The following is a 224974-nucleotide window of genomic DNA, read 5'->3' as shown; positions in this document are numbered from 1 at the left end:
GCTTTTCTAACATGGTCCATCCATACATCTTGGCAGCTCTTCACAGCTGCTTGCTGAATATTCATAAGTCTTCCTCATTCCCTTCCGTAGAATTTAAGGACGAAATCCTAAATACAGGATTGTTTTCTGCCCCAAATTCAACCAAATTGAGATCGAATCCGTCGCGTCTAAGAACTTCTCTACTAATAGCTAGCCCCATGCCCCGGCCCCCTGCCTTCTTAGTCTCTCCAAATTCAAAAATGCTATTTTGAAATCTGGCTTCAATACCAGGGCCGTTGTTTGATATGAGAAAGCCTTCCCCATCTGAGTCTAGGTATATATTTTTTTCACCTGATGCCCTAGTATTTAGCCAGTGTATTGCATTGTCGATGATGTTGATGAATGCGCCTATGATTACTGAGGATTTGCATTCGATAATGTGGTCTCTGAAAGCGAACGTTGGCTTAATATTAATAGATGTGTTGCTTATAGGTTCGGCGAAAACGTTTAAGATTACACCGAGGATTTCGTCACCGGAGAGCTTTACTGTGCTGCGGTACATCCTGCGCCCGAGAGGATCTAAAACTTTCAAATACCCATCTAAGTGATCAATGTGATCCCTGAGATTTTTGTATATCACTGCGAGAGGGGGGTTGCGGTCAGCCCAAACCTTTAGTTCAGACATTGCTGAACGAATGCCTCGTACCGCATTATGAAATTCATGCTGAAGAATACCAACCGACATTCCCAGCTGAGCGAAGTCGGAGAAAAACTCGATCTGATCCTCTAAGACCTGATTCCTCGCTTCTAGTGCTGCGAATCTGTCATCTAGTGTTTCTCGATCCTTGATGCTATCTGTGAGATCGAGCATCTGTCTTTTAAATGATTCGAGCAGGTCTAAGTCACGGGACTTTAGCGTATCAAGTCCGGTTCCTATTTCACGTTGAAGTGCATCAAGTTGGGTTGGCGCGTCCGCTGAGCGCTTCGTGAAGTCTGCGACAAGGAGTTCAGCATTAGTACGTAAGTCAGAGAATATTTCTTTCAAAACATTATTAACTGCGGCTTGCATCTTAGTTGCAGCCTCGGTGGCTTCACGACGTAATATCACGATGTCGCGTATAGCAGAGTCCTTTTCGCGTTCAATGTCTTGTAGTGCAGTTTTTCTACGCTCGGCTGAATCAATTTTTCCTGAGGTTGCGCTCGAAAATAATTTATCTACTTCGAGCTGTAGAGGGGTGAAGATAGATTCCTGAAGCAATCGAAATGTCGCATCATACGCAGACCAATCCCGGTCCATCTTTTTTGTCAAGGCCAGGCCGCGAGGAAGTGAAAGTTGGGCCTGGCCAATCAAAAATCTGATTTTATGTTTGGTTTCAAGCTCAAGTAATCTAATCTTAGACGCAAACTCCCCTAGGTCTAGCTCTCCGGTCAGCATTTCTAGTCTGTCTTTGGTATGCACTTGAATGCTAGAGCCTTCACGCTCAAAGAAACCATCGTTGTATTTTTCAAAGAAATTATCTAAATCGGTTCGAAGGGTTTCTCGCCTAGAGTCGGCTTTTTCTTTCTGTTTTTTGAGTAAGGCTGACTGTAAAGAAAAATGTTTTTTTCCAGCCCAGAAGTCGTCACCTTGAATCGCATTCGGTTTGAAAAATTCAATAGCGAGTTGTTTGAAAAGCCCCATAATTACCGAGCGGAAATCACGATATGCTTGGTTCTCCCTAAATCCCTCTCGACCAGCTTTTTCAGTAAGTGTTCCATTCTCGGAGTGGGTTATTGCCACATATCCAAAGCCTCGGCGATAGGCGAAAAACCAGTCTTTATTTGAAAGGTTCCTTCTGCGCTCCATATCAATCCAGTCGACATCGGAGTTACCATAGGGGAGTATCCTAATTCCGTCGCGGTAAATATATAGTCCGCCGACCTTGTCACACTTGCCGATCATGGATTCCCAGTCGGAAGGATTAAGTCTGGTCTCAGTCGCCCGGCCTTGGACATAACCATATCGAAAGTTAAATGGTCCGCATTTTGTTTTTCGTCCTTTTCCCTCGATCCAGTTACTAACGAATTTTCTCTGCTCACCATAGACCGAAACAATACCTACGAACTGACCGAATTCATCAAATGTTCCTTCAAAGTATTGGTCGGTTCGACTGAAGTCATCATTCGCGAAGAACTCTCTGCTTCCGATGCGCTGAATTGTCCCCTCCGCGGTATGGTCGCGGAACTCCGTCCTTATCACGGGAATATCATTAGCCATAGAGTTAGAAAACCCTAATAAATTCCGCTCTAGCTTTGAGGACTCCTTGTCGGTTCCGCCGTCTATATCATCATTTAACTCCGGTGCGACGGGCATCATTATGAAGTGAGTACCATGACCTTCCTCCGCTAGAGAAAGCGGCATATCACTATCTTTGCTGAGTGTCTTGTCCAGTAGGTCCGGCGCAACTACCTTGATTTTTTCGAGAGAGGCGAGCAAATTAATATAGGCAGAGTGTTCAATCTGATCCTGAAGGCTCTTTAGGTTGCACGCAACCTTGTCAATCAATGCCCCTATATCGTCACGTCCTGGCAGGCGCCCGCCATCAAAAGTTTCGATGGGGACATCGATATCATTTAAATCTAAACCTGGCTGTTCAAAAATCCCCCAATGAACCAATGCGACAACTAAATCATGCAGCCCATCTGCCCTAACTGCCCTACTCATCAGGATCGTTATCGGTGCGATGACAGCTATAGCTAATCTTCCTATGCCTTTTTCACCCATAATAGAGCGCTTAGGAAGATTTTTGGGGCCCCGCCAACTAGACTCTGTAGCTGCGCGATTTGCTCCCACCCTTGACTCAGTACCTAATGTCAACCATCTGGTTTCAACATCGTTGCGTGTCATGCCATACCCATCATCACGAATGATGAGCACTCCATTGCGCCGGAAATAGTCAACTTCGACCCGCTCGGCGTATGCGTCATGCGCGTTCTTGAATAACTCGTGTATCGCCGTAGGTATGCCTGCAATCTGTTGGCGACCGAGCATGTCGACGGCTCTTGCTCTAACCTTCAGCTTTGTCATTGTAGCTCCCAGAGAGATGAGGAGATCCAAAATGATAAGGGTGCCCCTTAATGACAACTGGGCTTGCAATTCGTTGAAATATTGACTCCACTCTCCATGTTAATCCCTTCATTTTCGGAGTTCCTTTTGGGGCTTAGATACTTAAATGTCTAACAAGATCGCTGTAGTTATCAGGTCTACTACCTAAGCTTAGATTTAATAAGATAAATTCGACTCAGGAGAAGCTTAGGAAGTAATTTCGGGTTCATTGTGGGGGCTGTAAATAGCAGACATCAAACTTGCTGCGATATTGCTCATCATTTTCGGAGGGACTGCGTTACCTATCTGAGTCGCGATTTGCGCCGAATTCCCTATGAAAATGTAGTCGTCCGGAAAGGATTGCAGCCTAGCAGCTTCCCTCAATGTGATTGCTCTATTTTCCTCTGGGTGGGCGAATCTACCGCGAGTGATGTCAGTACAGCCAGTAGTTAGAGTAGGGGCTACATCTCCCCATCTCATCCGGCCGTAAGTATCTGAAAAAGACCCCTTGCGGGCATTTTTGTGACAATCCAGTTGTAACGCTAGTGGGAGTGATTCTCTCCCGCCTCCGTCAGTTGGGATATGTTGCAAGCGCTGGATATTCAAAGATGAATGGCGTCTAGCGAAGTGCAGAGGGTCCAGACCCACCTGAGTTCGGCCTAAAGGAGGTGATTCAAGGCCGCGAATGGCATCGCTTACAGTGCTCCTAACTACGGGCTTGATATCGCTAGCTATTTTTAAAGAGACGCCTTTGGTGGCTATCAAGATCATTCGTGTGCGTCGTTGCGGAACACCCAAATTTGCAGCGTCTACTCGCATTGGGGTTGCAACGTCGTAGCCACATTCCTCACGTAACCACGAAGTAAACTCTTCGAATATTCCACTCGCCGCTAAGCCCGGCACATTTTCAAGAAATACAATAGTAGGGCTAAACAGAGAAATAAATTTTTTAGATTCCGCGACTAGATTGTTTCGGGAATCACTATTACATTTATGACGATTTTGACTGCTGAATGGCTGGCATGGGGCGCAAACTACGAGCAAGTCAAGTCGGTCAGCTATGAGATCGGAAAAAAGCTCTGGTTCGACATCGCGGATGTCACGCTCAATCAAACGGGTTTCACTATGATTGGCTTTGTAGGTGCAACAGGCGCTTGGATCAAAATCAACAGCGCCAACCACGTCAAAACCTGCGTGTTTCAGCCCCAGGGAAACGGCACCAGACCCGCAGAATAGGTCTAGAGCAATTGGCTTTCGTGGGAGCGGGGACATATGAGAACACCTAACGGACGGACATATTTTCAAGCCGGCAGGCCGTTAAGGCCATGCTGAGAATGACCTGAAATTTTAGGCGGTACCCTCTATCGAGTCTAGTAGTTTCCGAGGTCGTTCTACCTTGTTTGGCCGGCTAAACGATCGTTTTGCGAGATAAGCTTGGCAGTGAAAAAAGAGGCAGTTCAGGGGTTTGGCTGGGCAAATTTCACCTTCCGGAACAACTGGCCCGTCGCAATGGGCGAATCGCTCATGGAAGGCGTATGGACTTCAGCCCGGTTGCCGACGGATTTGCAATCCGTGACATGCAAATCTTCAGAATTTCCCGATTCCCTGTCGTCCATTTCCGAATCATACTTCCGCCTGCCTCAAGCCATTGCGGTGCTTCCACTAGCGCTCTAGTCTCCCCCAGGCGTTGCCAATTCAACGACCGGTTTTGACAGACCGATTAGCAAGTACCCTTTCGGCATGCTTTATGGCGGCTGTATGTGGGGCACATTCGTGTGCGCCGGGTTTTCTTGCTCTCGGTCTGTCAACCCGTGTATGGCTGCCACCTTTCTGTTTGACCGCAGGTCTGTGGCGGCTCCACCAGCAAGGAAATTCGCCATGTTAAAAATCGTCCCTGACCCACCGCCTCACTCAAACCAATTCCTCGAAGACATCCTCGTCCAAATCTCCGAATACCTGGTCTGCGCCGTGACCGTGGCACAGTAGACTGTCCTGCTTCATGCCAGCTCTCCAGGCTAGGTGCTGACCTTGGCGACCATGCATGAAATCGACCATGCCCGCACTTTGGTTGAAGTGGCTTGAGTAAGGTTCAGTTGCGGCATTGATATGGCGGCAGTAATGGCGGGCTTGGTTGTGATTGAGCTTTGGTGGCTGGTCTGGATGAGTCAGCTATTTGGGGTTGATCGCGGGGCAAGCCCGCTCCCACAGGCTGTGTGCACTCCACAGGTTGGGCTGTTCCCACAGATTTTGGAATCGGCCTTGTAGTTGCAATTGGGGCTAGGGAGGTTGGGATGGATGAGGGGGCGCGGTTGGAGCACAAGACGGTAGGCGTCGGCACGTTCGCTGAAGGCGAGGGCGGCGCAGGCGCCGAGCGGTTGTTTCGGGTCGAACCAGGCCACGGTGCGGCGTTTGTGCTGGAGCAGGTTTCGATCATGATAGGCGTGCGCACCACCTGACGTTGCAAGCCGGCCTTGAGCAGGACGGTACGTCGGCGTGGGCAGGGCATTATCTGGTGGGGATGGCCAAGGTGCTGGTTGAGAATGTGGCCCATGCCATGGTCGTTGAGTCGGGGGCCGGGCAGGGTGCAGGTTGATCTCGCGAGTAGCACGCTGCGCAGTCCTGCGGTCAGTACGAGAGGCTCCATCAGGCACGGAAAATCGTTGGGGATCTTCGTGCCTGATGGAGCACTTAGCTAAAGGCTCAATTACAGGTGGAAATCGCCCGCAGCCTCCGGCTGGTAAAGCACTTTCCTGATCCCGATCCGGCGGGTCCGGTCAGAAACTCGCCAGTCGATGGCGTCCCCCTCTTGATAGCCCAGGATGGCGGCGCCGATGTCGGAGCACACGGAGTACTTTCCGGCGCTGCTGTCGGCGTCTTCAGGGTAGACCAGGGCCACTTCGATCTCTTCGTCGTCCAGTTGCAGCAAGGCCCTGGAGTTCATTGTGACGACATTGCGCGCCACCTGCTGCGGCGTGACGACAATGGCGCGCTCAAGCTCATGTTCGAGTTCAACAACGGCCGGGCCTTGCTCAAGCGCGATCAGGCTCTCGAGCCTGGCCTTGTCGATTTCGGTGATGTAGATCTCCGTGGAGTCGGCAACGGCACCTTCGCGCAGGTACTGCAGATAGCGCCCAGCCGTCATGGAAAATGACTTCAATGTCGGCGTTTCGCTTTCAAGCAGAAAACCGCTGCGCACAAAGGCTTTCAGCGAGCGGGTGTTGTCGGGGTGGATCTTGGCGATGAGCTTTTCGGCACGCATGTCGAGGAAGGCCAGTTTCATGCCTTCGCGGATTGTGCGCGCGCCAAGGTTTCGGCCCCATTTGTCGCTGTCTCCAATAACCAGGACGATTTCGCAATTAGGGCCGGTCTTGATGAGACGGACAAAGCCCACCGGGGCGTCATGCCGGTCGTAGGCCATGAAGAATCGGCCGCCCCGGTTGAATAGATGGGTCAGGATCGGCAATTGAGTCCGATCGATAACTTGCTCGATGGAGCGGGAGACATGACGCGAATCGCTCAAGTAGCAGGTAACGCGCTCATCTTCCAACCAATCCATGAGCGTCAGTGCGTGTGCCCGAGTAATTTCCGGGCACAGCGAAATGAAAGGCTTGTTCATCTTCACCACAGTTATTTGGAAAGAATGAAAGCCCTTCATGGCTATGGCCATGACGGTTCTTTCGGCAACCGGCCATTTTATGGCAAAACGCTAGTGAATGGCGAACAGCCTGCGCACTCTGGCAGGCTTTTGCCGTTCTTTTCGATGACCTTGCCGATGAACATCCGCCCCTCAAAATCTTCAGAATTTCCTGATTCCATGTAGTCCATTTCCCAATCATACTCCCGCCGCCGTTAAGCCATTGCAGTGGTTCCTTGAGCGCTCTAGTCTCCGCCAGTCGTTGCCAATTCAACGACCGGTTTTGACAGACCGAATTCAAAGTGAATCCGCATGTGCTCGCGTTATGGCGGCTGTACGTGGGGCACCTTCGTGTGCGCCGGGTTTTCCTTTGCTTTGCCGGTCTGTCAACCCACGTATGGCTGCCACCTTTTGTTTGACAGCAAATGTGTGGCGGCTCCGTAAAGCAAAGGAGTTCGCAATGTTAAAAATCGTCCCCGACCCACCTCACCACCCCAACCAATCCCTCGAAGACCTCCTGGTCCAGACCTCCGAATACCTGGTCCGCGCCCAGACCATCGCCCGACAATCCGTCCTGCTCCACCCCAAAGCTCCCGACCAGGTACTCACCTTGGCGACCCTGCATGAAATCGAACACGCCCGTGCTCTTGTCGAAGTGGCCTTGAGCAAGGTGCAGTCACGCCACTGAGTGGCCAATCAGCAGACGCCCGCGTTGCTGACGAAATCCCTTGGCAACGCGGGCTAGCGATTTCAGCAGGAGGATCTGTCAATGGATGAGGACTTGAAAGCAGCCAGCACCTATAAGACCGCTGGCATCGCGGCCTTCGGTGAAGGCGAAAGTGGGCTCTGCACACAAAGGCTGTTCCGCGTCGAGCCCGGCCACAGTGCGGCGTTCGCTCTGGAGCAGTCGTCGCTGCTGATGGGCTGCGTAAACCGGCTGACCCTGCAAGCCGGCATCGAGCACGATCCCAAGCTGACCTGGGCGGCGCATTACCTTAGCGGCATGGCCAAAGCCCTGGTGGAGGATGTGGCTCACGCCATGCTGGACCGGCCGCAATGACGCAGCTGTTGGACCAGCGCTCGCCGAAGAGGCCGAGGCGATGACTGCAGGCGGGCAGCGCGGGCTAGTCCTGCGCCTCGTCTTCAAGCAAACGCAGCACTAGCGGCTCGATATCCAAAGTGCCTTTATCAGTAGCGTCCAGCAACTCCAGGTTCAACACCCAGTGTTTTTTCCCACGGCTCACTAGCTGAATCACCCCGAGGTCCTCAAGGATCGCAGCCAGGCGGCTCGACTCCGGCACCCGCTGTTGCCGGTTGATTGCCTGGTAGTAAGCGGTGCCGATGCCTTCTTCGCTGGTGCCGGCCGGCACACCGTCGGCGCTATTGGCCAGGGGGAATGGCCCGCGACCGAACTGCTGCCACAGGTAGTTAAGGGTGTCGTTGATTACCGGCAGCGGGTAGCGGGTGATGCTCTTGCCCAGGGTTTCGAAGCCCTGGTCGGTCAGGCGATAGAGAAAAGCCTTGCGCTTTGTCGGCGTCCAGCCTTCAGTCCAGCCGACCGTTGGCATAATTACTTCGCTCTGGCTGGTAGCCTTTGGCTGCGAATTCGTTACCGTACCGCCGCCCAGGTCGTAGCCGATCATGAACAACGCCGCTTCCAGGCGTCGCAACGGGCTGCTGCCTGTACCGTCGTCCTGGTTGAAGCCGCTGTGCTTTGCATTGTCATGGGCGAGCACCGCCGCGAGTATCTGGCTGGCGCGGATGTTCCACTGCGCGTGCAGCGTTCCGCCCTGCAGCGGCGGGAACTGCAAGTTGCCCTGGGACGGATCGCGCTGTTTGCAGATGCCCTTGTTCGGCCTGGCCGACGCCCAGGGGAAGGCCAGCTCGGGCGGAACTTGGGTAAGTTCAGGCTCGACCTGTTTGCAAAATTTCACCACCGCCCAGCCCAGCGCGGCAGCAACGCGGCTGTCGTAAATCACCAACTGCTTGCAGATCAGCGAGTAGACCTTGGTCATGCCGGCGTTGAAGCGCAGCTCGGGGTCCAGTAGCAGTTGATGATTCAGAGCACCGCTGTCGATTGCGTCGCGAGTGTGGATCAACAGCTGGGCCAAGCCCTCAGCATTGTTGGTCAGCCAACTGACGTTACCGTTTTGTACGCCACCCCAGATCATCACATCAATGGCTGCGCGGCTGGCGGCGAGGTCTTCAGGCGCGGGCGCCAGGGCGCGTTGCAGTTGCTGCTCAAGCGCCGTCAGTGCGCGGGTGTTACTGGTGATGTCGCTGCCCTTGTCGATGTCCAGGTGCGCAATCGCCGGGTGCGGCCAGTGGTAGGTTTCATAGGCGTTGAACAGGCTGCTGCAGTGCCAAGGCTCGCCACTCATGCGGTTCTGGTAGCCGTGGGCGAGGGTGGCGTTGTCCAGGTTGGCGCTCATCCATGCAATGAAGGCGTCGAGCAGGGGCTGGGCCATGGCGGTTTCCTTGTAGGGCGGCTTGGGCGTGCGAGGGGCGGGATTTTGGGCTAATCGGTTGATAGTGGCAATGTAGTATTATCGGCAGAGATTCGTACAAGGAAGCCGACGATTGAAGTTCACTAGCAATATTGTGCCGCTGATAAAAGAACAGCTGCAAAACGACAAGGTTGATCTGAAGATTTTCTCGCCGTACCTGACCGGTTCGGTCGCGCTGGAAATTGCCCAGCTGGGTAAAAGCGCCAAGGTTTATACGTTGCTCAATGTGCAGGTGCTTGCCTCGGGCGCCTCCAGTTACAGCGCCATCAAAGCCCTTCTGAAGAAAAAGATCCCGGTTTACTACCTGCCCAATCTTCACGCGAAGATGGTCGTTGCCAAGGACCGCTTTGTGACCTTGGGCAGCCAGAATTTTACCGAGCGGGGTGCGAGTGCGAATTTTGAGACCAACGTTCGCGTTCGTGGGGTCAGTAAGGGCGTTGAAGCATTAGTGGCGAAGATGGAGCGCAAGGCCACTTTGTTGACGTCGGGCTTTTTGGAGTCGGTTAACAATGCTGCGAAGGCGCTGGCTGGCAAATACGATGCGTTGCGCAAGCAGGCCGAAGAACTGGATCGCGACTTGATTGCTGCCGAGAAATCGCGCGCAAGTGTGCAACGCGGCGAGCGGGCAATCGATGCCGAGGTTCGCTCGGAGTTGGCCAAGCGGCCGCAGTCCAACCCCAGAAAGTGCACCATCGTTTCGCGCTACGATGAAAAAAACGCCAAGCTTCAACATTCGTTGAAAGGCGAAGAACTGTTGACCTGGTCCGTCGGCAAGGCCCCCCACGAGCTCAAGCCTCAGCACCGCTATTTGTGTATATCCGGTGCCGGCAAGCTCGGCTGGGTCAGGGTGAACAGAACGGTGTACTCGTTCATTGAAAACCAGATCGATATGGAAAAGGGCGAAATCAGAGGCCAGGTGCAGTGGGAGGTTGGCGTTGATGCAACCGAGCAGGCGTGCAAGGCGAGGAGGGGCGGGTACAACTTGCGTGTGGCGGTTGCTGACCACCAGGGTAATGAGCTGTGCCATGTGTTCATGCGCTACAACACCGAAGACCTTGATATCGATCCTGCCGTCTTGCTCAGGAGCACAGACACGCCCAAAGCGCCGATTGCCGAGCGACGCAAGGCAGCCGAATGGATCAACGCCAATACGCAGAGCTTCAAGGAAGATATCAAGCGAATTATCACGACACCGTTCAAGTTCCAGGAAAAACTGACCGGCGATCGAGCGGACAAGTTCTTCGGCGGTGATGGAACTTCGCACCTGCTCTGCCTGGTCGAACTGAGCTCAAACGTAGCGTTACAGGTGATTGACCCGGTGGAAACAATGGCTGGGTAACAGGTCTACAAGCGCTCTCAGGGTTTCTTCCTACAAGGTATTGTTTTCATTCTTATTTTGAGTTTTTAGGACGACATAACCGGCAAAAATACACTTCTGAAACGTTGATTTTTAGCTGCTAAAACTAGGCCGCTCAAGCGCCTGCAACCTTCGGGTTTGCAGGCGCTTTCACGTTTCAGGAGACCCCATGAACGACTCAAGGATGAGCGGGCTTGGCGCGAGCCCGTCGCAGTACTTTGGGGGAAGCAGTGCTGTACAGTCAGTAGCGCTTAGTCTAGTCGAGGGAAGTGAATCGTGATCAGTCAGGCCCAGATGTGGGTATTTATTCGTCGATTCTACCCGTGTTTGATCGGTACATACCTATTGGCACTTTTCGCTACGGCAATGGCTGCATTAAGCGTAATCAATACCTATTTTTTGAAGCACGCCTACGAGTCAGAGCTTGCGATGGGCATGCTGGCGGTCGGTACGCTGGCGATCACGTTAGGGACCTTCATCCTGATTCGTGGTCGCACTTGGGCGGTATGGATGATTGTTGTGCTGCTGTTTGTTTGCTTCCTTGCCACGCTCTCAACCTACGGTCGGTCATCTCATATGCTTCTGTTTGTGGCCTCATTGGCTGCATCCTTGCTCGGCTTGCTAATCATCAACAGCCGACGTTACCGCCAAATGTGCAGACGTGTGGTGGTCATACGCAGGATGCGGAATCGATGGCTAGCAAGCGGTGGTAAAGCATGATTGGCAAGGTAAGCAGTACAGGCTTGATCGCGGGGCAAGCCCGCTCCCACTCTGGCCGACAGAGGTTAGAGGGAGAGGGGATGGCCGTTCCTGGAGTTGTTGCCCAGCGTCATTGCCCAGCCATGAGGTCAGTCCTTTGAAAGCGCCAAGCTTGCACGCCAAGAAAGCCCATTGCGCCAAGACACGTCAATCCAATTATTCGGCCAGCCTGCGTCTCGCAGGCATCGATGTCACACCGGATGATGCTGAACGCAAGCTACCTGCCCGTGAAGCGATCCTCGAAGCCTATCGACAACAAGCCAAGGGCTAATTCTGGATCAGTATGGGGTAGGTCAGGATCCATACCGCTATACCGGTATGACGATTCAAGACGGCACTCTGCTGCGCGCTTAAGATTTGAATCGAGTGTCTGGCATGACTATTGGCACGACTTAAACCGTGTGCATAGCAGACGTTTGTCGTATCACTCGTGTACACCGGTTCAGGATATCGGCAACTAGCAATCTGATGGGGCACGATCATTCAAGCATAAAAAGATGCGTCCTACGCCCCCTTCGTTTACTTCCTCTTTTGAGCGTGTAGGACGACACACACAGCAAAAATACACTTCTGAAACGTTGATTTTTAGCTGCTAAAACTAGGCCGCTCAAGCGCCTGCAATCTTCGGGTTTGCAGGCGCTTTCACGTTTCAGGAGACCCCATGAACGACTCAAGGATGAGCGGGCTTGGCGCGAGCCCGTCGCAGTACTTTGCGCGCCAGCGGATTGAAAGCCTGGTCAACGTGCCGAGGCTGTTTGCAGCGATTGATGCCGATCCTGGGATCGTCGGCGCGGGGGTGGTGTACATCGATGCGGACTACAACGTGGTGACGTTGCGGGAGTTTCGGCCGATTTGTAGTGTGTTGACTAAGCGGGTGGTGTTGCAGGAGGTGAAGCGGTATTTGACGCCTGAGCAGTATGTAGACCAGGCCATGCGCACACCTCGGGAGTCACGGGTGTGGTGGGAGGCGGCAGGTGCGGCGCCAGCGTGTATAGGTCTGATTATCAGTGCCGTGGTGATACTCAAGGGCGGCATGATGACAATGTTTACGGGGCCTTTGGGTTTAATGGTGTCCGCTGCCGGTATTTCCAGTATTGTCGCAACCGGGCTCCAATGTGGGATCGGTCTTCACAGGGTTTATCAGGAAGTGGTCAACCCAGAACTCAATGACCTGCTTGATCAGCAAGGTTGGTATCGTACAGCCGTACCCATACTTGATGTGGTTTCACTACTTGGCGTGGTATCAAACGCGCTGAATACGGTGAGATTTCTGCTGGCGCGCAAAGCAGCAACGGGCGTCAACTGGTATGAGATCACCAGAACCTTGAGTCGACAGCAGCGCAAGGCGTTGACTACCGAGCTGTTGTTAATCAAGCATCCTTCTCTGACGGCTAAACAGCTCAAGCTGGCCCAGCATATGGGTACTATTCAAAAGCGCTACACACCGACAGAGCTCAAACACTCGACTACAGCAATGATCCGAGACTCGATTTCAGGTGCTCTTGGCGTTGCGGGTAGTAGTAACATTCAAACCATAGCATTGAGCCTGTTTGAGGAGCCTGAACAGTGAGACGTGTCGTAAACGTACGAACCTTCATGCGCCGCTATTTTCCTCTGCTGATCACGGCATATTTCCTGACCATTTTTGCGTGCTCTGTAGCATCAGCCAATGTAATCAACGCTAATTTTGTGGCTCATCCACAAGTATCGGGAATCTCGCTTGGCATTATTGCCGTGGGGGTCTTGGTCACCAGTGTGGGGAACTTCATTGTGATTCGGGGGCTGTCGTGGGGCATCTGGATCATCGCTGTTTTATTGGTAGTATGCTTGCTGACGACGCTGGTGACTTTTGGCGGCTCTCCTTACAAATCTGTAGCCCTGATGTCGGGTTCCATTCCTCTGCTCGCGTTGTTCCTGATTAATAGCCGACGCTATCGGCAAATGTGCAAACGTCTGGCTGTTGTCAGGCGCCAGCGAGCGCGTGGCGCGTGGCCGTTACTTTGAGCCGTGTGGTAACTGAGAAGAAGTATATGATCAGCGCCGAGCTATGGAACGCATTCGTGCGTCGGTTTTTTCCAAGGATGTTAGCTGCTATGTTTTCAACGATCGCTTCCTTCACGTTGGCAACGCTCAATGTCTTTGATGTCTACCTTTCAGGCTTTCCACATAAAGTGGAATACGCCTTTATCCTGCTTTCCGTTGGGGCCGTTCTGCTAAGCATCGGGCAATTTTTTGTCATCCGAGGGCGTGTTTGGGGTGTGTGGGCGATGGTTGCACTTTTGTGCGTTTGTCTACTAGCGAGCCTTTCAACCTACTATCGTTCCTCGTATAAGCTGTTAGTGACAATCTCCGTTTGCTTTCCACTATTTTCTTTGCTGCTGCTGAATAGCCGGCGCTACCGTCAGATGTGCAAACGGTTGGTAGCTATACGCCGGATGCGGATTCAAGGAGCAGCTAGTAGGGGGCGTCTGTGAAAAATTATGACGACTGTATTCGCTTCACCAATTCCTGCTCGTACGTTTTTTGGGGGGCTGAAAAATTAATTCATTCGTGAATGTTCGTACCTTTAGGCGACTCTATTTCCCGCGACTGATCTCAGCAATCTTGCTAGCCACCGCTTCCTTCTCGTTTGCCACTTTGAATGTAACGTATGCCTTCTTCCATAATCATCCCTATGAAAATGAATACGCTGTCGGCTCGGTAGTGACTGCCGCATTTTTGCTGTCCTATGGCAGCTACGTCCTTATTCGGGGGCGGGTATGGGGAGTCTGGGTGATCGTCGGGCTTCTATTGGCTTGTCTTCTCGCCGTGATTTCAACTGTTGAGAGAACGCCTCATAAGCTGTTTTCCGTCTTTTCTCTATTGGTTCCGCTGTCGACGCTGCTCGTGATCAACAGCCGAAGATTTCGCCAGATGTGCAAGCGTGTGGTGGTCATACGCAGGATGCGGAACCGATGTGTGGCGGGCGGTGCTAACGAATGAATGACGAGGCAATTTTTGCTGGTCGCATCGCGGGGCAAGCCCGCTCCTACCGTGGCAGGTTGGAGGTGGCGAGGTGACGCTCCTCCCTGCCGTCGTTGAACGGATGAAGCGATATTTTTCCCGTTTCGTCACCGGGTTTTTTCTTACAGGTTTTTCCATAACATTTGCAATGGTGCACGTCCTTGGCGTTTACGTGCATGACATCAAACGATTATTGCTTGTGTTACTGGCAGCTACATTCGTGTTGTGCGTGGGCCATTACATGTTGCTACGCGGCTTTACCAGCACGGTCTGGATCAGCGTCACATTTGTTGTGATTAGCCTGCTGGCAACGCTCTCGACATACGGACCCCCCACCCACCGGATGTTTTTCGCGGTGTCGTTGGCTACCTCCTTGTCTGCCCTGCTCACGATCAACAGCCGCCGTTACCGGATGATGTGCAAACGTCTGGTGGTGATACGTAAGCAGCGTAAAAAGTGGAGAGTCCGCTGAGATGAGCATGGCTTCGCGGTTTTCACAGCGCTACTTCCCCGTCTATGCCGCAGCATTGATGCTGAGCTGTTTTTCCTTCTCACTGGCGATAGCACTCGCGAGCCTGCTTCATTTCAAGACCCATCCCGACCTACCCGAGTACATCATTTCTTCACTCGTGGTCTGCTCTTTGCTGCTGAGCGTGGGCAACATGCTTCAGCTTCGAGGGCGGCGCTCCGGCATGTGGCTTGTCGTCATGGTGCTTGGCGCGTGCATGCTACTAACTCTTTCCACCTATGGCCCCCGCACGCCCATGCCACTTTTTACCCTGGCGCTGTTGGCACCGTTGCTGGCTCTGCTTTTGTTCAACAGCGAACGACACCGCGAGATGCGACGGCGGCTGATGAGGTTGCGGGAGAGGGAGAACCGAGGACGGGACGGGTTCACTTAGCGAGTTCGGCAAGGAGAACGGGCCAGTGCTAGATCCGTCGCAATTGCCGGCTTACATACGTCAATGCTCACTCCTTGCTATGGAGCGGATTTTTCCTGACTTTCATCTCCTTCACCGATGCGATCATCCGCCTGGGAGAGGCGTGTTTCGCAGGTGGCGCTGTTGGCGTATAACAGCCGCCGTTATCGAGAAATGAGCAAAACCCTGTCGGATATCCGGCGCAATCACTTCAAGCCTGTGTCTGGCAAACGATAAAATCGAACCCTCACCCTCAAAGGTTCACGGATGAATCACCAAGAACAAATCAACGCCTGCCTGCGCCGCAATTTTCCGCTGCTGACCTTGAGCTGGTTGCTGTCAGTTGCTTCCCTCATGAGCCTGATGCTGGTGATTAACGGCGCACACTCTCTGAGCGCCATGAGTTCATCCGACATCCTGCGCGGCGTGAAGAACGGCGTGGTTATCCCGACCCTGCTGCACCTCTTGCTGGTGTGGGGGAGCACGCGGTTGATCTGGTGGTTGGTGGCACTGCTGGTGTGCTGCTTGCTGGTCGCTTTGGGGATGTATGCCCAGCGTCCACCTGGGCTGGTTTATTACCTGGCGCTTTTCTGTCCCCTGGCCGGCCTGCTGGTGTTCAACAGCCAGGGCTATCGGCGGCTATATGCAAGGTTTGTCGAGATCAGCAAGGCTCCGCGAGCCAAGCGCTTGCCGGGGCAGCCTGTGGATGTGCTGCGGTATCCGGGGATGGCGGCGTTCTTGGGGCGTTACATGGGCCGCTCCAGCGCCGCGTTTTTCTTGACCATGGCCTCTATTGCGCTGGCAACGGTGCAGCTGGAGTACGCCTACTTTGCCGGGCATCTCGAGAACATGGGGTATGTGCTGATTGTGATTTTGCTCGGGGCGGCGGTGTGTGGCGTAGGCGCTGGTCTGATCGCTAACGGTTTTGCCTGGGGGGTATGGTGTCTCGTTGCGGTTGCGGTGACGAGTCTGCTAATGGCCATCGCCAGTTTGGGAGGCGGTATCCATCTGTTTTTTTCCGCGACATCGATTGCACTGCCTGCGGTGGCGCTGGTTTTGTTGAACAGTCACCACCATCGGCAGTTTTGTAAGCGTTTTGCGGTGCTGCGGCGGTTGCGGTTGCGTAAGGCTGGTAAGTGATCTGGCGGCCTTATCGCGGGGCAAGACCGCTCCCACTGTAATAGCATGTGTGCCAGTTCTGATTCTCCGTCATCACGAAAAGGACGCCACTCCTCATGGACCCTCTTTACCTGATCGCCCTCGGCGCCATGGTCGCCGGCTTTGTCCAGGGCCTGTCGGGCTTTGCCTTCGGCATGGTCGCGATGTCGTTCTGGGCCTGGAGCCTGGAGCCGCAGGTGGCGGCGGTGTTGACGGTGTTCGGAGGGCTGACCGGGCAGTTGATTGCGGCGTTCAGCATGCGCCGGGGCTTTCGCTGGGGATTGTTGTGGCCGTTTGTGCTGGGCGGGCTGGCGGGCATTCCCATGGGGGTGTGGGTGTTGCCTTACCTGGATATGCTCTGGTTCAAGGCGGTGTTCGGCACCTTGCTGGTGCTCTGGTGCCCGTTGATGTTGGCCGCACCGCGCTTGCCGCGGTTGCGCGGCGGGCGTCTGGCAGACGGGGTGGTGGGGATGGCGGGCGGGGCGCTGGGCGGCATCGGTGGTTTTACCGGTACGGTACCGACGCTGTGGTGCACGCTGCGCGGCTTTGATCGCGACGCGCAGCGAGCGGTAATCCAGAACTTCAATCTGTCGATGTTGATGGTGACCATGCTCACGTACCTGGGCACTGGCCTGGTGACCTCGTCGATGCTGCCGATGTTCGCGGTGGTGGCGCCGGCGATGCTGCTGCCGACGCTGATCGGTACGCGGGTGTACATCGGCATCAGCGAGGTGACCTTCCGCCGGTTGGTACTGGGCCTGTTGACCCTGTCCGGGGTGGCGATGCTGGTGGCGGCCGTGCCCGGGTTGCTGGCGCGCCACGTGCTCTGATCGTCAGCGCATCTGGAACAACTCCTGATGAAAGTCTTTCGGCTTCAGCCCATGGGCTACCAGGTCGTCACGCAGGGCCTGGCCAAAGTCGGCAGGCCCGCAGTACCAGAAACTCGCCTGCTGCCAGTCGGCAATTTCCTTGCGCAGGCGTTCGCCACTGAGCCGGCCATTTTGGCCAGACACACACAGGTGCAAACGCACGCCGGCCGCGGCCGCGTCGGCGCGCAAGTTGTCGATGGCGTCGGCAGCATCCGCGCCGCACGGGTGGAACAGGTCGATACTGTGTTGACGGTCCGGCTCCAGCGCCAGTTGCTTGAGCCGGGCCACGAAGGGGGTGATGCCAATGCCGGCCCCAATCCAGACCTGCCGGTGCTTTTGGTCTTCGAAGGTGAAGCAGCCGTAGGGGCCTTCTACCGTCACCGGGTCGCCTTCTTTCAGGCGCGTTGGCAGCCGGCGGGTGTGGTCGCCCAGGCCTTTGGTGATAAAGCGCAGTTGCGCCGCTTGCGGGTCCCAGGCCGAGGCGATGGTGTACGGGTGCGGCCCCTCCGATTCGGATGAGGTCACAAAAGCAAACTGGCCAGCCTGGTGCCCGGGCCAGCCCGCTTGCAGGGCGATGTGGGTTTCCAGCAGGTTCGCCTGCGGGTAGTGGATCAGGGTCTGGATCTGACCCTGGACCTTGCGCTGCTTGCCGATGCGCTTGAACAGTGCCTGGAGCGCCGCCAGCGTGCCGCCGACCAGCAGCAGTGCGGTGACGATGCCGATGGGTTGCAGCCAGTAGTCGAACTTGAGCAGCACCACGGTGTGGAACACCAGCACCAGATAGAGCGCCGCCAGCACCGTGTGGGTCTTGGCAAACCAGTGGTACGGAAAGCGCTTGACCAGGGCCAGGATGATCAGCACGCCGATGGCGTAGAACGCCCATTCCCCCAGGGTTTCAGCCAGGCCGCGCTGGCTGCGCAGCGCCTGCTCGATCGCGCCGAGTTCCGGCGCCGCGCCGCCGCCCTTGGCCGGCTTGACCAGCCAACCCCAGCCAACCGCCCACTTGGTGCCCTTGGCCCAGACCCAGTGCACGCTGGCGAATATCAGGGCGCTGATGCCGAGCCATTTGTGCAGCCGGTACATCTTGTCGAGCCCGCCCAGCAGCGGTTCCGGGCGGCGCGGGCGCACGGCCAGCATCATCGCCACGCTCATGGCGGCGATGGCGATGACGCCGGTGTATTGCACCAGCACTGAACGTAGCGAGAAGTAAGTCAGTGGGGTGGGCACAAAGGTATCTGCCAGTGCCCATAGTAGGGTCAAGCCGATAAACAACGTCCACAACACTATCTTGATGCGCTTCAACTCTACTCTCCACCGTGAATGGTGTAGACATTCTCGGCATTAAACGGGCAGTTGCGGGCATCTGTTGATAGGTTAACTGGTTAAATATTGATATAGATCAATCAGTTAGCGAATAAAGTGAGATTTTCCGCTGGACTTTGCTGTGAACGTTACTCATTACACCTTTAGCGGATCGCTACCGGGTTGATAGTCGACGGGGACAATCAGCTTTGCCCTGGGAGCACGGATGGCCGGGTTTTGCTGAGCTATGGCAACGCTGATAGCATTCGGCCATATTCTACGGAGGGAATGCTGTGGCACGTTGTTTTTACGGGCGGCTAGGGTTGGCCCTGGTACTGGTGTTGGCGGCGTCTACGGCGTTGGCGGGTAATAAGCCTTGCTCCGGGCGCAAGGGTGGGATTGCTGGATGTGATGGCGATCTGTTTTTGTGTAATGACGGGTCGATCAGTGCTTCTAAGAAAAGTTGCTCGGCGACCATGGGCGGCAGGGCGGCTCGGCCCGCGCTACAGCCGTTGCGCGGGGCGAGTGAGGGCTGTGGTTGTGGGACCGGAAGCTTCTGCACGGGGCCGCGGGGTGGGGTGTACTGCCTGACGCCCAGTGGCAAGAAGAGTTATCGGCGGCGGTGAGATCGTGCATTGGCTGCTGGCCTCATCGCGGGTCAAGTCGAGTCGTCGCACCGCCGCTCCCACAGGGGAGCGCTACACCCGGAACATCTGCATCAACCCCTGCTGATGATTGGCCAGGCGGTTCAGCGCCTGGCTGATCTGCGCCGATTCTTGCGCCTGCCCCGACAGCGACTCGGTCACATCGCGAATCCCCGCTACGTTGCGGTTCACTTCTTCGGCCACCGCGCTTTGCTCCTCGGCCGCCGAGGCGATCTGCAGGTTCATGTCGGTGATCACCGTCACCGCTTCGCCAATTCGCTGCAGTGCCGGTAGCGCCTGTTCGGCCTGGGCGACGCTGTCCTGGGCCTGGCGGTGGCTGCTGTGCATGGTGTCGACCACTTCGCGGGTGCCTTGTTGCAGGCCTTCGATCACCACGCGGATTTCGTCCACCGAGTCCTGGGTGCGTTTGGCCAGGTTGCGCACTTCATCGGCCACTACCGCAAAGCCGCGCCCGGCCTCGCCAGCGCGGGCGGCTTCGATGGCGGCGTTGAGGGCCAGCAGGTTGGTCTGCTCGGCGATGGCGCGGATCACTTCCAGCACCGAGCCGATCTGCTCGCTGCGGCTGGCCAGTTGCTGGACTTCTTGCATGCCGGCGGTCATTTCATTGGCCAGGCGTTCGATCGCCTGGGTGGTGTTGCGGATCATGCTCAGGCCTTCGCGGCTGGCAAGGTCGGCGCCGCGCGCAGCTTCGGCGGCTTGCGCGGCGTTGCGGGCGACATCCTGGGCGGTGGCGCTCATTTCCTGGGAGGCGGTGGCCACTTGGTCGACCTCGCGGTATTGCTGCTGCATGCCGGCGCTGGTCTGGCTGGCAATCGCCGCCGATTGGTCGGCGGTGCTGCGCGCGTCCTGCACCGAGGCTTTGACGTCGGCAATCACCGGTTGCAGCTTGTCGAGGAAGCGGTTGAACCAGTGGGTCAATTCGCCGAGTTCGTCCTTGTTGGCGTAGTCCAGGCGCCGGGTCAGGTCGCCTTCGCCGCTGGCGATGTCCTTGAGCATCGCCGCCACACTTAAAATCGGCCGGGTCACGCCACGGGCGGTCAGCCAGATCACCACCAGTCCCAGCACGGCCGCGGCCAGGGCCATCAGCAGGCTGCTGAGGTTGGCACTGCTGTTGTGCGCATCCAGGCGCGCGTTGAGTTCAATCGCCGGCGCTTGCAGCACCTGTTCGGGCACTTCCAGCAGCACGCTCCACGGTTGTGCGCCGGGCACCGGGGCGAACGACTGGCTGACCTGCAGCACGCCGTTATCGCTGAACTCAGCCGCCTTGCCGGCGCGCATCTGCGCGGCCACGGCGCTGGCGTGCTGGCCGAACACTTGCTCGAATTTCTTGCTTAGCTGCGCGGCATCGCGGCTATGCCCGGCGAGCAAACCGGCAGGGCTGACGATGCTGACCTGGCCGTTGCCGTCGAACAGCTCCTTGCGCCCGTCCAGGCTCAGTTGCTGCAGGTTGTCGAGGCTGATGTCCAGGCCCATGACGCCGACGATCTTGCCGTCCTGCTTGAGCGGGAAGGCGATGCTGGTCATCAATGGCGTACGGTCGCCGACGCTGTCGAAGTACGGATCGACTACACAGGCTTCACCGGTTTCCAGCGGGCAGGTGAGCCAGCGGTTGTAGGCCGAGCCGTTGGCCGACAGGCTGGTGTCGGCAAGCATCGACTCGGGCATGGCTTCGGACTCCAGCTCGCCGGGCTTGGGCTGCGACCAGTACAGCGAGAAGCGTCCGTTCTCGTTGCTGCCGACCGCGGCCTGATCGCTGAAGGCGCTGTCCTTGCCGTCCAGGGCGTTGGGCAGGAACACCAGGTACAGGCCGAGCAGGTCGGGGTTCTTGCCCAAGGCCTTGCGGGTCTGTTCGGTCAGGTCGTGGCGCAGGTTGTCGTTGCCCTGGGCCTTCAAGAACATCACCAGTTGCGCGACGCCATCGCCATACAGGTACGCATCGCGAAAGTAGCGCTGGATATTCGCTGCCTGCAACTGGGCCGAGGTGTGCAGGCGCAGGCGTGCGTTGTGGTCGAGCATCTGCGTGTTGGCAGTGTTGACCAGCGCGGCGCTGCGGCTCGACTGCATCAGCGTGGCCGCCATCAGCACCACCACGATGGCTAGCAGGCACAGGCCGGCGAGCAAAGTGATCTTCCATTGAATCAGCAGGCGGCGCAGCAGCATGGGGGCGTCCTTGTTCTGTCGGGTTGTTGAATGCACAAAGCCCGTCAGTATCGACGGGCTGTTTCCTACGGGCAGTTACTCGGCAATGAAGCTGGGTGGTGCGACCCTAAATGCCTTGGTCAGGTACGCCAGGTACAGCACCCCCAGCGTCGCCCACACCCCGCCGAACAGCAGCGAGTGGCTGTCCAGGTCCAGCCAGAGGATGGCGATGATACAAAAGCCGATGGTCGGCACCACCAGGTACTTGAGCTTGTCCAGCCAGGTCTTGTTGCAGCCTTCGCGCAGGTAGCAGTGCACGATCACCGAGAGGTTGACGAAGCTGAAGGCCACCAGCGCGCCGAAGTTGATCACCGAGGTGGCGGTCACCAGGTCGAAGAAGATCGCCGACAGCGAGATCAGCCCGACGATGGCGATGTTGATCACCGGGGTTTTCCATTTACCGTGCAGGCGGCCGAAGTAGCGCCGCGGGATGACGTTGTCGCGGCCCATGACGTACAACAGGCGCGACACGCTGGCTTGCGAAGCCAGGCCCGAGGCCAGGGTGTTGATGAAGGTGCAGCAGATGAAGATCGACTGGAACAGCTTGCCGCCGACATACAGGGCGATTTCCGGCAGGGCCGCTTCGTGGTCCTGGAACCGGTCCATGGTCGGGAAAAACGCCTGGATGTAGTAGGACACGACGATGAACACCAGGCCGCCGATCAAAGCAATCAGGAAGATCGCCCGTGGGATGACTTTCTGCGCGTTCTCGGTTTCTTCCGACAGGGTGGTCACCGCATCGAAACCCAGGAACGAGAAGCAGAGGATGGTGGCGCCGGCGACCAGGGCGTTGAAGTGCGTGCCTTGGTCGGCAAACGGCAGCAGGCTCCACGAAGTGCCGAGGCCTTCGCCGCTGTGCAGGCCGCGTAGGGTGAGGTAGATGAACACGCCGATGATCAGCGCCTGGATGGCGACGAACAGGGTGTTGAAGTTGGCCACCAGGTTGATGCTGCGCATGTTGATCAGGCTCATCACCGTGACGAAGCCCACTACCCAGACCCAGGCCGGCACCTCGGGGAACATCACCGACAGGTAGAGCTTGGCCAGCAGGGCGTTGACCATCGGCAGTAGCAGGTAATCGAGCAGCGACGACCAGCCGACCAGAAAGCCCACGTGTGGGTTGATTGCCCGGCGCGTGTAGGTATAGGCCGAACCAGACTCGGGAAAGCGCCGAACCAGCACGCCATAACTGACCGCGGTGAAGAGGATGCCCAGCAGCGCCAGCACGTAGGCGCTGGGCACATGCCCATTGGTGATGCCGGAGACGATGCCGAAGGTATCGAACACGGTCATCGGGGCGATGTAGGCCAGGCCAATGATGACCACTTGCCAGAGTTTCAGGGTCTTTTTGAAGTGTGCGTCCGCTGCGGAGTCGAGAACCGTTCCTGTGTTCTGCTGGTGTGCTGCACGCGAAGAGACTGGCATGGATGGCGCTTGCCCGTAGGGTTTGAAATTATTTTTATGAAGGTGAGGCAGGGAGGGAAAATAAGAAGAGTGACAGAGGTGTGTCAATTAAATTTTTACAAGAAATTTCTGGTTGGTACGGTGCGGGGTTCGAAAAAGCGATCTGTATGGCTCTATGGCGGGGTTTATGGGTAAGAGTGCGTGTTGAATAAAATAGACGCTGAGCTTTGTGTTTTTCAAAATAATCGATTTATATCGATTACCTTGTCGCCATCGCGGGGCAAGCCCGCTCCTACTGACGCCGCCCATGCTTGACCAGCAATTTCTCAAGCTTCTCCCACAACGCCGCGTCGGTACTGAACGCGACGTTGAAGCGCATCCACCCGGTCGCTTGTGAGTCGACCATGAACAACTGCCCGGGGCCGAGCATGATGCCTTGCTCCAGGGCGTCGTCGACCAGCGCCGCGCTGTCGGCGATGGCCGGGTGGCGGGTCCACAGGTACATGCCTTCATCGCCTTCGATAAAGCGCTCGAAACCCAGCCGCGTGAGCTGTTCGCTGACCTGCTGCTGCGCATCGGCCAGGCGCTGGCGCAGGCGTTTGAGGTGCTTGCGCCAGCGGCCGTCGGTGATGGCCGCGTACACCACCCGTTCCATCACCTGCGAGGTGGTCAGGCCCGAACGCATTTTCAGTTGCAGCAGTTGCTGCATCAGTTCGGGGTTGGCCAGCATGAAACCGACCCGCACATTCGGCGAGATGCTCTTCGAGTAGCTGCCGACGTACACCACCTGCTGTAGATGATCGAGGCTGGTCAGGCACGGCAGCGGCTCGTTGATCATGTCGGCGTAGAGGTTGTTCTCCACCAGGCGAAAGCCGTGGCGCGCGGCCAGTTGCAGCAGGCGGTGCAGTTGCGCCAGCGGCGTGCGCGAGGCGGTCGGGCTGTGCAGGTGCGGCTGGGTGAAGAACACCGTCGGCCGGTGGTGTTCGAGCAGCCGTTCGAGGTGGTCGAGGTCGTAGCCGTTGGGCGTGCGCGGTACGCCCAGAAGGGTCGCGCCCTGAAAGCGCAAAATGCTCATCAGGTTGGGGTAGCCGGGGTCGTCCACCAGCACCACGTCGCCCGGGCGCACCAGGGTGCGCACGGCCAGGTCCAGGGCCTGGCTGGCGCCGTGGGTGAGCATCAGCTGGTTGGGGTTGGCGACGATGCGCAGGTCCTGCTGCAGGTTCTGCGCGGTGAGGGTGCGCAGTTCCAGCAGGCCCATGGGGTCGCCGTAACCGCTCAGTTCCAGCACGCTGCTGGCAACCTGGCGCATGCCCCGGCGCAGGCCGTCTTCGAACATCCAGTCGTTGGGCAGCCAGCCGCAGCCGGGCTTGAACGCAAGCTGGCGGCTTTCGAAGATTTGCTGCAGGTACCACTCGGAGTTGAATTCCGGCTTGCCCGGCGCCGGCTCACTGGCCTGGCTTTCGATCAGCTCCACGGCCGAGCGGTTGACGAAGAACCCGGCATTGCCGCGGCTGACCAGCAAACCCTGGGCGACCAAGCGGTCGTAGGCTTCGACCACGGTGAATGTACTGACCGAATAGGTGGCGGCGAAGGCCCGGATCGAGGGCACCTTGGCACCGGGTTTGAGGGTCTGGTTCTCGATCAACTCCCGCAGCCCGTTGATGATCTGGTTGACCAGCGGGGGCGATGCGTCGGGTCGTAATTCAAGCATGGGGAAGCTGTGCCTTCAGGTGTGCGTAACGCCGGGCGCCTGCAGGAAAACGCGGTGTACTGCATCGGCGGCCTGTACAGTGCAGTGGATTTTTCATCGCGCTGTGCATGGCTCTATGTGTCGGACATTTTTACATTAGGGGTCTGTTATCGCTAGCTAAAGCACGTTGAAGCAGTATGAATAATCACAATGACACACATGCTTTCACCCTTGGGCACCGCCCAACCGCTCCTTGCGCACAGGTGGCACTGACCCGCCATCGCGCCATTGCACCGTTCAATCCGACCAGAGGTAATCCGCTGGCCCTGTGAGCAGCGTCGCCGACCCATGACCTGGGCCGGGCGATTGCGGCTGCCCGCACCTTTACCGATTCGAATGGGTGAGACCGCTGTCGCAGGCGGTGTCACGAGTTTCCTTGCATAAAAAGAACACGAGGTAGCTACTGATGGACGCAACATCCACATCCACTTCCACAGCGAAGGTGGAGCACGAGAGCAAGCTCAGCGCTTCGCTCAAGTCTCGCCACCTGACCATGATGTCGATCGCCGGGGTTATCGGCGGGGCATTGTTCGTCGGCTCCGGCAGTGTGATTCACAGCGCTGGCCCCGCGGCCATCCTGGCCTACCTGGCCGGCGGCATCCTGGTGGTGCTGATCATGCGCATGCTCGGTGAAATGGCGACTTCATCGCCCGACACCGGCTCGTTCTCCACCTACGCCGAGCGCGCCATCGGCCGCTGGGCGGGCTTTACCATCGGCTGGTTGTACTGGTGGTTCTGGGTGATTTTGATGGCCTGGGAAGCCTACGTCGCCGGCAAGATTCTGCACGGCTGGTTCCCGTCGATCAGCGTCAACGTGTTCGTCCTGGCCACCACCCTGGTGCTGATCAGCGTCAACTTCTTCAACGTCAAGCACTACGGCGAGTTCGAGTTCTGGTTCGCCTTGATAAAGGTGGTGGCGATCATCTGTTTCCTGGTGGTCTGCGGGTTGGCGGTAGTCAACCTGTGGCCCACCGGTGAAGTCCACGGCCTGAGCAACCTCACCGCGCAAGGCTTCATGCCCAACGGCATGGAGGCGGTGGTGGTGGCCATGCTCGGGGTGATGTTCGCCTTCCTCGGCGCCGAAATCGTCACCATTGCTGCCGCCGAGTCGAAGAACCCGTCCGAGCAGATCGTCAAAGCGACCAACTCGGTGGTCTGGCGGGTGTGCCTGTTCTACGTCGGCTCGATCTTCCTGATCGTCGCCCTGGTGCCGTGGAACGACCCGCTGATGGGCACCTCGGGCTACGGCTCGTACCGTCGTACCCTGGAGCTGCTGGGTATTCCGGGTGCGGAATTTGTGATGAACTTCGTGGTGCTGACTTCGGTAAGCAGCTGCCTGATCTCGGCGCACTACACCGCCTCGCGCATGCTGTTCTCGCTGTCGACCCGTGGTGATGCGCCGTCGTTCTTCAAGATCACCCGTGCCGGCACCGGCGTGCCGGTGTTCTCGATCATCGGTTCGTGCTCGGTGGCGGTGTTCGTGGCCCTGATCAACTTCAGCGAAACCCTGCGCCCGAAAGACGTGCTCGACGTGCTGATGAACACCACCGGCATGATCGCCTTGCTGGTGTACCTGGTGATCGCCTTCTCGCAACTGAAGATGCGCCGCAAGCTCGAAGCCGAGGGCAAGCCGATCCGTCTGAAAATGTGGCTGTTCCCGTGGCTGACCTACCTGGTGATCGTGTTCATCATCGGCTGCCTGGTAACCATGGCCTTTGTCCCGGACTACCAGGTGCTGGTGTTCTCCACCGGTGCGGCGGCGATTGTCGTGGCCCTGATGGGCGCGGTGTTGCACGTGCGGGCGGCGAAAAAAGCGCTGTCCTGAAGCACCCGATCGCGGGTCAAGTCGGGTCGCCGCACCGCCGCTCCCACAGGTTATACAAACCTCCTGTGGGAGCGGCGATGCGGCGACCCGACTTGACCCGCGATGAGGCCCTCAAGTTACCCGCAAAATCTCCCCCACCAACCAGCCCAGCGCCCGGTCCTGCCCGCGCTGGGCCAGGTGCACCAGCTCAAGCTCGAACGCCTCCAGCGCAAACGGCAAGTCATGCAGCTGCAACGGCAGCAGCGTGGCGAAGTGACGTGCCAGTTGCGTCGGCAGCACCACGCACAAGTCCGACGCCGCCACCAGGTGCGCCGCCTGCAAGTAGTTGGGCGTGGTGTAGACGATCTGCCGCGCCAGGCCTTGTTCCCCCAGCCATTGATCGACCATGCCGCGGGTCTGCCCGCCATGCACCCAGAGGTGGCGCAGACGCAGGAAGGTGTCCAGATCCAGTGCGCCGTTCACCAGCGGATGATCCTGGCGCAGGGCAATCTGCAAGGTCTCGTTGCGCCAGTGATGACGGGCAAAGCGCGCCGGAATCTCGTCGAAGCGCCCCAGCACCAGGTCCAGCTGGCCACGGTCGAGGGCATCCACCGGCAGGCTTGGCGCCAGCGGGGCGATGTCCAGGCGCAGGTTCGGCGCGCGCTCCTGCAGGCGGCGCAGCAGGCCGGGCATGCACAGCTGTTCGACGAAGTCGGTCATGGCAATGCGAAAGGTCTGCCGGCTCAGGTGCGGGTCGAAGCTTTCACCGACATTCAGCGTTTGCTCGATCTGCTGCAGCGCCGAGCGGATCGGGCCTTCCAGGGCCAGGGCCTTGGGCGTCGGTTGCATGCGCCGGCCGATGCGCACCAGCAGCGGGTCGTCGAGCAGTTCACGCAGGCGCGCCAGGGCGTTGCTCACCGTCGGCTGGCTGAGGGCCAGGCGCTCGGCGGCGCGCGAAACGTTCTGCTCGCGCAGCAGCACGTCGAGGATGCGCAGCAGGTTGAGGTCGAAGGTAGATATATTCATATTGCAAATATCACACATATGAAAATGAAATTTCTCAAATAGTAGGCAGCTGCTTAGGGTGTCGGCAATCCTTCTTTTCGACTTAGGGGTGCCGGTGTGAGCAACGACTTCGATGTGCAGCAGGCCGCAGTGATAGGGGCCGGGACCATGGGCCGGGGGATTGTCATCAGCCTGGCCAGTGCCGGCATTCCGGTGTTGTGGCTCGATGCCAGCGCGCAGATGGTCAGCGCCGGCCTGAAGATGGCTGCCGACACCTGGGCTCATCAGGTGGTCAAGGGCCGCATCAGCGAGGCGCAGGCCGAACAGAACCTGGCGCGCATTCGGCCGGTGGACGACTACGCAGCGCTGGCCGATGTCGACCTGGTGATCGAGGCGGTGTACGAGAACCTTGAGCTCAAGCAGGAAATCTTCCGCACCCTGGACCGCACCCTCAAGCCCGGCGCGACCCTCGCCAGCAACACCTCGGCGCTGGATATCGACGCCATTGCCGCCGTCACCCAGCGCCCGCAGCAGGTACTGGGCCTGCACTTTTTCAGCCCTGCGCACATCATGAAACTGCTGGAAATCGTTCGCGGCCAGCACACCTCGGCGGCCGTGCTTGAACAGGCCAAAGCCCTGGGCCAGCGCCTGGGCAAGATCGCCGTGGTGGCTGGCAACTGCCGCGGCTTTATCGGCAACCGCATGCTTAAAACCTACGCCGACGAGGCGCGCAAGATGCTCCTCGAAGGCGCGCTGCCCCACCAGGTCGATGGCGCCTTGCAGGCGTTCGGTTTTGCCATGGGCCCGTTTCGCATGTACGACGTGGTCGGTGTCGACCTTGAATGGCGCGCGCGCCAATTGGCCGGGCAGGGCATGGACAGCCCGCTGGTGCAGGTCGACAACGCCCTGTGCGAGCTCGGCCGCTTCGGTCAGAAGGCCGGCCGTGGTTACTACCAGTACGCCGAAGGCAGCCGCGAGGCCGAGCACGACCCAGAGGTCGATGCCCTGATCGAGCGTGTTTCTGCCGGCCTGGGCTATCGCCGCCGGCTGATCAGCGCCCCGGAAATCGTCGAGCGCAGCCTGCTGGCGCTGGTCAACGAAGGGGCGAAGATCCTCGAAGAGAACATTGCCGCCAACAGCCACGACATCGATCGGGTCTACCTCAATGGCTACGGCTTTCCGGCCGCGGTTGGCGGGCCGATGCACTGGGCCGACAGTCAGGGCCTGGCCTCGATTCAGGAGCGTCTGGAACGCTTGCAGCGCATGCTGGGTGAACATTGGCGGCCAGCGCCGTTGATTGCCCGTTTGGTTGCCGCCGGCAAAGACTTTGCAGTTGTCCAGGAGGGCCGGGCATGAGCTATCAGGCACCGCTGCGCGATATGCGTTTCGTGCTGCACGAGCTGTTCGATGTCAGCGGCCATTGCCAGCAACTGGGCAACGGCCTGGACCGCGAAACCATCGATGGCGTGCTCGAAGAGGGCGCCCGTTTTGCCGCCGAAGTGGTCGCACCGCTGAACCGCAACAGTGACGAGCAGGGGTGTCGTTTGCACGACGGTCAGGTGACCACGCCCGATGGCTTTCGCCAGGCCTACAAACGCTACGTCGAGCAGGGCTGGGCGAGCATGACCGGGCCGCTGGATTTCGGCGGCCAGGGTTTTCCGCAGATGGTTTCGGCCAGTTTTCACGAGATGCTGATGGCCGCGTCGCTGTCGTTTCGCATCTACTCCGGGCTCACCGAAGGCACGGTGCTGGCGCTGGATCGCCATGGCAGCGCCGCGCTCAAGCAACGCTACCTGGCGCAACTGGTCAGCGGCGAATGGACCGGCACTATGTGCCTTACCGAGCCCCAGGCCGGCACCGACCTGGCCCTGTTGCGTACCCGCGCCATGCCCCAGGCCGACGGCAGCTACCAGCTCAGTGGCAGCAAGATTTTCATCAGCGGCGGCGAGCAGGACCTGAGCGCCAACATCATCCACCTGGTGCTGGCGCGTTTGCCCGATGCACCGCCCGGGGTCAAGGGCATCAGCCTGTTCCTGGTGCCCAAGCGGCTGGTCAACGCCGACGGCACCCTCGGCGCGCGCAACGCGTTGAGTTGCGGCGCGCTGGAACACAAGATGGGCATCAAGGGCGCCTCCACCTGTGTGATGAACTTCGACGGCGCCAGCGGCTGGCTGGTGGGCGAGGCCAACCAGGGCCTGGCCTGCATGTTCACCATGATGAACGACGCACGCTTTCAGGTCGGCCTGCAGGGCCTGGGCATTGCCGAGGCGGCGTTCCAGGGGGGGCTGGTGTATGCCCGCGAGCGCTTGCAGTCGCGGGCCATCAGCGGCGCCAAGGCGCCGAACAAAGCCGCCGACCCGATCATCGTCCACCCCGATGTGCGGCGCATGCTGCTGACCCAGAAGACCCTCAGCGAAGGCTGCCGCATGCTCGCCGCCTACACCGCGCGCCAGCTCGATCTTGAACACCATTGCAGTGCTGCAAAACGTCGCGCCGCCTTGCTGATCCCGATCGTCAAAGCCTTCTTCACCGACTGCGGCCAGGAAGTCGCCAGCCTCGGCGTGCAGCTCTACGGCGGTCATGGTTTTATCCGCGAGTGGGGCATGGAGCAGTTGATGCGCGACAGCCGCATCACCCAGCTGTACGAGGGCACCAACGGCATCCAGGCCCTGGACCTGGTTCGGCGCAAGCTGCTCGGCGATGGCGGCAGTGAGCTCAATGCGCTGATCGATGAGCTGGCAACGCAGGTGGCCCAGGCTAGCCGTCAGGCGCAGATGGCCGAGCGGGTAGGGCAGTGCCTGCAGCAGTGGCGGGCGCTGGGCGAGTCGGTGTTGCAGGCCTGCCGCCACGACCCGGAAGAGATCGGCGCGGTGTCGGTGGATTTTCTCGCCTACTCGGCCTATGTGTTGTTGGCGGCCTTGTGGCTGCAAGCGGCAGAGCGCGCCAGCGCGGCCCTGGCGGCCGGCAGCAGCGAGGCGGCGTTCTACCAGGCCAAGCTGCAGGCGGCGGACTTTTACCTGCGCAGAGTCTTGCCGCGTGCCGGCGCCCACCGTGAAGCCTTGCTGGCCGGTGCTGGTTGCCTGATGAGCCTGCCGGAGGCCGATTTCGCTTTCTGATTTACCTGCGGGCATCACAACAACAACGAGGGACGCCGCATGCACTCATTCAGTTTTGCTACCACCGCGCAGATCCTCTGCGAAGCCGGCGCCGCCTTGCGCCTGGCCAGCCTGTGCCGCGAGCGGGGGGCGCGGGCGGTGTTGATCGTCACCGACCCGGGCATTGCCCGCCTGGGTTTGCTCGAGCCACTGTTGCCCGCTTTTGCCCAGCACGGCCTGGCCGTAGAGGTGTTCGACCAGGTGCAGGCCGACCCGCCGCAAGCCTGTGTGCTGGAGGTGGTGCTGCAGGCGCGGGCGATGCACGCCGACCTGATCGTCGGCTTTGGCGGCGGCAGTTCCATGGACGTCGCCAAGCTGGTGGCGCTGCTGGCGCACCCGCAATGCCAGCAACTGCTCAGCGATATCTATGGCGTCGACCAGGCCCGTGGCCGGCGCTTGCCGTTGATCCAGGTACCGACCACCGCCGGCACCGGTTCGGAAGTCACCCCGATTGCCATCGTCACCACTGGCGAGCACAGCAAGATGGGCGTGGTCTCCAACCTGTTGCTGCCCGACCTTGCGCTGCTCGACGCCGACCTGACCCTCGGCCTGCCGCCAGCCGTTACCGCTGCGACCGGCATCGACGCCATGGTTCACGCCATCGAAGCCTACACCAGCAAGCTCAAGCGCAACCCGTTGTCCAACCTGCTGGCCCGCGAGGCGTTGAAGTTGCTGGCGGGCAATCTTGACCAGGCGGTGCACAACGCCAGCAACCGCGAGGCGCGCCAGGCCATGCTGCTCGGTGCGTGCCTGGCCGGCCAGGCGTTTGCCAACGCGCCGGTGGCGGCGGTGCATGCGCTGGCCTATCCGCTGGGCGGGCATTTTCATATCCCCCACGGGCTGTCCAACGCCCTGGTGCTGCCCCATGTGCTGCGCTTCAACGCTGAAGCGGCGGCGCCCTTGTATGCCGAGCTAGCGCCGCTGCTGCTGGGTGAGCGCCTGCGCGCCGGCGATGTGCACAGCCTCACCGCGCAGATGATCGATGAGCTGGCGGAACTGAGCCCGCGCTGCGGCCTGCCGAGCCGCTTGCGCGATGCCGGTGTGCCTGAGGGCAGTCTCGAACAGCTGGCCCGCGATGCCATGCAACAGCAACGCCTGCTGGTCAACAACCCGCGCGAGGTCAGTGAAGCCGATGCCCTGGCGATTTATCGGGAGGCGTTCTGATGGAGCAGCCCGGGCGCGAGGCCTTTCGTCACTTCCAGCCGATCACCACGCGCTGGCACGACAACGACGTCTATGGCCACGTCAACAACGTCGTTTACTACAGCTTTTTCGACAGCGCGGTGAACAGCTACCTGATCGAGCACGGCGGGCTGGATATCCACCAGGGTGAAGTGATTGCCTTGGTGGTCAATTCCAGCTGCGATTATTTCGCCTCAGTTGCCTTTCCCGAGCGCATCGAGGTCGGCCTGGCGGTGAGCAAGCTGGGCAACAGCTCGGTGCACTACCGCCTGGGCATCTTCAAGGCCGGGCAGCCGCAGGCCTGCGCAGTGGGGCGCTTTGTTCACGTATTTGTCGAGCGCGCCAGCAACCGTCCGCTAACCATCCCTGAACCCCTGCGGGCGGCATTGGGCCGTTTGCGTTGTGACTGACTGGAGTACATCGCCATGCAAGACGCCGTAATTGTCTCAACCGCGCGCACGCCGATAGCCAAGGCCTTTCGCGGCGCCTTCAATGACTTCAAGGCACCGTCGATGAGCGCCGTGGCCATTCGCGCGGCGGTCGAACGCGCCGCCATCGAACCCGGCGAGATCGACGACCTGGTGCTGGGCACCGCCATGCAAAGCGGCACCGCTGCGACCAACCTGGCGCGCCTGTCGGTGCTGGCGGCGGGCTTGCCGCTGTCGGTCAGCGGCCAGACCATCGACCGCCAGTGCGCCTCGGGGCTGATGGCGATTTCGATTGCCGCCAAAGAGATCATGGTCGACGGCATGCAGGTGGTGATCGGCGCCGGCCAGGAGCAGATCAGCCTGGTGCAGAACGCCCATATGCAGGCCGCAGCGGCCGAGCAGGACGCAAGCGTAGTGCGCATGGCCGAGCATGCCTACATGCCCATGCTGCTCACTGCCGAGCTCGTCGCCAAGCGCTACGGCATCAGCCGCGAAGCCCAGGATGCCTATAGCCTGCAATCCCAGCAGCGCACGGCAGCAGCCCAGGCAGCGGGGCTGTTTGCCGATGAGGTCGTGCCGGTCAGCGTGCGCAAGAAAGTCGTCGACAAGCTCAGCGGGGCGATCAGCTACCAGGACGTGCAGCTGACCCAGGATGAAGGCAACCGCCCGCAAACCACCTTGGCGGGCCTGCAAAACCTGACGCCGGTGCGCGAAGGCGGCTGCATCACCGCCGGCAACGCCAGCCAGTTGTCTGACGGTGCCAGTGCCAGCGTGTTGATGAGCGGGACGCTGGCGGCGCGTAGCGGGGTCAGGCCACTGGGCCTGTATCGCGGCATCGCCGTGGCCGGCCTGGCCCCCGAGGAGATGGGCATCGGCCCGGTGCTGGCGATCCCCAAGTTGCTGCGTCAGCACGGTTTGCGCGTCGATGACATCGGCCTGTGGGAAATCAACGAAGCCTTCGCCTGCCAGGTGCTGTATTGCGCACAGACCCTGGGCATCGACCCGGCGCGGCTCAACGTCAATGGTGGCGCCATCGCCATCGGCCACCCCTACGGCATGAGTGGCGCACGCATGGTCGGCCATGCCTTGCTCGAAGGCCGGCGCCGTGGCGTCAAGTACGTGGTGGTGAGCATGTGCGTGGGCGGCGGCATGGGCGCCGCCGGCTTGTTCGAAGTGCTCTGAAACCCTCAGCGCCCGCGATAGGCCCCGGGCGCGCAGGCGAACCAGCGCAGGCAGGCGCGGTGAAAACTCTGCACGTCGCTGTAGCCGAGCTGGTCGGCGATCTGCACCAACTCAAGCTCACTGCCGTGCAGCAGGTCTTCGGCGCGGTAGCGGCGGTATTCGTCCAATAGCTCGGTATAACTCCAGCCCAGTGCTTTCAGGCGCCGGGCCGCGGTGCGTTCGAGCAGGTGCTGGTGGCTGCAGAATGTCGCCCAGCGCTCGCTGTTGGCAAGGCTCACGGCCAGGTGGTCGCTGGCCAGTTCCAGCAGGGTCGGCTGGCTGTTGCGCTGGGTTTGTTGCAGCAGCTCCACCAGCAACTGTTCCAGTGCCTGGTTGCCCGGCGTCAGCGCCTGTTCGAACACCCCTGGGTCAAGGCCGATGCCATGTTCGGCGTGGCCCCAGCTCACCGCCGTGCGCCAGGCGTGCGGATGCACGCGGGTGTCGGCCGGCGCCGGGTGGGCCAGCTCGATGGCGATGATCGGGTCCTGCTCCAGGCCGCTGGCCAGCAGTTTGCGGCGCAGCAGGCTGCACAGGCTGGTGAGCATGTAATCGGTGATCGGTGCTGTGGCCTTGAGGCTGCCGCAGTCCTGCAGGCGCAGGCTGACCTGGCCATTTTTACGCTCGATGCGGGCACGGAAATGGCCGTTGAAAAACGGAAAGTACTCGACAAAGTAGGCGCAGGCGCTGTCCAGCGAGGCGGCGACATCGAACAGGTAGGTCAGGCCGTTGGTGGCGGTGGAAACAAAACGCCGGCCGGCGGCCAGGCCGATAAAGGGGTCGTGGCTTTCGCTCAGGGCCAGGGTCCAGAAGCGCCGCGACAGCAGCAACGGCACGCGCAGGAACGGCGTGCGCAACTCGAACAGGCTACGGCGAAACACTGCCTCGATCAGCGTTTGGCTCACCCCGCGTTGCTGCAGTTCCTCGATGGCTGGCAGCAGGGTCGGGGCGTAGAAGGCATTGGGCGGCACGGGCTTCATGAGCGGCTCACCAGCAATTGTTGATCGACACTGAGGATAGCCGCGATCATCGCCTGCGCCGCGGGTGTCAGGCTGTCGCCGGCGCGGCTGACGATGCCGTACTGCAGCTGCAGGTCAGGGTCGTTGGCATCCACATCGACGAAGCTCAGCAGCTGGATCTCACCGGCCTCGACCCGTTCGTGCAGGGCTTCGGCGGTGGCCAGGCCAATGGCGTCCGAGCGCATCACCACCCGGCGAATGGCATCGAACTGCGCACATTCGACGCTGGTGACAAAGTCTTGGGTACCCTGGGCGCGGGCGAGGATCTTGCGGATCATCGGCGGGATGCGCGTGCCGGCGATCGGGTAGTCGAGCAGGGCCCTGAGGGTGAGCCCGGCGCGCGCGGCCAGCGGGTGCCCGGCCCGGCAGAAAAACCGCCCGCGCCGTGGCCGTAGCGCCTGCACCTGGTAGCGCGGGTCGTCCTTGAAGTAGCGCGAGTCGGCCACCAGGAACTCGATCTGCTGCTCCTTGAGCCAGCTGCCCAGTTGCTCCCAGTCGCCCTGGTGAAAGCGCGCGCGCACCAGCGGGTGGTCGTGAATGAACTGCGCCAGCGCCTCGGGCACCAGCAACTGGGCCGGGTAGGGGCCGCTGCCGAAACTCAGCTCGCCGCCTTCCAGGCCGTTGTATTGCAGCAGCTCGTTGTGCAGGCTCTGGCTGCTGGCCAGCAGGCGCCGGGCGTGTTGCAGCACCAGTTGGCCCTGGCCGGTCAGGCGAAATTCACGGCTGCCACGCTCGACCAGGGCGCAATCCAGATCGCGTTCCAGGGTCTGGATGCTGCGGCTGAAGGCCGGCTGGCTAAGGTTGACGGCATCGGCAGCGCGCACGAACCCGCGATAATCGGCCAGGGCCACGAAGTGGCGAAGTTGTCGAAGGTCCATCATGCGCCCCTTGCATGCTACGGATACTTTTTATGCATTTGATCGATAGTGTAGCCGCTGGCATAACTCAGGGCCTGATCATTTTGCGTGACCTGCCATGCTTGCTTCGCCCTATGTCTGCGCCGCCTTGACCCGCACCCTGGTCGCTCATGCCCAGGGCTGCGGGCTGCCTGTGAACCTGCTGTTGCAACGGGCCGACATGGAGCCTGCGCAGTTGCACGGGCAAAGCCGGATAGGGGCGGCGCAGGTCGAGCAGCTGTTGCGCGAATGCGAGGCCGCTGGCGCCGGTCATGAGTTCGGTTGCGAGCTGGTCCCGGGCATGGCCACCCATTCGCTGCAGGGGTTGAACATCCTGCTCGACTCGGCCGCCACCGTCGGCGACAGCCTTGAGTGTTTTATCCGCTACCTGCCACTGGTGACCAACTGCCTGCTGGTCAGCCTGGAGGCGTCGAGCCTGCACCTGCGCCGCTATCAGCAGCAACCCCATCACTACATGCTCGACGCCGTGGTACTGAGCCTGGTGCGCAACATCGCCCGACGCGCCGGGCGCACGCCGGCGCAGGTGTTCACTCAGGTCAGCGTGCTACCGCAGCAGGCGGCAGGACGCTGGTTGCAGGGCTGGGGCGTGGCGGTGGTCAGTGGCCCATGGTTGAGCCTGCAACTGGCGCCGGGCGCGCTCGAACTGGCGTTGCCCGGTGCCAATGCTTTTCTGCACCAGGGCATGCTGCGCCAGTGGCAAGGCGCGGGCCTGGCCGAGGTACGCGAAGACAGCCTGCACCTGGCTCGCCACTGGCTGGCGGCGGGCGACCAGCCCATCGAGCGAATTGCCGAACGCCTCGGCTACCGCCAGCCGAGCAATTTCATCCGGGCCTTTCGCAAGCAGTTCGGGGTCACGCCCAAGCAGTTTCGCCTGAGCGGATTGCAACCGGCCTAGGGGCATTTTTCGCAACGCCTTGATGATCGTTTTTTGTCGTGCGCCGCTTGCGTGTGGCGGCGGGCACTTGGGCATCTTGATCGGGCTTGATCCCTATTGGAGCTCGATAATGACAACAACAAGCTCAACCCCATCACCTTTGCTGCTGACCTTGTTGGCGGCCTGCGCAGTACCGGCACAGGCCGCCAGTTTCGACATCAATGAAGACTGGAGTTTCACCACCCGCAGCACCTTGAGCCTGGGCAGCAGCTGGTCGACCCAGAGCCCCGACCGCCACCTGATGACCCGCGCCAATGCCCTGCAGGCCCAGGGCGTGAACGCCGATGGCACGGGCGTGAGTGCCGACGACAACCGCCTGAACTTCAAGAAGGGCGACCCGATCTCGCAAACCTTCAAGGGCCTGACCGATTTCAGCCTCGACGGCCAGGGCCAGGGCGCCTTTGTGCGCCTGAAGTACTGGTACGACCATGCCTATGAAACCGGCGACGGCCGCTTCAAGGATTTCGACGACAGCGGCTGGGATGACCTGGCCAGGTTCCAGGGCCTGCAAGTGCTCGACGCCTACCTGTGGAAAGACTTCGAGCTGGCCGGTCATCCGCTGAGTTTCAAGTTTGGCAAGCAGGTGCTGTCGTGGGGTGAGGCGCTGCTGATCCAAAACGGTATCAACGTCATCAACCCGCTGGACATCACCGCCTTCAACCGCCCCGGGGTCGAGATCAAGGAAGGCCAGCTGCCGGTGGAGATGCTCTCGTTCAGCTTCGGCGTATCTGACACTCTCAACCTTGAAGGTTTCTACCAGTACAACTGGCGGCCCAGCGTGCTCGATGGCTGCGGCACCTTCTTTGCCGGCAGCGATGTCATCCAGCCGGGCTGCGGGCCGCTGTACCTGGGCCAGGTGCTCACTGACCAGCAGATGCAGGCCAGCGGCCTGTACGCCAGCGCGCGTGGCAACGAGTCGCCGTCCGACAACGGCCAGTTCGGTTTTGCCCTGCGCCAGATGCTGCCGGCGCTCAATGATGCCGAGGCGGCGCTGTACTTCATCAACTACCACTCGCGCCTGCCGTACCTGACCCTCGATGCGCGCAACACCGCGCTGCCAGGGAATTTTCCCGGGGGCGGGCAGGGGCCTTCGTACGCTGCGGCCTTCCCCGAGAACATCCGCCTGTACGGGCTGAGCATCAACGGCGTCGAGCCCAACAGCGGCATATCGCTGGCGGCCGAGCTCAGTTATCGGCCGAACATGCCGCTGAGTTTCAACGCCCCGGATGTCACCACCGCGGTGGTCTCCGGAGCGGCCGGCAACTCGTGGGTGCAATTGCCCGAGGGCTTCAACATCCGCGCTGGCGATCGCCTGGATGGCTGGGAACGCAAAGGCGTGTGGCAACTGACCAGCTCGGCGACCCAGGCCATCGACAACGTGCTCGGCGCCACCCGCCTGAGCCTGTTCGGTGAAGTCGGCGTGGTGCATATCGACGGCCTCGGTGACGAGCGCCTGGGCCGCAATGCCGCCTTTGGCCGCAGCGCACCGCGCAATGGCAGCGCCTGCAACAGCGTCGCCTCTGGAGTGACCAACCGCTACTGCACCGACAAGGGCTTTGCCACCGACTGGTCCTGGGGCTATCGCCTGCGCGCCAGCCTTGAATACAGCGATGTGTTGCCCGGCGTGAACCTGATTCCGGCGGTCAACTGGCGCCATGACGTCGAGGGTTATTCCTACGACCCGCTCGGGCCGTTCCAGGAAGGCCAGCAGGCCCTGGGCCTGAGTCTTACCGCCAACTACCTCAACGATTACAGCGTGGAGCTGGCTTACAACAGCTTCTTCGGTTCCAACCACTACAGCACCCTTGATGACCGTGATTTTGCCTCGGTCAGCTTCAAGGTCGATTTCTAAGGAGAACAATAAAAATGCGTATCCATCCCCTGTTGTTGGCCCTGACCTGCGTCAGCGCCCTGGCCCAGGCCAAGAGCACAGACCTCGGCCCGTTGGACAAGACCCTCACACCCATGGGCTCGGAGCGCGCCGGCAATGCCGACGGCAGCATCCCGGCCTGGACCGGCGGCCTCGACAAAACCGCCGGCAGCCTCGATGGCAACGGCGGCTACAGTGACCCGTTCGCCAGTGAAAAGCCGCTGTTCACTATCACCGCGCAAAACCTCGGGCAGTACCAGAGTGCGCTCAGCCCCGGCCAGATAGCGATGTTCAAGCGCTACCCGGGCAGCTACCAGATGCCGGTGTACCCGACCCATCGCAGTGCGCGCTTGCCCGCTGCGATACTTGCCGACAGCCGCAGCAACGCCAGCAAGACCACTCTCGCCGATGGCGGCAACGGCCTGCACGACTACACACGCGGTATTCCATTCCTGCTGCCGACCGAAGGCATGGAGGTGATGTGGAACCACATGACCCGCTGGCGTGGTGGCAGCTTTGAGCGCTTCAGCAGTATTGCCCTGGTGCGTGAGAACGGTGCGGTCAGCTATATCCGCGCGCAGTCGCTGGTAAGTTTTGCCCAAGCGGTCACCGGCCTTGAACCCAACGCCAATGTGCTGTTCATGTTCAAGAGCCGGGTGCTGGAGCCGGCGCGCCTGGCCGGCGAGACCGTGCTGGTGCACGAACCGCTCGACCAGGTCGTCGAGCCGCGTGCGGCCTGGCAATACCTGCCGGCGCAACGGCGAGTGCGACGGGCGCCGATGCTGGCTTATGACAACAGCGCGCGCTACAGCAACGGCCTGATCACCGCCGACAATATCGATGGCTTCAATGGCGCGCCGGACCGCTTTGACTGGAAGCTGATCGGCAAGCAGGAGTTGTACATTCCCTACAACAGCTATCGCCTGGGCAGCCGCGCCGTGAAGCTCGATGAACTGGTCAAGCCCAACCACATCAACCCGGCCTATACCCGCTATGAAAAGCATCGGGTCTGGGTGGTCGAAGCCACACTCAAGCCCGGTGCCCGGCATATCTACAGCAAGCGCAGGTTTTATCTGGACGAAGACAGCTGGCAGATCGCCCAGGTGGATCAGTACGACAGCCGCGGCGAGTTGTGGCGCAGCTCGGAGCTGCATGCGATCCAGCACTATGATCACGACTTTACCTACAACGTGCTGGAGACTTCGTACGACCTGATCTCCGGGCGTTATTACGCCGGTGGCTTGAGCAACGAAGAGAAGGCGCCGATGCGCGTAGGGTTTACTGCCAGGACTGACGATTACACCCCTTCGCAATTGCGTCGCTGGGCCAAGTAGCACACGAGCCCTGCGGGCTCGATCGCCGGCAGGCAGGCTTCCACAGGTGCGGTGTACTCAGACCTGTGGTAGCTGGCTTGCCAGCGATGAGGGCCCTCAAGGCGTAACGATATTGAACTGCGGGCTGAAGCTGTCGAGGGTGCCCAGCAGTTCGGCGATTTTCTTGCCGTTGCCTTCGACCTTGATCAGGCCTTTTTGCATCGCCGTCGGGAAGTCCAGTTGCTTGAGGCTGATCTGTTCAAGGGTCGCCTTGTTCATGCTCAAGCTGGCATCGGCCTTGGGGTTCAGGCCCGCGCGGTGGGTCAGCACGCCATTGCGCAAGGTCAGGTTGTAGGCCTGGTCCGGGTCGGTAAAGCTCCAGTTCAGGTTCAGGTCATGGCCCACCGCCTTGTCGACATCGACGCGCACCGCCATGTAGTCGAAGAACATGTCCGCGGTCAGCGCCCGCACCATGTCCACCGACACCGAACTGCCCGCCTGGCTCGGCGGGCCATCGCGCAGTTCCATGGCACCGGTCAGGTACATGTTGCGCCAGGTGGCGTTCTCGCTCTGGTAACCGAGCTGTTCCAGCGCTTGCGCCTGAGTGCTGCGCGCCTGGGCGTTGTCGGGCTCGGCAAACAGCAGCTGGTTGCCCAGTTGCACCGCCCAGCGGTACTCGCCCTTGTCCATCGCCGCATGCACCTTGGCCAGCACCGCCTCGCCGCCGCCCATGGCCTGGACATAGTGCCGGGCGCTCTCGACCGGCGGCAGCGGGTTGAGGTTGGCCGGGTTGCCGTCGTAAAAACCCATGTAGCGCTGGTACACCGCCCGCGCGTTGAAGCTCAGCGAGCCGTAGTAGCCACGGGCGTACCACTTGTTCGCCAGCTCCCCGGGCAGGGTCTGCATGTTCTGCGCGATTTCCATCGGCGTCAGGCCCTGGTTGAGCAAGTGCAAGGTGCGGTCGTTGAGGAAGGCATACATGTCGCGCTGGTCGGCGATCAGCGTACGCACTTGCTCTGCGCCCCAGGTCGGCCAGTTGTGCTGGCCGAACAGCACCTCGGTCTTGTCGCCGTAACGGCTCAGGCTGGCGTCCAGGTACTGCGACCAGGCCTTGGCGTCACGTACCTGGGCGCCGCGCGGGGTGAGAATGTTGTGCAGGGTCTGCACCGCGTTTTCGGCAATGCCCAGGGCCTTGAACTGCGGCAGGTACAGGTTCATTTCCGCTGGCGCTTCGGTGCCCGGGGTCAGCTGGAACTCCAGTTCGATACCGGCCACGGTGCGGGTCTCGTAGGGCTTGCTGATCAGCTCGGTGGGTTCGATCAGGGTGATGCTGCCACCGGTGGTCAAGCCCTTGCCGATCCCGGTGTCGACCTGGCCCTGGGGGCCGCGCGGCAGGTACACGCCGAACTGGTACTGGGCGCGCCGGCTCATGGCGTTGCCGGCATAGACGTTCTCGCTCATCACGTGCTCCATGAAGCCGCTGGGGGCGAACACCTTGACCTTGCCGGCCTTGACGTCGGCCTCGTCGATGACCCCGCGCACGCCGCCAAAATGGTCGGTGTGGCTGTGGCTGTAGATCACCGCCACCACCGGTTTTTGCGGGCGGTTCTGGTAGTACAGCTGCAGCGCGGCGCGGGCGGTTTCGGCGGTGGTCAGCGGGTCGATGATGATCAGCCCGTCGTCGCCTTCGATGATCGTCATGTTGGCCAGGTCCAGGCCGCGCACCTGGTACAAACGTGGCGCGACCTCGAACAAGCCGGCATGGGCGTTGAGCTGGGCCAGGCGCCAGAGGCTGGGGTTGACGCTGTCGGGACTGTCTTGGGCGGCGAGAAATCTGTAGTCCTCAAGGCTCCATACCGGCTTGCCGGCGGCATCGCTGATCTTGCCGGTGAACGGCGCAACCAGGCCACGGGTAGCGGCCTGGTAATCGGCGCGGTCGGCAAACGGCAGTTGGCTCAGCACAGCGGCATTGCTGCTGCGCGTCGGTTCGCTGGCGCTGGCCGGGGCCTGGGCGGCGTGCAGGGGCTGGCTCAGGCACCACGCTGTGATCAGGCAGGCCAGGCGGGTACGTGGGTGCAGGGTTGGGAAGGGCATGGCAACTCCATTTTTTGTCGTTATGGCACACCCTTTCGAGCCTAAGGCTCGGGTGCGGGCCGCCAACAAGCCGCGGACGACAAAAACCATGCAGGGCGCAGCTCAGGGCGCTGAACCACCCTGGCGCTCGGCCACCGCGCGCAAGGTGCGCAAGGACACGCTGGGGGCATCGAGGACGAACTGGTTGGCCAGCCACGAGGGAATGTCGCCGGCCGGATCGGCCTGCAGTTGGTAGGTCACTTCGGTGAGTTGCTCGCCCTTGGGCACGAAGGTCCACAGGCCCTGGAGCTGGCGCACGCGGATCTGCCCCGGCACATGCTTGACCATGCCCGGCACGGCCTTGATGCGCCGTACCAGGCTGCCGTCGTCGCGGCGCTCGCTCTGCACCTGGATGACCATGTCGCGGGTGCTGGCCGGCCAGGGCAGGGCGGTGGTCAGGTAGACCCAGGTGCTGTCGCCCTCGACCTTGAGCAGGCGCATGTCGGCGCAGCCGTACAGCCATTTGCAGGCAACCCGCAGGTTTTCCTGCAGCTCGCTCAAGGTCGACACGCTGGCCTTGATCAACGCCACGCCGCGAAACTGCTGGTAGGGCGAACCCGGCACCTCGCTGAGGTACACCTGGATACCGTCTTCATCCTGCGCCAGGTGCCACTGTTCAGTGGCGCTGGCGCCGCTGCTGAGGGCCAGCAACAGGCACAAGACAAGGCGAAGGCGCATGAACAGGCTCCAGCGGTTGGGCGACTGTTCAGAGCATAGTGCCTGGGATCAGATCTGGACGAGCCGGCCCTTGTGTTCGGCCTGCAAACGGTCACCGCGGCCGAACAGCTTGTGGCGCAAGGTTCCGTCTTCATATGCCGTGCGATAACGGCCACGGCGTTGCAGCTCGGGCACCACCTGCTCGACCACCGCGTGCAGGTCGTCGGGCACTACCGCATAGGTGAGGTTGAAACCGTCGATACCGGTGTGGTCGAGCCAGTCTTCCAGTTGATCGGCAATCTCTGACGCTGAACCGAGCAACACCGGGCCGCGGCCGCCGAGGCTGACGAACTCGGCCGCTTCGCGCACGGTCCAGCGCCGGTTCGGGTCGGCCTTGGTGAACACCGCCAGGGCAGTGCGGCCGGCGTCGTTGTCGATGTATTCGATCAACGCGTCGGGGTCGACCCCTGCGAAGTCGATGCCGGTCCAGCCCGACAGCAGGGTCAGCGCCGCCTCGACGTCCACGTACTGGCGGTATTCCTGCAGCCTGGCCTCGGCCGCCTGGCGACTGTCGGCGACGATCAGCAGCGCCTGGGCATAGATCAGCACGTCCTGTTCAGGCCGGCCGGCGTCGCGGGTGGCCTTGCGGATGCTCTCGACATAGCCGCTCAGCGCCGCCTGGGTCGGCGCGCTGATAAACACGCATTCGGCATGGTCGGCGGCAAAGCGCAGGCCGCGCGGCGAGGCGCCGGCCTGGAACAGCACCGGCGTGCGCTGCGGCGAGGGTTGGCTCAGGTGAATGCCGGGCACCTGGAAGTGCTCGCCCTGGTGGTTGATCGGGTGCACCCGGGCCGGGTCGAGGAACTGGCCGCTGGCACGGTCCTGCACCACGGCATCGTCGTCCCAGCTTTTTTCCCAGAGCTTGTACAGCACCTGCAGGTATTCCTCGGCCAGCTCGTAGCGCTCGTCGTGGCCCAGTTGCCGCGCCAGGCCGAGGTTGCGTGCGGCGCTGTCGAGGTAACCGGTGACGATGTTCCAGCCCACCCCCCGGCGCTCAGGTGATCGAGCGTGGACATTCGCCGGGCGAAGGGGTACGGGTGCTCGTAGGTCAGCGAAAAGGTGATGCCAAAGCCCAGGTGTTCGGTGACCCCGGCCATGGCCGGGACGATCAGCAGCGGGTCGTTGACCGGTACCTGCACGCCGCCGCGCAGGGCGCCGTCGGCGCTGCCCTGGTAGACGTCATAGATACCCAGCACATCGGCAATGAACAGCGCATCGAACAGCCCGCGTTCGAGCAGGCGGGCGAGGTCGGTCCAGTAACCCAGGCGATTGAAATCGACGCTGGTGTTGCGCGGATGGCGCCACAGCCCGGGGGACTGGTGGGTGGCGGCGTTCATGCTGAAAGCGTTGAAGCGGATGGTCTTGGACATGGTCTGTACTCAGGGCAGGACCGACACCGGGTAGACCGCATCGGCCACCTTCAGCGCTTTGGGGATCAGGCCCAGGCCCTGGAAGGTGTCGGCAAGCTTCTGCTGCTCGGCGGTAATTTTTGCGTCAATGGCCACGGCGTTGTAGTTGCGCCGCTCGCTGGCCACCTGCAGCACATCGGCGCCGATACCCAGTTGCGGTGCCAGCAGGGCAGCGACTTCGTCGGGCTTCTGGTTGGCCCAGTTGCTGACCTTGGCCAGTTCGCTGAAGAAGGTCTTCAGCAGCGCGCGGTTGTCGTCGGCAAAGGCCGCCGAGGACAGGTAGAAGGTGCGGTTGTTGGACAGCCCGCTGCCGTCGCGCAGGTTCTTCAGGCCCGGTTGCTGTTCGGCGGCGGCGAGGAACGGGTCCCACAGGGTCACGGCCTGCACGCTACCGGACTGCAGTGCGGCCACGGCGTCGGCGGCATTGTTGACGTAGGCCGGGGTGATGTCCTTGTAGCTCAGGCCGGCATCCTGCAGGGCCACGGCCAGCAGGTACTGGGCGTTCCAGCCGCGACCGGTGGCCACGCGCTGGCCCTTGAGGGCGGCGACGTTGGCGATGTGGTCCTGGTCGCGCACCACCAGGCCGATGCCCTTGGGGTAGGGCTGCTCGGCAGCCAGGTACACCACCGGCTTGCCGGCAGCCTGGGCAAATACCGAGGGTGCATCGGCGGCATGGCCAAGGTCGATGGCGCCGGTGCTCAGCGCTTCAAGCAACTGCGGGCCGGCGGCGAATTCGTACCAGCTGACTTTCACCCCTTGTGGCTCCAGGGCTTTTTCCAGGGCGCCGCTGCCTTTGAGGATGTTGATGCTGTTGAACTTCTGGTAGCCGATGCGCAGGGTCTTGCTCGCTTCGGCATGGGCCAGCGGGGCGGGCAGGATCAGCGCCGCCAGGGCGGCAAACAGGCCGCCGGTGAGCAGGCGACGCAGAGGGGAATGGGGCGTGTGCGACATGGGCGGACTCCTGGGATTCAAGGGCAAGGCATGCCCGAAAATATAAGGAGCCCGCGCAGGCCCTTCAATTTGTTTATTCCAAATTGTTAGATTGTTTTGTTATTTTTATATCCTTTTGTTCCTGTGGGAGCGGGCTTGCCCCGCGATTGCGATATGACTGACAGACCGCTATCGTGGGGCAAGCCCGCTCCTACAGGGTTAAAACTGCCATTGCACGCCCAGCGAGTAGCCAGCCTGATTACCTTCGCTATGGGCAAAGCGGCTGTTGACCTCGGCAAACACCCCCAACTGCTCGGTGAACATCAACTGCGCGCCCACTTGCGCGCGACCAAAGTCCTTGTCGACGCTGCCCATGTCCGCTACCCGCACACGGCCGTCGGCATTGCTGGTGAGGTCGATCTCGTCCAGGCGGCCATCGGCCAGTTCGCGTACCCAGCGCACGCTGGCGTAGGGTTGCAGGGCCATGTTCGCCCCCAGGCCGACGCTGCCATGCAGGCGCCAGCCGAGGCTGGCTTCGAGGGCGTCGTAGTTCTGCTTCTCGTAGCCCAGGGCGGTGCGCAGGCTTTCGTCTTCGTGGAAGTCGTCGATGCGGTAGTGCATGTAGTCCAGGCCCGCGACCGGGCCGGTCTTCAAGGCGCCGAAGCTGAAGTCGTAGCCGCCGTCGAGCCGCGCGCCCCAGAACCACGCCGAGGTGTCGCCGGACAGGCGCTGGTCGAGCAGCACCGGGCCGTTGCTGGCCTGGATGTACACCGAGCGCTTGGTATCAAAGCTTGTATGCCCGGCGCTCAGCTCGCCGGCCAGCCATTGCGGGCCGCCGTCGTTGAGCAGGGCAAACAGCCCGGCCTGCCAGGCGTCGCCTTCGATGCGCCCGCCGTGGTCGAGGGCGTCGCGGCTGCGCTGGAAGCTCAGGCTGGCACCGACAGTCAGGGCTTCATTGAGACGGTAATCGCCAACGCCATAAACGCCCACGCGTTTCGACTCGGGGTTGCCCGGCGCATCGAAACCGCTGTCTGGCGAAACTTCGCCTTCGACACCCACTTCACCATCAAAGCTGCCGACCGCCCGTGTGGCGTCCAGCAGGCTCAGCCAGCGGCGGTCATGCAGGCGGGTCAGGGCCTGGTGCTGGCGTTGCAACTGGTCTTCCATCTGCCGCGCCATGGCGCCGCCGGAGGCGGTGGAGGCGAGCAGGTCGGCGTTGGTCAGTTCCAGCACCAGGCGCGTCAGCAACCGCGAGAAGTCGCTCAGGCGCTGGTCGATGCGCTGCTGGCCGAAGGCGTTGGTCAGCACTTGCTGGTTGTCTTCAGCCGGGTCGTGCCAGGTCGAGCCGCCGGGGATCGCCGGGTTGTCGGTCTGCTCGTAGCCGTCCAGTTCACCCAGCTCCCAATTGGTGGCCTCGATGAACAGCACCGGCACGTTGAGGCTGTTGAAGCTTTCGCCGTCGCTGCAGCAGCCGGTGCCGGCCGGGTATTCGGGGTTCAGGCCGGGGTTGGTGAACAGCGCGATGTTCATCTCCTGGGCGATGCGCAGCAACTGGTCGCGGTAGGCGCCCAGGGCCGGGTTGGCGATGCTGTTGCTGGCGGCGTGGGCGTACATCTTGTCGCCGGTGATCAGGCTGTCGAGGTTGATCATGCCCAACAGGTTGGCGCGCTGGCTGTCGCTCAATGACGCGACATAGGCGCGCGAACCGCGCAGGCCTTCTTCTTCGGCACCAAAACCGACCACTTCCAGGCCGTTCTCCAGGGCCACGCCGCCCAGGTTGCGGGCGATCTCGGTGAGCACGGCGGCGCCCGAGGCGTTGTCGTCCAGGCCTTGCAGGGTAGGGCGGCCGAAGTAGGTGTCGTAGTGGGCGCCGAGCACCACGTAGGTGCTGTTCTGGCCCGCGGCGGAGGCGATGACGTTCTGCGAACTGCGGTTGCCGGCCCAGGTGAAGTCCTGGCGGCGGGTCTGGTAGCCGAAGCCCAGTTGCGTTTGCATCAGGGCGGTAGCACCTTCGAAACTGGCGGTACCGCGGTAACGTCCGGGGTAGTCGTTGATCAGACGGTCCAGGGTCTGCCCGGCATATTGCCCATATTCATAGGCGCTGGCGCCGGAGGACAACATTGCACAACCCAGGCTTACAGCGACTGCTAACGGTTTGAACACGGCACTTTTCCTTATGTGTCGTTACGAAAGGCGCATCATAGGATGCGTCGCCTCGCAGTAAGCAGGATGTGTACCGTTTTGTGACTGATGTAGGAAATTTATCCGGTTTTAGGCGTTTATCACTCCACGCAGCAACAGTTGCGTGAGGGTCTGCGCGCCCGCTTCCAGCTCGCTCTCGTTGATCTTGCCGACGCCCCCGGCCATCAGTTGCGAGCCGAAATTAGCGTAGGCCAGGGTGGTTGCCCACAGGCTGATCAGCAGGTGCTGCGGGTCGAGCGCCGCCAACTGGCCACGGGCAATCCACTGGCGCAGGCAATCGAGGCTGCGCTCGACCTCGCCCTGCAGATGCTCGATATGGCTGCCAGGCAACTGCCGCGCGCCGTGCAGCAATTCAGCCGCCAGCACTTTTGCCGCCCAGGGCTGCTTGCGGATCAGCCGCAGGTTGGCGCGGATCATGCCGCCCAGGGCGGGGCCGGGTTCGCTGTCGGGCTGCAGCAGGGCGAAAGCCTGCAGGTAGGGCACGGCGACCATCTCCAGCACCTGCTGGTAGAGGTTCTGCTTGGAGCTGAAGTAGTAGTTGATATTGGCCTTGGGCAGCCCGGTCGAGCGCGCCACATCGCCAATGGTGGTGGCGGCGAAACCCTTGCAGGCAAAGCTTCTGGCCGCCTCGCGCAGGATCCGTGCACGGTTGCGCCGCCCGGTACTGTTGGGCTTGATCGGTGCCGGGCTGGCCGGCTCGTAGACCTCGAGGTGCGAAGGGTCAGGGGCGCCCGGGTAACTTGACTGGTCCATCTGCGGCCTGCTGATCGCGTACAATTTTCGTAATATACAAAATTATATAGCGATAGGCGCAGGCTTTCCCAGTCAGGCGACCGTGGCGAAAAAAAACGAGGGGGTTTTAGCTGCCCAGGGTCGCCAGCAACGCGGCGATCGCCACCTTGGCCACCTGCGCATCCTGCTCCGACTTGACCCCGGAAACACCCACCGCGCCGATCACCTGGCCGTCCACCCGCAGCGGCACGCCGCCTTCGAGGGTGGCGTTGAGCACCGGCACCGAGAGAAAGGCCGTTCGCCCGCCGTTGATGATGTCTTCGTAGACCTTGCTGTCCTTGCGCCCCAGGGCCGCGGTGCGGGCTTTTTCCTGGGCGATGTAGGCGCTGATCGGCGGGCAGCCGTCCAGGCGTTCGAGGGCCAGCGGGTGGCCGCCGTCATCGACCACGGCGATGCTCACCGGCCACTGGTTGGCCTGGGCTTCGGCGCGGGCGGCGGCAAGCAGTTGCGCGACTTCGTGTTGGGTCAGTACGGCCTTGCTGAGCATGGGGAGGGCTCCACGAGTGAGAGGCGAGCAGGATGCGTCATTATTACCGTAGACGTTGCCGGATGTTTCTTGTCACTGCCTGCGACAACAGGCCGCACCCCGTAATTACTGGGATACAGACGTACGGGGCGCTGCGCGCTGGAACCTGCGTCCACCACCATGACAAAATGCGAAGGTTTCTCGACATGCCCTCTATCCAGGGGCTGGCACCTTCCCGAAAGGATGGTTACATGACTGATTTACTGACCCGGCGCCAGGTTGTTGCCGGGATCAGCCTGCTGGGCCTCGGCGCCCTTGCAGGTTGCGACCCCCGTTCCGGTGGCGCGCTGGACTTCAAGTACGGCAAGGACATGAGCAACAAGATCCTCGGCCGTTCGTTCAAGCTCAAGGATACCCAAGGCAACGTCCGTACCCTCTCGAGTTTCTGGGGTTCGATGCCGATGGTGTTCTTCGGTTTCACCCAGTGCCCGGCGGTGTGCCCGACCACCCTGGCGCGCGCGGTGCAGATCAAGAAGCTGATGGGCCGCGATGCAGGCTTTTTGCAGGTGGTGTTCATCAGCCTCGACCCCGAGCGCGATACCCCCGAGGTGCTCGACGCCTACGTCAAGGCCTTCGACCCCTCGTTCGTGGCGTTGTCCGGCACCCTCGAAGAAACCGCGGCAGCCGCCCGCGAGTTCGGTGTGTTCTACGAGAAGGTGCCAGCCGGCGATACCTATACCATCTCGCACACCTCGACCAGCTACGTCTTCGATTCCCGCGGCCAGCTGCGCCTGGGCCTGTCCCATTCGCTCAATGCAAAAGAGTGCGCAGAAGACCTGCTCACTGTCATGGAGGTGTGTTAATGCTTCGCAACCCTGTCAAACGTACCCTGGCCGCGCTGGCCCTGATCGGCCTGGCCCTGCCGGCCATGGCCGAAACCACCGTCAGCGACGCCTGGGCGCGCGCCACCGTGCCCAACCAGAAGTCCAGCGGTGCTTTCATGACCCTTACCGCCAGCACCGACAGCAAGCTGCTCAGCGTCGCCTCGCCGGTGGCCAGGACCGTGCAGGTGCACCAGATGACCATGGAAAACGACGTGATGAAAATGGGCGAGGTCGACAGCCTGCCGCTGCCGGCCGGCAAGGCGGTGAGCCTTGACCCCAACGGTTATCACGTGATGCTCATGGACCTCAACCAGCAACTCAAGGAAGGCGAGCAAGTGCCGCTGACCCTGGTGGTCGAGGATGCCAAGGGCGTCAAGCAGACCATCGAAGTGAAAGCGCCGGTGCGGGCGTTGAATGCGCAAGTCATGCATGGGCATGATCACCAGCCTATGCAGCACTGATAGAGGGCTGCTGCGCAGCCCATCGCTGGCAAGCCAGTTCCACAGTTCGGTGGGTGCTGGCTTGACCCGCGATCGTTTCAGCGCCGCCGGCGCCTGCCGGTGAGCATCGACAGCGGCAGGTTCTCCTTCAGCCGCCAGCTCTCGAACAGCGCCGCCGCAATGTGCAGGCACACCAGCGCCAGCAAGGCATCGGCCATCAGCTCATGGATATCGCGCAGGCCGTCGTCGCCCCAGAAGTAGTAGATCTCTTCCATCATGAAGCCGCTGACGCCAAGGCCGGCCATCAGCAGCAACATCAGCACCATCACCAGTGCGCCCAACGGCGAATGCCCGAGTTGGTGATAGTCTGCGCCGCTGAACAGGGCCTGCAGGTGCCACTTCAGCCGCGTGGGTGTCGGCCAGAAGTGCGCCCAGCGCGCCGCCGGGCTGCCGACAAAGCCCCAGACACTGCGCAGCAGCACGATCGCCAGGCCGTAATAGCCCAGCCAGCGGTGCCAGCCATCGCCTTCTTCGGTGAGAAAATAGCCGCCGACAAATACCACCACCAGCGACCAGTGGCACACGCGCACCAGTGGGTCCCAGAGGCGCAGGCTATCGTCGCTCACCTCAGTCGATCTCTTCCTTGACCTTCTTGCCGGTGACCGGGTCGAAGTAGATCTCGACTTTTTTACCGTCTTTGTTCTTGCCGTAGATCTCGTAGCAATTGCCCTTGGTGACCTTGAACTCCTTGATCTCGTAGCCCTGCTTTTTCAGTTCTTCCTGAAAGTTGTTCTGGTCCTGCCATTGGTTCTTTTCAGCAGTGCTGCATTCGGTCCTGGCCAGAACGGCGGGGCTGATGACCAGCAGTGAGACAAGCAGAAGATGACGCATGACGAGTCCTCGGGTTGTCGAACAGGGGGTGCCCGATTGAGCTTATGCCAGGCTTGGCGACTTCGCTAGCGCCTCGTCCACCAGCTCGATCCAGTGCCGCACCGGGGTGCGCCCGGCGCCATCGAGGTGGGTCTGGCAGCCGATATTGGCGCTGACGATGACATCCGGCCGGCCGCTTTCCAGGGCATCGAGCTTGTTGTCGCGCAGTTCCCTGGCCAGTTGCGGCTGGGTCAGCGAATAGGTGCCCGCCGAGCCGCAGCACAGGTGGCCGTCGGGCACATTGCTGAGGTTGAAACCCAGGCGCTTGAGCAGGGCCTCGACGCTGCCGCCAAGCTTCTGCGCATGCTGCAGGCTGCACGGGCAATGCACCGCCAGCAGCTGGCCGCTGTGGCAGGCCAGTTTATCCAGCGGCTCGGCCGCGACGACCTCGACCAGGTCCCTGGCCAGTTCGCTGACCCGCCGGGCTTTGCTTGCGTACTGCCCATCGCCGTGCAGCAGCTTGGCGTAGTCCTTGACAAAGGCGCCGCAACCGCTGGCGGTTTGCACGATGGCTTCGGCGCCGGCCTCGATGGCCGGCCACCAGGCGTCGATGTTGTGCCGGGCGCGTTCAAGGCCACGGGCTTGGGCATCGAGGTGATAGTCGACGGCGCCGCAGCAGCCGGCTTGGGGCGTGGCGGTGACGCTGATGCCCAGGCGATCGAGCACCCGCGCCGTGGCGGCATTGGTGTTGGGCGACAGGCCCGGTTGCACGCAGCCTTCAAGCAGCAGTACCCGTCGCTCATGGTGCGCTTGCGGGCGCGCCTGGGCCGTGGCTGCCGAGCGCGGCAGCTTGGCCTTGAGCGCTGCCGGCAGCAGGCTGTCGACGCTGCGCCCCAGTTGCACCAGGCGCTTGAACGCTGTCGGGTGGCTGGCCAGGTTACGCAGGCCGCTGCGCAAGGCCCGCTGCAGCGGCGGGCGGGCCACCGCCTGGTCGACCACGGCGCGGCCGATGTCCAGCAGGTTGTGGTAATCGACCCCGGACGGGCAGGTGGTTTCGCAGTTGCGGCACGACAGGCAGCGGTCCAGGTGCAGTTGGGTCTTGGCGCTGGCCGGCTGGCCTTCGAGCACCTGCTTGATCAGGTAGATGCGCCCGCGCGGGCCGTCCAGTTCGTCGCCGAGCAACTGATAGGTCGGGCAGGTGGCGTTGCAAAAGCCGCAGTGCACGCAACTGCGCAGGATGCGCTCGGCCTCTTCGGCGCGGGTCAGGCGTTTGGCGGCATCGCTCAGAGTGGTTTGCATGGCTCAGATCTCCGCGTACATCCGCCCGGGGTTGAAGATCCCTTGCGGGTCGAGGCGCTGCTTGAGTTGCCGGTGATAGCGCAACAAGGCCGCTGGCAAGGGTTGGAACGGGCTGTCGCTGGCGCTGTAGCAGGTGGCATGGCCGCCCAGTCGGCTTGCAGCCGCGCGAATGGCCTCGGCCGGGGCCTCGGACTTGAGCCAGCGCTGGGCACCGGCCCAGTCCAGCAGTTGCTCGCCGGGCAGCTCCAGCAGCGGGCTGTGGTTGGGCAAGGATATGCGCCATAGCGGGCGCGGGTCGGCGAAAAACCCCAGGCGCTGGTGGTTCAGGTCTTGCCACCAGCAAGCCTCGAAGCGCTCGCCGCCGAGCCGGTCGCGGGCGGCCTTGACCGAACCTTCACCGCCTTCAAGGCGCAGGCGCAACACATTGCCGTCATGGCAGGCGGCGCTGATCGGCAGCGGTTGCTGGCCCCATTGCGCCAGTTTCAGCAGGGCTTGCTGCGGGTCGAGCTGCAGGGCGATGTGCGCGTCGCAGCGCGGCTTGGGCAGCACTTTCAGTGACACCTCGCTGATCAGCCCCAGGCAGCCGAAGCTGCCGGCCATCAGCCGCGACAGGTCGTAGCCGGCGACGTTCTTCATCACCTCGCCGCCAAAGCGCAGGTGCAGGCCCAGGCCGCTGATCACCCGGGTGCCGAGCACGTAGTCACGCACCGAGCCTGCCCAGGGCCGGCGTGGCCCCGACAGCCCGGCAGCGAGCATGCCGCCGAGGGTGGCGCCGTCGTCACTGTGCGGCGGCTCGCAGGGCAGCATCTGCCCGGCGGCCTCAAGCGTCGCTGCCAACTCGCTCAGCGGCGTGCCGGCGCGGGCGGTGATCACCAGCTCCGTCGGGTCGTAGTTGACGATGCCGCGGTGCTCGCGGGTATCGAGCTCGATCCCGGCCACCGGGCGGCCGAGATAAGCCTTGCTGGCGCCGCCTCGAATGCGCAAGGGCGTGCCCTCGGCGCGGGCCTGGTTGACCTGTTCGAGCAGCGCCTGGCTGGCATCGTTGTTGTGCGCCAGCATCAGAAGCGCTCCAGCTCGGGGAAGGGCAGTTGCCCGGCGTGCACATGCATGGCGCCAAACTCGGCGCAGCGCTGCAGGGTCGGGATGTTCTTGCCGGGGTTGAGCAAGCGATGGGGGTCGAAGGCGGCCTTGACTGCGTGAAACAGGGTCAGCTCGTCGCTGCTGAACTGCGCGCACATCTGGTTGATCTTCTCGCGGCCGACGCCATGCTCGCCGGTGATGCTGCCGCCGACACTCACGCACAGTTCGAGAATCTCGCCGCCAAAGGCTTCGGCGCGCTCCAGCTCGCCGGGCTGGTTGGCATCGAAGAGGATCAGCGGGTGCATGTTGCCGTCGCCGGCATGAAAGACGTTGGCCACCCGCAGGTCATATTTGTGCGACAGCGCGGCGATGCGTTGCAGCACATGGGGCAGCTCGCGGCGCGGGATGGTGCCGTCCATGCAGTAATAATCGGCTGATATTCGCCCGACCGCCGGAAAGGCGTTCTTGCGCCCGGCCCAGAACTTCACCCGCTCCACCTCGTCACGGGCCTGGCGTACTTCGCTGGCACCGGCCTGTTCGAACAGGGTACGTACCCGCTCGCAATCGTCGTGCACATCGGCTTCGACGCCATCCAGCTCGCACAGCAGAATCGCCTCGGCGTCGACCGGGTAGCCGGCATGAATGAAGTCTTCAGCGGCGCGGATCGCCAAGTTGTCCATCATCTCCAGGCCACCGGGAATGATCCCGGCAGCGATGATGTCGCCAACCGCGCGCCCGGCTTTTTCCACCGAGTCGAAAGCCGCCAGCAGCACCTTGGCCACCTGCGGCCTGGGCAGCAGCTTGACCGTTACTTCGGTGATAATCCCGAGCATGCCTTCGGAGCCGGTGAACAGCGCCAGCAGGTCAAAGCCCGGGGCGTCGAGGCTGTCGGCACCGAGGGTCAGGCATTCGCCTTCAACGGTAAGGATCTCGACCTTGAGCAGGTTGTGCACGGTCAGGCCATATTTCAGGCAGTGCACGCCGCCGGCATTTTCGGCGACGTTGCCACCGATCGAGCAGGCGATCTGCGACGACGGGTCGGGTGCGTAGTAAAGTTCATAAGGCGCGGCGGCCTGGGAGATCGCCAGGTTGCGCACCCCCGGCTGCACCCGCGCGGTGCGCGCGGCGGGGTCAATGGCGAGGATCTTGTTGAAGCGCGCCATCACCAGCAGCACGCCTTTTTCCAGGGGCAAGGCGCCGCCCGACAGGCCGGTGCCGGCGCCACGGGCGACCACCGGCACCTTGCGGGCAAAACACAGCCTGAGGATGCCTTGCACCTGTTCGAGGGTATGTGGCAGCAGCACCAGCAGCGGCAGTGTGCGGTAGGCCGAGAGGCCATCGCATTCGTAGGGCTTGAGGTCTTCCTCGGCGTGGAGGATATCGAGATCGGGCAGTTGTGCCTGCAAGGCCTGCAGCAGCGCCTGCTTGTCGACGGCGGGCAGGGCACCATCGACGTTTTCGTCGTAAAGGATATTCATTGACAGCCAGTCACCGGAATGTGCCAGAAGTTGCTGGAAATCGTAGACGATAAACAGCACCTGGCACTGGCGACCCAGGCTCTTGGGCGATTGACCTCACGCGTGTCGCGCACCCGCCACCCGCCTTTGCGGGCTAGCGGAAACGCGGCAGCGGGCGTTCGACGCTCAGCGAGGTGAGGGTTTTTCTGACCAGCTGATCATCGGCTTCGACGGCCTTGAGGGTGTCGCGGATCTTGCCGGCCACCGGCACATCGCCCTGGCGGTCGATCCAGTCGGCAATCTCCTTGCACGCCGAAGCGAGCCGGGCCTGGCGCTGGTTGATCAGGTTAAGGGCTGTGGTGATCTCTTTATCGGACATGAGGGAATCCTCCATCTGCGCGAATAAAGTGTAGCAGCGCAGAAAAATCCTGCGCTGGGCCCTCAGCCAGCCAGGCGCTCGCGCACCCGCATCAGCGCATAACCGAGCAGGTTCAGCCCTTGCCACTGGCGTGGATCGGCCGCTTGCGCGGCCTTGGCGTCCAGGCCGATGCCCCAGATGCTGTCCACCGGGCTGGCCTCGACCAGCACCTGGCCGGCGGTAGAGAGTAGAAATGTGCGCAGCCCCGGGTTCTGTTCGAACTTGAGCAGGTTGGCCTGCTCGACGATCGCCGAGCGCTCGGCCACCCAGGCGGCGTCATCGTAGCCGGCGACTTCGCGGCCCAGCTTCTTGGCCTCGGCCGGCGTGCGCGCGGCGAGAATTTTCGCCAACGTTGCCTGGTCGTCGAACAGCCGCGCCTTGCCGGCCATCATGTAGTGCTCGGCGCTGGGGTAGTGGTGGCCGTGCTCTTTGAAGGCGGCCTCGAACCACTGGCTGAAGCAGCTTTTGTCCGGCTTGCCCTCGACCTTTTGCCGGTGGCCCCAGAAGTACAGGTACTGCGGCGCCAGGCCCTGGTCGATAGCGCCGATCAGGCTGTCATTGTCGAGGATGTTGGCCAAAGCCTGGGAGGGTTGCGACATAGCGGGGAGTCTTCCATGAACGAATCGGGCCATGGTACTCCACGCCTGCGCGGTTGTGACAGCTTCGGTGCTGACGTACTATCCTTGCCAGCAAGCGATACCCCGCATACTTATAAATCATTCCTCAGCGCACACGCTTCACTCAGGCCCGACCGGCATGAGTGTCTGGCGCTGGGCGCGTTTTCGTTCCCGGCAACCGCAAACGACTCGGAGCAAGGCTTTACTCATGAATACATCCGTGGATGCGCGAACCGGCAGTTGGCTGAGTGTCATCGCCCTGGCCCTGGCGGCCTTCATTTTCAACACCACTGAATTCGTCCCGGTGGCGCTGCTCAGCGACATCGGCCGCAGCTTCGACATGTCCACCGCCCAGGTCGGCCTGATGCTGACCATCTATGCCTGGGTGGTGGCCCTGGCCTCGCTGCCGATGATGCTGCTGACCCGCAATATCGAGCGGCGCAAGTTGCTGATCATCGTCTTTGCCTTGTTCATCCTCAGCCATTTGCTTTCGGGGGTGGCGCAGAGCTTTGGCATGCTGCTGGTCAGCCGTATCGGCATCGCCCTGGCCCATGCGGTGTTCTGGGCCATTACTGCCTCGCTGGCAGTGCGCGTAGCGCCGCCGGGGCAACAGGCCAAGGCCCTGGGGCTGCTGGCAACCGGTACCACCCTGGCGATGGTCATGGGCATTCCGCTGGGGCGGGTGGTGGGCGAGGCCCTGGGTTGGCGCACGACCTTCCTGGCGATTGCCGGGGTGGCCTTGGCAACCTTGTTGTGCCTGGTCAAATCGCTGCCGCTGCTGCCGAGCCAGAACTCCGGCTCGTTGCGCAGCGTACCGGTGCTGTTCAAGCGCCCGGCGCTGGTCACCGTGTATGTGCTGGTGGCGCTGGTGATTGCCGCGCAGTTCACCGCCTACAGCTACATCGAGCCGTTTGCCCTGAACGTCGCGCAGATCGGCGGCGAACTGACCACCGTGCTGCTGTTGCTGTTTGGCGGCGCCGGGGTGTTCGGCTCGGTGCTGTTCAGCCGCTACAGCGAGCGATTCCCGCAGGGCTTTCTGATCGGCGCGATCGCCATGCTGGCGACCTGTCTGCTGCTGTTGCTGCCGTTGGCCGGCGACTTCAGCCTGCTGGGTACCTTGAGCGTGTTCTGGGGTGTGTCGATCATGTGCTTCAGCCTGGCGTTGCAGTCCAGGGTGCTGATCCTCGCCTCGGACGCCACCGACGTGGCCATGGCCATGTTCTCCGGCATTTATAACATCGGCATTGGTGCCGGGGCGCTGATCGGCAGCCTGGTCAGCGTGCACATGGGCCTGGGCAATATCGGCTATGTTGGCGGATCGCTGGCCCTGGCGGGGTTGTTGTTGTGTGCGGTAACGACCTACCGTTTTGCCCGCGCCTAGGGGCTGCGTTGCAGCCCATCGCCGGCAAGCCAGCTCCCACACGGACTGCGCAAAACCTGTGGGAGCGGGCTTGCCCCGCGATCAATCGCGAATCTTCAGCAGCCCATCGCAGCCCAGGCAACGCACCTTCTTCAGCTTGCGCACTTCGCTGAAGCCGACCCGGCGTGACAGCGCGGTGCCGACCTCATCCTTGTACAAGTGCATCATCGCTGCGTTGCACAGTGGGCAGCGCACCAGCATCGACAACGGGAAGGTCAGGCAGCCAAGGCCCAGAACCACCAGGATAATGGTGGTGCCCAGGCTTTTCGGCATCCAGTCGAACAGGGTCAGCACCATCAGCGGCGCGCCGATATAGATGATGAAGTCATTGATGTAGATATTCAGAAACGCCACGCGGCGGTAGTCGAGCCGGGGCATTTCAGTTCATCGAGTCATAGGGCAGCAGGGCGGTGTCGACCACCATGTCCGCCGGCAGGGTGACAATCGCAGCCACCGGGCAGACGATGGTCACCCAGCAGAATATCGTTGAATAACCTTCGTAGCCGCTGGCGCCAATCGTGGTCAGTAACTGGACGTTGGCCTGGGTGCCTTTGTAGTAGTCGCCGCTGCCATAGTTGTTGGAGCCGCGCGCAAGAAAAGTGCCGCAACTGGCCAGGAACAGGGTCGAGGCCAGGAGCAAAGAGGTGAGGATTCTGATGATGCCATTCCTTAGCAGATAGAGAGGCGAAACCTGCGCGCATTCTCGCACAACAGCGCTAGTATCCGCGCATCCCGCGTGCACTGAAGTACTCTTCGAGCACCTCTGGCCCGGCGCCGACCTGGGCCAGGGCGACGTAGCTGTCCGGGCGCAGCAGGTACACGCCGTCCCGCTGCAAGCCGGCCGCCTCGTGGGCGTCGCACCATTCGAACACTTCCAGCGGCATGCCGCGCTCGCTGCACCAGGCCACCAGGCTGCCGCTGGCCGCACCATAGACCTGAACCTGCCAGCGCATCCGCGCCAGCCCGGCAAAGTTGTCGTGGGCGCCGTCGCTGACCCACGGCAGGCGCTCGCCACCGTGTACCTGGCCGGCGCTGCCGACGCTCAGGGGCATGTCGCGGTAGTTCAGGGTGATTTGCGAAACGGTGCGGAACAAAAACGTCCGCGCAGCTTTGAGCGCCGCCACCCGCGGCAGCAGCACGGGGGCCAGGCGGGTGCGCAGCAGGGCGGCCAGGCGGCCGTCGGCGGTGATGAAGTTGAACACCTGGTCGGTGGTCGCCACCAGCCGCTGGGCAAAAGCACTGCGCTCGATTTCGTAGGTTTCGAGCAGGGCCTCGGTGGCGCTGCCTTGCAACACCGCCGCCAGTTTCCACGCCAGGTTGATGGCATCGCCGATGCCGGTGTTCATGCCCTGGCCACCGGCCGGGCTGTGTACGTGGGCGGCGTCGCCAAGCAGGAAGGCGCGCTGGTGGCCAAACTGCTCGGCCACCCGGTGGTGCACGCGGTAGGTAGAGAACCAGTTGACCTGATGGATCTCGACCTTCAGGTGCTCCATGGCGCGCTGGCTGACATCCTCGAAACGCAGGTCGCGGGGGTGTTCGGCACGCGCGTCGCGCACCGTGCCGATCAACCGCGCGCGGCCGCTGCCGGCCAGTGGGAATACGGCGAGAAAGTCGGCCTCGTCGAGGTCGACGTGCAGCTCGCCATTGAACGCCGGCCCCGCGCCATCGACATCGGCGACATAAAACACCTGCTCGTAAGTGCCGCCGGGAAAGCCGATGCCCAGGACCTTGCGCACCGTCGAGCGGGCGCCGTCGCAACCGGCGATGTAATCGGCTTGGCAGACTTCCTCGACGCCGTCGGCATGGCGCAGGCGGGCGGTGACGCCTTCGGCGTCCTGGCTGAAGCCGAGCAGCTCGGTTTGCCGTTCGACGGCCACCGCAAAGCGCTGCAGGCGCTCGATCAGCAGTTGCTCGTGCTGGTCCTGCGGGTAGATATGCAGGAACGGGTAGGGCGTAAGTTCGGCGCCAATGCTGTTGAACGGCAGCCGCGCGGCGGTTTCGCCCTTGACCCACAGGTTGGCCGCCGGCACCTGGTGGCCCTGGGCGAGGACTGCCTCGGTCAGGTCCAGCTGGCGGTACAGCTCCAGAGTCCGCGCCTGCACCGCCAGGGCCCGGGAGGTGGTGCCGGGGCCGCTGGTCCTGTCGATGATCCGCACCTTGATGCCCAGTTTGCTCAGCCACAGCGCCAGCACCAGCCCGGTGGGGCCGGCGCCGATAATCAGTACGTCACAGCGGTTCATTGCAGGCGCTCCTCAGCGCTGGGCGAACGCCAGGTTCAGGCCCAGGCCGGCAAAAGAGGCAGCAAAACTGCGGCGCAGCCAGTTCTGAACCCGCGGCGATTCAATCACCGCGCGACGGAACAGGTTGGCCAGCAGGCCATACAGCACAAACACCACGAAGGTCATGAGCATGAACACTGCGCTCAGGCTGAGCATCTGCCCGCTCACCGAGCCCGCCTCGGCGCTGATGAACTGCGGCAGGAACGCCAGGAAGAAAATCGTCAGTTTCGGGTTGAGGATGTTCAGCAGGCAGGCCCGCAGGATCAGGCTGCCAGCGCTACCCACCGCGCTGTTGCTGTCGACGGCGAAGGCTGAGCGGTCGCGCCAGGTGGCGTAGGCCAGGTACAGCAGGTAGGCGACGCCGGCGAACTTCAGGCCCTGGAAGGCCAGGGCACTGGTGTGCAGGATCGCCGACAGGCCGAGGATCGAGGCCAGCAGGTGCGGGACGATCCCCGCCGTACAGCCCAGCGCGGTGTAGAGGCTGGCGCGCTTGCCGGCCACCAGGGCGGTGGAGATGGTCAGGATCACGCCGCTGCCGGGAATCAGCACGACGATCAATGAGGTAATGAGAAAATCCAGGCTCGGCATCGCGACAGGCTCCATCTCGTCAAGGTTGGCTGCAAGCATGTCTACAGGCGTCAACCGTTCAGATCAAGTGTAAGAGCCCTGGCAGCTTTTGCTAGTCAGTCGTCGGCGCATGGCCTGGCTACTCGGCCTTGCCACGCACGATGCGCCCGACCTTGATTTCGTCGGCGTAGGCCTTGAGCTTGTCGGAGTCTTTGTACAGGCGGTTCATCAGGTGCAGCACGGCAACCACGTCGACGCCGTCGATGCGCTCGGCCAGCTTGCTGATTTCACCGGCGGTGCGTTCCAGGTTGCCGGCGACGGCCTTGAGGTCGCGCTTGAGTTCGGCGGAAGATTTCTTGATGCCCATGGGGGTTCCGGGTGTGGGGTGAAAAGGGGGCATCGCGGGGCTTGCCCCGCGATAGCTTTATCAGCCGGGAAACAGAAACGGGCTGACACCACTGCGCCCATAACCCTCGCGCTCCACTTCGGCGTCCAGCGCCAGCGAAGCGAGGTCATCGGCCAGCACTTCCTGGTCGCGGTCCTTTTCCGGGTACAGCACTTTCAGGTAGCTGTGGCAGTCGTTGCAGCTCTCGGCCTTGATCGCGGCATCCTGACGCTCCAGCGACCAGTAGTCGAGGGCGCCGGTGGCTTCGCAGTTGCTGCATTTTACCCGAACCATGTGCCAGCGGCTCTCGCATAAACTGCAATGCAGGTAACGCAGGCCGGCCTGGGCGCCGTTCATGATCACGCTGGCCACCGGCGCGCTGGCGCACACCGGGCAGTGCTGGCGCTGTTCGCCCAGCGAGGCCCTGGCCGAAGCCGGCAGGGCATTGGCCAACTGGGTGAAGTACAGCGACAGCGCGCTCCAGAGGAACAGCGCCTGGCCGCTGTCGACCTGCTCGTAGCTACCGGCCAGCAAGGCGCTGGCGCGCTCTTCCAGTTGCGCTGGCGAGTAGCCGCGCAAGGCGTCGAGGGTGCTGCGCACCGCTGGCGTGGCGTCGCCGTACAGTGCCTCGATCAAGGCGCCGAGCAGTTGCTGCCAGTAAGCGTCGCGCGGGTACTCTGCGCTTGCCAGCGGCGCCCGGCCGGCGTCCAGGCGCGCCGCCAACCCGGCCGCCAGCGCTTCAGGCAGTGGCAGGGTGGCAAGCAGTTGCTGCTGAGCCTCGGCGATACCGGCACAAAACCCCAGGTAATCGCCCATGGCGTGGCCGTCGGCCAGCTGGCGCAGGCGCGCCGCGCGTTTTGAGTAACGGTCCTTGAGCGACGGCAGCAGTACCGCGACGATCTCGTTGACGCCACCGCTGGGCGTCTGCACCGGGGTCATCTGGATGCTGCTCATTTGTCGCTCCCGGCTTTGCCTTGCTTGCTGTTCAGCTGGCGGTACCAGCGGTCGTGGTGGGTCTTGGCCCAGCTGCGGCTGACGTAGCCGGTGACCATGCCGCGGATCGAACCCTTGACCCAGAATGCCAGGTAGGCATGGCCGATGATCAGCAGAATCAGGCTGATGCCGGCCAGTGCATGCACCAGCAAGCCGATGCGGATGGTCGGGATACTGAACAGCGGCGCGAAATACGGCCGCCAGATCACCACGCCACTGAGCAGCAGCAGGCTGATCAGGGCCATGATGCCCCAGAACAGGATCTTCTGCCCGGCGTTGTACTTGCCGATGTTCAGCGCCGGCTCATGCTTGCCGGCCAGCACTTGCTTGACGTTCTTGAACCACTGCAGGTCTTCGCGTTCCGGCAGGTTGTAGCGCACGAAGCGCACGAACAGAAACATCAGCAGCAAAAATACCACCACGCCGAAAAACGGGTGGAGGATGCGCGCCAGCTGCGGGGTGCCGAACACCGCGTTGAGGCCGTTGAGCGAGGGGAAGAACCACGACAGCCCCGACAGCGCCACGGCGAAGAAGCAGATCACCATGAACCAGTGGCTGGCGCGCTCGATGAAGCGCGTACGCAGGATCAGTTTGTCCTTGTTCATGCGTGGGTATCCTCTTCGATCTTCTGGTCCTGTTCATCGACTTCGTTGGGGCCGACGCCGATGTAATGGAACAGGGTGCCGGCCAGGGTGGCGAAGAACGCCGCCGCGGCCACCGGTTTCATCCAGCCTTTCCAGCCCTGGATGGCGTTGCTGATGCGCGGGTCGGTGGGCAGCTTGTGGTACAGCTGCGGCTTGTCGGCATGCTGCAGTACGTAGACCACGTGGGTGCCGCCAACGCCTTGCGGGTCGTAGATGCCGGCCCCGGCAAAGCCACGGCCCTGCAGCTCGGTGACCCGTTCGCTGGCCTGGTGCAGCATGTCTTGCTTGCTGCCGAAGTTGATTGCCCCGGTGGGGCAGGTCTTGACGCAGGCCGGCTCCTGGCCGACCGACACGCGGTCGACGCACAGCGTGCACTTGTAGGCCTTGTTGTCCTTCTTGCTGATGCGCGGCACATCGAACGGGCAGCCGGCGATGCAGTAGCCGCAACCGATGCAGTGCTCGGACTGGAAGTCGACGATGCCGTTGGCGTACTGGATGATCGCTCCCGGTTGCGGGCAGGCTTTCAGGCAGCCGGGGTCGGCGCAGTGCATGCAGCCGTCCTTGCGGATCAGCCACTCGAGCTTGCCGCTTTCATCTTCGACTTCATCAAAACGCATCAGCGTCCAGGTTTCGGCCGACAGGTCGGCCGGGTTGTCGTACACGCCAACGTTGTGGCCGACCTCGTCACGCAGGTCGTTCCACTCGTTGCAGGCCACCTGGCAGGCTTTGCAGCCGATGCAGATGCTCACGTCGATCAGCTTGGCCACTTCGGCCTGGTGATCGCGGGTGTGCGGCGCCGGGGTCAGCACGTTGGTGGCTGAGCGGCGGACGATGTCTTGGGATTGCATGGACATGGTATTCGCCCTCAGACCTTTTCAATGTTCACGAGAAACGCCTTGTACTCCGGCGTGTGGGTGTTCGACTCGCCGATGCCCGGGGTCAGGGTGTTGGCCAGGAAGCCCTTGCGCGTGCTGCCTTCGTAACCCCAGTGGCAAGGAATGCCGATGGTGTCGACATCCTGGCCATCGACGGCCAGGCGGCGGATGCGCTTGGTCACCACGGCCTTGGCCTTGATGTAGCCACGCTTGGTGCTGACCTTGACCAGGTCGCCCTGAACGATGCCCTTGTCGGCGGCGAGTTTCTCGCCGATCTCGATGAACTGCTCGGGCTGGACGATGGCGTTCAACCGCGCGTGCTTGGTCCAGTGGCGGAACAGCTCGGTGATCGAGTAGGTGGTCGCCACGTAGGGGAACTCTTCGCGCTTGCCCATGCGCTGGCGGTCGCTTTCGTACAGCCGCGCGGTCGGGCTGTAGGTCACGTTCGGGTGCAGCGGGTTGCTCGCCAGCGGGCTTTCGGTCGGCTCGTAGTGCTCGGGGAACGGCCCGTCGTTCATGGCGCCGACCGAGAACAGCCGGCCCAGGCCTTCGGGCAGCATGATGAACGGGTTGACCTTGCCACCGGGGGCGGCGCTGACGGCGAAGTCGGGCACGTCGACGCCGCTCCAGCGCACACCGTCCCAGCCGATCAGCTTGCGTTTCGGATCCCACGGCTTGCCCTGCGGGTCGGCCGAGGCGCGGTTGTAGAGGATGCGCCGGTTCTGCGGCCAGGCCCAGGCCCAGCCCGGGGTGCAACCCAGGCCGCTGTCGGCGTTGTCGCGGCGGGCCATCTGGTTGCCCTGTTCGGTCCAGGAGCCGGCGAAGATCCAGTTGAAGCACTGGGTCGTGCCGTCGTCGCGCAACTGCGAGAAGTCGCTGAGCAACTGGCCCTTGCGCAAAATCAGCTTGCCTTGCTCGTCGTGCAGGTCGGCCAGGGCGCGGCCGTTGGACTCCTTGGCCACTTCCTCGGGCTTGGGGTCCAGCGGGTCGGCGTAGTCCCAGGCCATGTTGAGGATCGGCGCCGGGTTGGCGCCGCCTTCCTTTTCGTACAGCTCGCGGATCTTCAGGAACAGGTGGCCGAGGATCTTGCCATCGTGCCAGGCCTCGCCCGGAGGCGCCGCGCCGGCCCAGTGCCACTGCAGCCAGCGCCCGGAGTTGACGATCGAGCCGTCTTCCTCGGCAAAGCACGAGGAGGGCAGGCGGAACACTTCGGTCTGGATCGCCGCGGTGTCGACGTCATGCTGCTCGCCGTGGTTCTGCCAGAAGCTCGAGGTCTCGGTGGCCAGCGGGTCGATGATCACCAGGAACTTGAGCTTGGCCAGCGCTGCCTGGGCCTTGTTCTTGTCGGGGAAGGCCGCCACCGGGTTGAAGCCCTGGGCGATGTAGCCGTTGACCTTGCCTTCGTACATGCGGTTGCTGAAGTTGAGCACGTCGTAGCTGTCGTCCCACTTGGGCAGCCAGTCGAAGCCCCAGTCGTTGTCTTTGGTGGCCTTGTCGCCCCAAAGGCTTTTCATCAGGCTGACGAAGAATTTCGGCGTGTGTTTGTAGTAGTTGACCTGATCCTCCAGCAGCGCCACCGGCGTCACCTGCTTGAGGTAGGTGGCCATGTCGGTCTGCTCGTCGGACGGCAGGTTCATGTAGCCAGGCAGGCGCAGCGACAGCAGGCCCAGGTCGGTGTAGCCCTGGATGTTGGAGTGGCCGCGCAGGGCGTTGACGCCACCACCGGCCATGCCGATGTTGCCCAAAAGCAGCTGGATCATGCCCGAGCCGCGGATCATCTGCGCGCCGTTGGTGTGGTGGGTCCAGCCCAGGGCGTAGAGGAAGGTCGCGGTCTTGTCCGGGGCGCTGGTTTCACCAAGGATCGCGCAAATCTTCAGGAAGTCATCTTTCGGCGTGCCGCAGACGTTAGTGACCATCTGCGGGGTGTAGCGGCTGACGTGGGCCTTGAGCAGGTTCCACACGCAACGCGGGTGCTGCAGGGTCAGGTCGCGCTTGGCGTAGCCCTTGCTGTCGAGCTCGTAGGTCCAGGAGCTGCGGTCGTAGCTGCGCTTGTTGGCGTCGTAGCCGCTGAACAGGCCGTCGTCGAAGTGGTAGTCCTCGCGCACGATCAGGCTGGCGTTGGTGTAGTGGCGTACGTATTCGTGCTGGATCTTGTCGTGGCTGATCAGGTAGTTGACCACGCCCATCAGGAAGGTCACGTCGGAGCCTGCGCGGATCGGCGAGTAGATGTCGGCCACCGCGGCGCTGCGGTTGAAGCGCGGGTCGACGACAATGACCTTGGCGCCGTTGCGGATCTTCGCCTCGATCACCCACTTGAAGCCCACCGGGTGCGCCTCGGCGGGGTTGCCGCCCATGATCAGCACAACGTTGGCGTTCTTGATGTCGACCCAGTTGTTGGTCATGGCGCCACGGCCAAAGGTCGGCGCCAGGGCCGAAACCGTCGGCGCGTGGCAGACCCGCGCCTGGCTGTCGGTGCCGAGAATGCCCAGGGCACGGGTGAAGCGCTGGTCGAGCGAGCCGGTTTCGCTGCTGGCCGCCGACGAGCAGAGCATGCCGGTGCTGAGCCAGCGGTTGACCGTGGTGCCCTTGGCGTTCTTCTCGATGAAGTTGGCGTCGCGGTCGTCTTTCATCAGCCGGGCGATGCGTTCGATGGCGTGGTCCCAGCTGATGCGCTGCCATTTGTCCGAGCCCGGTGCGCGGTATTCGGGGTAGAGCAGGCGCTGTTCGCTGTGCACATAGTCGACCAGGCCGGCGCCTTTAGGGCACAGCGAGCCACGGCTGACCGGATGATCAGGGTCGCCTTCGATATGGAAGATGCGCGCCTTGGCGTTCTTGGCGCCGTCGCCGAGGCTGTACATGAGAATCCCGCAACCGACCGAGCAATAGGTGCAGTTGTTACGGGTTTCCTTGGCGCGCAGCAGCTTGTACTGGCGCGACTGGGTCGCCTGGGCCACGCCCGGGGCAAAGCCCAGGCTTGCACAGGTGGCGGTGGCGACGCCGGCGGTACACAGCTTGAAAAACTGTCGTCTGCCAAGTCCCATGGGTATCTCCTCATTCTTATCGGCTGCACAAAGCTGCGGGCATAGGCATGCCCGGCAACAAGGCGTCGCAAGCGCAGTTGGCTGGGGTGTCGAAGCACGGTGTGTCGCAGGTCCCTGTCTGGCGCAGGGTTTTAAGCGGACGTATGCGCGCTAGTGTATTCCCGTACGGAATGTGGGACTAATCGACCTTGTTGATAGGTCTATCGACAGGATCTATCAAGGCCTGGGCCATGATCAACTGTTCGCCAGGCAACAGCAGTTGGACAGATACCCGCAATTCGAACAATTGTTTAAACCTTTGAAACCGCTCAAACCCAAGGATTTCAAGGGATTTTGTGGTTGGCACGGACGCTGCAACAGCTCCCTTTGAGATTGACTATACCAATAGAAACTCGCCTATTTTTTAATCAGGTGGGGAGCAAGACCTTGAATTTCGTGCCTCGGGCAACATCCGTTTTATCCAAATCTTCGACCAAAGTAGTAGGCAAGGACTGGAAGCTGGCCAGCGTCGGCGCCGCCCTGTTGAGCCTGGCGCCGCTGGCCCAGGCCGAAGACGCCACACAGACTGAAAAACGCCTGGAGACGGTTACCGTCCAGGCCGCCAAAGCCACCCCGGTAGAAGCGGCGCAGGCGCAACTGGACGAGATCCCCGGCGGTACCGGGCTGGTCCAGCAGGCCGAGGTGGAGAAGGGCCGTTCGGCCACCCTCGAAGACACCCTGGCCTATCAGCCGGGGGTGTATGCGCAGGCGGCCGGCGGCAACGATGCGATCAAGATTTCCATTCGCGGCTCGGGCGCCAACACATCGCCTGGCTACTTTCGCGAAGGCACCAAGTTTCTCTTCGACGGCCTGGCCCTGACTGGCGCCGGTGGCACGCCCTACGAGCTGCTCGACACCCAGGGCCTGAGCTACACCGAGGTACTGCGCGGTGCCAACGCCTTCGAATACGGCGCCTTGTCGCTGGGCGGGGCGATCAACTTCGTTACCAACTCCGGCCTCACTGCGCCGGGCAACCGCATCAAGGTCGAAGGCGGCAGTTTCGGCTGGCAGAAGCAGACCCTCAGCACCGGTGGCGTGGCTGGCAATGCCGACTACTTCATCAGTGTCGACAACTCCAAGCGCGACGGTTACCAGGACTTCACCTTCACCAAGGCCAAGGGCGTGGTGAGCAACTTCGGCTACCGCTTCAACCCCAAGCTGGAAACCCGCCTGTACATCCGCTACCGCGAGGAATACCACGAAAACTCCGGGGCCCTGACCCTGGCGCAACTGAAGAAGAACTCCTCGCAAACCAACCCCAGCACCCGCGCCACCCGCGGCGACTCGACCAAGGAAGGCTCGACCTGGGTCGGCAGCAAGACCACCTACACCTTCGATGACGATTCGACCCTGGTGGCCGGGCTGGTCTATCACAATTACCCGCAGATCCTTAGCAAGAAGAGCACGGTCAACCCCAACTACTGGGACTGGCGCGACATCAACTACTCGCTCAAGTACACCCGCAGCGACCAGCTGTTTGGCCTGCCGAGCACCACCACGGTCGGCTGGAGCAGCACCCAGCACATCCGCTCCGGGGTGCGCACCTACAGCGGCGACAAGGACCTGGGCCGGTTGCAGAAGCAGGTCGAGTACGACGGCTCGTTCGACCATGTGTTCTCGCTGGGCAACGACCTCGGCCTGACCGACAACCTGTACCTGTCCACGGGCCTCTCGGCCATTGAGGTCAAGCGCAATGTCGATGTCAATTTCAGCGACCGGCCCAACACCAGCGGCATCCCCAGCCACTATCGCTATCAGCAATGGAAACTGGCGCCACGGCTCGGCCTGCGTTACTACCTGACCCCGGACGTGCAGGTGTTCGGCAACGTCAGCCGCTCAATCGACCCGCCCAGCTCCTGGTCCAGTTCCGGCTCGGGGGTGACCACCAACTTCGCCAAGACCCTGGTGCCACAAAGCGCCAACACGGTTGAACTGGGGATTCGCGGGCGTTCGGAGATTTTCGACGGCAGCCTGACCCTGTACAAATCGTGGATCAAGGACGAACTGCTCAACGTCGAAATCCTCCCGGCCACCAACACTTCGGCCGCCGTGGTCTCGACCTCCAACGCCAGCCCGACCATCCACCAGGGCATCGAGGCGGGGCTGACCACCAAGCTCTGGCAGCGCGATAACGGCGATGTGCTGAGCTGGCGCCAGGCCTACACCCTCAACGACTTCCACTACCGCAACGACCCGCTGTTCAGCAAGAACGAGCTGCCGGGCCTGCCCAAGCACATCTACCAGGGCGAGCTGTTCTACCAGTACGCCAACGGCTTTTACGCCGGGATCAACGTGCGCTCGGCATCGAGCACGGCGGTGGACTACGCCAACAGCTTCTACGCGCCGTCTTACACCCTGTGGGGCGCACGCCTGGGCTACGACGCGCCGAACAAGACCTGGCAGGTGTACCTGGACCTGAAGAACCTCACCGACAAGGACTACGTCACCGCCCTGGTGCCCAGCTACGACGCCAAGGGCCAGGACACCGCCTCGCTGTACCCGGGTGACGGCTTCGGCGCCTACACCGGGATTGCCTACAACTTTTGAGCCAGGGGCGGGTGCCGTTCGTGCGGCACCTGCAGGAGAACCGCATGAGAGTAATCGCAAGGCTGGGCGCGCCCGCCGTGCTTGGCGCGCTGCTGGCCCTGGGCGCCTGCAAGCCGGTGGAGCAATCGCCGGGGCAGAGCAGCAGCGGCATCGACGGCACGCTGCACAACGGCACCCTCAGCTATGGCGCGCAGGACTATTACGAGGCCGCCCCGGGCAAGCCCGGTGGCACCCTGCGGGTGTCGACGGCCTCCGACACCACGACGCTGGACGTGCATTCGATTTCCCACGGCAATGTGCAGTGGCTGGGGCGCATTCTGTTCGACTGCCTGCTGTACCAGGACGAGCAGGGCAATATCTCGCCGTGGCTGGCCAAGTCCTGGGAGATCTCCGACGACGGCAAGACCTACACCTTTCACCTGCGCGATGACGTGACCTTCAGCGATGGCGAGAAATTCAACGCCCGTGCCGTACAGGTCAACCTTGAACACATGCGCGACCCGGCGACCAAATCGCCGCTGGCCGCTGCCTACATCGCCCCATATGTCGACGGGCGCATCGTCGATGAGTACACCTTCGAAGCGCACTTGCGCGAGCCGTATTCGCCGTTCCTCGATGTGCTGGCGCAGTCGTGGCTGAGCATGATCTCGCCCCGGCAGATCCTCGAAGCGCCAAAGACCATCGCCGAGCACCCGATTGGCTCCGGGCCCTTCGTGCTGGAAAGCTACACCCGCGACCAGGGCGCCAACTTCGTCAAGCGCAAGGGCTACAACTGGGCGCCCGCAGTCACCCGCCACCAGGGCGAGGCCTACCTCGACCGCCTGGAGCTGAGCATCGTCCCCGAGCCGATGATCCGCTTCAGTACCCTGGAAGCCGGCCAGTCGGACTTCACCGTCGATGCCCCGACCCAGAACGCCCGGGCCATTCGCGACAACCCGGACTTGCAGATGCGCAGCCGGATTCGCAAGGCCAACCCGTTTCGCAGCCTGACCTTCAACGTCGAGCGCTTTCCCTTCGACGACGTGCAGGTGCGCCGCGCCGTGGCCAAGGCCATCGACCGCGACGGCCTGGCCTGGATCACCGGTTTTGGCGAGTACCTGGCCAAGGGTGATTTTCTTGCCGCCAACACCCGCTACTACGACCCGGCATTCAAGGATGTACTGGCCTATGACGTCGCCGAGGCCAACCGCATTCTCGACCAGGCCGGCTGGAGTGAGCGCGACACCGAGGGTTACCGGGTCAAGAACGGCCAGCGCTTGGCCGCGCACCTGCTGACCTACGAAACCGCGGCCTACCCAAGCAGTATCGCCGTGGCCATCCAGGCCGACCTGAAGAAGATCGGCCTCAAGATCGACATCGACCTGCTGCCCCTGGCCCAGGTCACCCAGCGCCGTTACGCCAGTGATTTTCAGCTGATCGGCGGCGGTTACTGGCACACCAACACCCCCGATGGCCTGTACATCCTCTATCACAGCCAGGCAATCAGCACCGCCAAGCTGATCGGCCAGAACGCCGGGCGCTTTCGCGATGCCGAGCTCGACCGGGTACTCAGCGCGGCCCGGCAGACCACCGACCCGGTGGCGCTGAACGACCTCTACCGCATCGCCCAGCAGCGCCTGGCGCAGACCATCCCGGCGGTGCCGGTGTTCGAGAGCCATGTGCTGCTGGCCTACCGCAAGCAGGTCAAGGGGCTGATTTTCGACACTTCGCACAACACCCCGTTTTTCACCAGTGTCTGGCTCGACCCGGAGGGCAAATGACTAGCTTGCAACGATTGGCCTGGCGCCTGCTGGCCGGCATCGGCGTGCTTTGGGGCGCGGCGACCCTGACTTTCCTGGCCATCAACCTCAGTGCCGGCGACCCGGCCCTGGCGATTCTCGGCGGCCCCGACGCGATGCCCAGCGCCGAGCTGATTGCCCAGGTGCGCGCCGAATACGGCCTCGACCAGCCGTTGTGGGTGCAGTACGGCCAGTACCTGGCGCGCCTGGCCCAGGGCGATCTGGGCGAGTCATACCGTTTGCGCATCCCGGTGCTGCAGGTGATCGGCAGCCAGCTGGGCGCCACGGTGCAGCTGTCGCTGGCCGCCGCCTTGCTGTCGATTGTGCTGGCGGTGAGCTGCGCGGTGCTCACCGCCAACCGGCCGCGCTGGGTGCGCTCGCTGGTGTCCGGCACTGAACTGGTGCTGTCGTCGGCGCCGTCGTTCGTGATCGGCATCGTGCTGTTGCTGGTGTTTTCGTTCGGCTGGCACCTGCTGCCGCCGTCCGGTTCCAACAGCTGGCAGGCGCTGATATTGCCGAGCCTGGCCCTGGCCCTGCCGATTGCCGCGGTGCTGACCCAGGTACTGCGCCAGGAGCTGGAAGACATCCTCGAACAACCCTTTATCGCCATGGCCCGCGCCCGCGGCATGTCCGAGACCGGCGTGCGCCTCAAGCATGCCTTGCGCCATGCCCTGGTGCCGCTGGTGACCTTGTCGGGCTTTGTTTTCGCCAGCCTGCTGGGCGGTGCGGTGATCATCGAAATGCTCTTCGCCCGCCAGGGCATCGGCCGCTTGATGCTCGACGCCGCCGTGACCAAGGACATGCCCTTGCTGCTGGGCATCACCCTGTTGGCGGCGGCGATTTATGTGCTCGTCAACTTTCTCGTCGACCTGATCAACCACTGGGTCGACCCGCGCAGCAAAAGCCTATGAACCCGAATCTCAAGGACCAGCCATGAGTGCCCATGAACTGCCAACAGCCCTGGCTGCGAACCCCGCAGGCCAGGACTACGTAAACCTGCAGGCGCGCTTTGCCCCGGTGTTTGCCCGCATTGCCAAATGTGCGGTCGAGCGCGAGCAGCAGCGCACCCTGGCCCATGAGCCGGTGGCCTGGCTGCGCGAAGCCGGCTTTGGCGCCCTGCGCGTGCCCCAGGCATTGAACGGCGCCCAGGTCAGCCTGCCGGTGCTGTTTCGCCTGCTGATCGACCTGGCCGAAGCCGACTCCAACCTGCCGCAAATCTTTCGTGCCCACTTCGGTTTTGTCGAAGGCCGGCTGTCCAGTGGCGATGCCGCTTCGCAACAGCACTGGCTGGCCAAGGTGGCGGCGGGGCAGTTGTGGGGCGCGGCCATGGCCGAACGCACCGACACCACCGGCAATTCGGTGCGCCTGCGCGCCGCCGACCCGCAGGTGCCCGAGGCCGGCTGGCTGCTGCACGGCGAGAAGTACTACTGCACCGGCGCCATCTATGCCGACTGGGTGGCGGCGGTGGCCATGCTCGACGAGGATTTTGTCAGCGTGGTGGTGCCGACCACGGCGTCAGGGGTCAGCCTGGAAGATGACTGGGACGGTTTCGGCCAGCGCCTGAGCGGCAGCGGCACTACCCGTTTTGCCAATGTCGCGGTGCCGCCGCAGCAGGTGCTGCGGCGCTTCAAGCCCGGCGAGCTGCGCGCCGAATCCTACCTGTCGGCCTTCTACCAGCTGTACCACCTGGCGACCCTGGCCGGTATCGCCCGCGCTGCGCAGCGCGATGCCGTGGCCTTCGTCCAGGGCCGCACCCGCGCCTTTGGCGTGCCGGGCCAGTCCAGCCCCAAGGACGACCCGCTGGTGCAGCGGGTGATCGGTCGTCTGTCGAGCCTGGCCTATGCCGCCCAGGCCCTGGTGCTGGATGTCGCCCAGGTGCTGCAGACCGTGCATGAAGCCGAGCTCGACGGTTCGATTGGCGAGGAGCACTACGTCGAGGCCGACATTCGCACCTACCAGGCCCAGCAGATTGTTCTCGAGCATGTGCTCGAAGCCACCACCTTGCTGTTTGAAGTCGGCGGCGCCTCGGCCACCAGCCAGGCCCGGCGCCTCGATCGGCATTGGCGCAATGCCCGCACCCTGGCCTCGCACAACCCGGCGATCTACCGCGAGCGGGCGCTGGGCAATTACTACCTCAACGGCATCAGCCCTGGTGCCGCCTGGCGCCAGTTGCACGCCCAGGACAATGCCGCCCGCGATGAAGCCAGCGCGGTCTGACCCCACTCAAGGAGTTGCCATGAGCCAGCCTGCAAAACACATGAGCATCGGCATGAACATCCTCGGTTTCGGTGCCCATTCCGGTGCCTGGCGCCAGGCCGAGGTGCCGGCCAATGCCTATCTCGATCACCAGTATTACAGCAACATCGCGCGCATCGCTGAACGCGGCAAGCTCGATGCGATCTTCCTCGCCGACGGCCCGGCGCTGATCGGCGATGTTGGCCAGCATCCGGCCGGGCGCCTGGAACCTACCGTGCTGCTCACCGCCGTGGCCCTGGCCACCCGTCATATCGGCGTGATCGCCACCGCCTCGAGCACCTACAACGACCCCTATAACCTGGCCCGGCGCTTCAGCTCGCTGGACCATATCAGCGGCGGCCGCGCGGCCTGGAACGTGGTCACCAATGCCGGTGATGCCGCCGCGCAGAACTTCGGCCTGGCCGGTGCGCCGCGGCATGTCGACCGTTATGCCCGGGCCGATGAGTTCATCGATGTCACCCTCAAATTGTGGGACAGCTGGGAAGATGACGCGGTGATCGGCGATGCCCGCCGTGGGCGTTTTGCCGACCCGGCCAAGGTGCATGCCATCGACTTTGTCGGCGAGCACTTTTCGGTCAAGGGCCCGCTCAACTTGCCGCGCTCGCCCCAGGGCCGGCCGGTGCTGGTGCAGGCCGGGTCTTCCGAAGGCGGCAAGGCCCTTGGCTCGCGCTATGCCGATGCGATCTTCACCACCCAGACCACCCTGGTCGACGGCCAGGCCTTCTATCAGGAAATGAAACAGCGCGCCCGCCAGTGGGGGCGCAACCCCGAGCACCTGAAAATCATGCCGGGGTTGTCGACGGTAATCGGCAGCAGCGAGGCCGAGGCCCAGGCGCGTTTCGACGAGCTCAACGCCTGGTACGGCGAAGAAGGGCTGATCAACCAGGTGGCGGCGCGGGTGGGCCTGACGGTCAGCGAGCTGCAGCTGGACGCGCCGTTGCCCTGGGAGCGGATTGGCCCGGTGGCGGATTTCGAGCGCGGCTCCCACGGTTTCCTTGAAGCCCAGTTGAACCTGGCGCGGCGCGAGAACCTGACCATCCGCGAACTGTCGCGGCGCATCCTGGTTGGCCACCGGCTGATCGTCGGCACCCCGGAACAGGTCGCCGACAGCCTCGAGCACTGGTTCCGTGCAGGCGCTGCCGATGGCTTCAACATCATGCCGGACATGTTCCCTTCCGGTGTCGAGGTGTTCGTCGACCAGGTGGTGCCGCTGCTGCAACAGCGCGGGGTGTTCCGCCATGAGTACCAGGGCAGCACCTTGCGCGAGCACCTCGGCCTGCCGTACCCGGTCAGCCAGTACCGGCGCGCCGCCGAAGCGGTTTGAGCTTTTTACTTTCGATACGGAGCGAGCATGATCAAACGTACTTTGGGCAACAGCGACATCCAGGTCAGCGTGCTGGGGCTGGGCAGCATGACCTGGGGCCACCAGAACAGCGAAAGCGATGCCCACCGCCAGCTCGACGCGGCGCTGGCCGCCGGTATCAACCTGATCGACACCGCCGAGATGTACCCAACGCCGACCCACGGCGAAACCTGGGGCAGCACCGAGCGTTTCATCGGCAGCTGGCTGGCGAACAGCGGGCGGCGCGCCGAGGTGGTGCTGGCCAGCAAGATCATCGGCCCGGCACGCCAGCCGGGGGCCGGCGCGCATATCCGTGAGGGGCTTACACGCCACAACCGGGCCAATATCGTCGCCGCCCTGGACGGCAGCCTCAAGCGCCTGCAAACCGATTACCTGGACCTCTACCAACTGCACTGGCCGGACCGCACCACCAATATTTTCGGCCAACGCGAATACCCCTATGTCGAGGATGACCGCGAAACCGTGAGCATCGCCGAGACCTTGCAGGTGCTGGCCGATCAGGTCGCCGCCGGCAAGATCCGCCATATCGGCGTGTCCAACGAAACCCCGTGGGGCGTGGCCGAGTTTTTGCGCCAGGCGCGCGAGCAGAACCTGCCGCGCATCGTCAGCATCCAGAACCCCTATAGCCTGCTCAACCGCCTGTACGAGGGCGGCCTGTCAGAGTTCAGCCAGCGCGACAACATCGGCTTGCTGGCCTATTCGCCGCTGGCCTTCGGCGCCCTGACCGGCAAGTACCTCAACGGCGCCTTGCCGCAGGGCTCGCGGCTGTCGTCGGTGTACCGCACCTTCAACCGTTACGACAGCCCCGGCGCTCATCAGGCCATCGCTGCCTATGTGGCGCTGGCGCAGGAGCTTTCGATCAGCCCGGCGCAACTGGCCCTGGCCTATGTGCTCAACAAGCCGTTTGTCAGCAGCGCACTGACCGGGCAGACCAGCCTGGCGCAACTGGCCGACAACCTCGGCGCATTGCAGGTGAAGCTGGGCAGCGAAGCCTTGGCGCGCATCGAGCAGATCCACCGGCAGATCCCTAACCCGGCTCCCTAACGTTCAGTTCATGGAGGTGCCCGATGGCGCCGATCAATTCAACGGCGGCGGTGCTGCCGGTCAGCGGTCTGATCCCGGCCCCGGCGCGTTTTGCCAGGCACCGGCCACTGGCGGTGCGCCCGGGGCTGGTGCTGGCGGCGCTGTTCGTCGCCTTTTTGCTGCTGGCGGCGCTGCAGCCAGGCTGGCTGGTCGCCGCCGACCCGCTCGATGCCAGCGCCCGCCAGGCCTTCCAGCCACCAAGCAGCCTGCACTGGTTGGGCACTGACGAGAACGGCCGCGACATCCTTGCGCGGCTGGTCTATGCGGTGCGCCCATCGCTGGTGCTGGGCCTGAGTGCCACCGCCCTGGGACTGCTGCTGGGTACCGTGCTCGGGCTCCTGGCCGGCCTCGGCCCACGGCTGGTCGACGGTGCGGTGATGCGCCTGGTCGATGTGCTGCTGGCCTTTCCCGACCTGTTGCTGGCGCTGGTGATCATCACCTTTTTTGGCCAGGGCGCGCTCAACACCATCATCGCCGTGGGCATTGCCAGCGTGCCGCGCTATGCGCGCCTGGTGCGCGCGCAAACCCTGGTGGTGCGCAATGCCGGCTACGTCGAGGCGGCCACGACCCTGGGCCTGCCACGACGGCAGGTGATCTGGCGGCACGTGCTGCCCAATGCGATCAAACCGATTTTGATTCTCGCCACCATCGGCATCGGCAGCACCATCGTTGCCGGCGCCGCCCTGAGCTTTCTTGGCTTTGGCGCGCCACCGCCGCAGCCGGAATGGGGCGGCATGCTCGCGATCGGCCGCAACTACCTGGCCAACGCCTGGTGGCTGGTGGCCTGGCCGGCCCTGGCCATCACCCTCACCGTGGTTTCGATCACCGCCATCGGCCGCGAACTGCTGCGCCGCAACGAAGGTAAACGCCTATGAACGCTGTTCTTCAACACCCCGCGCCGCTGATCGAGGTCAGCGACTTGCAGGTGCGCTTCGGCCAGGGCGTGCCGGTGCTCAAGGGCATCAGCTTCACCGTGCAGCAGGGCGAATGCCTGGCGCTGGTGGGTGAGTCGGGCTCGGGCAAGAGCGTCACTTCGCGCACCCTGGCCGGGCTCACCGGAGCCCATGCGCAGTTGCAGGCCAGCCGCCTGGCCTTTGCCGGGCAGGACCTGCGCCAGTTCGACGAGCGCGCCTGGCGCCGGGTGCGCGGCGCACAAATCGGCTTTGTCATGCAAGACGCCCTGGGCTCGCTCGACCCCCTGCGCCCGGTCGGCAAGGAGATTGCCGAGCCGCTGCAACTGCACAGCGCACTGAACCGCGAGCAGCGTCAGGCGCGGGTGCTGGAACTGCTGCGCGCGGTCGGCGTGCCGGAGCCTGAGCTGCGCGCCCGCCAGTACCCCTGGCAGCTCTCCGGCGGCTTGCGCCAACGGGCGCTGATCGCCTCGGCGATTGCCTGCAACCCGCGCCTGCTGATTGCCGACGAGCCGACCACGGCGCTGGATGCCACGGTGCAGGCCCAGGTCTTGAGCCTGCTCGAATCCCTGCGCGGCGACAGCACGGCGATGCTGATTGTCAGCCACGACCTGGCGGTGGTCTCGCGCCTGGCCAACCGCGTGGCAGTGATGCACAACGGCGTGATCGTCGAGCAGGGCAGTGTCGAGGCGGTGCTGCAAGACCCGCAGCACCCCTACACCCAGTACCTGCTCAAGGCCGGTGCCGCCGTGCATTTTCGCCGGCCGCAGGCAGCAAAACTTGCGGCCGTGGCGCCGCCGGTGGTGGAAACCAGCGCGCCGCTGTTGCAGGTGCAGCAACTGAGCAAGGCCTTCAAGGGCCCGGACGGCGCCTTGCGCACCGTGGTCGACAAGGTTTCGCTGCAGCTGCACAAGGGCCGCACCTTAGGCATTGTCGGCGAGTCGGGCTCGGGCAAGACCACCCTGACCCGGATGATCCTCGGCCTGGAAACCCCCGACAGCGGCGCGATCCAGATCAAGGGCCGGCCCTGGCTGCAACTCGATGACCAGGAGAAACGCGCGCTTCGCCGCAGCATCCAGGTGGTGTTCCAGGACCCGCTGAGCTCCTTCGACCCGCGCTACACCGTGCAGCGGGTGTTGTACGAGGCGCTGCAAGTAGCCGGGCACCTGCGCGCGCAGTGGCGCCCGCAGGCCGTCGAGTTGCTCACCCTGGTGCGCCTTGACGAAAGCCTGCTGGAGCGGCGCCCGATCGAGCTGTCGGGCGGCCAGCGGCAACGCATCGCCATTGCCCGCGCCCTGGCCGCGCAGCCGCAGATCCTGGTGTGCGACGAGCCGGTGTCGGCGCTGGATGTGTCGGTACAGGCGCAGATCCTCGAACTGCTCGACGACCTAAAACAGCGCCTGGGCCTGGCCTGCCTGTTCATCTCTCACGACCTGGGGGTGATCAACCACGTCAGCGACCAGGTGCTGGTGATGAAAGACGGCGTGGCGGTGGAAAGCGGCGCCGTGCGCGATGTTTTCGACCGTCCGCAACACCCCTATACCCGTGCCTTGCTTGACGCCATTCCACACCTGGAAAGCGGTCGCAAGGTCAGTTTCGAATTTCTCCGCCTGGCGATCTGATCGCCTGATTTGCACAAGGAAAGTCCATGCCTGGTTTATCCGCAGTCCCCCCGATTGAGCGTCGCAACCTCGACGACCTCAAAGGCAATACCGAAAACCTGCTGGCGCTGATTGCCGCCGGCGCCGCGCAACGTGAACGCGAACGCCAGCTGCCCTATGAAGCAGTACGCCAGATTGCCCAGGCCGGGCTCTACACCTGCCGCATACCCGAGCAATATGGCGGCCCGGGTGGCAGTGTCAGCGATGTGATCGGCCTGCTGCTGCGCATCGCCTCGGTGGACTCCAACGTCGCCCAGGCGCTGCGCCCTGGCTTCGGTTTTGTCGAAGGCTTGTTGTCGTCAACCGCCGACGGCGCCGAGGCCGAGCGCCAGCGCTGGTTCGCCCGCTACCTGCAAGGCGCGGTGCTGGGCAATGCCGGTTGGGAAGTGGGCGGCGCCAATGGCGCGATCAGTGCGCGCATCGTGCGTGACGGCGAGCATTACCGCGCCAGCGGCAGCAAGTACTACAGCACCGGCTCCCTGTACGCCGACTGGGTCAGCGCCGTGGCTCTGGATGAAAACGATCAGCCGGTGTCGTTCGTGCTGCCGCGCGAGCGCCAGGGCCTGGAGTTGCTCGACGATTTCGACGCCATGGGCCAGCGCCTGACTGCCAGCGGCACCACGCGCCTGAATGATGTCGTGGTGTACGCCGACGAGATCCGCACGCGCACGGTGGAGGAGGGCAAGCGGACCATCGTCACGCCGTTCCTGCAGTTGTTTCTGGCCACGGTGCAGGCCGGCATCGCCCGCAATGCGCTGGACGACGCCAGCCGCTTTGCCCGCGAGCATGCGCGGCCGATCAAGCACAGCAGCGCCGCGCGTTCGGTGGATGACCCTTACGTGCAGCTCAGCGTCGGCGAGATCGCCGCCCGTGCCTTTACCGCCGAAGCCGTGGTGTTGCGCGCGGCGGCGTCGATCGACCGCGCCTGGGCCAGCGGGCTTGATCCACATCAGGTTGACCAGGCCGCCATCGACGTGGCCCAGGCCCAGTACATTGCCGCCGAGTCCGCGCTCAAGGCTGCCGAGTTGCTGTTCGACGTCGGCGGCGCCTCGACCACCGGCCGCAGCCACAATCTCGACCGCCACTGGCGCAACGCACGCACGGTCGCCAACCACAACCCGCGGCACTGGAAGGCCGCAGCGGTGGGTGCCTGGCAACTGACCGGCACGCCGCCGCCGACGTCGGGCTTGTTCTGAGGTGGGCAGTTTGCAGGCGCCGCTGTTGACCCACAGCACCGGGCAATCACGGCGGGTACCGATGATCATCGGCTGTGCGTTGCTGATGGAGCTGATCGACTCCACCGTGGTCATGACCGCATTGCCACAGATGGCCAGCGAGTTCGGCGCGCCGAGTGTGCGCATGAACCTGGTGGTGTCGCTGTACATGCTTGCCGCGGCCCTGGCAGTGCCGGTCAGCGGCTGGGCGGCGGACCGCTACGGGCCGCGGCGGGTGTTCGTGCTGGCGATAGTGTTGTTCACCCTGTCGTCGCTGGCTTGCGCCCTGGCCGGGTCGTTGCTGCAACTGTGCCTGGCGCGCCTGTGCCAGGGCGCGGCGGGGGCGATGATGGTGCCGGTGGGCTTGATGATCCTGCTGCGCTGGTCGCCGCGCGAGCAGCTGCTGCGCAACATGTCCTACCTGACCATCCCGCCACTGGTGGGGCCGATGCTCGGGCCGCCGCTGGGCGGTCTGCTGGTGACGCTGCTGTCGTGGCAATGGATTTTTCTGGTCAACCTGCCCATCGGCGTGCTCGGGGTGTACCTGGTGCTGCGGCATATTCCCGATTACCCCGGCGACAGTCAGCAACGCCTGGACCTGCGCGGCTTGCTGCTGGCCAGTGTGGCCCTGGCGTCACTGGTGTTCGGCTTCGAGGCGCTCGGCCATGGTTTGCTGGCGCGGCGCTGGGTGCTGCTGTTGCTGCTGATCGGGCTAATAACAGCGCTGCTCTATGTGCGCCATGCCCGGCGTTGCGCCCAGCCGCTGCTGGACTTTTCGCCTTTGCGCGTAGGCAGTTTTGCCGTGAGTTTCTGGGGTGGCAACCTGTTTCGCCTGGGCACGGCGGCGCAGCCGTTCTTGATGGTGTTGTTGTTCCAGCTGTGCTTTGGTTTAAGCCCTTTGCATGCCGGTTTGCTGACCTTCACCGGGGGTGTCGGCGCCTTTGTGGTCAAGCTGCTGGCGGTGCGTATCGTGCGCCGCTTTGGCTTTCGCCGCACCTTGAGTATCAATGCGTTGTTCACCGGTTTGAGCCTGGGCGCCTGCGCCAGTTTCAACCTCGACACGCCGTACTGGCTGGTGGTGTTGATCCTGTTCGCCAGCGGCCTGATCCGCTCCTTGCAGTTCAGCGCCATGGGTGGCCTGACCTATGCCGACGTGCCCGCCGAACTGCACAGCCGCGCCAGCAGCCTGTCGGCGGCGACGGTGCAGTTGACCATGAGCTTGTCGGTGGGGGTGGCTGCTTCACTGCTCAGTGTGTTGATGAGCGTGAAAGGTGAGCAGCAAGTGGCGGTGGCGGATATCGCCCTGGTGATTGGCGTCGGGGCGCTGCTGTGCATGGCTTCGGCGCTGGTGTTTCGCACGCTGGCGGCGGATGCGGGGAGTGAGATCTACCGCTGAGCTTTTCTCGACTGGACTGCGACCGCTGCACGCTCGATCGCGGGTCGAGCCCGCTCCCACAGGATGGGTGCAGGGCCTGCGATAAGGCCATTAGATCGACAAATTCAGCACCCGCTCGCCCTGGGTACTGCCCCCGGGCTGCCGGCGATTCACCGCCAGTTCGCCCATCTTGATCAGCCGGGTGCGGGTGACGTTGCGGCTCAGGCCGAGCAAGTTGGCGGTGTGCACCTGGTTGTAATGACTGAAGCGGTAGGCCGCGCGCAACAGTGCGTCCTCGACCTTCTCGTGCAAGGCGCCGCCAGGTTGTTCGAAGAGTTTCTGGAAAGCCCGCGCCAGCAAGCCTTCCGCCGAATCATCGCTGCCGGGGCTGTCGTCGGCGCGTTCGATGCGCATGTTCGACAGGCGCAGGTCCTCCTGGCGGATCACGCCGTCACGGCAGATCAGTAAGGTGTGATGGATGACGTTTTCCAGCTCGCGGATGTTGCCCGGCCAGCCGTAGCTGCGCAGCTTGGCTTCGGCCTCGCTGCTGAGGCTGACCTGGCCATAGCCCAGGCGCTGGCTGTAGGCCTGGATGAAGTGGCGGGTCAGCGGCAGGATGTCGCCCGGGCGTTCACGCAGTGGCACCAGTTCCAGGCTGACGACGTCGAGGCGGTAGTACAGGTCTTCGCGAAAGTGCCCGGCGTTGATGGCTTTTTCCAGCTGCACGTTGGTAGCGGCCAGTACCCGCACATCGATGGCAATGCTCTTGCGCGAGCCCAGGCGTACCACTTCGCGCTCCTGCAGCACGCGCAACAGCTTGACCTGGATTGGCATCGGCAGGTCGCCGATCTCGTCGAGGAACAAGGTGCCGCCGTTGGCTTCTTCGAACCAGCCGGCCTTGGCACTGAGGGCGCCGGTGAACGCGCCTTTTTCGTGGCCGAACAATTCGGCCTCGACCAGCGACTCGGAAAACGCTCCGCAGTTGACTGCCACGAACGGCTTGTCACGCCGGCCGCTGAGGTTGTGGATGTGCCGGGCGACCAGCTCTTTGCCGGTGCCGGTCTCGCCGATGATCAGCACGCTGGCTTCACTCGGCGCGACCCGCTGCAGGTGCGCCAGCAAGGCCCGTGACTTGGGGTCTTCGAACACCTGCGCGGTGGCGCGGATCGAGGTGGCCAGGGCCGGGGAGGGCGGTAGGGTCAACAATTGCATGGCGGTCACACTATGAGTAGAAGGTCGGAGTCGGCAATTGCCCGCGCAGGGCCCATTCACCGAGTTCGTGCAGCTTGTAGTCGAGCGGGTCGTGCAGGCTCTGGGTGCGCAGGTTGCGCCAGTGCCGGTCGAGGCCCACCGAGGCCTGGGTGGCGCGGGCGCCGGTGACTTCAAACACCTTGCTGCAAATCTCCAGGCCATCGCGGCTGGCGGCGACCTTGGCGGTAGCGATGCTCACCGCCAGGCGCCCGCGTTGTTCGGCGCTCAGCGCCGCGCCTTTGGCCCAGGCCTGATCCAGCTCCTGGGCGGCCTGGTCAACCAGCAGCCGCGCACCCTGCAGGCGCACCCAGAAGTCGCCGAAATGCTTGAGTACATACGGGTCGGCGCTGCTCTGTTCGGCGAGCGATTTGAACCATGGCCGCGACTCGCGCAGGGCATAATCCCGGGCCTCTGCGAAAGCGCCCTCGGCGATGCCGAGGAAGATATTGGCGAAATGCAGCTGGGCAATCAGCGGCCGCAGGCAGGCGAACGGCGTGCTCAAGGGACCGGGGTCGAGCAGCAGATCGCTTTCTTCCACCCGCACCCGTTCGAAGCTGGCGCTGCCGCTGTCGGTCTGGCGCTGGCCCATGTTGTGCCAGTCGTTGTGCAGGGTGATGCCGGTGCGCCCGCTGGGGATCGCCGCAATCAGCAGCTTGCCGCCGGCGCTCTCGTCCACCGCCGAGGCGATGAGCATCTCTGAATCGCTGGCGCCGGAGCAGAAGCTTTTTTTACCGGAGAACTCGCGAAAGCTGCCACGGTCCTTGACCACCGTGCGGGTGTCCAGCGGGTTGAGGGCATTGCCCCAGAACCAGCTCTTGCGCGCGGTCAGTTCGAACCATGGCTGCCACTGCGCGGGCGTGGCGAACAGGCGCACGGTGGCGAGCATCAGGTGATGAAAACCAAACACGTGGGCGAGGGAGCTGTCGACCCGGGCGAATTCACGAACCACGTCGAAGGTTTGCGTCCAGCTGGCGCCCAGCCCGCCGAAGTCGCGGGGGATGCTCAAGGCCAGCAGGCCGCTGCTGCGGATGGCATCGCGTTCGGCCTTGGGCGTGCCGCCCTGGCGGTCACGCTCGACCGCACTGCGGGCGAACTCACTGGCCAGTTCCCGGGCGATGTGCAAAGGGGTCGATGGAGTGCTGTGCAAAGGTGGCGCTCACTTGCTCGATGAGGGTGGCACCGATGCTAAAGGATCTAAAAAACTGAAAATAAATAACTTATAGGTCTTTCGATATGTCGATTTATATATTTCTTTTGGTTCTATATTCGTAAGTATTTATTCTTTTTAATTTTATTCGCTCGAGCGCAATCTGCACCTCAAGCACTGCGCGGCAGTGCACCCCAGGACGAGGAAGCAGCACATGACCATCAAGGCGATCAACGTACGCAATCAGTTCAAAGGCACGGTCAAGGAGATCATCGAAGGCCCGGTGGTATCGGAAATCGACGTACAGACCTCCGCCGGCATCGTCACCTCGGTGATCACCACCCGCTCGGTGCACGAGCTGGAGCTGCGGGTCGGCAGCGAAGTGATTGCCTTCGTCAAATCCACTGAGGTGTCGATCGCCAAGCTATGAAGGGCAGGAACAAAAACAGGCCGAGCCCCGGTGACGGGGCTCGGCCTTTTTGTTTCAGGACTGGCTGGTTTGCGGCAGGATCATCTGCGCCGGGGCATCGGCAGCCTTGCGCCGTGCGACCAGGTAATACAGCACACTCGGTACGATCAGGCCGATGATCCACGACAGGTCGACGCCGCCCAGGTGGGCAACCATCGGGCCGGTGTAGAGCTTGGTGGAAATGAACGGCATCTGCACCAGCACGCCGATGGTGTAGACGATGATGCCGGGCATGTTCCAGCGCCCGTAGCGGCCGTTGGGGTCTGCCAGCGCCGGCACGTCGTAGCGCTCCTTGGTGATGAAGTAGTAGTCCACCAGGTTGACCGCGCTCCAGGGCACGAAGAAGGTCAGCAGGAACAGGATGAACGACTTGAACGCGGCCAGGAACGAATGCTGGCCGAGCAGGGCGATCAACGTCGAAGCGCCAACGATGGCGAGGACGAAGAACAGCCGCTGACGGCGGGTGACTTCGATGTGCCCGCGAAAGCCACTGATGATGGTGGCGATGCACATGAAGCTGCCGTAGGAGTTGAGGGTCGAGATGGTCACCTTGCCGAAGGCGATGCTGAAGTACAGCAGCGCGGCGGTGGCACCGGTACCGCCCAGGCCGACGATGTAGGCCACTTCACGGCCGGAGAACTGGCCGTTGGCAATCGCCGCGGCAAACACCCCGAGGACCATCGACGCCTGGGCGCCGACCACCGAGCCCAGGCCTGCGGCGAGGAAGGTCTTGAACGATGAGGTGTTGCTCGGCAGGTAGCGCGAATAATCCGCGACATAAGGGCCGAACGAGATCTGCCAGGACGCCGACAGCGACACCGCGAGCAGGAACGAGGCCCAGCTGAAGTGACGGTTCTCCAGCAACTGGCCGATGTCGCTGATGACCATGATGCGGCTGAACAGGTAGACGAAGGCGATGATCCCCAGCACGCTGGCCACCCGGCCGATCCAGTGGATCATGCGGTAGCCGAACACCGTGGCAAGGACGATGACCCCGGCGAAAATCAGAATGCCGGCGCTGTCGCTGACGCTCAGCAACTGGCCGATGGCCTGGCCCGAGAGCACCGTGCCGGTGGCGGTGAAGCCCAGGTACATCAGGCACACCAGGGCAATCGGGATGGCCGCGCCGTACACCCCGAACTGCACGCGGCTGGAGATCATCTGCGGCAGGCCGAGTTTCGGCCCTTGGGCGGCGTGCAGGGCCATGACCGCGCCGCCGACCAGTTGCCCGAGCAGCAGGCCGATCAGCGACCAGAACACATCGCCACCGAGCACCACGGCCAGGGCCCCGGTGACGATTGCGGTGATTTGCAGGTTGGCACCCAGCCACAGGGTGAACTGGCTGTAGAGGCGTCCGTGTCGTTCGTTTTCCGGGATGTAGTCGATCGAGCGCCGCTCGATCAGGGGCTTGCTGCGCGAGGCATTGGCCTGGGTCATTGCTCGGGATCTCCGCCTATTGTTGTGTTGTCGCGGTCGGGTCGCCAGCCGAACGCAGGCGGGCGACTGAAACAGATATGAGCATGTATATACAAATACAGTCAAGTGAAGGTGTCGGCTTTGCGGCGTCCATCCGTCGCGATGGATGCTGCGATGATTTCGTGCATAAGGTTATGCTGTTGCGAAATATTACAAAGCCGTTGAGGGAAGCATGCCGTTAAAGGATTTACTGCTGGCGCTGGTGGTGATTGTCGCCTGGGGCGTCAATTTCGTGGTGATCAAGGTCGGCCTCGATGGCTTGCCGCCGATGTTGCTGGGCGCCTTGCGCTTTGCCCTGGTGGCGTTTCCGGCGGTGCTGCTGGTCAAGCGCCCGCAGTTGCCCTGGCGCTGGCTGATTGCCTACGGCGCGACCATCTCCCTGGGCCAGTTCGCCTTTCTCTTCGAGGCCATGGGCAATGGCATGCCGCCGGGGCTGGCGTCGCTGGTGCTGCAATCCCAGGCGTTCTTCACCCTGTTTTTTGCCGCGATCTTCCTCGGCGAGCGGCTGCGCGCGGCCAGCGTACTGGGCCTGCTGGTGGCCGCCGGCGGCCTGGCCCTGATCGGCAGCGAAAACGGCGCCAGCGTGCCGTTTTTTGCCTTGCTGCTGACCCTGTGCGCCGCCGCGATGTGGGCCATGGGCAATATCATCACCCGGCGTTTCGGCAATATCGACCTGGTGGCCCTGGTGATCTGGGGCGGGTTGGTACCGCCGCTGCCGTTTCTGGCGCTGTCGTGGTGGCTGGAAGGCCCCGAGCGGATCGAAAGCTCGCTGCGCGGCATCGGCTGGAGCTCGGTGCTGGCGCTGGCCTACCTGGCGTTTATCGCCACCATGCTCGGCTACAGCCTGTGGAGCTATCTGCTGTCGCGCTACCCGGCCGGCAAGGTGGCGCCGTTTTCGTTGCTGGTGCCGGTGGTGGGCCTGAGCTCTTCGGCCTTGCTGCTGGACGAGCGCCTGACCCCGCTGCAAGGCTGGGGCGCGCTGCTGGTGATGGCCGGGCTGTTGATCAACGTCTTCGGCCCGCGCCTGCGCCAGTTGTTGCTGGCGCGGATGGCCTAGCAGTGGGCGATTACGCCGGCGTAACCCGGTAAACACAACGCCGATCACCGCTCAGCAGGTGTTCGCAGCGCGCCACCTGCGCCTGCTCACCGAGCGCGGCCTGGAACACCTGCAGCTCCGAGCGGCAAAAACCCTGGCAGCGGCGCGCCGCGACGCAGATCGGGCAGTGGTTTTCGATGATCAGCCAGCCGTCGCCGCAGGCCTGCATCTGGGCCATGTAGCCGGCCCGCTCACGCAGTTGCACCAGCACCCGCACTTTGTCTTCCAGCCCCTGGGCCTGGTTGCAGGCCTGCTGGTATTCGGCGCGGCTGCTGGCTTCCATGCGGCTGATGAGCTGGTCGACCCCCTCGGCGCCGAACACCTGTTCGACGCTGTCGATCAGTTGCAGGGTCAGCACACTGTGGGTGTCGGGAAAGCGCCGCTGGGCGGCGTCGGTCAACATCCACTTTTGCGAAGGCCGCCCGGCGCCAGTGCTCGGGACACTGATGCCATTGATTTGCCCGGCGGCCTGCAGCTTCTGCAGGTGCTGGCGCGTGGCCTCGAAGCTGATCTGCAGCAGGCTGGCCAGGTCGGTGGTTTTCAACGCGCCGCGGGTCTTGAGCAAGAACAGGATGCGCTCGGCGCTTGAGGCGCTATCGAGGTTGCTGAGGCTCATCGGGCCATGACCTTGGGTGCAGTGCCAGTCAGGCGCCAGACCAACAGCCAGGTCAGCAGTGGCGCGATGGCAAACACCGCGAACAGCCAGGTCGCGGCCTGTTGCGCGCCAGCGACGCCGCCCGGCTCGACCAGCCCGGCACTGTTGCTGACCACCCCGGCCAGGGCTGCCGCCAGCGCCGTGGCGTAGAGCTGCACGGTGGTGATCGACGCCGAGGTCAGGTTTTCTTCACCGGGTGGCGCGGCGCTGAGCACCTTGGTCAGCAGGTGCGGCCAGCCCAGGCCGATCCCCAGGCCCACGCCGGCCAGCGCCAGGCAATACACGGCCAGGCCGCCAGTGCTGCCCAGCCAGGCCTGCTGGCCGGTCATCAACGCCAGCCCCAGCAGGGCCGCAAGGACGATGCCCGGGCCGACGCGGATCATGCGCTCGGCGGCCTCACCGGTGCGGCTGGCGCTGCACAGCGCGGCCAGGGTCCAGCCCGCCGCCATGGCCGCGGTCATGTAGCCGGCGGCCAGCGGGCTGAGGCCGTGAATGGCCTGGAGGAAGTAGGGGACGAAAATTTCCGTGGTCACTGCCGCAATCAACAGGCACATCACCGCATACAACTTGCCCAGTGGGGTGCCCAGGGAGTAAGCGCCAGAAGGCAGCAAGCGGCGCTCGGGCTGGTGGTCGAGGCGGGCGATGAGCACTGCGAGGGCCAGGCCCGCGCCAATCCCGAGCAGGTTCCACAGCAGTTGCTGGGCCAGGCTGGCGGCAGAAATCGCCAGCACCGAGGCGACCAGGCAAGCAATCAGGCCATAGGGTGGGCGAGTGGCCCGGGTGCTGGCAGCCACCTTGCCGTGCAACTGGTTGATGACGATCAGCGCCAGCAGCGCCGCCACCGGCAGCAGCGACCAGAACGCCCAGCGCCAGTGGCCGCCCTGGGCAAAGATACCGCCTACCGCCGGCCCGCACAGGGTGGCCACGCCCCACATGCCCGAGACCATGGCCATGGCCCGGGGCCACAGGCGCTCATCGAAGATCAAGCGGATCAGCGCATAGCTCAGGGCGAACAGGATACCGCCGCCCAGGCCCTGGACGCTGCGACCGATCAGCAGCACCGGCATGCTCGGCGCGGCGGCGCAGATCACCGAGCCCAGGCTGAACACCGCCAGGGCCAGGAGAAAGGCCGCCCGCGCGCCCAGGCGCTCGATCAATTGCGCCGAGAGGGTCGAGCCGATGATCGAGGTGGCGACAAACAGCGTGGTGCTCCAGGCATAAAAGGCCAGGCCGCCGATATCCGCGATCACCGTGGGCAGGATGGTGGTGACGATATAGACGTTGATTGCATGCAGGGCGACGCCGCCGGCCAGGGCGATCGAGCGCAGGGCGTTGCGCCCGTGGAGCAGTTCGGCCCATGACGCGGGTTGAGGGTGGGCGGTGTTCATCGGCGACTCCTTCGCAAGTAAGGCGGCAATGGAAGGGGAGTCTAGGTGGCTGGCATGTATTACACAACCAATTGCTTGTATAAATGGCCACGCAGCGGCTGGCGGTTTTGTTACCATCGCGCTTTTTCCGCCCGCTCAATTGCGGGCGGCTGACAGGCAAGGCCGAAGGAGAGCAGCATGATCATTACCACCACAGGGACCATCGAAGGCCGGGAAATTTCCGCCTATCTGGATGTGGTCAGCGCCGAGTCGGTTCAGGGTATCAACGTGGTTCGCGATATGTTCGCCAGTTTCCGCGACTTTTTCGGTGGCCGTTCGCAAACCCTGGAAAGTGCGTTGAAAGAAGCGCGCATCCAGGCCACCGACGAAATCCGCGCCCGCGCTCGCAGCCTGCAGGCCGATGCGGTGGTCGGCCTGGACTATGAAATCAGCATGCCCTCGGCCCGTGGCGGCATGGTCGTGGTGTTCGTTACCGGTACCGCGGTGAAGCTCAGGTAAACGCCAGGGGTGCGACAAAACAGCCCGGCCATTGGTCGGGCTTTTTTGTTCTTGCCCGTGCGGTCCACAAATGACCGGCTAGTCTCAGAATCACCAGGGTCAGTACTTTTCTGGGCAATCATCTGCTTGCCGGTACTGGTCCGCCATCGGAGGGAGACTGGGGCATGATTGAATCCTACATTGAGGACCAGGGCGACGAATTTCCCATCAACAGTGTGGTGCGCTGTGGCCAGAGCGGCTATCGCCTGGGCTTTGCCAACATGACGCTGGATGATGCGCAGGTGCGCCTGAACGCGCTACAGCGCAGCAAGAAGGGCAAGTTCACCCCGCGCTTGCCAGCGAAGAAGTAAACGAATCGACCACCACCCCGCCCAACGGCGGGGTTTTTTTTGGTTCTTCACGGAATCTCGGGGGCTATGATTCTTGGGTTGGGTTGCGGGCTTATCCATTCGGTGTGGCGCCGCTGTTGGCCCCTTCCGCCCTTACGGCGGGTCCCTTTTGTTCTTGGCAAAAGGAACCAAAACCGCTCGCTCCAGCATACGGCCCTACGCTGCGCTCCGGGTTCCTTCGCTACGGTGCCTTCCAGGGGCATCGCGGCCTACGACTTGCTTCGCCAAGTCTACGTCTCGCGACTTCGGCCTCGGCCGAAGGGTGCTACGCACCAGCCCCCTCCAGACACCTACGCTCAGCCTCCTGAAGTCGCGAAGTTACGGGCGGCGCCTGCACTGACGCATCTGCGAAAGCAGATGTTGGCGCAGCCATGCTGACGCAGGAGCGGGACAGCCCGCTGATAAAACGAGCACCAACTTGTTTGGTCTTGATCTTGATGTTCATGCACGTACTTCCAGGCACCGCGAAAAGCGACTTCAGGAGGCCGAGCGGAGGTGCCTGTAGGGGCGGTGCGCAGCACCTTCGGCGGCAGCCGAAGACGCGAGATGTAGACTTGCGAAGCAAGTCGTAGGCCGCGATGCCCCGGAAGGTGCCGTAGCGAGGGGACCCGGAGCGCAGCGTAGGGCCGTATGCAGGAGCAAGCGGTTTTGCCTACTTCTTCCCAAGATGTATGGACCGGAGACATCGCTGACACATGTACGGGGACATGGTTGACACATTATCGCTTGCCATCCGGGTTGTTGAAATCGATGGTTCTCAGCTTGCGGTGGCAGAAGTAGACGTCGAAGTGATCAGGTCCCTTCTCGCTCGGGCGCAAAGCCAAAATGTGGCCCACCAGCGCTTTTGCTATCCGGAATGAGCGCTTCCTGAAGCGGAACTGACTATCGTAGGGTTTGACTAGGATATCTTCGGGTCCGTATTCAAAGGTTGGTACCCGGCTTGGAAACGGCCGTGTGCTCATCTGGTAGCGCTCCCTCGGTACTTGGTAGTCCAACTGCTGGTGGGGTCGCTTGTAGTTGTAGACGCCACGCCACAGGTCGAACGCCTCCTGCGCCTCCCGCAAATCACGGAAGGTGCGGTCCCTGAGCACCTCTGTCTTGAGCGTTCGGTGGAAGCGCTCGTCTTTACCGTTGGTCTGTGGGTGCCCTGGCCGGCTGAAGGTCAAGCGTATGCCCAGACGCACTATCCAGATCCCTAGTGGCGTCAGCTCTCCAGGGTTTCGTGGTGCCCCCCAGGGCGCGCCATTGTCTGCGTTGATCTGCAGGGGAAGGCCATACCGCCTGAACAGATCGGTCAGGTGCTCCTGGACCAATTCGGTTCGCTGATGCGCACAGGCTTGAATCGCCAAGTTGAAGCGCGAGTGATCATCGATCAACGTCAACGGGTAGCACGGCCCCTGACCTGTCTGGAAGAAGCCTTTGAAGTCGATCTGCCAGAGATCATTAGGAGCCTCGCGTTCATAGCGTTTCCACGGCGTAGCTGCAGCACTGGCTTCGGAGGTGATCAGCCCGTGGCGATGCAGAACATTGGTGACGGTACTGGCGCAAATGCGCTGACCCAGTAGATGCCTGATCTTGCGGCCACCCCAGGCAGGGTGCTCCTTGCGGATGGCGATCACTTCTTTCTCAAGCCCACGATCCGTCAGCCTAGGGCTGCTGGCAGGTTTTCTGGATCGTTCCAAAAGGCCTGCCGCACCCTCCTGCCGGTAGCGGTTAAGCCACTTGTAACCTGTCTGGGGACTGATACCGAAGCGTCGGCACAACTCCCTGACATTGGCGTCTGGGTGATTGGCCAGATGAACGAACTCTTCTCTCAAGCTCATGGCGTCTCTCGCGTTCCAAGGCATGGTCGAATTCCCGGCAGGTTTGCTTGCCGAAAAGTGTCAACCATGTCCCCGTACACCTGTCCACCATGTGTCCGGTCCATACACCAAGAGAAAAGTAGGCCGCCGTAAAGGCGGAAGGGGCCAGCAGCAGCCCCACACTGAATGGATAAACTCGCAGCCTCAACATCCCAACCCGGGATTCCGTGAAGAACCTTTTTTTTGCATTGTTTGACCTTGCGCAAAGGTTGCGCGGCTGGCGCTCGCCTGATGCCGGGTTGTGTGCCTTACTAATGCCGCCATCAATACAGGAGCCATTCGATGCGTATCAGGGAAGAGACCTACTGGAACTGGGCTGACGCACAACTGCACAGCCGCAGTCATGACGAACAGCTCAGCGACGGCACCAGTATCGACGTTCAGGTGAGGCTGTCGCGCACCGGCGCCACTCAGTTGTTCCTCGGCATTTATACGCGCCAGGGCAAGGCGCTGGTCGAGGAGTACCACGACAATCGCCCCGGCGAGACCATGACCCGCGCCATGGTCTGGGGCGTTGACCGCGCCAGGGCGCTGGCCACCGGTGCCTTGCCACTGGAGAAGGCGCCGCTGCGCCGTCAGGCCTGAGGGTGACGGGCGCGGCTGGCCTGGACGATGCGTTCGGCCGGCACGCGCAGTTGGCGCAACAGGTACTCGGCAAATTCTGCAGAATACTCCTGCAGGTTAATCGCCTGTCGCATACAGCCCAACCAGATAGCGCTGTGGCTTTCATTGATCGGCCATTGGGCATGGAAGGCCGGGATGGCGATCGGGCCATAGCGCTCACTGAACAGCCGCGGGCCGCCGAGCCAGCCACTGAGAAAACACGCCAGCTTGTCGCGCGAAGCTTCCAGGCTTTGCGGGTGCATCTGGCGCACGGTTCGTGCCTCGGGGTTTTCATCCATCAAGCGGTAGAAGTCATCGACCAGGCGGCGCAGGCCGTCGATGCCTCCGGCGGCCTGGTAGGATGCATCGTCGGTTCCGAAAGTGGGGTGGGTCATAAGCGGGTTCTTGGCGCAAAGGGGGCATTCTAGCCCTGTACCGCCATAAATAAAAAAGCCCAATCCGCGTGGATTGGGCTCAAGCGTGGCTGGGGCAGTGCCGCACCCCAGCGACCCTTAGCAGAGACGGTCGATCACCGCGACGCCAGGCTTGTTCTGCAGCGCAGCCCACTCGCTTTGCAGGGTCTGTAGAACCCGACCGACATATTGAGTGTCGGCGGCGGCCTTTTTGCCAACGTAGCCCTGGCCGCGACGGTACATCTTCAGGCGGGCACGCATGTTCGGCTTGCGTTCTTCGAACTCGGCTTCGTCGCTCATGGTTTCCAGGCTGTCCAGGTGAACTTCACCGGTTTTGCAAACCCAGAGGATGTGGCTGTCGAGAGTGTCCTTGCGCGCGGCGAACAGCCGGGCCAGTTCTTCAACAGTCGGTTGATTGTTCAGATTCATCATAAAGCCCCCTTGACCATTCGTTGTTTGTTCGCACTTGGCGCATAACATGTAGCGTTAAATGAAAGCTGCTACAGCAGCGTCACAACTGGGGGCTTCTACACGCTGCCTTTTGGGCAGTACCCATCCGCACACAGCTCATGGATCTGTCGAGCTGCCTGGAACACCCTTGCCAGTACCCCCGATCGGGGAGACGACCTCATCATGCAAGGGGCGACGAACGGCGTCAACAGGTTTTGTAGTGTTTTTTTCAAGGCACTACATCTTGTCGGACAATGCCTCGAATTCGGGGCATTGATGCGCATCAGTCTGCGCAAAAGCGATCTGCGCGATCATGGCCGCACATGTTCTAAAGGGAGTTACCGATGAATTCGCCGGCCAATGTGCCTGTCTCACAAACCGCCAGAGCCCGCGTGCCGATTGGCCTGCTGATCGGTATCGCAGCGCTGGTCGGGGTGCTGTTGCTGCCGATGCCCGCCGACCTGCCAGTGGCCGGCCACCGGGTGCTGGCGATTCTGGCTTTTGCCGTGGTGGTGTGGATCAGCGAAGCGGTGTCGTACGAAGCCAGCGCGATCATGATTACCTCGCTGATGGCCTTTTTGCTCGGCACGGCGCCGACGGTGGCCGACCCTTCGGTGATCTACGGCTCCTCGGCCGCCATCACCCTGGCCCTGACCGGTTTTTCCAACAGTGCCCTGGCCCTGGTGGTCGGCGCCTTGTTCATCGCTGCGGCCATGACCCACACCGGGCTGGACCGGCGTATCGCCCTGGTGACCTTGTCGAGCATCGGCGTCAGCACCCGGCGCATCCTTCTGGGGGCGGTGGCCGTCACCGTGCTGCTCAGCCTGGTGGTGCCCAGCGCCACTGCGCGCAGTGCCTGCGTGGTGCCGATCATGATGGGGGTGATCGCCGCTTTTGGTGTCGACAAACGCTCGAACATCGCTGCCGGGATCATGATCATCGTCGCTCAGGGCACCAGCATCTGGAACATCGGCATCCAGACTGCCGCGGCGCAGAACCTGCTGACCGTCGGCTTCATGGACAAGATGCTCGGTGCGCGGGTGTCGTGGATCGACTGGCTGATCGCTGGCGCGCCGTGGGCAGTGATCATGTCGGTGGTGCTGATCGTCCTGGTGCTGAAAATGCTGCCGCCCGAAAGCGATGCGATTCCGGGTGGCAAGGCGGCAGTAAGCAAGACCCTGGCCGAGCTCGGGCCGATGACCGGCGCGCAGAAACGTCTGTTGGGCGTGTCGCTGTTGCTGTTGCTGGCCTGGGCCACCGAGGGCAAGCTGCATCACTTTGACACCACTTCGACCACCTATGCCGGGCTGTGATCCTTCTTCTTCCCCTTTTTTCTCTTTTTTTTTCTTTCCCTTTCCCTCTTTTTCCCTTCCTCTTCCTTCCTCCTCCCTTTTTTTTCCCTTTCTTTTCTTCTTCTTTTTTCCTCTCCTTTTTCTTCCTTCCCCTTTCTCCCCCCCTCCTTTTCCTTTCCCTTTCTTTCTCCTCCCTTTTTTCCCCTTTTCCCTCCTTTCCTCCTTTTTTCCCCTTTTTTTTTTCCTCTCCCTTTCTTCCTTTTTCTCTTCTTCTTCCCCTTTTCTTTCCCTCTCCCCCTTTCCCTTCCCTCTTCTCTTCTTCCCTCTTTTTTTCTTCTCTTTTTTTCCCTCCCCCTCTTTCCTTTCTCCTTCCTCCTCCTTTCTCCTTTCCCCTTTCCTTTTCTTTTTTTTCCCTCTCCTTTCTTTCCTCTTATCCTCTCCCCTCTCCTCCTCCCTTTTCTTCCTTTTCCCCTTCTCCTTTCCCCTCCCCCCTCTTCTCTCCTTTTTTTCTTCTCTTCCCCCTCTTCTTTCTTCCTTTCTTCTTCTTTTTTTTTCCCTTCTCCCCTTTTTTTCCTTTCTTTTCCTTTTCTCCCCTCCCTCTTTCCTCTTCTTCTTCCCTCCCTCTCTCGTCCCGCTTCCCTCTTCTTCTCTGCCCCCTCTCCGCTCTCTTCCCCTCCTCCTTTCCCTTTTTTTTTTCTCTTCTTCTCTCTTCCTCCTCCTTTCGTTCTCTTCTTGAAGCTGTGGGGCAGGGTGGTGGGGAAGTAGTAGCCGTCACCGGAGTTGAGGATGCTGACCTGGCCATCGACCCGCAATTCGATGGTGCCACGGGTCACCAGGCCGCACTCTTCGCCCTCGGCGTGCACGATCGGCTCGCCGGAGTCGGCGCCCGGCGCGTACAGCTCGCGCAACATGCGCATTTGCCGGCCTTCGACACTGGCCCCGACCAGCAGCATGCGCAGGCCGCTGTTGCCCAGGTCGGGCTGTTCGGTCGAGCGGAACACAAAGCGTTCTTCGCGGATCGGCTCGTCAAAACTGAAGAACTCCGCCAACGACATCGGAATGCCTTCAAGCAGCTTTTTCAGGGAACTGACCGAAGGGCTGACGCGATTCTGCTCGATCTGCGAGATCGTCGAGTTGGTCAGGCCACTGCGCCGAGCCAGCTCCCGTTGGGAGAGTTTGTTGCGTTCACGCACCAGTTTGAGTCGTGTCCCCGTGTCCATAGCCGCCTTATGTGTCAAAAATTTTGGGCGAGGCATTAAAACACATTCGAACCGGCTTTAGCGGCCCACCTGTTAGGCGGGCTTTTTCGGCTGCGGCCACAGCCCGACCAACAACAGCAGCGCCGCGACAATCAGGTACGGCAGGCGCGGATCGACGGCGTAGATCAGGGTCCCGGCCAGCGGCCCGATGACCACTCCCAGGCCCTGCACGGCGCCGATGGAACCGGCCGTGGCGCCTTGCTCGGAGGCGTCCATGGCGTTGGCCGCCAGCGCCGAAAACGCCGGGAACACCCAGCCCATGCCGCAGGCCGAGAAAAAGAAGCACGCCCACAGGCCCACGGCGCTGGTGGCCAGGGCGCTGGCGGCAAAGCCTGCGGCGGCGATGCTGGCGCCGACGCGGATCATCCGCAGCGGTGGCCATTCGAGCTTGCGCACCAGGATCTGCGCCAGAATCAACGCCACGCCGACCATGGTCAGGGCGACGCCAGCGGTTTGCGCAGCATCGGCCGGGGCCATGCCCAGGCGGTCGAGGGCGAAGAAACCGACGGTGATCTGCGCCACCGACACGCTGAGCATCGCCACGAAGGCTACCAGCAGTGGCCGGCGCAGGCGCGGGTCGGCCAGGCGCACCGGCCGTGGCGGCTGTTTGAGGTGCAGTTCCTGACGCTTGAGCTTGAGCAGCAGCACCACAAACGCCAGCATCGGCAGCACCGCCATTACATAGAACGGCAGGCTCAGGCTGAAGCGCGCCAGCACCGCCGCCAGGGCCGGGCCGATGACCAGGCCGAAAGCGTTGGCCGCCCCCAGCGAAGCCATGGCCCGGGCGCGGTGCCGGGGTTCGATATTGTCGGCGATCAGCGCCGCGCCACCGACCGGCAACGCCGCGTAAAAAGCGCCAATCAGGCCGCGGCCCAGCACCAGCCCGGCAAAGGCCAGGGCGGCGCTGGGCAGCAGGTGCAAGGCGGTATCGAAGAACAGGCACAACGCCCAGTAGGCGACGGTGAAGCCCGCGGTGCCGAGCAGCAACACCTTGCGCCGCCCCAGGCGATCACTGGCGCGGCCCCAGGGGCGGGCCAGAAGCATCCAGATCACCCCGGCAACCGTTACCGCCGCGCCGGCTTGCCAGGTGGCCAGGCCGAGGGTGCGGGCAATCGGGCCGATCAACGAGACGAAGGCCATCATCGCCATGGTGCAGGCCATGTTGGCCGCCAGAAGCGGGCGCAGATCGAAGGTGGAGCGCTCGGGGGAGGCGAGCACGGCAGGGTCCGTTGCAGTGGTCATGGGCTATCCAGGGCAGGTGAGCATGCAGGGTATTGTGCCGTAGGAACGCGTTTGGCAGAACAGTTGGCAAGTAAATAATAATTATTTACGGGTCGTGATGGGCTGTCGAACACTGTTGACGACAACCAGGTACCTGGCATTTCTGCCAGTATACCTAGGAGTTTCACCGCACCTACTCTAACGCTGTCAGCCACCCGGCTCGACACTTAGAGGATTAGGTGATGAAAGACTTAGAGTACGCGACAATTGCTTCGGCAACTGAACTTCTCACGCAACCACCCGCGCCGCAGAGCACCCCGCATTTCCACGCTTCGCTGCATATCTGGAATGAAACATACGAAATCCGTGCCCAGACGTTCGAAGTTAACTACGGTTTCGACGGAGTCTTCTTGATCGCCAGGGGGGGGCTTCAACCGGTGCTTATTAACATCCCGTTTGCCTGCATTCCAAACTCGGGACAGTATCAGTTCAATTTACACCCAGGTTCGGATGTTGGTATCTGGCTGGGTGGAACCCGGGTGCCTATCGAGCAGGGTACGCTGACAGTTGATGTAAAACTGACGGACCAGGCGTTGATTGGTTTTTATGCCGGATGTTTTTCAAGCGTGTTGACCGATGGGAAATCAACATTCGAATGTCCTGATTTTCTCTTCACCAGCCGAGAACGCGATGCCGCGCAGGCCCACTCGTCGCGTGCGGGCAGCCGCTCAGGCAATGAGTTCAATGGCACCTGGAGTGTGGGTTACAGCAAAACAGCGCTGGTTGCCAATTCGTTCTCGTTGACGAGCGATGCTGAAGGTGTCTACTTGGTGTTTCAGGCCCGGGTACCTGTTTTGATAAACATTCCCCACCATCGCATTCCGGTCTCGGGATCGTACTCTTTTGATCTGGCAAAAACAGACGACATTCGGGTACTGCAAAATGGCGTTCTGCGTTTGCCGTACGGAACGCTTGATGTCACTGTCAACAAACGCGACGATTCGCAGTATCTACGGATGGAGGGCAGTTTTCGCGCGCGCTACGCGGACCTGATTTCTTCGATTGTCTGTGATCGTTTCGCCATCAGTTCGCGTGAGCGGTAGTCGGCGACGTGATCCACGCCGCCGACTGCTTTATTGCCTGTTTAGAAATCGCCCTTGAGGGTCACCATGAAATTGCGCGGTTCACCATAGAAGTTGCCCCAGGCCAGGGCGCCGACGCTGGAGTAGTAGTGCTTGTCGAACAGGTTGTTGCCGTTGACGGCAATGCTCCAGTTATCGTCCAGTTTGTAACCCACGCGCGCGTTCCAGATCGCATAGCCGGGCTGTTCGGTTTTCGCCGCGCGGTCCTGGTAGTGGTTGTCGCTTTGCGCATTGACCCCGCCGCCCAGGCTCCAGCGTTGCAGCGGGCCGTCCAGTTGGTAGTCGGCCCAGACCCGCAGCAGATGGCGCGGTACGTAGCTGGCGGTGAAGGTGGCGTCCTGGCTGGTGCTGTTGGTCTTGAGGTACTCAAGCTCGGTGTAGGTGTAGCCGGCCAGCACCTGCAGGCGTTCGGCCAGCTCGCCGCTGAGCTCGGCTTCGAAGCCCTGGGCGCGGACCTTGCCCTTGTCGCTGTAGCAGTAACCGTCGGAGGAGCCGGCGCACACCGAGTCGTAATCGGCTTCGGCGCGGTGCGCCTCGATGGTGCGGAACAGGTTGAACGCCGCGTTCAGGCCGCCATCGAGCCATTCGCCCTTGATCCCCAGCTCGTAGTTGGCGCCGGTCTTGGGCTGCAGCGGGCTGCCCTGGGCATCGGTGTAAGTGCCTTGGGGCTGGAAGATGTCGGCGTAGCTGCCGTACACCGACCAGGTCTCGTCCAGATCGTAGATCAGTGCGGCGAACGGTGTGACCTGGCCGTTTTCCTGGCTGCGGTCGTGCTGCCAGTAGTCCCAGGCCTGGGTGTAGGAGTCGCGCTGGCTGCGGTACCAGCTGACCCGGCTGCCGAGCACCAGGGTCAGGGGTTCGGCCAGTTTCAGGCGCAAGGTTGCATAGGTGCCGATCTGCCGGGTGTCGCTTTCCACCGGCAGCGGGCCGCCACGGTAGGAGGCCGTCTGGTACAGGCTGTCTGGCGGCTTGGGAATGTCGCGGTCGGGGGCGAAGGGGTTCATGGTCACGCCCATCAGCTGGGTCATATTGATCAGCGCGTAGCTGTCGCTGCCCTTGGCCCGGCTGGCGTTGGCGCCGACGATCAGCTCGTGCTCCAGGCCCCAGGCGGTGAATTTGCCGTCCAGATAGGCATCCATGCCGTAGTCGTGCTGGTCGTAGTCGAACACGCCGGAGTACAGCTGGCTGTTGGCCGAAGTGCTGCCGACCGGCACGCTGCCCAGGGTCATGGCGTACTGCATGTCCTGGGTGTTGTGGCTGTGCATGGCGGCGACTTTCAGCAGCCACTGGTCGTTGAAGTGGTGGGTAAGGTCGGCGAACAGGTTGACCCGCTGGCTTTCCCAGCTGTTCCAGGTCGCGCCCAGGCAGGTGGAACGCGACAGTTTCAGGTCCGAACCATCGCTGTAGCGTGGCAGGCCCTGCCAGCAGGGGGTGGCATTGAGCTTCTCGTAGGCGGCGCCGATGCCCAGGGTGGTGGTGTCGTTGAAGTCGTAGTCGAGGGCGCCGTAGACCACCTGGTCGTCGCGCTTGCCCATGTCGTAGAAGTACTGGCGGTCCTGGCCGGCGACCACCAGGCGGCCGCGCAGGCTGCCGGATTCGTTCAGCGGGCCGCCGGTATCGAGCTGGGCGCGGTAGTTGTCCCAGGAGCCGGCTGAAAGGCTGACACTGGTGGCGGCCTTTTCCTGCCCGCGTTTGCGAATGAAGTTGACCCCGCCGGCGGAACTGCCCGAGCCCTTGAGCATGCCAGCGGCGCCGCGCAGCACTTCGACGCGGTCGTAGTAGGCCATGTCGCTGGCGAAGCTGTTGGCCTGTACATAGTTGCCACCCAGGTCCAGCGGCACACCGTCGTACTGGTACTGGCCGGCGAGCATGAAACCGCGCGAGTAGAAGTATTTACCGCCCATGGGCGAATCGTGCACGGTGATCCCCGGGGTTTTCTCCATCACCTGTTCGAGGGTGGTGAGGTTCTGCTCATCCATCATCTTGCGGGTGATGACCGTCACCGATTGCGGCGTTTCGCGCAGCGAATGCTCGCCCTTGGCGAAACTGACCTGGCGCGCGGTGAAGCTGTCGGTGGTTTCCATCGGCGCCTGCAAGGTGCTGGCGCCAATGGTGGTTGCACCCAGCTCCAGCGCACCGTTGCTGGCCGGCAGCGGGCGCAGCGAGTAGCTGCCATCGGCCTGGCGGTAAGCCTGCAGGCCGCTGCCGGTGAGGATCCGGCTCAAGCCTTCGAGCACCCCGAAGCGGCCTTGCAGACCCGGGCTGTGCAGGCTGGCAGTCAACTGCGCGTCATACGACAGGTTGACCCCGGCGGCTGCGGCAAAGCTGCCCAGCACCCGGCTCAGGGAACCTGCTTCGATGGCAAAGACCTGGCCGCTGCTGGCGCTGTCGCTCTCTGCCGCCTGGGCAACAGTGACGGGCAGCAGGGGCAGGGCCAGGGCGGCAGCCAGCAGATGGCGGCCAATCAGCTGGGGAAGGGGGGCACGGGGGAAGCGGGGTTGCATGGAAATCCTCTTCGTTCGCAAATGAGATTATTTCCTACAGAGGCGGACGAACGAAAAAAAACAGGCACCCCCCTGGCTGAAAAAATTCAACTCAGGTCGACACTGACCCAGAAGCGGTTGTAACGACGCACCTTGAGCTTGAAGGAGGTGGCCAGGGCCGACAGCGCCGCATCGCTGTCGGTGAGCGAGAACGTCCCGGAAACCCGTAGCCCTTCAAGCTCGCTGGAGTAGGACAACAGCCCAGGGCGGTAGCGGCCGAGTTCGTCGAGCAACTCGCCCAGGCGCCAGTCCTCGACGATCAGGTGCCCACCGGTCCAGGCCGCTTCGCTGCTGGCGACGGCCTGCGCGGCCTGCACCGCATGGCTGTCGAACTGGCAACGCTGACCGGCCTCGAGGCGTCGTGCCGGGGCCTGGCGCGGGTTGATGCGTACCGCATGCTCGAACACTTCGACCCGGCTGGCGGCCTCGCGCTGATCAACGCTGAAGCGCGTGCCCAGGGCTTCGACCAGGCCCTCGGCGGTTTCCACCCGCAACGGGCGCTGGCGGCCGTCTTTGCCGCTAGTAAGAAAAATCCGCCCGTGGCGCAGGCGAATAAGGCGTTGCTGATCGTCGAAGCGGATGTCCACGGCGCTAGCGGTGTCGAGCACCAATTGGCTGCCATCGGCGAGGCGCAGGTGACGGATTTCGCCGGTGGCGCTGTGCTCATCTGCCAGCCACTGCTGCGCCGGCTGGCTGCGGTAGCTGGCCCAGCCACCGAGGCCAAGGCCGCTGGCCAGCAGCAGGCCTTTGAGCACACTGCGCCGGGGCAGGCCCTGGGCTTCACTGCGTTGCAAGGTGTCGAAGGCCAGCGCCCCCGGCACACTGGCCAGGCGCCCCTGCAACTGCTCGACCCGTGCCCAGGCCCAGCGATGCTCTGCGGCGCTGGCCAGCCACACCTGCCAGGCCTGCTGCAGTTCGGCCGGGGCATCGCCGGCGGCCAGTTGCACATGCCAGCGGGCGGCGGCTTTGAGGGCCTGGCGTTGGCGTTCGCGGTCAGTCATGGCTGGGCATCGAAGGCGAGCAGCAGGCAGCGCTCGGTGGTTTTGATCAGGTACTTTTTCACCGTGGTCAGCGACACGCCCAAGGCAGCGGCGATTTCCACGTAGGTCATGCCCAGCCAGTTGGCCATCAGAAACGCCTTGCGCGCCTTGGCGCCACAGCCGGCCAGCAGTTGGTCGATTTCCCGCAGGGTTTCCAGAATCAACACCTGCTCTTCGGTGGAGATCTGCTCGGCTTCCGGCTGCGCGGCCAGGGCTTCGAGGTAGGCGCGTTCCAGTTGCTGACGGCGGAAATGATCGATCATCACCCGCCGCGCCACGGTTGCCAGGTAATTGCGCGGCTCACGCAGCAAGCGCACCAGCTCCAGCGCCTCGGAAGAGGCGAGGATGCGCACGAAGGTGTCCTGCATCAGGTCGGCGGCGCGCTGCGGGCAGCTCAGGCGCCGGCGCAACCAGTGTTGCAGCCACACGTGATGGTGCTGGTAGAGCTGGCCGAGCTCGGCATTGGGCGGTGACGGCGGTGCGCTCATCCTGGCTGCATCCCGAAAAAATGATGCAGATGATAAGCATTCCCAAAAAACTAATAAAGGGTTGTTTTCACACTGCCGCCACCCGTGGTTACCAGAGGGCCAGGGTATAGCCGACGATCAGGCGGTTCTCGTCGATATCGGTGGTCAAGCCGCCGCTGGAGCGGAAGGTGGCATTGCGCAGGCGCACACTGACATTCTTCAGCGGCCCGCTTTGCACCACGTAGGCAATGTCGGTATCGAGCTCCCATTCCTTGCCGCCGCTGACACTGGCGGTCTCGATATGGCTGCCGTTGACGTAGCGGGTCATGAAGCTCAGGCCCGGCAGGCCGAGGGCGGCGAAGTTGTAGTCGTAGCGCGCTTGCCAGGCATCGGTCTCGGCCTTGGTGAAGACGTTGACGGTGACCAGGTTGACCGAATAAGGGTCCAGGCCCGGGTAGGCAAAATCGCCGTCGCCAGAAAGATTCTGGTAACCGAGGCCGAACTTGTGCGCGCCCACGCCCAGGGTCAGCATGCCGTTGAAGAAGCGGTTGTCGATCTTGCCACCATCGACCCGTGAGGTTGCGCGCAGGTCGTGGCTACCCTGTTCGCGGGTGTCGAAGTAGCGCAGGTCGCTGCGCAGGTTGATGCCTTCGGCCAGGGGCAGGTCGTGGACCAGTCCGGCGTAATGCTGGCGGTAGATGTCCTGCATTTGTGCGTAGTAGTAACTGACGGCCAGGCGCGGGTTGATCGCGTAGGTGCCGCCGGCCAGGTCCAGGTGGTTGCTTTCGACCCCGGCATAGCTCATCTCGTCGTTGCTCGAGGAGTCGCGCAGGTTCTGCTTTTCCAGGCGACCGAGGTTCAAGGTCAGGCCGTCGATGTCTTGCGAGGTCAGCAGGCCGCCGCTGTAGGTCGAGGGCAGCAGGCGTACGTCGTTGATCGCCGCCACCGGCAGCATCGGTTGCAGGGTGCCGAGCTTGAGGGTGGTCTTGCTGACGCGCAGCTTGGCGGTCAGGCCCAGCTCGCTGTAATCGTCGACCGGCTCCTGGCTGGCGCCAAAGGGCAGCAGGCCGGTGCCACGGCGGTCGCGGCTGGAGTCGAGCTTGACCCCCAGCTCACCCAGGGCATCGAGGCCGAAGCCTACGGTGCCTTCGGTAAAACCCGACTCCATTTTCAGGATAAAACCCTGGGCCCACTCCCGCGCCTGGCTCTGCGGCGCACCGCTCTGGCGAAAGTCGCGGCTGAAATAGAAGTTGCGCGTCTCAAGGCTGGCCTTGCTGTCCTTGATGAACTCGGCCTGGGCCAGGTAGGGGGTGAATGCGGCGCACAGGCCGGCACTCACCGTCAGCGAACGGGGCAGAAGCATTAGGGCTACCTTTCTTGTTGTTGTGTGTGGCGGGTGCCAGGTGTCTCTGCCTATATTGTTAACATATTATCTTTATTTTTGAATAGACCTCTTTAGGGTGGAAATGGCCAGGAATGAAAAATAATTAAGATATTAATCCTTGGGTAACGGCCCCGGCCACATGCTGCGCAGCACGCCATCACGGCGGATCAGCCCGTGCACCAGCGCTGCGCCCAGGTGCACCAGCACGGTGGCAAACAGCACATAGGCCAGCCAAGCGTGGGCCTGGCGCAGCAGGGCATACAGCTGCAGGTCGTGGGGCAGCAGCGCCGGCAGTTGCAACGGCAGCGGGTAGCCACCGGCAGACTGCATGCCCCAGCCCAGCAGCGGCATCGCCAGCATCAACCCGTACAACAACAGGTGCGAAGCCTTGGCCGCCCAGCGCTGCGGTGCTGGCACGTCGGCGGGCAGCGGCGGGTGCGGCAGGCTCAGGCGCAGGCCGATGCGCACAATCACCAGCAGCAACAGCGCAAGGCCAATGGCCTTGTGCAGGCTGATCAACCAGGTATGGCGCGGCGACAGGTCGCTGACCATGCTCACGCCCACAAACAGCATGGCCAGGATCAGCACGGCCATCAGCCAGTGCACGGCGCGGGCCAGGGGGTGGAAGGCAACAGGTTTCATGGGCGGGCTCCCAGCTGCGCGGCTTCACGGGCGCGACGGTTGAAGGATTCCGAGTAGGCCGCCGAGCGGGCTGCGAGGATCGGGTCTGCGGACGGCCGGATGCCGCTCGGCAGAATCAGCGGGTCGAAGTTCAGGTCGCGACAGGCGCCTTGCTCCGCGGCATCGACCTGGTCGATCACCAGGGTGCCGGCGTTCACCGTGGGCCGTTGCGCGGGCCAGGGCTGGCTGGGGTCATCGACGGCATCGCCGGCTTCGGCCAGGGTCAGTTGCAAGGTCCAGCGCAGCGGGCCCTGGCCCAGGCGCTGGCGCAGGTCGTGTTGCAGGTAGTCGCGATCATCGACCTGGGCCGGCAATGCGGCGAACGGCGTTTGCGGCAGCAGGCTCCAACGCACGAAGCGGGCCTTACCAGCGGCGTCGATCAGGGCAAAGGCATTGATGCTGTTGTAGCTTGAGTTGGCGAAACTGTCCGAAGCTTTGTAGTCCTTGGCCCATTGGCGAAAGGCGGCGCTTTCCGGATGGGCGGCGAAAAACGCCTGCAGGCGCGCTGGGTCCGGTTTGCCGGTGGCCGGGTCCGGGGTCATGGCCAGTACCTGCTGGTAGAAGGCTTCGGGCGTGCCTACCGCCAACACCGGCGGGGTATTCATGCCGGTTCGCCACAGTTGGCCATCGTCGCTGCTCAGTTGCAGCGCCAGGCTACGGGTCGGCACGCTGGCATCGGCGCTGTGGGGGTTGGCGCCGCCGATGGCGAAGCGGCCGATCACCGGCACCCGGGCCTGGCTGAATGCGCGCGCGGTGGACAGCTGGGCCGCCGCGCCGCTGCTCTGGAAGTAGCCGCTGACGCACAGGCCCTTGGCGTGATTCTTACGGTAGCCGGGATAGTGCCCGGCCTGGGCTTCGAAGGTGTCGATAAAGCGCTTGGGGCTCAGGCGTTCGGCGCCGATCCAGCCTGCGGTGTAGGCAAAGCCAGCGGCCAGGGCCGCCAGCCCGAGGCCAATGGCAGCCAGGCGCAGAGCGCGGGGGCGGCCGTGTAACGGAGTGCTCATGGCGGTGATCCGGGTCAGTGAATGAGCCGGTACGACGCCGGTCGCAGAAATTTATTCCAACGCCCGGGAATAATTCTTCACCGCCAGCGTCTGCCTCGTACACTGATCGCCTACAGGCCAAGACTGCGGCAATGAACGAACTAGACGACGAGCAATTGCGCGAAATGCTTCAGCGCCTGCGCCGCTTCGCCCTGTGGCTGACGCGCGAGGCCAGCAGCGCCGATGACCTGGTCCAGGCCACCGTCGAGCGCGCCTTGAGCCGCCGCGGGCAACAGCGGCAAGAGGGCAGCTTGCGCGCCTGGTTGTTCTCGATCCTGTACCGGCAGTTTATCGACGGCAAACGCCGCGAACGCCGCCAGGCGCGCTGGCTGGCCTGGTTCGGCAGTGGCGAGGAGGCGAGCAGCAACACCGAAGACATCGTTGTTGCCCAGTCGGGCCTGGCGGCGTTTGCGCAGTTGCCCACCGAGCAGCGCGCCTTATTGTTGTTGGTCAGCGTCGAAGGCCTGAGTTACAAGGAGGCCGCGCTGGCCCTGGATGTGCCGATTGGCACGGTGATGTCACGCTTGTCGCGCGCCCGTGCGGCCATGCGCGAACTGGCCGAGGGCAACACCCCGCCCGCGGCGCTGCGGAGGTTGAAATGAGCTTGATCCCGTCTGATCACGAATTACACGCCTATGTTGACGAGCGCCTGGACAGCGAGCGGCGCCGGGCGGTGGAGCTGTACCTGGCGGCCAACCCCGAACAGGCGGCGCGGGTCGAGGCCTGGCGCAACGATGCCCGCCAGTTGCGCGCGGCGCTGTCCGGCTTTGCCGGGCAGGCGCCCAACCCGCGCCTGGACCCGGCCAACGTACGCCGTGAGCTGCGCCGTCGGCGCCAGCGGCGCTGGGCCAGTGCTGCGGTGCTGCTGGTTACCCTGGGCATCGGCGGCCTGGGCGGCTGGCAAGGGCGCGAGGCGATTCTGCTGGCCAGTAACCCGCCGATGGCTGATGCCGTGCAGGCCCATCGGTTGTTCGCCGACGCCAAGGCCCTCGACCTCAGCGCCCAGGACCCGGCGCGCCTGCAGGCCTGGCTGGGCCAGCACTTTGCCCATGTCGGCAACCTGCCGGACCTCTCGGCCTACGGCTTCACCCCGGTGGGCGCGCGGCTGCTGAGCAACGAGCAGGGGCCGGCGGCGCTGCTGCTGTTCGAGGACGCCCAGGGTCAGCGGGTCAGCCTGTTCTTGCGCTCGCCGGGTGAGCACTACGTGCGCATGCCCAGTGGTGAGCGCACCGACGGCCAGTTGCAGGCCCGCTACTGGTCGCGAGGTGACTACAACTACGCCCTGGTCAGCGCCGCGTCTGACAGCCGCGGTGAGCAATTGCGTCAGGCCCTCGGTATCACTTTGTAGCTGGAATACCATTAGCGGCGTAAGCTCGAAACCGTTGTTCCTGTTGTCATTTCACTTCATTCGAGGTATCCGCCAATGAAGCGCATGCAAGGTTTGGTAATGGCCGCAGTGGTTCTGCTGGCCGGCCAAAGCGCGCAGGCTTCGGCACCAGAGGTAAAGGATGCGCGTCTGGTTGCCCATGAGCAGGCAGTGCAGGCCTATGCAGCAAGAACCGGCAAGAGCGTCCCCACTATCCAGGACTTTACCTACGGCAAATCTGTGGATGTCGCCCGTCTGATCGAACAGACGCCCATGGCCCGCGGCTGCGAAGCGGCGCCGATGCTGATGACCTTCGAGGACTCCAGTGGCCAGCTGGTTACCCTGCGTTATCGGCTCGAAGGTCAGTGCCCGCATTTTCAGTCAACGCGATAAAGCGCCCCGGCAGCGGCGAGGGATCGTCGCTGCGCCACATCAGGTACAGCCCCAGGCGCGGGCTGGCCTCGCGCAAGCGGCAAAAGCGCAGCCCTGGCTGGGCATTGGCCTGGGCGGCTGCGGCCGGCACCAGGGCGATGCCGAAGCCGCAACCGACCAGGTTGATCAACGTTTGCAGCTGCGCCGCCTGCTGGCTGATGCGCGGGTAAAAACCCGCGCTTTGGCACAGGTCGAGCAGTTGCTGGTGATAGCCTGCGCCCAGGGCTTGTGGGGTGAAGACAAAATCTTCATCGGCAAAATCCGCCAGGCTGACAGCCGCTTCGCCAGCGCGCGGATGCTCACTCGGCAGTGCCAGCAAGATCTCTTCTTCCAGCAACAAACGGCTGCTCAGGCGTTCGCTCATCAGTGGCAACTGGCGGACCACGGCAATATCCAGTTGATCATCGAGCAACTGTTCGACCAACTGCGCCGACGACCCTTGTTGCAGCTCCAGCTGTACCTTGGGCCAGTCGCTGCGAAACTGCTTGAGCGCCTTGAGCAGCAGCGGATAGCCCGCCAGCGCCAGGCTGCCGATACGCAGTTGGCCGGCGATGCCTTCGGCGACCTGGCGTGCCTGGACGATGCCGTGCTCCAGGGTTGCCAGGGTCGCCCGCGCGGTATGCACAAAGCTCGCGCCGGCGGCCGTCAGCGCCACGCCTCGGGAGTGTCGGGTAAACAGGGCAAAGCCCAGGCGCTGCTCAAGCCGGGCGATGGCCTGGCTCAGCGGCGGCTGGGCCATGTGCAGACGCTCGGCGGCGCGGTGAAAGTGCAACTCCTCGGCCACGGCGATGAACTGGCGCAGCAGGCGGGTTTCGATCACGGAGCGTGTCCTTGAATCAGAGCAGTTGGCGATTATGCCTCACTCGCAAGAGTGTCATATTGATGGCATGCGAGGGTTTCTCTAACATCTGTCTATTTTGGCCGGTGCAGAGAGAGGGTTGATGAAAGCTACAGGGAGGTCGCTGAGCGATTTCGTCGATTTGAACTCGGCGGAGGAATCTTTATTGGCAGCGTGCCGCGACGGTGAGGTTGTCCGCATTCTCGAGCATCGTCCTGTCAGTGCTGAAGATGGCCAGTGCGTACGCGCAGAACTACTCAGATTCCTGTTGTTGGGTGGGGATGCTGCTGCACCGGCTCATGAACGCGGTGTTCGTCTTGAGGGCGTGTGCATCGAGGGGCAGCTGGATCTGAGCGGAACTACGCTGGCGTATCCACTGAATTTGGAGGATTGCTTGTTTGAGCACGCCCCGGATTTCACCGACGCCCAGGTTTGCGGGACGCTGGTACTGGCCAACTGTCAAAGCCCGGGCCTGCGGGCAGACCGACTCATCACACGCGGTGCCTTGGATCTGAGCGGGTTTCGCTCCAGTGACAGAATCGATCTTGAAGATGCCCAGATCGGTGGCGGCTTTTGCTTGAGCGGCGCCGACCTGAATGGCAATGGCGCTGATGCCTTGCTGGCCGATCGGGTGGATGTACGGGGCGCACTATCAATGGACGACGGTTTTAAAAGCCGTGGCTGCGTGTCATTTGAAGGGGCGCGTGTCTCTGGGCAGATCAACTGTCGAGGGGGGCGATTCAATGGCAAGGGCGGGGTTGCCCTGGTCCTCGATCAGGTTGCCGTGAATGCGGATGTGTACTTCAGCGAAGGGTTTCGCTCTAAGGGAACGGTCAGATGCGTTTCGATGAAAACCCAAGGTGCCTTGGATTGCTCCAATGCCAAGTTTGACGGCAAGGGCAATGAAGCATTGATCCTGGACTCTGCGCACATCAACGGTAGCCTGTTTCTGACACAGGCTGCTCATGCAAAGGGGACCATCCGGTGTCTCGGGGCCAGGATCGAAGGCCAGTTCCAGCTCACCGGGGCCAGGCTGGACGGTCGCGGTGGGTATGCGCTGGGCGCCGATGGCCTGCAGGTCAAAGGCGATATCACCATCGGTGAGGGATTCACCGCGAACGGCGCAGTCCGTCTGGTTTGCGCGCGTATCGAAGGGCAACTGAGCTGCAGGGGCCACTTGAAGGCTACTCACGGAACTGCATTGTCTGCGGACGGAATAGTCGTCCGCGGAGGAGTGTTTCTGGTCGATGGATGCGTGATGGTGGGACAGGTACGGTTTATTGCCGCGCAAATCATCGGGCAATTCAACTGCAGGGGGGCTGAATTTGATGGCAATGGAGGCGTTGCCCTGACTGCCAGCAATCTTGTATTGACTGGAAATGCATTGCTCACCAGCGGGTTCAAGGCAAAAGGTCTGGTCCGCTTCAATAGCGCACAAATTGAAGGTGACCTGATCGCCAGGGACGCTGTTCTCGAGGGTGACAAGGGGCATTCTCTCATTGCCTCCGGTGCGGTGATTACCGGGACAGTCAACCTGGGGAAAGGGTTTGATGCACGGCGCTCGGTAAACTTCTCACGTTCCAGAATTGCCGGCGACTTCAATTGCGAGGGGGCTTGCCTGAGCGCAGAGCAAGGGCGAGCGCTGATCCTTGATGGCGCACAGATAGAAGGCACTCTGGCACTGCGTAACATTGCCAGGAAGCTTTGCAGTTCCTCTTTCGTGGGGGCCAGAGTAGGGGAGTTGGATGATGACGAGAATAGCTGGGGGGAACACATAGCGCTCAACGGCCTGGTCTATAAAGCCCTTTCTGCACGAGCACCTGTTTGCCCTGTGTTCAGGGCTGATTGGTTGAGTCGTCAAGTTCCGACCCTGCGGCGGGTTGGGGATGTGATGGATGCCGAGAGCAGTTTTCGCCCGCAGCCCTGGCGGCATTTGCAGAAAGTACTGGGGGAAATGGGGCATACCGAGCAAGCGCGGGAAATGGGTATTGCCTACGAACAGAAACTACGAGAAATCGGCCATGTCAGCCAACCTGCGGCACACTGGTATCCTTGGGTCCGCACCCTGTATTCCGGCTTTGGTAGAGGCTTGCATTTCCTTTACGGAAAGCTGACCGGTTTTGGCTACAGGCCCATGCAGCTGTTGATCTGGTTTGTCTGCATTTGGTTGTTCTGCGGGGGTTTCTACTGGTATGCGGCTTTGCAAAAAGGGGTGTTCGCACCCAGCAATCCGATAGTGTTCCAAAGCGACAGTTATCTTGAATGTCGGCCTGATCGCGCAGATGCCTGGCGCAAGCTAAATCCAGGCAGTCCACTCCCAGCCAGTTACCGTGGTGAAGGCAACTGGTACCTGTGCCAAACCCTGCGTGAGGAATACACCGGCTTCAGCCCCCTGGCCTATTCCCTGGATGTACTGATGCCCCTGGTCGACCTGCAGCAGGAGTCGGACTGGGCGCCGCTAGTGCCGACACCCAAGCAAGGCTATTGGGACGAGTTCACATCATTTGGCTGGAAGCATTTCGTGCGCCTGCTGATCTGGTTCGAAATTTTGGTTGGCTGGGGTATCAGCTTGCTGATGGTTGCCATCGTCTCCGGCCTGGCGCGCCGCAGCGAGTAGTGCCCGGGGGCCGCCGATATCCCACGGATATCGGCGGCCCTGTTCGATAGTATTCAACTTTGCAGCGCTGACTGGCTAGGCTGAACGGCCATCAGGAGACTGCTTGTGACCCCATTCAGAACCGTACTCATCACCGGCGGCGCCCGTGGCCTGGGCCTGGCCTATGCCCGCGCCCTGGCACAAACCGGTGCGCAGGTGGTAATCAGCGACCTTGGCACCGACCGCGAAGGTTGTGGCCACGATGCTTCGATTGCCGAGGGCGCCGCCGAACTGTTGCGCAATGAAGGCCACCAGGTGATTGGTCACAGCGCCGACCTTGGCGATGAGCAAGCGTGCCGACAGTTGATCAGCAAGGTGCTCGACACTTTCGGCGGCCTCGATGCGCTGATCCATAACGCCGGCTGGGTCGGTTACCAGAACATCGAAGACTGCAGCAGCGAATTCATCGAGCGCGCCCTGGCCATCAACGTGCACGCGCCGCTGTGGTTGAGCAAGCACGCCTGGCCGGCGCTCAAGGCGTCTGGCAGCGGGCGTATCGTGCTCACGACCTCGGACCGGGCCATGTACCTGCGCCATGCGCAAACCGGCCTGGGTGCCTACGCCGCCGGCAAGATGGCGCAACTGGGGATCATGAACGCCCTGGCCGCCGAGGGCGCCGAGCACGGGATTGCCGTCAACGCGATTTCGCCGGTGGCGCGCACGCGCATGTGGGGTCAGCAGGGCGAGCCCGAAGACCTCAAGCCCGAGTGGGTTGTGCCCGGGGTGTTGTACCTGGCCTCGGCAGACTGCCAGGACAGCGGCTACATCCTGCGTGCCAGCAACGGCCAGTTCTGCGCCACGCGCTTCGAGGAAAACCCGCAGGTGGACTATCCACGCGAGCTGCGCGGGGTGTCGGCCAGCACCGTGCGCGAGGTGCGGCAACGCTGGCAGATGATAAAAGCCATGTAATAGCGCTTGGTTTGCATCAGAGTATTAATTAGAATCAATCTCATTTGAGTCTAATCCATCCAGGTGCGTTGACATGAGCGAAGCGGCGGGCCCCACCGAGCAGACCCTGCAGGGCCTCTACCGAGAGCATCGCAGTTGGCTGGAGCGCTGGCTGTACCAGCGCCTGGGCAACCGCTGGGATGCCGCCGACCTCAGCCAGGATACTTTCCTGCGGGTGCTGGCCAGCCCCCAGGTGCTGAGCGAACTGCGCGAGCCGCGGGCCTACCTGCTGACGGTTGGCAAGCGTTTGCTGGTCAACTTCCACAAGCGCCGCAGCCTGGAGCGTGCCTACCTCGAGGCTCTGGCCAGCCTGCCCGAGGCCCTGATGCCTTCGCCAGAGCAGCGTTGGTTGCTGCTGGAAACCCTGCAGGCCCTGGACGAACTGCTCGACGGTTTGCCGGCGGCGGTGCGTCGGGCGTTTCTCTGGTCGCAACTTGAAGGCCTGAATTACGCACAGATCGCCGAGCGCCTGGCGCTCAGTGAACGTACGGTCAAACGCTACATGGCCCAGGCTTATGAGCATTGCCTGCTGGTTGAACTATGAGCCGCACCTTCAGCCGCGAAGCCCGGCAACTGGCGCGCACCGCCGCGCACTGGCTGGCCTTGCTCGATTCCGGGCAGGCCAGCGCCGAGGATTTGCAGCGTCTGCAGCACTGGCGCGCGGCCAATGCCCAGCACGAGCAGATCTGGCAGCGCGCCGAGGGCTTGCGCCAGCGTTTCCAGGACGTGCCGCCAACCCTGGCCATGGCCAGCCTCGACCGTCCCGAAGCCAACCGTCGAACCCTGCTCAAGCAAGGCCTGGCCTTGGCGCTGGTGTTGCCCGCCGGCTGGCTGCTTGGCCAGCAGGTGCCGCTGCAGGCCCTGCGGGCCGATCTGCGCACCGCTGTGGGCGAGCGCCGTGGCGTGCGCCTGGCCGATGGCAGCTTGTTGCAGTTGAACACGGCAACCGCCGTCAACCTTGACCTTGCTCACCAGCGCCTGACCCTGGTCGAAGGCGAAATCGCCCTGAGCGTCAGCCGCGCCCAGGCGCTGCACGTTGACCTTGGCATGGCCCGGGTGAGCGTCGGCCAGGCCCAGGTGTGCCTGCGGCGCGACGCCGAGCAGTGTCGCATCGCCGTGCTCCAGGGCGCAGTGCAGGTGCAGCCGCGCCAGGGCCCGGCGCTGGCCTTGCAGGTCGGCGATCAGCTGACTATCACCGCCGACGGCAGTGGCGCCATGGACCGTTTCGACCCCCACCAGCCGGACTGGCGCGATGGCGTTCTGAGTGTCAACAACCAGCCGCTGGCGCAGTTTTTGCTTGAGCTGGCGCGTTACCGACCGGGCTGGCTGCACTGGCAGCCGGCGCTGGAAACGCTGCGCGTCACCGGCACGTTCCGCCTGGATGACACCGATCGGGTGCTGGCCCTGCTGGCGGCCAGCCTGCCGGTAGCGGTACAGGCGCGCAGCCGCTACTGGGTGACCCTGGTGGCCAGGCCTGAAGCGGTGTAAGGCTTAGCCTTGAAGCTGCCCGGACGATGCTAGCAACTGAGCGACGAATGGCAGCTAGAACTGTCATTTTTGTCAGTAGCCCTATCGCGCCAAGATCGTGATGATGCCTACGTTGGGATGGCCAGGGGAGGCGCCAATGAATGAGGTCAATCGCGAACGTCTGAGCTTGTATCGGACTGGTGACCCTATTGCCTTGTATGGCTGCTTTCCGGCCGAGCTGGGGATCATGGAAACCCAGAGTGGCGAAGTCCGTAGTATCGACTGGAAGGCGGGCATATTAAAGATTTACTGCGGCGCTGATGATGAGTGTCGGACCCTGGCGATTGCTGCCATTACGGCGGTGTCAGTACATCCCTCCGAGTGCTGTCAAACAACTGCGCACTCGTTGCGCGAGGAGCTATCCAGTGAGTTCGATTAAAACGAAAGTACTGATGGGTGTGATGGTGATGGCATTGTTGCCAGCCTTATCGTGGGCCAAGGACTTCGAGTGTTCGGCCTATGACCTGAGTATTAACGGAGGCAAAGGGGCGGATGCGCGGCAAACAAATAACGAAGAGTCATCTGGCAGTAACGTTACGGAGGCTGAGAAGAACTATCGTGCTTCCAGACCTGACTATAAGGACCCCACCAAGTTCAGTGTGAGTTGCGTTGAGCGTGAGGTAGAGCCGGAAGAGTAATCACGTTCGATCTGTGTCGCAGGTTCGCACACGTAATAGCCTTGTTTGTGTGCGAGCCTAATCAAGGCCTCTACGTAGTTGATTGCTGACGGTCGCCGAAATGTGCATAAAGTCCTGGCCTTGCATCGATCAGGGAGGTTCGTCCATGAACATCAATTTCAACACAAATCGCCGTCGGGCCCTGGGCATCGCCGCACTGCTGGCCGTGCTGCTGGCGCTGGCGGGCCTGGGCAACCGCCTGTTCGCCGGCACGCCGGCAAGCCTTGAGACACTGGGGCCGATGCCGGAACTGGCCGGCGTCGTGCAGTGGCTCAACTCGCCACCACTGGACCGCGCAGCGCTCAAGGGCAAGGTGGTGCTGATGGACTTCTGGACCTACGAGTGCATCAATTGCCGGCGCAGCCTGCCGCACGTCAACACCTGGGCCAAGCGTTACGCCGACCAAGGCCTGGTGGTGATCGGCGTGCATACGCCGGAATACCCTGAAGAGCGGGTAGTCGACAATGTGCGTGCGCAAGTGACGAAACTGGGTATCGGCTACCCGGTGGCCATCGACAACGACTATGCAATATGGAACGCCTTCGGCAACCAGTTCTGGCCGGCGCACTACATCGTCGATGGCAGCGGCCAGGTGCGCTATGTGCACTTTGGCGAAGGCGCCTACGACACCCAGGAGCAAGTCATCCAGCAACTGCTCAAGGAGCGTGACGGGCAGGCGGGGTGAAGATGTTTGGGTGGCGCTGGCCTCATCGCGGGTCCAGCCCGCTCCTGCAGAGGGCCTTGGCCAGTTGCCGGATTGCGGTTTCGATTTCACTGGCTGTCAGCGATGAATAGCCCAGCAGCCAGCCCTGCTGCTTATGTTCACCGGCATACAAACGGCTGAGCCCGGGCAGTTGCACGCCGGCGCGGGCGGCCAGATTAATGGTGTGTTGCTCTGTCCAGCCTGGCTCGAGCACGCAGGGGATCTGCAGGCCGCCCGGTGGGCGCATGGCGGTGACGACGCCCGCCAGGTGCTTGCCAATCGCATCAAGCAGGCAGGCCCGGCGCCCGGCGTAGAGTTTGCGCATGGCGCGGATGTGGGCGTTGTAGTGGCCGTCGTCCATGAAGCGCGCCAGGGTCAGTTGCAGCACCTGCGGGGTGTGCCCGTCGATGATGCTGCGCGCCGCGCTGAAGGGCGCTACCAGCTCCGGCGGCAAGACCATGTAGCCGATGCGCAGGCCGGGGTAGAGGGTCTTGCTGAAGGTGCCGATGTAGAGGGTGCGCTGCTGGCTGTCCAGGCCCTGCACGCAGGCAGTAGGCAGGCCGTCGTAGTGGAACTCGCTGTCGTAGTCGTCCTCGATGATCCACTTGCCGTTCTGCGCCGCCCAGTCGATCAGCTCCAGGCGTCGCGCAAGGCTCAGGGTCGCGCCTGTGGGGTACTGGTGCGACGGCGTGACGTAGACGCAACTGGCGCCGCTTTGGTCGGCACGCAGCAGGTCGGTGCGGATGCCGTGGGCGTCGACGTCGATCGGCACGATCCGCGCCTGTGCCGCTTCAAAGGCCTTCTTCGCGCCGAAGTAACCGGGGTTCTCCAGCAGGATCGGCTTGCCGGCATCCACCAGCATTTGTGCGCACAGGAACAGCGCCTGGCGGGTGCTGCTGAGCACCAGCACCTGTTCGGGCATCACCTTGGCGCCACGTTCGAGGTTCAGGTAGGTGGCGATGGCCTTGCGCAGGGCTTCGCTGCCCTGCGGGTCGCCGTGCAGCAGGACGTTGCCGCGATGGTCCTTCACGGCCTGGCGCTGCAGGCGTTCCCAGACTGCAAGGGGGAACGAGCGGGTTTCTGGCAGGCCGGTGGCAAAGGCCTTGATCACCTGCTGGTCGCTGACGCCGCCGTTGTCGAACAGTGCCCGTCCGCGCAGGCTCAAGCCCTGGCCGGGCTCGAGATCACTGCGTTTTTGCGCCCCGGCCTTGATGCGCCGTTGCCCGCTGCCACGCAGTTGCGCGCCGAGGTTGTCCGGCACATAACTGCCCGAGCCTGCGCGGCGGACGATATAGCCGTCGCGCTGCAGCTGCACGTAGGCGTTCTCGACGGTGTCGCGGGCGACGCCCAGCGATTTGGCCAGGGCGCGGCTGGCCGGCAGCTTGACGCCAGCGGACAGCGCCCCTTCAAGGATCAGCGCGCGCAGCGCACGCTGGATGCGCTGGTGCAGGTCCAGCGCTGCGAACTCGGCGTCATTGACGCGCATCTTCAGGGTTTCAAGCTCGAACGTGGTTGCCATGTGGTCTGCCGCAAGTGAAGAAACTGGCCTGAACGATCAGCGCTTGGCCGCCTTGGCGCGCTGATTCTCGTCGCTGCGCGCCCGTGCCGGGATGTTCTCCAGCGAAGTGGGCTTGTCGGCGATGTTGATCACCGTCCACTCCCAGAACGCGCTGGTCCAGTAGGTCAGTTCACCGTCTTCGAGCAGCAGGTCGTGGCGGCCACTGCTGTTCGGCGCTTCTTTGGCCTGGCGCATCAACGGCACCAGTTGCATGGCGCGTTCGCTGTCGGTGGTCTCCAGTGACAGCGAAACCTGGCGCAGGCGGTCATCCTTGTCGAAGGCCGCTTCGATGCGGCTGACCTCGACGCCCCCGAGTTTGTAGGGTTCGATGCCCGGTACCGGGTCGACAGCCTGGTAGTACTGACGGGGCACGTTGTAGTGCACGCCGTTGATCAGCCAGACCCGGGTGAAATGCCGCTCCATTAGCTCCACGACCTGCGCGCGCGGCATCCCTAGCGTGAACTCGCCAAGGCTCAGCGCCGACCAGGCGGTGGTCGGGAACAGGGCACAGCAGAACAACAATGTCAGCATCCTTGGCACGCCGGGTCCTCCTTGAAATGAGCGCAAAGGGTACTGCAGCCCTCGCATCCACGCTAGGATCAGCAGTCCTGCACTGACAATGAGGTCACCTGTGAAATACGCGATTGCCCTGCTACTGAGCCTGATGCCGTTGCTGGCTGGCGCCGCCGAAGTCGGCGAACGCCTGGCGCCCTTTACCTTGCTTGACCAGCACGACCAGCCCTACAGCCTCAACGCGCAGACCCGCGTGCTGCTGGTGGCGCGCAACATGGACGGTGCCAAGCTGGTCCAGGCCGCCGTCGGTGAGCAGCCCAAGGGCTACCTGCAAGCACGCGAGGCGGTGTTCGTCGCCGACATCCAGCGCATGCCGGCACTGATCAGCAAACTGTTCGCGATCCCGGCCATGCGTGACTACAGCTACCGGGTGCTGCTGGATCGCGACGGCAAGGTGGTTGCGCGTTATCCGGGGGCTGAAGAGAAGGTGCTGTGGATTCAGTTGGAGCAGGGGGTTGTGGTGGGGCAGAAGGAATATGCCAGTGCCGAGGCGTTGGCCACAGCGCTCAAGGCGTTGCCGCAGCCATAGTGGATTTGAATGCAGCGCAACGCTGTGGGAGCAGGCTGGACCCGCGATCGAGCGCGAAGCGGTCGCAATCCAGATGCCACCTGATGGGGAGGCTGAACTGACCCCATCGCGGGGCAAGTCGGGTCGCCGCACCGCCTCTCCCACATAGCCAGTGCAGGCAGGCGCAGATCTTACAGCGGCACCTGCAAGGTCGTCTTGACCCGCTCCAGCACCACAATGGTGCGAAACCACTTCACGTTCGGGTTGTCATGAAACAGGCGCTGGGCGATGTCCTGGAATACGGTCATGCTCGCCACTGTCAGCACCAGCAAAAAGTCGGCGTCGCCGGTGACGTAGTAGCACTGCTGAATTTCAGGTCCCGAGAACGCACGCTTCATGACTTCCAGGTCCGCCGACTGGGTGCGGTCGGCGTGCACCTCGACCATCAGGGTAATCACCTGGCCGACTTTGTCCGGGTTGATCACCGCGGCATTGGCCTGGATTACCCCGGTCTTTTTCAAGCGCTGGATCCGTCGCTGCACCGAGGCGCTAGACAAGTGCACCTGCTCGGCCAGCTCACGCAGGGGCTGGCTGTTATCGCGCTGCAGGGCGGCAAGCAGGGCAAGGTCGAATTCATCCAGGTCCATGCAAAAATTTCTCATCTTGAGGGGTGAAAACGAGGGCACTTATCAGTGGCTGCGGAATAAATTATCACCCTCTGCTGGTCCTCATTAAGGAATTTGCAATGACCGCGCATAACTCCACGTTGGGCGTCGTGCTCAATGTTCTCGCCTCGGTGCTGTTCGCGGTGATGTACGCCTACACCAGCCTGCTCGCGCCCCTGGACGGCGCCGAAATCTATGGCTGGCGGATCCTTCTGACCGTGCCGTGCCTGACCCTGATGGTGATCGCCAGCGGGCACTGGCCGCAGGTGCGGCGGATATTCCTGCGCCTGTTCGAAGAGCGCTGGTTCTGGGCGATTCGCCTGGTTTCGGCGGTGTTGCTCGGCGCGCAGTTGTGGCTGTTCATGTGGGCACCGATCAACGGCTACGGCCTGGATGTGTCGTTGGGGTATTTCCTGATGCCGCTGGTGATGGTGATCGTCGGCCGCCTGGCGTTCAAGGATTCGATCAGCCGCCTGCAACTACTGGCCTGTGCCCTGGCGGCGCTGGGCATCATCAACCAGATCGCCATCGCCAAGGCGATTTCCTGGCCGGTGCTGGTGGTGTCGCTGGGCTATCCGCTGTACTTCTGGCTGCGCCGGGTGACCGACACCAACAACATGGGCGGGCTGTGGTTCGACATGAGCCTGAGCCTGCCGGTGAGCCTGTATTTCGTGCTCAAGGGCGGAGTAGTGCTCGGCCTTGCCGGCGCAGCCTCAAGCCTGCCCTGGCTGGTGCTCGGCCTCGGCGCGATCAGCGCCGCAGCCCTGGGCCTGCAGGCGCTGTCGGCACCACGGCTGAACCTGACCCTGTTTGGCCTGCTGATTTATGTCGAGCCAGTGCTGCTGGTGGTCGCCGCGGTGCTGCTGGGCGACAGCATCGCCCCGGCGCAGTGGCCGACCTATATTGCGATCTGGCTGGCGGTGCTGGTGCTGGTGGTGGAGGGCGGTTTGAGCCTCAACGGCAACCGCCGCGCTTACTCGCCCAGCCGCTGCTCGCGTGAAGGCGGGTAGCCGAAGTAGGCGCAGTAGCACTTGCTGAAGTGCGAGACCGAGACAAAACCGCAGGCAATCGCCACGTCCATCAGCGGCAGGTCGGAATACTGCAGCAGGCGCCGGCTTTTGGTGATGCGCAGTTCCATGTAATAGCGGCTTGGCGAGGTGCCCAGTTGCGCCTGGAACAGGCGGTCGATCTGCCGGCGCGAACGGCCGCTGTAGGCCGCCAGTTGATCGAGGCTGAGGGTTTCTTCAAGGTTGCTTTCCATCAGCTCGACGATGGTGCGCAGTGGCGCGCTCATGGTTTTCTTCTGGCTGCTGTCGACCCGGCGAAAGCGCGCACTGGAAAACGCCAGGATCTCCTCGACGCCCTCGGCCAGCGCTTCGCCATGTTGCAGCTTGAGCAGCGCCAGCATCATCTCTAGCGCGCCGTTGGGGCTGGCGGCGGTCAGGCGTTCGCGGTCGAGCACAAAGCTTGCCGGGGTGATGGTGCACTGCGGGCTGCGCTCGGCCAGGCTTGCCCGTTGTTCGGGGTGGATGGTGCAGTTGTAGCCCTCCAGCACCCCGGCACGGCCGAGAAACCAGGCGCCGTTCCACAGCCCGCCGAGGGCCAGTTGGTGGGCGGCAGCATCGCTCAGCAGCTTGTCCAGCTGCGGGTACTTGAGTGGGGTACGCAGGCCGCCGCAAACAATCAGCATGTCGAGGTTGTCCAGCGCTGCGCGGTCCAGGTGCGCGGCATAAATCTCCAGGCCCAGGTCACTGGTGACCCGCTCGCTGCCCAGGGAAAACGGCGTGCTCAAGAACAGGTTGCTCTTGAGCAGGTTGGCCGTCACCAGTACATCCATGGCCACGGTAAAGCTGGCCATGGAGAAGTTCTCCAGCAGCAAAAAGCCCACCTGGTACGCCGGGGTCGAGGCAGCCTCGGGGTGCTTGAGGTTGAGCATGTTACTAGTGCTGGATTTCTTGCTGAACTGGCGTGGGGTGGGCAAGGCGCGGCTCCGCGAACTGGCAGGTTGAGGCGATGATGCCAGATATTGCCCGGCCCGCAATGGCAATCAGAATGAACCCCGGCTGGCTGCGCACACCTAACCTTCAGAACCCCTCTGGAGGCTACCCATGGAAAACGGTCATATCTGGATCACCCTTGCCGTATTGCTCACCCTGGTCGAACTCTGGGCCATCAAACGCATCATCGGCAGCAAGAGCCGGGCGGATCGCAAGATGTTGTGGATCGTGTTTATCGTCTTTGTACCCGTGCTGGGCCTGATTGCCTGGGCCGTGGCCGGGCCGAAAGCCAGCGCGGGGGTGCCGATTTCGCGGGAGGGTTGACCCGGCGGCTGGCGACAGGGATTGTAGGGGCGACGGCGCATCGTCGCGCCTGCATGACCCAAGGAAGCACTTCATGCCGCTGTTTGAAACCCCACGCCTGCTCGTGCGCGAACTCTCGCGTCAAGACCTGACCGCCCTGACCGCCATTCTCAGCGACCCTGAGGTGATGAAATTCTCGGTGCGCGGTGTCTGCGACGAACAGATGACCGGGGCTTTTATCGACTGGTGCGTGCAGTGCTACGCCAGCTACGGCATGGGCCAATGGGCGCTGGTCGACAAGGCCAACGGCGAGCTGGCCGGTTTTTGCGGCGTCAGCCCGGAGCAGGTCGAAGGGGTAGAGCAGGCCAGCCTGGGCTATCGTCTGGCTACACGCTATTGGGGGCAGGGACTGGCCAGCGAAGCGGTGCGCGGCGTGCTTGAGCATGCGTTCAACGAGCAGCGGCTGGCGGTAGTGATTGCAATTATTGAAGCGGCCAACATTGCCTCCTTGCGCGTGGCGCAAAAAGCCGGCTTCAATGCCTTCGATACTGTGCAGTTTCACGAGCGGCCGGTGCGGGTGTATCGGCTGACGCATCCGCACTGGAAGGCACCATGACCAGCAGCAGACACCTCGACCCGTTGCGCCAGGTCATCCGCCAACAAGCGGTTGCACCCGCACCTGCGCCGTGGCGGTTGACTGGCCAGTTCACCGTCGCCGGCCTGCTGGAAATCGGCTTCGACCGTGACAGCGAGCGGCTGCTGGTGGCTTCGAGTTCAGGCCGCAGTGTGATCGACTGTCGCAGCGGCGAGAAAATCGCCCGCGACCGCACCGACAACCTGGGCAGCGACCATTATCTGGAAACCCGCGGCATCGGCCCGCTCAACGAGCGGGTGATCCGCATGTCGGGCATCCAGGGCGGCGGCCTGCCGATCAGCACCAGCGATGGCTGGGTGGTTGAGAACATCACCCTGGCCTGGCCTGAGCAGCACCTGCTGCTGGTCGAGCCGGGTTCCTGGCTGCATGGCGCGCGCTACAACCGGCCCGCCAGGTTTCATACCCTGGCAATCGAGACCGAAGTGCGTGCCTTCGGGTTTTCCTATACCGGTTTGAGCCTGGTGATCGCCACCGGTGGCGAGTTGCTGATCTATGGCCGCGCGGCGGCTCTTCGCGGGTGAATCGTGTTGCCCGGGTTACGACCGCTTCGCGCTCGATCGCGGGCAAGTCCCGCTCCCACAGATTTCGGTATACAGACCCAATGCTGATGACTACCCAACCTTTCCATCCCTGCCAAGCCCTCGCTGACCTGCTGTTGCCGCACCTGCCGGCGGACAACGGCGATGGCTCTCACGACCTGACGCATATCCACCGGGTCTGGAGCAATGCCCGGCGGATTCAGGCCCGGGAGGGCGGCGATCTGTCCATCCTCCTGGCCGCCACGCTGCTGCACGATTGCGTCGCGGTCGAAAAGAACTCGCCGCTGCGCGCCCAGGCCTCGACCCTGTCTGCGGAAAAAGCTGCCCGGATACTCGCCGATCTTGGCTGGCCCGGCGAGCGCATCAGCGCTGTCGCTCATGCCGTCGCTACGCACAGTTTTTCAGCCGGCCTGGCGCCGGAAACCCTCGAGGCAAAAATCCTTCAGGACAGTGACCGTCTGGACGCCATCGGTATGGTCGGTGTGGCTCGCTGCTTCTACGTCGGTGGGCGCATGGGCTCAGCCCTGTACGATTTCACTAATCCCAGCGCGGCAGGCCGCGACTACCAGGACCGCCAGTTCAGCCTCGAGCACTTTCACACCAAATTGCTGAAACTGGCCTCGGGCTTTCAAACCGGGGAGGGCGTACGCCTGGCGGCCGAGCGGCATCGGCGGCTTGAGCTGTTCGTGCAAGGTTTCATGGATGAGATTGGCGGCCCTCAAGACTGATGCGGGCAGCGCTGGAATCGTGCATTCTCGGCTGCCGAGCAACTTCAGCGAGAGCCACCGATGATCACCTGCTACCTGCGCTACGTCCTCGACCCTTACAAACTCGCCGAGTTCGAACACTACGGCAAACTCTGGATCCCGCTGGTGGAGCGCTTCGGCGGCCAGCACCACGGCTACTTCCTGCCTTCGGAAGGTGCCAACAATATCGCCCTGGCGATGTTCACCTTTCCAAGCCTTGCCGCGTACGAACGCTACCGCCAGGACTCGATGAACGACCCCGAGTGCCTGGCCGCCTTCCAGTACGCCCAGGACACCCGTTGCATCCTCAGCTATGAGCGCTCGTTCTTGCGCCCGGTGTTCGGGCAGGACTGATGAGCACGCTTTTCGACCTGGAACTGTTCGTGCGGGTGGCCGACGAGGGCAGCCTGTCTGCCGCCGCGCGCAGCCTCGACATCACCCCGGCAGCCGCCAGCCTTGCGCTCAAGCGCCTGGAAACGCGCCTGCAGGTACGCCTGTTTGCCCGTTCGACCCGCCAGCAACGGCTCACCGACGAAGGCCGGCGCTACCTCGACAGCGTGCGCCTGGCCCTGGGCGCGCTGGCCGAAGGCGAGCAGGCCCTGCGCGAGCAGGCGCTGGAAATGGGCGGCCTGCTGCAACTGGCGGCGCCCTCTGACTTTGGCCGCAGCGTGCTGCTGGCCTGGCTCGATGCGTTCAAGCGTGAATACCCGCGGGTCCAGCTGCAACTGCTGCTCAACGACCAGGCCAGCGACCTGTACCGCGAACCGGTCGACGTCGCCCTGCGTTTTGGCGTGCCGGCCGATTCCGACATGGTCGCCTTGCCGATTCTGCTCGATCACCACCGCGTGGCCTGCGCCAGCCCCGAGTACCTGGCGCGCCACGGCACGCCCTCGATGCCCCAGGAGCTGGCTGACCATCAGTGCGTGATCTACCAGCGCAACGGCCGGCCCTATGACCTGTGGCGCTTTGCGCGTGGCAGTGAAGTGAACGAAGTGCGGGTGCAGGGCGAATACCGCTGCGATGACGGTGAAGTGGCCCGGCGCTGGGCCCTGGCCGGGCATGGCGTGGTCTACAAGGCCTGGCTGGACGTGGCCGCGGACGTCGCGGCCGGGCGTTTGCAGCGCTTGTTCGGCGACTGGCAGGGCGAGCACGCCCCGGTGTACCTGATGTGCCCGCACCGGGCGCAGGTGACAGAGCGGGTCAAGGCGTTGCAGGGGTTTTTGCAAACACGCTGCCTGCAGTGGGCGGCCAAGGGGCTATAAGTAGGATATTTCCCACTCAATGGGAATCGAGTTTCACCTATTGAGAAAGACTGTGCACCATGGCGCCAAGGAGCACATATGACCTACACCACGCCCACCGATCGCCTGCTGCAGATCCTCGTCGCCCTCGGCCAGGCCAACGAGGCCGTGTCGGCCAAGGAGCTGAGCCTGCAACTGGACCAGCCCCTGAGCAGCACCTATCGGCACCTGAAGACCCTGCTGCGTTGGGGCCTGGCCGAGGACAACGGCCATGGTCGCTACCTGCCGGGCCCGGCCTGCCTGCAACTGGCGAAGAAGTTCGACCGCGAGGCGCTGCTGGTGTCGCTGGCCAAACCCGAGCTCAAGCGCCTGGCCGAACTCAGCCAGGAAAGCGTGGCACTGATGGTGCCGAGCAACGGCCAGGCCATTTGCATCGAACTGATCGACAGCCCGCAGCCGCTGCGCTGCTGTTACCAGAAGGGCCTGGCGCAACCGCTGCGGGTCGGCGCGTCGGCGCGGGTGTTGCTGGCGCACATGGAGCCGGCGCGCAGCCTGGCGATTCTTGAAGAGCAGGGCCTGGAAGCCGAAGCACTGGACAGTTACCGCCAGAGCTTCGTGCAGATCCGTGACCAGGGCTATGCCATCAGCCTCGGTGAAATCGACGACGGCATCTGGGGCGTCAGTGCCCCGGTGCTCGACAGCCGCAACCGCCTGCATGGCGCAATCAGCCTGATGGCCCCGGCCATTCGCGCCCGGCAAAACAGCGAGCGCCTGACCCGCTGGACCTGCGACGTGGCCCTGCGCATCGGTGCGCGGCTGGACTGAATCTACTGGAGTACCCGCATGAACAGCACTACCGCACTGCCGCTCTGGCAGGGCCGCGTCGACGCCGCAGAAGGTACGGCGGCCCTGCGCTGGCACCAATGGGTGCAGCCCTGGGCTGATGACCAACCGGCTGGCAACGCCCTGGTGGGCCTGGCCTGTGACGAAGGGGTGATCCGCAACCAGGGCCGCAGCGGCGCCCGCCAGGGGCCGCCGGCCCTGCGCAAGGCCTTGGCCAACCTGGCCTGGCGTGGCCAGCGCCCGGTTTATGACAGCGGCGACTTCGTCTGCCTCGGTACTGACCTGGAAGGTGCCCAGCAGGCCTATGCCAAGCGGGTGACGCAACTGCTGGGGCAAGGGCATCTGCCGTTGGGCCTGGGCGGCGGGCACGAAATCGCCTATGCCAGTTTTCTCGGCCTGGCTGGCCATTTACGCCAGCAAGAGGCGCAGCCGCGCATCGGCATTCTCAATTTCGATGCCCACTTCGACCTGCGCCACAGCGCCCAGAGCAGCTCCGGCACGCCGTTCCGGCAGATTGCCGAGTACTGCCAGCAGGCCGGCATGGCCTTTGAATACTGCTGCCTGGGCGTCAGCGAGCTGAACAACACCCAGGCCTTGTTCGACCAGGCCCAGCGCCTGAACGTGCGTTATCGCCTCGACCGGCAGATGCAGCCGTGGAATATCGCCGCGCTGGAAACCTTCGTCGATGACTTTCTCAGCGGCATCGACCACCTGTACCTGACCCTCTGCCTGGACGTCCTGCCGGCCAGCCAGGCGCCCGGCGTCAGTGCGCCCTCGGCCCATGGCGTCGAGCTGATGGTGGTCGAGCACCTGGCGCGGCGTGCCAAGGCCAGCGGCAAGTTGCGCATGGCCGACATCGCCGAACTCAACCCCGGTCTTGACCAGGACCAACGCACCGCGCGCATTGCTGCGCGGCTGCTGGCCAGCCTGGTCGACTGAAATCCACAACCCCTATCCAACTATAAAAAGAAGAGTGTTAACCATGCTGACCCTGCAACTCGATGCTCTGACCACCGTCGCCCTGGCGCTCCTGCTGCTGGCGATGGGTGCGCAACTGAAGAAGCACAGCTACTGGCTGCGCCAGCTCTGTGTCCCGGCGCCGGTCATCGGCGGTTTTGGCTTTGCCCTGGTGGTGTGGCTGCTGCGTGACCAGCAGTGGCTGGACATCAAGCTCGACACCGCCATGCAAACGCCGCTGATGGTGGCGTTCTTCACCACCGTCGGCCTGGGCGGCAGCCTTGGCCTGCTGCGCCAGGGCGGCAAGATCCTGTTCATCTACCTGGGTGCCTGCTGGGGCCTGGCGCTGCTGCAGAACCTGGTCGGCGTGGGCATGGCCAAGGCCCTGGGCATCGACCCGCTGCTGGGGATCATGGCCGGCGCCGTGTCGCTGGAAGGTGGCTTTGGCGCCGCCGCAGCCTTTGGCCCGATCGCCGAGAGCCTCGGCACGGTCGGCGCCACTACAGCCGCGCTGGCCTCGGCGACCTTCGGCATGGTTGCCGGTGGCCTGCTCGGCAGCCCGGTGGCGCGCTACCTGATCGAACGCAAGAAACTGGTGGTACAGGCAGACCAGGTCGATGCCCTGCAAGCCCTGGAAAAAGCCAATGAAACCCCCGTTGTCAGCATTGATACGCCGGTGCTGCTGCGCTTGCTGACCTGCATGTTGGTGATCATGGTGCTCGGCTTCTGGATCGGCGATGCGCTGAAGGCGCACCTGGGCATCGTCCTGCCGGTGTACGTCGGCGCCATGTTCGTCGCCATCCTGGCGCGCAACTTCAACGACCGCGCACGGGTCATCGAGATTCCCGACAATGCCGTCAGCACCCTGGGCGACATCAGCCTGGGCATGTTCCTGACCATGGCGATGATGAGCCTGAAGTTCTGGGAGCTGGAGCAACTGGGCCTGCCGCTGCTGGTGATCCTGGTGGTGCAAGTGCTGATCATGGTGCTGCTGTGCATCTTCGTCTTGTTCCGCCTGTTCGGCGGCAACTACGACGCGGCGGTGCTGTGCGCCGGCTACATGGGCCATGGCCTGGGCGCGACGCCGAACGCGGTGGCCAACATGGGCGCGATCTGCGACCACTACAAGGTGTTCTCGTACAAGGCCTTCATCATCGTGCCGCTGTGCGGGGCGGTGCTGATCGACATCGTCGCCTTGCCGCTGATTACCTGGTTCATCAACGCCTTCAGTTGATGGCCCGAGGCGGGGCGCAAGGCCCCGCCGTGGCTATCCCAGCACCGCCAGCCAGGCCGAGGCAATCAGCAGCAGCGCCAACAGCTGGTTGAAGCGCCGGGCCTTTTGCGGCGAGCGCAGCAAGCGTGCGCTACCGACGCCCATCAGCGCCCAACTGGTCATGCACGGCAGGGCGATGAGCAGAAACAAGAGCGCCAGTTGCAGCCTGTCCTGCAACGGGTTCGCGCTGGCGCTGCTGAAAACCCCGAGCACCGCGACCGCCATCAACCACACCTTGGGGTTGATCAACTGCAACAGTGCCGCGTCCCGGGCCCGCAGGTCTCGGGGGCTGTCGGGGCTGGCCAGCGGTGCTGCGCCAGCATTGAGCAATTGCCAGCCCAGCCAGCTCAACCAGGCCACGCCGAGCCAAGTCATCAGTTGCTGCACTCGCGGGTAGGCCAGCAGCACTTCACCCAGCCCCAGGCCGACCAGCAGCACCACTAGCGCGGCGGCCAGGCAGGCGCCGAGTATCAGCGGCAGGGTCGCGCGCAAACCGAAGCGCGCGCCATGGCCGAGGATCAGGATATTGGTCGGCCCAGGCGTGATACTGGCGACAAAAGCGAACAGGGCGAAAGGCAGCAGGTTGGGCAACATGATCGGACTCCAGTGCAGGGGAGCCCCATGTTCCCGGCTGGTGGGCTTTCAGTCTGGAAGCTTTGCGCAGCGGCGGCGGTAATCGGCAGGTGTGAGCCGGTAGGCGCGGCGAAACCAGCGGCCCAGGTGGCTCTGGTCGGCAAAGCCGAGGGCGGCGGCGACCACTGCCGGGCTGTCGCCACGGGCCAGCCAGCGGCGCGCCTTGGCCAGGCGCAGCTGGATCAGGTAGGCATGGGGCGCCAGGCCAAAGGCACTCTTGAAGGCACGGTTGAGGCGAAAGCGATCGACCTGGCAGGCCTGGGCCAGCTCCACCAGGCCAATGTCCTCGCAGTAATGCGCGTGCAGATACTCGCGGGCCCTGCGCGCCACCTGCGGCAGGCGCGGGTCGGGGTCGATGCGTTTGCGCCACAGGGTATGGCGGGTCATGCAGCCGAGCAGCTCGTCCATTGCCGTCTGCCGGAGCATTTTCAGCTCACCGCCATGCAACGCCTGAAAGGCCCGGGCAATGGCCCCGCACAGCTGCGGGTCGGCGCTCAAGGTGTCGGCAAAACTGGGCTGGCTAGCCGCTGGCGCCTGCTCGAACAATGCTTGCAGCTCGCGCTCCAGCCACTGCGGGTCGAGGTACAGCATCGAGTAGGTGAAGCCGTCCTCAGTTGGCGCATGGCCGTCGTGCAGTTCCCCAGGTTCGAGCATAAATACCTTGCCCGGCGTGCTGAAGTGCTGCAACTGGCGGCAATGAAACTGCTGCACGCCTTGCTCGGTGACCCCGATCAGGTAACTGTCATGCCAGTGCGGGTCATAGGCGTGGCCCTTGAAATGCGCGCGCACCGATTCGATGCCGGTGTCGGCGTCCTGGGCGAGATCGATCCAGTTGTGGCTGGGCACGGCGGGCTCCGGGCAGTGAGGCATGCACGACCATAACCCGTTTATGCGGCGGGGTTTAGAACAATTGTGCGCGCAGCTTACATCGGCAACGCGCTTCGAATGATCAAAAAATGACCGCCGATCCAGGGAAAAGCGCTTTTGCTCTTTCGACTTGAGACAAGGGAAGGCACAATGCGTGTCCTTTTTTTGGCCGGCCTGGCCGGGGGCCTCGAAATGATCAAAACGCCGTACTACCTCATCGACAAAACCAAGCTGCTGCGCAACATGGAAAAGATCGCCTATGTGCGCGAGCAGTCCGGGGCCAAGGCCCTGCTGGCACTCAAGTGCTTCGCCACCTGGTCGGTGTTCGACCTGATGGAGCAGTACATGGACGGCACTACCTCGTCGTCGCTGTACGAGCTCAAGCTCGGCCGCCAGAAGTTCGCCGGCGAGGCCCACGCCTACAGCGTGGCCTGGGCCGACGATGAAATCGAAGAGATGCTCGACAACTGCGACAAGATCATCTTCAACTCCATCGGCCAGCTCGAGCGTTTTGCCGAACAGTCTGAAGGCAAGGTCCGCGGCCTGCGCGTCAACCCGCAGGTGAGCAGCTCCGACTACCTGCTGGCCGACCCGGCGCGCCCGTTCAGCCGCCTGGGCGAGTGGGACCCGGTGAAGGTCGAGGCCGTCATCGAGAAGATCTCCGGTTTCATGTTCCACAACAACTGCGAGAACGGCGACTTCGGCCTGTTCGACCAGATGCTGTGCACCATCGAAGAGCGCTTCGGTCACCTGCTGCACAAGGTCGAGTGGGTCAGCCTTGGCGGCGGTATCCACTTCACCGGCGAAGGCTATGCAATCGACGCCTTCTGCGCGCGCCTGAAAGCCTTCTCCGAGAAGTACGGCGTGCAGGTTTACCTGGAGCCGGGCGAAGCGGCGATCACCCAGAGCGCCTCGCTGGAAGTTACCGTGCTCGACACCCTCTACAACGGCAAGCACCTGGCCGTGGTCGACAGCTCGATCGAAGCGCACATGCTCGACCTGCTGATCTACCGCCTGAACGCCAAGCTGGCGCCAAGCGAGGGCGAACACACCTACATGGTATGCGGCAAATCCTGCCTCGCCGGCGACATTTTCGGCGAATACCAATTCGATCGTCCGCTGGCCATCGGCGATCGGCTGTCGTTTGTTGACGCAGCGGGTTACACCATGGTCAAGAAAAACTGGTTCAACGGCCTGAAAATGCCGTCCATCGTAGTGAAACAACTCGACGGTAGTGTCGAGCTGGTTCGTGAGTTTGGTTTCGAAGACTACTTGTCCAGCCTGTCGTAAGCTGGCAGTAAAGGAGAGCAAGAGAAATTGAAGAAGAACGTTCTTATCATTGGTGCAGGAGGTGTCGCCAAGGTGGTGGCCCACAAGTGCGCGCAGCACAACGACGAACTCGGTCGTATTGCTATCGCGTCGCGCAACATCTCCAAATGCCAGGCCATCATCGACAGCGTCAAGGCCAAGGGTAGCCTCAAGCAGCCCGCAGAAATCAAGGCCTTCGCGCTGAATGCGCTGGACGTCGAAGCGACCAAAGCGCTGATCCGCGAAACCGAATCGCAAATCGTCATCAACGTCGGTTCCGCTTTCCTCAACATGTCGGTGCTGCGTGCCTGCATCGATACTGGCGTGGCCTACCTGGACACCGCCATTCACGAAGAACCGGGCAAGATCTGCGAGACGCCGCCCTGGTATGGCAACTACGAGTGGAAACACCTCGAAGAGTGCCAACAAAAGAACGTTACCGCCATTCTTGGCGTGGGCTTCGATCCGGGCGTGGTCAACGCCTATGCCGCCCTGGCCAAGCAACAGTATTTCGACAGCATTGATTCGATCGACATCCTCGACGTCAATGCCGGATCCCATGGCAAGTACTTTGCCACCAACTTCGACCCGGAAATCAACTTCCGCGAGTTCACCGGGCAGGTGTGGAGCTGGCAGAACAGCCAGTGGACCAGCAACACCATGTTCGAAGTCAAGCGTACCGACGACCTGCCGGTAGTCGGCTCGCAGAACCTGTACCTGACCGGCCACGACGAAGTGCACTCGCTGTCGAAGAATCTCGACGTGCCGAACGTGCGTTTCTGGATGAGCTTCGGCGAGCACTACATCAACGTCTTCACCGTGCTGAAAAATCTTGGCCTGCTCAGCGAGCAACCGGTCAAGACCGCCGAAGGCCTTGAAGTAGTACCGCTCAAAGTGGTCAAGGCCGTGCTGCCGGATCCTGCCTCGCTGGCACCGGGTTACACCGGCAAGACCTGCATCGGCGACCTGGTCAAGGGCACCAAGGACGGCCAGCCGCGCGAAGTGTTCATCTACAACGTAGCGGACCACGAAGAGGCCTACGCCGAAACCGACAGCCAGGGTATTTCCTACACCGCAGGCGTACCACCCGTAGCAGCAGCGCTGCTGGTTGCCCGTGGCGAGTGGGACGTGCAGCGCATGGTCAACGTCGAGGAGCTGCCAGCCGAGCCATTCCTCAAGGCACTGGATGTGATGGGCCTGCCGACTCGGGTTAAAGACGAGAACGGCGACCGTCCGTGGAACTGAGAACGTTCAAGTCCCAGTAAAAGCCAGGTGCGTCGGCAAGGGCGCACTTGGTTCTGCTCAGCTATTTCCCTCTCTCTATTGATATCGAAGTATGGCATCATATAGCCACCAATTATTTCTATCAGTATCTCCTGCTTCGTACGCCTGTTACATTGCCTTCTCCTGCTCTAACTAAGTGGAGAAACCTATGAGCGTAAGCAACTTTCAGTGGCCCGCTATCAGTAAAGCGAAACCAAAAAATATTACCCAGGGCGCGATTACTGGCCAGTACCGGATTGAAAACGAAGCGCTTGAGAGCTTTCGCTATAATGAACAGGTTGAGTATTTTCCTGACCCTCTAGGCGTTTTTGCTTATTTCATACACCAGGCGGATAACAAGCCCTTTCGTCTATTTTTCATGAGGTTTCCGGACGGGGCGGCGGCAGGTACGCACTATTCTCTCGCTCCATCAGCTGGAACCAATGAAGGCGTAGCCAGGTTCACTCTCTACGACACAGATCCACGCGGCGACGATTACGTAAGTCAATCGGGAAGTGTGTATTTTGATGAGCTAACAAGCACCAAGGCTTATGGCACCCTGCAGATGACAGCAAAGTCTGACGATGGCCGGACGCTCGTTTTAACGGAAGGTAAGTTCACGATCGATATTCTCCCTGCCTCATGAACCCCTGTGTTTGCTTGGGGCGGGCTGAGAGGTGCTGTTGCGTCATCCGGGGTGAACGGTCGAGGCGCCGACCTGGCGCCTCGACTCAGAGTAAGTGGCTGTTTTAACAACAATTTGTTTGCCTGGGGGCTTCCCAAATGCAATCAAGTTTGTTAAATTGCCGGCCATTCTTGCAACGGCCTTCACCGGCTGGCAGCGCAGGCCCGCAACTTCTCAGGTTGCACCACGCTGCATCATCGCAAGCGAGTGTCAGGCACTCATCGCTACAGCTACAGGGGCGTCGCCAAGCGGTAAGGCAGCAGGTTTTGATCCTGCCATGCGTTGGTTCGAATCCAGCCGCCCCTGCCATTTTCTCGTTGCAAATTCCCAATACTTAAGAACTTCCTGGCAAGCCCGATCAGAAATGCCGCAGGGCGCCCATGCTGACCAGCGCTGCCATCGCCAACAGGCAGACGATTGCCACGGCGTAGGCGATCGTGCGCCACGGTTGCCAGCGGGCCAGAAAGCACAGCGTGTGCAGCAGGCGGGCGACGGTGAACAACAGCATCAGCCCGGCCGTGAGCATGAGCGGTGGGTTGAATACCAGGCACAGCGCGCCGAGCACGAAAAACAGCGGAATGTTCTCCAGATCGTTGGCCCAGGCCTGAGCCGCACGGGCGACTTGCGGCAGTTCCTCGGCGCTCGGCGGGCGGCCGACCAGGCCGGCGTCTTCGGGGTTCTTGAAGGTCAGGCGGCTGATGCGATAGAAGCCCTGGTAGCAGGAGATCGCCAGCATCTTCACAAACAGCACGACCACGCACAGCGCGTAGATGGAAAGCAGCGTATTCATCTTCAATCCTTGAAAACCGGGAGCGCGATCATCGCCCGGATTGCCCGGGCGCGTATAGACCAACCGGCGCTCACCGGTGTCAGCAAGGCTCAGAACGTGGCTTTGACCTGCAGGCCGAACACCAGCGCGTTGTCGATGTTCTCAGCGGAAAACGCCCCCGGCTCGATGATGTATTGCACATCCGGGCGCAGGGTCAGCCACGGGGTGGCCTGGTAGCCGTAGCTCAGTTCAATCAACTGCTCGGCGCTGTCCAGGTAGGGGTAGGCAACCCCTGCGGCCACGGCGGCGTCTTGCTGCACATCACGGCTGCGCGGGTTGGGCACGGCGCGGCCATAGCCGAAGGCAAGCGTGTCACGCGGGCGGCCTTCGAACGGCTTGTACAGCACCACGCCTGCGCCATACCACTTGCTGAATGGCGAGGCGGCGGCGCTGGCGGCCGAGTACTGGCCAAAGGCATGCAGGCTGCGGCCCTCGGAGCTCTGCGAGGCCCAGACGGCCTGGTCCACCAGCAGGTAATGGCCGCTGCGGCCGGACACCTCTTTGTCGCTGCCGATGCGTTTCACATCGGAGCTGTCGTAGTAATAACCGAGCTTGTACTCACCCGGCAGTTCGCCGGCCAGCTTGTACACCAGCTCCACCGGAACCACGGTGCCGGTGGTGTGCCTGGGGCCCAGGTGCCAGGCGCGGCTGGAGTTGCCGTTGCTTTCGGGGTCGACGTTGAACGCCGCCACGCGCAGTTGCCAGGCCGGCGACAGGTCGTATTTGACCCGCACGCCCAGGTGCGCGTTGGGGTAGTTGGTCCAGCCGCTGCCGCCGGACATGTTCAGCGGATGGCCGCAGAAACCGGCGTTCATGAAGTTGCAGAGGATGCCGCTGTCGAGGCCTCCGAGGTCGTTGCCCATGGCCATGTAGCCGAGTTTGACGTTCAGCGCCGGGGTGAACAGGGTGCGCTCGTAGCTCAGTTCAGTCAGGCGGGTGTAAAGGCCGCCGTAGTTTTCCTGGATCGGCAGGCGGTTGCCCACCAGGTCTTCGGAGGCGCTGTTGCCGCGGCGGTCGTTGATCGTCAGCTGGACTTTGCCGCCGTTGTCCAGGCCGTACAGCTTGCCCAGGTCGAACTGCACGCCCAGCTTGAGGTTCTGCGAGTAACGCGCCGAGCGGTGCAGGCCGCCATCGGCGTTGTAGGCGGTTTCGCCGCTGTAGTCGCCAGTGAACTTGATGCCCTGTTCGTCGAGCTGATGGCGCAGGCCGCCCCAGTCGCCGGTCAGGGTATTGCGGGTCATCAGGTCGTCGGCCAGGGCCGTGGTGCTGGCCAGGGCCAGGAGCAGGGCAGGGGTGATGCGAGAAGCGCGGGGCATTGCGGGGTATTCCTGGGAGTTCGGTAAAAGTCCCATCGCGGGTCAAGCCCGCTCCCACAGCTTCTGTGGGAGCCGGCTTGACCCGCGATGGGGGCGATGCGATTTACGGCAGCGCGTAGGCCATTACATAGTCGCCACGGTCCGTCGACTGACGCGCACCACCGGCGGTGATGACCACGTATTGCTTGCCGGTTTTCGGCGACACATAGGTCATCGGGCCGCCCTGGCTGCCGACCGGCAGGCGGGCTTTCCACACTTCTTCACCGTTGGCGCTGTTGAAGGCGCGCAGGTAGAAGTCCTGGGTGCCGGCGATAAACACCAGGCCGCCCTGGGTCGACAGGGTGCCGCCGAGGGTCGGCAGGCCAACCTTGATCGGCAGGTGCATGCGGATGCCCAGTGGGCCGGTGTCTTCGACGGTGCCGACCGGCACTTGCCAGGCAACCTTGCGGGTCTTCATGTCGATGGCAGTGAGGGTGCCGAAGGGCGGCGCCTGGCACGGAATGCCGGCCACCGACAGGAAGCGGTTCTTGTTCACCGCATACGGCGTGCCCTTGAGCGGTACCGCGCCCATGCCGGTGTTCAGCGCTTCACCCCCGGAGGCGGCCTGGCCCTTGTTCTGCGACGGGATCATCTGAATCCACAGGCCCAGGCGCATGTCGTTGACGAAGATAAAACCATGCACCGGGTCGGTGGAGATGCTGCCCCAGTTCATGCCACCCAGCGAGCCCGGGAAGCTCAGCGACAGGTCGGTGCCCGGTGCGGTGTACAGGCCGTCGTAGCGCATCTTCTTGAAGTCGATGCGGCACAGCAGCTGGTCATACGGGGTGGCGCCCCACATGTCCGACTCGGTCAGTTGCTGGGCGCCGATCTGCGGCATGCCCACCGATTTAGGCTGGGTCGGCGAGTACGGCTCGCCGGGGATGTTGCCCGGTTTGACCGGGGTCTCGACTACTTCGGTCAGCGGCTTGCCGCTGGCGCGGTCGAGCACGTAGATCTGCCCGGCCTTGGTGCCGATGACCAGCGCCGGCACCGACTGACCGTCGGCCTTGGTGAAGTCGATCAGGCTTGGCTGCATCGGCAGGTCAAAGTCCCAGAGGTCGTTGTGCACGGTCTGGTACACCCACTTCTCTTCGCCGCTGGTCGCGTCCAGGGCCAGCACCGAAGCGCCGTACTTGTGGTTCAGCTCGGTACGCTCGACGCCATAGATGTCGGTGGACGAGCTGCCCATCGGCAGGAACAGGGTGTTCATCGCCGGGTCATAGGACATCGGTGCCCAGCTGTTGGGGGTGCTGCGCACGTAGGTGTTGTCGCCCGTCGGCGCATTGCGATCTTGCGGGTTGCCCGGGTCGAAGGCCCAGCGCATCTGCCCGCTGATCACGTCAAAGCCGCGGATCACACCGCCTGGCATGTCGGTCTGGACGTTGTCGGCGACCCGGCCGCCGACCACCACCGTGGTGCCGGCCATCAGCGGCGCCGAAGACAATTGGTAGAACGCGTCCGGGACATTGCCCAGGCCGGCCTTGAGGTCGACCTGGCCATTGTTGCCAAAGCCCTGGCAGAACTCACCGGTGTCGGCGTCGACCGCGATCAGGCGGGCGTCAATGGTGTTGGTCAGCAGGCGGCGCTGGCAGTTGGCACCGGCCGGCACGCTGGCGGCGATGATCGGGGTGCTGTTGGGCTGGGTCGGTTGGGCGATCGGCGCGCTGGCATCGAAATAGGCCATGCCGCGGCAACGCTGCCAGACTGCCGACTTGGCGTTGATCGGGTTCTTCCACAGCTCTTTGCCGGTGTCGGCATCGAGGGCGATCAGGTTGTTGTGCGGGGTGCAGATGAACACCTTGTTGCCAACCTGCAGCGGCGTCAGCTGGTCTTCGGCACCGTTGCCATCGCTGATGGCGACGTCACCGGTGTGGTAGGTCCAGGCCACTTTCAGCTTGTCGACGTTGCTGCGGTTGATCTGGTCCAGGGCGGCGAAGCGGCTACCGCCTTCGCTGTTGCCGTAGTGGGCCCAGTCTTTTTGCGCGTTGGCCGGGTCGACCGCAGTCAGGCCCGGGCCGTCACCGGTGGGGGCAACGCTTGGGTGGGCGACGAACATATTGCCGGCCGCCACCGCCAGGGCGATTGCCAGCACTGCGGCCAGGCCATAGGCACCACGGCCTGGCGTGCCGCCGGCGGCACGCTTGAGCAGCGGGTACACCAGCGTCACCGCCAGGCCCATCGCGGCGAACATGAACAGGCGCGAGAACAGCGGCCAGAACACCAGGCCGACATCGGCCACGGCCCAGATCGCGGTGCCGAGCACAAAGGCGGCAAACAGCCAGGCCCCGGCCAGTTTGCGGCGGGCGATCAGCAGCCCGGAAAGCGCCATCAGCAGGCCGCCGAGCAGGAAGTACCAGGAACCACCGAGGCTGACCAGCTTCACGCCACCGGCGGCGAGCGCAAGGCCGAGCAGGGCGATGATCACGCCCAGGCCAACCAGGATGAATGTTGAGGCGCCGTTGGCGCGCGGTGAGTGCGTCATATCGAAAAGAACTCGAAGGGGGGAGTGGCCGAATGTTATACCCTTAGCAAGCTAATTAACAAGTTGGTACATAATTCGGCAAGGGCTGCATTGGCGCTGAAATCAGGGCAAATGCCCTCTCCCGCTGGGGGAGAGGGCGGGTATCAGACTTAAGTATCAGTGATGTCGCGGTCCTTGGTTTCCGGCAGGAAGAAGGTGCCGAGAATCGCCGTCATCACCGCGATGACGATCGGGTACCAAAGCCCGTAGTAGATGTCGCCGGTGGCGGCGACCATGGCAAAGGCCACGGTTGGCAGGAAGCCGCCGAACCAGCCGTTGCCGATGTGGTAGGGCAGTGACATCGAGGTGTAGCGGATGCGCGTGGGGAACAGCTCCACCAGCCAGGCGGCGATCGGCCCGTAGACCATGGTCACGTAGATCACCAGGATGGTCAGCAGCAGCAACACCATCGGGTAGTTGGTCTTGGCCGGGTCGGCTTTTTCCGGGTAGCCGGCATCTTTCAGGGCCGTGCCCAGGGTAGCGATGAAGGCGTCGTTCTGCGCCTTGAAATCGGCGGCCGGCATGCCGGTGCCTTCAAAGCTTTGCAGCACCTTGTCGCCAATATGGATCTGCGCGACGCTGCCCGGTTCTGCCTTGACGTTGGCGTAGGGGATGGCTTTTTTCGCCAGCACGCTCTTGGCCAGGTCGCAGGAGCTGGTGAATTTGGCCTTGCCCACCGGGTCGAACTGGAACGAGCACTGGTTGGGGTCGGCCACCACCGTCACCGGGTTCTTCTCCTGGGCGATGAACACGTCGGGGTTACCGTATTCGGTCAGCGCCTTGAAGATCGGGAAGTAGGTCAGCGCGGCGATGATGCAGCCGGCCATGATGATGCCCTTGCGGCCGATGCGGTCCGAAAGGCTGCCGAACAGGATGAAGAACGGCGTACCGATCAGCAGTGAACCGGCAATCAGCAGGTTGGCGGTCTGCGGGTCGATCTTGAGCATCTGCAACAGGAAGAACAGCGCGTAGAACTGCCCGGTGTACCACACCACCGCCTGGCCGGCGGTGCCGCCGAGCAGGGCCATGATGACGATCTTGAGGTTGTCCCAGCGGGCGAACGACTCGGTCAGCGGCGCCTTCGAGGCCTTGCCCTCGGCCTTCATCTTCTGGAACACCGGCGACTCGCTCAGTTGCAGGCGGATGTACACCGAGACGATCAGCAGCAGGATCGACAGCAAAAACGGGATCCGCCAGCCCCAGGCCTCGAACGCCTCGGTGCCGAGAATGGTTCGGCAGGCGAGGATCACCAGCAGCGACAGAAACAGCCCCAGGGTGGCGGTGGTCTGAATCCACGAGGTGAAGTAACCGCGCTTGCCCTTGGGCGCATGCTCGGCGACGTAGGTCGCGGCACCGCCGTACTCACCGCCCAGGGCCAGGCCCTGGAGCAGGCGCAGGGTGATCAGGATGACCGGCGCGGCCACGCCGATGGTGGCGTAGTCGGGTAGCAAACCAACCACGGCGGTGGAGATACCCATGATCACGATGGTGATCAAAAAGGTGTACTTGCGCCCGATCATGTCCCCCAGCCGGCCGAACACAATCGCGCCGAACGGCCGTACGGCAAAGCCTGCGGCGAAGGCGAGGAGGGCGAAGATGAACGACGTGGTCTCGTTGACCCCGGCAAAGAAGTGCTTGGCGATGATCGCGGCGAGCGAGCCGTAGAGGTAGAAGTCATACCACTCGAACACCGTGCCCAGGGAGGAGGCGAAAATCACCTTGCGCTCTTCCTTGGTGATCCCGCGTTTGGGCGCGCTGCCCGTGGTTGTATTGTCGATTGCCGCCATGAGTCTTCTCCGTCTTGTGCTTGTAGGCCGGAGTTCCCACTGTCCTTGCCGCACCCAGGCCTTAGGGTGATGTCATCGGATTGCGCAAATCATGAACACAGACTGACGGCCTCGCATTGCTGCAAGGTTTCTTGAAGCATAATCAGGTTTGTCTGGATATCCACTCGCCAGCATCAGCGAGTGTGGGGATCACTCACTCGAACAGCACTTCAGAGGCCATTTGCGGATACTCGGCCTGCAGCGTGGCCAGGCACTTCTGCATCAGTTCGGCGTCTTTGGGCAAGCGCCTGGCAAAAGCCTCCCAGCCACTGAGCTGCAACTGTTGAGGCATCTGCACAAGTCCGGTAATCGCATCCCAGAAGGCATCCCAGTTACAGCCATACCAATCGGGAAAGCCGAGCGCGTCCCTTAACAGGTGATGCAATTGCCTGGCGCTGGTCACCTGGCCCAGATCAATCCTTACCACCTGCACGCGGCTCAATTGAAATGCCCCAGGTAGGTGAGCGTGGCGGTGCTTTGTGGCTGGCGCGATTGGGAGTGATCTGCTGAGCGGCGGTCGCCGAAAATGGCGTTGTCGCCGACGATGATGAAGTGACTGAAAGCGTCCAGAGACCGGGAACACAATTGCGCTTTCTGCGCCTCGTCGGCCATCAGGCTCTGCACATATTCCAGCGACTCATTCAGCTCGACGAAGTCCGAATCCATGAACCACTCAAGCTCCTGGGCAAGCTGCCAGGACGGATTGCGATCTTCCCAGGCGGCGAATTCGGCAGCACTCGCGCTGGCGGGCGGCTCGGGTTGCCATTGCTCGAAAGCGAACTGGCGGGCGTGCGTTTCGCTTTCGAAGGTGGCGGCGAAGAGGTGGAAGGGGTAGTAGCCTGAATTGTCCATAATCTGCCTTGCTGGCTGGCCGGAAAGGGGCTGCAGGTTACCAGTGATCGGTAGTTAATTTTTGCCGAGTTCGTAGGCACCGATGGCCAAGAGCATAAATGCAAAGCCGGTAAACCCCAGCCAGATTGCAATGATCATCCGGCGCCTGAGCCCTGGCGGCAAATTATCCATCGTGCCTGCATCGAGATGGCCCCTGCGAACATGCAGCTTTGGCCAGATCACCACGCCGCAGGCCGACCATACCAAGTAACAACGCGACTTGAAGCTTGCAGTGCCCCATAGGTTCTTCTGGCGCTCGAACCAGGGGTTGCCTTGTATTGCCTCAATCAAAAGGTCGAAATCACGGCTCAAGGCGACGTAGGCATTCATCGCCATTGCAGATAGCATCAACAGAAAAGGCGTTGATAAAAACACCAGTTGCACGCCGGGCATCCAGGTTCGCGGATCTTCTGTCATGGTTGTGTCCAGTCGTAAATCAAATCGCCCATTAGCTCACCACCTTTACTTAAGCCCAACCCCCCAATTAGCGACCCACCCCCGACCAGAACTATCCCACAAACGGGTACACCCAATCCGGCGCTTGCTACGGCAAACACACCGCATACGGCGGCGGCAGTAGCGATTCCAGCTTTGGCGCCGAAGGATCCACCAATAAGCCCACCGGCAAAACTACCCGACGCGGTAAAGCGGATTCTTTTGCACTCATCCGTCTCCCCAACCCGACAAGCATCGCGCACCGTCAGCCATGACGCCGTCCCACCCAGGCCAATCCCGACATACCCACCATACTTGAGGTACTTGGCTGTCTTCGCCACCTGCTCCAGATGCGTCGCATACCCCTGAATCTGCCCGGCCCCGCCGGCACGGTTCCAGTGGTGTACCAGGCTGCGGGTCGAAATGCCCAGGTCCTTGCGCAAGCTGTCGTAGCTGCCAAGATTCAGCTGCTTGTTCAAAAAGGCACTCTTGAGCTGCGCGTCGAGCTGCAAGTACAGCCGCTGGCGGGCATTGAAAAAATCCGTGCTGTTCAAGCGGCCGTTGCGGCTGAACTCGCGCTGGTGCAGTTGCTCGATGCTGCGCAAGGTTGCTTCGACCTGGCGCAAGCCCTTTTCCAGCATGTCCTTGCCCACGCCCATGGCCTGGCTCGCCCCGGCGGACAGCCCGGCAATCTCGGCCTGATGGCGCATCATGAAATTGGCTTCCTCAGCACTCAGCGCAGCCAGGCTTTCGCGCACCTGCGCGGCGGCCGTCATCAGTTCGGCCTCTTCGCGGGTGCAGGCGCTGGTGATGTCCGGGTCACCGATGACGAAGATTTCCCCGGCTTTAAAGCCTGTGGCAAAGGTCGGGTTAAGCCTTTGCAATCGAGCGATCAGTTGAGGCCCTTGTTGCGCCGTCAGCAGGGCCAGCACCTGGGTGCCTGACATGCTGCGCGGCACGATGTAAAAGCCTGGCTGCAAGGTGGAACTGGTGGCGGTTATCGCCGGAGCAGGGGATAAAACGGAAGAGGTCGTCCTTGTCATGCGCAGGTTCCTTGGGCAAAGAGGCCCGGAACCTAGCACTGGCATTCACGCCTTGATGCACCGCTGGACGGAATCGGAAACGTCCCACGGTAAAATCGGATTCACCTAAAGCCAACGAAAATGCCTGGCCAACAACTAAACCTGCATATTCAACTTTGTCAGGGTGACGTTCTTGAACAGATCATCCTCTATCAACTCCGACACACCGCCTGCAGACATTTTGAACGAGATAAACGCCATGCTCTCGACCGGCACGCGTTGTAACGCGCTAATCAGGAAACTGGCGGCAAAGCCGTGGGTTACGATAATTGCGCATTCAACCTCAGCATCCAGCGTTGCGACAAAGTCGTAAATTCGACGTGCGAATTGCCGACGGGTTTCAGCCCCGTCGCAGATGGCATGGTCCATGCGCTCGCCGGGTTTCTCGGCGCAAGGTTTCATGATGCTGTCATGCAGCGCCTGGTCCATGCCCTCATGACTGCCGAACGACATCTCGCGCAACCGTGCGTCGAGGCTCGGCTCAAGCCTCAGGGCATCGGCAACTATTGTTGCGGTCTCTTTACAACGCAGCAGGTCAGAAGAGTAAATTGCCGGGCTTTTTGAAAACCCCTGAGCGGAAAAAAACCTGGCCAGAGCCTGGGCCTGTTCAATGCCTTTAGGTGTTAGCCTGGAATCAAACCAGCCGCCGACAAGGTTATCGATGTGATGTTGCGCCTGTCCGTGGGTAACAATGTAATACCGCTTCATAGGTAGTTCACTTTTCTTCCATTCGTAAGTGTTCGCTGACAGGCCGGCGATTGTGCCAGAACAGGCAGTTTGCGGCGATAAAGCGACGCAAGTACGACGCAACACGGACAAAAAACGCATGCCCCGGACAGATCGCGCAGCGATTCGCCAATCCGGGCTTTTTGCAATATTCAGTTGCAGGTCAGCCCGCAATAGTAGCCAGCCCAACGTCACTTCCATGAGGCTGCATCGTGTATCAACGACTGTTGTGTTCGCTGTCCGTTTTGAGCCTGTCCATCGCCGCCCAGGCCGCAGAAAGTGTGCCGCTGGATACCCCGCGCCTGGCGCGTATCGACAACTTTCGCGATATCGCCGGCACCACCCATGCCTATTCCACTGCCCACGACGGTTTGATGCGCAGCGGCGTGTTCTACCGCTCCAACGCCCTGACGCCGTCGCCTGCTGACCTGGCCACGCTCAACGGCCTGGGCATCAAGGCAATCTACGACCTGCGCACGCCGGACGAGATTGCCGCGACCCCCGACACCCTGATCGAGGGCGCGCGCTATCGCAATATCGACATCATCGGCAACAACACCTCCGGCGCCGACATCACCCGCGTCAGCTTCACCAGTGCTGCCGATGCCATTGCCATGATGCAGGAGACCAACCGCGCCTTCGTCAACGATGCCGGTATGCGTGGCCAGTTCACCACGCTGTTCAATGAGCTGGCGGCGGGCGATGGTGCGGCGCTGTTCCACTGCACCGCCGGCAAGGACCGCACCGGTTGGACCGCTGCGGTGTTGCTGAGTATTGCCGGGGTCGACAGCGCGACGATCATGGACAACTACCTGGCCACCAACGACTACACCGCCGCACGCGTGGCGGCCACCCTGGCGCATATGCCGCCGGCTATGGCGGCGATCTATGCGCCGCTGCTGGCAGTGGACGCCAGCTACCTGCAAGCCGGCCTCGACCAGGTCACTGCGCAGTACGGCAGCATGGACAACTACCTCAAAGAGGGCCTGGGCTTGTCTCAGGAGACCCTCTACGTACTGCGGGCCAAGATGGTTTCCTACAACAGCCTGCCCGGCCAGTTGGGCTTGCTCGGCAACGCCGCGTCCGGCGCGCAGCTGTTGCAGCAGTTGCAAGACAGCAGCCTGTCGGGCACCTACAGTGCCTACAACTATTACTTGCAGTCGGCCATCGATGCCGGTGACCTGACTGGCGTCGAGTCGACCGTCGGCGGCCAGGTGCATGCCGACGCCGCCAGCTACCTGTTGCGCCAGGGCGCGCTGATCGACCGCGCCGCCGCGCCTTACAGCCGCGGCACTGAGCTTAAGGTTGGCCAGTACCGGTTGTGGAGTACTGCCCTGGCCAGCTACCTGGGCACCGACGGTTCAAGCCATGCCGCCAGCAGCAACGAGCACAGCCAGGGCCTGATGATCGGCCTGACCCAGCGCTTTTCCGAGCAGTTCAGCGGCCACGCCGGTTTTGGCTACAGCCGTGGCAGTGTCGGCGGCGCGGGCGGTGAGGCGGACACCGACCTGACCTTGTTCAAGGCCGGTGCGCGCTACGCTCCGGCGGGGCTTGAGCGTGGCCTGTTCGTCGATGCCGGCCTCAGTGCCGGCTGGCTCGATTACGCCAGCAAGCGCGAGCTTGGCGGTGGGCTGGGCGCGGCCAAGGGCGACAGCCATGGCACCCTCAGCGGCGCCAGCCTGGCCCTGGGCTATCGCGCACCGGTGAACGCCATCACGCTTGAGCCAAGCCTGGGCTTGCGCATCAGTCACCTGGACCTCTCGGGCTTCAACGAAAAAGGCAGCGAACTGGCCCTCGACGTCGACGGTATACAGCAAACCCGGCGCAGCGCATTCGCCAACCTCGATGTTGCATTCAGCGCCATCGACCTGGCGGGCTGGCAACTGGTGCCGGGCGTGCAACTGGGCTACGAGCATGTGCTGGGCGATCACCAGGTCGACAGCCAGGGTCACCTGCTGGGCCTTGACATCGAACAGCGCGCCGCCTTCGACAACCGCGACCAGTTCACTGCCGGGGTCAACCTGATGGTCAGCCTGGGGGCGCTGAGCTTCGCTGCCGAAGCCGGCGCCAGCAGCGGCGGTGACAGCCACGGCGCCAGTGGCAGCCTCAAGGCCAGCTACTTGTTCTGACTGCCAGCCGGGCCAGCCCTGCGCCGCTGGCCCGCGCCGTTGCGCACCTCGGCAGGGCTGACGCCGAAGGCACTGTGAAAGTACTGACAGAACCTGCCGACATTGCTGAAGCCAAACGCCAGCGCCACCTCGGTGACCGACGCCGCGCCGCGTTGGCGCAGTGCATGGTGCGCGTGTTCCAGGCGCAGTTGGCGCTGGTAGGCGACGATCGACAAACCCATGAAACGCCGAAAACCGTCCTGCAAGGCACGCAGGCTGACGTTGCACATTCGCGCAAGCTCGGTGCCGCTGACCTGGCTGTGCGGATGGGCCTGAAGGTACTCGATGGCCAGCTTCACCTGTCGCGGCGCGATCATCGGCGCCGGGCGCTGCAGGGCCTGGCTGAAGTTGTGCGGCCAGATTTCGAGCAGCGCATCGACGAGCATTTCCTGCAGGCGCGCCGGCATCAGCGCCCCGGCGTGCAGCAGCAGGTCGAACTGGCTGCCGGTGGCCAGCTCCACCAGGGCCCTGATGCCCTGCAGGTGGGCCAGCGGCACCACAGGCTCAAAATACAACCTGCCGAGAATCGGCTTGCCCAGCAGCGTTGCCAGCCGCTCGGTAAACAGCGCCCGGCGGATCGAGATACCGCACTGGTCGTGATCATCCATCAGGCGCATCGAGCGTACATCGGCCTTGTCGATCGCCAGGCCCATGTGCCGAAAACCCGCCGCGTCACGATCGGGGTTAAGGATCAGGGTCCCGGAGGAGGGAATGACGAAGGTGATCTCATCCTGTGACTCGGGAAAGCAGAAAGTGAAGTCACCGCGGTAATGCATGCGTCGAAAACTCACGCCGTCATGGCGGCCATAGACGCCACCGATGTTGATGTTACCGGGCAGCGGTGGGGTATCGGCGTACAGGTTGCCGAACAGGCTGCTGAACACTGCGCCGAAGTCGTCGCTGTGCATGCTGTCTGAGCGCAGGATGATCTGTTTGCGAGTCATGCTTGAGTACACCTTCGGGGTCATCTGGCGTGCGAGAGGTTTCGGGGCAGCAAAACATCAAGAGGCTAGCAGCTGAACGTGACAGCGGCGTGACCCATATGGGGGATAACAGCGTGCTTTACCGAGGCTGGCCAACCATTTGTCGGACATGGCCGGTTACCGCTACCTGAATAACCAGGGGCAATGGATCGTGGTCGAGGCGCCAGCGCACCGCGAAGACACCCGTATCAAGGCCTTCGGTAACCTCGACATCCAGGCGCTGTTGCACACCGCGACCCTGGAGGCGGCCATTGCTACCGGCGATGTCGCCCACCTCAAGGCCCTGGCGGCCGGTGATGCGGGCGCAGCCCTGAACACCGCCATCGATTCGACCAAGAGCGCTTCCGGCAAAGCCGGCAAGTCCAGCCGCGCCTGACCAGACAAGGAGTCGTACCATGCCCGCAATCGGACTGTTCCACACCCGTCTCAACGTACGCACCGGCCTGCTCGGCGCCCCCGTGCTGACCCTCGATCTGTTGGTCAACACCGTGCACAAGAAGATCACCGGCGTGGCCAGCATCTTTGCTGCCACCTACCCGCCGCTGAACTTCCATGCCGATGTCTGGGGGGATTACTCGGACCTCAAGCTCGGCCTCAAAGGTGAGGGCCATATTGTTATCAACCTCACCGGCAGCCCCAGCGGCCCGTTCAGTACCCTGGAGCAGACTTTCCATCTGCACGGAATCCTTGATGCCAAGTGGGCCAGCGGCACCGCCAGCTATCGCTACCTGCGCCTGGATGGCGGCGGCTGGCAAGTGGTAGCGCATGCCAACGTACGCCAGGCGCCGACCGAGACTCACCAGAGCCAGAAGGACGTCAGCGAACGTAGCCGCAGTCGTCTGCAGGCGGCGATTGGTCAGCTGGAAAGTGCGTAAAGGCGCGTGACAAGAGGGCAGCCCGGTAGCCCGGGCTGCTTATCGACTGCATCCAGGCGCTGCCAAACAAGGCTGCATCGGCGACAACGCTGACGATGGCTGCCGATTCAGCAGGGCGATGACTTTGAGTGCTTCGTGGCGGGTTTGCCCGAGTAATTGCGTCAGGCACAAGACTTCCCGGCGAAAACCCGGATAATGGCGGCCAAATCGTTTTGCTCGTATGGTATTCCCGCATGGAAATCAAGGTTAACTTTCTCGACAACCTTCGACTTGAAGCCAAGTTCGATGACTTCACGGTGGTGGCCGATCAACCGATCCGCTACAAGGGCGATGGCTCGGCACCGGGACCGTTCGATTACTTCCTGGCTTCGTCGGCCCTGTGCGCGGCGTACTTCGTCAAGCTGTACTGCCAGACCCGCGATATCCCCACCGATAACATCCGCCTGTCGCAAAACAACATTGTCGACCCGGAGAACCGCTACAAGCAGATCTTCAAGATCCAGGTCGAGTTGCCGGCCGATATCAGCGAGAAAGACCGCCAGGGCATCCTGCGTTCCATTGACCGCTGCACGGTGAAGAAGGTGGTGCAGACCGGCCCCGACTTCGTCATCGAAGAAGTGGAAAACCTCGACGCCAACGCCCAGGCCCTGCTGATGCTCGACCCGTCCTCGGACACCAGCACCTTCATCGCCGGCAAGGACCTGCCACTGGAGCAGACCATCGCCAACATGTCGGGGATTCTCGCCGGCCTCGGGATGAAGATCGAGATCGCCTCGTGGCGCAACATCGTGCCCAATGTCTGGTCGCTGCACATTCGCGATGCGCAGTCGCCGATGTGCTTCACCAACGGCAAGGGCGCCACCAAAGAGGGTGCGCTGGCCTCGGCGCTGGGCGAGTTCATCGAGCGGCTCAACTGCAACTTCTTCTACAACGATCAGTTCTGGGGTGAAGACATCGCCAATGCCGAATTCGTCCATTACCCCGACGAGCGCTGGTTCAAGCCAGTCCGTAAAGATGCGCTGCCGGCGGAGATTCTCGACGAATACTGCCGCGAGATCTACAACCCCGATGGCGAACTGTGCGGTTCGCACCTGTACGACACCAACTCGGGCAATATCGAGCGTGGTATCTGCTCGCTGCCGTTTGTGCGCCAGTCCGACGGCGAGGTGGTGTACTTCCCCTCCAACCTGATCGAGAACCTGTACCTGAGCAACGGCATGAGCGCCGGCAACACCCTGGCCGAAGCCCAGGTGCAATGCCTGTCGGAGATCTTCGAGCGCGCGGTCAAGCGTGAAATCCTCGAAGGCGAGCTGGCCCTGCCGGACGTACCGCAGGAGGTGCTGGCCAAGTACCCGGGCATTCTCGCCGGTATCCAGGGCCTGGAAGAGCAGGGCTTCCCGGTGCTGGTCAAGGACGCCTCGCTCGGCGGCGCCTTTCCGGTGATGTGCGTGACCTTGATGAACCCGCGCACTGGCGGCGTGTTCGCCTCGTTCGGCGCCCACCCAAGCTTTGAAGTGGCGCTGGAGCGCAGCCTCACCGAGCTGCTGCAGGGCCGCAGTTTCGAAGGACTCAACGACCTGCCGCAGCCAACCTTCGAAAGCCACGCGGTGACCGAGCCGAACAACTTTGTCGAGCACTTCATCGACTCCAGCGGTGTGGTCTCGTGGCGCTTCTTCAGCGCCAAGGCCGACTTCGAGTTCGTCGAATGGGACTTCTCTGCCGAGGGTGAAAACGCCAACGCCGAAGAAGCCGCGGCGCTGTTCGGCATCCTCGAAGACATGGGCAAAGAGGTGTACATGGCGGTGTACCAGCACCTGGGTGCCACCGCCTGCCGCATCCTGGTGCCGGACTACTCGGAAATCTACCCGGTGGACGACCTGATCTGGGACAACACCAACAAGGCGCTGTTCTTCCGTGAGGACATCCTCAACCTGCACCGCCTGGATGACGAGCAACTGCAGTCGCTGGTCGAGCGCCTGGAAGAAAGCGAGCTTGATGATTACACCGACATCACCACCCTGATCGGCGTCGAGTTCGACGACAACACCGCCTGGGGCCAGCTGACCATCCTCGAACTGAAGCTGCTGATCCACCTGGCCCTGCAGCAGTTCGAGCCGGCCAAGGAGCTGGTCGAAACCTTCCTGCAGTTCAACGACAACACCGTCGAGCGCGGCCTGTTCTACCAGGCGGTGAACGTGGTGCTCGAAGTGGCCATGGACGACGAGCTGGAGCTGGCCGACTACGAAGCCAACTTCCGCCGTATGTTTGGCAACCCGCGCATGGACGCGGTGCTCGGCTCGGTGGACGGCAGTGTGCGCTTCCATGGCCTGACGCCGACCAGCATGAAGCTCGAAGGCCTCGACCGTCACCAGCGTCTGATCGACAGCTACAAGAAACTGCACGCGGCGCGGGCCAAAGTGGCCAACCTGTCGCGCTAAAAGGCGCCAGCAAAAACAGCACCTTCGGGTGCTGTTTTGGTTTATGCGCACAGGTTATAGCCATGTAGCCAACCGGTCTTGCCGCTCAAACGCTGGCGCTTGCCGCAGGCGGGGGTTGGCGTTTAGCTGAGCGTTCGTGTGAACAACCTCATCAGGTGCAGACCATGAGCACACCCCTGGATTTGCATGCGTTAAAGGCGCGCCAGCAGGCGGCGTGGGCCAGCGGCGACTACGCGGTGATTGGCACCACCTTGCAACTGGTTGGCGAGCGCCTGGCCGAAGCCTGCGACTTGCGCTGGGATGAAAAGGTTCTGGATGTCGCCGCCGGCAACGGCAATGTCACCCTGGCCGCCGCCCGCCGTGGCTGCCAGGTCACCTCCACCGACTACGTACCCGAACTGCTCAAGCGCGGCGAGGAGCGCGCCCGGGCCGAGCACCTCAACGTGGCCTTCCAAGTGGCCGATGTCGAAGCCTTGCCGTTTGCCGATGGCGCCTTCGACGCCGTGGTTTCGACCTTTGGCGTGATGTTCGCCCCCGACCAGGCGCAGGCGGCCAGGGAACTGGGTCGCGTATGTCGTTCGGGCGGGCGCATCGGCCTGGCCAACTGGACCCCGCAAGGTTTTATCGGGCAGATGTTCAAGACCCTCGGCCGTCACGTGCCGCCACCGGCCGGTGCACAACCGCCGTCGCGCTGGGGCGATGAAGAGCAGTTGCACAACTTGTTCGGCGACGACATCGGTGCGATCAAGGTCAGCCGCGAACACTTCAACTTTCGCTATCGTTCGCCGGCGCACTTCATCGAGGTATTCAGAACCTGGTACGGGCCGGTGCACAAGGCGTTTGCCTCGCTCGACAGCGACCAGGCCCGCGCGCTGGAAAGCGACTTGACCCAACTGCTGAACGACAACAACGTGGCGGGAGGTGCATCGCTGGTGGTGCCGAGCGAGTACCTTGAGGTGGTCATCAGCCGCCGCTGAAATTATCGCGGGTCCTGCGCGCAAGCTGTGGGAGCGGGCCTTGCCCCGCGAAACGGTCGGTTGTGTTGTTTCATGGCCGAGCAAAGCAAAACCAGTAGTAGTAAATGAATGAGAAGTATTACCATGCACGGCTTTCCTTAGCTGCCAGGAGATCCCGTCCATGCCCCCGTCCAGCCCTCACGATGTTGGCGCGCTGTATCTGCAGCATCACAGCTGGGTGGTGGCCATGCTGCGGCGCAAGCTGGGCAATCGCGAGCAGGCGCTGGACCTGGCCCAGGACACCTTCGTAAAGCTTCTGCGCAGCGAGGTGCCGCCACTGCTGCGCGAGCCGCGGGCGTACCTTGGCACCATCGCCAGCCGCCTGTGCCTGCAGCATTTTCGCCGCCAGGCGCTGGAACGTGCCTACCTGCAAAGCCTGGCTCAGCTTGAGCCGCAGCATCAGCCGTCGGAAGAAACCCGGGTGCTGGTGCTCGAGGCGCTGGACGCCGTCGGCCAGGTGCTCGATGGCCTGGCCAGCCGGGTGCGGGAGGTGTTTTTGCTGTCCCAGCTCGATGGCCTGACCTACCCGCAGATCGCCGAGCGCCTGGGCCTGAGCGTCAATGTCGTGCAGAAGGCCATGCTCAAGGCCTATCGGCATTGCTACGCTGCCGTGCACGGCGAATGAAGCCGATGCCCGCAGCCGAACCGCGCCTCGACCCGCACATTCTCGAACAGGCGATGCTGTGGATGGTGCGCCTGCAATCGGGTGTGAGCTGCGATGCCGAGCAACTCGCCTGCCAGCGCTGGCGCCAGGAAAGCGCGGCCCATGAACTGGCCTGGCAGCGGCTCAGTGGTATCGGCCAAGGCCTGCGAGAAGGCACCTGCGGTATGTCGGCGGCGGGGGCGCGCAGCCTGCTTGAGGCGCGTTCGCTGCCTTCGCGCAGGGCAGTCCTCAAGAGCCTGGTCGCCGGTGGCGTACTGATCGCCAGTGGCTACGGGGTACAGCAGCGCAGTGTGCTGCCGGGCCTGTTCAGCGATTACGCCACTGCCACCGGCGAGCGCCGCAACTGGACCCTGGCCTCGGGGCTGGCGCTGCAACTGGATACCCGCAGCGCCCTGGACAGTGATTTGCTCGATGGCGTCCGGGTGCTGACTTTGAACCGTGGGCGGGTATTGCTGGAGGTGGGGCAGGGCACCAGCGTCAGCCTGCGCACGGGCGAGGCCCGGGTACGGCCAGCGGCACTGTCGCGCCTGGTGGTCAGCCGGCAACCCAGCGCGACGCTGGTGCAGATGCTCAAGGGCACCGTGCAGGTCGAACATGGGCAGGGCTCAGGCTTGACCCTGCAGGCCGGCTGGCAACAGCTTTACAGCAGCACCCGGGCCGGGCCGTTGCTGCCACTGGCAGCGGGCGCGCAGGCCTGGACCCAGGGCCTGCTGGTGGCGCAGCGCATGCCGCTGGCCGAACTGCTGGCTGAACTCGACCGCTACCGCCCCGGCGTGCTGCGTTGTGATCCGCAGGTTGCCGGCCTGCAGGTCAGCGGCTCGTTCTCCCTCGATCAACCCGATGCCAGCCTTGAGCTGATCACCCAGGTGTTGCCGGTTCGCGTGCAGCGGCTGCTGGGTTACTGGGCCAGCGTTGTACCGGCCTGAAATAATTTTCATTGGCGTTGGCAGGTTTTCTTGCTTCGCGCATCAAGACAAGGGAAAGCGCTGAACAGCCAGCGCCATGCCCACCTCTGCTCTCCAAGGACTGTCTCGATGCGTTGTCGCCTTACCCCCCTTGCCACTGCCGTTCGCGCCCTGATGCTGGGTGCTACCCTGGTCACCTTCAACCAAACCGTAATGGCTGCCCAGGCGAGCGCGGAGCAGGCCGGTATGCGCAGTTATGACATCGCCCCGGGGAGCCTGGACAGCGTGCTCGGCCAGTTTGGCCAGCAGGCCGGGGTGATGGTCGCGGTGGACTCGCAGGTGTCCAACGGCCTGCACAGCCCCGGGCTGCGCGGCCAGTTCGCCGTCGACCAGGCACTGGCGCAAGTGCTGGCCGGCACCGGCCTGCAACCTGTGGTCATGGGCCAGGGACGTTACCGGTTGATACCCCGCGCCGCGGATGCCGGTGCCCTTGAACTGGGAGCGACCAGTGTCAGCGCCGCCGGCCTGGGCGCCACCACCGAAGGCACGGGCTCCTACACCAGCGGCTCGACCAGCACGGCGACCAAGATGAACCTGTCGATCCGCGAAACACCGCAGTCGATCAGTGTCGTCACCCGCCAGCGCATGGACGACCAGCAGCTGCGCAACATGTCCGATGTGCTCAACCAGACCCCCGGCGTGACCATGTCCCAGGATGGCGGCGAGCGCTTCAACATCTATTCGCGCGGCAGCGCTATCAACACCTATCAGTTCGATGGCGTCACCACTTACCAGGAAAACCAGACCCGCACCATGCCCAGCACCTTGCTCGACATGGCCATCTACGACCGGGTGGAAGTGGTGCGCGGCGCCACCGGGCTGATGACCGGCGCGGGCGACCCCAGTGGCGTGGTCAACGTCATCCGCAAGCGCCCGACCCGCGAGTTCCAGGCCTATGTGCAAGGCGGTATCGGCTCCTGGGATTTCAAGCGCCTGGAGGCAGATGTCTCCGGGCCGCTGACCCCGACCGGCAACCTGCGCGGGCGCATGGTGGCGGCCAAGCAGCTCAACGATACGTTCATGGACTGGTACCAGCAGGACCGCGACATTCTTTACACAGCGCTCGAAGCCGACCTCAGCGACACCACCCTGGTGCGCCTGAGCATCGATCACCAGCGCTACCGGCCCACCGGCGGCCAGGGGGTGCCGATCCTGTTCAGCAACGGCCAGCCAACGGATTTCTCCCGTGATGCCAGTTCCGGCGCGCGCTGGGCGTCAGATCGCTTCGACACCAACAACTACAGCCTGGCGCTCGAACAGCAGCTGGCCAACGACTGGCAACTGAAGGTCGCGGGCACCTTCATGGATGTCGATCGCGACACCCGTAGCGGCTCCTACCAGAGCTCCACCGGCATGTCGTACATCACCCCCGAGGGCAATGCCACCATCAGCCAGGGCTGGTCCGAAGCCACCCAGCACCAGAAAGCCGTCGATGCCACCTTGCAGGGGCCATTCGAGCTGTTCGGGCAAACCCATGAACTGATCGTCGGCGCCAACTACCTCGACTACGTCAACCACCACTACGCCACCAGCGGGCGTTCGGCCATCGTCGACTTCAATACCTGGAACAACGAACTGCCCAAGCCCGACAAGGACAGCTTCGCCCCGGCGCTGGACTACGACGTCGACACCCGCCAGAGCGGCTACTTCGTTGCCGGGCGCTTCAACCTCAGCGACAGCCTGCATCTGATCCTCGGCGCCCGGGCCAGCAACTACCGCTATCACTACTATTCCAAGAGCCTGGCTTCCGGTTACGTGCTGGACTACAGCATGACCGAACGCGGCGAAGTCACGCCCTACGCCGGGGTGGTCTATGACCTGACGCCCGAGCAGTCGATCTACGTCAGCTACACCGATATCTTCAAGCCGCAGTCGAGCCAGGACCGCAGCGGCAAGGTGCTGGAGCCGGTGGTCGGCAAAAACTATGAACTGGGCTGGAAGGGCGAGTTCTACGATGGCCGCCTCAACGCCAACGTCGCCGGCTACGTGATCAAGCGCGATAACGTCGCCGAGCTGGATGCCGGCTACACCGTGCCGGGCACCGACCAGGACGCCTACCGCGCGGTCAGCGGGGCCAAGACCAAGGGCGTTGACCTGGAACTGGCCGGCGAGCTCGCCCCGGGCTGGGAGCTGCAAGCGGGCTTCAGCCACTCGCGCACCGAAGACGCCGAAGGCCAGCGCCTGACCAGCCAGCTGCCGCTGGACACCTTCCGGCTGTGGACCACCTACCAGCTACCCGGCCAATGGCAGCGCCTGACCCTCGGCGGCGGCGCCAGCTGGAACTCCAGCAACTCGCTGTACTTCAGCCGCTACAACAGCCGCGTCAGCCAGGATGACTACGCGGTGTTCAACCTGATGGCGCGCTACCGGTTCAGCGATCATCTTTCCACCACCCTCAACCTTAACAACCTGCTGGACGAGAAGTACTACGCCGGGTTTTCTGGCAGCTACGGGCACTACGGGCCGCCGCGCAATGTGATGATGAATGTGCGTTACGACTTCTGAGGTTTGTAGTCGCAATGGATCTGCATGCTCTCTGTTTCGTTTCGATGGATGTCAAAGCCGCATTGTTTCAATGCGTCTTTGACTCTGTCGATAACCACCAGGTAGTGCGCTGCGCGTGCGCGCTGGCGAGTCAGCGAGGTAAAGACGCCAAAGGGCAGAAAGCGCAGCCTTTTTCCCTTTAACACAATGGAGACATCGACATGTGAGCCATCCACGTCATGTCCATTGGCGCCAAATATCTCGCCGACTTCATCCTTGCGACCGGGGTAGCAGGCGCAGAACACCTTGATGCCCAGCCAGCGTGAGAGCGTTCTGAACGAACCCAGATGGCTGGTTTTGTTTTCGTACCCGCGCACCAGCAACAGCTCAATGTCGGGTGGCAGCATTGATTGGGCCTCAATCAACTTACGGAAAGTTTCTTCATCGATGGCTACTTCAGAGGACGGCCAGCGCGGGGATACTCGTATCCCGTGGCGCTCTCCCTTTGGCAGTACAAGCATGCTGGGCAATCTCAGATGGGGCTATCCGGGGAGAGGGGGCTGGTCAGATCAAGCACATCGACGACTGCACCGCTGAAAAAGTCCACGACCTCCAGACGGTGGGTCAGCAACTGATCGCCAAACCAGTCAGCGGCGAGCCGGCCGGGTGGGCCTTTGTGGCGTACAACCGTGGTTTCGATCTGGCCGCTGTCAGCCGCAAGGATGATGTCTTCACCCCAGTTCGAACGCTGCGTCGCCGAGATCGGCAGGCACAGGTGAGTAGCGGATTCATTGAACAGGATTGTCCCGGCGCCTACCTGACCATATTCGTCGATGTCCCTGGACCACAATGTCGCGCCGTTGCGATCGCAGCACAGCAGGCGGTTGTTTTCACCGGTGACAAACAGGTATTGACCATCACGGGAAAAGCGCAGGCTTCTGACCTTGGCGTCCAGCGCCAGGGTGATCTTGTTGATCTCGCCACTGGCGCAATCAACCGTCAGCACACTGTTGCTGGCCCGCTCATCGGGTGCCCAGAGTTTGCCTTGCACGGGGTCGATGCAACCAAACCGGGCATCGACATTACGGGCGATCGGTTCGCTGCATTCGCCGCTGTCCAGGTCGATGACCACCGGGCGCTTTTTATCGTTGCCGACCCCGACCAGCGCGTACCGGCCGCTGGGGTCCAGGTGCGACCAGTACGCCAGGAACCTGTCGGTTTCATGCAGCGCCGTGCGATCTTCAAGAAAGCTCAGGCGCGAGCGACTGGCGCCGCGCACCACCCGCCAATCGGTGCCTTGCAGGGCCATGCGCCGGCCATCGTGGGAGATGTCGCAAACCCTGTCGTCGGCCTGGGTACCGACGGGGTGGGTCAATGCACCGGTGTCCGGATCGTACTGGGTCAGGCAGGCGGGGCGAATACTGTCGCTTTTATCGAAGAACACCAGGCGGCGGGGTACATCAATGTACATTGCAACTCCGAAGGCCATTGGGCAAAGAGGCGCAAGGATAAAGCGTGTGCCGGCTGTATGGCGAGCGCTGTGCACTCGATCGCGGGTCGAGCCCGCTCCCACTGGTCCGGGGTGCACAGATCCATTGTGGGAGCCGGCTTTGCCGGCGATGAGGCCAGTAATGCCACGGCTATTGCTGGGGATCCTGCGGGCGGATCAGCGCCGGATCGGACTGCAACTGCCACTGGCTGCGTTGCGACTGCAGCTGTGCCTCCAGGATCGATACGCCGCGGTCACGCTGGGAGATGCGCTCGCGCTCGAACAGGTCAGTGAGCAGGCCAAGCAGGTTGCGTGATTCCGAGACCGACGCCGGAGTGCTCACGTCGCTTTGCAGCACGCCATCGGCGTAAGAGCGCACACGTTCATTGCGACTGGCCTGCTGGCTGACGCTGGCTTCGACCAGGCTGTTCTTGTCGTAGCGCAAGCGCGTGCTGGTGCTCGATTGGTCGCTGACCTCGTGGTAACGGTAGTTCTGCGTCGCCAGGGCGTCGACCAGCGCCATCTGCGGGTTGAGGCTGGTGTGGTAGGCGGCCGACAGGTTCGCTTGCTGATCCTGTTGCACCGCGCGGTTCGCCGGCGATGCACCACTGATCGTGGTTGACTGGGACACTTTGTAGTCGAAGCGATCCAGCTCGGTGGGGCGCAGCGGGTTGGGCTGCTGGCTGGTCTGGCTGATCGAGGCACTGAAGTCGGCCAGGCCACTGAGCAGGGCGGTGTCTTTGGCGGCCAGCAGCGGTATAGCCGCGCTCGATGGCCTGCTGATATCGTCGGCGCTGTTGAGCTGGACGAAGGCGTCCTTGAGCAGGCCCACCAGGTTCTCGTCGCCTTTGCCGCGGCTCTGCGCTGCATCGAACTGGCTCAGGTAATTACTGATCGCCGCTTGGCGCTGGGCGCTTTTACCCAGCAGCGAAGTGTCGCGGGTATCGAGGTTCAGTTGTACGTTACCGGCCGGGCCCTGCAGGCTGAGCTTGCGTGCGCTGTCATCCAGGGTCAGGTCGAACGTCAGCTGCTGGCCATTTACCGTGTCCAGCTTGGCGTTCATCTGCAGCGCGCTGAACAGGGTCGGGTCGAGCGTGGCCAGCTTGCCCAGTTGCAGGCGTGGTGGTTGCTCGCTCAGGCCGTTGATGGCGCCCTGGAAACTTTCGGCCAGCGACGCCAGGCCCTTGAGCTCATCGCTGCTGAGCTGGCCGCCCTGTACCTCGGCGCTGACCGCCAGGCCTTGCTCATTGCTGGCCAGGGACAGGTTCACGGTGGCACCGGAAGCGGTGGTCAAGCTCAGGTTTACCGCATTGGCCGGGTGCTGGCGCAGGTTGTTGCTCTGCACCTTGAGTGCTTCGGCGCTTGGCTGGGCGCCGTCGGCGAAGGCGAACACCGATTGCGTAAACGACTGGCCGCCGTTGGCTACCAGTTGATTCACCAAGGCTGCGCCGAGCCCGTGGAAGCGCGAACCGATAGCGCTGGCCTGAACACCCACCATCATGTTCATGCTCAGCTTGTTCAGGTTGTCGTTTTCCAGCACATAGCGCAACGGCACCGCGAGGGTCCCGCGCGACGAATAAGTCGCTGCATCTTCGCTACGAGGGCTTTGGCCCAGGTTGACGGAGGTACTGGGCGGCGTCGCGAGCTGATCGGTGCGACTGCTGACAGCGTTGGCTGGTGTCGCCTGGGGGGCGGCGTATGCAGGGGCAATGCGCAGTCCTGCGTTGATTGGGTTCATGGTCGGTACCCGTGGTTTCCATACGTGTTCAGGGATATCGGCGGTGGATTTCAAAGCTTTAGTGTGCAGGGGCCGGCCTGCCCCGGGATGCGACCAACGCGCTGCCGTCGGCGTGCGCCAAGACCAGCACTTTGCGGCGCAGTGGGTTAGGATCAGCGCACGCTGCACTGCAGTCTCTGAACGCAAGGACGACACCTCAATGCACAGCCACTTCGCTCACATCAGCGAGCGTTTGCACAATCGCCGCTTCGCCGTCGCCAACAATGCCCAAGGGCTCTCCGGCGCGGGTACGCTGTTCCACTATCAGGTTGAAGGTACTGCCATTTCGAGCACCTACCAGGGCGGCCGGATTCGTGTGGGGCATCAAGTCGGACGTGCCACGGGCGCCGATACCATCGAGTTGCTGTTTCACTGCCTGACCACCGAGGGCGAGCTGCTGTCCGGCTGGTCGCGTGGCACGATAGGCGTTGACGATGCCGGGCGGACCACGCTGAGTTTCGTCTGGGGCTGGTTGTCGGGGGCGAGCGGGGGCGGGGAGTCGAGCTACGTCGAGGTCGCCGAGCAACCCTAGCGACGATAGTAGCGGCGGTCGTCCTCGTAACGGTAACGCATGGCCCGGTCATGGTGGCGTTCCCAATAACGATGGCGCTCGGCCTCGCGTCGGGCTTGCTCCCTGCGCCATTGTTCTCTGCGCCAGTTTTCCCGGCGCCAATCGTCCCTGCGGTCGTGCCAGCGGTGGTCATCGCGGTAGCGGTCGTCATGGGCCAGCAATGGCCCAGGCTGTTGCTCGGTCATGCTCGGTCATGCTCGCCAGGCTCGGCCAGGGGCTTGGTGCAGGTTGCACAGCGCGGGCTTCGGGGGCCAGCAGCGGGGTGGACGTCTTCATCTGTGTGGCTGATGCCGAGCCTGCTGCTGCGAGTGCGAACAGGGCAGCGAGCAGCATCCGTGGGGCATGGAGTTTCATGAGCGAAGACAACCTCTAAATGACGATTGAACGTATCCCAATAGACCGGTAAACAGAGAAAAGTTCTATGGCTGCGCGGCTAAAGCGCTGGCGTATGATGCGCAGCCCTCTTTGCCGACAAGGATATCGCCATGCTCCCCAACAAGGCCTGCGCCGTGGTTGTTGCCGCCACACCGAACCCCAGAATCCTCTTGTTTCGTCATCCGCTGGCGGGTGTGCAGCTAGTAAAGGGCACGATTGAACAAGGCGAAACGGCGGGCCAGGCAGCGCTGCGGGAACTGGCCGAAGAGTCTGGCATCAATGCCGCGACCCTTGCCGATGATCTTGGCTGTTGGGACGCTGGGCATCTGGGGCAGGTCTGGTCGTTCCACCTGTGCCAGGCGAGCGGACCTTTGCCGGAGCAATGGACGCATCAGACGCTTGACGACCACGGCCACAGGTTCGAATTCTTCTGGGCTGCGCTCGAGCATTTGCCCCTTGCCGATTGCCATCCGGTCTTTCGGCGCGCGCTGCAGTTTTTATCGGCAAGCCTGAAAGCGCGCGGTCATTGGGCAGGCGAACAGCCGTTGCAGGACGATATACTCCGCGCCATTGATTGATGCTCAAGAGAACGTTATGCGCCAGGTTTTGCTTATCGTAGATGTCCAGTCCACCTTCAGCCCGCCCGAGTGGCTGGTCGATGGCGTGCGGGCGTTGTCAGAACGGATCCTGACGATTGCCTCGGTCGAGTTGCACGATGAGCAGGTGACGCCGTTTGAACAGCAACTCGGCTGGCATCCTGCGGCCGAAGACGAAAGCCTGGTCGAGGCCGATAAAGTGTTTATCAAGCACGGTTACGGGCAGACCGCTGAAACCATCGAGTACATCAAGCAGCTCGGTGTCGAGCGCGTGCTGGTGTGCGGCATCCAGACCGAAACCTGCGTGCTCGCCGCCGGCTTTGCGCTGTTCGATGCCGGGCTCTCGCCGACGTTGGTGACCGACCTTACGGTGGGCTCATCGCTGGACCGCTCGGGGCAGTTGGGCATCAGTTTGTGGAAGCATCACTTTCGTCAGGTTACGACCCGGGCAGAGGTGATTGCTGAGCTTGATGCTTGAGACCTCGCGGCAGATGCTTGAGGGATATTTTGATAGAGAGCGCTTTTAGCGCATCAGATAGGTGACGTTCGGAAACGTCCGACAGACGCGCGGGTCATGTTTTCCATAGTCTAGGTACTCTACTTACAAGGAGTACGCACAGTGGCGCATCATGGTTACATGTCAATTGTTGGCAAGCATCAAGGGTTGATCTCTGCAGGTTGTTCATCCTTGGACTCCATTGGCAATAGATGCCAGTCCGCTCACCTTGACAAGATCTTGGTGCTTTCTTTCTCTCACAACCTATCCAATGTAGATAACACCCAGTACGCGACGCACCGCCCCATCGTCCTCATCAAGCACGTCGACAAGGCAACACCATTGCTGGCGCAAGCCTTGGCTCGTCGCGAGAGAGTGAACTGCGAATTCGACTTCTACCGCACCAGCAGGAGTGGCAACCAGGAGCGATATTTCAGCATTCAACTTTGGGGTGGTGTGATTGTTGATCAAAGAATGGAAATGCCCCATTCCGTTCTGTTTAACGATCAAGATTCCCAGGAACAGTTGGCAATCAGTTACACCGACATCAACTGGACTCATCATATTGCCGCTACCACTGGTGGTGCCTCGTGGACGAACTCTCCGTGGATAGAGTGAGCAAACCCCATAAGGTGACCCCGCACGAATTCTGGGTGGTTAACGATGCTGCCGTCAGATTGAGCCAATATGCTTGCACCATCAGCGCTCAGCACATTGAAGACGGAGGATTGCGAAGTCGCTTCAATCGAGAAGTAACTGCCTTTGGGAAGTCGGTCGTTGAGGATGTTGAGCAGGCAAGAAAGCCCGTTGAGCACGGGCTTGAGGAAATCAACAACGAATATCGGTTTCTCAGGCAACAGGTCACTGAATATGCAAAACTGGTTGCTGGTTTGAGCGCTGGCGCCTTGCAGTTCGGTACAGGGGCGATGCTGTGTTACAGCTCGGCTGGAGTATTGTGCGGCCTGGCAGGTGCCCCCATGATGCTGCATGGATTGAACAACGCGTATGAGAGTGGTCGGAACATCATTCAAGGTCGCACAGATACGCAAGGTCCCCTCAGAAAAGCGTATCAAATGACGGCGCAGTCAGTGGGCGGGCGGGTGGTGCACGGGAACATGGCCTATGGCTTGAGTGATATCGGTTTATCAGTTTACGGGTTGTGGCGAATGGTACTTAAGCCTGATGCTTGGCGCCTGTTCCGCTATATCGACGCTGATAAAACTCGGGCTCATCGGGTCATGGGCTCTGGCCCGCTCGTCTTTGAGGTTGGCATCGACATGATGACCGGTGAGCAAGTGTACGTAGAGTCGCAGAAGTGATTCCCGGGCTGTTCGTACTCTTGTCCATATCAGCAGTAGTTGTAGCCTTTGTTTTGAGACACAAATCGTCGGGCGATGCCTTCAGCGGTTGGCGCTTCCTTGGCTGCCTGGCCTTCAACCTGTTTTTTGTGACCTACCATCTGCGCTTTCAAGACAATGGCTACTTGTTGCTGTTGGGAGAATACTCAGCGCTGGAAGGGCAATATCCCGTTGTCGGTTGGGTGTCGTTGCTCGCGATGCTGTTGCATTGTTTTGCTAGTCCGGTGAAATGGCGACTTGCTCGCTAAATGAAGCATCCTGAAATGTGCAGTCCCGACGTTCCTGAATCACGCACTGCCCATTTCTTCATACCAGGCAACAACGCGCGTTATCCGCGCTGCCCAAACGGCCCGGTGACCCCACTTCAATTATCGAATGGCAGTCCAGCGGGTGACGATTCACTCGGCAGTCGAAACGACAGCTTCGCTGGCCTCAGCTTCCAGTTTCAACCGGTCAGCCTTGCTGATGTATTTAGGCTTGCTCTTGGGCGCCAGTTTGGCGCTGGCCTTTTTTGCGTGGGCCTTTAACAGCTGCTTGATTTTCTTTTGACGGTTCACGTTGTCACTCGACTGGTAATTGCTTGAGAGCTACCCGCTGCGCGGCGCGGTGCTTCTTGATCCGGTACATATCGCCATCGGCATGGCTGAGCAGGGTATCGGCATTCTCCGCGTCCTGAGGGTAAAAGGCTACGCCGACGCTGCACGATGGCATCGAGACAGCGCCGAACTCGGCACCCAGCGGCTCGGCCATGGCCGCGAGAATCTGCCCCACCTTGGCGTAGACGGCTTCTTGCGACGCGATACCCGGCAACAGCACGGTGAATTCATCGCCACCAATCCGCGCCACCGTGCCAGCCTCGCGCACACAGTCTTCCAGGCGCCGGGCAATCATGCAGAGGATGCGGTCACCCATGGCATGCCCATGAACATCATTGATCCCCTTGAAATCATTGACGTCGAGAAACAGCAACGCCAGTGCGCTTTGCTGGCACTGCGCCGTGCGCACGGCCGACTCCAGCCGATCATTGAACAGCGCGCGGTTGCTCAGTGCCGTCAACGGATCATGATGGGCCAAAAAGCGTAACTCCGCTTCGGCCTCGTGCAGCGCTGTCACGTCCCGCGCCACGCCGATGCGCGCACCCACCTCCTCGGACCAGAACGCCGCCCAGAGGATGTGCACGATGCCGCCATCCTTGCGGATGTAGCGGTTACGAAAATCGACGTGGGATTGGCCGTTCATGACCCGGACAATGGAGGCCTTTGTAACCGCAAGGTCGTGCGGATGAATGTAGTCGGTGATCGGCGTGCCGGTCAGCTCGCCAGCGCGGTAACCCAGCAGCGCCTCGCAGGCATCACTGACAAAGACAATCTGGTGATCCCTGTCGACCACGAAGACCGTGTCCAGCATCAGGTGGATCAGTTTCGGGTACAGCGCTTGGAGGTCAACGGGCATAGGCTGGCACGTCCGGTGGGTGTCGGTGAATCGTAGCGCGATCGCCGCATTGCTAGTGCAGTTACGCTGCGCTTGCCAGCGTTTGTACATCAACCCTGGGCGGCTAGAAAAGCCCCGACGCTGTCTTCGAGCAAGGCCACCAGCTCCGGGTCCATGTACTGAAAATCGTCGGGAATATCCAGGGTATGGAGCCGCTTGTGCTCAAGCAGCCGCGCGTACTGCGCCTGCAGGCGATTGTGGTGCTTGCGTTCCATGACAAAAATCACATCGGCCCAGCGAATGTCTGCCGGGCCGATGGGTTTGCGCGCATTTGGGCTGGTGCCCGCCGACCGGGCATCGAAGCCTGGGCGGCGGCGCCAGAGCGCTTCTGCGGTAGGGCTGCGCCACTGGTTGCGGCTGCAGACGAACAGGAGGTTAGTCACTCTTGATCCAACAGTTGGCGGGTTGAGCGAACGGGATAGCTCAGGCCGAGCTGGCGTGCCCGTAGCAACTTGTCGCCACGGGTGTAGAGCAGCTTCCAGTTCTTTTCAGGCTTGAACAGCAGCGGGTCTGGCGCTTTGCTCTTGCCGTTTTTGCGGGCCTGGGAGCGTCTCCAGGCGCGGGTTCTGTGCATGATCATTTCCTCGTGAGTACCGGGTTCAGCAGCCGCGGTAATACGAGTTGGGCTTATAGTAAGCGCGAATCAGCGTTGCGGCTAGGTAGTCGCTGGTTTTCATGTAGGAGCGGGCTTGCCCCGCGATCAGGCCAGCGCAGCCAGCACATAAGGCGGCGCCTGAGTTACGACCGCTTCGCGCTCGATCGCGGGGCAAGGCCCGCTCCCACAGGCCCCAATACACCTCTCTAGCGTAACGGTACGTAGATATCCGTCTGCCACTGCGCCTGCGGCGTCTCTGGATACACGCTCAGGTAATGAAAAAACAGCGGCTGATCGCGCAGCTCCTCACCACTGTCCGGCAACCAGTCGCGATAGATCGGATAGATGGATTCACCAATATGGTCGGGCGAACCCGCATGCCGCACCACGGCATAGCGCCCACCAGCAATCAGCCGCTCGTGCACGCCGGCTTCATTCGCCGCGACCGCCTCGTCGATCTCGCCACAAATGGCGAAACGAAAATCCTCCGCCGGCGTGGTATCGGGGTTGCCAAAGGGGATACCAAAAGTACGGCTCGACGCCACCGGCGACTGCCCGCTGGCCTTGCGCCAGGCGATGAACCGGTTCACGCTCTGGCTGACCTGCGCGGGCGGCCCGCAGTGCTCCAGCGCCGCGACCCGGGTTTGCGCAAACTCGACAATACGTACCTGCATGATGACGCTCCTGGAAAAGTGAGGGATAGCGAACACCGCATTCCAGGCCTGCCAGTTCGGCTGCCGGCGAAAGCCGCTCGGCGACATCCCCAGCGCCCGCCGAAACGCCCGGCTGAATGCCTCGGGGCTTTCAAAACCTGCCGCGAGGGCGGCCTCCAGCACCGAGAGCTCGGCATTGGCCGCCAACCGGTGCGCCGCCTGGCGCAAGCGCATCAACTGCACATAACGCGAAACCGGCACGCCGACGTACGCCGTGAACTGGCGGTGAAAGTGAAACACCGAAAAGTTCGCCACCTGGCTCAGGTTTTTTACCGACAGATCACCGTCGAGGTTGGCGTCGATGTAGGCCAGTACAGCGCTGAAGCGCAAGGTGTAGGCGGCGTTGGGCGGCAGGTCGGGCACGGCTTCAGGCTCTTGGAAGTACGGTCGGCATAGAGTCGACTATACCCGCGTGGCTGCGCCTAGCCGGGTTTGCTCAAGATGAATTTTCAGTGGATGAGCATGCGCTCGGTGGGCCGCGTCGGCGGCCCGGGGTTAGCCTACAGTCTTCACTTCAGCGTCGCTTGATCCATCTGCGCAACACGCCGCTGCAAGGCTGCAGCCATGGCGTGTGCCTCGACTTCATCCAGGCACGCCTCGACCAGCGCAATGCTCATTTCCAGCGAGTGCTGAGTAGCCCAGAGCAGGCCGCGTACGTCAGGGTCGACCTTTTCACAGGCCTGGGCGTTGGTCTGGTAGGCGCTTTTGAGCAGAACGGTGGCATGCACCAGGGCGTCTTCGGCTGAAGCGCCTGTGCGCACGGCGAACAGAGGGGCGTGGCTGCCGTTGCAGGAGCCGAAGGTGGTGGCGGTTTTGGTGACGAGGGGTGGGTCGGGGACGGGCTTTGTCATTGTTGTGCTCCTAGAGTGGTGGAGCCAGCATCAATCGCTACCAAACGATTGGTGACGGCTGTACGCAGGTTGGTAGACCGGGACTCTAGGAACCCAGCGCGCACGAATGCGCCCCACGCACAGCCGCCATAGCACGAACAGCAGGCACAAAAAAACGCCGGCTGATCGGGAGCGGCGTCTGCACGCCTTAGAGTACTCGGGCTACCAAACCCGGTCGCTGGATTTACAGCGACTCGGGGAGGGTAGCGGGGTTGCAGACGGGATTCAAGGGAAGATTGGAATGCGCTCGTAGTTGCGGGTCCGGCCATTGCTGATGCTCACGCAAACTGTGCTGCCCAACTGCTCACCAGGCAACATCTAATCAGTCGGTAATAGATAAAGATCTTATAAATCAACAAGCTACATATCTGGCACAACCATTGCGAAGCCCCCCGTCTCTTTCCCCCTTGTGGAACATTGACGTTCATGACCGCTCCCTTCGCCCGCGTGCCCCTGTTGCTGGCCATCGCCGCAGCCTTGCCCACGCTCCCCGGCTTCGCCGCCGAGCCAGCCCCCGAAGCCCTGCCCACCGTTACCGTCACCGCGCAAAAGCGCGAAGAGTCGGTGCAGGACGTGCCCTCGGCCATCTCTGTGGTCAGCGCCAGACAGATCGCCGACAGCGGCGGCGGTTTCAGTGCCGGCAAGGCGTTGCAGAACGTGCCCAACGCCATCGCCCCGGAGTTTGCCGGGCACCAGCGGCCGCGCTGGTACATTCGTGGCATGGGCTCGGGGGACATGGCGTCGACCACGGTTTACCCGGTGGGCATCTACACCGATGACGTGTACATCGACCCTCACGTAGCCACCGGTTTTCCGCTCTACGACATGGAGCGCGTCGAGGTGCTGCGCGGGCCGCAGGGCACACTGTGGGGCAAGAACACCACCGGCGGGGCGATCAACTTCGTTTCGCGCAAGCCGGATTTCGAGAAAGCCAACGGTTACTTCAAGCTCGACCTGGGCAACTACAATGCGCGCCTGTACGAAGGTGCCTATGGCGATACGCTGATCGACAACAAGCTGGCCGTACGGGTGGCGTTTGTCGACCAGAGCGCCGATGGCCAACTGGAGAACCAGGTCGATGGCCACACCGTCGGCGATATCCACGACCAGGCCCTGCGCCTGCAGTTGCTGGCGCAGATCAACGACGACCTGCAGGCCACCCTGCAATTGCATGGCCGCGACTACACCGGGCAGGGCATTGCCACCCGCGCCTGGGGGGCGGGGCCGGGCGGCAGCACGCTGTTTGGCCCGGCACCCAAGCCGGATACCGATGAGGCCGCATTTACCGGCAAGGCCGAAGACCGCATCGAGCACAACGGTGTGCAGTTGGCGTTGAAGTGGGACCTGGGCGACCTGCAACTGGATTCGATCACCGCCTTCGACGATATTCACGAAAAAGCTGAAAGCCCGAACATGAGCATCTACGAGTTCGGCCGCGGTTTTAACGATGACCGCTGGAAGCAGGTGTCCCAGGAGTTGCGTTTGTCTTCGGCGAAGAACCAGCCGCTCAGCTGGATCGTCGGCACCCATCTGTTCCACGAACAGCTCGACAGCCGCAACGACAACGGCCTGTTGCCCAAGCCCTACAACCAGGCCTTTGGCGTGGCCGATTATGGCCGTACCGATATCGACCAGCGCACCGACAGTTTCGCGATTTTCGGCAGCAGCACCTGGCAGGCCACCGACAACCTGAGCCTCACCGCCGGCCTGCGCTGGACCCGCGAAACCAAGGACATCGACCTGCACCGCGTCGCCGCGCCGGATGCCGACGGGGTCAGCTACAGCAGCGAACGCGACTGGTGGAAGCACTACAGCGGCGACCTGGTGACCCGCGTTGAACAGGACGAAAAGCGCACCTGGAACAAGCTCACTTACGATTTCACCCCCGAGTACCAGCTCAACGACAACGCGCGGGTGTATTTCCGTTATGCCAAGGGCTTTCGCTCCGGTGGTTTCAGCGGCGGTGCACAGGTGCAGGCCGAGGCCTCGGTGGTGGCGCCGGAGAACGTCGATGCCTATGAACTGGGGGTCAAGAGCGAGTGGTTCGATGAGCGCCTGATCGCCAACGCCAACGTCTTTTACTACGACTACTCGGACATCCAGGTCAACGCCGTGTCGGTGCGCGACGGGCAGGTGGTATCGCTGCTGACCAACAGCGGCCAGGGGGTGATTCGCGGCGCCGAGTTCGAGCTGCAGGCCTTGCCATTCAGCAACCTGGAGCTGCATGGCTCGCTCGGCTTGCTGCATACCGAACTGCAGGACTTCGAGTCGGGCGGGGTGGATTACTCCGGTAACCGCATTGCCCGCTCGCCGTCGCGAACCCTGGCGGTGGGCGGCAGTTACCGGATACCGCTGGAAAATGGCGATGAAGTGCGCCTGGGCACGGACTGGCGCTACCAGAGCCGGATCTACTTCCTGCCCACGGCGCAGCAGGATCACAGCGTGTCCCAGGGCGGCTATACCTTGGGCAATGCCAGTGCCACCTATCACCTGGGCGGGCGCTATGACCTGGACCTGACCGCTTACGTGAACAACCTGACCGATAAACAGTACAAGACTGACAGCGTGCCACTGCCATTTGATATTGCCTGGGATGCGCGCGGGGATCGGCGTACCTTCGGGGTGAGTGCGACGACACGGTTTTGAGCCGGGGCTGCCGGCCTCATCGCTGGCAAGCCAGCCACACAGGGTGCGATGACCATCGGTCGGGCTTGCGTGCAAGCCTGTCGATCCACCCCCCGGCCAATCGACCATCCTGCACATACCCCACGTGCAGGAGTACCCCCATGTCCTATGTAGACGGTTTCGTCCTCGCAGTCCCCACCGCCAACCGCGACACTTTTAAAAAGCACGCCGAAGCAGCAGCCGTAGTGTTCAAGGAGTGCGGTGCCTTGAAGGTCATCGAATGCTGGGGCGACGATGTGCCGGATGGCAAGATCACCTCGTTCCCCATGGCCGTGAAGCTCAAGGACGACGAGACGGTGGTGTTTTCCTGGATCCTCTGGCCGTCGCGCGAGGTGCGCGACGCCGGGATGCAGAAGATGATGCAAGACCCGCGCATGCAGCCTGACAAGAATCCGATGCCGTTTGATGGCATGCGAATGATTTTTGGTGGGTTCAGGATTCTGGTGGAAGTCTAGATGTATCGCGGGGCAAGCCCGCTCCCACTGTAGGAGCGGGCTTGCCCCGCGATAGGCTCCCCGCTAAACCCTGAACCGCGCCACCAATGCCGTAAGCTGCCCGGCCAACCCCGCCAGCGCCTGGCTGGCTTCGCGGGTTTCCTGCGCCCCGGCCGCCGAGCGGGTCGACAGGTCGCGAATGTTCAGCAGGTTGCGATCCACTTCCCGCGCCACCTGCGCCTGTTCCTCGGCAGCGCTGGCAATCACCAGGTTGCGCTCGTTGATCTCGCCAATGGCGCTGTAGATCCCCTCCAGCACCTGTCCCGAGGCCTGGGTGATGTCCAGGGTTGATTGCGCCCGCTGGGTGCTGGCATGCATCGAGGCCACCGCCGCTTCGGTGCCGTGCTGCACGCGGCCGATCATCTGCTCGATTTCCTGGGTCGATTGCTGGGTGCGGTAGGCGAGGGTGCGTACCTCATCAGCGACCACGGCAAAGCCACGCCCGGCTTCACCGGCACGGGCTGCCTCGATGGCGGCATTGAGCGCCAGCAGGTTGGTTTGCTCGGACACCGAGCGGATCACCTCCAGTACCTGGCCGATATCGCGAATCTGCCCGGCCAGTTGCTCCAGGTGCTCGCTGCTGGTTTGCACTTCACGGGCCATGGCCTGGGTGCCGTCGAGGTTGTCGCTGACCTGGCGGCGGCTTTGTTCGGCCAGGTCATTCGAGGCGCTGGCGGCCTGGGAGGTGGACACGGCATTGCGCGCTACTTCTTCCACCGCGGTGGTCATTTCGGTGACGGCGGTGGCGGCCTGTTCCAGTTCCTGGTCCTGCTGGCGCAGGCTCTGCGAGCTCTGTTCGGTGATGCCATTGAGCGCACCGGCAGCTTCGGCCAGTTGCGTGGCGCAACTGCTGATCTGCCCCAGGGTGTCGCGCTGGCTGTGCTGCATGCGCTGCAGTTCGCTGAACAACTGGCCGATCTCGTTGCTGCTGTGCACCGCCACCGGCAGGCTCAAGTCGCCGCCGGCAATACGCTGAAAGTGCTGGCCGGCCTGTTGCAGCGGGCGCAGTACGCGCTGGGCGATAAAGCTCCAGCACAACGCCGCGAGCAGCAAGGTCAGCAGCCCCAGCGCCACGCTCAGCACCTGGGCGCTGCTCAGGCGTCGATCGGATTCGAGCATGATCTGCTGGCTGCGCTCGCTCAACGCCGCCACCAGTTGCTGGCGCAGCGCCTGCAAGCGGCCCATGGCGTTGCCAGCGTCGGTGTTGACCCTGAAGTAATGCTGCAGGTCGTTGTTGCCGGTCGCTTCACGCTGGCCGGCCACGGCCTTGGCGTAGTCGCCGAAGGTGGTTTGCAGCTCGACGGCGAGGCCTTTAAAGGTGGGCTCCTGGGCATTGCTGACCAGCTCGCTGATCAGTTGCGCGCTGTTGCCCAGCAGTTCTTGCGAGAGCTTCAAGCGTTTGTTGGCGCTGTCGCTGTGGCCGCCGCTCTGTTCGATAAAGCCCGAAGAGACATTGGCGCTGGCGCGGATCGCCATCAGCAAGGCGTTGTTCAGGCGATCCGACTGGTGCGCGGTCTGGTCCAGTTCGCTGATCTGCTGGTCGCTGCCCACCGCCGCGCGCCAGGCGCTGACGGTGGAAAACAGCAAGGTCAGGCTGAACAGCGACAGCACCCAGAACATACCGGTGCGGATTTTCAGGTCGGCGAACATGCGGGCAGTACTCCTTGAGTTGTTATCAGCACCACGCTTTGCCGCGGCAACGGCGGTGGGTGGTCTGCTATCGGAGTCGCCGGCGGCGGACTTGAGGGCGCTTAGCCTGCTTGTGTTCGATTACCGCACGCTGTTTGCCTCAGCGCCCCTCATGTTGGCGCCGATAGGCCCCCGGCTGCACGCCGACGGCCTTGCTGAAGGCGCGGGTAAACGCGGCAATCGACTGATACCCCACCGCTGCGCACACCTGCTCGACGGTGTTGTTGGCCTTGAGCAACTGGCAGGCATGGCGCATGCGCAGGGCCAGCAATACCTGCCCCGGCGATTGCCCGGCCAGTTCGCTGAAACGCTTGAAAAATGCCGAGCGCGACAGCCCGGTGCAGGCCGCCATGCTTTCCAGCGACCAGGGCTGCTCGGGGTGTTCGATCAACTGCTCGAGCAGGCTGGCAAAGTTGCCGTGGCGGGCCAGGGCGACCAGGCCGCGGATGCCCTGGTCGTCACTGACCCGCTGGCGCAGCACGTACAAGAACAGCAAATGACTCAAGCGTTCGAGCAAGGCCGAGGAGGGCGCAGGCAGGCGTTGGCACTCGGCCAGGATCAGCTCGAACAGCGCCCGCGCCGCGCTTAGCGCCGGGTTGCCGGCGCGCAGGATGATCCAGTCGTCCAGGCCTTCGATGATCAGCGACGACAAGCCCGGCTGAAAATGAAAGAAGCCGCACACCAGGCCCACGCCGTCGGTGGCTGTGCTGTCCAGCGGCTGCATGACCTGGCGCGGTTGCTGCCGGGCCAGCTCGCACTCTTCGGCGTTGGACAGCCGATAGTTGAAGTCGCGCAGCAGGAACACCGCATCGCCCGCTTGCAGGCGAATGGCCTCGGCCTGGCCATCGATATGCAGCCAGCAGTGGCCCTGGACGATCAGGTGGAAACTGGCCCGCGCCAGGCCGTGGGTGCTGGCGTGCCAGCCACCGCAGTAACGCCCGACATGGAACAGGCTGGCGTCTAGCTCAAGGCTTTCTAATAACCAATCGACTACTGGGCTGGATGAAATCATCTAATGAAAAGACTCAGGAGCAAGTAATAGCGACTGCAGAATATGGCAGGTAATTCTTATAACCAACAGACTTGTGGCACACCCTCAGTCAGCAGGAGTCCACTCCATGTCGCGCGTCACTGTCCATACTCTGCAAAGCGCCCCAGAGGCTGCCCGCCCTTACCTGGAAAACGCCCAGAAGGCTTCGGGCTTCATCCCCAACCTGCTCGGCGTGCTGGCCAGCGCCCCGGCGGCGCTGGAAACCTACGTTACCGTCTCGGCACTCAACGGCAAGGCCGAGCTGAGCCTCGCCGAGCGTGAGGTGGTGCAACTGGTGGCCGCCACCAATCATGGCTGCGACTTCTGCGTGGCCGGCCACACCGCCGTGGCACTGAACAAGGCCAAGCTGGCGCAGGAGGTGGTCGACGCCCTGCGCGCCAAGGGCGAGCTGCCAGAAGAGAAGCTCGAAGCCCTGGCGGCGTTCACCCGCGAAGTGATCGCCACCCGCGGCAATGTCAGCGAAGCCGGCTACCGTGCGTTTCGCGAAGCCGGCTACAGCGAAGGCAATGCCCTGGAGGTGATCCTCGGTGTCAGTCTGGCAACCCTGTGCAACTTTGCTAATGTGTTCGCCCAGACGCCGCTCAATGACGAGCTGAGCAAGTACCGCTGGCAGCCTTCGGCATAACGACCCTCGGCGCCAGCGCAAGCTGGCGCATTGTTAAAGGAGTAAACCCTATGCTCGATCCCGCATTGGTCGCGTGGCTGGATGCCCAGGCCGAAGCCCTCGACCAGGGCCACGGCGACCCGCAGGCGGTACTGGGGCAACTGGCGGCGGCGCAGGTGCTGCGCGTCGGTATTGACCAGAACCTGGGCGGCAGTGGCGGCACGGTCGCCGACGCGGTCGAGACGCTGGCCACGGTTGCCAGCCATTCCCTGGCGGCAGCCTTCGTGTTCTGGGGCCAGCGCGCCTTTATCGAATACCTGCTGCACAGCCCCAACGCCGGGCTGCGTGAACGCCTGCTGCCTGAGCTGCTTAGCGGCCAACTGGCTGGCGCCACCGGCCTGTCCAACGCCATGAAGTACCTCTCGGGTATCGAAGCGCTGCAGGTCAAGGGCCTGCGCGACGACCAGGGCTGGACCCTGGCCGGGCGCCTGCACTGGGTCACCAACCTGCGCAAGGGCGGTTTCGTGGTGGCGGCGGCGATTGAAGAAGAGGGCGCCTCGCCGTTCGTGCTGGCGATCCCCGATCACGCTGCAGGGCTGAGCCGCTCTGACGACCTTGAGTTAATGGGCCTGCAATCGAGCAACACCGCAGCCTTGAGTTTCGAACAGGTGTCGATCAGCCGTGACTGGCTGCTGCACGACAACGCCAAGCAGTTTCTGCCTGCCGTGCGCCCGTCGTTCCTGGGCCTGCAATGCGGCATGGCCATCGGCCTGGCGCGGCGCTCGTTGAGCGAAGTGGAAGGGCACCTTCAGGGCATGCGCTCGTTCCTTGGCGAGGCGCTGCAGGTGCTGCGCGAGCGCCTGGAAAACACCGTGGCCGAACTGAAAAAGGGCTTGCTCGACGGCCGTTTCCTGAGCCAGCCGGCGGCCTTGTTCAAGCTGCGCATCACCCTCGCCGAAACGGCTGCCGATGCCGTGCAGCTGGAGTTGCAAGCCAGTGGCGGCAAGGCTTACCTGACCGCCTACGGCGCAGGTTTTGCCCGGCGCTGGCGCGAGTCGGCGTTCGTGCCGATCGTTACCCCAAGCCTGGTGCAACTGCGCGCCGAGCTGCAGCGCCAGGCGTCGTCAGCATGACCGAAGTGTTGCTCGACGCCCGTGGCATCAGCCTCGGCTACCCGCGTGAACAAGGCTGGCAAAGCGTGCTGGAAAATTTCGACCTGCAACTGGCGCCGGGCGAGGTGATCACCATCCTCGGCCCCAGTGGCGTTGGCAAATCCAGCCTGTTGCGGGTGCTGGCCGGTTTGCAGCAGGCCAGCGCCGGCAGCGTCAGCCTGCTCGGCGAGCCGTTGCAGGGCCCGCACCCGCGCCTGGCGGTGGCCTTCCAGGACCCCAGCCTGCTGCCCTGGCTGAGCCTGGAAAGCAACGTCGCCTTCGGCCTGGACTTCGCCCGCCAGCCCAAGCTCGCTGCCAGTGAGCGACGGGCGCGCATCGATCACGCCATCGAGGCGGTCGGCCTGCAGCATGCACGCGAGCAGTACCCGGCGCAGCTTTCCGGCGGCATGGCCCAGCGCACCGCGCTGGCCCGCTGCCTGGCGCGCCAGCCGCAAGTGCTGTTGCTCGATGAGCCCTTCGGCGCGCTGGATGAAGTCACCCGCGCCGACATGCAGCAACTGCTGCTGCAACTGATAGCCCGGCACAACACCGCGGCCATCCTCATTACCCACGATATCGACGAAGCCCTGCTGTTGTCCGATCGCGTGCTGCTACTGGGCAACCACCCGGCGCGCACCCTCGGCCAATGGCTCATCGACCTGCCGCAGCCCCGCGAGCAGCGGGTCGAGGAACTGGGCGCGCTGCGCATCGACATACTCAAAACCCTTCGGCGGGCCAGCCGCACACCTGAACCTACTTCTGAACCTATGCCGCTGCCGTCGGAGACTGCCCATGTGCCTGGACGACTTCACCCACACTCGTCGTGACTTCATCAAACTCAGCGCCTTGCTCACCGCCGGCGGCGCCATGCCGCTGCTGAGCAGTCTGCAGGCCCGCGCCGCCAGCGACCCGGACGCGCCTGTACGCATCGGCTACTTGCCGATCACCGACGCCACGCCGTTGCTGGTGGCGCACAACAATGGCCTGTTCGAAGCCGAAGGTATCAAGGCCGAGCGGCCGGTGCTGCTGCGCAGTTGGGCGCAGGTGATCGAGGCGTTTATCTCCGGGCAGGTCAACGTCATTCACCTGCTGTCGCCGATGACCGTCTGGGCTCGTTATGCCAGCAAGGTACCGGCCAAGGTGGTGGCCTGGAACCACGTCGGCGGCTCGGGTTTGACCGTGGCCCCGGGCATCACCGAGGTCAAGCAACTGGGCGGGCAGACCGTGGCCATTCCGTTCTGGTATTCGATCCACAACGTGGTGGTGCAGCAGCTGTTTCGTGATCACGGCCTGACCCCGGTGTCCAAGGCCGCCACAGCCCAGCTGGCCGCCAACGAAGTCAACCTGGTGGTGCTGCCGCCGTCGGACATGCCGCCGGCCCTGGCCAGCAAGCGCATTGCCGGCTACATCGTCGCCGAGCCGTTCAACGCTCTGGCCGAAGACCTCAAGGTTGGCCGCGTGCAACGCTTTACCGGCGACATCTGGCGCAACCATGCCTGTTGCGTGGTGTTCATGCACGAGCATGACCTGAACAACCGCCCCGAGTGGTCGCAGAAGGTGGTCAACGCCATCGTCAAGGCCCAGCTGTGGACCCGCGAGCACCGCGCCGAAGCCGCCGCGCTGCTGTCCAAGAGTGGGCCGAACAAATACACCCCGCACACCCCGCAGGTGCTCAGCCAGGTGCTGGCGCCGGCGGCCGCAGCCCGCGACGCCTACATCGCCAGTGGCGCGATCCAGCATGCGCAGTGGGACGAAAAGCGCATCGATTTTCAGCCTTATCCGTTCCCCAGCTACACCGAAGAACTGGTGCGTCGCCTGCAGAACACCTTGATCGAGGGCGACAAGGGTTTCCTTGCCGGCCTCGACCCGCAACAGACCGCCCGCGACCTGGTCGACGACCGCTTCGTGCGCAACAGCATCGCCGCCGTTGGCGGGCTCAAGGCCTTCGGTTTGCCCGAGAGCTTCGAGCGTAGCGAGGAGTTTTCGATCTGATGGGCAAGCATGCAATCCATGGCGCCCTGGGCGTCGCCGGCCTGCTCGGCTTGTTGTTGCTGTGGTGGTTGGGCGTGCATGCGTTCGGCCAGGCCGATGGCCTGTCGGCGCGTTTTTCGCCGCAGGCGACCCTCAGCAGCCTGATCGAGCTGCTGGGCCAGGGCGAGGTGTACGAGCACATCTGGGTCAGCCTCAAGCGCATCCTTGTCGGCTTGCTGCTGGCCTTGCTGATCGGCGTGCCGCTGGGCTTGCTGGTGGGCAGCTATCGTCACCTGGAGGCGGCGACTACCCCGGCGTTCCAGTTCTTGCGGATGATCTCACCGCTGTCGTGGATGCCGGTGGTGGTGATGCTGATGGGGGTGGGCGACCAGCCGATCTACTTTCTTCTGGCCTTCGCCGCGCTGTGGCCGATCCTGCTCAACACCGCCGCAGGGGTGCGCCAGCTCGACCCGCGCTGGCTGCAGTTGAGCCGCAGCCTCAGCGCCACGCGCTGGGAGACCCTGTGCAAGGTGATCATCCCCGGCGTGCTCGGCCATGTACTGACCGGCGTGCGCCTGGCCATCGGTATTCTGTGGATCGTGCTGGTGCCGTGCGAGATGCTCGGAGTCAGTGCCGGGCTGGGCTACTTCATCCTCGATACCCGTGACCGGCTGGCGTATTCGGAGCTGATGGCGATGGTGCTGCTGATCGGCGTGTTGGGCTTTATGCTCGATGCCATTGCCCGTGGCCTGCATCGGCGTTGGGTGCATGCCTGATCGTGGGCAAGTTGCAGTGCTTTAGCGATTGATTTGCAAATTGCCTGTGGCCGTCTAGATTCTCATTCGGACCACGTTCAGTTTTTCAATGAAGCAATTGACCTTCGCCGACGTCAGGTGCGCAAGCCAGTGGATAACTCAAGGTCGCCTTACTGCCGCTGTTTGGAAATGCGTGCCGTAGATCGAACTTATCCTGCTGACAGCGTCGTCGGAGAATGTCATGAGCCTCAGATTATTCAATGCAATCGTATTCCAGATCCCGATAGTGGCAATCGCTTTAGCATTATTGGCAGGGTGTGCCGAGCACCCACCAACGCCTGTTGCCCAGCCCCCTGAAAAGTCGCTCGCAACCTTGGTACAGATCAAGCGAATAGACAATTACTGCCTAGCGGTGGGGACGCGCGGTTCAGAGGCGCCCAATTATTCCCGTGTTGTTGAGCTGGCCATGTGCAATGACCGGGACCCCGCACAGCAATGGCAATACAACGAAGACAAGGAACTGCTTTCCGAGATCACCGACCCGAATGGCGAGCGATTGATGCTGTACGGGATGGATATAGTCGGTGGCAGATCGTCCGTTTCGGCGCGTTCACGACCTTCGACAATGTGGCCCCAGTACCGCTGGGAGCATGACGCCCAGCGAAACAGACTGACGACGCAAAACCCTAGCCACGCAGGGCTTGCGTTGACCGTGTTTGCCGCGGGTGGCGCTTGGCTGGACCCTTGGGCCAGTGGCCGTGTGACGCAGAACTTTACGATTGCACCGATTCAACAGCCCGTCGCTCCGTGGGTGCAAATCAAACAGAGTAATGGCCACTGCCTGGCCGTAGGGGAGCTTGATGCTACGCAATCGCTCGCGACTCGCCGTGTCGGCCTGGTTACTTGCAACGCTACCGATCCAGCGCAGCAATGGCGCCACACTGCAGATAACGAAATCATTTCCGCGGTGGCCGACAGCAAGGGCGGGGCATTACTGCTGGAGGGGGAAAACATAGAGGTTGGCCGAGGCGCTGTTTGGGCCCGCCCGCGCGCTTCAAAGGCACAGGCCTACCAACATTGGACGTACAACAGTCGGCGAAAGGGCCTCTTTCCTCAGGGCCCGGGCACGGCTGATAAAGCCTTGACCGCTTTTCTCGACGACCTGGGAATGTCCTGGCTGGACCCCTGGAACGGCACGCCAATGCAACAGTTCACGCTTGATCCCGTCAGCCCCTGACAGGTCAGCACGCTACCCCCACCAACTTGCCGCCTTGGTGCGGCAAGTTGATGATCGGGTTCTTGGGATGCTTTTGGCTTCAGTTCAATGGGCACCACGATGCACTCATAAGCTCTGTCGCCCATAAACCCGCGCCGCAACACTGGCAAGCGCTGCACACAACATCAGGCTAACCCCCAATGCCTGCCACTCACTCGCCAGGCTCAAGCCCGCGCCAATCAACGCGTAATACAACAACCCGAACAACGCCCCCGCCGTCCCCCGGCAATCGCCATACTCGACCAGCGCCGAACCCAGCAGCAGCGCAATCGCCATGGCGAAGGCGCCGAGCATGAAGGCCATGGCCACCGCGATCAGCCAGTGCTCGCCCAGCAGCAGGATCGCCAGCGCCGCCAGCAGGTTCACCGCGCATGCCAGGTTGAGCAGGGTTGCCTGGCTGACACCCCGTGCCAGCAATCGCGCATTGAGGCGCGCGCCGAGCAGCGAGCCCAGCGCCAGCAGTACGCCGCTGTAGCCAAACAGGCTGTGCAACTGCAAACGCTGGAAAATGAACGGTGCCAGGCTGTACCAACTGAACACGCCGATGTTGAACAACGCCACCAGCAGCGTCGCCAGCAGCACCCGGCGATCACCGAGCATGCGCCGCAAGGTGCCGATCATACTGGCAGGGTGGGGCGCTTGCGGGCGGGTTTCCGGCATCCGTTGCCAACTCCACAGCCATAACGCCAGGGCCATCAGCAACTGCGCGGCGAGCACGCCACGGTAACCCAAGGCCTGGGTCAGCAGCGAGCCGCTGAGCACGCCAATCGCCGGGCTGATGGCCAGGAACATGCCGATCAGGGAAAACACCCGCGCCAGTTGCGCACCGCTATGCACATCGCGCAGCGCGGTTTGCGTGACCACCGAACCGACCGCTGCGGCGAAGGCGGCGACGATGCGCGCGCCAAGCAGGCCGGCGAAATGTGTGACCAACAGGGCCGCCAGCGAAGCCAGGCCGTACAGCAGCAAGCCTGCAAGCAACGCCGGGCGTCGGCCCCAGAGGTCGCACAGGCGGCCCCAGACCAGCACGCCGACGGCAAAGGCGGCGAAATACAGCGACAGGGTTTGCCCCGCCTGTGCAGGCGTTACCCCAAAGCCCTGGCCGATATCCACCAGGGCGGGGCTGTAGAGGGTTTCGCCGATCTGCGGGAACATCAGCAGGGCCGTGGCCAGGGGCAACCAGGTGCGTTGGGTCATGAGCAGGGTCCCGTGGGTAAAAGGGCGCTCATGGTAGGCGGCGGGAGATGGGTGTATTGTCGCGGTCTGGTCTAGAAATAGTGAAAATCGGACAACCTGCATGGCCTGGCTGGAACCTACCGCCCTCTTCAACCCCGAGCACGTCGATGCGCCCATCGTCGGCATCTGCTCGGCCCTGGGCGAGCACGATTCCGGCGTCCATCAGCACCGTATGGGACAGGTGCTGTTCACCCGCCAGGGCTGTGTGCGCATCGATGCCCAGGCGCCGGACCTGCTCTGCCTGCTGCCGCCGACCCGCGCGGCGTGGATTCCCGCCGGCGTAGCCCATCGGGCGCGAATGCGGGCGACCGTGGACTATCGCTCGGTGTACCTGGACACCCGCCACTGGCCGCGCTTGCCGGATGAAGTGGTGATCCTCGACGTCAACCCGCTGCTGCGCGAACTGCTCGAACGCATCGCCCTGGCGCCGTTCGAAACCGACTGGAGCCAAGGCGCCGCCGCGCACCTGGCCGGCCTGTGCATCGCCGAACTGCAGGCTGCCGGGCAGCAGCCGATGCGCTTGCCGCTGCCCAGGGACCGGCGCCTGGCGCGCCTGGTCGAGAACCTTGAGCAGTTACCGCCGCCGCTGCAAGAGCTGGCCCGCACAGTGGGCGCCAGCGAGAAAACCATCGGTCGCTTGATTCGTCGCGACACTGGCATGTCCTACCAGCAATGGCGCCAGCAGTGGCGGCTGGTGCGGGCGGTGGAGCAGTTGGCGATCCATCAGCCGCTGACCCAGGTGGCGCTGGAGCTGGGCTTTGCCAGCGACAGTGCGTTCATCGCCTTCTTCAAAAGCATGACCGGCAGCACGCCGCGGGCGTATTGCCGCTGAGCAGAAGAGCAGCCCAGGCTCAATCTTGCAGGTCGTCCTCGCTCATCCACTCCACGGCATCGGCCAGCGCCACTTCGGCCACCCACTCACTGAAACTGCGGGTCACCTGTTCATAGCTCAGCCGCGAGCGTAGCTCCAGCTTGTCGGCGAACGACAGGTGCGCGGTGATTACCTTGTCTTCGATCACCCCGTCGCGCACCACGAAGAAGGCAAAGTCTTCCCGGTCCTGGCGGCGGGCGAACAGGTAGACCTCGAAGTCCGCGCCGGTCTCCTTGGCAAAGGCCCGGGCGGCGAAGGCGTTTTTGCTCAGGTCCGGGCCTTGTTGCAGTGACGCCGGGGTATCGCAGAAATACCACGGCTCCCAGTCGGTCAGGCCTTTGTGGATGAACCAGCGGTAGGCAAGCGGGTAGGGCATGGGGTTGGTCCGTCAGTGAATGCAGGCGCGGCGGTACTCGCCCGGCGTTACGCCATAGGCTTGCTTGAACTGCCGGTTCAAATGGCTCTGGTCGGAAAAGCCCAGGGCGAAGGCGACGTTGAACGGCAGGCAGTCGTTTTTCAGCAGTTCGCGGGCGCGGCTCAGACGCCGTTGCTTGAGCCAGGCATGGGGCGGCAGGCCGGTGGCCTGGCGGAACACCCGGGCAAAGTGGAAGGGCGAGAGGTTGACTGCCGTGGCCAGTTCTTCCAGCGATGGCGGGTAGGCCAGGCGGCTGTCCATCAGTTCCTTGGCCCGGGCCACGGCGCAGGGTTCGTTGCCGGGCGTGCGCGCGGTGCCGGCACGGGCATGGCGTTGCACCAGCAACAGCACCGCTTCGCGCCAGGCGGTTTGTTGTTCCAGGGCACTGGCGCCGTGTTCGGCCGAGCAGTGCAGCCAGCTGAAGGCCTTGGCCAGTTGCGGGTCGTGCAGCACGCTGGCGTCAAAGCGCGGCAGGCCGTCGCGCTTGAGCTCCAGCTCGTCGAGCACGCCGGTGATGCGCTCGCTGTCGGGGTAGAAACCGCGATAGCGCCAGCCATCTTCGCTGGCCTTGGCGCCGGTGTGCAGCTCGTCGGGGTTGATCAGCACCATGCTGCCCACCGGCGCCAGGTGTTCACTGCCGCGGTGCCAGAACCGCTGGGCACCGGACTCGATGATGGTGATCACGTAGCCTTCGTGCACATGGGGAGCGAAGCGCTGCTGAAAATAACGCGCGTGCAGCATCTCGGTATCACCGAGCGCCGAGGCTTGCCAGAAGCGGGTCTGTTCCTTGTGTGCAGGGTTCATGGGCTGCCGTTCAACCACCAACGAAAGACAAAAAAGAAGGCCATGCTCAGCAGCATGCTGATCAAGGTGCTGCGGGTCAACAGCACCAGCACCACCGCCACTACCGAACCGACCAGGTAAGGGTTGCTCAGGCTCAGGTCGAGTTGGTGCCCGGGCAAGAACACAATCGGCCCGCAAATGGCGGTGAGCATGCCCGGCACGGCAAAGCCGAGGAACTGCCGGGCGTTGGAGCTCAGGCGCAGGGGCAGGCGCGGTTCCAGGAAGGCATAGCGGTTGAGGAACACCAGCAGGCCCATGCCGATAATCAGGGCGAAGATCATGTGCGTGCTCCACTGAATTTCTGGCAGACAAAGCCGGCGCTCATGCCCAGCAGGCCGGCGGCCACCAGGCCGATGTCCCAGTGCCAGGCACTGAACAGTACCGAGCAGAACAGCGACACCGCCACGCACACCACGGTGGGCAGGTTGCGTACCAGTGGCGCAATCAGGGCGACGAAGGTGGCGACGATCGAGAAGTCCAGGCCTAGCTGGTCGAGGTGCGGAATGTTCTGGCCGAGGATGATCCCGGCCAGGGTGAACAGGTTCCAGGCAATGTAGAACGTCAGGCCGACCCCCAGGGCGTACCAGCGATTGAACTGCTGTTGGTCGTACTGGCTGGTGAGGGCGAAGAACTCGTCAGTGAGCAAAAAGCCCAGGCCCAGCCGCCAGCGGGTCGGCAGGCCCGACAGCACCGGGCGCATCGACAGCCCGTAGAGTAGATGCTGGGAAGTCAGCAACAGGGTGGTCAGCAGGATCGAGAACAGGTTGGCGCCGCCCTTGAGCATGCCGATTGCCACCAGCTGCGCGGCACCGGCAAAGACGATCGCCGACAGGCCCTGGCCTTCCCAGGGGCTGAGGTTGGCTTCGATGGCCATGGAACCGGCCAGCAGCCCCCAGGGAGCGACGGCGAGGGACAACGGCAGGATGGCGATGGCGCCACGGATGAAGGCCTGGCGGGCGAACGGCGGACTGGACATGGACGGCAGCAACAACCAATGAACAAGGTTGTACAGCATGCCAGAGGCGGGCGCCGCTGACTTGAACGATCTTGCTGTCAGCGGCGCGGCAGAGGGCTTGGCGCTCAGTAGTGGTTGCTGGCCAGGCGGCGCTGCGCGGCGATGCAGCCATTGATGTCCACCGCTTTTTGCCAGTAGGCCTTGCTCTGCGCCGGGTCGGCGCTGGCCAGCAGGCGGTAGACCTCGGCCTGGTAGTCGCGCTGGCGGCCCCACTGCATGGCCAGGCCCTGCGGTTGCTCGCGATGGCACAACAGGCGCACGGCCGGTTGCGGGTAGTAGGGGGCGTACAGGCTGGCCAGGTTTGGCACGCTTTCGAGCGCGTTGCGGTATTCGCTACGGCTGTAGTTGGGGCACCAGTTCTCGATGCCCAGGGCCGCCGGGGCAAAGCCCTGGCCCATGCTGGCTTCGAGCAGCGGGCAGGCGGCAGCGGAAATCTGTGCTGCCGGCAGGTAGGTGATGTAGTAGAGCGCCAGGCGATACTGGGCGGCCGGGTGGTCAAGCTCCACGGCTTTTTTCAACAGGCTCACCGCAGGCGCCAGGGTGCGGCCCAGGGCCTGGCCTTGCTGGGCAAGATCCTGGTCGGTGGTGCTGGTCTTGAGGGTGAAGCTGGCGCTCTGGTTGTCGGCCTGTTCCAGCAAACTCACGGCCTGGCGGTACAGCAGGTCGGCATGCGGGTCGATCTGTACGCCGGCAGCCAGTACCGAAGTCGGCAGCACGACGGCGAGCAGGCCGTGCAAAAGGGGCGAGCGGATCAAGGAAGTGCCTCTGGAATTCGGGGCCGGGCGGGTATGCATGTTGGCTTGGAGAAGACTGCGCTGTTCAGGGTTCAATCCGACTGTCCATAGTGTGGCTGGCCTGGGTGATAGCGCGCCATTCTAACCGCTCCGGGCCCGCGCCCGAAAGCGTAGCCCGTCAGGGCAACAGTTGCCGGATGTTGTAGGCCAGCCCGACGGCGGCGATGGCCAGCAGTACCACGGCGCTGATGGCGCTGATCAGGCGCCGCTCGAGGCGCTCGGCGAGGCGGCCGATGACCAGGATGTACAGGCCCAGAATGCCCAGGTCGAGCACCAGCCAGACCAGCGCCAACAGCATCAGGCTGTGGCTGAACTGCTCGGTGACCTGAATGAACTGCGGGAAGAAGGCGACGAAAAACAGGATGTCCTTGGGGTTCGACAGGCCAATGGCAAACCCCTGCCATAGCCCGCCCTGGCGCACCGCATGCGGCGCTGCGGCGTGCGCGGGCCGGCGCAGTTCGGCCAGCGCGCCGAGGCCCAGAAAGCCGATGAACAGGCAGCCAAACACGCTCAAGGCGCTAAGCAGCAGCGGGTTGATCGCGGCGCTGCTGAAGATCAGCAGCGCCGCCAGGGCGATCAGTACCAGCGACGCGCCGTTGGTGCCCAGGGCGGTCAGCAGTGCCTGTTTGCGCCCGGCGCGAGCGGTGGTGTTGACCACCAGCGCCACCACCGGGCCGGGGCTGGCGATCAGCAGCACAACGGTCAGGGCGTAGGTAGCAAGCAGGGCACTGTTCACGGGCGGGTCTCGAGGGCGTTTGGCGGGAGCGCAATTTTCGGCAGGCCCGGTCCGGTTGTAAAACGCCTGTTACTGTGGCCTTCTATTAGTTTGACTCATGCTAGAGGCGGCCATGACCGAACGCATTCCCGCATTGCAGGCGCTCAGGGCGTTCGAGGTGGCCGCGCGCTACGGTTCGTTCACCCGCGCCGGCGAAGAACTGGCCCTGACCCAGGGCGCCATCAGCCATCACATTAAAACCCTCGAAGGCCTGTTCGACTGCGCGCTGTTCGAGCGCCGCGGGCCGAAAGTGGTGCTGACCGAAGCGGGCCGGCTGCTGGCCCAGGAGCTGAAAGTCGGCTTCAAGATCATCGAAAGCGCCTGCGGCCTGCTCAGACAGGACCGCCAGCAGCTGCGCCTGAAGGCGCCCTCGACCCTGACCGTGCGCTGGTTGCTTGGCCAGTTGGCGCTGTTCAAGCACTGTGAAGAACACGCTCAGGTGCAACTGAGCAGCGTGTGGATGGACATCGATACGGTGGATTTTTACAGCGAGCCCTACGACTGCGCGATCCTGTTGAGCGACGGACATTTCGGCGCCGGCATCGCCAGCCTCAAGCTGTTTGACGAATGGCTGGTACCGGTGTGCCAGCCCGGTTACCCGGCAGACCTGGCCCATTGCGAGCTGCTGCACCCATCTCCCGACCGGCGTGACTGGCGGCGCTGGCTGCAGCGCACCGGGGCTGCGGCCATCAGCCTTGAGCGCGGCCAGCTGTTCGACACCCTCGACCAGGGCATCTCGGCGGCTCAGCAAGGCCTGGGTGTGGCCGTGGTCGACCTGTTGCTGGCCAGCGCCGAGCTCGCCGCCGGGCGCCTGGTCACGCCATTTGCGCAGGCGGTGGCCACCGGTGAGGGCTATTACCTGGCCTGGCTGCAGGCCAGCCCCAAGGCCCGCCAGGTGCAACAACTGGGGGCGTTCCTGGTGCAGCAGGTGCCGCAATTGCCTGCCCAGGGCTTTGATTATTTATATGACTAATACTGCGGTGCGCCCGCATCGGGCAGCAGCCGCGTGCTCATGAAGTCGATGAACACCCGCAGCCGTGGCGGCACTTGCCGCCCCGAGGGCCACAGCAGGTAAAAGCTGCCGCGGCGCTCCATGAAGTCATCGAGCACGGTCACCAGGTCGCCGCGCTGCAACTGCTGGCGCACGGTGAAATCCGGAATGCAGGTGATGCCGCGATCGCGCATGGCAAAGCAGATGCGCGTGTCGACGTGGTTGCAGACCATCGACACCGGGATCTCATAGGCGTGGCCGGCGGGCTCCTGGCGCAGCGGCCACTGTTCGAGCTTGCCGGTGCTCGGGAAACGGTAATGCAGGCAGGTGTGGCGGGCCAGTTCGGCGGGGTGCGTGGGGCTGCCATTGCGCGCAAGGTAGGCCGGCGAGGCCACCAGTACATGGTGAAAATGGCCTAGAAAGCGTGCGCTCAGGCGTGAGTCGCTGGGCGTTCCGCCGCGCATTACCACGTCAAAACCTTCGCCGATGATATCGACCATGCGGTCGTCGAAATCCAGATCCAGCTCGATCTCCGGATACTGCGCCATGAACTCGCTCAAGGCCGGCATCACCAGCGCAGTGACTTGCGGCAGGCTGATGCGCAAACGCCCGCGCGGCACTTCACTGGCCTGGGACAGCTCAAGCTCGGTGGCCTCGATCTCGGCAAGGATGCGCCGGCTGCGCTCCAGAAACTGACTGCCCTCGGCGGTCAGGGTGATGCTGCGCGTGCTGCGGTGAAACAGGCGTACGCCCAGGCGGCGCTCCAGGCGCGCCACGCGCTTGCCAATGGCCGAGGCGCTGACCCCCAGCGACTGCGCAGCGCCGACAAAACTGCCGGTTTCTGCCACCCGCACGAACACCACGAAACCGCTGAGGCTATCCATCTGCATTTCCCGATTGCGGACACCCGTGTCCGTTATGAGCGGAATTGTACCCGGCTTTTTCCGCAGTGCGTGCAGGCTTAAGGTTCGCCCATCTTTCCTACAGGAGTTTCACCATGACCCACATCAGCTGCAGCGCCGATGGGCCGGCCGCACTGGAGCAGCCCTTGCCGGTCAGCGGCCTGCTGGCCCTGGCCATGACCGGCTTTATCGCCATCCTCAGCGAAACCTTGCCGGCCGGGCTGCTTGGGCAGATCTCCAGCGGCATGCAGGTCAGTGAGGCGATGGCCGGGCAGATGGTCAGCGTCTATGCCCTGGGCTCGCTTTTGACCGCCATCCCGCTGGTGACCCTGACCCAGGGTTGGCGCCGACGGCCGGTGCTGTTGCTGGCGATCATCGGCTTCTTGCTGTTCAACACGGTGACGGCGTTGTCGAGTTCGTACTGGCTGACCCTGGTCGCGCGCTTCATGACCGGTGTTGCCGCGGGCCTGGCCTGGGGCGTGATTGCCGGGCATGCACGGCGCATGGTCAGCCCCGAGCAGCAAGGCCGGGCCATGGCGGTGGCGATGATTGGTGCGCCAGTGGCCTTGTCACTGGGGGTGCCGGCCGGCACCTGGCTGGGCGAGCTGCTGGGCTGGCGCATGACCTTTGCCCTGGTGTCCGGCGCGACCCTGGTGCTGGTGGCCTGGGTGCTGTGCAAGGTGCCGGATTTCGACGGCCATGCCCCCGGCCAACGCCCCGGTATCGCTCAGGTGCTGCGCACACCCGGGGTGCTGGCGGTGCTGCTGGTGATCCTCACCTGGGTGCTGGCGCACAACGTGCTGTACACCTACATCGTGCCGTACCTGGCCTCGGTGGGCCTGGCGGCGAGCACCGGCATGGTCCTGCTGACCTTCGGCATTGCCGCCCTGGCCGGCATCGGCGTGGTCGGTGCGCTGATCGACAAGCACCTGCGCAACATGGTCCTGCTGAGTTTGTTCGGTTTTGCCGTGGTGGCGCTGGTGCTTGGTTTTGTCAGCCAGTCGGCGCCGCTGGTTTACCTCAGTGTCGCGCTCTGGGGCCTGACCTACGGTGGCGCGCCAACCCTGCTGCAAACCGCCAGCGCCGATGCCGCCGGGAAGGGCGCCGATGTCGCCCAGTCGATGATTGTCACGGTATGGAACTCGGCCATTGCCGCCGGTGGCCTGCTTGGCGGTGTGTTGCTCAGCCAGTGGGGCGTGGGCAGTTTCCCCTGGGTGTTGCTGGCGCTGATCGCCCTGGCCCTGCTGATTGCCGGTCGCGCCCATGGCCACGGTTTCGCCCCGGGCGCACGGGTGCCGAGCTAAGTTCGCCAGGCCGCCGCGCAGACGGGTAGAATCGGCGCATACACAGGCGTTTTCGAGGTTGCAGCGGTGGAGTTACAGCAGGGCTTTGTCCTGACCCGGCATTGGCGCGATACCCCGGCCGGTACCGTTGTCGAGTTCTGGCTGGCCACCGACCAGGGCCCACGGCGCTTGCGTCTGCCGCTGCAGACTTCAGTGGCGTTCATCCCCGCCGAACAGCGGCGCCAGGCCGAGGCGGTGTTGCGCGGCGAGCGCGAGGTCGAGTTGCGCGAGCTGGCCCTGCGCGATTTCGAACAACGGCCGGTGCTGGGCTTGTACTGCCGTCAGCACCGCCAGTTGATCCAGCTGGAAAAGCGCCTGCGCGCCGCCGGGGTGCAAATCTACGAAGCCGATGTGCGCCCGCCGGAGCGCTACCTGATGGAGCGCTTCATCACCGCGCCGGTCAGCTTCAGCGGCACGGCGGATGCCAGCGGCGTGTTGATCGACGCCCAGCTCAAGCCCGCCGCCGATTACCGCCCCACGCTCAAGCTGGTGTCGCTGGACATCGAAACCACCGAACGCGGCGAGCTGTATTCGATTGCCCTCGAAGGCTGTGGCCAGCGCCAGGTGTACATGCTCGGCCCGGCCAATGGCGACGCCGCAGGCGTGGATTTCGACCTCCAATACTGCGACAGCCGCGCTCAATTGCTCGAACGCCTCAACGACTGGCTGGCTGTGCACGACCCCGATGCGATCATCGGCTGGAACCTGGTGCAGTTTGACCTGCGCGTACTGCAGCAGCACGCCACCCAGCTCAAGGTGCCGCTGCGCCTGGGCCGTGGCGGTGAGGCAATGGACTGGCGCGAGCACGGCAGCCGCGCGCATTTTTTTGCCGGGGCGGCCGGGCGGCTGATCATCGACGGTATCGAAGGGCTACGTTCGGCGACCTGGAGCTTCCCCTCGTTCAGCCTGGAGAACGTCGCCCAGACCCTGCTCGGCGAAGGCAAGGCGATCGACACTCCGTACCAGCGCATGGACGAAATCAACCGCATGTTCGCCGAGGACAAGCCGGCCCTGGCCCGCTACAACCTCAAGGACTGCGAGCTGGTGACGCGGATCTTCGCCAGGACCGAACTGTTGACCTTCCTCCTCGAACGGGCCACGGTCACCGGTTTGCCGGCTGATCGCAGCGGCGGTTCGGTGGCGGCGTTCTGTCATCTATACATGCCGCTGATGCACCGCCAGGGCTTCGTCGCGCCCAACCAGGGCGAGCGCCCGGAGGAGGCCAGCCCCGGTGGTTTTGTCATGGATTCGCGACCGGGCTTGTACGAGTCGGTGCTGGTGCTCGACTACAAGAGCCTGTATCCATCGATCATCCGCACGTTTCTGATCGACCCGCTGGGGCTGGTCGAAGGCTTGCGCGAACCGGGCGATGAGACCTCGGTGCCAGGCTTTCGCGGGGCGCGTTTTTCCCGCAGCCGGCATTGCCTGCCGGCGATTGTCGAGCGGGTCTGGCAGGGCCGCGATACAGCCAAGCGCGAGCACAATGCGCCGCTGTCCCAGGCGCTGAAAATCATCATGAACGCCTTCTACGGCGTACTCGGTTCCAGCGGTTGCCGCTTCTTCGACCCGCGCCTGGCTTCATCGATCACCATGCGCGGCCACGAGATCATGCGCCGTACCCGCGAGTTGATCGAAGCCAAGGGTTATACGGTGATCTATGGCGACACCGACTCGACCTTCGTCTGGCTCAAGCGTGCCCATGACGAGGCGGACGCGGCGCAGATCGGCCGCGAGCTGGTGCAGCAGGTCAACCAGTGGTGGCGTGAGCACCTGCGCGACAGCTATGGCCTGGACAGTGCCCTGGAGCTGCAGTACGAAACCCACTACAAGCGCTTTTTGATGCCGACCATTCGCGGCGCCGAAGAAGGCAGCAAGAAACGCTATGCCGGCCTGGTGCAACGTGGCCAGGGCACTGAAGAGATGATCTACAAGGGCCTGGAAAGCGTGCGCACCGACTGGTCGCCGCTGGCCCGGCAGTTTCAGCAGGAGCTGTACGAGCGCATCTTCAAGCGCCAGCCTTACCAGCAGTACCTGCGTGAGTATGTGCGCAAGACGTTGGCCGGTGAGCAGGATGAGCTGCTGATCTACCGCAAGCGCCTGCGCCGGCCGCTGGCCGACTACCAGCGCAACGTGCCGCCGCATGTGCGGGCGGCGCGCATGGCCGATGACTTCAATGACCGTCAGGGCCGGCCGCTGCAGTATCAGAATGGCGGCTGGATCAGCTACGTGATAACCGTGGCGGGGCCGGAGCCGCTGGAGACGCGACATTCGGCGATCGATTACGACCACTACCTGACCCGGCAATTGCAGCCGGTGGCGGATGCGATCCTGCCGTTCGTGGAGGATGACTTCACGGCGCTGATCGATCGGCAGATGGGCTTGTTCTAGCCGGACCTGCATGCACCGACACTGTGGAAGCTGGCTTGCCAGCGATGGCTGCGTAGCAGCCGCTATTGAGTCCACACCACCCGCAGCAAGGCCACCATCAACCACGCCGTCGCCGCCAGGGCGGTGATGGTGCGCACATGGTTCCAGCGGTTCCACACCCGTGCATAGGTTGGCCAGGCACTGGCCGCTTCGCTGCTGGCCGGGTCCAGGCGCGCCAGGCTCTGGTTGCGCGGCACGTTGAACAGCAGGGTCACCAGTACGTTGCCGAGCAGGTACAGGCCGCTGCCGATGCCGATGCACAGGCTGCCCGGCAATGGCCAGCGCAACCAGGCCCAGGCCAGCAGAATCGCGCAGGTGATGGCGGTGCCGAGAAACAACGACAGGAACAGGCGGTTGAGCACCACCTGGTTGATCGACTGCATGGCGGTGACCGCGCTCTGCGCCGGGATACGCTCCAGGGCCTGCATGACAAAGTTTGAGAAGGCGAAGAACAACCCGCCCATCAACCCACAGCCCAGGGCGGTAACAAGGATCAGCAGCAACAGCAGGGTATCGGCAATGCTCATGGTTCAGGCCTTTTTCCAGGGTGGTCGACGGGCATGGCTGGCGGCCTTCAGCTATCCTCAGAATCGGATGACAGACCTTTCGGTAGGTATCCAAGGTCGCACTTGGTAATCGGAAGTTACCTTTGCTTTGCCCACTCATCTGGCCCTGTAGTTTAGGCTCGCAACCCGGATCTTTCGTCGCGACTTGTAGTCTTTGATGCATGGAAATTGAAAGGAGATGCGCATGCTTGTCCGGTCACTGACCCTCGCCACCCTGCTGGCCTTCGTTGCCGGCCCCGCCCTCGCTGCCGATAGCGATGACCCTCTGGCCCAGGATCTGTACAAGGCCCGCCCCTTGATTGTCCTTGCCCCCAGTACTGCCGACCCGACCTTGCGTAAGTTGGTAGAGGCCCTCAAAGACCCGGCCACCAAGGCTGCCTTTGAGGAGCGAAAACTGGTGTTGTATAGCGTCGCCAGCATGGTCGGCAAACGCGATGATAAGTTTCTGGAGCAGCAGGAGACCATGGCCCTGATCCGCAAGTTCAAGTTCAGCGCCCGGGATACCATGGTCACCCCGGTGGTACTGGTAGGCAAGGACGGCGAACTGCACCGGCTCGAACACACCGGCACCCTCGAACCCAAGGCAATTTTCGATGCGGTCGACCAGTTGCCGGCGGCCGAAAAGGCCATCGTGCCGCCGACCGTTGCCGACCTGAAGAACGAGCCCGAAAAGGGCAAGAAAGACGCCAAGCCCGGCAAGCATGACAAACCGGCCAAACCGGCAAAACCTCCAAAGCCCTTGCCACCGCCCAAGCCGCTGGAGGATTGAGGCTCAGCGGTCGCCGAGCCCGCTTCGGGCAACTAACTGCCGGTCTTGACCTTGCTCCACACCCGGGTGCGGATGCGTTCGTACTTGAGTGGCAGCGGCTCCAGGGCGAACAGGGTATCGAGCACCGCCTGGGGCGGGTACACCGAGGGGTTGTCGCGGATTTTTGCGTCTACCAGCGGCGCGGCATCCTTGTTGGCGTTGGGGTAGCCGAGGTAGTTGGTCGAGGCAGCGATCACCTCGGGGCGCAGCATGTAGTCGATGAAGGCCAGGCCTTGCTGCGGGTTGGGCGCGTCCTTGAGCAGGACCATGCTTTCGAGCCAGAACGGTGCGCCTTCGTGCGGAATGCTGTAGCGGATGTCGCGGCCATTGTTGGCGTTGTTGGCGGCAAGCTTGGCATCGAACACCCCGCCAGACCAGCCGAGCACCACGCACACGTTGCCGTTGGCCAGGTCGGAGATGAACCGCGAGGAGTCGAAGTAGGCGATGTGCGGGCGCACCTTGAGCAGCAGCGCCTCGGCCTTGCGGTAGTCCTCGGGGTTCTTGCTGTTGTAGGGCAGGCCCAGGTAGTGCAGGGCGATGGGGATGATCTCGCCGGGTGCATCGAGCATGGCCACGCCGCAGTCGGCCAGCTTGGCGAGGTTTTCTTCCTTGAAGATCAGGTCCCAGGAGTTGAGCGGTGCATCCTTGCCCAGGCGCGCCTTGACCTTGTCGACGTCATAGCCCAGGCCCGTGGTGCCCCACAAGTAGGGGGCGGCGAAGCGGTTGCCGGGGTCGTTGCCCTGCAGTTTGGCGAGGATCTGCGGGTCCAGGTGCGCCAGGTTGGGCAACTGGCTGCGGTCGAGCTCGGCCAGCACCCCGGCCTTGATCAGGTTGGGCAGCAGGTCGGCGCTGGCGAACACCACGTCATAGCCGCTGCGCCCGGCCATCAGCTTGCTCTGCATGACATCGCTGTTGTCGAACACGTCATACACCGGGGCGATGCCCGAGGCCTGCTGGAACTCCTTGGTGGTGTTCGGCGCGATGTAGTCATACCAGTTATAGATGTGCACGCTGGGCGCGGCGGCCTGGGCGGCGGCCAGGTTTAGCAGCGCGGCCAGGGCCAGGGGCAGGCGACGGATCGACTTCATGAAGGGCACTCCGGATTCTTGTTATAGGGGTAGCGCTCAGGGGATCAGCAGTTCGCGGCGGCCATCGGCGTGTTCAAGGCGCTGGCCAGGCAGGTGCAGGCGCCGGTCGGCCAGGTAGTCGTAGTCGCGGCGAGCCAGTTCGAGTTGCCCAAGGTCCAGTTCGATGAGCTGCCGGCAGGGCTCGCGCCCGGCCTCGAACAGCAGGCGCCCGTGCGGGTCGACCACGGCGCTGCCACCGGCGAACACCATGTTGTCATCGCCTGCACCGACGCGGTTGACCATCAGGGCGAAGGCCTGATTTTCCTGGGCGCGGGCCATGATCGCGGTGCGGTGCACCGGGCCGTAGGGGTCCATGTTGCCGTTGCTGACCACGATCAGCTCGGCGCCCAGTTGCGCCAGGGCGCGGCTGCTTTCCGGCAGCTCGATGTCGTAGCAGATCAGCAGGCCGATACGCAGGCCTTTGAAGGTGGTGGTGGCGTAGCGATCACCGGGGGTGAACAGGCCGCGCTCCGAGGGCCACAGGTGGGTTTTGCGATAGCGCAGGGCGATGCCTTCGGGGGTGAGTAGCAGCGAGGTGTTGTAGAAGCGGCCATCGGCCTTTTCGGCCAGGCCGATCACCGCCGCCACGTCACGTTCGCGCAGCGCCTGCAGCACCGCCTGGACGCTGGGGCCGTCCACCGTTTCGGCAACCTTTGGCAGCTGTTCGGCGCTGGCAAAACCCATCAGTTGGGTTTCCGGGAACACCAGCAGGTCGGTGTCGGCCGCACAACCGGCGATCGCTTCAAGGGTGCGTTGCAGGTTGTAGGCGGTATCGCCGTCGCGGCCGGCGAGTTGTATCAGTTCGATTTTCATCGGGGTTCCTTGCGGGGGGCTGGAACCGAGTATGCGGCGCGACGGCGTGGGCGTTAATTACGTTGATGGAGTAACCCTGAATGGGTAATGGCGCTCAGATCTCGCGTTCGACAAAGGCAAAGTCATCGTCGATCAGTTGCTGCAGGTACTGATCGAAACTGTCGGCGATCACTTCATAGCTGTCCGGGTCGTGCAGGTAGCGCACCACCTGGCCGACAGTGCCACCGGCGGCGGGGTTGAAGTCGATGTACAGCTTCGAGCTGCCGCCGTTGTTCATGCAATGGGAGAAACACAGGCGCTGGTTCATGGCCAGTTCGCTGTCGATGCCCGCGCCGACGGTTTCCGGGTAATCCTCCAGGTACTCGCCGTACATGCCGCGAATGCTGTCGGTGTAGCCCCGGGCGTCTTCGAGGATCTGCTCGCTGGCGCTGAGGTAATAGGGGTATTCGAACACGTCCGAACCGAGCACCAGGACGATGACCGTGCCGCCCGGGTAATCACGAAAATGAGTGCCGTCGATCTGCCCGAGCAATCGCAGCAGGCTGTCGGGGCACAGCGGGTAGTGGGCGCTGAGTTTTTGCAGGTCTGCGGCCGAAGCGCCGTGGGCGAGGTTCAATTGTTCAAGCTCTTCGCTTGGCAGCGCCTGGCGCAGGCCGCTGAGGTAGGTTTCGACGAGTGACATGGGGCGGTTCCTTCCTGAAAGCGCAGAGGTGTGTGGCAGGCTGACTGAAATTCACCGGGATTGCCAGTGCTATGGGCGCGGCGGTGCGACGACTCGACTTGGCCCGTGATCAGCCTGACGCCGCGCTTCCACCGGCGTCCTACATTCGCATAGAATGATAGAAATTCTCATTTACTTTTTCGAGTCATCATGAGCGATTCCAACCCCGCCCTGCGCCAGCAGGTCAGCCACCTGTACCAGGCTCATCACCGCTGGCTGACCGGCTGGCTGCGCCCGCGAGTGGCGTGCCATGACCTGGCCGCCGACCTGATGCAGGACGTGTTTGTCCGCGTGCTCAGCGCCGACGATGCCGTCGACCGCCTGCGCGCCGTACGCGAACCGCGGGGCTACCTGGCGACCATCGCCCGGCGCTTGATGATCGACCATTTTCGCCGTGCGCGGCTCGAACGCGCCTGGCTGCAGGCGCTGGCCGAGCAACCTGAAGCCCTGGATATTTCCGCTGAAGCGCGGGCGATCCTGCTGGAAACCCTGTGCGAGCTGGATGCCATGCTCGCCGGCCTCGGCGCCCGGGTGCGCAAGGCTTTTCTGCTCTCGCAACTGGACGGCATGACCTACAAGGCCATCGCCGAAACCCTCGGCATCTCGGTGGTCACGGTCAATCGTGACATCGCCAAGGCCCTGCACCATTGCACGCTGTACAGCCTGCAACACGAGGCTGACTGATGGCCGCCCTCGATTCGCGTCAGCTCGCTGCCCTTGAGCAGGCCGCCGCCTGGCGTGCGCGCCTCAATGATGAAAGCGCCGGCAGCGCCGAACACGCCGCCTGGCACGCCTGGCTGCAGGCCGACGAGCAGCACCGCTGGGCCTGGCAGCAGGTCGAGCGGGTGCAGCAACGCCTGCAGCAAATGCCCACGCGCCTGGCCGGGCGCACCCTGGAACTGGCCGGCCAGCAACCGGCGCTGGGCCGTCGCGGTGTGCTCAAGGGGCTGGTGCTGGCGGCGGGAGCCGGTGCTGTGGGGTGGGGCGGTTACCAGCAGGCGCGCCAGGGCCCCTGGTTCGCTGATTATCACACCCGCACCGGCGAACGCCTGAACCTGACCCTGGACGACGGCAGCCAGGTGCAGCTCAACACCGCCAGCGCCCTGGATGTGCGCTTCGACCCTCAACAGCGCCTGCTGGTGCTGCGCGATGGCGAGGTGCTGATCACCACCGCCAAGGACCCGGCCAACCGGCCCTTCCTGGTACAAACCCGCCACGGCACCGTGCAGGCATTGGGCACACGCTTTTCGCTGCTGGCCGGCGAAAACACCACACGCCTGGCAGTGTTCGAAAGCCGCGTACAGGTGCTGGCGGGCGAGCAGGGTGGCGGTGCGCTGCTGGAGGCGGGCGAGCAATGCCGCTTCGCCAACCCGGCGCTGGTGCTCAGTTCGCCACTGGAGGGCAACCTGGATGCCTGGAGCAAGGGCCTGCTGATCGCCAACGAGCAGTACCTGGGGGCCTTTATCGCTGACCTGGCGCGCTACCGCCGCGGCTGGTTGCGTTGCGCGCCGCAAGTGGTGGGGCTGCGCATCAGCGGCACCTTCAGGCTCGACGACCAGGCACAGATCTTCCGCGCCCTTGAAAGCACGTTGCCGGTGCGGGTCAGCCAGCGCACGCCGTATTGGGTGACGGTAGAGGCACGCAAATAAAAGTGTTTTTCATGCAAATGATATTAATTCGTCTTGTCGTTCGACTTATGGAAGGCAGGCCCACTGCCTGAATGCCAACCAGAAGAGAACGCATCGAATGAGAACCCGCCCGATTCACCACGCCCTGCGCTGTTGCGCGCTGTTGTTGCCCTTGAGCATGGCCCAGGCCGAATCGGCCGCGCGCAGCTACGACCTGGCCCAGGACGATCTTGGCCAGGTGCTGACCCGTTTTGCCGCCCAGGCCGGCGTGGTGCTGTCATTTGACCCGGCGCTGACCCGGGGCCAGCGTAGCGAAGGTCTGCACGGCCAGTACGGGGTCGAGGAGGGCCTGCGCGCCTTGCTCGCCAGCAAGGGCCTGGCACTGATCAAGGAGGCCGACGGGCGCTACAGCCTGGTGCGCGAAGTGAACGAGGCGGGTGCGATCAACCTCAGCGCCACCGAGGTCACCAGCAACCAGCTGGGGACCATCACCGAAGAAAGCCGCTCCTACACCCCCGGCACCATTGCCACCGCCACACGCCTGGTATTGACCCCGCGCGAGACGCCGCAGTCGATCACCGTGGTGACCCGCCAGCACATGGATGACTTCGGCCTCAACAACATTGACGACGTGATGCGCCACACCCCGGGCATCACCGTCTCGGCCTATGACACCGAGCGCAACAGCTACTACGCCCGCGGCTTTGCCATCAGCAACTTCCAGTACGACGGCATTCCCTCGACTTCGCGCAACGTCGGTTACTCGGCTGGCAACAGCCTCAGCGACATGGCCATCTACGACCGCGTCGAAGTGCTCAAGGGCGCCACCGGCTTGCTCACCGGCGCAGGCTCGCTGGGCGCGACCATCAACCTGGTGCGCAAGAAACCCACCGCCGAGTTCAAAGGCCATTTTGATCTGGGCGCCGGCAGCTGGGACAACTACCGCAGCGAACTGGACGTCAGCGGCCCGTTGACCGACAGCGCCAACGTGCGTGGCCGGGCGGTGGCGGCCTATCAGGACAAGCACTCGTTCCTCGACCACTACCAGCGCAAGACCAGCGTCTACTACGCCATCCTCGAGTTCGACCTCGACCCCGACACCCTGCTGACCGTCGGCGCCGACTACCAGGACAACAACCCCAAAGGCTCCAGCTGGTCGGGCACCGTGCCGCTGTACGATGGCAATGGCGACACCAACAATGTCTCGCACCACTTCAACAACGCAGCGAAATGGAGCAGCTGGGAGCAGTACACCCGCACCGTGTTCGCCAGCCTTGAGCATCACCTGGACAACGGCTGGGTGGCCAAGGCCCAGTTCGATCACAAGATCAACGGCTACCACGCGCCGCTCGGCTCGATCCAGGGCTACCAGCCACGCAAGGACGGCACCGCCGGCATCTATGCGCAGAAGTACACCGGCGAAACCGTGAGCGACTCCCTCGACCTGTACCTGAGCGGGCCGTTCCAGCTGTTCGGCCGCGAGCATGAACTGGTGATCGGCAACTCCTATACCGCCTCGCGCTGGAAGGGCAACGACTACCGCGACGTTACCCATGCCAATAACAACATCCTCGACTTTCCCAACTGGGACGGCGACATCGGCGAACCTGACTGGGGCCCGGTGTCGGCGCGCACCGACGACAAGGTTCGCCAGAATGGCACTTACCTCACCGCGCGCCTGCACCCGATCGACGACCTGACCCTGCTGCTCGGCGGGCGCCTGGTCAACTACAGCTACGACGGCATCGACGCCGACAACAAGGAAAACGACCGCCTGATCCCTTACGTAGGCGCGGTCTATGACCTCAACGACACCTATTCGCTGTACGCCAGCTACACCGACATCTTCATGCCTCAGGACAGCTGGTTCCGCGACCGCACCGACCGCCTGCTGGACCCGGACGAAGGGCAGAACTACGAGGTGGGTATCAAGGGCGAGTTCCTCGATGGCCGGGTCAACGCCAGCCTTGCCTATTTCGAGATCCACCAGAGCAACCGTACCGTCGAGGACAACCAGTACAACGGCGACCCGACCAACCCGGCGGTGGGCTTCGCCTGGATGGGCGTCAAAGCCAAGACCAAGGGCTTCGAAGCTGAAGTCTCGGGTGAGCTGGCGCCGGGCTGGCAACTGCAGGGCGGCTACACCCACAAAGTGATTCGCGATGACGAGGGCCAGAAGGTGTCGACCTGGGAGCCGCAAGACCAGGTCAGCTTCTACACCAGCTACAAACTCAAGGGCGCGCTTGATCGCCTGACGGTCGGCGGCGGCGCGCGCTGGCAGGGCAAGGGCTGGCAGGTACTGCGCAACCGCCCCAAGGGCATCGACGAGGAGTTCGCCCAGGACCCGTTCTGGCTGGTGGACCTGATGGCCCGCTACCAGTTCACCGAGCGTTTTTCGGCCACGGTAAATGCCAATAACCTGTTCGATAAACGTTATTACACCAACATCGGTTTTTATAACTCGATGTCGTACGGTGATCCGCGTAACTTGATGCTGACCACCCGCTGGGATTTCTGATCGGCTAAATAAAAAACGCCCCCTTGATCTATAAAAAGGGGGCGTTCTGTTATTCCGGCTTACAATTGCTTATCGAGCGCCAGGCCCGGCTTCTACGGGCGGCTTCAGGATCAGGTAGGCTTTTAGCGCAAGGGCTGCAAAGCAGAAGGCCATGCCGGCAATGAATTGAAATGTAGTCATAAACTGCCCTCCAAAACAATTAACGGACGATTATAACATCTATAAATAATATAACTAGGCGTGGCCTTCGTGTTGCAATAACCAGCGCTTGCGTTCAATACCGCCGCCGTAACCTGTCAGTGCGCCATTGCTGCCCACCAACCGATGGCAGGGAATGGCCAGGCTCACCGGGTTCAGCGCGTTGGCCAAGCCTACCGCCCGCGCGGCAGCCGGGTTACCCAGCTGTGCAGCAATCTGCCCGTAGGTGCGGGTAGTGCCTGGCGGAATTTCCCGTAACGCCGCCCACACCCGTTGCTGGAACGGCGTGCCGCCGGCATCAACCGCCAGCGCATCAAACGCCTGCAACTGGCCTGAGCAATAAGCCTGCACAGCATCGGCGAGCGCCGTCAGCCCAGCAGTTTCGCGTAATTGCACAGCGGCGCCAAAACGGCTGCGCAGCAACCGCAGCAGGCGTTTTTCTGGCTCATCGAATTCCAGCGCCAACAGCCGTTGGTCATCGCCGACGATCAGCACCTGGCCAATCGGCTCCGGCACGTGCAGGCGGCGCAGCAGCAGTTCGCTCATGGGCAGTCCTCGTTTCAGGCGTGTTCGATCAGCATCACCGCCAGGGTGTCGGCGGCCAGGGCCTCGAACACGTGCGGGGCGTCGGCCGAATAGCTCATGTAGTCACCGGCCTCCAGGGTCACCGCTTGCTCGAGCGGGCCGACCCGGGCGCGGCCGCTGCAGAGGATCACGTGCTCAAGGGTACCCGGTGGATGCGGTTTTGACCGCCGCGGTTCACCCGGCTGCACCCGCAGCCGGTAGATATCGCGCTGCGCCCCGGCCGGGCAGGCGGCGAGCAGGGTGGCGGCGTAATGGGCCTGCTCGCTATGGCTGGCGGCGCCTTCAGCGGCGCGAATCACCTGCACGTGCTGGCGCGGCTGGCCCATCAGCCGGCTGACCGGCACCTGCAACGCAGTGGCCAGGGCCCAGAGGGTTTCCAGGCTGGGGTTGCCGACCCCGGACTCCAGTTGCGACAGGGTCGACTTGGCCAGGCCCGCGCGCTTGCCCAGCTCGGTCACCGACAGGCCCAGGCGCTCGCGCTCGCGGCGGATGGCGCTGGCCAGCAGCAGGATGGGGGAATGGGTTTCGATCATATGTTCTCTATACCGGTCATTTGTTCGCCTTGACGAACGCTACTCATCTGTTCAGCATAGCGGACCTTTGTTCGATATGACAGGAGTCGATTCAGCATGCAGCTGAAAACACGTGGCACCCTGGAGATGACCGCGGCCATGGTGATCTCCGGCACGGTGGGCTGGTTCGTGCTGGCCGCAGACCAGCCGGCAGCGGCTGTGGTGTTCTGGCGTTGCCTGTTTGGCGCGCTGGCGTTGCTGCTGGCCTGTGCCGGCCTGGGCTTGCTCCGGCGCAGGGTGATTAGCGGCCGCCAGGCGCTGGCGGCGGTGTTGGGCGGGGTCGCGCTGGTGCTGAACTGGGTGTTGCTGTTCAGTGCCTATACCCATGCTTCGATTGCCGTTACCACCGTGGTTTATCACACCCAGCCGTTCATGCTGGTGGGTTTGGGCATGCTGCTGTTCGCCGAGAAGATGACTGCCAACAAGGCTGGCTGGTTGCTGGCGGCGTTCGCCGGGATGCTGCTGATCGTCATGGCCGGATCGAGCGTTGACAGCGTTGCCGCAGACTACCGCCTGGGCGTGCTGATGGCCCTGGGCGCGGCGTTTTTCTATGCCGTCGCTGCCGCTATCACCAAGCGTTTGCAGGGGGTGGCGCCGCACCTGATCGTGTTGATCCAGATGCTGGTCGGGGTGCTGCTGCTGGCGCCGTTTGCGCAGCTGCCGGGGTTGGCCCTGGCGCCCGCTACCTGGGCACTGCTGGCCACGATCGGCATCGTCCACACCGGCTTGATGTCGACCCTGCTGTACAGCGCCATCCAGAAAATCCCCACCAGCCTGGTCGGCGCCTTGTCGTTCATCTATCCGGTGGTGGCGATCCTGGTCGACTGGCTGGCCCTGGGGCATCCGCTGAGTGCGCTGCAACTGGCCGGTTCCGGCTTGATATTGCTGGCGGCGGCGGGGATGACCTTTGGCTGGATGCTGCGGATCACGACCGCTAAGTAGCGCTCTTGTGGGAGCCGCCCTTGCCGGCGATGGGCTACGCAGTAGCCCCGCAATCAGCCATCAGAACCAGCGGTCATTCTTTTTGCGCCCACGGCTCAAGGCCGGCAAGATCAAGCCCGCCAGCAAACCGGCACCGGCGATGCCGCCGCCGTACACCATGTAGCGCATCAACACCTGTTTGTTCTCGTCACCCAGGCGCGCCTGGGTGCTGCGCAGTTCCGACTGGGTGTCGCTCAGCTCGGCATTGAGCGCCTTGCTGCGTGCTTGCAGCTCGTCGATCAGCGCCTTGCGCGAGTCGAGGGTCTCTTGCATGCCTTGCACGCGGGTCTTCCAGCTGTCGTCGATGGTCTTGAGCTGTTCGCTGAGCTGGGTCACCTGCTCGGTCAGTTGCGGCAGGCGCTCGGCCTGGCCGGGCACTGCCTGCAGGTCGCTGCTGGTGATCCACACGGTGTCGCCGGATTCGCCGCGCACCTGGCTGTAGTTGCCCTGGGTGGTCAGTAGTGTGACCTTTTGCCCGGACTTGAGGTTGCCGACAATGCGGTGGCCGTCAGTAGGGCCGCTACGCACGTAGGTGCTCAAGCTGTCGCTGACCCAGCGCTCGCTGCTGGGCGCTGCCTCTTCGGCATACAGCGGGTTGGCCAAAACCAGCAGGGCGCCTATCAGGCTGCCGGTCAGCAGGCGGCGCGCGCCCGGGTTGCAGGAGGAAAACAGCGCGGGCGCCGCAGAAACGGGACGAGAGATAGGCATGATGGTCTTCGCGTGAAATAAACAATAAAAGCCCGATGACTGGGCCGGTGAACAGTCGGCGTGCGCGCAGGCCGCCTGCTGAAAGACCATATTTCTGCGGGCAGGTTCACTGAAGGGGGTAGGAAAATAGCAGCAAATGTTGCGGGCACAGGCTGTGCCCGCAAGCGGGGGCGGGGCTTGAATCAGCTCACGACGCGGTAGCAGGGCACGTATTCGGCACCGCCCGGCAGTTTCATCCGGTGCTGGTCGACGAACGCCTGCAGCAGGTGGCCGAGGGGTTCGAGCACGGCGCTGTCACCTTTGATTTCGTACGGGCCTTTCTCTTCGATCAGGCGGATGCCCTTGTCCTTGACGTTGCCGGCGACAATCCCGGAAAACGCCCGGCGCAGGTTGGCGGCCAGTTCGTGAGGCGGTAGCGCGCGGCTGAGCTTGAGCCCGGCCATGTTCTCGTGGGTCGGGTCGAAGGGGCGCTGGAAGCCTTCTTCAATCTTCAGCAGCCAGTTGAAGTGGAAGGCGTCGTTGCGCTCGCGGCGAAACTGCTTGACCTCCTTGAGCCCGTCGACCATCTGCCGGGCCACTTCGGCCGGGTCGTCGATGATGATCTGGTAGTGCGCCTGGGCCTCGTCGCCGAGGGTCGCGCGCACGAAGGCATGCAGTTGCTGCAGGTACGGCGCGGCGCTCTTGGGCCCGGTGAGGATGACCGGGAACGGCAGGCCGCGGTTGTCCGGGTGCATGAGAATGCCGAGCAGGTACAGGAACTCTTCGGCGGTACCGGCGCCACCGGGGAAAATGATGATGCCGTGGCCGACGCGCACGAAGGCTTCAAGACGCTTTTCGATGTCCGGCAGGATCACCAGTTCGTTGACGATCGGGTTCGGCGCTTCGGCGGCGATGATGCCAGGCTCGGTCAGGCCCAGGTAGCGGCTGCCGCTCATGCGCTGCTTGGCGTGGGCGATGGTCGCGCCCTTCATCGGGCCTTTCATCACGCCCGGGCCGCAGCCGGTGCAGACGTCCAGCTTGCGCAGGCCGAGCTCGTGGCCGACCTTCTTGGTGTACTGGTATTCCTCGGTGCTGATCGAGTGACCGCCCCAGCACACGACCATTTTCGGCTCCACGCCAGGGCGCAGGGTGCGGGCGTTGCGCAGCAGGTGGAAGACGTAGTCGGTGATGCCCTGGGAGCTTTCCAGGTCGATGCGCTGGCTGGCCAGTTCGCTTTCGGTGTAGACGATGTCGCGCAGGGCGCTGAAGAGCATTTCACGGGTGCTGGCGATCATTTCGCCGTCGACGAAGGCATCGGCCGGGGCGTTCAGCAGTTCCAGGCGCACGCCGCGGTCTTGCTGGTGAATGCGTACCTCGAAGTCCTTGTAGGCTTCGAGGATGGTCTTGGCGTTGTCGACGTGCGCGCCGGTGTTGAGGATTGCCAGCGCGCACTGGCGGAACAGGGTGTACAGGCTGCCGGAACCGGCTTCACTCAGTTGCTGTACTTCACGTTGAGACAGTGTTTCCAGGCTGCCTTTTGGGCTGACAGATGCATTGATAACTTCACGTTGGGGCATTCTGGGTTTCCTGTGAGCGGGTAAACGTCCATCTTCAGAACACCACCATACCGACAAATTGTCGCAGCAACGAGTGCCTTTCGCTGTCAGGCCTTCCAGCCGACCGCCTGCAGGGCCTCAAGCAAACGCTCGGGGCGCAGCGCCAGGACCTTGCTGCCATGGGCCTCGAGGTCGGTGGCAGCCAGCAGGGCATTGACGATGGCTTCCTCGACGGCGTCCGCCGCTGCGCTGAACAACGCCGAGATATGGTCGTTGTTGACCATCTCAACCGTGCTGGTCGGCGCGCCGGGGTGGCCGAAGTTGGCTGCCGGCAGGCTGTTGCCGGTAGAGAAGGCGATGAAGATGTCGCCACTGGAGTCCTCGGTGCCGCCGCCGACCCGTGCCAGGCCGACGCTGGCCCGTTGCGCCAGGCGCGTGCATTGGTGCGGCAGCAGCGGGGCGTCGGTGGCCAGGGTGATGACAATCGAGCCCATGCCCGGCTCGCCGACATTGCGCGGCGCGCTGAACGGCGAATGCACCTCGCCCAGCACCTGGCCGACCGGGTAGCCGGCCACCCGCAGGGCGCCGCGTACGCCATAGTTGGCCTGCACCAGGACGCCGACGGTCCAGCCGCCGGCCGCGCGGTCCAGGACCCGCGACGAGGTACCGATACCGCCCTTGAACTCGTGGCAGATCATCCCGGTACCGCCGCCGACGCACCCTTCGGCCACCGGCCCCGATTGCGCCGCGGCCAGTGCGGCGTGGACATGCTCGGCCGTTACGTGCTGGCCCCAGATGTCGTTGAGCACGCCGTCGTAGGTTTCCAGTACCGTCGGCATGCACCAGTAGGTGCGGGCCTTGGCCATCTCGCGCTCGGCCGCCACCAGCGCATCGCGGACCACGCCGACGCTGTGGGTGTTGGTGTAGGCAATCGGCGTGGTCAGCAGGCCGGCTTCGCGAATCCACTCAAGGCCGGTGGCATCGCCGTTGCCGTTGAGCACGTGCACACCGGCAAAACACGGCTGCAGGCTGGCGGCCTGGGCCCGTGGTTCGATCACCGTGACGCCGGTATTGACCGCGTGGTCGCCGCTGCCGCGCTGCACGGTGTGATGGCCGACACGCACGCCCGGCACGTCGGTAATGGCGTTGAACGCGCCAGGGGTGCCGACGCCGATACGAATGCCCAGATCACGTACACGCATTGATTCACAGCTCCTGTTGGAAGGTTCGAGGGGCGCGCAAGGGCCGTTGTTCGCAGCGCATGACAAGTGCTTGAGCAACGGCAATACTGCGTGCCGGTGTGCAGAGTCTAGGAGCCCGACCTGCCGCTGGCGATTCCCCCCAATCGTTACCCCCTAGGAGTTACCGGTGAACCTGCTATTCGAAGCCGCTGCCCATCACCATGGCCTGGCCCGGGCCATCGACCAGTTGGGCAAGCCGGGGTTCTGGCATCAGCTGATCGTGCTGCTCGATCAACTGCTGCCGTGCGACACCGCCCTGGCCTTGCTGGTGGAGCGCGAGGGCGCGCCGCAGGTGCTGGAGGAATTCGACCGCGGCTTTCGCGATGCGCCGGCGGCAGCGCCCCTGTACCTGGGCGGTCTGTACCTGCTCGATCCGTTCATCCAGGCCATGCGCGACGGCCTTGCCGATGGCGTGTACCGCATGGAAGAGGTCGCCCCGGACGAGTTTCGCAAGAGCGACTACTTCAACAACTACTTTCGTGCCCTGGTCGGCGAGGACGAGCTGCAACTGATCCTCAACCTCGATGCGGGCAAGGTCCTGGCCATCTCGCTGGGCGCCAACCAGCGTTACGACACTGCGACCATAGGCCAGCTGAGCCTGCTGGCGCCGTGGCTGCTGGCCTTGATGCGCCAGCACTGGCACCAGCAGCATCCCCGGCAGGTTGCCGAGCATTCGACCCCGGTCGAGCGGGCGCTGGAGCATTTTGGCAGCGACACGCTGTCGGCGCGTGAGCTGGAAACCGCCCGCCTGGTGCTGCGCGGCAACTCCAGCAAGGCCATCGCCAAGCGCCTGGACATCTCCCAGGAGACGGTCAAGGTGCACCGGCGCAACCTCTACAGCAAGCTTGGGGTCTCGTCCCAATCGGAGCTGTTCAGCCTGTTTTTGCAACACCTGGGACAACATGACCATCAGGAGTGAATGATGCTACGGATACTCGGCAAGGCTTCATCGATCAACGTGCGCAAGGTGCTGTGGACCTGCGCCGAATTGCAGCTGCCGTTCGAGCGCGAGGATTGGGGCTCGGGCTTTCGCTCGACCGAGGATGAGGCGTTCCTGGCGCTGAACCCCAACGCCATGGTGCCGGTGATTGTCGACGGCGATTTTGTCTTGTGGGAGTCCAACAGCATCATCCGCTACCTCGCCGCCCAGTATGGCGGCCAGGCGTTGTACCCGGCCGAACCGAAGGCGCGGGCGCGGGTTGATCAATGGCTGGACTGGCAGGCCACCGACCTCAACGGTTCGTGGAGCTACGCCTTTGTCTCGCTGGTGCGCAAGGCACCGACCCACCAGGACCCGCAAGCGCTGGCGGCGGGTTGCCGCAACTGGGCGAAGCACATGACCATCCTCGAGCGCCAGCTGGAACGTACCGGGGCCTATGTCAGTGGCCAGGACTTTGCCCTGGCGGACATTGCCATCGGCCTGTCGGTTAACCGCTGGCTGCAGACCCCCATGGAGCGCCCGGCGTTGCCGGCGGTCGAGGCTTACTATGAGCGCCTGAACGAACGTGAAGGCTATCGCTTGCATGGGCGCAACGGGTTGCCGTGAGGCCTGCTGGCCTCATCGCGGGTCAAGCGTCGTGAGAATCTGATGCGCCACCTTCACCCGCTCGGCAATCGGGTAGTTCTTGTTCGCCAGCAACACAATGGCGATGCGTTTTGACGGTACGAACGCCACGTAGGCACCAAAACCATCGGTCGAGCCGGTCTTGTTCAAGAAGGTGTCGGCTGGCAGCGGCCGCGCCGGTTTCAGCCAGCTCACAGGTTGCGGCTCCAGCACCATCGACGGCGCATTGCCGGCCTGCAACTGCTCAAGGCTGACCGGGTAGGCATACTGCTCCCAACCCAGGCCCTGGGTCATGGCACCGACCTGATAATAGCCGGTCTGGATGGTGGCGATGGCCCGTTGCAGCGGTTTGCTCAGGCTGTGCGGCTGCATGTTCAGGTCCAGGTAGTGGAGCAGGTCCACGGCGGTCACTTTCAATCCATAGGCCTCGCCATCCAGCGGCCCGGGGCCGACGCGCACCGCTTGGTCCTGCTTGTTGTATCCCTGGGCATAGTTGCCCATCTGCGCGCCAGGCACTTGCAGGTAGCTGTGCTGCAGGCCCAGTTGCGGCAGCAGCTGTTGTTCCATCAACTGGGCGAACGGCGTTCCCAGGCTTTTCGCCGTGAGGTAGCCGAACAGGCCCAGGCTGGGGTTGGAATACAAGCGCTGAGTGCCCGGCGCGTAGTCGGCTTTCCAGTGGCCGTAGTAGCCGGCCAGGTCGGCTTCGCCCTTGACCGCGTCAGGGAACTGCAAGGGCAGGCCGCCCGCGCTGTAAGTCCCAAGGTTGAGCAGGGTGATGCCATCGAACGCGGTGCCTTTGAGTGCGGGCCAGTGCTTGCTGGCCGTATCGCCAAGGCTCAGCTTGCCACTGGCCTGGGCAAAGCCTGCAAGGGTGGCGGTAAAGGTTTTGCTCACCGAGCCGATCTCGAACAGGGTGTCGGCATTGACTGGCTGGCCGCTCTGTTTCGAGGCCACTCCGTAGTTAAAGTAGTGCTGCTGGCCATCGACGCTGATGGCCACGGCCATGCCGGGGATTGCCTGTTGCTGCATCAGCGGGCGCACGGCGGCGCTTACCGTTGACTCCAGCGGCGTCTGCGCAAGGCTTTGCCCGGCAACCAGGCAAAGGCTGAAGGCAGCCAGAATCCCTGGCTTGAGGTTGGTTTTTTGGTGCATGATCGGCAACCTTTCCTTAAGTGGACTGTTGTGAGCCTGGCTGCAGCAGGGAGCGCCAATCTAGGCGCTTTGCCCAGGTTGCACAAACGATGATATTTCGCAGCAGCCATTAGAAAAATTTGGGAGTCTGCATGATCCGACCACACCTGCCCCTGAATGCCCTGCGTGCCTTCGAGGCCTCGGCCCGGCATTTGAGCTTTACCCGCGCGGCCATCGAGCTGTGCGTGACCCAGGCGGCGGTCAGCCATCAGGTCAAGAGCCTCGAGGCCCAGCTCAAGGTCGCCCTGTTCAAGCGCCTGCCGCGCGGGCTGATGCTCACCCGTGAAGGCGAAACCTTGCTGCCGGTGCTGCGCGAATGCTTCGACCGCATCGCCCAGACCCTCGACTGCTTCGATGGCGGCCATTACCGCGAAGTACTCACCGTCGGCGCGGTGGGCACCTTTGCGCTCGGCTGGCTGCTGCCACGCCTGCCCGAGTTCCAGGCCCTGCACCCGTTTATCGATTTGCGCCTGTCGACCAATAACAACCGCGTCGATATCGCCGCCGAAGGCCTGGACTACGCCATCCGCTTTGGCAGCGGCGCCTGGCATGGCATCGATGCCCAGCCGTTGCTGGAGGCGCCGCTGTCGGTGTTGTGCGTGCCGTCGATTGCCGTGCAGTTGCACAGCCCGGCCGACCTGCTGCAACACACCCTGCTGCGTTCCTACCGCAGCGACGAGTGGGCCGAATGGTTCCAGGCCGCTGGCCTGCCGGGCGCGGTACAGCCGTCGCGGACCATGGTCTTCGATTCGTCGCTGGGGATGATGGACGCCGCCCTGCAAGGCGCCGGTGTGGCCCTGGCGCCACCGCTTATGTTCGAACGCCTGCTGGCCAGCGATGCCATTCGCCAGCCATTTGCCCTGGGCATCAGTACCGGCAGCTACTGGCTGACGCGCCTGCAGTCCAAGGCCGAAAGCCCGGCGATGGCGGCGTTCAAAGCCTGGCTGTTGAAGGCAGCTACAGGCTGAAACGCGAAGGCCGGCAGCCTTGCAGCTCGGGCGCCAGTCGGCTGTCGATCAGCTCTTGGGCCACCAGCCGGCCGACCACGGCCGCCAGGGTCACGCCCGAGTGCATCACCGCCAGGTACAGGCCGCTGACAGTTGGCAAGGCACCGATAATGGGGATGCGATCATCCGGCATGGGTCGCAAGCCAACCTCGGTACTGATTAGCTCAAGGCCCTGGCCGCCGTGCAAACTGTTGCGGATGGTAGTGCGCGCCCGCTGGGCAATGCCCTGGGGACCGTCTTCGCCGTCGGCGTCGAGGTAGTCTTCGGCGGCCAGGATCAGCTCCGGCGTCGGTTGGCGGATTTCCAGTTCGCTGCTGGCGATCAGGGTGTGCACCAGCCGCTGTTGCGCCCGCAGGCGGATCAGGATCGACGGCGACGGATGCAGTGGCAAGCTGACGCCCAAGGGCTGCAGCAAGGCCTTGCACGCGGTGCCTGCCGCTACGACCAGGCGCTCGCAACTGATCCGTCCCTCTGCGCTGACAAGCGCCGCGACGGCGCCGTCCCGGCATTCAATCGCCAGCACCTGTGTGTCGCTCAGCACCCTGGCGCCGTTGGCCTGGGCGCGTTCCAGCAGCAAACGGGTCATCGCCAGCGGGTCGATTGAGCCTTCCTGCGGTGCAAACAGCGCCTGCTGCGGTGGCGCTTTGAACTGCGGCTCAAGCTTTCGCACGCGAGCCGGGTCGATCGGCTCGACGCCAGCGGCGGGCAAGGGCGCTGCACTGAACGACAGTGCGCCGCTCCAGTTGATCGGCGCCGTGCCTAGCTCGTCTTGCAGGCGGTGATACTCACCAATCGCCAGATTGCGCAAGGCGGCGAATTCGCCAGGCTGCGGCGCCGTGGTGTTGATCCAGCCAAAGGCTCGCGAGGTGACCCCCAGGCCCGGCTGGCCCTTGTCGATCACTGTCACCTGGGTGTGCTTGCTCAGGTGATAGGCAATCGAGGCACCGACGATACCGGCGCCGATGACCACCACGTGCGGGCGCTCGGCCTCGGCTGTCATTGGCGATTCTCCGGCCAGGTGGCGGTCGGGAAGTAGCTTTCCATGCCCGGCTCCTTGTGCTCGACGCCGTCGCGTTGCCAGTAGCAGGTCAGGCGCGCGTAGTTGTCCAGGTCGCCGTGGATCAGGCAGGTCGAACGGTGACCGGGCCAAGTGAAACGCAGCACCTTGGCCTTGGCAATGGCCGCGACCTCGACCTGGCCGATGGCGGTGCGGGTCTTGCCGTCAATGGTCGTTGCCAGCAGCAGTTGCCCGTCCACATAGCGCAGCGTGGCCTGGCCGGCATAGCTGGCGCCGTTGTCGGGTTCTTTCCCGATCAGCGCATAGGAACCGACCACGAAGCCGTACAGCGGGTCCGGGTAGTCTTCGTCATCGGCGGTGCAGACGCTAGCGACCAGCGCCAGGGCGAGCATGAACCACCTCATAGCGGTATCAGTAGTTGGGCAATCATCGGCAATCCTTTGACTGAGGGAGTGTTATTGGGTCGGGACCAGATTACTGGCAATCAGTGTCGGGCAACTGAAAGTGGGCCTGAGCGCTAGAGGGTTCAAGGGGATCAGCACTGAGCCAGTGGCCAATAATGAGCCTGGGGGCGTCGAGCGATTACTGGTGCTCAGTGGGGTGGGCCAACCGCACAGGCTATGGTTTCTCAGGGCCGCTGCGCTAGGGTGGCGATGGACGTTGCCAGCACCGAGCGAAAGCGTCAGATGGCTTGCTGCGGGGATCGCTGCCATCGGGGGCGCTCCTGCGCGCCCACCGTGGTGGCTGGCAACCAGAGAAAGCAGGTCGGGCGCCGACGCTGGCCAGTGCAACTTGGCGTATTCAATATCTCCAGGAAGCAAGATAGCCGTCTGGGCGCTTTGATTCTCCATTACGAACCACGCTAGCCCTTGGTTGTTGCGGTCATATGGGTCCGTGACCGGGTCGGTGCGGGTGATGACACCGGCACTGAAGGCAACTCGCCTTAACCGGTTGGGCCAAACCAGTCGCTGACCAAGTTGACTGATGAAACGCAAATGGGTTGGGCCCAGTCCGACCCCCCGGTATCGGGTAGGCGGCCGCGGAACAATCCAGTAGCGTTGCAGAGCCAGAGGATCGAAGGTGATATGGGCGGCTTTCTTGCCGAAGTTGTAACTGGTATTGGCAACTGCAAATGCCCAGTGGTCAAAATCCCAGTGAGAGAGCACTACTGGGGCGGGGAGCGAGTCGTGGCTACAGCACCTGTCGCCAGCCAGCAAAGCAGGTCTGTTGGCCGGACGAGTGCGGGCATTGAAGCTGGTCGGCCAACCCAGGTCGTAAAACAGTCGAGGGTGACCGCCTTCGTCGACCAGGGCGTTTGCATTGCCTTGTCCAACGTCATAAGCAACCGTCCATCGTGAAGGGCCCGCTTTTGCGGCGGCTTGTTCAAGCACGTCGAGGATGCGTTGCTTGCGTACCGAAAGACCCGTCAGGAGCGCCAATGATTGCAATTGGGGGGAGGCCCAGCGCATGTCGCTTAACGTCAATCTGAGTGGCGCTTCTTCCCGTTCGCCAGCGAGGCCGACGAACGTGGCCTCAACTCCTTCGGCAGGTGCGCCCGAATCGTTCAAGTTGAAACAGATCCAGGCTGGGGCGGGGCGCAATAAAAAGAAGTCGCCCCAAATAGGCAGATTCAACAGGTCACGTTGGCGGATTGTCAGCAGCAAGGTATTTTCAAGGTGTTCGTTACCGGGTTGAATATTTGCCCATTTTAACCCTCTCAAGGCGTCGGCGGATTCAGCGGTAATGCAGTCAAGGATGACCAGACCTTCGGGATCACCAGGCACACTATCTTCGATCATTGCGTAATGCGTGCACGTCATTTGCTTTCCTTCCCTGGTCAGCCAAGTAGAGCGGCCAGTCACTTCAAAGCCAACTGCCGGGTAATGGTCGGGTCGCTGATCTTGTCGTCGTCAATCAGCAGCAAGGCCTTGGAGAGGATGATCGACAGCAGCGCGTCGCCCTCGAACGGCAGGTACTGCGGGGTGTTTTTCTGCCGCGCCTTGGCGTCGGGGACGATGCACAGGTACTGATCGTTGGGCAGCATCAGGATGTTGCCCGAGCCCAGGTGGATCTTGTAGCTGCGCAGCTTGCCGGTGACCTCCAGGAAGCGCCCGTGCAGGGTCCATTTGTCTTTGAGGCGGGTCATGCGCGGCAGCAGTTTTTCCAGCAATTGCTTGCGTGTTTGCGCGGTGGCGCCCAGCTCGCCGAACGAGTGGTTGTGCCAGTAATCGCGGTAGCGGCCGTCCGGCCCGCCGTCGGCCCACAGCGGGTCGTTGGCCAGCGAGGCGACGCCGACGAACAGGTCGACATCGCGCATCACTTCGCTGAGCACCAACGGCGGCACCTGGTCCAGCGGCAAGGGCGCAGCGTCCACGGCGTTATCCCAGCGGTTCAAGGCATAACCGCCGCCACCGGCATGGGCGCTGCGCTGGGCGGCGTCGATGGGGTAGAAGCGTACCTGGTCGCTGCTCAGGCGCAGGAAGGCGCCGGCTTCGTTGGTATCGACGCCATAGTCGTCGCCCACGCCCTCGATCCAGAACTCGGCACGCAGGCCCCAGGCCGGCAGCTCGCGGGTGGTCGGCGGGTAGGTGTCATCGACCATCAGCCGCAGCTTGTTGCGCCAGCCGCGGGCGGCGGCCAGGGCGTGGAACTGGTGCTGGCGCAAAATGTGCGCGGCGAAGCGGTTGGAGTAGCTGGCGGTGTTGCGCTCGGCTTCGGTCAGCAGGTAGACCTCGCGGTGGGCCTGCTTGAACGGCTGGGTGATCTGCAGCGCTTCAATGCGCTCGCGCCAGGCCAGGACCTCCTCCAGCGGGCGGCCGATCGGGTGCCAAAGGCGCACTTGCGCCGCCCTGGAAGGGCTGATGGTTTTACCGTCCAGGGTTTGCAGGCAGCCTTCGTTGAACACCACGGCGTGCTGCTGGCCGCCGTCGCTGATCACCCAGATCAACCGCCGCGCCAGGGTGCCGATCAGCGGGTGGTCGAGGTAACGCTCCTGCCATTGATCGTACGGCCAGTGTTTTTCCAGCAGGAACAGGCTGTCCAGGCGCTCGGCCTGGGCCGGCAGCATGGCGCCGATGTCCTTGAGCGCGCCTTGCAGCTCCTTGAGCTCGTCCTTGTAGTCGGCCTTGACCTTGGCCGGCACCGATTTTTGCGGCGTGCCGTCGGCGCGGAACCAGCTCAGGGTAGCGGCCTTGCCATCGACCTTGAGCTCGGCGACAAAGGCGCCGTCATCAAAACTTTCGCGGCGCAGGCCGACCTGCTCCAGACCGTAGGTCGGCACGCCGAGTTCTTCGATCTGGTCACGGGGCAGTTGCAGTGCTTGGGCGGCGCTGGTGAAGGCTTTTTCGATTTCCTTCTGCGCGGTGCCGAACTTGACCCGCACCTTGAGCAAGGCCAGTTGCCCGACCGCTTCGCTGGTTGGGATCGACGACAGCGCGAACACCGCCGCGTTGCCGACCTTGGGCGCCCGTGGGCCGATGCCGCGCACCTTGCGGTAGGCGCTCAGGGCCAGGCGGGCGATGGCCCGGGTCAGTTCGCTGTCGGCCAGCGGCGCGCACATCCACAACAGGCCGCGCAGCACCGTGGCGTTGCCATCGTGCATGCGTGCGCGGTCATCGGTGCTTTCCCAGCCGACGTTGAGCAACGCGCCGCAGCGCCCGGCATCGACCCGCGCAAACCAGCGCAGCAGTGCCGCCCGCAGCGGTGCTTCACCGACCTTGGCCAACAGCGCCTGGGCGTTCTTCAGCCATTTAGCCGAGGGCCGCGCCGAAGTTGCCGCAGCGGCCTGACGCAACAGCGCCAGCCAGTCTTCGCGCACCTCGGGGCTCAGTTGTTCGAGGTCTTCCAGGGCCAGCTGGGTCCAGTGTTCGCACGGCGCCAGCACCTGCCAGGCGCCGCTGCCCAGCAGCGGGTCGAGCTTGGCCAGCAGTTGTTCGCCGAAGTTGCCGTAGTGGCCCAGGTCGGCGCACTGGCTGCGCAGCATGATCAGCAGGTCACGCAGGTCGGTTGGCACTGTGCTGAAGTGTTGCGCGATGACCCAGTCGGCCACCGTCAGGGTCGGCAGGGTGCCGTAATAGGCGAAGCGGTAGCTGGTGAACCACTGCAGCACAGGCTCGGCCAGCTGGCCGACGTCGGCGCCGTTTTCCATCAGCCAGGTCATCAGCGCCGGCAGTACGCCGTAGTCGAAAATGTGCGAGAAGGCATGCCCAGCACTGGCGGTGCTCAGCTCACCGTTGTAGGCCACCACCCGTTCGATCAGCGCCAGCACCAGGCGCGTGCGCAGCGCCGGGTCAGGGCTCAGGGCCATCACCGCCGGCAATTTGCCCAGGGCGAAGACCATGGCGTCGGGGCGGCCGTGAATTTTTTGCAGCAGCGGTAGCAGTTCGCCGATCAGCTCATGCTCGTGGCGCAGTTCGGAGCCGGCCAGCAGCGGGTAGCCGTCCGGGCCGATGTGCTCGACCGGGCCCAGTTCGGTTTGCGCGCGGTCGTGGCGAAACGCCTGAAGTTGTTCCAGTGCCATGAGGTTCAGCCTCCTACCAGCGGGGTCAGTTTGATGAAATTGACCACGCTGTCGTGGCGGATGGTCAGGACTTCGTCGAGGCTTTCGGCCTGACGCTCGTCGAGCAGGATGAAAAAGCCATTGCGCTCGAAGGCCTCACAGGCGATGTCGACCTGCTTGCGCCAGTCGATGGTCTGGCGCTCGACGACAGGCTCGCCATTGAGCGCAGCTTCCAGCGGTTCGGGGCTGACCAGGCGCTGGCGCCGACTGTGGCCGGTCTCAGTGCTGCGCTGCAGGACTTCCTGATGGACCCGTTCGCGGATCAGCTGGCGCACGGTGATGGTGTCGGTGGCAAAGTGCAGGGCGAAATCGTCGAAGACTTCGCCCGAAACCGACTCGTCGCGGACGGTGAGCGTTGCCATGGGAACTCCTTTTCTGGCAAGAGGCAAAAAGCAATGGGCGCAAGAGTATCAGGCTGGTCGGCGGATTTCGACGTGCAGGCGCTCAACCATCACTGCCGTTGCGTGCGCGAAAGAACTCCCCCGGCGGCAGGCCGAACTGCTTGCCGAAGGCGGCGATAAACGCCGACAGTGATTCGTAGCCGCAGGCCAGGGCCACGTCGGTGACCCGCTCGCCGCGCTCAAGGGCCGGCAGGGCGCAAAGCAGGCGCATGCGCTGGCGCCAGAGGCGAAAGCTCAGGCCGGTTTCGCGTTGAAAACGCCGGCTCAGGGTTTTCTCCGACACGCCGGCTTGCCGCGCCCAGTCGGCCAGCCCGGTCGGCGAATCGGGTTGTGCCTGCAGGTGGCTGCACAGGGCGCGCAGGTCAGGGTCCAGTGGCAGCGGCAGCATCAGTTGCTGTTGTTCTGCATTGTCCAGCTGGTCGAGCAGCACCTGCACCAGGCGCCCGTCGGGGCCCTCGCTGTCGTATTCCACTGGCAGTTCGCTGAAGCTGCGGATCAGCTCGCGCAACAGCGGCTTGACCGCGACTACCCGGCATTGCGGCTCGCGCCAGCTTGCCGGTGCTTGTTCCAGGTACAGGCTGCGCAGGCAGGTGTCGTCGGCGCAACTGACCCGGTGCGGCACGTGCGCTGGCAGCCACACTGCGCGCTGCGGCGGCACCAGGTAGAAACCCTGGTCGGTGTGCACCTCCAGCACGCCGCGAATGGCATAGGACAACTGCCCCCACGGATGGCTATGGCGGTAGCCGAGCACCACGTTGGGCAGCGCCTGCACATGGCCATACACCGGGCGCGGCAGTGCCGTCAGCTGCTCCAGTGACTGCGGGGTGAAGGCGGGCGGTTGTCCTTTTGGCGACACTGGCGGGGCGCTGGCGTTAGTCAAGATCGGGCAAAGACCTTAACGTCTGCGGCGCCACAATAACAAGCCGGGAGCGGCCATGAAGTACCTGCGGATGCTGTTCGACAATTTCACCCTGGCGCTGCTCGGGGTCATCCTCATTGCCACGCTGCTGCCCTGCGAAGGCAGTGGCGCCGTGCTGTTCGGCTGGTTGACCAACCTTGCCATCGGCCTGCTGTTCTTTTTGCATGGCGCCAAGCTCTCGCGTGAGGCGGTCGCCGCCGGTGCCGGGCACTGGCGCCTGCACCTGCTGGTGTTTGCCTGCACCTTTGTGATGTTTCCGCTACTGGGCATGCTGCTCAAGCCGCTGTTGCTGCCGCTGGTGGGCGATGAACTGTACCTGGGCGTGCTGTACCTGTGCGCCTTGCCGGCCACGGTGCAGTCGGCCATCGCCTTTACCTCGCTGGCCCGTGGCAACGTACCGGCGGCGATCTGCAGCGCGGCGGCGTCGAGTTTGCTCGGCATCGTCTTGACGCCGTTGCTGGTGGTGCTGCTGATGGGCGTCGAGGGTGACAGCGGCTCGAGCCTCGATGCCGTGCTGAAAATCGTTGTGCAACTGCTGGTGCCGTTCGTGGCCGGGCAACTGGCGCGGCGCTGGATCGGCGCCTGGGTGGCGCGCAATGCCCGCTGGTTGAAGAGCGTCGACCAGGGTTCGATCCTGCTGGTGGTTTATACCGCCTTCAGCGATGCGGTGGTCAGCGGCCTGTGGCATGCAGTACCTGCGTCGCGCCTGCTGGGCCTGGCGCTGGTCTGCTGCCTGCTGCTGGCGCTGGTGCTGTGGCTGACCGGCGCGCTTGGGCGCTGGCTGGGCTTCAACCTCGAAGACCGCATCACCATTTTGTTTGCCGGCTCGAAAAAAAGCATGGCCACCGGCGTGCCGATGGCCCAGGTGCTGTTCGTCGGCGGCGGTATCGGTGCAATGATCCTGCCGCTGATGCTGTTCCACCAGATCCAGCTGATGGTCTGCGCGGTACTGGCCCAGCGCTATGCCGCGCGTACTGAAGAACCCTCGCTTACAACAGAACCCCTTTGACCGGTTGCAGTGGTGCCGGCGCCGCCTCATCGGCCAGCTCGCGCACGGCGATTTCCAGGTTGCGGCACATGGCGTCCAGGGCCAGGTCGTTGGGCTGGGTGTCGAACGGGTCGGCGATCTGGTCACCCAGGGCATCCAGGCCGAAGAAGGTATAGGCCAGCACGCACACGGCAAACGGCGTGAACCAGCCGATGCTGTCGACCAGGCAGAACGGCAGCAGGAAGCAGTAGACGTGGACGATGCGGTGCAGCATGAGGATGTAGGGGTAGGGGATGGGCGTGTTTTTGATCCGCTCGCAACCGCCAAGCACGTACGACAGCCGGTTGAGCTGCTGGTCGAGGTTGGCCTGGATCACCTCGCCGGCGCCGGCATCGCGGGCCTGGGCCATGAAGCGCTGGCCGAGCAGGCCGAGCAGGCGGCTGGCAGGCGCATCGCTGCTGGCCAGGGTGGTGCGCGTCGGGGTGTCGAGCAGGCGCTGGCGGTCGGCGCAGGCCGGGGTGCCGCGCAACTGGTCACGCAGCACGTAGGCGAAAGCAATCAAGGGGTCGAGCAGGGCGCGGCGCTGGCTGGCGTCGAGGTCGGGCAGCAGGCTCAGGGTCTGGCGGGTCAGGTTGCGGCTGACGATCAGCAGCTCGCCCCACAGCGTGCGCGCTTCCCAGAAGCGCTGGTAGGCCACGGTGTTGCGAAAGCCGAGGAAGATCGCCAGGGTCAGGCCCCAGAGGGTAAAGGGCGTGGCGGTGAGGATCACCTTGTACTCGAACAGGGTGCCATGGGTGGCTACCACTGCCGAGCTGATCAGCACCGTATACAGCACCTTGCGCCAGATCGCCGGGATGATCGAGCCCTTGAGCGAAAACAGCAGGACGCGGATGGAGGGTTTTTGTGGCTGGATGATCATGCAAGGCAGGCCCTGTACAGTAACGCGAGTATTGACGCGCGTTACTGTAGGGCAAAGCTGGGTCAGGATACAGTTTGGGATAAAAATGCCAGGGTCATTGGCACCAGAGAGTGAAGTCGCCGAGTAAAGAGGCGTCGTTTGCGATGACACGGATCAGGGCTATGTTGCTGTCCGCCGGGGCCTCATACTCCAGCCAATCACGCGCAGTGGAATCGGGGCGCTCAAGGATCTGTCTGTGCAGAAGAGTACCTTGCGAATCCAAGTACTCAACTTCTCCGCGTTTGTCTCTGACGATCCATTCAAACCTGATTCTTGTGCAGGGTAAGGCAAGATTTATATCAAGCTTTTGCGAAGACATCCGGATGATGTTCCCCATACGAAACACCCAGGTAATTGTAGTGGAGACCGCCCAAAAGAAGTCCGGCTCTGGCCGGGGCATCGTTAGGCAAACTGATGGTCATGGTCGGCAGTACCAGGCGTTGGCCGGCGCCGATAAGCTGCGGGGTATCGTAATCACGGAATCTCTCGTTGATCAGCAACGGGTAGATGCGGATATCATCGAAGCTGAAGTCAGCACCGTTATCACTGCCGTTGCCGGTATCGTCACGCCCGATCAGCTCGAGGGTGTGGGAGTGCTCCTGGGCGCGGAACTGCCAACGCAGGGTCTGCCATTCCGGCGCGGTGACGGCAAACTCGCCTTCGAGTCGGGCGCTATCGAGCTCGAATGACAGGTGAGGGGTCTTGGAGCTGTTGCCGTTGCGTTTTACCCGCATCGACAGGCGATAGTCGGTGCCGGGTGTCAGGCCTGCCAGTGCCTTGCGCATCACACTGCCCAACAGGTGACCGGCAAAATTTTCGAAGTGCACCCATTGGTTGCTGCCATCGCAGGTCAGCGCCAGCGCCTGGCCATTGGGGCCTTTGTGCCAAGCATTCCATGGGTCATTGCCGGGTTCGAAATCGGTGTGATCGATGAACACAGTGTTGAGTGTTGTCGCGGCCTCGTCGGGTAGTTGAGAGAAAGTGAAAAAATCGAGGAAGGCGTAGTCGCGCGAGGTAAACACCAGCGAGGCGATCGGGCGATTGGCTGGCGCTTGATACTCCACCCAATGATGTTTCGGCTCCCCGTCAAAGCTCAATGTTTCGAGCCGCTGGCCTTGCTCATCGTAGAACTCGACTTCGCCCGGACGTTGTCTCCAGGTCCAGGCGAACTTGATTCTATCGCACGGTACAATGGGGGCGATCCGCAGCCGTTGAGCTGAAGCAGATTTACTCACGCCGCGTTGCAGGACGATCGCTTCGCCCTCCAGCAAACCTGCCTCTGGATAGGCGTAGCGCTCGATACCGGCCTTGATGCCAGCAGGGCCTTCGAGCAGGGTAATGGTCATGGTCGGCAGTTGAATGCTTTGCCCGGGGTCGATCAGATGATTTGCCTGGCCGTCGAAGTTTTCCGTGATGGTGGTGGGGTGAATGCGGATATCGTCAAAGCTGATATCCCCACCTGTTTGTGCTGTGCCGTCACGGCCTAGCAACTCCAGGTGTTGCGTGATGCTGGTGGCTTGAAACGTCCAGCGAAGGGTTTGCCATTGCTTGTCGACTACCGCAATTCGCCCCTCCAGTTCATTACCGTCCAATTCGAACCACAGGCTGGGCGTCATCGACGTGTCTTTCTGGCGTCTGACGCGCATGGAAATTGTGTAGTGCGTTGCGGGTGTCAGCCCCTCGAGCGTTTTGTTGAGGATGCGCCCATTGAGGGTGCCCTGGAAGTTTTCAAATCCGGCAAAGTGATTTCCTTGCTCTGTCTTGATCGTCAACATGCTGCCATTGGGCCCTTTCTGCCAACCATTCCAGGGATCAACGTCGGATTCGAAATCGGTGTGATCGATGAAAAGTTCCATACGCCCTGCCTCCGGGGTGGGGCCTGTCGGTCGACAGGCCTCGGTGCATTCGAGCACCGCCAGGGCGTGCTGGCTACTGGCAAAAATACTAGGTAGCGCGGCTATTCATGGCAGCAGTGGGGTGGTTGGGCGAGGTCTTGGTAACGGTCATGATGGCGCACCCAGTCCATGGTGCCTTCCTCGTTGCGGCCTTTGGGCATCAGGTCGAGAAAGTTGTAGGTGCCGACCAGCATGTCCAGGCCGCGGGCGTAGCTTGAGTAGGTGTGGAACAGCGTGCCGCCGGCATCGCGGTAGAACACGCTAAGGCCCGGCAGCTCGGTTTCTTCGCCCGAATACGGCTCATAGTTGTATTGGTCGCTGCCCTTGGCGCCGACGCCGAAGTCCTGGTTGAAGCTACTGGCGTGGGACGAGACCCAGGGAAACTTCCAGCCCATGCGTTGCTTGAAGGCCTGGAACTGGGCATAGGGTGCGCGCGACACCGCCACCAGCGACACGTCGTGATGGGCCAGGTGCAGGTTGGCGCCGTCGAAATGATCGGCCAGAAACGAACAGCCCGGGCAGCCTTCATCCCAGCCTTCGCCGAACATGAAGTGATAGACCAGCAACTGGCTGCGGCCGGCGAACAGGTCGCCAAGGCTCAGGCGGCCTTGCGCGCCTTCGAAGCGATAGTCCTGGTCGACCCGCACCCAGGGCAGGGCGCGGCGGGCCTTGCTCAGTTCGTCGCGCTGGTGGGTCAGGGCCTTTTCATGCAGCAACAGCTGGCGGCGGGCGCTGAGCCATTCGCTGCGCGAGACCACCTGGGGGTTTTGATGGTTGTCCATGGGTACGGCTCCGCTGGGGGAATGTACTCATGGTCGATTGCCGGGTGGGGGATTCGACAGGTATGAGGCCAGGGCGATGAACGGTGGTGAATTCATCGCCGGCAAGGCCGGTTCCCACAGAGATCCTGCATACCCCGCAACCCTGTGGGAGCTGGCCTTGCCAGCGATGGGCGCGCCGCAGTCTTCAGCCGGACATCCGCCCGATCAATGTCCACAAGCGCTCATCGTCGAAATCCTTCACCACCAACTGCGCACCGGCTTCCAGCAAGGCTTCAGGCCGCTGGCTGGTCGACAACCCGACGGTGAATATCCCCGCGCCGCTGGCCGCCTTCACCCCCGGTACCGAGTCCTCGAACGCCAGCGAATGCGTCGCCCGCGCCTGCAGGCGCTCAAGGCCGGTGAGGTAGGGCAGCGGGTCGGGCTTGGCCCGGGGCAGTTCTTCGGCCACCAGCACATGCTCGAAGCGTTGCTCCAGGCCCATGGCGGCGAGCATGTGCACGGCGTTGGCCCGTGGCGCGTTGGTGACCACGGCAACGCCGATGCGCTGGCGTTCTGCATGTTCGAGCAAACGCAGCAGGCCTGCGGTGGGCTGCAAGGTTGGCGACAGGGCGCGAAAGCGCGCCTCCTTGCGCTCGGCGAACAGCTGGTGCTCGCTCACCGGGCGGTCGGGGAACAGGTAACGGCACAGGTCGGCATTAGCCCGGCCGCTGACGTGGGCATCGAACTCGGCTTCGGTGAACACCCGGCCTTCTTCGAGCAACAGCTGTTGCATGGCCAGCAGGTGGAGTTTGTCGGTATCGGTCAGGGTACCGTCGAGGTCGAACAACAGGGCATCAAGCATGGTCGGCTTCCGCTGCGGTGGCCGGCCATGATAACCGGATCAGCGGGGCTGGTCAGATGCGTAGGAAAAGAGTACAAATGTACTCCATGAATAAACTATCGCCCAAACGCCGCGCTATCCTCGATTTCATTCGCCAGCGCATCGCCGATCAGGCCCAGCCGCCAAGCCTGGCCGACATCGCCACGGCCTTCGGTTTTGCCTCGCGCAGTGTCGCGCGCAAGCACATCCAGGCGCTGACCGAGGCCGGTTTCATCGAGGTCACCCCCAACCAGGCCCGTGGCATCCGCCTGGCCGGTGCCTTGCGCCGCCCCGAGGTGCTGGAGATCCCGGTGCTCGGCCAGGTTGCCGCCGGCCGGCCGATCGGCCCGGACGTGGATATCCACGAACAACTGATGCTCGATTCGCACCTGTTCAGCCGCTCGCCGGACTACCTGCTCAAGGTGCGCGGCGACTCGATGATCGACGCCGGCATCCTCGATGGCGACCTGGTCGGCATCAAGCAGCAGGCCGAGGCCCGTGACGGGCAGATCATCGTCGCGCGCCTGGACGGCGAGGTGACCATCAAGCGCTTCGAACGCGCCGGCGGGCATTACCGCCTGCTGCCGCGCAACCCGGCCTATGCCCCCATCGAGGTCGGCCCGGAGCACGACTTCGTCATCGAAGGGGTGTTCTGCGGCCTGGTGAGGCGCGGCTGATGGGCGCGGTGGTCAGCCTCGACGGCCTGCTCGACCAGCAACGGCTCTGGAAGGGCCGCCCGCAGGCCTTGCCCCAGGGCCTGCAGCCCAGCGGTCATGCCGCCCTGGATGCGGCACTGCCCGGTGGCGGCTGGCCGCCCGGGGCGCTGACCGAGCTGCTGCTGGCGGCCGAAGGCTGTGGCGAGCTGCAATTGTTGTGGCCGAGCCTGGCGCGCCTGACCCAGGCCGGCGAGCGGGTGGTGCTGATTGCGCCGCCGTTCATTCCCTACCCGCCGGCCTGGCAGGCGGCCGGGGTCGACCTGCAGTGGCTGGCAGTGGTCCAGGCCACTGCCGGCGAAGTACTCTGGGCCGCCGAGCAGTGTTTGCGCTCGGGCAGTTGCGGCGCCGTGCTGTGCTGGCCGCACAAGGCCGATGATCGCGCCTTGCGCCGCTTGCAGGTTGCCGCCGAAAGCGGCCAGACCCTGGCTTTTGCCTGTCGCCGGCAACAGGCTGCGCTCAACCCGTCACCGGCGGCGCTGCGCATTGCCGTCGATGCCCAGCCGGCCCAGTGGCGGGTGCTCAAGTGCCGCGGCGGCCTGGCTCCGGCCACGCCCATTGCCTGCCCCGGGCGAGGCTGATGGATCATGCTCTGGGCCTGTATCCTGCTGCCGCAGCTGGCACTCGACGCCGTGCTACGCGCCCGCGACGACGCCGACACGCCATTGGTGTTGCTTAGCGGCCCGGCCCAGCGCCGGGTCTTGCAGGCGGTCAACCCGCCAGCCGCTGCCCTGGGCCTGCGCGCCGGGCAGGCGCTGACCACCGCCCAGGCCCTGGCCGGCAGTTTTACCTGCGTCGAGCACGACCCGGCAGCTATCGAGCAATTGCAGCAGTTTCTGGCCGCCTGGGCCTATCGCTTCAGCTCCCAGGTCAGCCTGCATTACCCACGGGTGCTGTTGCTTGAAGTCGAGTCCAGCCTCGGCCTGTTCGGGCCCTGGCCGGCCTTTGAAGCGCGGCTGCGCGCAGAGCTCAAGGCGCTGGGTTTTCGTCACCGCATCGTCCTGGCCAGCAACCCGGTGGCGGCGCGCATGCTCGCCAATGCCCACGACGGCCTGGCCCTTGAGTGCCCGCAGCAAACCCGCGCGGCGCTGGAGCAGATGCCCATCGACCGCGTCGGCCTGCCCGCCGAGGCCGCCAACGCCTTGGCGCGCATGGGCCTGCGCCAGCTCGGCCAGGTCCTGGCCTTGCCCCGTGACGCCCTGGCCCGGCGCTTTGCCGCAGCGGTGCAACTGCACCTGGACCGCCTGCTCGGGCGCCGGCCTATGGCCCTGGAATTCTATTTGCCACCGGACCGCTTCGATGCGCGCCTGGAGCTGAACTTCGATGTCGAATCCCATCAAGCCCTGCTGTTCCCCCTGCGCCGGCTGATCAACGACCTTGCCGCCTTCCTCGCCGGGCGCGACAGCGGCGTGCAGCGCTTTGCCCTGCACCTGGAGCACGGCGAAGGGCCCGACACCTGCGTGCCGGTCGGCCTGCTGGCGGCCGAGCGTGATCCGTCGATGCTGTTCGAGCTGGCCCGTGGCCGCCTTGAGCAACTGCAGATTGCCGCGCCGGTGCGCAACCTGCGCCTGCTGGCCGAAGACCTGCCGGCCTTCGTGCCGCAGCGCGCCGAACTGTTCGACCCGCGCCCGCAACAGAACCAGCCCTGGGAGCAACTGCGCGAACGCCTGCGCGCACGGCTGGGCGACGAGGCGGTACGGGGGCTTGCGGCCCAGGCCGATCACCGTCCCGAGTGCGCCTGGCAGGCGGGCGACGGGCCGCGCCAGGCGCTGGCGCTACCAGGTGCGCCGCGCCCGGGCTGGCTGTTGGCCGAGCCCCAGGCCTTGCCCGGCGTCGGCGTGCAGTTGCTGACCGACGCCGAGCGCATCGAATCCGGCTGGTGGGACGGCGGCGATGTGCGCCGCGACTACTACCGGGTGCGTACCGCCAGCGGTCTGTACGGCTGGGCCTACCGCACCCTCGGTGAAGACGGCCGCTTGTGGCTACAGGGCTGGTTCGCATGAACACCCCGGGCTACGCCGAGCTGCACTGCCTGTCCAACTTCAGCTTCCAGCGCGGCGCTTCCAGTGCCCAGGAGCTGTTCCAGCGTGCCCGCCAGCAGGGCTACCAGGCCCTGGCGATCACCGACGAGTGCACCCTGGCCGGTATCGTCCGCGCCTGGCAGGCAGCCAGGGCGGCGGGCCTGGCGCTGATCGTCGGCAGCGAAGTGCGCCTGCACGACGGCCCCAAGCTGGTGCTCCTGGCCGAGAACCTCGGCGGTTACCAGCACTTGTGCAAACTCATCACCCTGGGCCGGCGACGGGCGAAGAAGGGCGAGTACCAACTGCTGCGCGAAGACTTCGCCACGCCCCTGGACGGCCTGCTGGCGCTGTGGGTGCCGGACGGCAGTGAGGCTGACCAGGCCAGCGGCCACTGGTTGCGCGAGGTGTTCGCCGAGCGGCTGTGGCTGGCGGTCGAGCTGCACCGTGGCGCCGATGACCCGCGGCGCCTGCAACAGCTGCTGGCCCTGGCCGAGCGCCTCAATATTCCGGCCGTGGCCAGCGGCGATGTGCACATGCATGCCCGTGGTCGTCGTGCCCTGCAGGACAGCATGACCGCCATCCGCCATCACTGCAGCGTGGCCGAGGCCGGCCAGCGCCTGTTCGCCAATGGCGAACGGCACCTGCGCCCGCTGGCGCAACTGGCCGAGCTGTATCCGCCGGCATTGCTCGAAGAAAGCCTGTGCATTGCCGCGCGTTGCCAGTTCGACCTGGGCCAGTTGCGCTATCAATACCCTCGCGAACTGGTGCCCGAAGGCCAGACGGCCAGCGCCTGGCTGCGCCATCTGTGCGAGCGCGGCCACCGTGAACGCTGGCCCGGAGGGATCGGCGACAAGGCGCGCCAGTCCCTGGAACACGAGCTGCAACTGATTGCCGAGCTCAACTACGAAAGCTACTTTCTTACCGTCCACGACATCGTCAACTTCGCCCGGGGCCAGGGCATTCTCTGCCAGGGGCGCGGCTCGGCGGCCAACTCGGTGGTGTGTTTCGTGCTCGGCATCACCGAGCTCGACCCGATGAAAAGCCACCTGCTGTTCGAGCGCTTTTTGTCCCGCGAGCGCGACGAGCCGCCGGACATCGACGTCGACTTCGAACACGACCGCCGCGAAGAAGTCCTGCAGTACGTGTTCCGCCGCTACGGTCGTCATCGCGCGGCGCTCACTGCCGTGGCCAGCACCTACCACGCTGCCGGTGCAGTGCGCGATATCGCCCGGGTGCTGGGCTTGCCGGTGCAGCAGATCAACGCCCTGGCCGATTGCTGCGGGCGCTGGAGCGACCGCCTGCCGCCGCCCGAGCAACTGCGCGAAGCCGGTTTCGACCCCGACAGCCCGTTGCTGCGCCGGGTGCTGGCGTTGACCGGCGAGCTGATCGGCTTTCCCCGGCACCTGTCCCAGCACCCGGGCGGTTTCGTGATTTCCGAGCAGCCGCTGGACAGCCTGGTGCCGGTGGAAAACGCCGCCATGGACGAGCGCACGGTGATCCAGTGGGACAAGGACGACCTCGACCTGGTCGGCCTGCTCAAGGTCGATATTCTTGCCCTGGGCATGCTCAGCGCCTTGCGCCGCTGTTTCGACCTGCTGTATCGCCACCGTGGCCGCCGGTTGACCCTGGCCAGCATCCCGGCCGACTGCGCGGCGACCTACGCGATGATCGGCCGCGCCGACACCGTCGGTGTGTTCCAGATCGAGTCGCGGGCACAAATGGCCATGCTGCCGCGGCTCAAGCCGAAGAACTTCTACGACCTGGTGATCGAGGTGGCTATCGTTCGCCCCGGGCCGATCCAGGGCGACATGGTTCACCCGTTCCTGCGCCGGCGCCAGGGGCTTGAGCCGGTGAGCTATCCGTCGGATGCGCTGAAGCAGGTGTTCGAACGCACCCTCGGCGTGCCGTTGTTCCAGGAGCAGGTGATGGAACTGGCGATGGTCGCCGGCGGTTATTCGGCCGGCGAGGCCGACCAACTGCGCCGGGCCATGGCCGCCTGGAAGCGCCACGGCGGCCTGGAGCCGCACCGCCAACGGCTGACCCAGGGCATGCTCGACAACGGCTACAGCGCAGAATTTGCCGAGCGCATCTTCGAGCAGATCAAGGGCTTTGGCAGCTATGGCTTCCCCGAGTCCCACGCCGCCAGCTTCGCCTTGCTGACCTATGCCAGTTGCTGGCTCAAGTGCCACGAGCCGGCAATCTTTGCCTGTGCGCTGATCAACAGCTGGCCCATGGGCTTCTACAGCCCCGACCAGATCCTGCAGGACGCCCGCCGTCATCACCTCGAGATCCGCCCGGTGGATGTCTGCCACAGCGACTGGGATTGCAGCCTGGAGCCGGGGGCAGGGGACGCCCTGGCCATTCGCCTGGGCCTGCGCCAGGTGCGCGGCTTTCGCCAGCAGGACGCCTTGCGCATCGAACAGGCGCGGGCCGAGTGCGGCTGGCGCGATGTCAGCGACCTGTGCCTGCGGGCGCAGCTCGATGCCCGCGCCCGTGAGCTGCTGGCCGATGCCGGGGCCTTGCGCGGGTTGGCCAGCGACCGTTACCGGGCGCGCTGGAGCGTGGCCGCGGTGCAGGCGCAACTGCCGTTGTTCGCTGGCATCGAGGCGCCAGTGGAAGCACCGGTGGATTTACCGCAACCGTCGCTGAGCGAGGACATGTTTGCCGACTACGCCAGTGTCGGCACCACCCTCGGCCCGCACCCGCTGACCTTGCTGCGCCGCCGCCTCAATGCCCTGGGGTGCCGCAGTTCGCAAGCGCTGGAGCAGGCCGAACACAACGATCGGGTCAGCGTGGCGGGGCTGGTGACCGGGCGCCAACGGCCGGGGACCGCCAGCGGGGTGACCTTCGTCACCCTTGAAGACGAGTTCGGCAACGTCAACGTGGTGGTCTGGCGCGACCTGGCCGAGCGCCAGCGGCGGGTTCTGGTGGGCGCGCAACTGCTGCGGGTGAGCGGAAAGCTGGAGTGCGAGAGCGGGGTACGCCACCTGATTGCCCAGCGCCTGGAGGATCTGAGCCCGCTGTTGCAGGGGCTGGATGTGCGCAGTCGGGATTTTCACTGAACAGCATCGCGGCCCTCATACCATCGACAGATGCTGCTTGCGTGTCGGCGGCGCAAAGGCCCGGTCAATCGCGCGCAAATCTTCACTACTGAGCACCAGGTTGGCCGCCGCCGCGTTCAGGCGCACATGCTCAAGGTCCACCGCCTTGGGAATGGCAATCACGCCGTCCTGGCGAATCACCCAGGCCAGGCTCACCTGCGCCGGCGTCGCACCATGGCGCTCGGCAATCTCGGCCAGGGTCGGGTGCTTGAGCAAGCGCCCGGCCTGGGCCAGCGGGCAGTAGGCCATGGTCGGCAGGTTACGCTTGTGGCTCCAGGGCAGCAGATCGTATTCGATGCCGCGCTGGGAGGGGTTGTAGAGCACCTGGTTGGCCGCGCAATCACCGCTCAGCCGATACAGCTCGCGCAGGTCGTCGACATCGAAGTTGGACACGCCCCAACGGCCGATCTTGCCCTCGACGCGCAAGCGCTCGAAGGCTTCGACGGTTTCCGCCAGCGGGTACTGGCCACGCCAGTGCAGCAGGTACAGGTCGATGTGTTCGGTGCCCAGGCGCTTGAGGCTACGTTCGCAGGCCGCGGGAATGCCTTTGAGGCTGGCGTTGTGCGGGTACACCTTGCTGACCAGGAAAACCTGCTCGCGACGCCCGGCAATGGCCTTGCCTACAACGGTTTCCGCGCCGCCTTCGGCGTACATTTCGGCCGTATCGATGAGGTTCAGGCCCAGCTCGATACCGTGCTGCAAGGCGCCAACTTCGGCGTGCTGGCGGGCCGGGTCTTCGCCCATGTACCAGGTGCCCTGGCCAATCCTGGAAAGCTTGTGGGAGGTTGTTTGCAATCGTGCGAGGGGGGCCTTCGTGTCAGTCATCAGCAATCGAGTCCGTAGTTCTTGAAAATGGTGCGGGCAACGGCCAGAAAAGGCTCGTTTGGTGCCAGGTGGCTTCTGGCATCTTCGAGCAATTGCCGGGCGTGATCCCTGAGATTTTGCTTGAGCGCCGGATGGGTAGCCTGGCGCATCATTTCAATGGCTTTGAGCGCTCGTTCCAGCGCCGCCTTGACGCGCTTTTCCTTGAGCTGGCGCTGTTCGACGAGGTCGCGACGCAATAAACCGTACACTTCAATGGAGACTTGCCCCTTCGGGCTGGGCACCAGGTTGGCAGCTATCTGGATTGTCCTGGGGCGGACCAGGCCCTTGGCAAGAAACTCCAGGTGCTGCTCGGGGTCGTCCACGCAAGGATTGAGCAGCAACTCAATTTCATTTTTTTGCGCGGCGTGGTCGCGCCAGCGCAGCGTTTCATTGACCACAGGGAACAGATTGGCTTTGCCGGACATGCCGGTGCTGTCATCGGCAAAGGTCTTGCCGCGTTTGCGGTTGCAATCGATACACGACGGTAGCAGGTTGTCCCAGTCGGCGGCGAGCCAGTAATAGCCGGGTTTGCTCATTTTGCCATTGATCACCACAGCGCCTTTGGGGCGAAAGTGCTCGATGTCTTCCGGGCCACCGGCGGCGTAATTGAATTCGCAGTAGGCACATTTCTTGTGGAACAGCACGCGCAGGGCCTCGACGATTTCCGGGTCTTTGTACACACTGAACTCGAAGGGCGGAGGCGGGGTTGCAGGCGTGGCATTGACGATATGCGCGATCGCGCGCCGGGTCTCGTCCTGGCCGGCAGACTGCGCCCCATCGAGCACGGCCGGAGCGGCGCTGCGTTGTACCTTGATCATGATTCAGGCCCTTTCCCGTCGTGCGCCACAGGCTGGGCAGGTTCAAGCTGGATTTCCTCCCACAGGCTCTTGAGTTCGATGAGCGCATCATGCTCATCCTCCGCCGGCAGCTCGCGGGCACTCGCCATGCGCTCGGCCAGGAACTTGTCGGCCGCTTCAAAAACCATGTGCTCCCGAGGCGTCAGGCCCATCTTGTTGTTGCCCCGCAACTGCTCGCTGATGGTCTGCAGGCGATCCTGCTGGCCAGGGCTGCGTTGCTCCATGGCCAGCAGGCGGTAGTACTCCTCGAACAGGCGATCGATCTCCACGTCCTCAGTCGAATGCAAGCCGAAGTATTCTGACGCCAGCAGTTGATCGACGCGCATGAAGCGTGGGGAGGGCAGCTCAGTGTTCTTGGTGGTCATGGCCGTGACCGGGCCATCGAGAATGCGGGTCAGTACGGCGATTTCACTGCTGTCCAGCCCCCTGAGGGTGAGGGGTTCATGGCTGGTGGCAATAAACTGTACCCGCGGAAACACTTCGCGCAGGCGCTGCACGATACGCATTCGCCAGCGCGGATGCAGATGGGCGTCGACTTCGTCGATCAGCACAATGCCTTCCGCCGAGGACATGTCCTGCCAGCCCAGGCGCATGATACTCATGATATCCATGGCCAATGCCAGCACGGCCTGGTAGCCACTGCTGACGGCTGTCAGGGTATCTTGCCCGGAGGGGCTCTTGACGATGATCTGGTGATTGCGCCGAACCAGTTGGACGCCGTCGGCGCTGGGTAGCAACGAGGTCAGAGAGCGGGCGAAACGATTGAACTCTGCGGAACTTGCGGTGTTCAGCCAGGGGACTCCGTTGTCGAGGAAGCGTGTCGGGTCGAACAGGTTTTCCACTTTGCTTCTGGCCGCAGCAGACGGGTCGGCTGGCTGCGGTTTACCCATTAAACGAGTCGCGCCATAAGCCAGTACCATGACTTTCGGCTCCGCTGGCTTGATGCTGATTTTGTTGCCGCGCCGGGTCAGGGTCATGACGATAGGTTCCGACATGCCAGACAGCTCGACCCTGACTTCGCCGCGGGCTGCGCCTTTTTGCAGCAGGTCAGTGGCCTGCACGCCCAACCGTTCAACGCCACTCTGGCCAATCAGCGCGCACGCCAGTGCCTGGAGCAAGGTGCTCTTGCCCGTGCCGTTCTCACCGAGCAGCATGTACCAGGAGCCGATCTTGCCATCGCTGAACGAGGGTTCGAGTTGAAGGTGGTCAACCGCGCGGATATGCCTGAATTCCATGCGCTCAATGTACTGGGACATCCGATACAGTTGTTCGGGCGGCTGCGATTGCTCGATCGAGAATGACTCAAGCGCCTTGGTTCGTTGTGTCAGGTCTCTGGACGCATCGCGCAGCGCCTTGCTGTTACTCGCGCTGCTCGAGGCACCCAGCGCGGTGTTGAAATTGAGGAAATCCGTCATGCGCTTGTGGCTGCTGGGGAACTGCGCGACCACTTGTTCCGCCCAGGCCCGGACAAACTGGCGGCGCATGGCGCAGAACGGGCTTTGCGGCCTGACCATTTGCGCCAGGTATTCCAGGCTTTTTGTGTCGGGACGCTTGTTTTTCATCAGCGCTTGCAGATGTTCGAGATTGCGCAGGTCATCCGACCGGGCCTTGATCAGGTTGCTGCGGTTCAGGCCCAGCACATCGATGGTGGCCTGGCCGCGTTCGGTTGCGCTGGTGATCTTGCCGTCGCTGAGAAACAGGAATACCCCATCAAGATCATCTTCAGCGGGATCGAGCAGCAGGTTTTTTTCCTGGCGCAGGGCTTCCCCGGTGGTCCCCATTTTGGCCCGTGGCCCTTGCACCGGAAAGCGCGGCCCCTTGAGTGCATTGCATTCGGCGCAGCTGGGCAGGTAGTTGCTCCATTCGAACGTCAACCACCAATAGTGGTCATCGGAGACGCCACCGCTGAAGTCGGTGCTGCCGTAGCGCGGTCTGAACAGTTCGATTTCCGGGCGGCTGACCAACTGCTCGCAATAGGCACACTTATTGACCTGGCGTTCGCTCCAGAGCAGACGAATATCCGGGTGCAAGCGTGCGGCGATGCGTTGGAAGCCAAAACGCGCCTGGGCACGTTTCGCCGCAGGCTGGCGATAGAACGCCTCGGCTTCACTGCGTAGCCGGGTAAACGCCGCGGAGGAAAACACCTCTGGGATTGGCCCGCGTTCGATCCTGATCATCGGGTTAGACTCCAGTGAAGAGGGAGTTGCGACTGCGCGTGATGTGCTGACTATAGCTGCTGCAACGCAGCTGATGGCGATAAAGCATCATTGGCCTATAGTCAAAGCGTCAGCACAGGAGGCTCTGCACATGGCGCGGCAACTGGTGATATGCCTGGACGGCACCAACAACCGTTTCAGTCAGCAACCGACGCATATACTGCGCCTTGTGCGGGCACTCAATCCTGACCCGCAGCAAGTCCTGTCTTACTATGATCAGGGCGTCGGTACCTTCGGCCTCAAGGAAACCCTGTTCGAATGGCAGAAACTGCCGGCGCGGATCTTTGGCCTGGCCTTCGGCTGGGGGCTCAAGCGCAATGTCGAAGGGGCGTATCGTTTTCTTGCCGAGCAGTATCAGCCGGGCGACCAGGTGTTTGTTTTCGGCTTCTCGCGCGGCGCTTACGCGGCCAGGGTGCTCGCCGCCCTGGTGCATGGGCTGGGGTTGGTGCCGGCCCATCAGACTCATCTTTTCGATTATGCCTGGTCCATGCTGCTGGCCCGAGACCAGGACAAGACCCCTGATTTTGCTCTACAGCGCCAGTTCAAGGAGACGTTTGGCCGTGACCTGGAGATCAGCTTTCTTGGCCTGTTCGACACGGTGAAATCCCTGGGCTGGATCTATGACCCGGTCAGTATTCCCTTTACCGCCAGCAACCCAAGTGTGGCGAAGGTGCGTCATGCCGTGTCGCTTGATGAGCGTCGTTGTTTCTTTCGCCAGCACTTGTGGCGGGCCAAGCCGACAGATCCGACCGATGTCAAAGAGGTGTTTTTTCGCGGCGTGCACTGTGATGTCGGTGGCGGTTATGCGGTTGCCGAGTCGCAGTTGGCCCTGGTGGCCCTGCGCTGGATGTTCGCCCAGGCCGGTGCCGCAGGTTTGGCCCTGGACGCCCAGGCCTGCCAGGCACAATTGAACCCGTTGGCCGGCGTAGCCCCGGACCCTCTGGCGCAATCCCATGACTCGATGAACCGTGCCTGGCGAATTGCCGAATGGGTCCCGCGGCTGGTGTGGAGCAAGGGCAGGCGCAAACTGGTCATTGGCGCCATGCCGCCATT

215 protein-coding genes, 1 tRNA gene and 5 pseudogenes (2 of these 221 cut by a window edge) are annotated in these 224974 nt (G+C 63.0%); 109 read left to right on the top strand and 112 right to left on the bottom strand.

The window, feature by feature from the left end:
- The 3 genes from LOY37_RS17150 to LOY37_RS17140 form a co-directional block, all read right to left on the bottom strand.
- Positions 1-65: the 5' portion of a response regulator receiver domain gene (locus tag LOY37_RS17150; RefSeq protein WP_258715369.1), read on the bottom strand. The gene continues 1657 nt to the left of window position 1, outside the view; only the first 65 of its 1722 coding nucleotides appear in the window; the start codon lies at positions 63-65; the stop codon falls past the left edge of the window.
- A complete protein-coding gene (locus tag LOY37_RS17145; protein ID WP_258715368.1) occupies positions 62-3046 on the bottom strand; it encodes an ATP-binding protein in 2985 nt (994 codons plus the stop codon). Before LOY37_RS17145 ends, LOY37_RS17150 begins: the two co-directional genes overlap by 4 nt.
- A gap of 225 nt (positions 3047-3271) precedes the next feature.
- The gene (locus LOY37_RS17140) at positions 3272-4336 is read right to left on the bottom strand and encodes a DNA cytosine methyltransferase (RefSeq protein ID WP_258715367.1); all 1065 of its coding nucleotides are present in this window, start codon (positions 4334-4336) and stop codon (positions 3272-3274) included.
- A 1019-nt stretch (positions 4337-5355) separates the two neighbouring features.
- Here LOY37_RS17140 and LOY37_RS17135 point away from each other — a divergent pair.
- The gene (locus tag LOY37_RS17135) at positions 5356-5520 is read left to right on the top strand and encodes a hypothetical protein (RefSeq protein WP_258715366.1); all 165 of its coding nucleotides are present in this window, start codon (positions 5356-5358) and stop codon (positions 5518-5520) included.
- A gap of 2 nt (positions 5521-5522) precedes the next feature.
- Positions 5523-5657 (top strand): hypothetical protein, encoded by a 135-nt coding sequence (locus tag LOY37_RS27615; RefSeq protein ID WP_408980664.1) that lies wholly within the window; start codon positions 5523-5525, stop codon positions 5655-5657.
- Positions 5658-5768: 111 nt separating this feature from the next.
- Here LOY37_RS27615 and LOY37_RS17130 read toward each other — a convergent pair whose 3' ends face one another.
- Positions 5769-6731: a bifunctional GNAT family N-acetyltransferase/nucleoside diphosphate kinase regulator gene (locus LOY37_RS17130; RefSeq protein WP_258715365.1), complete on the bottom strand. Its 963-nt coding sequence runs from the start codon at positions 6729-6731 to the stop codon at positions 5769-5771.
- 427 nt (positions 6732-7158) lie between these two features.
- On the opposite strand from LOY37_RS17130, the gene LOY37_RS17125 reads away from it, so the two are divergent.
- Together LOY37_RS17125 and LOY37_RS17120 are read left to right on the top strand one after the other, a co-directional pair.
- Entirely contained in the window at positions 7159-7386 is a 228-nt protein-coding gene (locus LOY37_RS17125) for a hypothetical protein (protein WP_258715364.1), read from the top strand.
- A gap of 81 nt (positions 7387-7467) precedes the next feature.
- Positions 7468-7758 (top strand): DUF3077 domain-containing protein, encoded by a 291-nt coding sequence (locus tag LOY37_RS17120; RefSeq protein ID WP_258715363.1) that lies wholly within the window; start codon positions 7468-7470, stop codon positions 7756-7758.
- A gap of 64 nt (positions 7759-7822) precedes the next feature.
- Here LOY37_RS17120 and LOY37_RS17115 read toward each other — a convergent pair whose 3' ends face one another.
- The gene (locus tag LOY37_RS17115) at positions 7823-9166 is read right to left on the bottom strand and encodes a hypothetical protein (RefSeq protein ID WP_258715362.1); all 1344 of its coding nucleotides are present in this window, start codon (positions 9164-9166) and stop codon (positions 7823-7825) included.
- A gap of 112 nt (positions 9167-9278) precedes the next feature.
- On the opposite strand from LOY37_RS17115, the gene LOY37_RS17110 reads away from it, so the two are divergent.
- The 10 genes from LOY37_RS17110 to LOY37_RS17065 all read left to right on the top strand — a co-directional run bounded on the left by LOY37_RS17110 (position 9279) and on the right by LOY37_RS17065 (position 17232).
- A complete protein-coding gene (locus LOY37_RS17110; RefSeq protein ID WP_258715361.1) occupies positions 9279-10544 on the top strand; it encodes a phospholipase D-like domain-containing protein in 1266 nt (421 codons plus the stop codon).
- Positions 10545-10838: 294 nt separating this feature from the next.
- The gene (locus LOY37_RS17105; protein ID WP_258715360.1) at positions 10839-11282 is read left to right on the top strand and encodes a hypothetical protein; all 444 of its coding nucleotides are present in this window, start codon (positions 10839-10841) and stop codon (positions 11280-11282) included.
- A gap of 136 nt (positions 11283-11418) precedes the next feature.
- The gene (locus LOY37_RS17100) at positions 11419-11592 is read left to right on the top strand and encodes a YhfG family protein (protein ID WP_156160163.1); all 174 of its coding nucleotides are present in this window, start codon (positions 11419-11421) and stop codon (positions 11590-11592) included.
- Positions 11593-11982: 390 nt separating this feature from the next.
- Positions 11983-12891 (top strand): NAD synthetase, encoded by a 909-nt coding sequence (locus LOY37_RS17095; protein ID WP_258715359.1) that lies wholly within the window; start codon positions 11983-11985, stop codon positions 12889-12891.
- Entirely contained in the window at positions 12888-13325 is a 438-nt protein-coding gene (locus tag LOY37_RS17090; RefSeq protein WP_258715358.1) for a hypothetical protein, read from the top strand. The genes LOY37_RS17095 and LOY37_RS17090 overlap by 4 nt, the downstream gene beginning before the upstream one ends.
- A gap of 546 nt (positions 13326-13871) precedes the next feature.
- The gene (locus tag LOY37_RS17085) at positions 13872-14303 is read left to right on the top strand and encodes a hypothetical protein (protein ID WP_213603870.1); all 432 of its coding nucleotides are present in this window, start codon (positions 13872-13874) and stop codon (positions 14301-14303) included.
- Positions 14304-14376: 73 nt separating this feature from the next.
- A complete protein-coding gene (locus tag LOY37_RS17080; RefSeq protein WP_258715357.1) occupies positions 14377-14796 on the top strand; it encodes a hypothetical protein in 420 nt (139 codons plus the stop codon).
- A 1-nt stretch (position 14797) separates the two neighbouring features.
- On the top strand, positions 14798-15226 hold the full coding sequence (locus tag LOY37_RS17075; protein ID WP_258715356.1) for a hypothetical protein: 429 nt from the start codon (positions 14798-14800) through the stop codon (positions 15224-15226).
- A gap of 285 nt (positions 15227-15511) precedes the next feature.
- A complete protein-coding gene (locus tag LOY37_RS17070; protein WP_258715355.1) occupies positions 15512-16384 on the top strand; it encodes a hypothetical protein in 873 nt (290 codons plus the stop codon).
- A gap of 95 nt (positions 16385-16479) precedes the next feature.
- Positions 16480-17232, top strand: coding sequence for a sulfite exporter TauE/SafE family protein (locus tag LOY37_RS17065; protein WP_258715354.1), 753 nt, complete (start codon positions 16480-16482; stop codon positions 17230-17232).
- 3 nt (positions 17233-17235) lie between these two features.
- Here the strand turns inward: LOY37_RS17065 and LOY37_RS17060 are convergent, their stop codons facing one another.
- Complete coding sequence (locus tag LOY37_RS17060; RefSeq protein WP_258715353.1) at positions 17236-18573, bottom strand: ferric reductase-like transmembrane domain-containing protein; 1338 nt, start codon at positions 18571-18573, stop codon at positions 17236-17238.
- A 293-nt stretch (positions 18574-18866) separates the two neighbouring features.
- On the opposite strand from LOY37_RS17060, the gene LOY37_RS17055 reads away from it, so the two are divergent.
- Positions 18867-19199 (top strand): hypothetical protein, encoded by a 333-nt coding sequence (locus LOY37_RS17055; protein ID WP_258607355.1) that lies wholly within the window; start codon positions 18867-18869, stop codon positions 19197-19199.
- Positions 19200-19271: 72 nt separating this feature from the next.
- Here the strand turns inward: LOY37_RS17055 and LOY37_RS27610 are convergent, their stop codons facing one another.
- The 4 genes and pseudogenes from LOY37_RS27610 to LOY37_RS17040 form a co-directional block, all read right to left on the bottom strand.
- Positions 19272-20027 (bottom strand): methyl-accepting chemotaxis protein, encoded by a 756-nt coding sequence (locus LOY37_RS27610; RefSeq protein WP_371128676.1) that lies wholly within the window; start codon positions 20025-20027, stop codon positions 19272-19274.
- A 102-nt stretch (positions 20028-20129) separates the two neighbouring features.
- Positions 20130-21137: pseudogene (locus LOY37_RS27605) on the bottom strand (HAMP domain-containing protein); the annotation flags it as partial.
- Positions 21138-21473: 336 nt separating this feature from the next.
- Positions 21474-22862: an APC family permease gene (locus LOY37_RS17045; protein ID WP_045194359.1), complete on the bottom strand. Its 1389-nt coding sequence runs from the start codon at positions 22860-22862 to the stop codon at positions 21474-21476.
- 271 nt (positions 22863-23133) lie between these two features.
- Entirely contained in the window at positions 23134-24552 is a 1419-nt protein-coding gene (locus LOY37_RS17040) for a PLP-dependent aminotransferase family protein (protein WP_093381222.1), read from the bottom strand.
- A 445-nt stretch (positions 24553-24997) separates the two neighbouring features.
- Here LOY37_RS17040 and LOY37_RS17035 point away from each other — a divergent pair, with 445 nt between their 5' ends.
- Entirely contained in the window at positions 24998-26416 is a 1419-nt protein-coding gene (locus LOY37_RS17035) for an amino acid permease (protein ID WP_045194356.1), read from the top strand.
- Positions 26417-26527: 111 nt separating this feature from the next.
- Here the strand turns inward: LOY37_RS17035 and LOY37_RS17030 are convergent, their stop codons facing one another.
- Positions 26528-27421, bottom strand: a complete 894-nt coding sequence (locus LOY37_RS17030) for a LysR family transcriptional regulator (RefSeq protein WP_371128644.1) — start codon at positions 27419-27421, stop codon at positions 26528-26530.
- Positions 27422-27517: 96 nt separating this feature from the next.
- Between LOY37_RS17030 and LOY37_RS17025 the strand changes: the two genes are divergently transcribed.
- The 5 genes from LOY37_RS17025 to LOY37_RS17005 are packed head-to-tail and all read left to right on the top strand — an operon-like array spanning position 27518 to position 33347.
- Positions 27518-28756, top strand: coding sequence for a 3-hydroxyacyl-CoA dehydrogenase (locus LOY37_RS17025; RefSeq protein WP_258715351.1), 1239 nt, complete (start codon positions 27518-27520; stop codon positions 28754-28756).
- Entirely contained in the window at positions 28753-30516 is a 1764-nt protein-coding gene (locus LOY37_RS17020; RefSeq protein WP_258715350.1) for an acyl-CoA dehydrogenase C-terminal domain-containing protein, read from the top strand. The genes LOY37_RS17025 and LOY37_RS17020 overlap by 4 nt, the downstream gene beginning before the upstream one ends.
- Before the next feature lie 39 nt (positions 30517-30555).
- Positions 30556-31719: an iron-containing alcohol dehydrogenase gene (locus LOY37_RS17015; protein WP_258715349.1), complete on the top strand. Its 1164-nt coding sequence runs from the start codon at positions 30556-30558 to the stop codon at positions 31717-31719.
- A complete protein-coding gene (locus tag LOY37_RS17010; RefSeq protein WP_258715348.1) occupies positions 31719-32147 on the top strand; it encodes a thioesterase family protein in 429 nt (142 codons plus the stop codon). The genes LOY37_RS17015 and LOY37_RS17010 overlap by 1 nt, the downstream gene beginning before the upstream one ends.
- A 15-nt stretch (positions 32148-32162) precedes the next feature.
- Positions 32163-33347, top strand: a complete 1185-nt coding sequence (locus tag LOY37_RS17005; RefSeq protein ID WP_093381239.1) for an acetyl-CoA C-acyltransferase — start codon at positions 32163-32165, stop codon at positions 33345-33347.
- Positions 33348-33352: 5 nt separating this feature from the next.
- Here the strand turns inward: LOY37_RS17005 and LOY37_RS17000 are convergent, their stop codons facing one another.
- Positions 33353-34363, bottom strand: coding sequence for an AraC family transcriptional regulator (locus LOY37_RS17000; protein ID WP_258715347.1), 1011 nt, complete (start codon positions 34361-34363; stop codon positions 33353-33355).
- The gene (locus LOY37_RS16995; protein WP_045195674.1) at positions 34360-35280 is read right to left on the bottom strand and encodes a LysR family transcriptional regulator; all 921 of its coding nucleotides are present in this window, start codon (positions 35278-35280) and stop codon (positions 34360-34362) included. The genes LOY37_RS17000 and LOY37_RS16995 overlap by 4 nt, the downstream gene beginning before the upstream one ends.
- A gap of 97 nt (positions 35281-35377) precedes the next feature.
- Between LOY37_RS16995 and LOY37_RS16990 the strand changes: the two genes are divergently transcribed.
- The 3 genes from LOY37_RS16990 (at position 35378) to LOY37_RS16980 (ending at position 39457) form a co-directional block, all read left to right on the top strand.
- The gene (locus tag LOY37_RS16990; RefSeq protein ID WP_258715346.1) at positions 35378-36214 is read left to right on the top strand and encodes an AraC family transcriptional regulator; all 837 of its coding nucleotides are present in this window, start codon (positions 35378-35380) and stop codon (positions 36212-36214) included.
- 109 nt (positions 36215-36323) lie between these two features.
- Positions 36324-38105 carry a DUF1302 domain-containing protein gene (locus LOY37_RS16985; protein WP_258715345.1) on the top strand — a complete coding sequence of 594 codons (1782 nt, stop codon included), beginning with the start codon at positions 36324-36326 and terminating at the stop codon, positions 38103-38105.
- 14 nt (positions 38106-38119) lie between these two features.
- Positions 38120-39457: a DUF1329 domain-containing protein gene (locus tag LOY37_RS16980; RefSeq protein ID WP_258715344.1), complete on the top strand. Its 1338-nt coding sequence runs from the start codon at positions 38120-38122 to the stop codon at positions 39455-39457.
- Between the two features lie 96 nt (positions 39458-39553).
- On the opposite strand, the gene LOY37_RS16975 is transcribed toward LOY37_RS16980, so the two are convergent.
- The 7 genes and pseudogenes from LOY37_RS16975 to LOY37_RS16945 all read right to left on the bottom strand — a co-directional run bounded on the left by LOY37_RS16975 (position 39554) and on the right by LOY37_RS16945 (position 48106).
- Positions 39554-41530, bottom strand: a complete 1977-nt coding sequence (locus LOY37_RS16975) for an alkyl/aryl-sulfatase (RefSeq protein WP_258715343.1) — start codon at positions 41528-41530, stop codon at positions 39554-39556.
- A 102-nt stretch (positions 41531-41632) separates the two neighbouring features.
- Positions 41633-42247, bottom strand: coding sequence for an START domain-containing protein (locus tag LOY37_RS16970; protein WP_045194331.1), 615 nt, complete (start codon positions 42245-42247; stop codon positions 41633-41635).
- A gap of 48 nt (positions 42248-42295) precedes the next feature.
- Positions 42296-43656, bottom strand: a pseudogene (locus LOY37_RS16965) (LLM class flavin-dependent oxidoreductase).
- Positions 43657-43665: 9 nt separating this feature from the next.
- Positions 43666-44646 (bottom strand): aliphatic sulfonate ABC transporter substrate-binding protein, encoded by a 981-nt coding sequence (locus LOY37_RS16960; RefSeq protein ID WP_045194328.1) that lies wholly within the window; start codon positions 44644-44646, stop codon positions 43666-43668.
- A gap of 198 nt (positions 44647-44844) precedes the next feature.
- The gene (locus tag LOY37_RS16955) at positions 44845-46788 is read right to left on the bottom strand and encodes an autotransporter outer membrane beta-barrel domain-containing protein (RefSeq protein ID WP_258715342.1); all 1944 of its coding nucleotides are present in this window, start codon (positions 46786-46788) and stop codon (positions 44845-44847) included.
- Positions 46789-46896: 108 nt separating this feature from the next.
- Complete coding sequence (locus LOY37_RS16950; RefSeq protein ID WP_258715341.1) at positions 46897-47580, bottom strand: TetR/AcrR family transcriptional regulator; 684 nt, start codon at positions 47578-47580, stop codon at positions 46897-46899.
- Positions 47581-47686: 106 nt separating this feature from the next.
- A complete protein-coding gene (locus LOY37_RS16945) occupies positions 47687-48106 on the bottom strand; it encodes a heme-binding protein (protein WP_258715340.1) in 420 nt (139 codons plus the stop codon).
- A 230-nt stretch (positions 48107-48336) separates the two neighbouring features.
- Here LOY37_RS16945 and LOY37_RS16940 point away from each other — a divergent pair, with 230 nt between their 5' ends.
- Positions 48337-48948, top strand: a complete 612-nt coding sequence (locus LOY37_RS16940; protein ID WP_038995914.1) for an SCO family protein — start codon at positions 48337-48339, stop codon at positions 48946-48948.
- Positions 48948-49430 carry a copper chaperone PCu(A)C gene (locus tag LOY37_RS16935; protein ID WP_258715339.1) on the top strand — a complete coding sequence of 161 codons (483 nt, stop codon included), beginning with the start codon at positions 48948-48950 and terminating at the stop codon, positions 49428-49430. Before LOY37_RS16940 ends, LOY37_RS16935 begins: the two co-directional genes overlap by 1 nt.
- Before the next feature lie 77 nt (positions 49431-49507).
- On the opposite strand, the gene LOY37_RS16930 is transcribed toward LOY37_RS16935, so the two are convergent.
- From LOY37_RS16930 to LOY37_RS16900, 7 genes are all read right to left on the bottom strand, one after another.
- On the bottom strand, positions 49508-50035 hold the full coding sequence (locus LOY37_RS16930) for a cytochrome b/b6 domain-containing protein (RefSeq protein WP_258715338.1): 528 nt from the start codon (positions 50033-50035) through the stop codon (positions 49508-49510).
- 1 nt (position 50036) lies between these two features.
- The gene (locus tag LOY37_RS16925; protein WP_123565618.1) at positions 50037-50300 is read right to left on the bottom strand and encodes a PepSY domain-containing protein; all 264 of its coding nucleotides are present in this window, start codon (positions 50298-50300) and stop codon (positions 50037-50039) included.
- 42 nt (positions 50301-50342) lie between these two features.
- On the bottom strand, positions 50343-51578 hold the full coding sequence (gene glcF, locus LOY37_RS16920) for a glycolate oxidase subunit GlcF (RefSeq protein ID WP_258715337.1): 1236 nt from the start codon (positions 51576-51578) through the stop codon (positions 50343-50345).
- Between the two features lie 3 nt (positions 51579-51581).
- Positions 51582-52637, bottom strand: coding sequence for a glycolate oxidase subunit GlcE (glcE, locus tag LOY37_RS16915; protein WP_258715336.1), 1056 nt, complete (start codon positions 52635-52637; stop codon positions 51582-51584).
- The gene (gene glcD, locus LOY37_RS16910; protein ID WP_093387457.1) at positions 52637-54136 is read right to left on the bottom strand and encodes a glycolate oxidase subunit GlcD; all 1500 of its coding nucleotides are present in this window, start codon (positions 54134-54136) and stop codon (positions 52637-52639) included. Before glcD ends, glcE begins: the two co-directional genes overlap by 1 nt.
- A 133-nt stretch (positions 54137-54269) precedes the next feature.
- On the bottom strand, positions 54270-54494 hold the full coding sequence (locus tag LOY37_RS16905; RefSeq protein ID WP_010222367.1) for a hypothetical protein: 225 nt from the start codon (positions 54492-54494) through the stop codon (positions 54270-54272).
- 62 nt (positions 54495-54556) lie between these two features.
- Positions 54557-55132, bottom strand: a complete 576-nt coding sequence (locus tag LOY37_RS16900; RefSeq protein WP_258715335.1) for an NADAR family protein — start codon at positions 55130-55132, stop codon at positions 54557-54559.
- Between the two features lie 226 nt (positions 55133-55358).
- Between LOY37_RS16900 and LOY37_RS16895 the strand changes: the two genes are divergently transcribed.
- Entirely contained in the window at positions 55359-56531 is a 1173-nt protein-coding gene (locus LOY37_RS16895; protein WP_258715334.1) for a sugar transporter, read from the top strand.
- 81 nt (positions 56532-56612) lie between these two features.
- On the opposite strand, the gene LOY37_RS16890 is transcribed toward LOY37_RS16895, so the two are convergent.
- The 9 genes from LOY37_RS16890 to fdnG form a co-directional block, all read right to left on the bottom strand.
- Positions 56613-56948 carry a hypothetical protein gene (locus tag LOY37_RS16890; RefSeq protein WP_258715333.1) on the bottom strand — a complete coding sequence of 112 codons (336 nt, stop codon included), beginning with the start codon at positions 56946-56948 and terminating at the stop codon, positions 56613-56615.
- 1 nt (position 56949) lies between these two features.
- Complete coding sequence (locus tag LOY37_RS16885; RefSeq protein WP_309475528.1) at positions 56950-57210, bottom strand: YceK/YidQ family lipoprotein; 261 nt, start codon at positions 57208-57210, stop codon at positions 56950-56952.
- Positions 57211-57286: 76 nt separating this feature from the next.
- Positions 57287-58810: an FAD-dependent oxidoreductase gene (locus LOY37_RS16880; RefSeq protein ID WP_258715332.1), complete on the bottom strand. Its 1524-nt coding sequence runs from the start codon at positions 58808-58810 to the stop codon at positions 57287-57289.
- A 12-nt stretch (positions 58811-58822) separates the two neighbouring features.
- Positions 58823-59437: a LysE family translocator gene (locus LOY37_RS16875; protein ID WP_123565625.1), complete on the bottom strand. Its 615-nt coding sequence runs from the start codon at positions 59435-59437 to the stop codon at positions 58823-58825.
- 118 nt (positions 59438-59555) lie between these two features.
- Positions 59556-59783 (bottom strand): hypothetical protein, encoded by a 228-nt coding sequence (locus LOY37_RS16870; RefSeq protein ID WP_045194298.1) that lies wholly within the window; start codon positions 59781-59783, stop codon positions 59556-59558.
- A gap of 60 nt (positions 59784-59843) precedes the next feature.
- Positions 59844-60755, bottom strand: coding sequence for a formate dehydrogenase accessory protein FdhE (gene fdhE, locus LOY37_RS16865; protein ID WP_093381292.1), 912 nt, complete (start codon positions 60753-60755; stop codon positions 59844-59846).
- Positions 60752-61399 carry a formate dehydrogenase subunit gamma gene (locus LOY37_RS16860; RefSeq protein WP_045194293.1) on the bottom strand — a complete coding sequence of 216 codons (648 nt, stop codon included), beginning with the start codon at positions 61397-61399 and terminating at the stop codon, positions 60752-60754. The genes fdhE and LOY37_RS16860 overlap by 4 nt, the downstream gene beginning before the upstream one ends.
- Positions 61396-62286 carry a formate dehydrogenase subunit beta gene (gene fdxH, locus LOY37_RS16855; protein WP_275559268.1) on the bottom strand — a complete coding sequence of 297 codons (891 nt, stop codon included), beginning with the start codon at positions 62284-62286 and terminating at the stop codon, positions 61396-61398. Before fdxH ends, LOY37_RS16860 begins: the two co-directional genes overlap by 4 nt.
- A 17-nt stretch (positions 62287-62303) precedes the next feature.
- On the bottom strand, positions 62304-65354 hold the full coding sequence (fdnG, locus tag LOY37_RS16850) for a formate dehydrogenase-N subunit alpha (protein ID WP_082075388.1): 3051 nt from the start codon (positions 65352-65354) through the stop codon (positions 62304-62306).
- A 498-nt stretch (positions 65355-65852) separates the two neighbouring features.
- On the opposite strand from fdnG, the gene LOY37_RS16845 reads away from it, so the two are divergent.
- The 10 genes from LOY37_RS16845 (at position 65853) to LOY37_RS16800 (ending at position 79602) form a co-directional block, all read left to right on the top strand.
- Complete coding sequence (locus LOY37_RS16845) at positions 65853-67940, top strand: TonB-dependent receptor domain-containing protein (protein WP_213604394.1); 2088 nt, start codon at positions 65853-65855, stop codon at positions 67938-67940.
- Positions 67941-67984: 44 nt separating this feature from the next.
- On the top strand, positions 67985-69700 hold the full coding sequence (locus LOY37_RS16840; protein WP_258715331.1) for an ABC transporter substrate-binding protein: 1716 nt from the start codon (positions 67985-67987) through the stop codon (positions 69698-69700).
- On the top strand, positions 69697-70629 hold the full coding sequence (locus LOY37_RS16835; protein WP_093381307.1) for an ABC transporter permease: 933 nt from the start codon (positions 69697-69699) through the stop codon (positions 70627-70629). Before LOY37_RS16840 ends, LOY37_RS16835 begins: the two co-directional genes overlap by 4 nt.
- Positions 70630-70651: 22 nt before the next feature.
- Positions 70652-71935, top strand: coding sequence for an acyl-CoA dehydrogenase family protein (locus LOY37_RS16830; RefSeq protein WP_258715330.1), 1284 nt, complete (start codon positions 70652-70654; stop codon positions 71933-71935).
- Between the two features lie 19 nt (positions 71936-71954).
- The gene (locus LOY37_RS16825) at positions 71955-73298 is read left to right on the top strand and encodes an LLM class flavin-dependent oxidoreductase (protein ID WP_258715329.1); all 1344 of its coding nucleotides are present in this window, start codon (positions 71955-71957) and stop codon (positions 73296-73298) included.
- 27 nt (positions 73299-73325) lie between these two features.
- Complete coding sequence (locus tag LOY37_RS16820) at positions 73326-74381, top strand: NADP(H)-dependent aldo-keto reductase (RefSeq protein WP_258715328.1); 1056 nt, start codon at positions 73326-73328, stop codon at positions 74379-74381.
- Positions 74382-74404: 23 nt separating this feature from the next.
- On the top strand, positions 74405-75295 hold the full coding sequence (locus LOY37_RS16815) for an ABC transporter permease (RefSeq protein ID WP_258715327.1): 891 nt from the start codon (positions 74405-74407) through the stop codon (positions 75293-75295).
- A complete protein-coding gene (locus LOY37_RS16810; protein ID WP_045194277.1) occupies positions 75292-76953 on the top strand; it encodes an ABC transporter ATP-binding protein in 1662 nt (553 codons plus the stop codon). Before LOY37_RS16815 ends, LOY37_RS16810 begins: the two co-directional genes overlap by 4 nt.
- A 26-nt stretch (positions 76954-76979) precedes the next feature.
- A complete protein-coding gene (locus LOY37_RS16805) occupies positions 76980-78188 on the top strand; it encodes an acyl-CoA dehydrogenase family protein (protein ID WP_258715326.1) in 1209 nt (402 codons plus the stop codon).
- Between the two features lie 61 nt (positions 78189-78249).
- Positions 78250-79602: an MFS transporter gene (locus tag LOY37_RS16800; RefSeq protein WP_258717205.1), complete on the top strand. Its 1353-nt coding sequence runs from the start codon at positions 78250-78252 to the stop codon at positions 79600-79602.
- Positions 79603-79692: 90 nt separating this feature from the next.
- Here the strand turns inward: LOY37_RS16800 and LOY37_RS16795 are convergent, their stop codons facing one another.
- Both LOY37_RS16795 and LOY37_RS16790 read right to left on the bottom strand, forming a co-directional pair.
- Positions 79693-80793: a sigma-54-dependent Fis family transcriptional regulator gene (locus tag LOY37_RS16795; protein ID WP_093381322.1), complete on the bottom strand. Its 1101-nt coding sequence runs from the start codon at positions 80791-80793 to the stop codon at positions 79693-79695.
- A 10-nt stretch (positions 80794-80803) separates the two neighbouring features.
- Positions 80804-81979, bottom strand: a complete 1176-nt coding sequence (locus tag LOY37_RS16790; RefSeq protein WP_258715325.1) for an acyl-CoA dehydrogenase family protein — start codon at positions 81977-81979, stop codon at positions 80804-80806.
- 214 nt (positions 81980-82193) lie between these two features.
- Between LOY37_RS16790 and LOY37_RS16785 the strand changes: the two genes are divergently transcribed.
- Positions 82194-82409 carry a molybdopterin-binding protein gene (locus tag LOY37_RS16785; RefSeq protein WP_010227092.1) on the top strand — a complete coding sequence of 72 codons (216 nt, stop codon included), beginning with the start codon at positions 82194-82196 and terminating at the stop codon, positions 82407-82409.
- Positions 82410-82463: 54 nt separating this feature from the next.
- Here the strand turns inward: LOY37_RS16785 and LOY37_RS16780 are convergent, their stop codons facing one another.
- The gene (locus tag LOY37_RS16780) at positions 82464-83885 is read right to left on the bottom strand and encodes a cytosine permease (RefSeq protein WP_258715324.1); all 1422 of its coding nucleotides are present in this window, start codon (positions 83883-83885) and stop codon (positions 82464-82466) included.
- 211 nt (positions 83886-84096) lie between these two features.
- Here LOY37_RS16780 and LOY37_RS16775 point away from each other — a divergent pair, with 211 nt between their 5' ends.
- On the top strand, positions 84097-84981 hold the full coding sequence (locus LOY37_RS16775) for an EamA family transporter (RefSeq protein ID WP_258715323.1): 885 nt from the start codon (positions 84097-84099) through the stop codon (positions 84979-84981).
- A 10-nt stretch (positions 84982-84991) separates the two neighbouring features.
- Here LOY37_RS16775 and LOY37_RS16770 read toward each other — a convergent pair whose 3' ends face one another.
- Both LOY37_RS16770 and LOY37_RS16765 read right to left on the bottom strand, forming a co-directional pair.
- Positions 84992-85636 (bottom strand): metalloregulator ArsR/SmtB family transcription factor, encoded by a 645-nt coding sequence (locus LOY37_RS16770; protein ID WP_258715322.1) that lies wholly within the window; start codon positions 85634-85636, stop codon positions 84992-84994.
- Positions 85633-87063 carry an MFS transporter gene (locus LOY37_RS16765; RefSeq protein WP_258715321.1) on the bottom strand — a complete coding sequence of 477 codons (1431 nt, stop codon included), beginning with the start codon at positions 87061-87063 and terminating at the stop codon, positions 85633-85635. The genes LOY37_RS16770 and LOY37_RS16765 overlap by 4 nt, the downstream gene beginning before the upstream one ends.
- Before the next feature lie 177 nt (positions 87064-87240).
- Between LOY37_RS16765 and LOY37_RS16760 the strand changes: the two genes are divergently transcribed.
- Positions 87241-87561 (top strand): YbjQ family protein, encoded by a 321-nt coding sequence (locus LOY37_RS16760; protein WP_045194264.1) that lies wholly within the window; start codon positions 87241-87243, stop codon positions 87559-87561.
- Positions 87562-87725: 164 nt separating this feature from the next.
- On the top strand, positions 87726-87911 hold the full coding sequence (locus LOY37_RS16755; RefSeq protein ID WP_045194262.1) for a hypothetical protein: 186 nt from the start codon (positions 87726-87728) through the stop codon (positions 87909-87911).
- Between the two features lie 758 nt (positions 87912-88669).
- On the opposite strand, the gene LOY37_RS16750 is transcribed toward LOY37_RS16755, so the two are convergent.
- On the bottom strand, positions 88670-89797 hold the full coding sequence (locus LOY37_RS16750; RefSeq protein ID WP_258715123.1) for an IS481 family transposase: 1128 nt from the start codon (positions 89795-89797) through the stop codon (positions 88670-88672).
- Between the two features lie 297 nt (positions 89798-90094).
- Between LOY37_RS16750 and LOY37_RS16745 the strand changes: the two genes are divergently transcribed.
- Complete coding sequence (locus LOY37_RS16745; protein ID WP_045194260.1) at positions 90095-90397, top strand: hypothetical protein; 303 nt, start codon at positions 90095-90097, stop codon at positions 90395-90397.
- Here LOY37_RS16745 and LOY37_RS16740 read toward each other — a convergent pair.
- Both LOY37_RS16740 and LOY37_RS16735 read right to left on the bottom strand, forming a co-directional pair.
- Positions 90388-90810, bottom strand: coding sequence for a group II truncated hemoglobin (locus LOY37_RS16740; protein ID WP_258715320.1), 423 nt, complete (start codon positions 90808-90810; stop codon positions 90388-90390). The genes LOY37_RS16745 and LOY37_RS16740 overlap by 10 nt on opposite strands.
- A gap of 117 nt (positions 90811-90927) precedes the next feature.
- On the bottom strand, positions 90928-91260 hold the full coding sequence (locus LOY37_RS16735) for a hypothetical protein (RefSeq protein WP_283817199.1): 333 nt from the start codon (positions 91258-91260) through the stop codon (positions 90928-90930).
- Between the two features lie 362 nt (positions 91261-91622).
- On the opposite strand from LOY37_RS16735, the pseudogene LOY37_RS16730 reads away from it, so the two are divergent.
- Positions 91623-92588: pseudogene (locus tag LOY37_RS16730) on the top strand (SLC13 family permease); the annotation flags it as partial.
- Between the two features lie 713 nt (positions 92589-93301).
- On the opposite strand, the pseudogene LOY37_RS16725 reads toward LOY37_RS16730, so the two are convergent.
- Both LOY37_RS16725 and LOY37_RS16720 read right to left on the bottom strand, forming a co-directional pair.
- Positions 93302-93790 (bottom strand): annotated as a pseudogene (locus LOY37_RS16725) (helix-turn-helix domain-containing protein); the annotation flags it as partial.
- A gap of 72 nt (positions 93791-93862) precedes the next feature.
- The gene (locus LOY37_RS16720) at positions 93863-95071 is read right to left on the bottom strand and encodes an MFS transporter (protein WP_258715319.1); all 1209 of its coding nucleotides are present in this window, start codon (positions 95069-95071) and stop codon (positions 93863-93865) included.
- A 221-nt stretch (positions 95072-95292) separates the two neighbouring features.
- Between LOY37_RS16720 and LOY37_RS16715 the strand changes: the two genes are divergently transcribed.
- Positions 95293-96153, top strand: a complete 861-nt coding sequence (locus LOY37_RS16715; RefSeq protein ID WP_258715318.1) for a hypothetical protein — start codon at positions 95293-95295, stop codon at positions 96151-96153.
- Between the two features lie 41 nt (positions 96154-96194).
- On the opposite strand, the gene LOY37_RS16710 is transcribed toward LOY37_RS16715, so the two are convergent.
- The 6 genes from LOY37_RS16710 to LOY37_RS16685 form a co-directional block, all read right to left on the bottom strand.
- On the bottom strand, positions 96195-98696 hold the full coding sequence (locus LOY37_RS16710) for a TonB-dependent siderophore receptor (protein WP_258715317.1): 2502 nt from the start codon (positions 98694-98696) through the stop codon (positions 96195-96197).
- A gap of 86 nt (positions 98697-98782) precedes the next feature.
- Complete coding sequence (locus LOY37_RS16705) at positions 98783-99736, bottom strand: FecR domain-containing protein (protein ID WP_045194246.1); 954 nt, start codon at positions 99734-99736, stop codon at positions 98783-98785.
- A complete protein-coding gene (locus LOY37_RS16700; protein WP_258715316.1) occupies positions 99733-100263 on the bottom strand; it encodes a sigma-70 family RNA polymerase sigma factor in 531 nt (176 codons plus the stop codon). The genes LOY37_RS16705 and LOY37_RS16700 overlap by 4 nt, the downstream gene beginning before the upstream one ends.
- A gap of 88 nt (positions 100264-100351) precedes the next feature.
- A complete protein-coding gene (locus LOY37_RS16695) occupies positions 100352-101605 on the bottom strand; it encodes an OprD family porin (protein ID WP_258715315.1) in 1254 nt (417 codons plus the stop codon).
- 132 nt (positions 101606-101737) lie between these two features.
- On the bottom strand, positions 101738-102268 hold the full coding sequence (locus tag LOY37_RS16690; RefSeq protein ID WP_045194240.1) for a cytochrome b: 531 nt from the start codon (positions 102266-102268) through the stop codon (positions 101738-101740).
- A complete protein-coding gene (locus tag LOY37_RS16685) occupies positions 102265-103311 on the bottom strand; it encodes a catalase family peroxidase (protein WP_258715314.1) in 1047 nt (348 codons plus the stop codon). The genes LOY37_RS16690 and LOY37_RS16685 overlap by 4 nt, the downstream gene beginning before the upstream one ends.
- Before the next feature lie 131 nt (positions 103312-103442).
- Here LOY37_RS16685 and LOY37_RS16680 point away from each other — a divergent pair, with 131 nt between their 5' ends.
- From LOY37_RS16680 to LOY37_RS16670, 3 genes are all read left to right on the top strand, one after another.
- Positions 103443-103952 carry a sigma-70 family RNA polymerase sigma factor gene (locus LOY37_RS16680; protein ID WP_258715313.1) on the top strand — a complete coding sequence of 170 codons (510 nt, stop codon included), beginning with the start codon at positions 103443-103445 and terminating at the stop codon, positions 103950-103952.
- The gene (locus LOY37_RS16675) at positions 103949-104698 is read left to right on the top strand and encodes an anti-sigma factor (protein ID WP_045194234.1); all 750 of its coding nucleotides are present in this window, start codon (positions 103949-103951) and stop codon (positions 104696-104698) included. The genes LOY37_RS16680 and LOY37_RS16675 overlap by 4 nt, the downstream gene beginning before the upstream one ends.
- Positions 104699-104773: 75 nt before the next feature.
- Positions 104774-105109 (top strand): DUF2790 domain-containing protein, encoded by a 336-nt coding sequence (locus tag LOY37_RS16670; RefSeq protein ID WP_258715312.1) that lies wholly within the window; start codon positions 104774-104776, stop codon positions 105107-105109.
- On the opposite strand, the gene LOY37_RS16665 is transcribed toward LOY37_RS16670, so the two are convergent.
- Complete coding sequence (locus LOY37_RS16665) at positions 105054-105968, bottom strand: LysR substrate-binding domain-containing protein (protein ID WP_258715311.1); 915 nt, start codon at positions 105966-105968, stop codon at positions 105054-105056. The two genes, LOY37_RS16670 and LOY37_RS16665, sit on opposite strands and share 56 nt — an antisense overlap.
- 121 nt (positions 105969-106089) lie before the next feature.
- Between LOY37_RS16665 and LOY37_RS16660 the strand changes: the two genes are divergently transcribed.
- From LOY37_RS16660 to LOY37_RS16630, 7 genes are all read left to right on the top strand, one after another.
- Positions 106090-108603 (top strand): autotransporter adhesin family protein, encoded by a 2514-nt coding sequence (locus tag LOY37_RS16660; RefSeq protein ID WP_258715310.1) that lies wholly within the window; start codon positions 106090-106092, stop codon positions 108601-108603.
- Positions 108604-108708: 105 nt separating this feature from the next.
- On the top strand, positions 108709-109551 hold the full coding sequence (locus LOY37_RS16655) for an SDR family NAD(P)-dependent oxidoreductase (RefSeq protein WP_249744422.1): 843 nt from the start codon (positions 108709-108711) through the stop codon (positions 109549-109551).
- 73 nt (positions 109552-109624) lie between these two features.
- Positions 109625-110134, top strand: coding sequence for a sigma-70 family RNA polymerase sigma factor (locus LOY37_RS16650; RefSeq protein ID WP_258715309.1), 510 nt, complete (start codon positions 109625-109627; stop codon positions 110132-110134).
- Positions 110131-111078 (top strand): FecR domain-containing protein, encoded by a 948-nt coding sequence (locus tag LOY37_RS16645; protein WP_258715308.1) that lies wholly within the window; start codon positions 110131-110133, stop codon positions 111076-111078. Before LOY37_RS16650 ends, LOY37_RS16645 begins: the two co-directional genes overlap by 4 nt.
- Before the next feature lie 136 nt (positions 111079-111214).
- Positions 111215-111496, top strand: a complete 282-nt coding sequence (locus LOY37_RS16640; protein ID WP_258715307.1) for a hypothetical protein — start codon at positions 111215-111217, stop codon at positions 111494-111496.
- Positions 111483-111755, top strand: coding sequence for a hypothetical protein (locus LOY37_RS16635; protein WP_258715306.1), 273 nt, complete (start codon positions 111483-111485; stop codon positions 111753-111755). The genes LOY37_RS16640 and LOY37_RS16635 overlap by 14 nt, the downstream gene beginning before the upstream one ends.
- Before the next feature lie 145 nt (positions 111756-111900).
- Positions 111901-112479 (top strand): thioredoxin family protein, encoded by a 579-nt coding sequence (locus LOY37_RS16630; RefSeq protein WP_258715305.1) that lies wholly within the window; start codon positions 111901-111903, stop codon positions 112477-112479.
- Positions 112480-112501: 22 nt separating this feature from the next.
- Here LOY37_RS16630 and LOY37_RS16625 read toward each other — a convergent pair whose 3' ends face one another.
- Together LOY37_RS16625 and LOY37_RS16620 are read right to left on the bottom strand one after the other, a co-directional pair.
- Positions 112502-114016, bottom strand: a complete 1515-nt coding sequence (locus LOY37_RS16625; protein ID WP_258715304.1) for a PLP-dependent aminotransferase family protein — start codon at positions 114014-114016, stop codon at positions 112502-112504.
- Between the two features lie 36 nt (positions 114017-114052).
- Entirely contained in the window at positions 114053-114586 is a 534-nt protein-coding gene (locus LOY37_RS16620; RefSeq protein WP_258717204.1) for a hypothetical protein, read from the bottom strand.
- Between the two features lie 100 nt (positions 114587-114686).
- Here LOY37_RS16620 and LOY37_RS16615 point away from each other — a divergent pair, with 100 nt between their 5' ends.
- Positions 114687-115157 carry an FAD/FMN-containing dehydrogenase gene (locus LOY37_RS16615; protein ID WP_258715303.1) on the top strand — a complete coding sequence of 157 codons (471 nt, stop codon included), beginning with the start codon at positions 114687-114689 and terminating at the stop codon, positions 115155-115157.
- Between the two features lie 170 nt (positions 115158-115327).
- Here LOY37_RS16615 and LOY37_RS16610 read toward each other — a convergent pair whose 3' ends face one another.
- The gene (locus tag LOY37_RS16610) at positions 115328-115783 is read right to left on the bottom strand and encodes an Lrp/AsnC family transcriptional regulator (protein ID WP_258715302.1); all 456 of its coding nucleotides are present in this window, start codon (positions 115781-115783) and stop codon (positions 115328-115330) included.
- A gap of 98 nt (positions 115784-115881) precedes the next feature.
- Here LOY37_RS16610 and rarD point away from each other — a divergent pair, with 98 nt between their 5' ends.
- Positions 115882-116811 carry an EamA family transporter RarD gene (gene rarD / locus LOY37_RS16605; protein ID WP_093381383.1) on the top strand — a complete coding sequence of 310 codons (930 nt, stop codon included), beginning with the start codon at positions 115882-115884 and terminating at the stop codon, positions 116809-116811.
- Here rarD and LOY37_RS16600 read toward each other — a convergent pair.
- Positions 116775-117782, bottom strand: a complete 1008-nt coding sequence (locus tag LOY37_RS16600) for a GlxA family transcriptional regulator (RefSeq protein WP_213603958.1) — start codon at positions 117780-117782, stop codon at positions 116775-116777. The genes rarD and LOY37_RS16600 overlap by 37 nt on opposite strands.
- A gap of 127 nt (positions 117783-117909) precedes the next feature.
- Between LOY37_RS16600 and LOY37_RS16595 the strand changes: the two genes are divergently transcribed.
- The 9 genes from LOY37_RS16595 to gltS all read left to right on the top strand — a co-directional run bounded on the left by LOY37_RS16595 (position 117910) and on the right by gltS (position 124316).
- A complete protein-coding gene (locus tag LOY37_RS16595) occupies positions 117910-118122 on the top strand; it encodes a PLD nuclease N-terminal domain-containing protein (protein WP_038995826.1) in 213 nt (70 codons plus the stop codon).
- Positions 118123-118195: 73 nt separating this feature from the next.
- Entirely contained in the window at positions 118196-118717 is a 522-nt protein-coding gene (locus LOY37_RS16590) for a GNAT family N-acetyltransferase (protein ID WP_258715301.1), read from the top strand.
- Entirely contained in the window at positions 118714-119277 is a 564-nt protein-coding gene (locus tag LOY37_RS16585) for a hypothetical protein (RefSeq protein WP_093381389.1), read from the top strand. Before LOY37_RS16590 ends, LOY37_RS16585 begins: the two co-directional genes overlap by 4 nt.
- 86 nt (positions 119278-119363) lie before the next feature.
- Complete coding sequence (locus tag LOY37_RS16580) at positions 119364-120023, top strand: HD domain-containing protein (protein WP_258715300.1); 660 nt, start codon at positions 119364-119366, stop codon at positions 120021-120023.
- 60 nt (positions 120024-120083) lie between these two features.
- Positions 120084-120395: an NIPSNAP family protein gene (locus LOY37_RS16575; RefSeq protein ID WP_258607281.1), complete on the top strand. Its 312-nt coding sequence runs from the start codon at positions 120084-120086 to the stop codon at positions 120393-120395.
- Positions 120395-121303: a LysR family transcriptional regulator gene (locus tag LOY37_RS16570; protein ID WP_258715299.1), complete on the top strand. Its 909-nt coding sequence runs from the start codon at positions 120395-120397 to the stop codon at positions 121301-121303. The genes LOY37_RS16575 and LOY37_RS16570 overlap by 1 nt, the downstream gene beginning before the upstream one ends.
- Positions 121304-121381: 78 nt before the next feature.
- On the top strand, positions 121382-122107 hold the full coding sequence (locus LOY37_RS16565; protein ID WP_038995818.1) for an IclR family transcriptional regulator: 726 nt from the start codon (positions 121382-121384) through the stop codon (positions 122105-122107).
- Between the two features lie 18 nt (positions 122108-122125).
- Positions 122126-123064 (top strand): formimidoylglutamase, encoded by a 939-nt coding sequence (gene hutG, locus LOY37_RS16560; RefSeq protein WP_093381395.1) that lies wholly within the window; start codon positions 122126-122128, stop codon positions 123062-123064.
- A 43-nt stretch (positions 123065-123107) separates the two neighbouring features.
- Positions 123108-124316: a sodium/glutamate symporter gene (gene gltS / locus LOY37_RS16555; RefSeq protein WP_093381397.1), complete on the top strand. Its 1209-nt coding sequence runs from the start codon at positions 123108-123110 to the stop codon at positions 124314-124316.
- A 33-nt stretch (positions 124317-124349) separates the two neighbouring features.
- Here the strand turns inward: gltS and LOY37_RS16550 are convergent, their stop codons facing one another.
- Both LOY37_RS16550 and LOY37_RS16545 read right to left on the bottom strand, forming a co-directional pair.
- Positions 124350-124946 carry a LysE family translocator gene (locus tag LOY37_RS16550; protein ID WP_093387475.1) on the bottom strand — a complete coding sequence of 199 codons (597 nt, stop codon included), beginning with the start codon at positions 124944-124946 and terminating at the stop codon, positions 124350-124352.
- Between the two features lie 51 nt (positions 124947-124997).
- On the bottom strand, positions 124998-125834 hold the full coding sequence (locus LOY37_RS16545; protein WP_258715298.1) for an AraC family transcriptional regulator: 837 nt from the start codon (positions 125832-125834) through the stop codon (positions 124998-125000).
- A 213-nt stretch (positions 125835-126047) separates the two neighbouring features.
- Here LOY37_RS16545 and nspC point away from each other — a divergent pair, with 213 nt between their 5' ends.
- The 4 genes from nspC to LOY37_RS16525 all read left to right on the top strand — a co-directional run bounded on the left by nspC (position 126048) and on the right by LOY37_RS16525 (position 129420).
- Complete coding sequence (gene nspC, locus LOY37_RS16540; RefSeq protein ID WP_045195650.1) at positions 126048-127145, top strand: carboxynorspermidine decarboxylase; 1098 nt, start codon at positions 126048-126050, stop codon at positions 127143-127145.
- Between the two features lie 27 nt (positions 127146-127172).
- Positions 127173-128408: a saccharopine dehydrogenase family protein gene (locus tag LOY37_RS16535; protein WP_045194188.1), complete on the top strand. Its 1236-nt coding sequence runs from the start codon at positions 127173-127175 to the stop codon at positions 128406-128408.
- Positions 128409-128595: 187 nt separating this feature from the next.
- Positions 128596-129072, top strand: a complete 477-nt coding sequence (locus LOY37_RS16530; RefSeq protein WP_258715297.1) for a hypothetical protein — start codon at positions 128596-128598, stop codon at positions 129070-129072.
- A 273-nt stretch (positions 129073-129345) separates the two neighbouring features.
- A tRNA-Gln gene (locus tag LOY37_RS16525) sits at positions 129346-129420 on the top strand.
- 49 nt (positions 129421-129469) lie between these two features.
- Here LOY37_RS16525 and LOY37_RS16520 read toward each other — a convergent pair.
- The 9 genes from LOY37_RS16520 to LOY37_RS16480 all read right to left on the bottom strand — a co-directional run bounded on the left by LOY37_RS16520 (position 129470) and on the right by LOY37_RS16480 (position 138977).
- Positions 129470-129901 carry an MAPEG family protein gene (locus LOY37_RS16520; RefSeq protein ID WP_045194187.1) on the bottom strand — a complete coding sequence of 144 codons (432 nt, stop codon included), beginning with the start codon at positions 129899-129901 and terminating at the stop codon, positions 129470-129472.
- Positions 129902-129990: 89 nt separating this feature from the next.
- A complete protein-coding gene (locus LOY37_RS16515; protein WP_258715296.1) occupies positions 129991-131256 on the bottom strand; it encodes a carbohydrate porin in 1266 nt (421 codons plus the stop codon).
- Positions 131257-131359: 103 nt separating this feature from the next.
- Positions 131360-133777, bottom strand: coding sequence for a glucose/quinate/shikimate family membrane-bound PQQ-dependent dehydrogenase (locus LOY37_RS16510; protein WP_258715295.1), 2418 nt, complete (start codon positions 133775-133777; stop codon positions 131360-131362).
- Between the two features lie 149 nt (positions 133778-133926).
- Positions 133927-135603 (bottom strand): MFS transporter, encoded by a 1677-nt coding sequence (locus LOY37_RS16505; protein ID WP_093381417.1) that lies wholly within the window; start codon positions 135601-135603, stop codon positions 133927-133929.
- Positions 135604-135796: 193 nt separating this feature from the next.
- Complete coding sequence (locus tag LOY37_RS16500; protein WP_258715294.1) at positions 135797-136084, bottom strand: barstar family protein; 288 nt, start codon at positions 136082-136084, stop codon at positions 135797-135799.
- Positions 136081-136494 (bottom strand): hypothetical protein, encoded by a 414-nt coding sequence (locus LOY37_RS16495; RefSeq protein ID WP_258715293.1) that lies wholly within the window; start codon positions 136492-136494, stop codon positions 136081-136083. The genes LOY37_RS16500 and LOY37_RS16495 overlap by 4 nt, the downstream gene beginning before the upstream one ends.
- 54 nt (positions 136495-136548) lie before the next feature.
- Positions 136549-136950 (bottom strand): hypothetical protein, encoded by a 402-nt coding sequence (locus tag LOY37_RS16490; RefSeq protein WP_258715292.1) that lies wholly within the window; start codon positions 136948-136950, stop codon positions 136549-136551.
- The gene (locus LOY37_RS16485) at positions 136947-138011 is read right to left on the bottom strand and encodes a hypothetical protein (protein WP_258715291.1); all 1065 of its coding nucleotides are present in this window, start codon (positions 138009-138011) and stop codon (positions 136947-136949) included. The genes LOY37_RS16490 and LOY37_RS16485 overlap by 4 nt, the downstream gene beginning before the upstream one ends.
- 135 nt (positions 138012-138146) lie before the next feature.
- Positions 138147-138977 (bottom strand): histidine phosphatase family protein, encoded by an 831-nt coding sequence (locus tag LOY37_RS16480; RefSeq protein WP_258715290.1) that lies wholly within the window; start codon positions 138975-138977, stop codon positions 138147-138149.
- Between the two features lie 11 nt (positions 138978-138988).
- Between LOY37_RS16480 and LOY37_RS16475 the strand changes: the two genes are divergently transcribed.
- Entirely contained in the window at positions 138989-140905 is a 1917-nt protein-coding gene (locus tag LOY37_RS16475) for a tyrosine-protein phosphatase (RefSeq protein ID WP_258715289.1), read from the top strand.
- Here the strand turns inward: LOY37_RS16475 and LOY37_RS16470 are convergent.
- Positions 140893-141888, bottom strand: a complete 996-nt coding sequence (locus LOY37_RS16470) for a helix-turn-helix domain-containing protein (RefSeq protein ID WP_408980662.1) — start codon at positions 141886-141888, stop codon at positions 140893-140895. The genes LOY37_RS16475 and LOY37_RS16470 overlap by 13 nt on opposite strands.
- A gap of 139 nt (positions 141889-142027) precedes the next feature.
- Here LOY37_RS16470 and LOY37_RS16465 point away from each other — a divergent pair, with 139 nt between their 5' ends.
- The 7 genes from LOY37_RS16465 to LOY37_RS16435 all read left to right on the top strand — a co-directional run bounded on the left by LOY37_RS16465 (position 142028) and on the right by LOY37_RS16435 (position 150390).
- Complete coding sequence (locus LOY37_RS16465; protein ID WP_258715288.1) at positions 142028-142303, top strand: hypothetical protein; 276 nt, start codon at positions 142028-142030, stop codon at positions 142301-142303.
- Between the two features lie 19 nt (positions 142304-142322).
- Entirely contained in the window at positions 142323-142802 is a 480-nt protein-coding gene (locus LOY37_RS16460) for a DUF1842 domain-containing protein (protein ID WP_258593955.1), read from the top strand.
- Positions 142803-143035: 233 nt separating this feature from the next.
- Positions 143036-145240 (top strand): OsmC domain/YcaO domain-containing protein, encoded by a 2205-nt coding sequence (locus tag LOY37_RS16455; protein WP_258715287.1) that lies wholly within the window; start codon positions 143036-143038, stop codon positions 145238-145240.
- Between the two features lie 164 nt (positions 145241-145404).
- Complete coding sequence (locus LOY37_RS16450; RefSeq protein ID WP_258715286.1) at positions 145405-146217, top strand: class I SAM-dependent methyltransferase; 813 nt, start codon at positions 145405-145407, stop codon at positions 146215-146217.
- Positions 146218-146377: 160 nt separating this feature from the next.
- Positions 146378-146881, top strand: coding sequence for a sigma-70 family RNA polymerase sigma factor (locus LOY37_RS16445; protein ID WP_045194157.1), 504 nt, complete (start codon positions 146378-146380; stop codon positions 146879-146881).
- 5 nt (positions 146882-146886) lie between these two features.
- Positions 146887-147846: a DUF4880 domain-containing protein gene (locus LOY37_RS16440; protein WP_258715285.1), complete on the top strand. Its 960-nt coding sequence runs from the start codon at positions 146887-146889 to the stop codon at positions 147844-147846.
- Between the two features lie 108 nt (positions 147847-147954).
- Positions 147955-150390, top strand: coding sequence for a TonB-dependent receptor (locus LOY37_RS16435; RefSeq protein WP_258715284.1), 2436 nt, complete (start codon positions 147955-147957; stop codon positions 150388-150390).
- Here the strand turns inward: LOY37_RS16435 and LOY37_RS16430 are convergent.
- From LOY37_RS16430 to LOY37_RS16420, 3 genes are all read right to left on the bottom strand, one after another.
- On the bottom strand, positions 150378-150890 hold the full coding sequence (locus LOY37_RS16430; RefSeq protein ID WP_258715283.1) for a hypothetical protein: 513 nt from the start codon (positions 150888-150890) through the stop codon (positions 150378-150380). The two genes, LOY37_RS16435 and LOY37_RS16430, sit on opposite strands and share 13 nt — an antisense overlap.
- 11 nt (positions 150891-150901) lie before the next feature.
- Positions 150902-151840 (bottom strand): YncE family protein, encoded by a 939-nt coding sequence (locus tag LOY37_RS16425; RefSeq protein ID WP_258715282.1) that lies wholly within the window; start codon positions 151838-151840, stop codon positions 150902-150904.
- A gap of 169 nt (positions 151841-152009) precedes the next feature.
- The gene (locus LOY37_RS16420; RefSeq protein ID WP_258715281.1) at positions 152010-153596 is read right to left on the bottom strand and encodes a hypothetical protein; all 1587 of its coding nucleotides are present in this window, start codon (positions 153594-153596) and stop codon (positions 152010-152012) included.
- A gap of 199 nt (positions 153597-153795) precedes the next feature.
- On the opposite strand from LOY37_RS16420, the gene LOY37_RS16415 reads away from it, so the two are divergent.
- Positions 153796-154167: a hypothetical protein gene (locus tag LOY37_RS16415; RefSeq protein WP_258715280.1), complete on the top strand. Its 372-nt coding sequence runs from the start codon at positions 153796-153798 to the stop codon at positions 154165-154167.
- On the opposite strand, the pseudogene LOY37_RS27600 reads toward LOY37_RS16415, so the two are convergent.
- A pseudogene (locus LOY37_RS27600) lies at positions 154164-154560 on the bottom strand (hypothetical protein). The gene LOY37_RS16415 and the pseudogene LOY37_RS27600 overlap by 4 nt on opposite strands.
- 131 nt (positions 154561-154691) lie before the next feature.
- Here LOY37_RS27600 and LOY37_RS16405 point away from each other — a divergent pair.
- The 5 genes from LOY37_RS16405 (at position 154692) to LOY37_RS16385 (ending at position 157279) form a co-directional block, all read left to right on the top strand.
- Positions 154692-155159 carry an NUDIX domain-containing protein gene (locus tag LOY37_RS16405; protein ID WP_258715278.1) on the top strand — a complete coding sequence of 156 codons (468 nt, stop codon included), beginning with the start codon at positions 154692-154694 and terminating at the stop codon, positions 155157-155159.
- Positions 155160-155175: 16 nt separating this feature from the next.
- Entirely contained in the window at positions 155176-155655 is a 480-nt protein-coding gene (locus LOY37_RS16400; RefSeq protein WP_045194144.1) for an isochorismatase family protein, read from the top strand.
- A gap of 141 nt (positions 155656-155796) precedes the next feature.
- Positions 155797-156291, top strand: coding sequence for an Hcp family type VI secretion system effector (locus tag LOY37_RS16395; protein WP_258715277.1), 495 nt, complete (start codon positions 155797-155799; stop codon positions 156289-156291).
- Entirely contained in the window at positions 156264-156992 is a 729-nt protein-coding gene (locus LOY37_RS16390; RefSeq protein ID WP_258715276.1) for a DUF4225 domain-containing protein, read from the top strand. Before LOY37_RS16395 ends, LOY37_RS16390 begins: the two co-directional genes overlap by 28 nt.
- Positions 156989-157279 carry a hypothetical protein gene (locus LOY37_RS16385; RefSeq protein WP_143013272.1) on the top strand — a complete coding sequence of 97 codons (291 nt, stop codon included), beginning with the start codon at positions 156989-156991 and terminating at the stop codon, positions 157277-157279. The genes LOY37_RS16390 and LOY37_RS16385 overlap by 4 nt, the downstream gene beginning before the upstream one ends.
- A gap of 150 nt (positions 157280-157429) precedes the next feature.
- Here LOY37_RS16385 and LOY37_RS16380 read toward each other — a convergent pair whose 3' ends face one another.
- The 6 genes from LOY37_RS16380 to LOY37_RS16355 all read right to left on the bottom strand — a co-directional run bounded on the left by LOY37_RS16380 (position 157430) and on the right by LOY37_RS16355 (position 160681).
- Positions 157430-157588: a DUF2986 domain-containing protein gene (locus LOY37_RS16380; protein WP_093381451.1), complete on the bottom strand. Its 159-nt coding sequence runs from the start codon at positions 157586-157588 to the stop codon at positions 157430-157432.
- 4 nt (positions 157589-157592) lie between these two features.
- Positions 157593-158483, bottom strand: a complete 891-nt coding sequence (locus tag LOY37_RS16375; protein ID WP_045194143.1) for a sensor domain-containing diguanylate cyclase — start codon at positions 158481-158483, stop codon at positions 157593-157595.
- Between the two features lie 89 nt (positions 158484-158572).
- Entirely contained in the window at positions 158573-158905 is a 333-nt protein-coding gene (locus LOY37_RS16370; RefSeq protein WP_045194142.1) for a low molecular weight protein tyrosine phosphatase family protein, read from the bottom strand.
- The gene (locus LOY37_RS16365; RefSeq protein WP_176794245.1) at positions 158902-159096 is read right to left on the bottom strand and encodes a hypothetical protein; all 195 of its coding nucleotides are present in this window, start codon (positions 159094-159096) and stop codon (positions 158902-158904) included. Before LOY37_RS16365 ends, LOY37_RS16370 begins: the two co-directional genes overlap by 4 nt.
- Positions 159097-159323: 227 nt before the next feature.
- A complete protein-coding gene (locus LOY37_RS16360; RefSeq protein WP_258715275.1) occupies positions 159324-160193 on the bottom strand; it encodes a GyrI-like domain-containing protein in 870 nt (289 codons plus the stop codon).
- Between the two features lie 146 nt (positions 160194-160339).
- Positions 160340-160681: a DUF3077 domain-containing protein gene (locus LOY37_RS16355; protein ID WP_258593935.1), complete on the bottom strand. Its 342-nt coding sequence runs from the start codon at positions 160679-160681 to the stop codon at positions 160340-160342.
- A 465-nt stretch (positions 160682-161146) separates the two neighbouring features.
- Between LOY37_RS16355 and LOY37_RS16350 the strand changes: the two genes are divergently transcribed.
- Together LOY37_RS16350 and LOY37_RS16345 are read left to right on the top strand one after the other, a co-directional pair.
- Positions 161147-163366, top strand: coding sequence for a TonB-dependent receptor (locus tag LOY37_RS16350; protein ID WP_258715274.1), 2220 nt, complete (start codon positions 161147-161149; stop codon positions 163364-163366).
- Between the two features lie 140 nt (positions 163367-163506).
- Positions 163507-163860 (top strand): DUF1428 domain-containing protein, encoded by a 354-nt coding sequence (locus LOY37_RS16345; protein WP_258715273.1) that lies wholly within the window; start codon positions 163507-163509, stop codon positions 163858-163860.
- A gap of 63 nt (positions 163861-163923) precedes the next feature.
- On the opposite strand, the gene LOY37_RS16340 is transcribed toward LOY37_RS16345, so the two are convergent.
- Positions 163924-165549 (bottom strand): methyl-accepting chemotaxis protein, encoded by a 1626-nt coding sequence (locus LOY37_RS16340; protein ID WP_258715272.1) that lies wholly within the window; start codon positions 165547-165549, stop codon positions 163924-163926.
- Between the two features lie 139 nt (positions 165550-165688).
- Positions 165689-166600: an AraC family transcriptional regulator gene (locus tag LOY37_RS16335; RefSeq protein WP_258715271.1), complete on the bottom strand. Its 912-nt coding sequence runs from the start codon at positions 166598-166600 to the stop codon at positions 165689-165691.
- Between the two features lie 106 nt (positions 166601-166706).
- Between LOY37_RS16335 and LOY37_RS16330 the strand changes: the two genes are divergently transcribed.
- The 6 genes from LOY37_RS16330 (at position 166707) to LOY37_RS16305 (ending at position 172357) form a co-directional block, all read left to right on the top strand.
- Positions 166707-167264, top strand: a complete 558-nt coding sequence (locus LOY37_RS16330; protein ID WP_258715270.1) for a carboxymuconolactone decarboxylase family protein — start codon at positions 166707-166709, stop codon at positions 167262-167264.
- A gap of 50 nt (positions 167265-167314) precedes the next feature.
- Positions 167315-168376 (top strand): acyl-CoA dehydrogenase family protein, encoded by a 1062-nt coding sequence (locus LOY37_RS16325; protein ID WP_093381470.1) that lies wholly within the window; start codon positions 167315-167317, stop codon positions 168374-168376.
- Positions 168373-169221 (top strand): ABC transporter ATP-binding protein, encoded by an 849-nt coding sequence (locus LOY37_RS16320; protein ID WP_258715269.1) that lies wholly within the window; start codon positions 168373-168375, stop codon positions 169219-169221. Before LOY37_RS16325 ends, LOY37_RS16320 begins: the two co-directional genes overlap by 4 nt.
- Positions 169187-170386, top strand: coding sequence for an ABC transporter substrate-binding protein (locus LOY37_RS16315; RefSeq protein WP_258715268.1), 1200 nt, complete (start codon positions 169187-169189; stop codon positions 170384-170386). Before LOY37_RS16320 ends, LOY37_RS16315 begins: the two co-directional genes overlap by 35 nt.
- Positions 170386-171141, top strand: a complete 756-nt coding sequence (locus LOY37_RS16310; protein ID WP_045194130.1) for an ABC transporter permease — start codon at positions 170386-170388, stop codon at positions 171139-171141. Before LOY37_RS16315 ends, LOY37_RS16310 begins: the two co-directional genes overlap by 1 nt.
- A gap of 220 nt (positions 171142-171361) precedes the next feature.
- Positions 171362-172357: an RICIN domain-containing protein gene (locus LOY37_RS16305; RefSeq protein WP_258715267.1), complete on the top strand. Its 996-nt coding sequence runs from the start codon at positions 171362-171364 to the stop codon at positions 172355-172357.
- A 105-nt stretch (positions 172358-172462) separates the two neighbouring features.
- Here LOY37_RS16305 and LOY37_RS16300 read toward each other — a convergent pair whose 3' ends face one another.
- Complete coding sequence (locus tag LOY37_RS16300; protein ID WP_258715266.1) at positions 172463-173593, bottom strand: MFS transporter; 1131 nt, start codon at positions 173591-173593, stop codon at positions 172463-172465.
- Positions 173594-173693: 100 nt separating this feature from the next.
- On the opposite strand from LOY37_RS16300, the gene LOY37_RS16295 reads away from it, so the two are divergent.
- Entirely contained in the window at positions 173694-174464 is a 771-nt protein-coding gene (locus LOY37_RS16295) for a helix-turn-helix domain-containing protein (protein ID WP_093381485.1), read from the top strand.
- Between the two features lie 19 nt (positions 174465-174483).
- Here the strand turns inward: LOY37_RS16295 and LOY37_RS16290 are convergent, their stop codons facing one another.
- From LOY37_RS16290 to LOY37_RS16265, 6 genes are all read right to left on the bottom strand, one after another.
- Positions 174484-174879, bottom strand: a complete 396-nt coding sequence (locus LOY37_RS16290) for a hypothetical protein (protein WP_093381488.1) — start codon at positions 174877-174879, stop codon at positions 174484-174486.
- Between the two features lie 12 nt (positions 174880-174891).
- Entirely contained in the window at positions 174892-175722 is an 831-nt protein-coding gene (locus LOY37_RS16285) for an AraC family transcriptional regulator (protein WP_045194125.1), read from the bottom strand.
- Positions 175719-176042, bottom strand: a complete 324-nt coding sequence (locus tag LOY37_RS16280) for an AzlD domain-containing protein (RefSeq protein WP_093381490.1) — start codon at positions 176040-176042, stop codon at positions 175719-175721. The genes LOY37_RS16285 and LOY37_RS16280 overlap by 4 nt, the downstream gene beginning before the upstream one ends.
- Entirely contained in the window at positions 176039-176737 is a 699-nt protein-coding gene (locus LOY37_RS16275; RefSeq protein WP_309475527.1) for an AzlC family ABC transporter permease, read from the bottom strand. Before LOY37_RS16275 ends, LOY37_RS16280 begins: the two co-directional genes overlap by 4 nt.
- A gap of 104 nt (positions 176738-176841) precedes the next feature.
- Complete coding sequence (locus tag LOY37_RS16270) at positions 176842-177570, bottom strand: sel1 repeat family protein (RefSeq protein ID WP_258715264.1); 729 nt, start codon at positions 177568-177570, stop codon at positions 176842-176844.
- A gap of 118 nt (positions 177571-177688) precedes the next feature.
- A complete protein-coding gene (locus tag LOY37_RS16265; protein WP_258715263.1) occupies positions 177689-178306 on the bottom strand; it encodes a LysE family translocator in 618 nt (205 codons plus the stop codon).
- A gap of 112 nt (positions 178307-178418) precedes the next feature.
- On the opposite strand from LOY37_RS16265, the gene LOY37_RS16260 reads away from it, so the two are divergent.
- Complete coding sequence (locus tag LOY37_RS16260; protein WP_258715262.1) at positions 178419-179318, top strand: LysR substrate-binding domain-containing protein; 900 nt, start codon at positions 178419-178421, stop codon at positions 179316-179318.
- On the opposite strand, the gene LOY37_RS16255 is transcribed toward LOY37_RS16260, so the two are convergent.
- Positions 179315-180220 carry a LysR family transcriptional regulator gene (locus LOY37_RS16255; protein WP_258715261.1) on the bottom strand — a complete coding sequence of 302 codons (906 nt, stop codon included), beginning with the start codon at positions 180218-180220 and terminating at the stop codon, positions 179315-179317. The two genes, LOY37_RS16260 and LOY37_RS16255, sit on opposite strands and share 4 nt — an antisense overlap.
- Before the next feature lie 113 nt (positions 180221-180333).
- On the opposite strand from LOY37_RS16255, the gene LOY37_RS16250 reads away from it, so the two are divergent.
- Both LOY37_RS16250 and LOY37_RS16245 read left to right on the top strand, forming a co-directional pair.
- Positions 180334-181542: an MFS transporter gene (locus LOY37_RS16250; protein WP_258715260.1), complete on the top strand. Its 1209-nt coding sequence runs from the start codon at positions 180334-180336 to the stop codon at positions 181540-181542.
- Positions 181543-181608: 66 nt separating this feature from the next.
- The gene (locus LOY37_RS16245) at positions 181609-183969 is read left to right on the top strand and encodes a DNA polymerase II (protein ID WP_258715259.1); all 2361 of its coding nucleotides are present in this window, start codon (positions 181609-181611) and stop codon (positions 183967-183969) included.
- A 62-nt stretch (positions 183970-184031) separates the two neighbouring features.
- Here LOY37_RS16245 and LOY37_RS16240 read toward each other — a convergent pair whose 3' ends face one another.
- Complete coding sequence (locus LOY37_RS16240) at positions 184032-184535, bottom strand: DUF1772 domain-containing protein (RefSeq protein ID WP_258593915.1); 504 nt, start codon at positions 184533-184535, stop codon at positions 184032-184034.
- Between the two features lie 223 nt (positions 184536-184758).
- On the opposite strand from LOY37_RS16240, the gene LOY37_RS16235 reads away from it, so the two are divergent.
- Positions 184759-185343: a DUF4174 domain-containing protein gene (locus tag LOY37_RS16235; RefSeq protein WP_045194117.1), complete on the top strand. Its 585-nt coding sequence runs from the start codon at positions 184759-184761 to the stop codon at positions 185341-185343.
- Positions 185344-185375: 32 nt separating this feature from the next.
- Here LOY37_RS16235 and LOY37_RS16230 read toward each other — a convergent pair whose 3' ends face one another.
- The 3 genes from LOY37_RS16230 to LOY37_RS16220 form a co-directional block, all read right to left on the bottom strand.
- The gene (locus tag LOY37_RS16230; RefSeq protein ID WP_045194116.1) at positions 185376-186470 is read right to left on the bottom strand and encodes a polyamine ABC transporter substrate-binding protein; all 1095 of its coding nucleotides are present in this window, start codon (positions 186468-186470) and stop codon (positions 185376-185378) included.
- 36 nt (positions 186471-186506) lie between these two features.
- Positions 186507-187322 (bottom strand): carbon-nitrogen hydrolase family protein, encoded by an 816-nt coding sequence (locus LOY37_RS16225; protein WP_258715258.1) that lies wholly within the window; start codon positions 187320-187322, stop codon positions 186507-186509.
- A 94-nt stretch (positions 187323-187416) separates the two neighbouring features.
- Positions 187417-188004 carry an SMI1/KNR4 family protein gene (locus LOY37_RS16220; protein ID WP_258715257.1) on the bottom strand — a complete coding sequence of 196 codons (588 nt, stop codon included), beginning with the start codon at positions 188002-188004 and terminating at the stop codon, positions 187417-187419.
- Positions 188005-188193: 189 nt separating this feature from the next.
- On the opposite strand from LOY37_RS16220, the gene LOY37_RS16215 reads away from it, so the two are divergent.
- The 3 genes from LOY37_RS16215 (at position 188194) to LOY37_RS16205 (ending at position 192189) form a co-directional block, all read left to right on the top strand.
- Positions 188194-188727 (top strand): sigma-70 family RNA polymerase sigma factor, encoded by a 534-nt coding sequence (locus LOY37_RS16215; protein WP_093381507.1) that lies wholly within the window; start codon positions 188194-188196, stop codon positions 188725-188727.
- Positions 188727-189692 (top strand): FecR domain-containing protein, encoded by a 966-nt coding sequence (locus tag LOY37_RS16210; RefSeq protein WP_258715256.1) that lies wholly within the window; start codon positions 188727-188729, stop codon positions 189690-189692. Before LOY37_RS16215 ends, LOY37_RS16210 begins: the two co-directional genes overlap by 1 nt.
- 97 nt (positions 189693-189789) lie before the next feature.
- Positions 189790-192189 (top strand): TonB-dependent siderophore receptor, encoded by a 2400-nt coding sequence (locus LOY37_RS16205; RefSeq protein ID WP_258715255.1) that lies wholly within the window; start codon positions 189790-189792, stop codon positions 192187-192189.
- Between the two features lie 234 nt (positions 192190-192423).
- Here the strand turns inward: LOY37_RS16205 and LOY37_RS16200 are convergent, their stop codons facing one another.
- Together LOY37_RS16200 and LOY37_RS16195 are read right to left on the bottom strand one after the other, a co-directional pair.
- Positions 192424-192933 carry a methylated-DNA--[protein]-cysteine S-methyltransferase gene (locus LOY37_RS16200; protein WP_258715254.1) on the bottom strand — a complete coding sequence of 170 codons (510 nt, stop codon included), beginning with the start codon at positions 192931-192933 and terminating at the stop codon, positions 192424-192426.
- A 14-nt stretch (positions 192934-192947) separates the two neighbouring features.
- Positions 192948-193505, bottom strand: a complete 558-nt coding sequence (locus tag LOY37_RS16195) for a helix-turn-helix domain-containing protein (RefSeq protein ID WP_258715253.1) — start codon at positions 193503-193505, stop codon at positions 192948-192950.
- 96 nt (positions 193506-193601) lie between these two features.
- On the opposite strand from LOY37_RS16195, the gene LOY37_RS16190 reads away from it, so the two are divergent.
- A complete protein-coding gene (locus LOY37_RS16190) occupies positions 193602-194486 on the top strand; it encodes a DMT family transporter (RefSeq protein ID WP_258715252.1) in 885 nt (294 codons plus the stop codon).
- 60 nt (positions 194487-194546) lie between these two features.
- On the opposite strand, the gene LOY37_RS16185 is transcribed toward LOY37_RS16190, so the two are convergent.
- From LOY37_RS16185 to LOY37_RS16175, 3 genes are all read right to left on the bottom strand, one after another.
- A complete protein-coding gene (locus tag LOY37_RS16185) occupies positions 194547-195233 on the bottom strand; it encodes a TIGR04211 family SH3 domain-containing protein (protein WP_258715251.1) in 687 nt (228 codons plus the stop codon).
- 182 nt (positions 195234-195415) lie between these two features.
- Positions 195416-196789, bottom strand: coding sequence for a nucleotide 5'-monophosphate nucleosidase PpnN (gene ppnN / locus LOY37_RS16180; protein ID WP_045194108.1), 1374 nt, complete (start codon positions 196787-196789; stop codon positions 195416-195418).
- Between the two features lie 86 nt (positions 196790-196875).
- Positions 196876-197970, bottom strand: coding sequence for a P1 family peptidase (locus tag LOY37_RS16175; RefSeq protein WP_045194107.1), 1095 nt, complete (start codon positions 197968-197970; stop codon positions 196876-196878).
- A 166-nt stretch (positions 197971-198136) separates the two neighbouring features.
- Here LOY37_RS16175 and LOY37_RS16170 point away from each other — a divergent pair, with 166 nt between their 5' ends.
- Together LOY37_RS16170 and LOY37_RS16165 are read left to right on the top strand one after the other, a co-directional pair.
- Positions 198137-198928: a helix-turn-helix transcriptional regulator gene (locus LOY37_RS16170; protein WP_258715250.1), complete on the top strand. Its 792-nt coding sequence runs from the start codon at positions 198137-198139 to the stop codon at positions 198926-198928.
- Positions 198929-198931: 3 nt separating this feature from the next.
- Entirely contained in the window at positions 198932-199555 is a 624-nt protein-coding gene (locus LOY37_RS16165; RefSeq protein WP_045194105.1) for a glutathione S-transferase family protein, read from the top strand.
- Positions 199556-199567: 12 nt separating this feature from the next.
- Here LOY37_RS16165 and ampC read toward each other — a convergent pair whose 3' ends face one another.
- Complete coding sequence (gene ampC, locus LOY37_RS16160; RefSeq protein ID WP_258715249.1) at positions 199568-200725, bottom strand: class C beta-lactamase; 1158 nt, start codon at positions 200723-200725, stop codon at positions 199568-199570.
- 131 nt (positions 200726-200856) lie between these two features.
- On the opposite strand from ampC, the gene LOY37_RS16155 reads away from it, so the two are divergent.
- Complete coding sequence (locus tag LOY37_RS16155; protein ID WP_093381532.1) at positions 200857-201732, top strand: LysR family transcriptional regulator; 876 nt, start codon at positions 200857-200859, stop codon at positions 201730-201732.
- On the opposite strand, the gene LOY37_RS16150 is transcribed toward LOY37_RS16155, so the two are convergent.
- The 6 genes from LOY37_RS16150 to LOY37_RS16125 form a co-directional block, all read right to left on the bottom strand.
- Positions 201722-202771, bottom strand: a complete 1050-nt coding sequence (locus LOY37_RS16150) for an FAD-binding oxidoreductase (protein ID WP_258715248.1) — start codon at positions 202769-202771, stop codon at positions 201722-201724. The two genes, LOY37_RS16155 and LOY37_RS16150, sit on opposite strands and share 11 nt — an antisense overlap.
- Positions 202768-203181, bottom strand: a complete 414-nt coding sequence (locus LOY37_RS16145; RefSeq protein WP_258715247.1) for a hypothetical protein — start codon at positions 203179-203181, stop codon at positions 202768-202770. Before LOY37_RS16145 ends, LOY37_RS16150 begins: the two co-directional genes overlap by 4 nt.
- Before the next feature lie 63 nt (positions 203182-203244).
- Entirely contained in the window at positions 203245-204588 is a 1344-nt protein-coding gene (locus LOY37_RS16140) for a hypothetical protein (RefSeq protein ID WP_258715246.1), read from the bottom strand.
- 59 nt (positions 204589-204647) lie between these two features.
- Positions 204648-207308, bottom strand: coding sequence for a DUF4132 domain-containing protein (locus tag LOY37_RS16135; RefSeq protein WP_258715245.1), 2661 nt, complete (start codon positions 207306-207308; stop codon positions 204648-204650).
- A gap of 5 nt (positions 207309-207313) precedes the next feature.
- Positions 207314-207709, bottom strand: coding sequence for a hypothetical protein (locus tag LOY37_RS16130; protein ID WP_258607202.1), 396 nt, complete (start codon positions 207707-207709; stop codon positions 207314-207316).
- An 82-nt stretch (positions 207710-207791) separates the two neighbouring features.
- Positions 207792-208604 (bottom strand): helix-turn-helix domain-containing protein, encoded by an 813-nt coding sequence (locus LOY37_RS16125; RefSeq protein WP_258717202.1) that lies wholly within the window; start codon positions 208602-208604, stop codon positions 207792-207794.
- A gap of 79 nt (positions 208605-208683) precedes the next feature.
- Here LOY37_RS16125 and LOY37_RS16120 point away from each other — a divergent pair, with 79 nt between their 5' ends.
- Complete coding sequence (locus LOY37_RS16120) at positions 208684-209676, top strand: bile acid:sodium symporter family protein (protein ID WP_258593892.1); 993 nt, start codon at positions 208684-208686, stop codon at positions 209674-209676.
- Here LOY37_RS16120 and LOY37_RS16115 read toward each other — a convergent pair.
- The 4 genes from LOY37_RS16115 to LOY37_RS16100 all read right to left on the bottom strand — a co-directional run bounded on the left by LOY37_RS16115 (position 209657) and on the right by LOY37_RS16100 (position 214131).
- Positions 209657-210574, bottom strand: a complete 918-nt coding sequence (locus LOY37_RS16115) for a bestrophin family protein (protein WP_258607200.1) — start codon at positions 210572-210574, stop codon at positions 209657-209659. The two genes, LOY37_RS16120 and LOY37_RS16115, sit on opposite strands and share 20 nt — an antisense overlap.
- Before the next feature lie 338 nt (positions 210575-210912).
- The gene (locus tag LOY37_RS16110; RefSeq protein WP_258715244.1) at positions 210913-212469 is read right to left on the bottom strand and encodes a hypothetical protein; all 1557 of its coding nucleotides are present in this window, start codon (positions 212467-212469) and stop codon (positions 210913-210915) included.
- Positions 212470-212570: 101 nt separating this feature from the next.
- Positions 212571-213290 (bottom strand): thioredoxin family protein, encoded by a 720-nt coding sequence (locus LOY37_RS16105; RefSeq protein WP_258715243.1) that lies wholly within the window; start codon positions 213288-213290, stop codon positions 212571-212573.
- 184 nt (positions 213291-213474) lie between these two features.
- The gene (locus LOY37_RS16100; RefSeq protein ID WP_258715242.1) at positions 213475-214131 is read right to left on the bottom strand and encodes an HAD family phosphatase; all 657 of its coding nucleotides are present in this window, start codon (positions 214129-214131) and stop codon (positions 213475-213477) included.
- Positions 214132-214208: 77 nt separating this feature from the next.
- Here LOY37_RS16100 and lexA point away from each other — a divergent pair, with 77 nt between their 5' ends.
- From lexA to LOY37_RS16080, 4 genes are read left to right on the top strand one after another with little or no spacing between them, the layout of a single operon-like run.
- Positions 214209-214826: a transcriptional repressor LexA gene (gene lexA / locus LOY37_RS16095; RefSeq protein WP_045194093.1), complete on the top strand. Its 618-nt coding sequence runs from the start codon at positions 214209-214211 to the stop codon at positions 214824-214826.
- Complete coding sequence (gene imuA / locus LOY37_RS16090; protein ID WP_258715241.1) at positions 214826-215443, top strand: translesion DNA synthesis-associated protein ImuA; 618 nt, start codon at positions 214826-214828, stop codon at positions 215441-215443. Before lexA ends, imuA begins: the two co-directional genes overlap by 1 nt.
- Positions 215444-215449: 6 nt before the next feature.
- Positions 215450-216865, top strand: coding sequence for a DNA polymerase Y family protein (locus LOY37_RS16085; RefSeq protein WP_258715240.1), 1416 nt, complete (start codon positions 215450-215452; stop codon positions 216863-216865).
- The gene (locus LOY37_RS16080) at positions 216841-219945 is read left to right on the top strand and encodes an error-prone DNA polymerase (protein WP_258715239.1); all 3105 of its coding nucleotides are present in this window, start codon (positions 216841-216843) and stop codon (positions 219943-219945) included. The genes LOY37_RS16085 and LOY37_RS16080 overlap by 25 nt, the downstream gene beginning before the upstream one ends.
- Before the next feature lie 15 nt (positions 219946-219960).
- Here the strand turns inward: LOY37_RS16080 and LOY37_RS16075 are convergent, their stop codons facing one another.
- From LOY37_RS16075 to LOY37_RS16065, 3 genes are read right to left on the bottom strand one after another with little or no spacing between them, the layout of a single operon-like run.
- Entirely contained in the window at positions 219961-220809 is an 849-nt protein-coding gene (locus tag LOY37_RS16075) for an aldo/keto reductase (protein WP_258715238.1), read from the bottom strand.
- The gene (locus LOY37_RS16070) at positions 220809-221633 is read right to left on the bottom strand and encodes a hypothetical protein (protein WP_213604038.1); all 825 of its coding nucleotides are present in this window, start codon (positions 221631-221633) and stop codon (positions 220809-220811) included. Before LOY37_RS16070 ends, LOY37_RS16075 begins: the two co-directional genes overlap by 1 nt.
- A 29-nt stretch (positions 221634-221662) precedes the next feature.
- Positions 221663-223882 (bottom strand): AAA family ATPase, encoded by a 2220-nt coding sequence (locus tag LOY37_RS16065; protein WP_093381575.1) that lies wholly within the window; start codon positions 223880-223882, stop codon positions 221663-221665.
- A gap of 130 nt (positions 223883-224012) precedes the next feature.
- On the opposite strand from LOY37_RS16065, the gene LOY37_RS16060 reads away from it, so the two are divergent.
- Positions 224013-224974, top strand: partial view of a DUF2235 domain-containing protein gene (locus LOY37_RS16060; protein WP_093381578.1) — the 5' portion only. It continues 142 nt past the right edge of the window; 962 of the gene's 1104 nt are visible here — the first part of the coding sequence; its start codon is at positions 224013-224015; its stop codon lies beyond the right edge, outside the window.

This window comes from Pseudomonas sp. B21-012 (genome assembly GCF_024749305.1).
In the GTDB taxonomy this organism is placed as follows: domain Bacteria; phylum Pseudomonadota; class Gammaproteobacteria; order Pseudomonadales; family Pseudomonadaceae; genus Aquipseudomonas.
This window is presented reverse-complemented; position numbering and strand designations above follow the sequence as displayed.

Coding starts and splice junctions, on each gene's coding strand:
- LOY37_RS17145 (WP_258715368.1), bottom strand. CDS start 3,046: ATGACAAAGCTGAAGGTTAGAGCAAGAGCCGTCGACATGCTCGGTCGC.
- LOY37_RS17140 (WP_258715367.1), bottom strand. CDS start 4,336: ATGTCCCCGCTCCCACGAAAGCCAATTGCTCTAGACCTATTCTGCGGG.
- LOY37_RS17135 (WP_258715366.1), top strand. CDS start 5,356: ATGGATGAGGGGGCGCGGTTGGAGCACAAGACGGTAGGCGTCGGCACG.
- LOY37_RS17130 (WP_258715365.1), bottom strand. CDS start 6,731: ATGGCCATAGCCATGAAGGGCTTTCATTCTTTCCAAATAACTGTGGTG.
- LOY37_RS17125 (WP_258715364.1), top strand. CDS start 7,159: ATGTTAAAAATCGTCCCCGACCCACCTCACCACCCCAACCAATCCCTC.
- LOY37_RS17120 (WP_258715363.1), top strand. CDS start 7,468: ATGGATGAGGACTTGAAAGCAGCCAGCACCTATAAGACCGCTGGCATC.
- LOY37_RS17115 (WP_258715362.1), bottom strand. CDS start 9,166: ATGGCCCAGCCCCTGCTCGACGCCTTCATTGCATGGATGAGCGCCAAC.
- LOY37_RS17095 (WP_258715359.1), top strand. CDS start 11,983: ATGAACGACTCAAGGATGAGCGGGCTTGGCGCGAGCCCGTCGCAGTAC.
- LOY37_RS17075 (WP_258715356.1), top strand. CDS start 14,798: ATGAGCATGGCTTCGCGGTTTTCACAGCGCTACTTCCCCGTCTATGCC.
- LOY37_RS17070 (WP_258715355.1), top strand. CDS start 15,512: ATGAATCACCAAGAACAAATCAACGCCTGCCTGCGCCGCAATTTTCCG.
- LOY37_RS17065 (WP_258715354.1), top strand. CDS start 16,480: ATGGACCCTCTTTACCTGATCGCCCTCGGCGCCATGGTCGCCGGCTTT.
- LOY37_RS27610 (WP_371128676.1), bottom strand. CDS start 20,027: ATGCAGCAGCAATACCGCGAGGTCGACCAAGTGGCCACCGCCTCCCAG.
- LOY37_RS17045 (WP_045194359.1), bottom strand. CDS start 22,862: ATGCCAGTCTCTTCGCGTGCAGCACACCAGCAGAACACAGGAACGGTT.
- LOY37_RS17040 (WP_093381222.1), bottom strand. CDS start 24,552: ATGCTTGAATTACGACCCGACGCATCGCCCCCGCTGGTCAACCAGATC.
- LOY37_RS17035 (WP_045194356.1), top strand. CDS start 24,998: ATGGACGCAACATCCACATCCACTTCCACAGCGAAGGTGGAGCACGAG.
- LOY37_RS17030 (WP_371128644.1), bottom strand. CDS start 27,421: ATGAATATATCTACCTTCGACCTCAACCTGCTGCGCATCCTCGACGTG.
- LOY37_RS17020 (WP_258715350.1), top strand. CDS start 28,753: ATGAGCTATCAGGCACCGCTGCGCGATATGCGTTTCGTGCTGCACGAG.
- LOY37_RS17015 (WP_258715349.1), top strand. CDS start 30,556: ATGCACTCATTCAGTTTTGCTACCACCGCGCAGATCCTCTGCGAAGCC.
- LOY37_RS17010 (WP_258715348.1), top strand. CDS start 31,719: ATGGAGCAGCCCGGGCGCGAGGCCTTTCGTCACTTCCAGCCGATCACC.
- LOY37_RS17005 (WP_093381239.1), top strand. CDS start 32,163: ATGCAAGACGCCGTAATTGTCTCAACCGCGCGCACGCCGATAGCCAAG.
- LOY37_RS17000 (WP_258715347.1), bottom strand. CDS start 34,363: ATGAAGCCCGTGCCGCCCAATGCCTTCTACGCCCCGACCCTGCTGCCA.
- LOY37_RS16995 (WP_045195674.1), bottom strand. CDS start 35,280: ATGGACCTTCGACAACTTCGCCACTTCGTGGCCCTGGCCGATTATCGC.
- LOY37_RS16990 (WP_258715346.1), top strand. CDS start 35,378: ATGCTTGCTTCGCCCTATGTCTGCGCCGCCTTGACCCGCACCCTGGTC.
- LOY37_RS16985 (WP_258715345.1), top strand. CDS start 36,324: ATGACAACAACAAGCTCAACCCCATCACCTTTGCTGCTGACCTTGTTG.
- LOY37_RS16980 (WP_258715344.1), top strand. CDS start 38,120: ATGCGTATCCATCCCCTGTTGTTGGCCCTGACCTGCGTCAGCGCCCTG.
- LOY37_RS16975 (WP_258715343.1), bottom strand. CDS start 41,530: ATGCCCTTCCCAACCCTGCACCCACGTACCCGCCTGGCCTGCCTGATC.
- LOY37_RS16970 (WP_045194331.1), bottom strand. CDS start 42,247: ATGCGCCTTCGCCTTGTCTTGTGCCTGTTGCTGGCCCTCAGCAGCGGC.
- LOY37_RS16960 (WP_045194328.1), bottom strand. CDS start 44,646: ATGTCGCACACGCCCCATTCCCCTCTGCGTCGCCTGCTCACCGGCGGC.
- LOY37_RS16950 (WP_258715341.1), bottom strand. CDS start 47,580: ATGGACCAGTCAAGTTACCCGGGCGCCCCTGACCCTTCGCACCTCGAG.
- LOY37_RS16945 (WP_258715340.1), bottom strand. CDS start 48,106: ATGCTCAGCAAGGCCGTACTGACCCAACACGAAGTCGCGCAACTGCTT.
- LOY37_RS16940 (WP_038995914.1), top strand. CDS start 48,337: ATGACTGATTTACTGACCCGGCGCCAGGTTGTTGCCGGGATCAGCCTG.
- LOY37_RS16935 (WP_258715339.1), top strand. CDS start 48,948: ATGCTTCGCAACCCTGTCAAACGTACCCTGGCCGCGCTGGCCCTGATC.
- LOY37_RS16925 (WP_123565618.1), bottom strand. CDS start 50,300: ATGCGTCATCTTCTGCTTGTCTCACTGCTGGTCATCAGCCCCGCCGTT.
- glcF (WP_258715337.1), bottom strand. CDS start 51,578: ATGCAAACCACTCTGAGCGATGCCGCCAAACGCCTGACCCGCGCCGAA.
- glcE (WP_258715336.1), bottom strand. CDS start 52,637: ATGCTGGCGCACAACAACGATGCCAGCCAGGCGCTGCTCGAACAGGTC.
- glcD (WP_093387457.1), bottom strand. CDS start 54,136: ATGAATATCCTTTACGACGAAAACGTCGATGGTGCCCTGCCCGCCGTC.
- LOY37_RS16905 (WP_010222367.1), bottom strand. CDS start 54,494: ATGTCCGATAAAGAGATCACCACAGCCCTTAACCTGATCAACCAGCGC.
- LOY37_RS16900 (WP_258715335.1), bottom strand. CDS start 55,132: ATGTCGCAACCCTCCCAGGCTTTGGCCAACATCCTCGACAATGACAGC.
- LOY37_RS16895 (WP_258715334.1), top strand. CDS start 55,359: ATGAATACATCCGTGGATGCGCGAACCGGCAGTTGGCTGAGTGTCATC.
- LOY37_RS16890 (WP_258715333.1), bottom strand. CDS start 56,948: ATGCCCCGGCTCGACTACCGCCGCGTGGCGTTTCTGAATATCTACATC.
- LOY37_RS16880 (WP_258715332.1), bottom strand. CDS start 58,810: ATGAACCGCTGTGACGTACTGATTATCGGCGCCGGCCCCACCGGGCTG.
- LOY37_RS16875 (WP_123565625.1), bottom strand. CDS start 59,437: ATGCCGAGCCTGGATTTTCTCATTACCTCATTGATCGTCGTGCTGATT.
- LOY37_RS16870 (WP_045194298.1), bottom strand. CDS start 59,783: ATGGGCATCAAGAAATCTTCCGCCGAACTCAAGCGCGACCTCAAGGCC.
- fdhE (WP_093381292.1), bottom strand. CDS start 60,755: ATGAGCAGCATCCAGATGACCCCGGTGCAGACGCCCAGCGGTGGCGTC.
- LOY37_RS16860 (WP_045194293.1), bottom strand. CDS start 61,399: ATGAACAAGGACAAACTGATCCTGCGTACGCGCTTCATCGAGCGCGCC.
- fdxH (WP_275559268.1), bottom strand. CDS start 62,286: ATGCAATCCCAAGACATCGTCCGCCGCTCAGCCACCAACGTGCTGACC.
- fdnG (WP_082075388.1), bottom strand. CDS start 65,354: ATGGGACTTGGCAGACGACAGTTTTTCAAGCTGTGTACCGCCGGCGTC.
- LOY37_RS16840 (WP_258715331.1), top strand. CDS start 67,985: ATGAGAGTAATCGCAAGGCTGGGCGCGCCCGCCGTGCTTGGCGCGCTG.
- LOY37_RS16835 (WP_093381307.1), top strand. CDS start 69,697: ATGACTAGCTTGCAACGATTGGCCTGGCGCCTGCTGGCCGGCATCGGC.
- LOY37_RS16830 (WP_258715330.1), top strand. CDS start 70,652: ATGAGTGCCCATGAACTGCCAACAGCCCTGGCTGCGAACCCCGCAGGC.
- LOY37_RS16825 (WP_258715329.1), top strand. CDS start 71,955: ATGAGCCAGCCTGCAAAACACATGAGCATCGGCATGAACATCCTCGGT.
- LOY37_RS16820 (WP_258715328.1), top strand. CDS start 73,326: ATGATCAAACGTACTTTGGGCAACAGCGACATCCAGGTCAGCGTGCTG.
- LOY37_RS16815 (WP_258715327.1), top strand. CDS start 74,405: ATGGCGCCGATCAATTCAACGGCGGCGGTGCTGCCGGTCAGCGGTCTG.
- LOY37_RS16810 (WP_045194277.1), top strand. CDS start 75,292: ATGAACGCTGTTCTTCAACACCCCGCGCCGCTGATCGAGGTCAGCGAC.
- LOY37_RS16805 (WP_258715326.1), top strand. CDS start 76,980: ATGCCTGGTTTATCCGCAGTCCCCCCGATTGAGCGTCGCAACCTCGAC.
- LOY37_RS16800 (WP_258717205.1), top strand. CDS start 78,250: ATGATCATCGGCTGTGCGTTGCTGATGGAGCTGATCGACTCCACCGTG.
- LOY37_RS16795 (WP_093381322.1), bottom strand. CDS start 80,793: ATGCAATTGTTGACCCTACCGCCCTCCCCGGCCCTGGCCACCTCGATC.
- LOY37_RS16785 (WP_010227092.1), top strand. CDS start 82,194: ATGACCATCAAGGCGATCAACGTACGCAATCAGTTCAAAGGCACGGTC.
- LOY37_RS16780 (WP_258715324.1), bottom strand. CDS start 83,885: ATGACCCAGGCCAATGCCTCGCGCAGCAAGCCCCTGATCGAGCGGCGC.
- LOY37_RS16775 (WP_258715323.1), top strand. CDS start 84,097: ATGCCGTTAAAGGATTTACTGCTGGCGCTGGTGGTGATTGTCGCCTGG.
- LOY37_RS16770 (WP_258715322.1), bottom strand. CDS start 85,636: ATGAGCCTCAGCAACCTCGATAGCGCCTCAAGCGCCGAGCGCATCCTG.
- LOY37_RS16765 (WP_258715321.1), bottom strand. CDS start 87,063: ATGAACACCGCCCACCCTCAACCCGCGTCATGGGCCGAACTGCTCCAC.
- LOY37_RS16760 (WP_045194264.1), top strand. CDS start 87,241: ATGATCATTACCACCACAGGGACCATCGAAGGCCGGGAAATTTCCGCC.
- LOY37_RS16755 (WP_045194262.1), top strand. CDS start 87,726: ATGATTGAATCCTACATTGAGGACCAGGGCGACGAATTTCCCATCAAC.
- LOY37_RS16750 (WP_258715123.1), bottom strand. CDS start 89,797: ATGCCTTGGAACGCGAGAGACGCCATGAGCTTGAGAGAAGAGTTCGTT.
- LOY37_RS16745 (WP_045194260.1), top strand. CDS start 90,095: ATGCGTATCAGGGAAGAGACCTACTGGAACTGGGCTGACGCACAACTG.
- LOY37_RS16740 (WP_258715320.1), bottom strand. CDS start 90,810: ATGACCCACCCCACTTTCGGAACCGACGATGCATCCTACCAGGCCGCC.
- LOY37_RS16735 (WP_283817199.1), bottom strand. CDS start 91,260: ATGATGAATCTGAACAATCAACCGACTGTTGAAGAACTGGCCCGGCTG.
- LOY37_RS16720 (WP_258715319.1), bottom strand. CDS start 95,071: ATGACCACTGCAACGGACCCTGCCGTGCTCGCCTCCCCCGAGCGCTCC.
- LOY37_RS16715 (WP_258715318.1), top strand. CDS start 95,293: ATGAAAGACTTAGAGTACGCGACAATTGCTTCGGCAACTGAACTTCTC.
- LOY37_RS16710 (WP_258715317.1), bottom strand. CDS start 98,696: ATGCAACCCCGCTTCCCCCGTGCCCCCCTTCCCCAGCTGATTGGCCGC.
- LOY37_RS16705 (WP_045194246.1), bottom strand. CDS start 99,736: ATGACTGACCGCGAACGCCAACGCCAGGCCCTCAAAGCCGCCGCCCGC.
- LOY37_RS16700 (WP_258715316.1), bottom strand. CDS start 100,263: ATGAGCGCACCGCCGTCACCGCCCAATGCCGAGCTCGGCCAGCTCTAC.
- LOY37_RS16695 (WP_258715315.1), bottom strand. CDS start 101,605: ATGCTTCTGCCCCGTTCGCTGACGGTGAGTGCCGGCCTGTGCGCCGCA.
- LOY37_RS16690 (WP_045194240.1), bottom strand. CDS start 102,268: ATGAAACCTGTTGCCTTCCACCCCCTGGCCCGCGCCGTGCACTGGCTG.
- LOY37_RS16685 (WP_258715314.1), bottom strand. CDS start 103,311: ATGAGCACTCCGTTACACGGCCGCCCCCGCGCTCTGCGCCTGGCTGCC.
- LOY37_RS16680 (WP_258715313.1), top strand. CDS start 103,443: ATGAACGAACTAGACGACGAGCAATTGCGCGAAATGCTTCAGCGCCTG.
- LOY37_RS16675 (WP_045194234.1), top strand. CDS start 103,949: ATGAGCTTGATCCCGTCTGATCACGAATTACACGCCTATGTTGACGAG.
- LOY37_RS16670 (WP_258715312.1), top strand. CDS start 104,774: ATGAAGCGCATGCAAGGTTTGGTAATGGCCGCAGTGGTTCTGCTGGCC.
- LOY37_RS16660 (WP_258715310.1), top strand. CDS start 106,090: ATGAAAGCTACAGGGAGGTCGCTGAGCGATTTCGTCGATTTGAACTCG.
- LOY37_RS16650 (WP_258715309.1), top strand. CDS start 109,625: ATGAGCGAAGCGGCGGGCCCCACCGAGCAGACCCTGCAGGGCCTCTAC.
- LOY37_RS16645 (WP_258715308.1), top strand. CDS start 110,131: ATGAGCCGCACCTTCAGCCGCGAAGCCCGGCAACTGGCGCGCACCGCC.
- LOY37_RS16640 (WP_258715307.1), top strand. CDS start 111,215: ATGAATGAGGTCAATCGCGAACGTCTGAGCTTGTATCGGACTGGTGAC.
- LOY37_RS16630 (WP_258715305.1), top strand. CDS start 111,901: ATGAACATCAATTTCAACACAAATCGCCGTCGGGCCCTGGGCATCGCC.
- LOY37_RS16625 (WP_258715304.1), bottom strand. CDS start 114,016: ATGGCAACCACGTTCGAGCTTGAAACCCTGAAGATGCGCGTCAATGAC.
- LOY37_RS16620 (WP_258717204.1), bottom strand. CDS start 114,586: ATGCTGACATTGTTGTTCTGCTGTGCCCTGTTCCCGACCACCGCCTGG.
- LOY37_RS16610 (WP_258715302.1), bottom strand. CDS start 115,783: ATGGACCTGGATGAATTCGACCTTGCCCTGCTTGCCGCCCTGCAGCGC.
- rarD (WP_093381383.1), top strand. CDS start 115,882: ATGACCGCGCATAACTCCACGTTGGGCGTCGTGCTCAATGTTCTCGCC.
- LOY37_RS16595 (WP_038995826.1), top strand. CDS start 117,910: ATGGAAAACGGTCATATCTGGATCACCCTTGCCGTATTGCTCACCCTG.
- LOY37_RS16590 (WP_258715301.1), top strand. CDS start 118,196: ATGCCGCTGTTTGAAACCCCACGCCTGCTCGTGCGCGAACTCTCGCGT.
- LOY37_RS16585 (WP_093381389.1), top strand. CDS start 118,714: ATGACCAGCAGCAGACACCTCGACCCGTTGCGCCAGGTCATCCGCCAA.
- LOY37_RS16580 (WP_258715300.1), top strand. CDS start 119,364: ATGACTACCCAACCTTTCCATCCCTGCCAAGCCCTCGCTGACCTGCTG.
- LOY37_RS16575 (WP_258607281.1), top strand. CDS start 120,084: ATGATCACCTGCTACCTGCGCTACGTCCTCGACCCTTACAAACTCGCC.
- LOY37_RS16570 (WP_258715299.1), top strand. CDS start 120,395: ATGAGCACGCTTTTCGACCTGGAACTGTTCGTGCGGGTGGCCGACGAG.
- LOY37_RS16565 (WP_038995818.1), top strand. CDS start 121,382: ATGACCTACACCACGCCCACCGATCGCCTGCTGCAGATCCTCGTCGCC.
- hutG (WP_093381395.1), top strand. CDS start 122,126: ATGAACAGCACTACCGCACTGCCGCTCTGGCAGGGCCGCGTCGACGCC.
- gltS (WP_093381397.1), top strand. CDS start 123,108: ATGCTGACCCTGCAACTCGATGCTCTGACCACCGTCGCCCTGGCGCTC.
- nspC (WP_045195650.1), top strand. CDS start 126,048: ATGATCAAAACGCCGTACTACCTCATCGACAAAACCAAGCTGCTGCGC.
- LOY37_RS16530 (WP_258715297.1), top strand. CDS start 128,596: ATGAGCGTAAGCAACTTTCAGTGGCCCGCTATCAGTAAAGCGAAACCA.
- LOY37_RS16520 (WP_045194187.1), bottom strand. CDS start 129,901: ATGAATACGCTGCTTTCCATCTACGCGCTGTGCGTGGTCGTGCTGTTT.
- LOY37_RS16515 (WP_258715296.1), bottom strand. CDS start 131,256: ATGCCCCGCGCTTCTCGCATCACCCCTGCCCTGCTCCTGGCCCTGGCC.
- LOY37_RS16510 (WP_258715295.1), bottom strand. CDS start 133,777: ATGACGCACTCACCGCGCGCCAACGGCGCCTCAACATTCATCCTGGTT.
- LOY37_RS16505 (WP_093381417.1), bottom strand. CDS start 135,603: ATGGCGGCAATCGACAATACAACCACGGGCAGCGCGCCCAAACGCGGG.
- LOY37_RS16495 (WP_258715293.1), bottom strand. CDS start 136,494: ATGGACAATTCAGGCTACTACCCCTTCCACCTCTTCGCCGCCACCTTC.
- LOY37_RS16490 (WP_258715292.1), bottom strand. CDS start 136,950: ATGACAGAAGATCCGCGAACCTGGATGCCCGGCGTGCAACTGGTGTTT.
- LOY37_RS16485 (WP_258715291.1), bottom strand. CDS start 138,011: ATGACAAGGACGACCTCTTCCGTTTTATCCCCTGCTCCGGCGATAACC.
- LOY37_RS16480 (WP_258715290.1), bottom strand. CDS start 138,977: ATGGAAGTGACGTTGGGCTGGCTACTATTGCGGGCTGACCTGCAACTG.
- LOY37_RS16470 (WP_408980662.1), bottom strand. CDS start 141,888: ATGACTCGCAAACAGATCATCCTGCGCTCAGACAGCATGCACAGCGAC.
- LOY37_RS16460 (WP_258593955.1), top strand. CDS start 142,323: ATGCCCGCAATCGGACTGTTCCACACCCGTCTCAACGTACGCACCGGC.
- LOY37_RS16455 (WP_258715287.1), top strand. CDS start 143,036: ATGGAAATCAAGGTTAACTTTCTCGACAACCTTCGACTTGAAGCCAAG.
- LOY37_RS16450 (WP_258715286.1), top strand. CDS start 145,405: ATGAGCACACCCCTGGATTTGCATGCGTTAAAGGCGCGCCAGCAGGCG.
- LOY37_RS16445 (WP_045194157.1), top strand. CDS start 146,378: ATGCCCCCGTCCAGCCCTCACGATGTTGGCGCGCTGTATCTGCAGCAT.
- LOY37_RS16440 (WP_258715285.1), top strand. CDS start 146,887: ATGCCCGCAGCCGAACCGCGCCTCGACCCGCACATTCTCGAACAGGCG.
- LOY37_RS16435 (WP_258715284.1), top strand. CDS start 147,955: ATGCGTTGTCGCCTTACCCCCCTTGCCACTGCCGTTCGCGCCCTGATG.
- LOY37_RS16430 (WP_258715283.1), bottom strand. CDS start 150,890: ATGCTTGTACTGCCAAAGGGAGAGCGCCACGGGATACGAGTATCCCCG.
- LOY37_RS16425 (WP_258715282.1), bottom strand. CDS start 151,840: ATGTACATTGATGTACCCCGCCGCCTGGTGTTCTTCGATAAAAGCGAC.
- LOY37_RS16420 (WP_258715281.1), bottom strand. CDS start 153,596: ATGAACCCAATCAACGCAGGACTGCGCATTGCCCCTGCATACGCCGCC.
- LOY37_RS16415 (WP_258715280.1), top strand. CDS start 153,796: ATGCACAGCCACTTCGCTCACATCAGCGAGCGTTTGCACAATCGCCGC.
- LOY37_RS16405 (WP_258715278.1), top strand. CDS start 154,692: ATGCTCCCCAACAAGGCCTGCGCCGTGGTTGTTGCCGCCACACCGAAC.
- LOY37_RS16400 (WP_045194144.1), top strand. CDS start 155,176: ATGCGCCAGGTTTTGCTTATCGTAGATGTCCAGTCCACCTTCAGCCCG.
- LOY37_RS16375 (WP_045194143.1), bottom strand. CDS start 158,483: ATGCCCGTTGACCTCCAAGCGCTGTACCCGAAACTGATCCACCTGATG.
- LOY37_RS16365 (WP_176794245.1), bottom strand. CDS start 159,096: ATGCACAGAACCCGCGCCTGGAGACGCTCCCAGGCCCGCAAAAACGGC.
- LOY37_RS16355 (WP_258593935.1), bottom strand. CDS start 160,681: ATGACAAAGCCCGTCCCCGACCCACCCCTCGTCACCAAAACCGCCACC.
- LOY37_RS16350 (WP_258715274.1), top strand. CDS start 161,147: ATGACCGCTCCCTTCGCCCGCGTGCCCCTGTTGCTGGCCATCGCCGCA.
- LOY37_RS16345 (WP_258715273.1), top strand. CDS start 163,507: ATGTCCTATGTAGACGGTTTCGTCCTCGCAGTCCCCACCGCCAACCGC.
- LOY37_RS16340 (WP_258715272.1), bottom strand. CDS start 165,549: ATGTTCGCCGACCTGAAAATCCGCACCGGTATGTTCTGGGTGCTGTCG.
- LOY37_RS16335 (WP_258715271.1), bottom strand. CDS start 166,600: ATGATTTCATCCAGCCCAGTAGTCGATTGGTTATTAGAAAGCCTTGAG.
- LOY37_RS16330 (WP_258715270.1), top strand. CDS start 166,707: ATGTCGCGCGTCACTGTCCATACTCTGCAAAGCGCCCCAGAGGCTGCC.
- LOY37_RS16325 (WP_093381470.1), top strand. CDS start 167,315: ATGCTCGATCCCGCATTGGTCGCGTGGCTGGATGCCCAGGCCGAAGCC.
- LOY37_RS16320 (WP_258715269.1), top strand. CDS start 168,373: ATGACCGAAGTGTTGCTCGACGCCCGTGGCATCAGCCTCGGCTACCCG.
- LOY37_RS16315 (WP_258715268.1), top strand. CDS start 169,187: ATGTGCCTGGACGACTTCACCCACACTCGTCGTGACTTCATCAAACTC.
- LOY37_RS16310 (WP_045194130.1), top strand. CDS start 170,386: ATGGGCAAGCATGCAATCCATGGCGCCCTGGGCGTCGCCGGCCTGCTC.
- LOY37_RS16305 (WP_258715267.1), top strand. CDS start 171,362: ATGAGCCTCAGATTATTCAATGCAATCGTATTCCAGATCCCGATAGTG.
- LOY37_RS16300 (WP_258715266.1), bottom strand. CDS start 173,593: ATGACCCAACGCACCTGGTTGCCCCTGGCCACGGCCCTGCTGATGTTC.
- LOY37_RS16295 (WP_093381485.1), top strand. CDS start 173,694: ATGGCCTGGCTGGAACCTACCGCCCTCTTCAACCCCGAGCACGTCGAT.
- LOY37_RS16290 (WP_093381488.1), bottom strand. CDS start 174,879: ATGCCCTACCCGCTTGCCTACCGCTGGTTCATCCACAAAGGCCTGACC.
- LOY37_RS16285 (WP_045194125.1), bottom strand. CDS start 175,722: ATGAACCCTGCACACAAGGAACAGACCCGCTTCTGGCAAGCCTCGGCG.
- LOY37_RS16280 (WP_093381490.1), bottom strand. CDS start 176,042: ATGATCTTCGCCCTGATTATCGGCATGGGCCTGCTGGTGTTCCTCAAC.
- LOY37_RS16275 (WP_309475527.1), bottom strand. CDS start 176,737: ATGTCCAGTCCGCCGTTCGCCCGCCAGGCCTTCATCCGTGGCGCCATC.
- LOY37_RS16270 (WP_258715264.1), bottom strand. CDS start 177,570: ATGCATACCCGCCCGGCCCCGAATTCCAGAGGCACTTCCTTGATCCGC.
- LOY37_RS16260 (WP_258715262.1), top strand. CDS start 178,419: ATGACCGAACGCATTCCCGCATTGCAGGCGCTCAGGGCGTTCGAGGTG.
- LOY37_RS16255 (WP_258715261.1), bottom strand. CDS start 180,220: ATGGATAGCCTCAGCGGTTTCGTGGTGTTCGTGCGGGTGGCAGAAACC.
- LOY37_RS16250 (WP_258715260.1), top strand. CDS start 180,334: ATGACCCACATCAGCTGCAGCGCCGATGGGCCGGCCGCACTGGAGCAG.
- LOY37_RS16240 (WP_258593915.1), bottom strand. CDS start 184,535: ATGAGCATTGCCGATACCCTGCTGTTGCTGCTGATCCTTGTTACCGCC.
- LOY37_RS16235 (WP_045194117.1), top strand. CDS start 184,759: ATGCTTGTCCGGTCACTGACCCTCGCCACCCTGCTGGCCTTCGTTGCC.
- LOY37_RS16230 (WP_045194116.1), bottom strand. CDS start 186,470: ATGAAGTCGATCCGTCGCCTGCCCCTGGCCCTGGCCGCGCTGCTAAAC.
- LOY37_RS16225 (WP_258715258.1), bottom strand. CDS start 187,322: ATGAAAATCGAACTGATACAACTCGCCGGCCGCGACGGCGATACCGCC.
- LOY37_RS16220 (WP_258715257.1), bottom strand. CDS start 188,004: ATGTCACTCGTCGAAACCTACCTCAGCGGCCTGCGCCAGGCGCTGCCA.
- LOY37_RS16215 (WP_093381507.1), top strand. CDS start 188,194: ATGAGCGATTCCAACCCCGCCCTGCGCCAGCAGGTCAGCCACCTGTAC.
- LOY37_RS16210 (WP_258715256.1), top strand. CDS start 188,727: ATGGCCGCCCTCGATTCGCGTCAGCTCGCTGCCCTTGAGCAGGCCGCC.
- LOY37_RS16205 (WP_258715255.1), top strand. CDS start 189,790: ATGAGAACCCGCCCGATTCACCACGCCCTGCGCTGTTGCGCGCTGTTG.
- LOY37_RS16200 (WP_258715254.1), bottom strand. CDS start 192,933: ATGAGCGAACTGCTGCTGCGCCGCCTGCACGTGCCGGAGCCGATTGGC.
- LOY37_RS16195 (WP_258715253.1), bottom strand. CDS start 193,505: ATGATCGAAACCCATTCCCCCATCCTGCTGCTGGCCAGCGCCATCCGC.
- LOY37_RS16190 (WP_258715252.1), top strand. CDS start 193,602: ATGCAGCTGAAAACACGTGGCACCCTGGAGATGACCGCGGCCATGGTG.
- LOY37_RS16185 (WP_258715251.1), bottom strand. CDS start 195,233: ATGCCTATCTCTCGTCCCGTTTCTGCGGCGCCCGCGCTGTTTTCCTCC.
- ppnN (WP_045194108.1), bottom strand. CDS start 196,789: ATGCCCCAACGTGAAGTTATCAATGCATCTGTCAGCCCAAAAGGCAGC.
- LOY37_RS16175 (WP_045194107.1), bottom strand. CDS start 197,970: ATGCGTGTACGTGATCTGGGCATTCGTATCGGCGTCGGCACCCCTGGC.
- LOY37_RS16165 (WP_045194105.1), top strand. CDS start 198,932: ATGCTACGGATACTCGGCAAGGCTTCATCGATCAACGTGCGCAAGGTG.
- ampC (WP_258715249.1), bottom strand. CDS start 200,725: ATGCACCAAAAAACCAACCTCAAGCCAGGGATTCTGGCTGCCTTCAGC.
- LOY37_RS16155 (WP_093381532.1), top strand. CDS start 200,857: ATGATCCGACCACACCTGCCCCTGAATGCCCTGCGTGCCTTCGAGGCC.
- LOY37_RS16150 (WP_258715248.1), bottom strand. CDS start 202,771: ATGACAGCCGAGGCCGAGCGCCCGCACGTGGTGGTCATCGGCGCCGGT.
- LOY37_RS16145 (WP_258715247.1), bottom strand. CDS start 203,181: ATGCTCGCCCTGGCGCTGGTCGCTAGCGTCTGCACCGCCGATGACGAA.
- LOY37_RS16140 (WP_258715246.1), bottom strand. CDS start 204,588: ATGATCGAAGATAGTGTGCCTGGTGATCCCGAAGGTCTGGTCATCCTT.
- LOY37_RS16135 (WP_258715245.1), bottom strand. CDS start 207,308: ATGGCACTGGAACAACTTCAGGCGTTTCGCCACGACCGCGCGCAAACC.
- LOY37_RS16130 (WP_258607202.1), bottom strand. CDS start 207,709: ATGGCAACGCTCACCGTCCGCGACGAGTCGGTTTCGGGCGAAGTCTTC.
- LOY37_RS16120 (WP_258593892.1), top strand. CDS start 208,684: ATGAAGTACCTGCGGATGCTGTTCGACAATTTCACCCTGGCGCTGCTC.
- LOY37_RS16115 (WP_258607200.1), bottom strand. CDS start 210,574: ATGATCATCCAGCCACAAAAACCCTCCATCCGCGTCCTGCTGTTTTCG.
- LOY37_RS16110 (WP_258715244.1), bottom strand. CDS start 212,469: ATGGAACTTTTCATCGATCACACCGATTTCGAATCCGACGTTGATCCC.
- LOY37_RS16105 (WP_258715243.1), bottom strand. CDS start 213,290: ATGGACAACCATCAAAACCCCCAGGTGGTCTCGCGCAGCGAATGGCTC.
- LOY37_RS16100 (WP_258715242.1), bottom strand. CDS start 214,131: ATGCTTGATGCCCTGTTGTTCGACCTCGACGGTACCCTGACCGATACC.
- lexA (WP_045194093.1), top strand. CDS start 214,209: ATGTACTCCATGAATAAACTATCGCCCAAACGCCGCGCTATCCTCGAT.
- imuA (WP_258715241.1), top strand. CDS start 214,826: ATGGGCGCGGTGGTCAGCCTCGACGGCCTGCTCGACCAGCAACGGCTC.
- LOY37_RS16085 (WP_258715240.1), top strand. CDS start 215,450: ATGCTCTGGGCCTGTATCCTGCTGCCGCAGCTGGCACTCGACGCCGTG.
- LOY37_RS16075 (WP_258715238.1), bottom strand. CDS start 220,809: ATGACTGACACGAAGGCCCCCCTCGCACGATTGCAAACAACCTCCCAC.
- LOY37_RS16065 (WP_093381575.1), bottom strand. CDS start 223,882: ATGATCAGGATCGAACGCGGGCCAATCCCAGAGGTGTTTTCCTCCGCG.